The sequence below is a fragment of the Caulobacter sp. DWR2-3-1b2 genome, assembly GCF_049896345.1.
Taxonomy (GTDB): domain Bacteria; phylum Pseudomonadota; class Alphaproteobacteria; order Caulobacterales; family Caulobacteraceae; genus Caulobacter.
Genome location: NZ_JAFCUC010000007.1, coordinates 1 through 218715, shown reverse-complemented (window position 1 = coordinate 218715; position 218715 = coordinate 1). Strand labels below are relative to the sequence as shown.

239 protein-coding genes, 1 tRNA gene and 1 pseudogene (1 of these 241 only partly in view) are annotated in these 218715 nt (G+C 67.1%); 117 read left to right on the top strand and 124 right to left on the bottom strand.

Going from position 1 to position 218715, the window contains the following annotated elements; genetic code table 11:
- On the top strand, positions 1-963 hold the 3' portion of the coding sequence (locus ACP694_RS17980; RefSeq protein ID WP_426014669.1) for an alpha/beta fold hydrolase. It extends 396 nt beyond the left edge of the window; 963 of the gene's 1359 nt are visible here — the last part of the coding sequence; its start codon lies off the left edge, out of view; its stop codon occupies positions 961-963.
- Positions 964-1024: 61 nt separating this feature from the next.
- Here ACP694_RS17980 and ACP694_RS17975 read toward each other — a convergent pair whose 3' ends face one another.
- From ACP694_RS17975 to ACP694_RS17950, 6 genes are all read right to left on the bottom strand, one after another.
- A complete protein-coding gene (locus tag ACP694_RS17975) occupies positions 1025-2239 on the bottom strand; it encodes an NAD(P)/FAD-dependent oxidoreductase (RefSeq protein ID WP_426014667.1) in 1215 nt (404 codons plus the stop codon).
- Entirely contained in the window at positions 2236-2631 is a 396-nt protein-coding gene (locus tag ACP694_RS17970; RefSeq protein ID WP_426014665.1) for a type II toxin-antitoxin system VapC family toxin, read from the bottom strand. The genes ACP694_RS17975 and ACP694_RS17970 overlap by 4 nt, the downstream gene beginning before the upstream one ends.
- On the bottom strand, positions 2631-2870 hold the full coding sequence (locus tag ACP694_RS17965) for a type II toxin-antitoxin system VapB family antitoxin (protein WP_426014664.1): 240 nt from the start codon (positions 2868-2870) through the stop codon (positions 2631-2633). Before ACP694_RS17965 ends, ACP694_RS17970 begins: the two co-directional genes overlap by 1 nt.
- A gap of 122 nt (positions 2871-2992) precedes the next feature.
- Positions 2993-3682 carry a 50S ribosomal protein L1 gene (gene rplA, locus ACP694_RS17960; RefSeq protein ID WP_426014661.1) on the bottom strand — a complete coding sequence of 230 codons (690 nt, stop codon included), beginning with the start codon at positions 3680-3682 and terminating at the stop codon, positions 2993-2995.
- A 3-nt stretch (positions 3683-3685) separates the two neighbouring features.
- Positions 3686-4117 (bottom strand): 50S ribosomal protein L11, encoded by a 432-nt coding sequence (gene rplK / locus ACP694_RS17955; RefSeq protein ID WP_426014659.1) that lies wholly within the window; start codon positions 4115-4117, stop codon positions 3686-3688.
- Positions 4118-4357: 240 nt separating this feature from the next.
- Complete coding sequence (locus tag ACP694_RS17950) at positions 4358-5002, bottom strand: hypothetical protein (RefSeq protein WP_426014657.1); 645 nt, start codon at positions 5000-5002, stop codon at positions 4358-4360.
- Here ACP694_RS17950 and ACP694_RS17945 point away from each other — a divergent pair.
- Both ACP694_RS17945 and ACP694_RS17940 read left to right on the top strand, forming a co-directional pair.
- Positions 4979-5335, top strand: coding sequence for a hypothetical protein (locus ACP694_RS17945; RefSeq protein WP_426014655.1), 357 nt, complete (start codon positions 4979-4981; stop codon positions 5333-5335). The genes ACP694_RS17950 and ACP694_RS17945 overlap by 24 nt on opposite strands.
- Positions 5336-5463: 128 nt before the next feature.
- On the top strand, positions 5464-5802 hold the full coding sequence (locus tag ACP694_RS17940) for a hypothetical protein (RefSeq protein WP_426014653.1): 339 nt from the start codon (positions 5464-5466) through the stop codon (positions 5800-5802).
- Between the two features lie 30 nt (positions 5803-5832).
- Here the strand turns inward: ACP694_RS17940 and ACP694_RS17935 are convergent, their stop codons facing one another.
- The 6 genes from ACP694_RS17935 to ACP694_RS17910 all read right to left on the bottom strand — a co-directional run bounded on the left by ACP694_RS17935 (position 5833) and on the right by ACP694_RS17910 (position 8642).
- Positions 5833-6099: a hypothetical protein gene (locus ACP694_RS17935; RefSeq protein WP_426014651.1), complete on the bottom strand. Its 267-nt coding sequence runs from the start codon at positions 6097-6099 to the stop codon at positions 5833-5835.
- 222 nt (positions 6100-6321) lie between these two features.
- Positions 6322-6543: a hypothetical protein gene (locus ACP694_RS17930; RefSeq protein WP_426014650.1), complete on the bottom strand. Its 222-nt coding sequence runs from the start codon at positions 6541-6543 to the stop codon at positions 6322-6324.
- Positions 6544-6765: 222 nt separating this feature from the next.
- Positions 6766-7323: a transcription termination/antitermination protein NusG gene (gene nusG, locus ACP694_RS17925; protein ID WP_426014647.1), complete on the bottom strand. Its 558-nt coding sequence runs from the start codon at positions 7321-7323 to the stop codon at positions 6766-6768.
- A 9-nt stretch (positions 7324-7332) separates the two neighbouring features.
- On the bottom strand, positions 7333-7656 hold the full coding sequence (secE, locus tag ACP694_RS17920) for a preprotein translocase subunit SecE (RefSeq protein WP_426014645.1): 324 nt from the start codon (positions 7654-7656) through the stop codon (positions 7333-7335).
- A 65-nt stretch (positions 7657-7721) separates the two neighbouring features.
- Positions 7722-7797 (bottom strand) — tRNA-Trp (locus ACP694_RS17915).
- 461 nt (positions 7798-8258) lie between these two features.
- The gene (locus ACP694_RS17910) at positions 8259-8642 is read right to left on the bottom strand and encodes a hypothetical protein (protein ID WP_426014644.1); all 384 of its coding nucleotides are present in this window, start codon (positions 8640-8642) and stop codon (positions 8259-8261) included.
- 279 nt (positions 8643-8921) lie between these two features.
- Between ACP694_RS17910 and ACP694_RS17905 the strand changes: the two genes are divergently transcribed.
- From ACP694_RS17905 to ACP694_RS17895, 3 genes are all read left to right on the top strand, one after another.
- Positions 8922-9746 carry a ferredoxin--NADP reductase gene (locus ACP694_RS17905; RefSeq protein ID WP_426014642.1) on the top strand — a complete coding sequence of 275 codons (825 nt, stop codon included), beginning with the start codon at positions 8922-8924 and terminating at the stop codon, positions 9744-9746.
- A 21-nt stretch (positions 9747-9767) separates the two neighbouring features.
- Positions 9768-10994 (top strand): gephyrin-like molybdotransferase Glp, encoded by a 1227-nt coding sequence (gene glp, locus ACP694_RS17900; RefSeq protein ID WP_426014639.1) that lies wholly within the window; start codon positions 9768-9770, stop codon positions 10992-10994.
- A 116-nt stretch (positions 10995-11110) separates the two neighbouring features.
- Entirely contained in the window at positions 11111-13009 is a 1899-nt protein-coding gene (locus ACP694_RS17895) for a polysaccharide biosynthesis protein (RefSeq protein WP_426014637.1), read from the top strand.
- Positions 13010-13194: 185 nt separating this feature from the next.
- On the opposite strand, the gene ACP694_RS17890 is transcribed toward ACP694_RS17895, so the two are convergent.
- From ACP694_RS17890 to ACP694_RS17855, 8 genes are all read right to left on the bottom strand, one after another.
- Positions 13195-16446 carry an error-prone DNA polymerase gene (locus ACP694_RS17890; protein ID WP_426014636.1) on the bottom strand — a complete coding sequence of 1084 codons (3252 nt, stop codon included), beginning with the start codon at positions 16444-16446 and terminating at the stop codon, positions 13195-13197.
- Positions 16447-16458: 12 nt separating this feature from the next.
- Positions 16459-17844, bottom strand: a complete 1386-nt coding sequence (locus ACP694_RS17885; protein WP_426014634.1) for a Y-family DNA polymerase — start codon at positions 17842-17844, stop codon at positions 16459-16461.
- Positions 17845-18040: 196 nt separating this feature from the next.
- Entirely contained in the window at positions 18041-18820 is a 780-nt protein-coding gene (locus ACP694_RS17880; RefSeq protein ID WP_426014632.1) for an ImuA family protein, read from the bottom strand.
- A 145-nt stretch (positions 18821-18965) separates the two neighbouring features.
- Positions 18966-19331 carry a VanZ family protein gene (locus ACP694_RS17875; protein ID WP_426014630.1) on the bottom strand — a complete coding sequence of 122 codons (366 nt, stop codon included), beginning with the start codon at positions 19329-19331 and terminating at the stop codon, positions 18966-18968.
- Between the two features lie 283 nt (positions 19332-19614).
- Complete coding sequence (serA, locus tag ACP694_RS17870; protein ID WP_426014629.1) at positions 19615-21195, bottom strand: phosphoglycerate dehydrogenase; 1581 nt, start codon at positions 21193-21195, stop codon at positions 19615-19617.
- A gap of 150 nt (positions 21196-21345) precedes the next feature.
- Positions 21346-22521: a phosphoserine transaminase gene (locus ACP694_RS17865; RefSeq protein WP_426014627.1), complete on the bottom strand. Its 1176-nt coding sequence runs from the start codon at positions 22519-22521 to the stop codon at positions 21346-21348.
- Between the two features lie 135 nt (positions 22522-22656).
- On the bottom strand, positions 22657-23082 hold the full coding sequence (locus tag ACP694_RS17860; protein WP_426014624.1) for a hypothetical protein: 426 nt from the start codon (positions 23080-23082) through the stop codon (positions 22657-22659).
- A gap of 57 nt (positions 23083-23139) precedes the next feature.
- Entirely contained in the window at positions 23140-23484 is a 345-nt protein-coding gene (locus tag ACP694_RS17855; RefSeq protein ID WP_426014622.1) for a hypothetical protein, read from the bottom strand.
- A 169-nt stretch (positions 23485-23653) separates the two neighbouring features.
- Between ACP694_RS17855 and ACP694_RS17850 the strand changes: the two genes are divergently transcribed.
- A complete protein-coding gene (locus ACP694_RS17850) occupies positions 23654-25534 on the top strand; it encodes an ATP-binding protein (RefSeq protein WP_426014620.1) in 1881 nt (626 codons plus the stop codon).
- 116 nt (positions 25535-25650) lie between these two features.
- The gene (locus tag ACP694_RS17845; protein ID WP_426014618.1) at positions 25651-26118 is read left to right on the top strand and encodes a hypothetical protein; all 468 of its coding nucleotides are present in this window, start codon (positions 25651-25653) and stop codon (positions 26116-26118) included.
- Between the two features lie 122 nt (positions 26119-26240).
- Here the strand turns inward: ACP694_RS17845 and ACP694_RS17840 are convergent, their stop codons facing one another.
- The 13 genes from ACP694_RS17840 to ACP694_RS17780 form a co-directional block, all read right to left on the bottom strand.
- Positions 26241-27071 carry a PhzF family phenazine biosynthesis protein gene (locus tag ACP694_RS17840; RefSeq protein ID WP_426014616.1) on the bottom strand — a complete coding sequence of 277 codons (831 nt, stop codon included), beginning with the start codon at positions 27069-27071 and terminating at the stop codon, positions 26241-26243.
- Between the two features lie 125 nt (positions 27072-27196).
- Positions 27197-27727, bottom strand: coding sequence for a nucleotidyltransferase family protein (locus ACP694_RS17835; RefSeq protein ID WP_426014757.1), 531 nt, complete (start codon positions 27725-27727; stop codon positions 27197-27199).
- Between the two features lie 53 nt (positions 27728-27780).
- Positions 27781-28602 carry a bifunctional hydroxymethylpyrimidine kinase/phosphomethylpyrimidine kinase gene (gene thiD, locus ACP694_RS17830; protein ID WP_426014614.1) on the bottom strand — a complete coding sequence of 274 codons (822 nt, stop codon included), beginning with the start codon at positions 28600-28602 and terminating at the stop codon, positions 27781-27783.
- A 985-nt stretch (positions 28603-29587) separates the two neighbouring features.
- Positions 29588-30400: a dihydropteroate synthase gene (folP, locus tag ACP694_RS17825; RefSeq protein ID WP_426014612.1), complete on the bottom strand. Its 813-nt coding sequence runs from the start codon at positions 30398-30400 to the stop codon at positions 29588-29590.
- Between the two features lie 262 nt (positions 30401-30662).
- On the bottom strand, positions 30663-32537 hold the full coding sequence (gene ftsH / locus ACP694_RS17820; protein WP_426014610.1) for an ATP-dependent zinc metalloprotease FtsH: 1875 nt from the start codon (positions 32535-32537) through the stop codon (positions 30663-30665).
- A gap of 76 nt (positions 32538-32613) precedes the next feature.
- Complete coding sequence (gene tilS / locus ACP694_RS17815) at positions 32614-33975, bottom strand: tRNA lysidine(34) synthetase TilS (protein WP_426014609.1); 1362 nt, start codon at positions 33973-33975, stop codon at positions 32614-32616.
- Positions 33976-34021: 46 nt separating this feature from the next.
- Positions 34022-34858, bottom strand: coding sequence for a tol-pal system protein YbgF (gene ybgF, locus ACP694_RS17810; RefSeq protein WP_426014607.1), 837 nt, complete (start codon positions 34856-34858; stop codon positions 34022-34024).
- A 187-nt stretch (positions 34859-35045) separates the two neighbouring features.
- Complete coding sequence (pal, locus tag ACP694_RS17805; protein WP_426014604.1) at positions 35046-35600, bottom strand: peptidoglycan-associated lipoprotein Pal; 555 nt, start codon at positions 35598-35600, stop codon at positions 35046-35048.
- Positions 35601-35798: 198 nt separating this feature from the next.
- The gene (gene tolB / locus ACP694_RS17800) at positions 35799-37115 is read right to left on the bottom strand and encodes a Tol-Pal system beta propeller repeat protein TolB (RefSeq protein WP_426014603.1); all 1317 of its coding nucleotides are present in this window, start codon (positions 37113-37115) and stop codon (positions 35799-35801) included.
- A gap of 14 nt (positions 37116-37129) precedes the next feature.
- Positions 37130-38023, bottom strand: coding sequence for an energy transducer TonB (locus ACP694_RS17795; RefSeq protein ID WP_426014601.1), 894 nt, complete (start codon positions 38021-38023; stop codon positions 37130-37132).
- A 149-nt stretch (positions 38024-38172) separates the two neighbouring features.
- Entirely contained in the window at positions 38173-38691 is a 519-nt protein-coding gene (locus ACP694_RS17790) for an ExbD/TolR family protein (RefSeq protein ID WP_426014598.1), read from the bottom strand.
- Between the two features lie 4 nt (positions 38692-38695).
- Positions 38696-39394, bottom strand: a complete 699-nt coding sequence (gene tolQ / locus ACP694_RS17785; protein WP_426014596.1) for a protein TolQ — start codon at positions 39392-39394, stop codon at positions 38696-38698.
- Between the two features lie 139 nt (positions 39395-39533).
- The gene (locus ACP694_RS17780; RefSeq protein ID WP_426014756.1) at positions 39534-39974 is read right to left on the bottom strand and encodes a YbgC/FadM family acyl-CoA thioesterase; all 441 of its coding nucleotides are present in this window, start codon (positions 39972-39974) and stop codon (positions 39534-39536) included.
- A gap of 60 nt (positions 39975-40034) precedes the next feature.
- On the opposite strand from ACP694_RS17780, the gene ACP694_RS17775 reads away from it, so the two are divergent.
- Both ACP694_RS17775 and ACP694_RS17770 read left to right on the top strand, forming a co-directional pair.
- Positions 40035-40211: a CopG family transcriptional regulator gene (locus tag ACP694_RS17775; RefSeq protein ID WP_426014595.1), complete on the top strand. Its 177-nt coding sequence runs from the start codon at positions 40035-40037 to the stop codon at positions 40209-40211.
- Positions 40212-40223: 12 nt separating this feature from the next.
- A complete protein-coding gene (locus ACP694_RS17770) occupies positions 40224-40487 on the top strand; it encodes a type II toxin-antitoxin system RelE/ParE family toxin (RefSeq protein ID WP_426014755.1) in 264 nt (87 codons plus the stop codon).
- 121 nt (positions 40488-40608) lie between these two features.
- Here the strand turns inward: ACP694_RS17770 and ACP694_RS17765 are convergent, their stop codons facing one another.
- The 4 genes from ACP694_RS17765 to ruvC all read right to left on the bottom strand — a co-directional run bounded on the left by ACP694_RS17765 (position 40609) and on the right by ruvC (position 43067).
- Positions 40609-40770: a hypothetical protein gene (locus ACP694_RS17765; RefSeq protein ID WP_426014594.1), complete on the bottom strand. Its 162-nt coding sequence runs from the start codon at positions 40768-40770 to the stop codon at positions 40609-40611.
- The gene (gene ruvB, locus ACP694_RS17760) at positions 40767-41816 is read right to left on the bottom strand and encodes a Holliday junction branch migration DNA helicase RuvB (RefSeq protein ID WP_426014592.1); all 1050 of its coding nucleotides are present in this window, start codon (positions 41814-41816) and stop codon (positions 40767-40769) included. The genes ACP694_RS17765 and ruvB overlap by 4 nt, the downstream gene beginning before the upstream one ends.
- 118 nt (positions 41817-41934) lie before the next feature.
- Positions 41935-42549: a Holliday junction branch migration protein RuvA gene (gene ruvA / locus ACP694_RS17755; protein ID WP_426014590.1), complete on the bottom strand. Its 615-nt coding sequence runs from the start codon at positions 42547-42549 to the stop codon at positions 41935-41937.
- Positions 42546-43067 (bottom strand): crossover junction endodeoxyribonuclease RuvC, encoded by a 522-nt coding sequence (gene ruvC, locus ACP694_RS17750; RefSeq protein WP_426014752.1) that lies wholly within the window; start codon positions 43065-43067, stop codon positions 42546-42548. Before ruvC ends, ruvA begins: the two co-directional genes overlap by 4 nt.
- A gap of 136 nt (positions 43068-43203) precedes the next feature.
- Here ruvC and ACP694_RS17745 point away from each other — a divergent pair, with 136 nt between their 5' ends.
- Positions 43204-43710, top strand: coding sequence for a hypothetical protein (locus ACP694_RS17745; RefSeq protein ID WP_426014588.1), 507 nt, complete (start codon positions 43204-43206; stop codon positions 43708-43710).
- Positions 43711-43808: 98 nt separating this feature from the next.
- Here the strand turns inward: ACP694_RS17745 and ACP694_RS17740 are convergent, their stop codons facing one another.
- Both ACP694_RS17740 and ACP694_RS17735 read right to left on the bottom strand, forming a co-directional pair.
- A complete protein-coding gene (locus ACP694_RS17740; protein WP_426014586.1) occupies positions 43809-44741 on the bottom strand; it encodes a nucleoside hydrolase in 933 nt (310 codons plus the stop codon).
- 217 nt (positions 44742-44958) lie between these two features.
- Positions 44959-45714, bottom strand: a complete 756-nt coding sequence (locus tag ACP694_RS17735; RefSeq protein WP_426014583.1) for a YebC/PmpR family DNA-binding transcriptional regulator — start codon at positions 45712-45714, stop codon at positions 44959-44961.
- A 201-nt stretch (positions 45715-45915) separates the two neighbouring features.
- On the opposite strand from ACP694_RS17735, the gene ACP694_RS17730 reads away from it, so the two are divergent.
- On the top strand, positions 45916-46326 hold the full coding sequence (locus tag ACP694_RS17730) for a BA14K family protein (protein ID WP_426014581.1): 411 nt from the start codon (positions 45916-45918) through the stop codon (positions 46324-46326).
- 48 nt (positions 46327-46374) lie between these two features.
- Here ACP694_RS17730 and ACP694_RS17725 read toward each other — a convergent pair whose 3' ends face one another.
- Positions 46375-46788, bottom strand: a complete 414-nt coding sequence (locus ACP694_RS17725; RefSeq protein ID WP_426014580.1) for an organic hydroperoxide resistance protein — start codon at positions 46786-46788, stop codon at positions 46375-46377.
- 204 nt (positions 46789-46992) lie between these two features.
- On the opposite strand from ACP694_RS17725, the gene ACP694_RS17720 reads away from it, so the two are divergent.
- Positions 46993-47331: an endonuclease domain-containing protein gene (locus tag ACP694_RS17720; protein WP_426014578.1), complete on the top strand. Its 339-nt coding sequence runs from the start codon at positions 46993-46995 to the stop codon at positions 47329-47331.
- A gap of 58 nt (positions 47332-47389) precedes the next feature.
- Here ACP694_RS17720 and ACP694_RS17715 read toward each other — a convergent pair whose 3' ends face one another.
- The 4 genes from ACP694_RS17715 to ACP694_RS17700 all read right to left on the bottom strand — a co-directional run bounded on the left by ACP694_RS17715 (position 47390) and on the right by ACP694_RS17700 (position 49932).
- Positions 47390-48211: a TIGR00282 family metallophosphoesterase gene (locus ACP694_RS17715; protein WP_426014576.1), complete on the bottom strand. Its 822-nt coding sequence runs from the start codon at positions 48209-48211 to the stop codon at positions 47390-47392.
- 6 nt (positions 48212-48217) lie between these two features.
- Positions 48218-48823 (bottom strand): 5-formyltetrahydrofolate cyclo-ligase, encoded by a 606-nt coding sequence (locus ACP694_RS17710; RefSeq protein ID WP_426014574.1) that lies wholly within the window; start codon positions 48821-48823, stop codon positions 48218-48220.
- Positions 48824-49210: 387 nt separating this feature from the next.
- Positions 49211-49537 (bottom strand): cell division protein ZapA, encoded by a 327-nt coding sequence (locus ACP694_RS17705; RefSeq protein WP_426014572.1) that lies wholly within the window; start codon positions 49535-49537, stop codon positions 49211-49213.
- Between the two features lie 2 nt (positions 49538-49539).
- Entirely contained in the window at positions 49540-49932 is a 393-nt protein-coding gene (locus ACP694_RS17700; RefSeq protein WP_426014570.1) for a hypothetical protein, read from the bottom strand.
- Positions 49933-50147: 215 nt separating this feature from the next.
- On the opposite strand from ACP694_RS17700, the gene gap reads away from it, so the two are divergent.
- The 5 genes from gap to ACP694_RS17675 all read left to right on the top strand — a co-directional run bounded on the left by gap (position 50148) and on the right by ACP694_RS17675 (position 55149).
- Positions 50148-51155 carry a type I glyceraldehyde-3-phosphate dehydrogenase gene (gene gap, locus ACP694_RS17695; RefSeq protein ID WP_426014568.1) on the top strand — a complete coding sequence of 336 codons (1008 nt, stop codon included), beginning with the start codon at positions 50148-50150 and terminating at the stop codon, positions 51153-51155.
- Positions 51156-51571: 416 nt separating this feature from the next.
- Complete coding sequence (locus ACP694_RS17690) at positions 51572-52765, top strand: phosphoglycerate kinase (RefSeq protein ID WP_426014566.1); 1194 nt, start codon at positions 51572-51574, stop codon at positions 52763-52765.
- Positions 52766-52972: 207 nt separating this feature from the next.
- Complete coding sequence (fba, locus tag ACP694_RS17685) at positions 52973-54064, top strand: class II fructose-bisphosphate aldolase (RefSeq protein ID WP_426014565.1); 1092 nt, start codon at positions 52973-52975, stop codon at positions 54062-54064.
- Positions 54065-54221: 157 nt separating this feature from the next.
- On the top strand, positions 54222-54620 hold the full coding sequence (locus ACP694_RS17680) for a host attachment family protein (protein ID WP_426014563.1): 399 nt from the start codon (positions 54222-54224) through the stop codon (positions 54618-54620).
- 235 nt (positions 54621-54855) lie between these two features.
- A complete protein-coding gene (locus ACP694_RS17675; RefSeq protein ID WP_426014561.1) occupies positions 54856-55149 on the top strand; it encodes an SDR family NAD(P)-dependent oxidoreductase in 294 nt (97 codons plus the stop codon).
- 130 nt (positions 55150-55279) lie between these two features.
- Here the strand turns inward: ACP694_RS17675 and ACP694_RS17670 are convergent, their stop codons facing one another.
- Positions 55280-56317, bottom strand: coding sequence for a lysine-2,3-aminomutase-like protein (locus ACP694_RS17670; RefSeq protein WP_426014559.1), 1038 nt, complete (start codon positions 56315-56317; stop codon positions 55280-55282).
- A gap of 155 nt (positions 56318-56472) precedes the next feature.
- The gene (gene epmA / locus ACP694_RS17665) at positions 56473-57525 is read right to left on the bottom strand and encodes an EF-P lysine aminoacylase EpmA (RefSeq protein WP_426014557.1); all 1053 of its coding nucleotides are present in this window, start codon (positions 57523-57525) and stop codon (positions 56473-56475) included.
- Positions 57526-57636: 111 nt separating this feature from the next.
- Between epmA and efp the strand changes: the two genes are divergently transcribed.
- Positions 57637-58203 carry an elongation factor P gene (gene efp / locus ACP694_RS17660; RefSeq protein WP_426014554.1) on the top strand — a complete coding sequence of 189 codons (567 nt, stop codon included), beginning with the start codon at positions 57637-57639 and terminating at the stop codon, positions 58201-58203.
- A 154-nt stretch (positions 58204-58357) separates the two neighbouring features.
- On the opposite strand, the gene ACP694_RS17655 is transcribed toward efp, so the two are convergent.
- The 6 genes from ACP694_RS17655 to ACP694_RS17630 all read right to left on the bottom strand — a co-directional run bounded on the left by ACP694_RS17655 (position 58358) and on the right by ACP694_RS17630 (position 61744).
- The gene (locus tag ACP694_RS17655; protein ID WP_426014552.1) at positions 58358-58999 is read right to left on the bottom strand and encodes an NrsF family protein; all 642 of its coding nucleotides are present in this window, start codon (positions 58997-58999) and stop codon (positions 58358-58360) included.
- Positions 58986-59495: a sigma-70 family RNA polymerase sigma factor gene (locus ACP694_RS17650; RefSeq protein WP_426014749.1), complete on the bottom strand. Its 510-nt coding sequence runs from the start codon at positions 59493-59495 to the stop codon at positions 58986-58988. Before ACP694_RS17650 ends, ACP694_RS17655 begins: the two co-directional genes overlap by 14 nt.
- Positions 59496-59570: 75 nt before the next feature.
- Complete coding sequence (locus tag ACP694_RS17645) at positions 59571-60206, bottom strand: DUF2799 domain-containing protein (RefSeq protein WP_426014550.1); 636 nt, start codon at positions 60204-60206, stop codon at positions 59571-59573.
- A 73-nt stretch (positions 60207-60279) separates the two neighbouring features.
- Positions 60280-60798, bottom strand: a complete 519-nt coding sequence (locus tag ACP694_RS17640; RefSeq protein ID WP_426014548.1) for a tryptophan-rich sensory protein — start codon at positions 60796-60798, stop codon at positions 60280-60282.
- A 158-nt stretch (positions 60799-60956) separates the two neighbouring features.
- On the bottom strand, positions 60957-61436 hold the full coding sequence (gene bfr / locus ACP694_RS17635) for a bacterioferritin (protein ID WP_426014546.1): 480 nt from the start codon (positions 61434-61436) through the stop codon (positions 60957-60959).
- Positions 61437-61558: 122 nt separating this feature from the next.
- Positions 61559-61744 (bottom strand): (2Fe-2S)-binding protein, encoded by a 186-nt coding sequence (locus tag ACP694_RS17630; protein WP_426014544.1) that lies wholly within the window; start codon positions 61742-61744, stop codon positions 61559-61561.
- 262 nt (positions 61745-62006) lie between these two features.
- On the opposite strand from ACP694_RS17630, the gene thiE reads away from it, so the two are divergent.
- Positions 62007-62651: a thiamine phosphate synthase gene (gene thiE, locus ACP694_RS17625; protein WP_426014542.1), complete on the top strand. Its 645-nt coding sequence runs from the start codon at positions 62007-62009 to the stop codon at positions 62649-62651.
- A gap of 58 nt (positions 62652-62709) precedes the next feature.
- Here the strand turns inward: thiE and ACP694_RS17620 are convergent, their stop codons facing one another.
- Positions 62710-63048, bottom strand: a complete 339-nt coding sequence (locus ACP694_RS17620) for an endonuclease domain-containing protein (RefSeq protein WP_426014540.1) — start codon at positions 63046-63048, stop codon at positions 62710-62712.
- 266 nt (positions 63049-63314) lie between these two features.
- On the opposite strand from ACP694_RS17620, the gene ACP694_RS17615 reads away from it, so the two are divergent.
- Positions 63315-64109: an inositol monophosphatase family protein gene (locus ACP694_RS17615; RefSeq protein ID WP_426014538.1), complete on the top strand. Its 795-nt coding sequence runs from the start codon at positions 63315-63317 to the stop codon at positions 64107-64109.
- A 104-nt stretch (positions 64110-64213) separates the two neighbouring features.
- Here ACP694_RS17615 and ACP694_RS17610 read toward each other — a convergent pair whose 3' ends face one another.
- Entirely contained in the window at positions 64214-64762 is a 549-nt protein-coding gene (locus ACP694_RS17610) for a hypothetical protein (protein WP_426014535.1), read from the bottom strand.
- Between the two features lie 197 nt (positions 64763-64959).
- Between ACP694_RS17610 and ACP694_RS17605 the strand changes: the two genes are divergently transcribed.
- From ACP694_RS17605 to dnaG, 4 genes are all read left to right on the top strand, one after another.
- A complete protein-coding gene (locus tag ACP694_RS17605) occupies positions 64960-65427 on the top strand; it encodes a chemotaxis protein CheW (protein WP_426014533.1) in 468 nt (155 codons plus the stop codon).
- A gap of 134 nt (positions 65428-65561) precedes the next feature.
- Positions 65562-66656 (top strand): Zn-dependent alcohol dehydrogenase, encoded by a 1095-nt coding sequence (locus ACP694_RS17600; protein ID WP_426014532.1) that lies wholly within the window; start codon positions 65562-65564, stop codon positions 66654-66656.
- Between the two features lie 251 nt (positions 66657-66907).
- On the top strand, positions 66908-68620 hold the full coding sequence (locus ACP694_RS17595; RefSeq protein WP_426014531.1) for an ATP-binding protein: 1713 nt from the start codon (positions 66908-66910) through the stop codon (positions 68618-68620).
- A 227-nt stretch (positions 68621-68847) separates the two neighbouring features.
- Positions 68848-70773 carry a DNA primase gene (gene dnaG / locus ACP694_RS17590; protein ID WP_426014530.1) on the top strand — a complete coding sequence of 642 codons (1926 nt, stop codon included), beginning with the start codon at positions 68848-68850 and terminating at the stop codon, positions 70771-70773.
- Positions 70774-70834: 61 nt separating this feature from the next.
- On the opposite strand, the gene ACP694_RS17585 is transcribed toward dnaG, so the two are convergent.
- Positions 70835-71128, bottom strand: coding sequence for a GIY-YIG nuclease family protein (locus tag ACP694_RS17585; RefSeq protein ID WP_426014527.1), 294 nt, complete (start codon positions 71126-71128; stop codon positions 70835-70837).
- A gap of 530 nt (positions 71129-71658) precedes the next feature.
- On the opposite strand from ACP694_RS17585, the gene rpoD reads away from it, so the two are divergent.
- On the top strand, positions 71659-73608 hold the full coding sequence (gene rpoD, locus ACP694_RS17580; RefSeq protein WP_426014524.1) for an RNA polymerase sigma factor RpoD: 1950 nt from the start codon (positions 71659-71661) through the stop codon (positions 73606-73608).
- Between the two features lie 191 nt (positions 73609-73799).
- Here the strand turns inward: rpoD and ACP694_RS17575 are convergent, their stop codons facing one another.
- Positions 73800-74018, bottom strand: coding sequence for a hypothetical protein (locus ACP694_RS17575; RefSeq protein ID WP_426014523.1), 219 nt, complete (start codon positions 74016-74018; stop codon positions 73800-73802).
- A gap of 136 nt (positions 74019-74154) precedes the next feature.
- Here ACP694_RS17575 and ACP694_RS17570 point away from each other — a divergent pair, with 136 nt between their 5' ends.
- Positions 74155-74898 carry an anti-sigma factor gene (locus tag ACP694_RS17570; RefSeq protein ID WP_426014521.1) on the top strand — a complete coding sequence of 248 codons (744 nt, stop codon included), beginning with the start codon at positions 74155-74157 and terminating at the stop codon, positions 74896-74898.
- A 209-nt stretch (positions 74899-75107) separates the two neighbouring features.
- Here ACP694_RS17570 and ACP694_RS17565 read toward each other — a convergent pair whose 3' ends face one another.
- Positions 75108-75329 (bottom strand): flagellar basal body rod C-terminal domain-containing protein, encoded by a 222-nt coding sequence (locus tag ACP694_RS17565; RefSeq protein ID WP_426014519.1) that lies wholly within the window; start codon positions 75327-75329, stop codon positions 75108-75110.
- 228 nt (positions 75330-75557) lie between these two features.
- Between ACP694_RS17565 and ACP694_RS17560 the strand changes: the two genes are divergently transcribed.
- Together ACP694_RS17560 and ACP694_RS17555 are read left to right on the top strand one after the other, a co-directional pair.
- Positions 75558-77216, top strand: a complete 1659-nt coding sequence (locus ACP694_RS17560; protein WP_426014517.1) for a M20/M25/M40 family metallo-hydrolase — start codon at positions 75558-75560, stop codon at positions 77214-77216.
- A 77-nt stretch (positions 77217-77293) separates the two neighbouring features.
- Positions 77294-78007 (top strand): DUF998 domain-containing protein, encoded by a 714-nt coding sequence (locus tag ACP694_RS17555; protein WP_426014748.1) that lies wholly within the window; start codon positions 77294-77296, stop codon positions 78005-78007.
- Positions 78008-78014: 7 nt separating this feature from the next.
- Here ACP694_RS17555 and ACP694_RS17550 read toward each other — a convergent pair whose 3' ends face one another.
- Positions 78015-78635 (bottom strand): TIGR02466 family protein, encoded by a 621-nt coding sequence (locus ACP694_RS17550; protein ID WP_426014515.1) that lies wholly within the window; start codon positions 78633-78635, stop codon positions 78015-78017.
- A gap of 59 nt (positions 78636-78694) precedes the next feature.
- On the opposite strand from ACP694_RS17550, the gene ACP694_RS17545 reads away from it, so the two are divergent.
- From ACP694_RS17545 to ACP694_RS17530, 4 genes are all read left to right on the top strand, one after another.
- A complete protein-coding gene (locus ACP694_RS17545; RefSeq protein WP_426014514.1) occupies positions 78695-78997 on the top strand; it encodes an antitoxin in 303 nt (100 codons plus the stop codon).
- On the top strand, positions 78994-79269 hold the full coding sequence (locus ACP694_RS17540; protein ID WP_426014512.1) for a type II toxin-antitoxin system RelE/ParE family toxin: 276 nt from the start codon (positions 78994-78996) through the stop codon (positions 79267-79269). Before ACP694_RS17545 ends, ACP694_RS17540 begins: the two co-directional genes overlap by 4 nt.
- Positions 79270-79288: 19 nt before the next feature.
- Positions 79289-81214, top strand: a complete 1926-nt coding sequence (uvrC, locus tag ACP694_RS17535; protein ID WP_426014510.1) for an excinuclease ABC subunit UvrC — start codon at positions 79289-79291, stop codon at positions 81212-81214.
- A gap of 78 nt (positions 81215-81292) precedes the next feature.
- The gene (locus ACP694_RS17530; protein ID WP_426014508.1) at positions 81293-81799 is read left to right on the top strand and encodes a DUF1993 domain-containing protein; all 507 of its coding nucleotides are present in this window, start codon (positions 81293-81295) and stop codon (positions 81797-81799) included.
- Between the two features lie 142 nt (positions 81800-81941).
- Here the strand turns inward: ACP694_RS17530 and ACP694_RS17525 are convergent, their stop codons facing one another.
- From ACP694_RS17525 to ACP694_RS17515, 3 genes are all read right to left on the bottom strand, one after another.
- A complete protein-coding gene (locus tag ACP694_RS17525; protein WP_426014505.1) occupies positions 81942-83216 on the bottom strand; it encodes an MFS transporter in 1275 nt (424 codons plus the stop codon).
- 155 nt (positions 83217-83371) lie between these two features.
- Positions 83372-83782 carry a type II toxin-antitoxin system VapC family toxin gene (locus ACP694_RS17520; protein WP_426014504.1) on the bottom strand — a complete coding sequence of 137 codons (411 nt, stop codon included), beginning with the start codon at positions 83780-83782 and terminating at the stop codon, positions 83372-83374.
- Positions 83779-84012, bottom strand: a complete 234-nt coding sequence (locus tag ACP694_RS17515; RefSeq protein ID WP_426014501.1) for a FitA-like ribbon-helix-helix domain-containing protein — start codon at positions 84010-84012, stop codon at positions 83779-83781. The genes ACP694_RS17520 and ACP694_RS17515 overlap by 4 nt, the downstream gene beginning before the upstream one ends.
- Positions 84013-84093: 81 nt before the next feature.
- Between ACP694_RS17515 and pgsA the strand changes: the two genes are divergently transcribed.
- Positions 84094-84711 (top strand): CDP-diacylglycerol--glycerol-3-phosphate 3-phosphatidyltransferase, encoded by a 618-nt coding sequence (gene pgsA / locus ACP694_RS17510; RefSeq protein ID WP_426014499.1) that lies wholly within the window; start codon positions 84094-84096, stop codon positions 84709-84711.
- Positions 84712-84849: 138 nt separating this feature from the next.
- On the opposite strand, the gene ACP694_RS17505 is transcribed toward pgsA, so the two are convergent.
- Complete coding sequence (locus tag ACP694_RS17505) at positions 84850-85011, bottom strand: hypothetical protein (protein WP_426014498.1); 162 nt, start codon at positions 85009-85011, stop codon at positions 84850-84852.
- A gap of 80 nt (positions 85012-85091) precedes the next feature.
- Entirely contained in the window at positions 85092-85340 is a 249-nt protein-coding gene (locus tag ACP694_RS17500) for a hypothetical protein (RefSeq protein WP_426014496.1), read from the bottom strand.
- Positions 85341-85650: 310 nt separating this feature from the next.
- On the opposite strand from ACP694_RS17500, the gene ACP694_RS17495 reads away from it, so the two are divergent.
- The 4 genes from ACP694_RS17495 to ACP694_RS17480 all read left to right on the top strand — a co-directional run bounded on the left by ACP694_RS17495 (position 85651) and on the right by ACP694_RS17480 (position 87204).
- Complete coding sequence (locus tag ACP694_RS17495; RefSeq protein WP_007666377.1) at positions 85651-85857, top strand: cold-shock protein; 207 nt, start codon at positions 85651-85653, stop codon at positions 85855-85857.
- Between the two features lie 133 nt (positions 85858-85990).
- Positions 85991-86242 (top strand): hypothetical protein, encoded by a 252-nt coding sequence (locus ACP694_RS17490; protein ID WP_426014494.1) that lies wholly within the window; start codon positions 85991-85993, stop codon positions 86240-86242.
- Positions 86243-86256: 14 nt separating this feature from the next.
- Positions 86257-86847 carry a patatin-like phospholipase family protein gene (locus ACP694_RS17485; RefSeq protein WP_426014492.1) on the top strand — a complete coding sequence of 197 codons (591 nt, stop codon included), beginning with the start codon at positions 86257-86259 and terminating at the stop codon, positions 86845-86847.
- Positions 86848-87204: a hypothetical protein gene (locus ACP694_RS17480; protein WP_426014490.1), complete on the top strand. Its 357-nt coding sequence runs from the start codon at positions 86848-86850 to the stop codon at positions 87202-87204. It begins immediately after the preceding gene.
- A 36-nt stretch (positions 87205-87240) separates the two neighbouring features.
- On the opposite strand, the gene ACP694_RS17475 is transcribed toward ACP694_RS17480, so the two are convergent.
- On the bottom strand, positions 87241-88887 hold the full coding sequence (locus ACP694_RS17475) for an NAD(P)/FAD-dependent oxidoreductase (RefSeq protein WP_426014489.1): 1647 nt from the start codon (positions 88885-88887) through the stop codon (positions 87241-87243).
- A 166-nt stretch (positions 88888-89053) separates the two neighbouring features.
- Here ACP694_RS17475 and carB point away from each other — a divergent pair, with 166 nt between their 5' ends.
- The 9 genes from carB to pseG all read left to right on the top strand — a co-directional run bounded on the left by carB (position 89054) and on the right by pseG (position 100002).
- Positions 89054-92347, top strand: a complete 3294-nt coding sequence (gene carB / locus ACP694_RS17470; protein ID WP_426014487.1) for a carbamoyl-phosphate synthase large subunit — start codon at positions 89054-89056, stop codon at positions 92345-92347.
- Between the two features lie 253 nt (positions 92348-92600).
- The gene (gene rsgA / locus ACP694_RS17465; protein ID WP_426014484.1) at positions 92601-93668 is read left to right on the top strand and encodes a ribosome small subunit-dependent GTPase A; all 1068 of its coding nucleotides are present in this window, start codon (positions 92601-92603) and stop codon (positions 93666-93668) included.
- 269 nt (positions 93669-93937) lie between these two features.
- Complete coding sequence (locus ACP694_RS17460; RefSeq protein WP_426014483.1) at positions 93938-95152, top strand: hypothetical protein; 1215 nt, start codon at positions 93938-93940, stop codon at positions 95150-95152.
- Positions 95153-95218: 66 nt separating this feature from the next.
- Entirely contained in the window at positions 95219-95884 is a 666-nt protein-coding gene (locus ACP694_RS17455) for a glutathione S-transferase family protein (RefSeq protein WP_426014480.1), read from the top strand.
- Between the two features lie 120 nt (positions 95885-96004).
- On the top strand, positions 96005-96478 hold the full coding sequence (gene greA / locus ACP694_RS17450; protein ID WP_426014478.1) for a transcription elongation factor GreA: 474 nt from the start codon (positions 96005-96007) through the stop codon (positions 96476-96478).
- Between the two features lie 70 nt (positions 96479-96548).
- Complete coding sequence (locus ACP694_RS17445; protein WP_426014476.1) at positions 96549-97820, top strand: ELM1/GtrOC1 family putative glycosyltransferase; 1272 nt, start codon at positions 96549-96551, stop codon at positions 97818-97820.
- Between the two features lie 42 nt (positions 97821-97862).
- Positions 97863-98105, top strand: coding sequence for a hypothetical protein (locus ACP694_RS17440; protein ID WP_426014474.1), 243 nt, complete (start codon positions 97863-97865; stop codon positions 98103-98105).
- 65 nt (positions 98106-98170) lie between these two features.
- The gene (locus tag ACP694_RS17435; RefSeq protein ID WP_426014746.1) at positions 98171-98905 is read left to right on the top strand and encodes a cytidylyltransferase domain-containing protein; all 735 of its coding nucleotides are present in this window, start codon (positions 98171-98173) and stop codon (positions 98903-98905) included.
- Positions 98902-100002: a UDP-2,4-diacetamido-2,4,6-trideoxy-beta-L-altropyranose hydrolase gene (pseG, locus tag ACP694_RS17430; RefSeq protein WP_426014473.1), complete on the top strand. Its 1101-nt coding sequence runs from the start codon at positions 98902-98904 to the stop codon at positions 100000-100002. Before ACP694_RS17435 ends, pseG begins: the two co-directional genes overlap by 4 nt.
- A 100-nt stretch (positions 100003-100102) precedes the next feature.
- Here pseG and pseI read toward each other — a convergent pair whose 3' ends face one another.
- Positions 100103-101155 carry a pseudaminic acid synthase gene (gene pseI / locus ACP694_RS17425; RefSeq protein WP_426014471.1) on the bottom strand — a complete coding sequence of 351 codons (1053 nt, stop codon included), beginning with the start codon at positions 101153-101155 and terminating at the stop codon, positions 100103-100105.
- Positions 101156-101542: 387 nt separating this feature from the next.
- Between pseI and ACP694_RS17420 the strand changes: the two genes are divergently transcribed.
- Positions 101543-101770, top strand: a complete 228-nt coding sequence (locus ACP694_RS17420) for a type II toxin-antitoxin system HicB family antitoxin (protein ID WP_426014469.1) — start codon at positions 101543-101545, stop codon at positions 101768-101770.
- On the opposite strand, the gene ACP694_RS17415 is transcribed toward ACP694_RS17420, so the two are convergent.
- Positions 101767-102006 carry a DUF433 domain-containing protein gene (locus tag ACP694_RS17415; RefSeq protein ID WP_426014467.1) on the bottom strand — a complete coding sequence of 80 codons (240 nt, stop codon included), beginning with the start codon at positions 102004-102006 and terminating at the stop codon, positions 101767-101769. The genes ACP694_RS17420 and ACP694_RS17415 overlap by 4 nt on opposite strands.
- Before the next feature lie 59 nt (positions 102007-102065).
- Here ACP694_RS17415 and trxB point away from each other — a divergent pair, with 59 nt between their 5' ends.
- From trxB to uvrB, 3 genes are all read left to right on the top strand, one after another.
- On the top strand, positions 102066-103073 hold the full coding sequence (trxB, locus tag ACP694_RS17410; protein WP_426014465.1) for a thioredoxin-disulfide reductase: 1008 nt from the start codon (positions 102066-102068) through the stop codon (positions 103071-103073).
- A 114-nt stretch (positions 103074-103187) separates the two neighbouring features.
- Complete coding sequence (locus ACP694_RS17405; protein ID WP_426014462.1) at positions 103188-103862, top strand: peptidylprolyl isomerase; 675 nt, start codon at positions 103188-103190, stop codon at positions 103860-103862.
- A 305-nt stretch (positions 103863-104167) separates the two neighbouring features.
- Positions 104168-106456, top strand: a complete 2289-nt coding sequence (uvrB, locus tag ACP694_RS17400) for an excinuclease ABC subunit UvrB (protein WP_426014460.1) — start codon at positions 104168-104170, stop codon at positions 106454-106456.
- An 89-nt stretch (positions 106457-106545) separates the two neighbouring features.
- On the opposite strand, the gene ACP694_RS17395 is transcribed toward uvrB, so the two are convergent.
- The gene (locus tag ACP694_RS17395) at positions 106546-106821 is read right to left on the bottom strand and encodes a hypothetical protein (protein ID WP_426014459.1); all 276 of its coding nucleotides are present in this window, start codon (positions 106819-106821) and stop codon (positions 106546-106548) included.
- Positions 106822-107035: 214 nt separating this feature from the next.
- Here ACP694_RS17395 and ACP694_RS17390 point away from each other — a divergent pair, with 214 nt between their 5' ends.
- The 5 genes from ACP694_RS17390 (at position 107036) to ACP694_RS17370 (ending at position 110637) form a co-directional block, all read left to right on the top strand.
- A complete protein-coding gene (locus ACP694_RS17390; protein ID WP_426014457.1) occupies positions 107036-107407 on the top strand; it encodes a TIR domain-containing protein in 372 nt (123 codons plus the stop codon).
- A 6-nt stretch (positions 107408-107413) separates the two neighbouring features.
- A complete protein-coding gene (locus ACP694_RS17385; protein ID WP_426014455.1) occupies positions 107414-108385 on the top strand; it encodes a caspase family protein in 972 nt (323 codons plus the stop codon).
- Positions 108385-108864, top strand: coding sequence for a toll/interleukin-1 receptor domain-containing protein (locus ACP694_RS17380; protein ID WP_426014453.1), 480 nt, complete (start codon positions 108385-108387; stop codon positions 108862-108864). Before ACP694_RS17385 ends, ACP694_RS17380 begins: the two co-directional genes overlap by 1 nt.
- Before the next feature lie 244 nt (positions 108865-109108).
- Positions 109109-109234: a hypothetical protein gene (locus ACP694_RS17375; protein WP_426014451.1), complete on the top strand. Its 126-nt coding sequence runs from the start codon at positions 109109-109111 to the stop codon at positions 109232-109234.
- 1157 nt (positions 109235-110391) lie between these two features.
- On the top strand, positions 110392-110637 hold the full coding sequence (locus ACP694_RS17370; protein WP_426014449.1) for a hypothetical protein: 246 nt from the start codon (positions 110392-110394) through the stop codon (positions 110635-110637).
- A gap of 76 nt (positions 110638-110713) precedes the next feature.
- Here ACP694_RS17370 and ACP694_RS17365 read toward each other — a convergent pair whose 3' ends face one another.
- On the bottom strand, positions 110714-113656 hold the full coding sequence (locus ACP694_RS17365) for a TonB-dependent receptor plug domain-containing protein (RefSeq protein ID WP_426014744.1): 2943 nt from the start codon (positions 113654-113656) through the stop codon (positions 110714-110716).
- Between the two features lie 324 nt (positions 113657-113980).
- Positions 113981-114577: a hypothetical protein gene (locus ACP694_RS17360; protein WP_426014447.1), complete on the bottom strand. Its 597-nt coding sequence runs from the start codon at positions 114575-114577 to the stop codon at positions 113981-113983.
- Positions 114578-114711: 134 nt separating this feature from the next.
- Between ACP694_RS17360 and ACP694_RS17355 the strand changes: the two genes are divergently transcribed.
- From ACP694_RS17355 to ACP694_RS17325, 7 genes are all read left to right on the top strand, one after another.
- Positions 114712-115272: a bactofilin family protein gene (locus tag ACP694_RS17355; protein ID WP_426014446.1), complete on the top strand. Its 561-nt coding sequence runs from the start codon at positions 114712-114714 to the stop codon at positions 115270-115272.
- Positions 115273-115471: 199 nt separating this feature from the next.
- Positions 115472-115981, top strand: coding sequence for a DUF3617 domain-containing protein (locus ACP694_RS17350; RefSeq protein WP_426014444.1), 510 nt, complete (start codon positions 115472-115474; stop codon positions 115979-115981).
- Between the two features lie 155 nt (positions 115982-116136).
- On the top strand, positions 116137-116451 hold the full coding sequence (locus ACP694_RS17345; protein WP_426014442.1) for a hypothetical protein: 315 nt from the start codon (positions 116137-116139) through the stop codon (positions 116449-116451).
- Positions 116452-116817: 366 nt separating this feature from the next.
- On the top strand, positions 116818-117897 hold the full coding sequence (locus ACP694_RS17340; protein WP_426014440.1) for a glycerophosphodiester phosphodiesterase: 1080 nt from the start codon (positions 116818-116820) through the stop codon (positions 117895-117897).
- A 221-nt stretch (positions 117898-118118) separates the two neighbouring features.
- Positions 118119-119261 carry an epoxide hydrolase family protein gene (locus tag ACP694_RS17335; protein WP_426014438.1) on the top strand — a complete coding sequence of 381 codons (1143 nt, stop codon included), beginning with the start codon at positions 118119-118121 and terminating at the stop codon, positions 119259-119261.
- Between the two features lie 227 nt (positions 119262-119488).
- Positions 119489-120514 carry a low specificity L-threonine aldolase gene (locus tag ACP694_RS17330; protein ID WP_426014437.1) on the top strand — a complete coding sequence of 342 codons (1026 nt, stop codon included), beginning with the start codon at positions 119489-119491 and terminating at the stop codon, positions 120512-120514.
- 98 nt (positions 120515-120612) lie between these two features.
- Positions 120613-121065, top strand: a complete 453-nt coding sequence (locus ACP694_RS17325; protein ID WP_426014436.1) for a hypothetical protein — start codon at positions 120613-120615, stop codon at positions 121063-121065.
- A gap of 8 nt (positions 121066-121073) precedes the next feature.
- Here ACP694_RS17325 and ACP694_RS17320 read toward each other — a convergent pair whose 3' ends face one another.
- The 6 genes from ACP694_RS17320 to ACP694_RS17295 all read right to left on the bottom strand — a co-directional run bounded on the left by ACP694_RS17320 (position 121074) and on the right by ACP694_RS17295 (position 126077).
- The gene (locus ACP694_RS17320) at positions 121074-121568 is read right to left on the bottom strand and encodes a hypothetical protein (protein ID WP_426014434.1); all 495 of its coding nucleotides are present in this window, start codon (positions 121566-121568) and stop codon (positions 121074-121076) included.
- Positions 121457-122233, bottom strand: coding sequence for a hypothetical protein (locus ACP694_RS17315; protein WP_426014433.1), 777 nt, complete (start codon positions 122231-122233; stop codon positions 121457-121459). The genes ACP694_RS17320 and ACP694_RS17315 overlap by 112 nt, the downstream gene beginning before the upstream one ends.
- Positions 122234-122302: 69 nt before the next feature.
- Positions 122303-124468: a putative bifunctional diguanylate cyclase/phosphodiesterase gene (locus ACP694_RS17310; protein WP_426014431.1), complete on the bottom strand. Its 2166-nt coding sequence runs from the start codon at positions 124466-124468 to the stop codon at positions 122303-122305.
- A gap of 263 nt (positions 124469-124731) precedes the next feature.
- Entirely contained in the window at positions 124732-124815 is an 84-nt protein-coding gene (locus tag ACP694_RS17305; protein WP_426014742.1) for a lysozyme inhibitor LprI family protein, read from the bottom strand.
- A complete protein-coding gene (locus ACP694_RS17300) occupies positions 124816-125019 on the bottom strand; it encodes a hypothetical protein (protein ID WP_426014429.1) in 204 nt (67 codons plus the stop codon). It abuts the gene before it with no gap.
- Positions 125020-125114: 95 nt separating this feature from the next.
- Entirely contained in the window at positions 125115-126077 is a 963-nt protein-coding gene (locus tag ACP694_RS17295) for an acetyl-CoA carboxylase carboxyltransferase subunit alpha (protein ID WP_426014428.1), read from the bottom strand.
- Between the two features lie 375 nt (positions 126078-126452).
- Here ACP694_RS17295 and ACP694_RS17290 point away from each other — a divergent pair, with 375 nt between their 5' ends.
- Entirely contained in the window at positions 126453-126653 is a 201-nt protein-coding gene (locus ACP694_RS17290) for a hypothetical protein (RefSeq protein WP_426014426.1), read from the top strand.
- A gap of 70 nt (positions 126654-126723) precedes the next feature.
- A complete protein-coding gene (locus ACP694_RS17285) occupies positions 126724-127140 on the top strand; it encodes an OsmC family protein (RefSeq protein ID WP_426014423.1) in 417 nt (138 codons plus the stop codon).
- A gap of 148 nt (positions 127141-127288) precedes the next feature.
- Here the strand turns inward: ACP694_RS17285 and ACP694_RS17280 are convergent, their stop codons facing one another.
- From ACP694_RS17280 to ACP694_RS17265, 4 genes are all read right to left on the bottom strand, one after another.
- On the bottom strand, positions 127289-128338 hold the full coding sequence (locus tag ACP694_RS17280) for an HpcH/HpaI aldolase/citrate lyase family protein (RefSeq protein ID WP_426014421.1): 1050 nt from the start codon (positions 128336-128338) through the stop codon (positions 127289-127291).
- 86 nt (positions 128339-128424) lie between these two features.
- Positions 128425-128832, bottom strand: coding sequence for a hypothetical protein (locus ACP694_RS17275; RefSeq protein ID WP_426014419.1), 408 nt, complete (start codon positions 128830-128832; stop codon positions 128425-128427).
- A 325-nt stretch (positions 128833-129157) separates the two neighbouring features.
- Entirely contained in the window at positions 129158-130162 is a 1005-nt protein-coding gene (locus ACP694_RS17270; protein ID WP_426014417.1) for an aldo/keto reductase, read from the bottom strand.
- A 67-nt stretch (positions 130163-130229) separates the two neighbouring features.
- Positions 130230-131369 carry an aminotransferase class I/II-fold pyridoxal phosphate-dependent enzyme gene (locus ACP694_RS17265; protein ID WP_426014414.1) on the bottom strand — a complete coding sequence of 380 codons (1140 nt, stop codon included), beginning with the start codon at positions 131367-131369 and terminating at the stop codon, positions 130230-130232.
- Positions 131370-131504: 135 nt separating this feature from the next.
- On the opposite strand from ACP694_RS17265, the gene ACP694_RS17260 reads away from it, so the two are divergent.
- Positions 131505-131978: a VOC family protein gene (locus ACP694_RS17260; protein ID WP_426014411.1), complete on the top strand. Its 474-nt coding sequence runs from the start codon at positions 131505-131507 to the stop codon at positions 131976-131978.
- Positions 131979-131993: 15 nt separating this feature from the next.
- Here ACP694_RS17260 and ACP694_RS17255 read toward each other — a convergent pair whose 3' ends face one another.
- From ACP694_RS17255 to ACP694_RS17245, 3 genes are read right to left on the bottom strand one after another with little or no spacing between them, the layout of a single operon-like run.
- Positions 131994-132215 (bottom strand): alkylphosphonate utilization protein, encoded by a 222-nt coding sequence (locus ACP694_RS17255; protein WP_426014409.1) that lies wholly within the window; start codon positions 132213-132215, stop codon positions 131994-131996.
- A gap of 40 nt (positions 132216-132255) precedes the next feature.
- Positions 132256-133170, bottom strand: a complete 915-nt coding sequence (locus tag ACP694_RS17250) for a site-specific tyrosine recombinase XerD (protein WP_426014407.1) — start codon at positions 133168-133170, stop codon at positions 132256-132258.
- Entirely contained in the window at positions 133167-134624 is a 1458-nt protein-coding gene (locus ACP694_RS17245; protein ID WP_426014406.1) for a hypothetical protein, read from the bottom strand. The genes ACP694_RS17250 and ACP694_RS17245 overlap by 4 nt, the downstream gene beginning before the upstream one ends.
- 120 nt (positions 134625-134744) lie before the next feature.
- Here ACP694_RS17245 and ACP694_RS17240 point away from each other — a divergent pair, with 120 nt between their 5' ends.
- From ACP694_RS17240 to ACP694_RS17220, 5 genes are all read left to right on the top strand, one after another.
- Positions 134745-135326 (top strand): shikimate kinase, encoded by a 582-nt coding sequence (locus ACP694_RS17240; protein ID WP_426014404.1) that lies wholly within the window; start codon positions 134745-134747, stop codon positions 135324-135326.
- Positions 135323-136432 (top strand): 3-dehydroquinate synthase, encoded by a 1110-nt coding sequence (aroB, locus tag ACP694_RS17235; protein WP_426014402.1) that lies wholly within the window; start codon positions 135323-135325, stop codon positions 136430-136432. Before ACP694_RS17240 ends, aroB begins: the two co-directional genes overlap by 4 nt.
- A gap of 75 nt (positions 136433-136507) precedes the next feature.
- Positions 136508-138301, top strand: coding sequence for a hypothetical protein (locus tag ACP694_RS17230; protein WP_426014400.1), 1794 nt, complete (start codon positions 136508-136510; stop codon positions 138299-138301).
- A gap of 98 nt (positions 138302-138399) precedes the next feature.
- Positions 138400-139683: an HlyC/CorC family transporter gene (locus ACP694_RS17225; RefSeq protein ID WP_426014741.1), complete on the top strand. Its 1284-nt coding sequence runs from the start codon at positions 138400-138402 to the stop codon at positions 139681-139683.
- Between the two features lie 534 nt (positions 139684-140217).
- Complete coding sequence (locus tag ACP694_RS17220) at positions 140218-140586, top strand: response regulator (protein ID WP_426014398.1); 369 nt, start codon at positions 140218-140220, stop codon at positions 140584-140586.
- A 96-nt stretch (positions 140587-140682) separates the two neighbouring features.
- Here the strand turns inward: ACP694_RS17220 and cdd are convergent, their stop codons facing one another.
- Together cdd and ACP694_RS17210 are read right to left on the bottom strand one after the other, a co-directional pair.
- Positions 140683-141099 (bottom strand): cytidine deaminase, encoded by a 417-nt coding sequence (cdd, locus tag ACP694_RS17215; RefSeq protein ID WP_426014396.1) that lies wholly within the window; start codon positions 141097-141099, stop codon positions 140683-140685.
- A gap of 90 nt (positions 141100-141189) precedes the next feature.
- Positions 141190-141462 carry a BolA family protein gene (locus ACP694_RS17210; protein WP_426014393.1) on the bottom strand — a complete coding sequence of 91 codons (273 nt, stop codon included), beginning with the start codon at positions 141460-141462 and terminating at the stop codon, positions 141190-141192.
- Positions 141463-141522: 60 nt separating this feature from the next.
- Here ACP694_RS17210 and ACP694_RS17205 point away from each other — a divergent pair, with 60 nt between their 5' ends.
- Positions 141523-142173 (top strand): J domain-containing protein, encoded by a 651-nt coding sequence (locus ACP694_RS17205; RefSeq protein WP_426014391.1) that lies wholly within the window; start codon positions 141523-141525, stop codon positions 142171-142173.
- Positions 142174-142223: 50 nt separating this feature from the next.
- Here ACP694_RS17205 and ACP694_RS17200 read toward each other — a convergent pair whose 3' ends face one another.
- Positions 142224-142979: a phosphatase PAP2 family protein gene (locus tag ACP694_RS17200; RefSeq protein ID WP_426014389.1), complete on the bottom strand. Its 756-nt coding sequence runs from the start codon at positions 142977-142979 to the stop codon at positions 142224-142226.
- A 189-nt stretch (positions 142980-143168) separates the two neighbouring features.
- Between ACP694_RS17200 and ACP694_RS17195 the strand changes: the two genes are divergently transcribed.
- Together ACP694_RS17195 and cobS are read left to right on the top strand one after the other, a co-directional pair.
- Positions 143169-143585 (top strand): RcnB family protein, encoded by a 417-nt coding sequence (locus ACP694_RS17195; RefSeq protein ID WP_426014386.1) that lies wholly within the window; start codon positions 143169-143171, stop codon positions 143583-143585.
- Between the two features lie 125 nt (positions 143586-143710).
- On the top strand, positions 143711-144718 hold the full coding sequence (gene cobS, locus ACP694_RS17190; RefSeq protein ID WP_426014384.1) for a cobaltochelatase subunit CobS: 1008 nt from the start codon (positions 143711-143713) through the stop codon (positions 144716-144718).
- A gap of 169 nt (positions 144719-144887) precedes the next feature.
- Here the strand turns inward: cobS and ACP694_RS17185 are convergent, their stop codons facing one another.
- Positions 144888-145745: an MliC family protein gene (locus ACP694_RS17185; RefSeq protein WP_426014382.1), complete on the bottom strand. Its 858-nt coding sequence runs from the start codon at positions 145743-145745 to the stop codon at positions 144888-144890.
- 146 nt (positions 145746-145891) lie between these two features.
- On the opposite strand from ACP694_RS17185, the gene ACP694_RS17180 reads away from it, so the two are divergent.
- Entirely contained in the window at positions 145892-146140 is a 249-nt protein-coding gene (locus tag ACP694_RS17180; protein ID WP_426014380.1) for a DUF2188 domain-containing protein, read from the top strand.
- A gap of 144 nt (positions 146141-146284) precedes the next feature.
- Here the strand turns inward: ACP694_RS17180 and ACP694_RS17175 are convergent, their stop codons facing one another.
- Positions 146285-146482 carry a hypothetical protein gene (locus ACP694_RS17175; protein ID WP_426014379.1) on the bottom strand — a complete coding sequence of 66 codons (198 nt, stop codon included), beginning with the start codon at positions 146480-146482 and terminating at the stop codon, positions 146285-146287.
- A 411-nt stretch (positions 146483-146893) separates the two neighbouring features.
- Between ACP694_RS17175 and ychF the strand changes: the two genes are divergently transcribed.
- From ychF to ACP694_RS17160, 3 genes are all read left to right on the top strand, one after another.
- A complete protein-coding gene (gene ychF, locus ACP694_RS17170) occupies positions 146894-147994 on the top strand; it encodes a redox-regulated ATPase YchF (RefSeq protein WP_426014377.1) in 1101 nt (366 codons plus the stop codon).
- A 62-nt stretch (positions 147995-148056) separates the two neighbouring features.
- Positions 148057-148737 (top strand): dienelactone hydrolase family protein, encoded by a 681-nt coding sequence (locus ACP694_RS17165; RefSeq protein ID WP_426014375.1) that lies wholly within the window; start codon positions 148057-148059, stop codon positions 148735-148737.
- 2 nt (positions 148738-148739) lie between these two features.
- Complete coding sequence (locus tag ACP694_RS17160; protein WP_426014373.1) at positions 148740-149426, top strand: dienelactone hydrolase family protein; 687 nt, start codon at positions 148740-148742, stop codon at positions 149424-149426.
- Here the strand turns inward: ACP694_RS17160 and ACP694_RS17155 are convergent.
- Positions 149423-149998, bottom strand: a complete 576-nt coding sequence (locus ACP694_RS17155) for a DUF1579 domain-containing protein (protein WP_426014372.1) — start codon at positions 149996-149998, stop codon at positions 149423-149425. The two genes, ACP694_RS17160 and ACP694_RS17155, sit on opposite strands and share 4 nt — an antisense overlap.
- A 134-nt stretch (positions 149999-150132) precedes the next feature.
- Between ACP694_RS17155 and ACP694_RS17150 the strand changes: the two genes are divergently transcribed.
- A complete protein-coding gene (locus ACP694_RS17150) occupies positions 150133-150939 on the top strand; it encodes a hypothetical protein (RefSeq protein ID WP_426014370.1) in 807 nt (268 codons plus the stop codon).
- Between the two features lie 24 nt (positions 150940-150963).
- Here the strand turns inward: ACP694_RS17150 and ACP694_RS17145 are convergent, their stop codons facing one another.
- The 3 genes from ACP694_RS17145 to petA are packed head-to-tail and all read right to left on the bottom strand — an operon-like array spanning position 150964 to position 153716.
- Positions 150964-151833 carry a cytochrome c1 gene (locus ACP694_RS17145; RefSeq protein WP_426014368.1) on the bottom strand — a complete coding sequence of 290 codons (870 nt, stop codon included), beginning with the start codon at positions 151831-151833 and terminating at the stop codon, positions 150964-150966.
- Positions 151834-151838: 5 nt separating this feature from the next.
- A complete protein-coding gene (locus ACP694_RS17140) occupies positions 151839-153158 on the bottom strand; it encodes a cytochrome b (protein ID WP_426014366.1) in 1320 nt (439 codons plus the stop codon).
- A 6-nt stretch (positions 153159-153164) separates the two neighbouring features.
- Positions 153165-153716 (bottom strand): ubiquinol-cytochrome c reductase iron-sulfur subunit, encoded by a 552-nt coding sequence (petA, locus tag ACP694_RS17135; protein ID WP_426014365.1) that lies wholly within the window; start codon positions 153714-153716, stop codon positions 153165-153167.
- Between the two features lie 203 nt (positions 153717-153919).
- Between petA and ACP694_RS17130 the strand changes: the two genes are divergently transcribed.
- Complete coding sequence (locus ACP694_RS17130; RefSeq protein ID WP_426014363.1) at positions 153920-154381, top strand: tRNA (cytidine(34)-2'-O)-methyltransferase; 462 nt, start codon at positions 153920-153922, stop codon at positions 154379-154381.
- 178 nt (positions 154382-154559) lie between these two features.
- Positions 154560-155432 carry an oxygen-dependent coproporphyrinogen oxidase gene (gene hemF, locus ACP694_RS17125; RefSeq protein WP_426014361.1) on the top strand — a complete coding sequence of 291 codons (873 nt, stop codon included), beginning with the start codon at positions 154560-154562 and terminating at the stop codon, positions 155430-155432.
- Between the two features lie 35 nt (positions 155433-155467).
- Here hemF and ACP694_RS17120 read toward each other — a convergent pair whose 3' ends face one another.
- The 6 genes from ACP694_RS17120 to ACP694_RS17095 all read right to left on the bottom strand — a co-directional run bounded on the left by ACP694_RS17120 (position 155468) and on the right by ACP694_RS17095 (position 160133).
- Positions 155468-156115 carry an Isoquinoline 1-oxidoreductase subunit gene (locus ACP694_RS17120; protein ID WP_426014359.1) on the bottom strand — a complete coding sequence of 216 codons (648 nt, stop codon included), beginning with the start codon at positions 156113-156115 and terminating at the stop codon, positions 155468-155470.
- A gap of 43 nt (positions 156116-156158) precedes the next feature.
- Positions 156159-156863, bottom strand: coding sequence for a type 1 glutamine amidotransferase (locus ACP694_RS17115; protein WP_426014358.1), 705 nt, complete (start codon positions 156861-156863; stop codon positions 156159-156161).
- Between the two features lie 55 nt (positions 156864-156918).
- Positions 156919-158172 carry a CCA tRNA nucleotidyltransferase gene (locus ACP694_RS17110; protein WP_426014356.1) on the bottom strand — a complete coding sequence of 418 codons (1254 nt, stop codon included), beginning with the start codon at positions 158170-158172 and terminating at the stop codon, positions 156919-156921.
- Positions 158173-158298: 126 nt separating this feature from the next.
- Entirely contained in the window at positions 158299-158937 is a 639-nt protein-coding gene (locus ACP694_RS17105; protein WP_426014739.1) for a CoA pyrophosphatase, read from the bottom strand.
- Between the two features lie 2 nt (positions 158938-158939).
- On the bottom strand, positions 158940-159527 hold the full coding sequence (locus ACP694_RS17100; RefSeq protein ID WP_426014737.1) for a DUF1285 domain-containing protein: 588 nt from the start codon (positions 159525-159527) through the stop codon (positions 158940-158942).
- A gap of 87 nt (positions 159528-159614) precedes the next feature.
- Positions 159615-160133 carry a GNAT family N-acetyltransferase gene (locus ACP694_RS17095; protein ID WP_426014355.1) on the bottom strand — a complete coding sequence of 173 codons (519 nt, stop codon included), beginning with the start codon at positions 160131-160133 and terminating at the stop codon, positions 159615-159617.
- Positions 160134-160388: 255 nt separating this feature from the next.
- On the opposite strand from ACP694_RS17095, the gene ACP694_RS17090 reads away from it, so the two are divergent.
- A complete protein-coding gene (locus ACP694_RS17090) occupies positions 160389-161675 on the top strand; it encodes an MFS transporter (RefSeq protein WP_426014353.1) in 1287 nt (428 codons plus the stop codon).
- 49 nt (positions 161676-161724) lie between these two features.
- Here the strand turns inward: ACP694_RS17090 and ACP694_RS17085 are convergent, their stop codons facing one another.
- Positions 161725-162204 (bottom strand): GNAT family N-acetyltransferase, encoded by a 480-nt coding sequence (locus tag ACP694_RS17085; protein WP_426014351.1) that lies wholly within the window; start codon positions 162202-162204, stop codon positions 161725-161727.
- Here ACP694_RS17085 and ACP694_RS17080 point away from each other — a divergent pair.
- Positions 162203-162535 carry a TfoX/Sxy family protein gene (locus ACP694_RS17080; protein ID WP_426014349.1) on the top strand — a complete coding sequence of 111 codons (333 nt, stop codon included), beginning with the start codon at positions 162203-162205 and terminating at the stop codon, positions 162533-162535. The two genes, ACP694_RS17085 and ACP694_RS17080, sit on opposite strands and share 2 nt — an antisense overlap.
- A 48-nt stretch (positions 162536-162583) precedes the next feature.
- Here the strand turns inward: ACP694_RS17080 and ACP694_RS17075 are convergent, their stop codons facing one another.
- The 7 genes from ACP694_RS17075 to ACP694_RS17045 form a co-directional block, all read right to left on the bottom strand.
- On the bottom strand, positions 162584-163441 hold the full coding sequence (locus tag ACP694_RS17075; protein ID WP_426014348.1) for an SDR family oxidoreductase: 858 nt from the start codon (positions 163439-163441) through the stop codon (positions 162584-162586).
- 49 nt (positions 163442-163490) lie between these two features.
- Positions 163491-164474, bottom strand: a complete 984-nt coding sequence (locus tag ACP694_RS17070; protein ID WP_426014347.1) for an SDR family NAD(P)-dependent oxidoreductase — start codon at positions 164472-164474, stop codon at positions 163491-163493.
- A gap of 38 nt (positions 164475-164512) precedes the next feature.
- The gene (locus ACP694_RS17065) at positions 164513-164926 is read right to left on the bottom strand and encodes a DUF3995 domain-containing protein (RefSeq protein WP_426014735.1); all 414 of its coding nucleotides are present in this window, start codon (positions 164924-164926) and stop codon (positions 164513-164515) included.
- A gap of 1 nt (position 164927) precedes the next feature.
- Positions 164928-165698, bottom strand: a complete 771-nt coding sequence (locus tag ACP694_RS17060) for an enoyl-CoA hydratase (RefSeq protein ID WP_426014344.1) — start codon at positions 165696-165698, stop codon at positions 164928-164930.
- Positions 165695-166138: a MarR family winged helix-turn-helix transcriptional regulator gene (locus ACP694_RS17055; protein WP_426014342.1), complete on the bottom strand. Its 444-nt coding sequence runs from the start codon at positions 166136-166138 to the stop codon at positions 165695-165697. Before ACP694_RS17055 ends, ACP694_RS17060 begins: the two co-directional genes overlap by 4 nt.
- 31 nt (positions 166139-166169) lie before the next feature.
- Positions 166170-167423 (bottom strand): glycosyltransferase, encoded by a 1254-nt coding sequence (locus ACP694_RS17050; RefSeq protein WP_426014733.1) that lies wholly within the window; start codon positions 167421-167423, stop codon positions 166170-166172.
- A gap of 84 nt (positions 167424-167507) precedes the next feature.
- Positions 167508-168593, bottom strand: coding sequence for an MBL fold metallo-hydrolase (locus ACP694_RS17045; RefSeq protein WP_426014341.1), 1086 nt, complete (start codon positions 168591-168593; stop codon positions 167508-167510).
- A 136-nt stretch (positions 168594-168729) separates the two neighbouring features.
- Here ACP694_RS17045 and ACP694_RS17040 point away from each other — a divergent pair, with 136 nt between their 5' ends.
- The gene (locus ACP694_RS17040) at positions 168730-170070 is read left to right on the top strand and encodes a hypothetical protein (RefSeq protein WP_426014339.1); all 1341 of its coding nucleotides are present in this window, start codon (positions 168730-168732) and stop codon (positions 170068-170070) included.
- An 80-nt stretch (positions 170071-170150) separates the two neighbouring features.
- Here ACP694_RS17040 and ACP694_RS17035 read toward each other — a convergent pair whose 3' ends face one another.
- From ACP694_RS17035 to ACP694_RS17020, 4 genes are all read right to left on the bottom strand, one after another.
- The gene (locus ACP694_RS17035) at positions 170151-170693 is read right to left on the bottom strand and encodes a TetR family transcriptional regulator (RefSeq protein ID WP_426014337.1); all 543 of its coding nucleotides are present in this window, start codon (positions 170691-170693) and stop codon (positions 170151-170153) included.
- 60 nt (positions 170694-170753) lie between these two features.
- Positions 170754-171536, bottom strand: coding sequence for a pyrroline-5-carboxylate reductase (gene proC / locus ACP694_RS17030; RefSeq protein ID WP_426014335.1), 783 nt, complete (start codon positions 171534-171536; stop codon positions 170754-170756).
- 46 nt (positions 171537-171582) lie between these two features.
- Positions 171583-172089, bottom strand: a complete 507-nt coding sequence (locus ACP694_RS17025) for a YbjN domain-containing protein (RefSeq protein WP_426014332.1) — start codon at positions 172087-172089, stop codon at positions 171583-171585.
- 127 nt (positions 172090-172216) lie between these two features.
- The gene (locus ACP694_RS17020) at positions 172217-172483 is read right to left on the bottom strand and encodes an accessory factor UbiK family protein (RefSeq protein WP_426014329.1); all 267 of its coding nucleotides are present in this window, start codon (positions 172481-172483) and stop codon (positions 172217-172219) included.
- 112 nt (positions 172484-172595) lie between these two features.
- On the opposite strand from ACP694_RS17020, the gene lgt reads away from it, so the two are divergent.
- The 7 genes from lgt (at position 172596) to pth (ending at position 179170) form a co-directional block, all read left to right on the top strand.
- A complete protein-coding gene (gene lgt, locus ACP694_RS17015) occupies positions 172596-173507 on the top strand; it encodes a prolipoprotein diacylglyceryl transferase (protein ID WP_426014327.1) in 912 nt (303 codons plus the stop codon).
- The gene (locus tag ACP694_RS17010) at positions 173494-174564 is read left to right on the top strand and encodes a class I SAM-dependent methyltransferase (RefSeq protein WP_426014326.1); all 1071 of its coding nucleotides are present in this window, start codon (positions 173494-173496) and stop codon (positions 174562-174564) included. Before lgt ends, ACP694_RS17010 begins: the two co-directional genes overlap by 14 nt.
- Positions 174565-174567: 3 nt before the next feature.
- Positions 174568-175347, top strand: coding sequence for a peptidoglycan editing factor PgeF (gene pgeF, locus ACP694_RS17005; RefSeq protein ID WP_426014324.1), 780 nt, complete (start codon positions 174568-174570; stop codon positions 175345-175347).
- A 101-nt stretch (positions 175348-175448) separates the two neighbouring features.
- The gene (locus tag ACP694_RS17000; protein WP_426014322.1) at positions 175449-176387 is read left to right on the top strand and encodes a ribose-phosphate pyrophosphokinase; all 939 of its coding nucleotides are present in this window, start codon (positions 175449-175451) and stop codon (positions 176385-176387) included.
- 123 nt (positions 176388-176510) lie between these two features.
- The gene (locus ACP694_RS16995) at positions 176511-177563 is read left to right on the top strand and encodes a hypothetical protein (RefSeq protein WP_426014320.1); all 1053 of its coding nucleotides are present in this window, start codon (positions 176511-176513) and stop codon (positions 177561-177563) included.
- Positions 177564-177853: 290 nt separating this feature from the next.
- Entirely contained in the window at positions 177854-178453 is a 600-nt protein-coding gene (locus ACP694_RS16990) for a 50S ribosomal protein L25/general stress protein Ctc (protein ID WP_426014318.1), read from the top strand.
- Between the two features lie 96 nt (positions 178454-178549).
- The gene (gene pth / locus ACP694_RS16985; protein WP_426014316.1) at positions 178550-179170 is read left to right on the top strand and encodes an aminoacyl-tRNA hydrolase; all 621 of its coding nucleotides are present in this window, start codon (positions 178550-178552) and stop codon (positions 179168-179170) included.
- A 135-nt stretch (positions 179171-179305) separates the two neighbouring features.
- Here the strand turns inward: pth and ACP694_RS16980 are convergent, their stop codons facing one another.
- Positions 179306-179665 carry a phage holin family protein gene (locus ACP694_RS16980; protein WP_426014315.1) on the bottom strand — a complete coding sequence of 120 codons (360 nt, stop codon included), beginning with the start codon at positions 179663-179665 and terminating at the stop codon, positions 179306-179308.
- Between the two features lie 300 nt (positions 179666-179965).
- Here ACP694_RS16980 and rpoH point away from each other — a divergent pair, with 300 nt between their 5' ends.
- The 3 genes from rpoH to ACP694_RS16965 all read left to right on the top strand — a co-directional run bounded on the left by rpoH (position 179966) and on the right by ACP694_RS16965 (position 181945).
- Positions 179966-180862 (top strand): RNA polymerase sigma factor RpoH, encoded by an 897-nt coding sequence (gene rpoH / locus ACP694_RS16975; RefSeq protein ID WP_426014731.1) that lies wholly within the window; start codon positions 179966-179968, stop codon positions 180860-180862.
- Between the two features lie 57 nt (positions 180863-180919).
- The gene (locus ACP694_RS16970) at positions 180920-181621 is read left to right on the top strand and encodes an alpha/beta fold hydrolase (RefSeq protein WP_426014313.1); all 702 of its coding nucleotides are present in this window, start codon (positions 180920-180922) and stop codon (positions 181619-181621) included.
- Between the two features lie 75 nt (positions 181622-181696).
- Positions 181697-181945, top strand: coding sequence for a phytase (locus ACP694_RS16965; protein ID WP_426014311.1), 249 nt, complete (start codon positions 181697-181699; stop codon positions 181943-181945).
- Positions 181946-181970: 25 nt separating this feature from the next.
- On the opposite strand, the gene ACP694_RS16960 is transcribed toward ACP694_RS16965, so the two are convergent.
- The 4 genes from ACP694_RS16960 to ACP694_RS16945 form a co-directional block, all read right to left on the bottom strand.
- On the bottom strand, positions 181971-182777 hold the full coding sequence (locus ACP694_RS16960; protein WP_426014309.1) for a response regulator: 807 nt from the start codon (positions 182775-182777) through the stop codon (positions 181971-181973).
- 122 nt (positions 182778-182899) lie between these two features.
- Complete coding sequence (locus ACP694_RS16955; RefSeq protein WP_426014730.1) at positions 182900-184024, bottom strand: hypothetical protein; 1125 nt, start codon at positions 184022-184024, stop codon at positions 182900-182902.
- A 108-nt stretch (positions 184025-184132) separates the two neighbouring features.
- Positions 184133-185419, bottom strand: a complete 1287-nt coding sequence (locus ACP694_RS16950; RefSeq protein ID WP_426014306.1) for an adenylosuccinate synthase — start codon at positions 185417-185419, stop codon at positions 184133-184135.
- Between the two features lie 136 nt (positions 185420-185555).
- The gene (locus ACP694_RS16945; protein WP_426014728.1) at positions 185556-186143 is read right to left on the bottom strand and encodes an acyloxyacyl hydrolase; all 588 of its coding nucleotides are present in this window, start codon (positions 186141-186143) and stop codon (positions 185556-185558) included.
- A 122-nt stretch (positions 186144-186265) separates the two neighbouring features.
- Here ACP694_RS16945 and ACP694_RS16940 point away from each other — a divergent pair, with 122 nt between their 5' ends.
- From ACP694_RS16940 to ACP694_RS16925, 4 genes are all read left to right on the top strand, one after another.
- On the top strand, positions 186266-187255 hold the full coding sequence (locus tag ACP694_RS16940) for a threonine ammonia-lyase (RefSeq protein WP_426014304.1): 990 nt from the start codon (positions 186266-186268) through the stop codon (positions 187253-187255).
- An 84-nt stretch (positions 187256-187339) separates the two neighbouring features.
- On the top strand, positions 187340-189028 hold the full coding sequence (locus ACP694_RS16935; RefSeq protein WP_426014301.1) for a M28 family metallopeptidase: 1689 nt from the start codon (positions 187340-187342) through the stop codon (positions 189026-189028).
- 87 nt (positions 189029-189115) lie between these two features.
- Positions 189116-190519, top strand: coding sequence for an L-serine ammonia-lyase (locus ACP694_RS16930; RefSeq protein ID WP_426014300.1), 1404 nt, complete (start codon positions 189116-189118; stop codon positions 190517-190519).
- 188 nt (positions 190520-190707) lie between these two features.
- On the top strand, positions 190708-191460 hold the full coding sequence (locus ACP694_RS16925) for a DUF72 domain-containing protein (protein ID WP_426014298.1): 753 nt from the start codon (positions 190708-190710) through the stop codon (positions 191458-191460).
- Between the two features lie 98 nt (positions 191461-191558).
- Here the strand turns inward: ACP694_RS16925 and ACP694_RS16920 are convergent, their stop codons facing one another.
- Positions 191559-192563, bottom strand: coding sequence for an NAD-dependent epimerase/dehydratase family protein (locus tag ACP694_RS16920; RefSeq protein ID WP_426014297.1), 1005 nt, complete (start codon positions 192561-192563; stop codon positions 191559-191561).
- Positions 192564-192656: 93 nt separating this feature from the next.
- Here ACP694_RS16920 and ACP694_RS16915 point away from each other — a divergent pair, with 93 nt between their 5' ends.
- The 6 genes from ACP694_RS16915 to ACP694_RS16890 all read left to right on the top strand — a co-directional run bounded on the left by ACP694_RS16915 (position 192657) and on the right by ACP694_RS16890 (position 198334).
- On the top strand, positions 192657-193550 hold the full coding sequence (locus ACP694_RS16915; RefSeq protein WP_426014295.1) for a LysR family transcriptional regulator: 894 nt from the start codon (positions 192657-192659) through the stop codon (positions 193548-193550).
- A gap of 60 nt (positions 193551-193610) precedes the next feature.
- Positions 193611-193931 (top strand): hypothetical protein, encoded by a 321-nt coding sequence (locus tag ACP694_RS16910; RefSeq protein ID WP_426014292.1) that lies wholly within the window; start codon positions 193611-193613, stop codon positions 193929-193931.
- A gap of 76 nt (positions 193932-194007) precedes the next feature.
- The gene (locus ACP694_RS16905; protein ID WP_426014291.1) at positions 194008-195402 is read left to right on the top strand and encodes a flavin-containing monooxygenase; all 1395 of its coding nucleotides are present in this window, start codon (positions 194008-194010) and stop codon (positions 195400-195402) included.
- Positions 195403-195454: 52 nt separating this feature from the next.
- Positions 195455-196096: a TetR/AcrR family transcriptional regulator gene (locus tag ACP694_RS16900; RefSeq protein ID WP_426014726.1), complete on the top strand. Its 642-nt coding sequence runs from the start codon at positions 195455-195457 to the stop codon at positions 196094-196096.
- A gap of 29 nt (positions 196097-196125) precedes the next feature.
- Entirely contained in the window at positions 196126-197187 is a 1062-nt protein-coding gene (locus tag ACP694_RS16895) for an alpha/beta hydrolase (RefSeq protein WP_426014289.1), read from the top strand.
- Positions 197188-197338: 151 nt separating this feature from the next.
- Entirely contained in the window at positions 197339-198334 is a 996-nt protein-coding gene (locus ACP694_RS16890) for an NADPH:quinone oxidoreductase family protein (protein ID WP_426014287.1), read from the top strand.
- On the opposite strand, the gene ACP694_RS16885 is transcribed toward ACP694_RS16890, so the two are convergent.
- Both ACP694_RS16885 and ACP694_RS16880 read right to left on the bottom strand, forming a co-directional pair.
- Positions 198331-198882 (bottom strand): sensor histidine kinase, encoded by a 552-nt coding sequence (locus ACP694_RS16885; protein ID WP_426014724.1) that lies wholly within the window; start codon positions 198880-198882, stop codon positions 198331-198333. The genes ACP694_RS16890 and ACP694_RS16885 overlap by 4 nt on opposite strands.
- A 25-nt stretch (positions 198883-198907) precedes the next feature.
- Complete coding sequence (locus tag ACP694_RS16880; RefSeq protein WP_426014285.1) at positions 198908-199390, bottom strand: PAS domain-containing protein; 483 nt, start codon at positions 199388-199390, stop codon at positions 198908-198910.
- Positions 199391-199653: 263 nt separating this feature from the next.
- Here ACP694_RS16880 and rpmH point away from each other — a divergent pair, with 263 nt between their 5' ends.
- The 5 genes from rpmH (at position 199654) to ACP694_RS16855 (ending at position 203595) form a co-directional block, all read left to right on the top strand.
- Positions 199654-199788 carry a 50S ribosomal protein L34 gene (rpmH, locus tag ACP694_RS16875; protein ID WP_035043203.1) on the top strand — a complete coding sequence of 45 codons (135 nt, stop codon included), beginning with the start codon at positions 199654-199656 and terminating at the stop codon, positions 199786-199788.
- A 111-nt stretch (positions 199789-199899) separates the two neighbouring features.
- Positions 199900-200346 (top strand): ribonuclease P protein component, encoded by a 447-nt coding sequence (gene rnpA / locus ACP694_RS16870; protein ID WP_426014283.1) that lies wholly within the window; start codon positions 199900-199902, stop codon positions 200344-200346.
- 7 nt (positions 200347-200353) lie between these two features.
- Positions 200354-202219, top strand: a complete 1866-nt coding sequence (yidC, locus tag ACP694_RS16865) for a membrane protein insertase YidC (RefSeq protein WP_426014282.1) — start codon at positions 200354-200356, stop codon at positions 202217-202219.
- Positions 202219-202863: a ribosome biogenesis GTP-binding protein YihA/YsxC gene (gene yihA, locus ACP694_RS16860; RefSeq protein ID WP_426014281.1), complete on the top strand. Its 645-nt coding sequence runs from the start codon at positions 202219-202221 to the stop codon at positions 202861-202863. Before yidC ends, yihA begins: the two co-directional genes overlap by 1 nt.
- A gap of 234 nt (positions 202864-203097) precedes the next feature.
- Complete coding sequence (locus ACP694_RS16855; RefSeq protein ID WP_426014280.1) at positions 203098-203595, top strand: ASCH/PUA domain-containing protein; 498 nt, start codon at positions 203098-203100, stop codon at positions 203593-203595.
- Positions 203596-203667: 72 nt separating this feature from the next.
- Here ACP694_RS16855 and ACP694_RS16850 read toward each other — a convergent pair whose 3' ends face one another.
- From ACP694_RS16850 to ACP694_RS16835, 4 genes are all read right to left on the bottom strand, one after another.
- The gene (locus ACP694_RS16850) at positions 203668-204120 is read right to left on the bottom strand and encodes a chemotaxis protein CheW (RefSeq protein ID WP_426014279.1); all 453 of its coding nucleotides are present in this window, start codon (positions 204118-204120) and stop codon (positions 203668-203670) included.
- Between the two features lie 283 nt (positions 204121-204403).
- On the bottom strand, positions 204404-204526 hold the full coding sequence (gene cydX, locus ACP694_RS16845; RefSeq protein ID WP_426014277.1) for a cytochrome bd-I oxidase subunit CydX: 123 nt from the start codon (positions 204524-204526) through the stop codon (positions 204404-204406).
- Between the two features lie 12 nt (positions 204527-204538).
- Entirely contained in the window at positions 204539-205681 is a 1143-nt protein-coding gene (gene cydB / locus ACP694_RS16840; RefSeq protein ID WP_426014275.1) for a cytochrome d ubiquinol oxidase subunit II, read from the bottom strand.
- A 12-nt stretch (positions 205682-205693) separates the two neighbouring features.
- Positions 205694-207259, bottom strand: a complete 1566-nt coding sequence (locus tag ACP694_RS16835) for a cytochrome ubiquinol oxidase subunit I (RefSeq protein WP_426014273.1) — start codon at positions 207257-207259, stop codon at positions 205694-205696.
- Positions 207260-207384: 125 nt separating this feature from the next.
- On the opposite strand from ACP694_RS16835, the gene cydD reads away from it, so the two are divergent.
- The 5 genes from cydD to ACP694_RS16810 all read left to right on the top strand — a co-directional run bounded on the left by cydD (position 207385) and on the right by ACP694_RS16810 (position 213507).
- Positions 207385-209028: a thiol reductant ABC exporter subunit CydD gene (gene cydD / locus ACP694_RS16830; RefSeq protein WP_426014271.1), complete on the top strand. Its 1644-nt coding sequence runs from the start codon at positions 207385-207387 to the stop codon at positions 209026-209028.
- Positions 209025-210647 carry an ATP-binding cassette domain-containing protein gene (locus tag ACP694_RS16825; protein WP_426014269.1) on the top strand — a complete coding sequence of 541 codons (1623 nt, stop codon included), beginning with the start codon at positions 209025-209027 and terminating at the stop codon, positions 210645-210647. The genes cydD and ACP694_RS16825 overlap by 4 nt, the downstream gene beginning before the upstream one ends.
- 33 nt (positions 210648-210680) lie before the next feature.
- Positions 210681-212162, top strand: a complete 1482-nt coding sequence (locus ACP694_RS16820) for a PAS domain S-box protein (RefSeq protein ID WP_426014266.1) — start codon at positions 210681-210683, stop codon at positions 212160-212162.
- Complete coding sequence (gene fixJ, locus ACP694_RS16815) at positions 212155-212769, top strand: response regulator FixJ (protein ID WP_426014264.1); 615 nt, start codon at positions 212155-212157, stop codon at positions 212767-212769. Before ACP694_RS16820 ends, fixJ begins: the two co-directional genes overlap by 8 nt.
- A 90-nt stretch (positions 212770-212859) precedes the next feature.
- Complete coding sequence (locus tag ACP694_RS16810) at positions 212860-213507, top strand: helix-turn-helix domain-containing protein (RefSeq protein WP_426014262.1); 648 nt, start codon at positions 212860-212862, stop codon at positions 213505-213507.
- Between the two features lie 48 nt (positions 213508-213555).
- Here ACP694_RS16810 and ACP694_RS16805 read toward each other — a convergent pair whose 3' ends face one another.
- Positions 213556-214404, bottom strand: coding sequence for an aldose 1-epimerase (locus ACP694_RS16805; protein ID WP_426014260.1), 849 nt, complete (start codon positions 214402-214404; stop codon positions 213556-213558).
- Between the two features lie 134 nt (positions 214405-214538).
- Here ACP694_RS16805 and ACP694_RS16800 point away from each other — a divergent pair, with 134 nt between their 5' ends.
- From ACP694_RS16800 to ACP694_RS16790, 3 genes are all read left to right on the top strand, one after another.
- On the top strand, positions 214539-215687 hold the full coding sequence (locus ACP694_RS16800; protein WP_426014258.1) for a CaiB/BaiF CoA transferase family protein: 1149 nt from the start codon (positions 214539-214541) through the stop codon (positions 215685-215687).
- The gene (locus tag ACP694_RS16795; RefSeq protein ID WP_426014256.1) at positions 215684-216799 is read left to right on the top strand and encodes a CaiB/BaiF CoA transferase family protein; all 1116 of its coding nucleotides are present in this window, start codon (positions 215684-215686) and stop codon (positions 216797-216799) included. The genes ACP694_RS16800 and ACP694_RS16795 overlap by 4 nt, the downstream gene beginning before the upstream one ends.
- A gap of 110 nt (positions 216800-216909) precedes the next feature.
- Positions 216910-217953 (top strand): SMP-30/gluconolactonase/LRE family protein, encoded by a 1044-nt coding sequence (locus ACP694_RS16790; protein WP_426014254.1) that lies wholly within the window; start codon positions 216910-216912, stop codon positions 217951-217953.
- Between the two features lie 335 nt (positions 217954-218288).
- Here ACP694_RS16790 and ACP694_RS16785 read toward each other — a convergent pair whose 3' ends face one another.
- Both ACP694_RS16785 and ACP694_RS16780 read right to left on the bottom strand, forming a co-directional pair.
- Positions 218289-218471 (bottom strand): glucokinase, encoded by a 183-nt coding sequence (locus ACP694_RS16785; protein ID WP_426014723.1) that lies wholly within the window; start codon positions 218469-218471, stop codon positions 218289-218291.
- Positions 218472-218619: 148 nt separating this feature from the next.
- A pseudogene (locus tag ACP694_RS16780) lies at positions 218620-218715 on the bottom strand (IS5/IS1182 family transposase); the annotation flags it as partial.

The window sequence follows — 218715 nt, the reverse complement described above, 5'->3', positions numbered from 1 at the left end:
CTGTTCGACCCAGCCAATGTCGCCAAATACCATATCGACACTACCAGGATCGTGGTGGCCGGCCACAGCATGGGCGGCTTCATGGCCGCTGACGCCGCGTCCGCCGAGCCACGCGTGGCCGGAACCGTACTGATCGACGCCTGGGACATCGGCAAGAACGCGGCCCAGATCACCAGCCCCGCCACGCGCAAGGCGGCCGCCGACAAGATGCGGCCCGACGCCCTTCCACTGGCCGGGACCAGCGCCGAGTTGCTCGTCAAGGAGATTGAGGCGAACGCCGCCAAGCTGAATCTGGAAGCGCTGAGCGCCCGGATCGCCAGCCGTCCCGTGCTGATGATCGGCGCCGAACATGCCAGGGCGCCGACCATGCGCAAGCTGGCGGCCGCAGTCCGGGCCGCCCAGGCCACCGCCTTGACCGAAACCTACATGGACACCGACCACAGCTTCTCCGACGCGCGCATCGCGCTGGAGGGCGAGGTGATCCGCTGGCTAGGCCGCTTCGATCCGGCGAGCGCCAAGCCGGGCACGCCGCAGATTCCGCTGAGCGCGCCCTATGACGAGGCCAACCCCTTTGCCAAGATCCTGCGTGGCGAGGTCGTCGTGCCTAAGGTCTACGAGGACGACCAGGTGCTGGCCTTCATGGACTACGCGCCCGCCGAGCCCGGCCATGTGCTGGTGATCTCCAAGACTTCCAAGGCCCGAAACATCCTGGAGGTCTCGCCGCAGGACCTGTCGCGGATCATGGCCGTGGCCGCCCGCGTGGGCCAGGCCCAGGTCGACGGCCTGGGGGTCGAGGGCTTCACCATTGTCCAGAACAACGGCGTCGGCCAAAGCGTGCCGCACCTGCACATCCACGTCATCCCCCGCGCGGCCGGCAAGCCGCTGATGTTCGTCGAGCATGAGAAGGGCGATCCCCAGGCGATCGAGGCGATGGCGGCGAAGATACGGGCGGCGATGAAATAGTCGCCGAGGCGGGCCTGGATGCGGGCAGGCACACGTGGCTGTCCCCGTCCGTTGTCCGGCTCTAGCCAAACCGATCCACCACCGCTCGCGCCGCCGCCACGCCCGTGGCGAAACAGGCTTGCAGCAGGTACCCGCCGGTCGGAGCCTCCCAGTCCAGCATTTCGCCGGCCACGAACACGCCGGGAACGCCCCTCAGCTCCAGCCCGTCGAGACTGTCGAACCTCAGCCCGCCGGCCGAGGAGATCGCACGTTCAAGACCCTGGACGCCGGTCAGCACGATCGGCGCGGCCTTGATCGCCGCCGCCAAGGCGTCGGGCGCGACCGGCAGGGCCACGCCGTGGGCCTCGCGCAGCAGGCCGATCTCGACCGGCGACAGGCGGGCGGCCTTGCGCAGCCAACTTGACAGCGACTGGCCTCCCCGTGGCCGCGACAGGCGCGCGGTCAGTTGAGCCTCCGACACGTCGGGCCGCAGATCGACAACGAGCGTTGCGGATCCCCGCGCCTCGACCGCGTCACGCAAGGCGGCTGAGAGGGCGTAGACCGCCCCGCCCTCCAGGCCATAGCCAGCGGCCAGGGCGTCGCCGCGCGACGTCGCACCCTCGAAGCTCAGGCCAATGTTCTTCAGCGGTGATCCGGCGAAGCGCTCGCGCAACAGCGCCGTCCAGGCGACCGTGAACCCGACATTGGCCGGCCGGAACGGCGCCACCACAGCACCTCGCGCCGCCAGCAGCGCCGCCCAGGCGCCGTCCGAGCCCAACCGCGCCCAGCTGGCGCCGCCGAGGGCCAGGATCGTGGCGCGCGGCCGCACCGTCTGGACGCCATCAGCGGTGTCGAAGCTCAATGCTCCGGTCGCATCCCACCCGGTCCAGGTCGAGCGGGTGTTGAACGCAACCCCCTGCTCCTCCAGCCGCGCGATCCAAGCCCGCAGCAGCGGCGAGGCCTTCAGCGCCTTCGGAAACACCCGGCCGCTGGAGCCGACGAAGGTCGCCTGCCCCAGCCCTTCGGCCCAGGCGATCAGATCGGCCGGCTTAAAGGCCTCCAGCAGCGACCGCAGCGTCGCGCTCGCCGCGCCGTAGCGCTCGGCGAGCCGCTCGAAGTCCTCCGAATGGGTCAGGTTCAGCCCGCCGCGCCCGGCCATCAGGAACTTGCGCCCCAGGGTCGGCATGCGCTCGTAAACCGCCACCGACAGCCCCGCCCCGCTCAGCACCTCGGCCGCCATCAGCCCGGCCGGCCCGCCGCCGACCACGGCGACGTCTGGGGTCTGGGGTGCGGTCACGCAGGCTCGACGTCGGTCAGGGCGAAGTCGTCGCCTTTATAAAGCAACGGCACGCCGTTGGTCCGGGCACAGGCGTAGGCGAAGCAATCGCCCATGTTCAGCTTGGCGGGATGCACGCCCTTGCCAAAGCGAGCGTGAGCGACGAGGGCGAGATCACCTTCGGCGGCGCCGATATCCACGAGTCGTGCGCCAACGCTGGCCTGGAAGGCGGCCAGACGCGCGCTGGCCTGCGATATTTCATCCGCCGTCTCTCTTGCCACAGCGCGAACCGTCTCCCAGTTGGCGATCGGCGAGGTCAAAACAATTGTCGCGGCAGCCAAGGCAATGCGCAGCCGGTCGCGTTCGGGCTCGTTTAGGACGATGGCTGTCCAGGCCGACGCGTCGACGAACATCAGTCGCCGTTGATCATGTCGAAGAAAGCCTTGTCCGCCGTCAGACCGGTTCTAGGCACGGCGTCGAACTCCGCCAAAATGGCGTCCATGCGCGCCAGCTTTTCAGCCCGCACCTTGTCATCCGCCTCGCGCGCCCGGCGTACGGCCAGCTTGATGGCCTCGGTAATGCCAACGTGGTTGTCCTCGGCATATTGCCGCAACATCGCGTCGGCCTCGGCGTCTCGGACATGGAAGGGCATCGGAAACCTCCGTCTAGCCGGAACATAACATCGGCTAGACGCGTCGCCAACTCAGGCTCCAAACGCAAAGCGGGCGCTGGATGGCTCCAGCGCCCGCTCGCTAACCCATAGTTCGAAGAGGCTTAGGCGTTGACCGAAGCGGCGTCGATCTTGAAGCCCGGACCCATCGTCGAGGACAGGCCGATACGCTTCACATAGATGCCCTTGGCGCCGGCCGGCTTGGCCTTGACCAGAGCGTCGACCATCGCCTTGACGTTGATCAGCAGGGCTTCGTCGGTGAACGACACCTTGCCGATGCCGGCGTGGACGATGCCCGCCTTCTCGACGCGGAACTCGACGGCGCCGCCCTTGGCGTCCTTCACGGCTTGACCCACGTTCGGGGTCACGGTGCCGACCTTCGGGTTGGGCATCAGGCCGCGCGGGCCCAGCACCTTACCGAGGCGACCGACCAGGGCCATCATGTCCGGGGTCGCGATGACGCGATCGAAATCCATGAAGCCGCCGACGATCTTTTCGTACAGGTCTTCGGCGCCGACATGTTCAGCGCCCGCCGCGGTGGCTTCGGCCGCCTTGGCGTCCTTGGCGAAAACGGCGACGCGAACGTCGCGGCCGGTGCCCGACGGCAGGTTGACGACGCCGCGGACCTGTTGGTCGGCGTGGCGCGGATCGACGCCGAGATTGATCGAGAGTTCGACCGACTCGTCGAACTTGGCGTTGGCGTTGGCCTTCACGAGGGCGATGGCTTCGGCGACGGCATGCGCGGCTTCGCGATCGCCGGTCCAGGCCTGGATGCGCTTGGGTTGCTTGGCCATGGTCTAGGCCTCCACGATCTTAAGGCCCATGGCCTTGGCGGAGCCTTCGATGATCTTGGCCGCGGCCTCGATGTCGTTGGCGTTCAGGTCCTTCATCTTCTTTCCGGCGATCTCGCGCAGCTGGCTGCGCGTGACTTCACCGACGGTTTCGCGACCGGTCAGCTTCGCGCCGGACTTCAGGCCGGTGATCTGCTTCAGGTAGTGCGTCGCCGGGGGCGTCTTGGTGACGAAGGTGAACGACTTGTCTTGGTACACGGTGATCACGGTCGGCAGGGGGGTGCCCTTTTCGACGTTCTCGGTGCGCGCGTTGAACTCCTTGCAGAAGCCCATGATGTTGACGCCGCGCTGGCCCAGTGCGGGGCCGATGGGCGGTGAAGGCGTGGCGGAGCCGGCCTTCACCTGGAGCTTGATATAGCCCAGGATCTTTTTAGCCATTGTATCCTCTCAAGAAAGCCGGGTTTAGCGGCCTTCGCTGTGTGGCCGTGGTCCGGGCTGGCGGCCCTCCCACGGATTTGAGCTCGCCGCGAACGACGGGCACGCCCCGGGACGCAAGTCCTGGAGCGAAGCGCGGGATCTAGCAGGTGCGGGGTGGGGAGTCTAGGTGGGGGCGCAAGAGACGAGCCTGCAAGCGGACGCTTGGGAGGACCGTTATGGGTGGAAAGCGGACCTTGAACCTTAGCCCCATCCAGCGCTGTCGAGCATCTCTTTGCGTTCGTCTTCGGTGAGAAGCGCCATGCGGGCGAGAGTCCGCTTCCCCTTGGCTAGAGCGAGCACTGCTAGGATGCTGCTCACCAACGCGTCGTCACTCGCCGGCGGCAACTCTGCCAGCGCGCGCGCTTCCAAATCCGCCCATCCCAGATCGTAGTTCGCGGCTAGCCAAGGCGGTATCGCGGGATTGTCGTTGCCGTGCCGAGCTTCTTCGATCGTCGCTGCTAGGGCATACACGTTCCAATCGGGCTGCTGCGCCTGCTCCGTGTAGATGCGCACGATTGCTGGGATGGCGGCATACGATGCTTCGCCTACGTCGCCCTGATGATGCAGCTCTTCCCAGAATTCATCCCACACAGCCGCATCTCTTGAAGCGAGCCGTCGAAGCGCTGGCCTCACGTCATACGACCGCCTGAAGGCGCTCTGGAGTTCGCCCCAGCGCTCGTCGGAAAGATCAATCGGAAGAGGTTCCATAGGGCGATCAAGACCCGAAGTCGCTTGGGTTCGCAACGGGTGGATGTCGGACATCCAATCCTTTGCTACTCTTGGCCGATGCGCGAGCCAGATATTGAAGTTGACGGATGGTGCTTGGAAGATGGCGAAGCCTATCATGCCGAGGCTCCTGATACCTTTTGGATACCGGCCCGCGAGAGCCGGGAGAGCCTTGAACTTGGTGATCACGCGAAGCTGATATTCCGCTTCAACGTCGATGATGCGGAAGGGACAGTGGCGGTCGAGCGAATGTGGGTGCTGGTTCGAGAACGCATACCCGGTGGATATCTGGGCGTCCTCGACAACGACCCGGACGCCTTGGAAGAGAACGATGAATTCTGGAGCGGTATCGAACTCCCGTTCGCCCCCCAGCACGTGATCAACATCTCGTCACGGGACGTGGCCACCATCGCGCTGGCTAAGGGCGAGCCGAAGCGACGTTGGCCCCGCTAGGCTTGGCACAGACCCTTCGCATCAAATCCAGCTCTCCCGCCCATCATTAGGCAGCGAACTTCCCAGAGGTCCGAGAAGGGTGGATCGCGGACCTTGTTGACAGCTAAGTCGCAGGCGACATTAAGCGCATGCAAGACGACACATCACAGGCCGAGCTTTCCGCTCTTTTCCTTGCCGCTCGCGATGGGAGTGTCCGTATCTTCGGGCAGCGACAACTACGAGCTTTTGCCGATTATGTCGCAGCACATGGCGAGGTCATCCGTAATTTGGAAGCCTACGAAATCTCGGGTGAACTCGAAATACCACGTATCGAGCTAGGGCTTTATCAAGGGTCGGCGGACGAGGCCAACCAACCCGCTGCGGTGAGGCTGGCAGCATCGGAGGGCCGCCTGAAGGAAATCGTGCAGGATGCCGATGAGGAGCGTTGCTCGTTGGTCTTCGACGTCTGGACAGACGAGAACGACTAGTTCTTGGCGACTGGGTTAGCGGTCCTCGACCTAGCGCAGGGCCGTTGCATCCACCGTGTGGCTACTCAGCAAGTTCACGAAGGCGGCCTTGATGGCAGCCTTCAGCTGTTTCGGATCGTTGCTTGAATCGAGGCCCTCGGCGATGAAGGCAAGCTCGGCAAACTGATCTGCGGTGACGACGCCTTCCGATGGGATGAGGTCATCGACATGCAGAGGTAGCCCATCCTTGATGGAGCCGCAGAAGCCTAGCTCGACACAGATGTGATCTCGAAGGTCATCGTAGGCAGAATTCGGCATGAGCTCAGAATGGCCCGGGGTCCGCAATGACCACTATGGGTCGAAGTTGGCCATTCTCGCCATTGCCACAAAACGGACGCCTGCATCCTGCCCGCTCTTCTCCTCACCCGCTTCGCGGCGGAGGTGGCGCGGCGCCTTCGCACCGTGACGGAGGGGGCGTCTGCGGCGTTGGAGCGCCTCCTCCGTCACGATGCGTATTCGCATCGCGCCACCTCCGCCGTTTCACGGGTGACGAGAAGGCCTGTCGTTCCCCCGCCCCGCTGCCTCGGTCAGGTCGAACAGCAGCTTCGAGGCGCCCGCCGCGATCAACCACAGGAAGGCCAGGATGCGCAGCAGAGGCGCGGCTTGTGGATGGTGCGCGGCGAGGACGAGCAGTAGGACGAAGCCTCCGACCGCGGCCAAGGCCAGGGTCAGGGAAGCGAGCTTGCAGTGGAAGACGGACATCGGACGGTTCCGGACGGCGGATAAGGCCGTCGTTGTCGCGCCGGAAGGCGTAAGCGATCCATTCGGTATCGGGCTGGAGACGTAAGGGCGGCGTAAGGCCTGCCGACACCCACTTGCTCCCACCTGGCCGCTTCGCGGTCTGCCAGCGGCGAGGGGCGGAATGCAAAAACCCCGCGCCTTGCGAGCGCGGGGTTTTCGAATGCTTCGGTCGTGAAACCGCCTTTAGGCGATCTTCTCGACCTGGCTGTATTCCAGTTCCACCGGGGTGGCGCGGCCGAAGATCGAGACGGTGACGCGCAGGCGCGAGCGCTCCTCGTCGACCTGCTCGACCGAGCCATTGAAGCTGGCGAACGGGCCGTCGGTGACGCGGACGTTCTCGCCGATCTCGAACAGCACGACCGTCTTGGGACGCTCGACGCCCTCTTCGATCGCGCCGACGATGCGCTGAACTTCCTTTTCCGACACCGGCTGCGGCTTGGAGGCGCTACCCAGGAAGCCCGTGACCTTCGGAGTGTTCTTGATCAGGTGATAGGCTTCATCCGACAGGTGCATCTTCACCAGCACATAGCCGGGGAAGAACTTGCGCTCGGCATTGACCTTGCGGCCGCGACGGATCTCGACGACGTCCTCAGTGGGCACCAGGATTTCGGAGAAGCTGTCTTCCAGGCCGTGGCTCTTGGCCTGTTCGCGGATGCTCTCGGCCACCTTCTTCTCGAAGTTCGAGTAGGCGTGGACGATGTACCACTTGTGGTTCGGGTTGGACGCGGTTTCGGTGCTCATGGTGATTTCTTATCCCGCGGCGAACTTGAGGAGGAGGTTGGCGCCCATCCCCAGGATCCAGTCGGCGAACGTGAAGAACAGCGCGCTGATCACCACCATGATGAAGACCATCACCGAGGTGATCCAGGTCTCCTTGCGGGTGGTCCAGGTGATCTTGCGCGCCTCGGCCCGCACTTCCTGAGCGAACCGCATCGGGTTGAACGGCTTCTTGGGCGCGGCCGGGGCCGCGGTCTTGGCGACGTTGGACGCCCCGCCCGCGGGTGCGAGGGCCGCGGCCGTCTTGGCGGCGCGGCTCTTGATCGCTGACGGGCTCGAACCCGGTTTCCTGGCCATGACTTAAGAGGCTCGCGACTTTCGGTGGGTCAGCCCGAAAAGCCGGACCGACCGATGACATATAGTGGCAGGAGTGGAGGGACTCGAACCCACGACCCTCGGTTTTGGAGACCGATGCTCTACCAGCTGAGCTACACTCCTGCAGAACCGCGATCCCTTTAGCGGGGATCTTGGCTTTCCGACAATGAACATCGCGCCGGTAGGCTGTTCAAAAGCCCGCCAGCGCGTTGGTCTCATCGCCAGAGCCGCGTCGTTTAGCAGGGTCGTTCGAGCCGGGCAAGCGGCCCGGAGCGGGTTCGCGGCGTTCGGCGTTCGGCGCGGCGGCGTTCTTTGCCGGACCGGACCCGGATCAAGGGCGCAGGCGGCGCGTTGGAGATGACCAACAACCGACCAGACGGAGGATTTCGCCATGCCGACACCAACCAGCCCGACGCAGGATCGGCCGTCCAACCGCGAGGTCGAGAACGAGAATCAGCGACCTTCAGAGGCCGGCGATGGGGGTGGCAAGGCCCCACGCCCCGCGACGGAGCCGCGAGGCGCCGAAGATAGCTCAACCTCGCCAAAAACCCAGACGGATCCGGGTTCGGGCGAGGCCTGAGCGATCAGCCAGCTTTTTCCGGCGCCGGCGCTGCGGCGGGCGCCGCGCACTGGATATTGAGATAGGACCACTTCACGTCGACGAGCTGGCGTCCGCACTCGGTGTTCTTGCCCAGGTCGCGACCTTGCAGCGACACGGCCACGCCCTTGGCGGGGTCTGGCGCCGGGGAAGCTCCAGAGATGTCATAATAACCGCCGCCCGGACCGCGCACCACGATGCACGATGTCGATTCGACGGGTCGAACACAGCCCGAGGCCGTGACCGACTTGCCTTCAAGGGCCACCGGCTGGGCCTTTTCGGCCTTGGTGGCCGCGTTCTCGCCGCAAGCCGCCAAGCTTAACGCTAACAGACTGGCCGCCGCGGCGGCCTTTACGAACCTTACCCGCATACGTTCCTCCGTATCATTGGCCTCGCGCCAAAGGCGACGAGACAAAGGAAGAGTGCGCCCGGTTTAGGGAGGCGGCAACACAATTTTGACACGGTTCAAAAAACAGGCGTCACGGTTTTTGACGCTTTTGAGGAAGATTTTCTCAAGGCCCTTTCAGACCTCGAAAGTTGACATCGGCATGGCTGTGCTCACATGAGACGTGGGTCGCCTCAGGGCCGTGGCGACACCCTCTAGAATCTCGCGCCTCGCCGCGCGGCAAGGACTTAGAAGACACGCACCATGACGGCCACGACGATTGCGCCCCCGCCCAAGGAAGCCGCCCAGCACACCGAGACCGTCCTGTGGGTCAAGCATTGGACGGACCGTCTGTTCAGCTTCGCCATAACCCGTCCGGCCAGCTTCCGTTTCCGCTCCGGCGAGTTCGTGATGATCGGCCTGCCGCCCCGTGAGGAGCTGGGCGAGAAGAAGCCCATCTTGCGCGCCTATTCGATCGGCTCACCCAGTTTCGCCGAGGAACTGGAGTTCTTCTCGATCAAGGTCCCCGACGGCCCCCTGACCTCGCGCCTGCAGCAGATCCAGCCGGGTGATCACGTGCTGCTGGGCAAGAAGCCGACCGGCACCCTGGTGCTGGACGCCGTGCGGCCGGGCAAGCGCCTGTTCCTGTTCGGCACCGGTACGGGCCTGGCGCCCTGGCTGGCCGTGGCCCGCGACCCCGACGCCTATAGCCGCTTCGAGCAGGTGATCGTCGCCCACGGCGTGCGTGAGGTGCAGGAACTGGCCTATCGCGACCTGTTCACCTCGGAAATTCACGATGACCCGCTGGTCGGCGACGAGGCCAGGGCTCAGCTCGTCTATTACCCCACCGTCACCCGCGAGCCGTTCGAGCGTCAGGGCCGGTTCACCGACCTGATCGAGAGCGGCCAACTGTTCCGCGACCTTGGCCTGGACGCCGTCAAGTTTGATCCCGAGCACGACCGCGCCATGCTGTGCGGCTCGATGGCGATGATCAAGGACACCGCCGCCTTGCTGGAAGCCCACGGGCTGAAGGAAGGCTCCAACGCCGAGCCTGGCGACTTCGTGATCGAGCGGGCGTTTGTGGGCTGATCTGATCCGGGAGTATGGCTCGTGAGCGACGACGTTCCTCCACTCAAGAACCTCACCGTCGAAGAGGCCCGCGCCCGCATGCTGGCCGACGCCGGGCGGCTGGGCTTCGAGGCGGTGACCCTGGAGGCGGGCCTGGGCCGGGTGCTGGCCGCCGCCATCGTCGCGGACCGTGACCAGCCGCCCTTCGACGCTTCGGCCATGGACGGCTGGGCGGTGCGCTTCGGCGACCTTGCCCCTGGCGCGCATTTCCAGGTGGCCGGCGAGAGCGCCGCCGGCCATGCCCATGCCCGCCCCGTCGAGGCCGGCCAGGCGGTGCGGATCTTCACCGGCGCCCCCGTGCCGCCCGGCGCCGATACGGTGGTGATCCAGGAGAGCGCCTCACGCGACGGCGGAGTGGTGACCTTCCAGATCGACCGCGATCCGCCGCCCCGCAACATCCGCCCAGCCGGCGGCGACTTCAGGTCCGGCGACACCTTGCTGCCGGCCGGCGCGCGGCTGGATGCTTGGACGCTGTCCCTGGCCGCCTCGGCCGGCCGGGCCCGACTGAGTGTCGCGCGACGGCCGCGCGTCGCCATCCTGGCCACCGGCGACGAACTCGTGCCCCCCGGCCACATCCCGGCTCCCGACCAGATCTTCGAGTCGGGCTCCTTCGCCTTGGCGGCCCTGGTCGAGGGCTGGGGCGGCGAGGCCGAGCGGCTTAAGGCTCGGGGCGACGACTTGGACGCCATCGCCGACGCGGTCGCCGAATGCTCGGCCGACCTGATCGTCACCGTCGGCGGCGCCTCGGTCGGCGACCACGACCTGGTCAAGCCGGCGCTGAAGACGCTCGGCTTGGCCTTGCGCGTCGAGACCGTCGCGGTGCGCCCCGGCAAGCCGACCTGGTTCGGGCGCCTGGCCGACGGTCGGCGTGTGCTGGGCCTGCCGGGCAATCCCGCCTCGGCACTGGTCTGCGCCGAGTTGTTCCTGCGCCCGCTACTGGCCGCCCTGACCGGCGCCGATCCGGCCCTGCCGATCAGCGCCGGCGCCCTGGCCACGCCCCTGCCCGCCAACGGCCCGCGAGAACACTGGATGCGCGCCGTGCGAACGATCGACGATGAAGGTCGGGTGAGGGTCACGCCGTTCCCCGACCAGGACTCCTCGCTGATAGGGGTGTTTTCACGGGCCGACTGCCTGGTGGTCAGACCAGCCAGCTCTCCGGCGGCGGAGGTTGGAGATGTGGTGAGGCTGCTGCCGCTGGCGCGGGGTTAAAAGGCGGTCGCCCACGGCCCCTGACGCCATCTGGCGCCGCAACCGCGACGCCACGCGACGAGCATGCTAAGCCCATTGCGAAGCGGCCTGACGGCGGTCGCGGCGGAGTTTCGTCAATGGGTCGAATGGGCAAGATCGCGGCGCATGTGGTGCTGGCCTTCATGGCCCTGCTCCTGGCCCAGGTGCTGAGCGCCGGCGTCGCCCCCCTTGCCCCCTCGGCCCTGGCCCATGCCGCCCTGTTCGCCGTGGCGGCCCTGCTGGTCGAGATCCTGTTCCAGGTCGAGCGTTCGCCGTGGCGGTTCTTCGCCGCCAGCGACGGCCTTCGCCTGGCCCGTTCGGCCTTGCTGACCACCCTGACCTTCGCCCTGCTGGCCCGCCTGGCCGGCGTCTGGCAGCCTGGCGGCTTGCGCACCCTGGCCGTCGCCTTCCTGCTGCAGACCGCCCTGCTGGCCGGTCTGCGAATTGTACGCCGCACAGTGCACGAGGACATTCTGGTCGAGTCGCTGCTTCGCCTGCGCCCCGCCCCCGCCTCGCCCGCCCTGCCCCGCCTGCTGATCGTCGGTTCGGCCAGCGAAGCCGAGGCCTTCCTGCGCGCCTCCGCCACCGTCGGCGAGCGCTACGCGCCGGTCGGAGTGCTGACCCCCGAGGCCCGCGAGACCGGCGATGAGCTCAGCGGCGTCTGCGTGCTGGGCGTGATCGCCGATTTCGACGCCGTGATGGCCCAGTTGCGCGACGGCGGGCTGCAGCCAGCCGCCCTGCTGTTCCTGACCGAGGGCCCGCTCAGCGCCTTTGGGGCCGAGCGCCTGGGCCGGTTGAAGACCGAGGGCGTGCGTCTGCTGCGTCACCACGGGGTGGTCGACATGGGCGCGACCGGCGGCGGCGCTCTGCGCGAGATCAGCCTCGAGGAGCTGCTCAGCCGCGCGCCGGTGCGGCTCGATCCCGAACCCGTCCGCGCCCTGGTGGCCGGCCGACGGGTGCTGGTCACCGGGGCCGGCGGCAGCATCGGCTCGGAATTGGCGCGGCAGATCGCCGCCAGCGGCTGCGCCCAACTGACTCTGCTGGACGCCGCCGAGGCCAACCTCTTCCACATCGACCGCGAGTTGGGCGAGGCCTGGCCGCAGATGGCCCGCCGCGACGTGCTGTGCGACGTGCGCGACGCGGCCCGCCTGGCCCTGGTGTTCGCCGCCGAAAAGCCCGAGATCGTCTTCCACGCCGCCGCCCTCAAGCACGTCACACTTGTCGAGAACCACCCTTGCGAGGGCGTGCGCACCAATGTGCTGGGCAGCCGCAATGTCGCCGCCGCCGCCAAGGCCTGCGGCGCGGCCCACCTGGCCCTGATCTCCACCGACAAGGCTGTGGCCCCGGCCAGTGTGATGGGCGCCACCAAGCGCGTGGCCGAGACCGTGGTCCGGCAGTTCGGGGCTGGCGGACCGGGCGAGCCGGGTCCGCGCGTCAGCATCGTGCGGTTCGGCAATGTGCTGGGCTCGGCCGGCTCGGTGGTGCCGATCTTCCAGCACCAGATCGCCCGCGGCGGCCCGGTCACCCTGACCGACGCGCAGGTCGAGCGCTATTTCATGACCATCCCCGAGGCGGTGCAACTGGTGCTGCGCGCCGTGGCCCTGTCGGCGGCCGACGTGGAACCCCCAATAGGCGTCTTGACGCTAGAGATGGGCGAGCCGGTCAAGATCATCGATCTGGCCCGGCGGATGATCGAGCTGCAGGGCCTGGTCCCCGACCGCGACATCGAGATCCGCATCACCGGCCTTCGCCCTGGCGAGAAGCTCACCGAGGCCCTGGTTGACATCAACGAGGCCGCCCGCCCCAAGGCCCCGGGCGTCACCGAGGCCGCGCCCCTGACCCCGGCCGCGCCGATCGCCGCCGAGGCCTTGGCCAAGCTCGAGGCCGCCGCCCTGGCCGGCGACGAGTTCGGCGTCCGCGCCCAGCTGTTCGCCATGGTGGAGGGGTTGCGGACGGTCGCGCCGCCGAAGCCGGCCAAGGCAAGGACGAAGGTTTGATCTAAAGTCCGCCTATCCCGGCAAACGCCCAAAGGGATGCGCACATCTCGAAAAGATGCCGCAGCGTCGTATTCGTTTTCCTTCTCCCCTTGCGGGAGAAGGTGGCGCTGTAGCCGTCGGAGGCAGCCTTACTCCCGCAAGGGGGAGAAGAATATTCAGGGCCAACGTGTTCGAACGGATGACGCTCAGTGGAAATCCCGGCTCCGCAGCAGCCGCCCCGACACCCGCGACCGCATCACGGGCGGCGCAGCGTTGGGGTCCTCCTTGATCCGCGCCAGCTCGGCCGACAGATCGGTGAAACTGTCGGCGACCACGTGGGTCACGCCATCGGCTTGCTGGACCTTGCCGTGCACCACCAGGAACGAGGCGCTCATCACGGTGCGGCGGTTGGCGTCGAAACAGTCCTTCCAGACCACCGCATTGGCCACGCCCGTCTCGTCCTCCAGGGTGACGAACACCACGCCCTTGGCGGTGCCCGGCCGCTGGCGGATCAGCACCAGACCACCGACCGAGACCTTGCGGCCGTTGCGCAAACTCTTCAGCCCCTCGGCGGGGATGATCCCCATCGCGTCCATCATCGGGCGGAAAAACCTCAGCGGGTGGGCCTTCAGCGACAGGCTGGTGGTGCGATAGTCCTCGGCCACCTGCTGGGGCAGGCCCATGGCCGGCAGGTTCACGGTGGCTTCGAATAGCGGCAGGCCGGCCAGCAGCGGCGCCTGGCTCCCGACCTTGACCTCGCCCTTCAGCCCCTTGACGGCCCATAGGGCGTCGCGCCGCGACAGGCCCATCGAGGCGAAGGCGTCGGCCTCGGCCAGCAGTTCCAGGACGCGTTGCGACATTCCGGCCCGCGCGAAGTCGGCCGGCGAGCGGGCCCCGGCGGCGCGGGCCTCGAGCAGGATCGCGATGTCCTCCTTGTCCTGGACGCCCTTGACCTGGCGCAGACCCAGGCGGACGGCCTTCCAGTGAGGCCGCGTCTCGGGGTCATTGATCCTATCGCTTCGAAATTCTCCTCTTCCGCTGGAGGGGGAGGGAGGCTCCAGGGTGCAGTCGAAGTCGCTCATCAGCACGTCCGGCCCCCGCACCTCGACCCCATGCTCTCGCGCATCGCGCACCAACTGAGCCGGCTGGTAGAACCCCATCGGCTGAGAGTTGATCAGGGCTGCGCAGAACACGTCTGGCCAGGCCCATTTGATCCAGGCGGAGACATAGACCAGCTTGGCGAAGCTGGCCGCGTGGCTTTCGGGAAAGCCGTAATGGCCGAAACCCTCGATCTGCTTGAAACAGCGGCTGGCAAAGTCGTGTTCATAGCCGCGCCGCACCATGCCGCCGACGAACTTATCGCGATATTCGGCCGGATCGCCCAGGTCCTTGAAGGTGGCCATGGCCTTGCGCAGGCCATCGGCCTCGTCCGGCGTGAACTTGGCGGCGGTGATGGCCAGGCTCATGGCCTGTTCCTGGAACAGCGGCACGCCGAGTGTCTCGCCGAGGATTTGCTGGAGTTCATCAGGGTCGCCGTGCTCCGGCGAGGGCGACGGCCATTCGGGCTTTTCCTGCCCGTTCTTTCGCCGCAGGTAGGGATGCACCATGTCGCCCTGGATCGGCCCAGGTCTGACAATCGCCACCTCGATGACCAGGTCGTAGAACCGGTTGGGCTTCAAACGCGGCAGCATCGACATCTGCGCCCGGCTCTCGACCTGGAACACGCCCACGCTGTCGGCGGCGGTCAGCATGTCGTAGACGCCCTTCACCTCCTTGGGCACGTCGGCCAGGTCGGTGATCGCCACGCCGTGATCGGCCCGCAGCATGCCGAACGCGCGCTGGATGGCGGTCAGCATGCCCAGGGCCAGGATGTCGACCTTCATCAGTTTCAGGCTGTCGATGTCGTCCTTGTCCCACTCGATGAAGGTGCGGTCCTTCATCGCCGCGTTGCCGATGGGCACGGTTTCGTCCAGCCGCCGCTTGGTCAGGACAAAGCCGCCGACATGCTGCGACAAATGGCGTGGGAACTGCAGCAGTTCGGTGGCCAACACTATGGCCCGCCTGATCTGCGGATTGGCCGGATCCAGCCCTGTCTGCCGGATGTGGTCTTCGGGCAGGCCATCGCCCCAACTGCCCCACACCGTGTTGGCCAGGATGGCGGTGATATCCTCGGTCAGACCCAGGGCCTTGCCGACGTCTCGGATGGCGCTGCGCGGCCGGTAATGGATCACCGTGCCACAGATGGCGGCGTACTCGCGGCCATAGCGCTCATAGATATACTGCATCACCTCCTCGCGCCGCTCGTGTTCGAAATCGACGTCGATGTCCGGCGGCTCGCCGCGGTTCTCGGAGATGAAGCGGGTGAACAGCAGGCGGTGCTCGGTGGGATCGATGGACGTCACCCCCAGGCAGAAGCAGACCGAGGAATTGGCCGCAGAGCCGCGCCCCTGGCACAGGATGCCCATCTCCCGCGCCTTCTGGACGATGTCATGCACGGTGATGAAGTAGTTGGGATACTCCATCTTCTGGATCAGCCGCAGCTCCTCGCGAAGTTGGTCGGCGACCTTGGCCGAGACCCCCTCGGGATAGCGCCAGGCCGCGCCTTTCCAGGTCAGGTCCGCCAGGTGCTGCATCGCCGTCTTCCCCGCCGGCACGGGCTCGTCGGGATAGTGTTCCTTGACGTCGCTCAAATCGAAGTCAATGCGCTCGACGATCTCCAGCGTGCGCTCAACCGCCTGGGGCCAGCGCTCAAAGAGGCGGGCCATTTCCTGGGGGCGCTTCAGATGGCGCTCGGCGTTGGCTTCCAGGCGAAAGCCCGCCTCCTGGATCGTGCAGCCTTCACGGATGCAGGTCAGGACGTCCTGCAGGGTTCGGCGTTCGGGCGCGTGGTACAGCACGTCGTTGGTGGCGACCATCGGCGCGCGCGCGTCCCGCGCCAGGTCGGCCAGGCGCGCCAGGCGCCGGAGATCCTGGGCCGCATAGGCGCGATTGGCCGTGAGCCAGACCCGACCGCGCAACTCACTGGCCATCGCGCCAAGCCTGCTCTCGAAGGCGTCATCCAGCGTGCTGGGCGGCACGATCAAGGCCAACTGGCCCTCGGCGTGCTGCAGGAAGTCCTCCCAGAAGAGCTGACATTCGCCCTTGTCGCCACGCCGCTGGCCCACGGTCAGCAAGCGGGTCAATCGGCCGAACGCCTCGCGATCCGAGGGGTAGCAGAGCAGGCTCGGCGTATCGTCGGCGAAGTCCAGGCGACAGCCGGTCAGCGCGCGGACCTTAAGCCTGTTCTCCTTTGCAAATGTCCAGGGCCGCACCACCCCGGCCAGGGTGTTGCGGTCGGTGACGCCCAAGGCCTTCAAGCCATAGGCCTCAGCGACCGTGATCAACTCCTTGGCGTGGGAGCCTCCGCGCAGGAAGGAGAAATTGGTGGTGGCCTGAAGCTCGGCATAGGCGAGGCTCATGGGCGAAACAGCCTAACCAAACAGGCCATGCAGCCACCATTTGGGATCGTCGCCAACGCCGTAGAAGCCCTGGCGATAGATCCAGAACCGTTCCCCGGCCTCATCCTCCACACGGTAATAGTCGCGGATCTTGGCCGGCCCGATGGTGTTGAAATCGGATCGCCACCATTCTTGGCCGATCCGCTCGGGCCCCTCGGCGCGGCGCACCCGATGGGCCTGGCCTCGCCACTGAAATTGGATGGGCGGGTCGTCAGGCAGCTTGGCCATCACCGCGATCGCCTCCGGGCGCTTGAAAAGCCGCGTGGGGCGGGGACGGTCGGGATTCCAGGTCTTGCCGGACGGCGGCCCCAGCGGCGCGCGGCGCGTCACCGACCGCTCGGGAACATGACTTTCCCGGGGCTCGTCGCGCCAGACCTTGCCGCCCAAGCGGTTGACCAGCCGATCGACCAGGGGGGCCAGGTTCTCGTCAATCCCCGCGCCAGCCTCTGCGTCCAGGCGCACCTGGACAGTCGACAGGCGTTCGACCTCGTGGGCGTAAACCGTGACCACTTCGACGCCAAAGCCGGGATCGACCGTATCGAGCTTGGGTGTCAGCAGCCGTGTCACGCGTCCGGCGTCGCGGCCAGGTCGCGACAAGCCGGCCCGGATCGGTATGGCCTTGCCATCGAGACGGTGGAAAACGATCTCGAAGCGCCGCGCGCCCTGCCCCTCCTCTTCAAGCCGCCGACAGATCAGGGCCACGGCGTCGCCAACAACGCGCCCCAGGTCATCCGGCGCGCTGATCGGTTCGAAGAAGGCTAGCCGGTCGCACCAGGGCGTAGCCGGCCGCTGAAAGCGCAAGGCCTCGCTCGCCGCGCCCAGGGCCTGGTCCAGCCGCAGGGTCAGGGCCATGCCAAACCGTCGCGCCAGTTGGGCGCGCGGCAGGCCCAGAAGTTGCCCCACATGGAACAGTCCCAGCCGCGGCAGCTGGGCCTGGGCGGCGGCGTCCAGGCGCAGGGCGGCGACCGGCAAGGGGGCCAGCAGCGGCGCCTGGCTGCGGGGCGGGGCGATGGTGCGGTCGGGGGCGAAGCGGGCCAGGGCCCAGGCCGCGCCCGGGGTGTCGGCGATCGCGCCCCTCGCCGGCGCGCCCCAGCGGTTCAGGCGGGCCAGCAGGTCGTCCAGCATCGCCGCCTCGCCGCCCCACAGGTGGGCGACGCCCTCGATGTCGAGGAACAGGCCGTCCGGCCCGTCGATGGCCACGGCCGGCGAGAAGCGCACGCACCAGTCGCAGAGAATCTCCAGGGCGGCGCGGTCGCCGACGGGATCGTAATCGTCGCCGTGCAAATCCGGGACCAGGGCTGCGGCGTCGGCGGCCTTCTGGCCGACATAGAGACCGCAGGCGGCCGCCGCCTCGTCCACGGCGGCCAGGCGTCGGGTCCCGCCCTCGATGGCGATCAGGGCGAGGGGCGGCGGTGCAAGTCCTCCCCCCCTGGGGGAGGTGTCGGCGTAGCCGACGGAGGGGGGAGAATTATACTGACGGCCCGTGGCTGGATCGACCTTCCGATCACTCCCCCCACCGATCGCTACGCGATCACCTCCCCCATGGGGGGAGGACTCACCCGACCCGCTGAAATTCGGAGTCTTCCTCAACCACGTCGTGATCGGCCAGTTGCGACACCAGACGGAAAGGATGCGGGCCATGGGCGGCCTCCGCTTTTTCGAGGATCCAGGCCCCGGGACGTCCGCCCCGGCACCGTTCGAGTTCGACCCGCCAGCGCGGCGGGCCCAGGCCAAGGTCGCCTGGCGGCGGCTGGCTGGGCGCGGCGGTGATGCGCCAGCGGGTCTGGGCGGCCGAGCCAGAGACCTCGCGCATCTTGCCCACTGGCCCGCCAAACGGTCTTCGACGCAGGAGCACGCCGATCGAGCCTCGCTTCTCACAGGCTAGCTGGAGGCGGCGGCCCGCCTTGAGGTCTGGCGCTTCAGCCTCACCCACGGCGGCAACCACGCCGATCGTGGAGAGGGCGTCTTCCAGCACGGCCAGCACCTCGGCCTCATCGCGGGCCTTGACCAGGATCAGCCGCTCGGACGGAAAGCCCAGGTTCACCAGGCCCGGGACGTGCAGGTCGTCGCGCCGCATCACCCAGACCACCGCGCCTTGGGTGGCCAGGGGTCGGAGCAGCAAGGCGGAAAACGCCGTCGGGGCCGCGCTGGTTTCTTCCCCCAAGCCCGCGCCGCCCACTTCGTGCCAGGCCCCGCGCGGAAGACCGCCAGCTGGAAAACAGCCGTCGATGCGCGGATCGCCGAATGGCAGGACGGGAGGTGGAGTCCGAGTCCCCGCTTGCAAGGCGGCGATCTGGGCTCTCAAAGCCGGAAGGGCGTCGGTCGCCCCGGCCATATCTCACACTCCAATGTTCCACTTTTGTTCTGGCCTTACGGACTTGGAGAGTCAAGCGGAGCCCTGCATTGTGCGTCAAAATGGCCGTGTGAAGCCGCCAGGAGACGAGGCTTCCACGGCGGGGGGAGCGCGGGCGGCGTGGGTCCTAAAACCGCGCCTCGGTCCTCCACCACTTGCTGACCAGCATCGGACCGAACGCGGCGCTGATGCCGCAGGCGTCGGCGAACAGGTCGAACCACGACGCGTCGCGGCCGACGAAGGCCTGCAGGATCTCGATCGCCCCGCCGAACGCCAGGATCACCAGGCCGATGCGGTGCAAGCGGCTCAGCGGCAGGGCCAGGCTTGCCAGGATGCTCAGTACATAGAAGACGATGAAGTGCTTGGCCTTGTCCCAGGGGATCAGGCCGATGCTGTCATTGTCCGGCAGCAGGGCCCGGGCCAGGGCGTAGGCCGACGCGGCCAGGAAGACGATGAAGATCAGGCGGTTGATCTTACGGGCGCGGAGGGACATCGAAACTCCTGGCTGGACGCTCGCACCTAGCCGGTCCCGTGCGGCTTGAAAATGGCCAAGCGGGGCCTTGGCCGCATCCCCTCGCAGAGTGCACGGCATCTGCACTCTTTTCCCTCTCCCCTTGCGGGAGAGGGTGGCGGCCGAAGGCCGTCGGGTGAGGGGTCGCGCCAACGAAAACCGCCGCGCCCAGCGGTCAGGCTGGACGCGGCGAAGGCTTCTGAGAGACCCCTCATCCGGCGGCTACACCGCCACCTTCTCCCGCAAGGGGAGAAGGACAGGGCGATCAGAACGTCAGGGCGCGGGCTTCCTTGACGTGCGGCAGGGCCTGGATCCTGGCCAGCAGGGCCTCGTCCGGCGCCTGATCGACGCCGACCAGGGCAATGGCGTCTTCGTCGGCCGACAGGCGGCCCAGGTTGAAGGTGGCGATGTTGACGCCCGCCTCGCCCAGCAGCATGCCCAGCGCGCCGATGAAGCCCGGCTTGTCGAGGTTGTTGATATAGAGCATGGCCGGGGCGAAGCCGGCGTCCAGTTCCATGCCCTTGACCTCGACCATGCGCGGCGCGCCGGCGATCACCGTGCCGGCAAAGGCGCGCTTGCCCTTTTCGGTGGTGATGGTGATGCGCATCAGGCTGTCATAGGTGGGGCTGACCTCCTGGCGGCTCTCGGAGACGGTGATGCCGCGCTCCTTGGCCACGGCGGGCGCGGAGACCATGTTGATCTCGGCCAGCATCGGCTTGAGGATGCCGGCCAAGGCGGCCGAGGTCATCGGCTTGACGTTGAGGTTGGACACCTCGCCCTCATAGGCGATGTCGATCGCCAGAATGCCGAAGTCGACCATCTGGCCGGCCAGGGCGCCGATCTTCTCGGCCAGGGCCACGAAGGGCTTCAGCTTGGGGGCCTCCTCGGCGCTGACCGAGGGGCTGTTGAGAGCGTTGGTCACCGCGCCGGTCAGCAGATAGTCGCTCATCTGCTCGGCGACCTGCAGGGCGACGTTCTCCTGGGCCTCGTTGGTGCTGGCGCCCAGGTGGGGGGTGGCCACCACGCGGTCGGAGCCGAACAGCGGATTGGCCTTGGCCGGCTCCTCGGTGAAGACGTCGAAACCCGCGCCGCCCACATGGCCGCTGTCGAGCAGTTCGCGCAGGGCGACCTCATCGACCAAGCCGCCCCGGGCGCAATTGACGATCAGCACGCCCTTCTTGGTCTTCTTAAGCGCGTCGGCCGACAGGATGTTGCGGGTCTTGTCGGTCAGCGGGGTGTGCAGGGTGATGACGTCGGCGCGGGCCAGAAGCTCGTCCAACTCGACCTTCTCGACGCCCATCTCGACGGCGCGCTCGGGCGACAGGAAGGGGTCATAGGCCACGACCTTCATCTTCAGGCCCAGGGCGCGGTCGGCGACGATGCCGCCGATGTTGCCGGCGCCGATCAGGCCCAGGGTCTTGGCGTACAGCTCCACGCCCATGAAGCGGTTCTTTTCCCACTTGCCGGCCTGGGTGCTGGCGTCGGCCGCTGGCAGCTGGCGGGCCAGGGCGAACATCATGGCGATGGCGTGCTCAGCGGTGGTGATCGAGTTGCCGAACGGGGTGTTCATCACCACGATGCCGGCGGCGGTGGCGGCCGGGATGTTGACATTGTCGACGCCGATGCCGGCCCGGCCGATGACTTTCAGCTTCTTGGCGGCGGCGATGACCTCGGGGTCGGCCTTGGTGGCCGAGCGGACGGCCAGACCGTCATAGTCGCCGATGATTTCCAGCAGCTCGGCCTTGGTGAGGCCGGTCTTGACGTCGGCCTGGACACCGCGGGCGGTGAAGATCGCGACGGCGGCGGGGGACAGGCTGTCGGCGATGAGGACGCGGGGAGCGGTCATGATTTGGAGTTCCTTGCGGAGAATTTGGTGGGGACACTCCCCCCTCCGATCCTTCGGACCACCTTCCCCACAGGGAGAGGACTGATCTCGAAGTCCTCCCCCTGTGGGGAACGTGTCGGCGCAGCCGACGGAGGGGGGAGTAGCGCTAGGTTAAGCGGCGGCCAACTCAGCCGAAACAGACGCAAAGGCCCAGTCGAGCCAGGGCGTCAGGGCCTCGACGTCGGAGGCCTCGACGGTGGCGCCGCACCAGATGCGCAGGCCGGCCGGGGCGTCGCGATAGCCGCCGATGTCGAGGGCGGCGCCCTCCTTCTCGAGCAGGCTGGCCAGCTTCTTGGCGAAGTCGGCCTGGGCGTCGTCCGACAAGGCGCAAATCGTGGGATCGACAACCTTGAGGCACACCGAGGTGTTGGAGCGGATGTCCGGCGTCGCCGCCAGGAACTCGACCCACGGGGTCTTGGCCACCCAGTCGGCCAGCACGGCCAGGTTCTGGTCGGCGCGGCCCTGCATGGCTTCCAGCCCGCCGATCGAGGCGGCCCATTTCAGGGCGTCCAGCGCATCCTCGACGCAGAGCATGGAGGGCGTGTTGATGGTCGCGCCCTCGAAGATGTCGGCGACCAGCTTGCCGCCCTTGGTCATGCGGAACAGCTTGGGCATCGGCCAAGGCGGCGTGTAGCTCTCCAGGCGAGCGACGGCGCGGGGCGACAGGATCAGCACGCCGTGCGCGCCTTCGCCGCCCAGGGCCTTCTGCCAGGAGAAGGTCACGACATCCAGCTTGGTCCAGTCCAGGTCTTGGGCGAAGGCGGCGCTGGTGGCGTCGCAGATGGTGATGCCTTCCCGATCGGCCGAGATGAAGTCAGCGTTCGGAACGCGGACGCCCGAGGTGGTGCCGTTCCAGGTGAAGACCAGGTCCTTGGCCGGATTGACCTTGGAGATGTCGGGCAGCTGGCCATAGGGGGCGTCGAGCACCTCGACGTCGGGCAGCTTCAGCTGCTTGGTCACGTCGGTGACCCAGTCCTTGCCGAACGATTCGAAGGCCAGCAGTTGCACCGGGCGGGCGCCCAGCATCGACCACATGGCCATCTCGACGGCGCCGGTGTCGGAACCGGCGACGATGCCGATCAGAAAGTCGGCGGGCACTTCCAGCACTTCGCGCGTCTGGTCGATGGCGGCTTTCAGGCGGCCCTTGCCCAGCTTGGAGCGGTGCGACCGGCCGAGCACGGCGTTTCTGAGATTTTCGGGGGTCCAGCCAGGCCGTTTGGCGCAGGGGCCGGAAGAGAACTCGGGACGAGCCGGGCGGATCGCCGGCTTGGCGAGGGGGGTGGTCATAGCGGTGTCTCCCATCCTTACAGATGGACAGCGCCCCGTTGGGGGGGCGTGGCCCGCCAGCGAGAGACCGCGTTTCGCTGGCAAAGGCAAGGAGAGATTTTGCCGCGGGGAGAACGAATCATCCGCGTGCGGCAATTATTTTGCGCCGCGCGCGCGCTTGCGCCAGCTTACGACGATGCCCAGCAGAATGCAGATCAGCACGCCGATCGAGTTCAGGTTATTGACCAGACCATAGGTGCGATCATGCGGACGCTCGCCGACGATATAGTAGGCGTGCAGGCTAAACTGCATGGCCTGCAACAGCATCGCGCCACCGAGCCAAAGACTGGCGTAGCGCAGGGCGAGCAGCAGGAAGCTCAAGCCGTAGATGCCCTCACACAGAAGATAGACCACTGGCTGCGAGGCGGGCGGCAATAGGAGTTGGATCAGGGGATAAACAATCGTGCCCACTAGCACGATTAACGCGCCCCAGCGCTCTGCGGGCGCGCCACGAGCCCAGGCCAAGCCGCACACCGTCAAGGTGACGATCAGTCCCAGAATGAGGGCGAATTGAATGTGCATCCCTAGAGTCTCTAACGTGAATTAGAGACTCTAGGGATTAAACTATTGCAATATTGCTTAGCTCGCTTCGGAGAAGCGCTCTTCGGTCACTTCGGGCGCTTGAAGCGACCCTTCCTTGGAATCGAAGCCGAACATCTTGGTACGGACACCCAGGCGCAGGGCGGTCTGTTCCATTTCGCCGTGCGCTTCGACCATGGCGGTGCGGGCGTCGGACAGGGCGGCCAGGGCGGCCATGACCTTGGCGGTCGCGGCGGAGCCGACGGTAGCCGAGAGCTTCAGGTCCTTACGACCTTGAACCATGTCGGCCATCAGCTCGGCGGCTTGCACCATCGCCGCATCGATCGCGACTTCGGTTCCGTGCAGCTTTGACGCCACACGCTTAGCAACGAAAACCTTTTCCACGCCCATCTCCCTAATGAAAAACTAACAAAAGAGGTAAACGAAAAGTTAAGAAGAAGGCAATGGAGAAATGCGCGTCAACGTTGTTTTGTGCTGCTAAAGTCGTGTCTTGGAAGCGAAGCGTTAGGAAGATGGTGGCATGGTGGTCCTCTAGGATCTCCTGGGACGCGAAATGATCGACGAAAGCCGCAGCACCGGGGCCGCGACCCACGCGCCTTTGCAGGCGCGAATCGCGGCCGTCGCGTTGACCACGACGGTGGTCGCGCTTCTGGCCGCATGCCTGTGCTTCATGCTTCAGCAATGGAGCGTGGCGCGGCAGGAATCCCAAGCCAACCACGAGATTCTCGCCCAGATGGTCGCGGCCGGCGCCGCTGCCCCCATGGCTGATCACAACACCGTCGGGGCCTATCGCGCGCTCGAAGCCGTGGCCAAGGCCCCCAATGTCACCGCCGTGCGTCTGACCGACATGCACGCCCAGGTCATCGCGCAGGTCGGGGCGGTCGGCACGGACGTCGACACCCTTGTCCGCCCGATCATGCTCGGCTCGCGGCAGGTCGGAACCCTGGCCCTGATCGCCCGCCGCCCCAGCCTGGTGGATATCCTGGCCCGCGACCTGGCCCTCACCGGCACGCTGTTCTTCGGCTCGGCCGGCTTGGCGATCCTGCTGGCCAACGGCTTGGCGCGTCGCATGACCAAGCCGATGGAGCGCCTGTCGCAAGCCATGCGCGAAGTCGCCGCCGACGGCCGCTTCAAGCCGGTCGTGCAGGCGGCCGACGACGAGGTCTTCCACAGCCTGACCGACAGCTTCAACCATCTGGTCTCGCGGCTCGAGGCCAATGACCACGACCTGCGCGGGGCCATGGCCGAACTGGTCAAGGCGCGCGATGACGCCAACGCCGCCAATGTCCTGAAGTCGCACTTCCTGGCCAATATGAGCCACGAGATCCGCACCCCGCTGAACGGCGTGCTGGCGATGACCGAGGTCATGGCCATGGGCGAGTTGAACGCCCAGCAGCGCGAACGCCTGTCGGTGATCCGCGAATCGGGCGGCCTGCTGCTGTCGGTGCTGAACGACGTGCTGGACCTCTCCAAGATCGAGGCCGGTCGCCTGGACCTGGTGGAACGCGACTTCGACCTGGCGGCCCTGGCCCTGTCGATGCGAGAATCCTACGCCGCTTTGGCGCACGAGAAGAGCCTGGAGTTTGGCGTCTTCGTCGCCCCCGAGGCCCTGGGCGCGTGGCGCGGCGACGCCGATCGCCTGCGGCAAATCCTCGGCAACCTGGTCTCCAACGCACTGAAGTTCACGCTCAAGGGTTCGGTTTCGGTCCGCTTCGCTTCGGCGGACGACGGTTCGGGCCTGCGCGTCGACGTGGTCGACACCGGTATCGGCATCGCCGCCGAGACCCTGCCGCGCCTGTTCGACAAGTTCGTGCAGGCCGACAGCTCGACAACTCGCCGGTTCGGCGGTTCGGGCCTGGGCCTGTCGATCTGCAACGAGCTGGCAGCGCTGATGGGCGGCGGCGTGCATGTGCAGAGCCGCGAAGGCCAGGGCTCGACCTTCACCGTCGTGGTCGCCATGCCCCGCGGCGAGGCCCGCATCGCTCCGCCCGTCGAGCCAGCGGCGCCGCCGATCGAGTCCGAGCGCCGCCTGCGGGTGCTGGCCGCCGACGATAATCCGACCAATCAGAAGGTCATCGCCGCCGTCCTGGCCCCGCTGGGCGCCGAGGTCGAGATCGTCGCCGATGGCGCCGCCTGCGTCGAGGCCTGGAAGCGCGGCGGCCACGACATCGTGCTGATGGATATCCACATGCCGGTGATGGACGGCGTCGAGGCCGCCCGCACCATCCGCAGCCTGGAGATCAGCGAGGGCCGCAAGCGTACACCGATCGTGGCGGTCACCGCCAACGCCCTGGCCCATCAAGTCGAGGGCTATATGGCCGCTGGCATGGACGGCCACGTGGCCAAGCCCATCGAGGTGACCAAGCTCTACGACGCCATTGAAACCGCCGTGGCGGCGTCCCGCAAGGATGGTTCAAAGGTGGCCGCGGCCTGATGACGAACCTGAACGCAACATAACGAGCGGCTCAGAACGGCTTCAGGCTGGTTGTGGTTTCTTGAGATCAACGTCGTCCCGTTGGGCGCCGGACAATCTATAAGAGGAACCGTACGATGAAAAAGATCCTGCTTTCGATCGCCGCGGTCTCGGCCGTCGCCGCCGCCACCGTTCCCGCCGCCGCCATGGCCCAATCCTATCGTCACGATGATCGGGGCGATCGTTACGACGATCGGCGCGATCGTTATGACGATCGACGCGGCCCCGAGGATCGCGGCGGCTGGAACACCGGCCGTGACCGGGTCGCACGGCTCGATCAGCGCATCGACATCGGCATCCGCAACGGCAGCCTGACCCGCAACGAAGCCTATCGCCTGAAGGGCGAGCTGCGTCAGACCGCCCGCTTGGAATACCGCTATCGCTCGGACGGCCTGAACGGCTGGGAGCGCGCCGACCTGGATCGTCGCTTCGACCGTATCGGCGCCCAGATCCGCTACGAGCGTCACGACCAAGACCGGGACCGCGATTATGGCTACGGCAACGGTTATGGCCGCGGTCATGACGACGGTCCGCGCCGCTACTAGAGCATTTCCCGACCTGACTGCGTCAGGCCGTGAGCTCTAATCTTTTGTTTCGACGCATTTTTCTTCACGCGAACCGGAACCACTTCGCTTGAAAAATGCTCTAGCCTCGCCTTGGCTAGGCCCTAACCGAGCGCTGGCCCTGCCCTCAGCCGGCTCTCGACCATCGTGAAACCGCGGCCACGCAACAGAACGCGTGCGCCGCGGTTTTCGCATTCCAGGTCGCCGCCCCGGCCAGGGTAGGCTTGGTGATAGCGCAGGATCCGCCGGCCCAGGCGGTCGCTGAACAGCGGCGCCAGGATGCAGTGGGCCGAGCCGGTGGTCGGGTCCTCGGGGATGCCGCAGCCCGGGGCGAAGAACCGGCTGACCACGTCATAGGGCCGCCCCGCATCGGCCAGGGCCGCGACGATCACCTGGCCTGGACCACCTGAGGCCAGTTCGCCGCCGATCTTGTTCAGGGCCGCCAGATCCGGCGCCAAGCCTCGCACCGTCGCCTCGTCGGCCATCACCGCCAGCAGATAGCCGGCGGCCAGGGTCTCGACCGGCGCCGCGCCCAGGGCTTCCGCCAGGCCCGCCGGGATCTCGACGGGCCTTGGCGGGTCGGCGGGAAAGTCCATCTCAAGTCCGTCGCCGTCGCGCCGAACCGTCAGCGGACCAGCCAGGGTCTCGAAGGTCAGCAACGGCGCCTCGACGTTCATCTCGGAAAACAGGGCGTGGGCCGAGGCCAGGGTGGCGTGGCCGCAGAGCGGAACCTCGACCGTCGGCGTGAACCAGCGCAGGCCAAACCGCGCCGGACCGTCGGTCTTCAGCAGAAAGGCGGTTTCGGCCTGGTTGTTCTCGGCCGCCAGGGTCTGCATCCAGCCGGTGTCGGGCCAGGCGTCCAGCGGCTCGACCACGCAGGCCGGATTGCCCTTGAACGGGCCCGAGGCGAAGGCGTCGATGGTCCACTGGCGCATGGCGGAGCTCCTGTTTCGCGAGGCCTAGCGAGCCCCCTGTCCTTGATCAATTCGAAAATTGTCACGCGGGACAATGTTCGTGGATGCTGATGGGGATAGGCGCATGCGCCTGTCCCTAGCCTTGCCTAGGCCCCCTCCACCGTGATCTCCGGCCAGCGCCCCTTGGCCGAGCCGGTCGTGCGCTCCCAGCCGCCCGCGCTCTTCACCCGCAGCGGATTGGCCCGCAGGCGCATCGCGAACAGGTCCTCCAGCCCGAACGGCGCCCAGACCGACAGGCGCTCATCGGCCTCAAGCCGCACCCCGACACAGAAGGCCGTGGCCACGAAGCGCTTCAGGGCGTCGCTGCTGGACAGCAGGGGGGGATAGGGCTCGTCGGCCCCGAACTTCTGCTCAAACCACAGATGCACCCGGGCCTGGTTACGCACCTCGACGAGGCTGCGCAGCGGCTCCTCGAACCGAGCCGCCACCCGCTGGATCACCACGTCCTCCGCCTCGTAGGAAGTGTCGGAATCGTCGTGATAGGCGACGTCGTAGTCCTTGATCCCATAGTCCGGCGCCCGGCCGGTCAGGTGGTTCCAGACCGGCTGATAGACCGCGCCGGAAAACACCATGGCGTCGGGCAGTTGGAGGTCGCGCACCACCCGCAGCACCTGCATGGTGGTGGGGACGTTGCGGATAATCTCGACGAGGCGGACTTCGAGGTCCGCGCTCACTTCCGCACCATCCAGCCGTGATCCAGCGGCCCGTGCCCAGCCCCGAAGCCTGGCGCGCGCAACATGGCCTCATGGACATAGTTCCAGGCCCGCGCCACCGACTCGGTCAGGCTCAGGCCCTGGGCCAGGCCCGTGGCGCAGGCCGAGGCCAGGGTGCAGCCGGTGCCGTGGGTGTGGCGGGTGTCGATGCGCTCGCCCTCGAAGCTGGTTTCGCCCTGGGGCGTGATCAGCAGGTCGATGACCCGGTCGCCCGACACGTGCCCGCCCTTCATCAGCACCGCCTGGGCGCCCAGCGCCAGCAGGGCCTCGCCGGCCCTGCGCAGGTCGTCGGTGGTCTCGACGGTCAGGCCTGTCAGGGCGGCGGCCTCGGGGGCGTTGGGGGTCAAGAGCGCGGCGCGGGGGATCATCAGCGTGCGGACCGCGCCGATCGCCGCCTCGGCCAGCAGGGACGCCCCGCCCTTGGCGATCATCACCGGGTCGACCACGGCGGGAACCTGGGGCGCGCTGGCCAGCACCCGCACCACGGTCTCGACCATGGCCACGTCGCCCAGCATGCCGGTCTTGAAGGCGTCGGCCCCGATGTCGTCCAGCACGGCCCGGGCCTGGGCCTCGACGATGTCCGGCGGGATCGGATGGACGCCGGTGACGCCCAGGGTGTTCTGCACGGTGACGGCGGTGATCGCCGTGGCCGCGTAGCCGCCGAGGGCGGTGATGGTCTTGATGTCGGCCTGGATCCCCGCCCCGCCGCCGGAATCCGATCCGGCGAGGACGAGCACGCGGCCCCGGAAGGCGGAGGCATGGGAGGGCGCTTGGGTCATGACCAGGGTTCTAGCGGGGAGTCGAGGATGGGGGTAGCGCACAACGCGTCTCAACTGGCTCTGCGACAAGGCGCGGCTTCGCGCTCACGCGCCTGGCGGCTGCGATGGATGGGGAGGGTGCGAAGCGCCCGGGCTCCGCCCGGAGGATTTGCAGTTTTGAATACCGTTTCGACGAAGACGAGCGCTTCGCGTGGCCTTCAGACGGGAGCCATCGGAGCGCGGGGTCTTAACCCGCTTCCGAAGTGGGCCCCCGGCGGGCGGAAGGGCGGCTAACCCGTCCGGACCGTACAGGCGATTTCAGCCCGTACCTTTTGGCGAGACCGCCTGCCCCGGGCGCCGGAGTTTTGTCGCCGCGGGGGCGAACCTGCTCCGAACCGACCTTGGCGCGTCTCCCGAAGAAGACACGGCGGCCAAGCCTTCCCGCTCGACCACTCCCCACCGCCCGTCAGGTCGCCGGCCGACGTCCCTCCCCGTGCGATGGGGTGAGATCATTATCGGGGTGGTCAGAGGGGGTGAGCGTCAAAAACATTGAAAGAGTTTTGAGCGTTGATTTCGCTGAAGATTAGTTCATGGCCACTCGCGTCAACTTGTTCGCCCTCCTTCCCTCCCCTTTGTGGGGAGGGTGGCGGCGAAGCCGAGGGGTGGGGCTGCGGCGCTCGGCGCTCAATGCGGCCAGGTCCCCCCACCCGACCCCTTCGGGGCCACCCTCCCCGCGAGGGGGAGGGACGGAGCGTTTGCTTGATGCCCAGCCCCTTACAAGTCCACCCGGAACGGATGCAAGTTGGTCACCCTGGCTTGTCGTCAGCACGAGTTTTGAGTCGGGCGACGATCCACCCCTCTCGTAAGACGGCATGCGGCTGCGTCGAGTCGTCGTAGCCGAACTGCGTGCCGCAGCACGGGCAGATCTCCTGGTACCAAGCATCAGCATCATAGGGCGCCAACGCCGCGTCGCCGAAGCTGCAGACGGGGCAGACGAAACCTTTACTCATGATCCAACCGCCCCCCAAACCGCAAGCGCCTGCGCGGTCTCCCGCACGTCGTGCACCCGCACCGCCGCCACGCCGGCGCTCGCGCCGTGCAGGCAGGCCGCCAGGGAGCCGCCGAGCCGCTCCCCGGCCGCCGCCCCCAGCGGATCCAACGCCGCGATGAAGCGCTTGCGGCTGGCCCCTAGCAGCACCGGGTAGCCCAGGGCCACGAAACGCGGCAAGGCGGCCAGCAGGGCGACATTGTGGGCGGGCGTCTTGCCAAAGCCGATGCCCGGATCCAACCAGATCTTCTCCCGCGCCACGCCGGCGGCCATGGCGGTCAGGGCGCGGGCCAACAGGAAGGCCTCGACCTCGGAGACGACGTCGTCGTAGCGCGGGGCGTCCTGCATCGTGCCCGGCTGGCCCAGCATGTGCATCAGCACCACTTCGCAGCCCAGTTCGGCGGCGACCTCGGGCGCGTCGGTTGCCCAACGCAGGGCGGCGACGTCGTTCCAGATCGTGGCCCCGGCCGCGACGGCGGCGCGGGCCACGGCGGGTTTCATCGTGTCGATCGAGATCGCGACATCGCTCTCCGCGCGGATCGCGGCGATCAGCGGCGCGACGCGGGCGATCTCCTCGTCGGCAGGGACGGGTGTGGCGCCGGGCCGGGTGCTTTCGCCCCCGATGTCGAGGATGTCGGCGCCGTCGGCGATCAGCCGCCGCGCGTGGGCCAGGCTGGCGGCGTGATCCAGGAACCGGCCGCCGTCGGAGAAGCTGTCGGGCGTGACATTGACGATCCCCATGACGCGGGGGCGGTGTGGGGTGGGGGTCATGGGAGCGTTCTAGAACAGGTTTGCTCTACATCGAAGCGCACCCCTTGATCCGCTCATCCCGGCGAATGCCGGGACCCAGATCCGCGAGCGGGGTGGATGATTGGACAGGCTCAACGCTTTTGGCGTCAGCCTCAAAGTCATTCCATCTGGGTCCCGGCATTCGCCGGGATGAGCGGATTTTTGGCGCCTGCCAGTCAATAAAAGAAGAAGCCGGATCGGCGAACCGGTCCGGCTTCTCTCAGGTCGCGAAGGCCCGGAAATCCTAGGCCGTGACGCCCGCAGACACCGGCACCGAGGCCACCGGCCCGGTCGGCATCTTGTTGCTCTCGTCCTCGATGCGCGTGGGCTGGACGCCCTTCATCACGCCGATGATCTCGTCGCCGCTGAGGGTCTCGAACTCCAGCAAAGCCTTGGCGATGGCGTGCAGATTGTCGAGCTTGTCGCCCAGGATCTGCCGCGCCTCGTCCTCGCCGCCCTTGACCAGGCGGCGCACCTCGGTGTCGATCTTGATCATGGTGTCGGGCGAGACGTTCTGGGTGCGGGCCACCGAATGGCCGAGGAACACCTCGTCCTGATTGTCGCCATAGGCCACCGTGCCCAGCTCGTCGGAGAAGCCCCAGCGGGTGACCATGTTGCGGGCCAGGCTGGTGGCGGCGCTGATGTCGCTGGAGGCGCCCGAGGTGATCTTCTCCTTGCCGAAGATCAGTTCCTCGGCCACCCGGCCGGCCATCATGATCGCCAGGCGCGAGGTCATCATGTCAAAGCTCATCGAGTAGCGGTCGCCCTCGGGAAGCTGCATGACCATGCCCAGAGCCCGTCCGCGCGGCACGATGGTGGCCTTGTGCACGGGGTCGGCGACGGCGACGCTGAGGGCCACCAGGGCGTGGCCGCCCTCGTGATAGGCCGTCAGCTTCTTTTCCTCTTCGCTCATGGCCATCGAGCGACGCTCGGCGCCCATCATCACCTTGTCCTTGGCGTATTCGAAGTCGTGCATGGTGACCATGCGACGGTTCTTTCGCGCCGCGGTCAGGGCCGCCTCGTTGACTAGATTGGCCAGATCGGCGCCCGAGAAGCCGGGGGTGCCGCGGGCCAGGGTCTTGACGTCGACATCGGCGGCCAGGGGCACGTTCTTCATATGCACGCGGATGATCTTCTCGCGACCCATCACGTCGGGGTTTGGCACCACGACCTGGCGGTCAAAGCGGCCCGGACGCAGCAGGGCCGGGTCCAGCACGTCGGGACGATTGGTGGCGGCGATCAGGATGATGCCTTCATTGGCCTCGAAGCCGTCCATCTCGACCAGCAGTTGGTTAAGGGTCTGCTCGCGCTCGTCATTGCCGCCGCCCAGGCCGGCGCCGCGGTGGCGACCGACGGCGTCGATCTCGTCGATGAAGATGATGCAGGGGGCGTTTTTCTTCGCCTGCTCGAACATGTCGCGCACGCGGCTGGCGCCGACGCCGACGAACATCTCGACGAAGTCAGAACCGGAGATGGTGAAGAACGGCACGCCGGCCTCACCGGCCACGGCGCGGGCGATCAGCGTCTTGCCGGTGCCGGGAGGGCCGATCAGCAGGGCGCCCTTGGGGATCTTGCCGCCCAGGCGCTGGAACTTGGCCGGGTCCTTCAGGAACTCGACGACCTCCTGCAGCTCTTCCTTGGCCTCGTCCACGCCAGCGACGTCGTCGAACATCACCCGGTTCTTGTTCTCGGTCAGCAGACGAGCCTTGGATTTGCCAAAGCCCATGGCGCCCTTGGTGCCGCCCTGCATCTGCCGCATGAAGAAGATCCACACGCCGACCAGCACCAGGATCGGCAGCATGTTCAGCAGAATGCCCAGCAGGCTGATGCCGCCGCGCTGATAGACGATCTCGGCGTTGCGGCCTTCCAGCCGCTTGACCATGTCCTGAGAGTCGGGCGGCACGTTGACGGTGTAGGGCTTGCCTTGGCGCGGCTCGACCTTGACCAGGTCGCCGCTGATGTCGGCTTTCTTGACCTGGTTGTTGTCGATGTTGCGCAGCAGCTGCGAATAGCTGACCTCGCCGCCGCCGCCGGCGGCCTTGCCGCCTTGGGTGAAGACGTAGCCCGCCAACAGCACCATCGCGATCGCGAGCCAGATGCCCAGGGTCTTGAAATTCATACGCGTTGTCTTCCCAACGATAATCTCTGACCTTCCAAGATAGGATGGTCGGACCGGTTTCGCCACGCGCGGGATATCATGTCGCGGGTTCTTGATCGACACGGCCCGTCGCCGCACCGAAACGATCCATGACAAGACAACGCGCTCGCGCCTGATCGGTGTCTGCAAGGATCGGGCAAGTCACCCGTCCGGTGGCGTCGACGATGGCCGGCAGCGAGGCGCGCGCAGCGGCCGGAAAGCCTTTCAGGGCTTGGCGTTGCGCCGGCGGCAGGCGGGCGGCCAGGCCTTGCAGCGGGCGGACGGAGAGGCCGGGCTCTGTCGCCGTGATCTCATAACGACCGTCCCAAACCAAGGTCCTTCCCCCTAGGAGGAGGCGGTCCGCAGGAGCGGTGGGGGGAGTCGTCGGGCGCGGGATCACGCCCCCCTCCGTCGGCTGCGCCGACACCTCCCCCACAGGGGGAGGACTTGGGCCGCGCCGCGATTCGCCGGGTTCACGGAAGAAGCCGACGGTGTCGCCCGCCTCGATCCGCGCCCCAGCCAGGGTGGCGGTGAAGGTTTCACCGGACCTTAGCCGATCGACCAGCCGCCGCAGACGCTCGCCGCGCGGCGGGGTGGCGGTGCCGGCGGCGCACAGGCAAGCGGCGGCGACCTGGGCGGCGGGGGCGTCGCGGGGGAGGATGAGATAGCCTTCTCCTCCCCCGTGCAGCGGGGTTGGTGGCGCGGCGCCAATAGGCGACGTGACGGATGGGGCGCCAGCGGCGGCGGACGTCCCATCCGTCGGCTTCGCCGCCACCTCCCCCGTTGCGCTGCGCTCCTCGGGGGAGGAAAGCAACCGTCGCGCCCGGGCCCGGGCATAGGTCACGTCCTCATTGGCCGGATCATCCAGCCAGGTCTCGCCCCGCGCCGTCAGCCAGTCGCGAAGCTCCACGCGCCCCACCGCCAGCAAGGGTCGCAGCACGAACACCCTCCGCCCCTCTGGCCAGGCCGGCGACGGCGCCCAATCGCGGGGGTCGGACACCGTCGAGCCCTCGGCGCGCATGGCGGCGGCCTCGGCCAGATCGCCCTGAGTGTGGCCCAACAGCAGAACGCTGGCTCCGGCCTCGCGCGTGGCGTCGGCCAGCAGGGCGTGGCGGGCGGCGCGAGCGGCGGCGGGCAGGCCGGTCGCGGGTTTGTCGCCAGTCCACGACAAACCGGACGCTTTGGCGCCCAAAGCCTGAGCCTTGGCCACGGCCTGGGCGGTCCAGGCGGCGCTGGCGGGGTTGAGCTGGTGATCGACCGTCAGACTGATCACCGCCCGCCCGTGGGCGCGGGCCCAGTCCAGGGTCAGGATCAGCAGCGCCAGACTATCGCCGCCGCCGGAGAAGCCGACGGCCAGCGGCGCGGGGGCCGAAGGGCGCAGGCAGCGGTCCAAGGCGGCGGTGAAGGGGGGGAAGGTCAAACCAAAATCCGCTCATCCCGGCCAATGCCGGGATGAGCGGAAAAGATCAAGCCGCGCACTTGGCCTGGGCGCGGGTGGTGGCGGCCTTGGCGGTGAGGGCGGCGGGGGCCTTGGGATAGCGCTTGGCCAGCTCGTCCAGGGTCTTGCAGGCGTCGGCCGGCTTGCGCAGGGCCACCAGGGCCCGCGACAGCTTCAGCACCGCGTCGGGCGCCCAGCTGGTCTGGGGCCAGCCGCGCACCGCGCCCAGATAGGAGCCAGCGGCGTCGCCGTAAGCCTCGCGCACGAACTGGGTCTCGCCCAGCCAATAGCGCGCCTCGGGAGCCTTGGCGCTGTCGGGGTAGGTCTCGACATAGCCGGAAAAGGCCGTCTCGGCGGCGCCATAGTCGCCGTCCAGCAGCAGTTGGCGGGCCTGTTTGAAGGCGGCGGTCGCGTCGCCGGGCGCGGCGGGCAAGGCGGCGGCGCTGGGCGCGGGAACGGCTGCGGCGGCCTGGTCGGCGAGGCGCTTTTCGAGGGCGGCCAGGCGCTGGTCCAGCGCCTCGGCGCGGGCCTTCTGGACGTCGCTGGACCGGCGAGCCTCGTCCAGGTCATGGGTCAGGGTCTCGTTGGACCCGTTCATCCGGGTGAGAGTCTGCTCCAGGTCGCCCAGCTTTTCGGACAGGGCGGCGATCTGGGCGTCGGTCTCGGCGGGCTGCACGACCACCGGCTTGCCGGTGTCGCGGCCCTGGAAGACGATCGAGCGCAGCTCGCGCACCACCTTCTCCATGCGCTCCAACCGCTTGGCCGAGCGATCGTCCAGCGGGTCGGGCATCGGGGTCTGGGCCATGACCGGCGCGAAGATCGCGAGGGTCAGGACGGAGGCCAGCAAGGCGGCTTTCAGCTTCATGTCGGCGATTATGCCCTGATTGCGGACGAAAGTGCGGCCAAAACAAAAGCCCTTCCCCCTCTAATGGGAGAGGTTTGGGTGGGGGTGACGCGCCCCCCCCGGCTGAACCGCCGCTGTACCCCTATCCCCGGCCCTTCCCCCATCAAGGGGCAAGGGGGAAGGGGCAAGGGGCAAGGGGCAAGATTATCTAGCGCGCGCCGTCGGTGATGGCGGTGCGGGCGTTGCGGTTCTTGGCCCAGCTGTCGTCGCCCGAGCCGCCGTCGATCGGCTTTTCCTTGCCATACGAAAGGGTCTCGATGCGCGCGCCCGAGACCCCCTGTGAAACCAGGAACTCGCGGACGGCGTTGGCGCGGCGGGCGCCGAGCGCCAGGTTGTATTCGCGGGTGCCGCGTTCGTCGGCATTGCCCTCGATACGCACGCGCACGGCAGGATAGCGGTTCAGCCACTGGGCCTGGGCGCCGAGCGTCGGCTGGGCGTCGCTGCGAACCTCGTAGCTGTCGGTGTCGAAATAGATCCGCTCGCCGATATTGATGACGAAATCCTGCACCGTACCGGGCAAGGCTCCGGTATTGACCGGCGAGTTCGGGCCGGTGGGCTGGCTATAGGGCGGCGTCGAAGGTTGCGAGGGCGTGGTGGTGGCGACCGGGCCCTGGGGCTTCGGCCGCGAGGCGCAGGCGGCGAGCGAGGCGGCCGCCAGACCGATCATCGCCAGTCTAGCGACGCGTTGGGTGTCGAAGCTCATCCAGTTTCTCCTCAAGTCCACGGCCAAGGCCCATACTTTATACGCGCGGAGTCTTTGTGGCGCCCCTCGAAAACGCCACCTGAACCTCACAATGGCGTCAGATTGTCGAAGGGCCACCTCGTTCACCCGGCAGGTGAACGCCAGATGAACGTCAAAAGGGCAACGCGCGGCGCCGGCTCAGGTTTCGATGATCGCGCCCTAGTCCAACAGCGGCGACCAGGCCGGGTCCGACGCCGCGCCCTGATAGGCGGCGGGGCGCAGGATGCGGCCGGTGATGTCCACGGTCCACAGTTTCGGCACGCCAGCCGGGCCCTCGCGGAAGAACATCAGCACCCGGCCGTTGGGCGCCCAGGTGGGGCCCTCGTCCAGATAGCTGGTGGTCAGCAGGCGCTCGTCGCCGCCGTCGGTCTTCATCACGCCGATATGGAACTCGCCGCCGGTCTGCTTGGTGAAGGCGATGAAGTCGCCGCGCGGGCTCCAGACCGGGGTGGTGTAGCGGCCGCCGCCGTAGGAGATGCGGCGCACGCCCGAGCCATCGGCGTTCATCACATAGAGCTGGGCTTGGCCGCCGCGGTCGGAGTTGAAGACGATCTTGCTGCCGTCGGGCGAAAACGACGGCGAGGTGTCGATGGAGGGATCGGTGGTGATCCGGGTCGACTGGCGGGTGCGCAGGTCCAGCACATAGATGTCGCTGTTGCCGCCCTTCTCGACGGAAAAGGCGACCTTTCGGCCGTCGGGCGAGAAGCGCGGTGCGAAGACCATGCCGGGGAACTTGCCCACGGTCTCGGTGCGGGCGGTCTCCAGGTTCTGTAGATAGATGGTCGAGCCCGTGGGCCGCAGGGCCATGAAGGTGATTTCCTGGCTGGTCGCCGAGAAACGCGGGGTCATGACGATGTAGGAGCCGTCGGTCAGGTACTGCGGGTTGGCCCCGTCCTGGTCCATGATCGCCAGCTTCTTGATGCGATTGAGCTTGGTGCCGCTCTCGGCGACGAACACCACGCGGGTGTCGAAATAGCCCTTCTCGCCGGTCAGCCGCTCATAGACCGCGTCGCTGATCTTGTGGGCCACGCGCCGCCAGTTCTCGGCGGTGGAGGTGAACTGCAGGCCCAGCAGCTGCTGCTGGCTGAAGGTGTCCCACAGGCGGAAGTCGACGCGCAGCACGCCATCGGCGCCCACCGTCACCTGGCCGTTGATCAGGGCCTGGGCCCCGGTCGCCTGCCAGTCGGGGAAGCGCGGCTGGACATTTACGTCGGTCAGCTTGTCGGCGACATTGGCGACGTTCAGCGGCTGGAACAGCCCAGAGCGCTCGAGATTGCCGGTGATGACCTGGGCGATGTCGGCCCCGCGGCCGCCGGCCCCAGAGAAGGCCGGGATGGCGACCGGCAGCGGCTTGACCGCGCCCTTGTCGATATCGACCTCGATCTGGGCCCGGGCGATCGACGGGGCGAGCGCGACCGTGGAGACGGCCAGGACGGCGGCGGTCGCCAAGCTCGAGAAGAGGGTCTTGAGGTTCATGCGTCGTGTCCTCCCTATCGCGCCGCGCAAGCGTCGCGCGCCTTGAAGTTCAAATTGAGTTGCTGGCCATAATAGTCCGGCGGCAAGCCCTCGAAGGGCGCCGATTGATAGACCGCCCGGATCGCCCGCTCGGCGGCGGCCTGGGTCATGGAATCGACCGCGCCGGTGACGGTGTTGCTGCTGGACTGGCCGGTCGAGGTGACCCGGCCCACCGCGCCGCCGCCGGTCAGAATGTCGGCGGTGACCTTGTCGATGATCCGGCCGGACGGCAGCAGCTTGAAGCCGACCCGCACCTGCACGCTGGCGCCGCCTTCGACCTCGCAATTGGGGTTCCAGCGGCGCTGGATCTCGTCCTTCATGCCCGCGATGGCAGCGGCTTGAAGGCCGGTCATCGCCCCGGCCCCGGGACGGGCCTGGGTGGCGGTTTCCGGGCGGGTCGGGCCCTTGGCGGCGTTGGCCACAGGCTTGCCGGCCGCCTTGGGCGTCTTGGCCAGGGTCTTTTCCAGCGAGGCGAAAAAGTCGGGCTCGGGCTTGGCGGGCTTTGCCGGCTTGGGGGGCGTCGGCGGCTTTGGCGTGGGCGGCTTGGGGGTCGGGGTCGGGGTGGGGGTTGGCTTTGGCGGAGCGGGCGCAGGCGTCGGCGTCGGCGCGGGCACGGGGGCCGGCGGCTGCGGATCGGCCTCGGGGACCGGGTCCTCGGTCTGGGCGACCTGGTCCTGCGGCGCTTCGAGCGCCGGGCGGACATTGGTAGGGCCTGCGGTGACGAGGGTCACCGGCACGCTCTCGCCGATGATGATCGGCTTGGGCGGCTTCGACGGCAGGCCGACCAGGATCGCCGCGACCACCAGGCCATGCAGGATGACCGAGCCGACCAGGGCGGGCGAGGTGTTGTTGCGGTCGTGGCGGCTCATGAGGGGCCACCCCAATTCCACTCATCCCGGCGAAGGCCGGGACCCAAGCCGAGCTTGGGGTTTCGTGCTGAGTTCGGACCGGCAATCCCGCTTGGGTCCCGGCCTTCGCCGGGATGAGTGGAGAGAAAGGGGCCGGGCACTGCCGAATCCTACTGCGCTGGGCGCAACGCGCCGGCGCCGCTCGCGGCGGCCTTCGGCGCGACGCCCGACGACGGCCCGCCGGTGTCGGTCAGCAAGTTGATCTTGCTGAAGCCGGCGTTGGACAGCGCCGCCATCACTTGGGCCACCGTAGCGTAGTTGGCCTTGCCGTCGGCCCGCACGAAGATCGGCTTGTCATAGCCGTCGCCGGCGACGGCGTTCAGGCGCGGGGCCAGGTCGGCGAAGGGCACGGGGGCCTCGCCCACGAAGGTCGAGCCGTCGGCCTTGATCGAGACGGTGATCGGCTCCTGCTGGTTCTGCAGGGCGGCGGCCTCGGTCTTGGGCAGTTCCAGCGGCACGCCGGCGGTCAGCAGCGGCGCGCTGATCATGAAGATGATCAGCAGCACCAGCATCACGTCGACCAGCGGCGTGACATTGATCTCCGACAGGGCGCCCTTGCCCCGGCGGCCGCGACGACGGCGACCGCGACGGCCGCCGGTGGCGAAGGCGTCATTGGCTGACATCGCCATGAGGCTAGACCCGCTCGCTCAGGCGACGCTGGATGGCCGTCGACAGGTCGTCGGCGAAGTTCTCCAGCCGGCCCGCGTACTTGCCGGCGTCGGTCGAGAACTTGTTGTAGGCGATATAGGCCGGAATGGCGGCGATCAGGCCGATGGCGGTGGCGAACAACGCCTCGGCGATCGACGGCGCCACCACGGCCAGCGAGGTGTTCTTCGACAGGGCGATGCTCTGGAAGGCGTGCATGATGCCCCACACCGTGCCGAACAGGCCGATGAACGGGCTGGCGGTGGCGACGATGGCCAGACTGCCCAGGCCCTCCTCGGCCTTGCCGGTCTCGCGCGAGATCAGCGTGTCCATCATCCGGTCGATGCGCTGGATCAGGAAGGCGGCCTGGCTCTCGCCGATCGGACCCTTGGCCTTGGCGTCGCGCCATTCCTTCAGGGCCGACTGCAGCATGCGCGGCAGGGGATGGCGCGGATTGGCCCCGGCCTGGGCGGCGACCTCCTCCAGCCCCTGGCCGGAACCGACTTGGTCCTCGAACCGGTTGGCGGCGCCGTTCAACGCGGCGAAACGGAACAGCTTGTCGATGATCACCGCCCACGAGCCCAGCGAGGCCAGGATCAGGCCGATCATCACCGCCTTGACCACCCAGTCGGCCTGGAGGAACAGCGAGATGAAGGAAAAGCTCTGGGGGCCTGCGGCGGCGTCCATGCGGGGTCAGCTCCGTCGGGGCGTCTAATCGTAGGAGCAGGTCATAGCGCACCCGCTCAGGTTCCGTTGCGCCTTACTGGCATGAAGCGGCGCAATGGTGAAACTATGACGCCTGGCGGGCGGGATGGTTTTTGATTGCTCAAGCTTGAACCTCAAGCCACGGCGCGAGCTTGGCCGCCATCTCCGGCGCGGGCTTGCGCGGCCGGCCGCCCAGGGTGATGCACACCGCCTCGCCCGCCGCCTGGGCGATCAGGTCGTCGCCGCGGGTGATCGTCTGGGTGAAATAGAGCCGCACGCCCTTGATCCGGTCATAACAAGTGCGCACCAGAAGGGCGTCGTCGACCCGCGCGGCCTTCTTGAAGTCCAGCGCCATGCGGGTGATCGCGAAGGCCGTATCGACCGCCGCCAGCTCGGTGTGCGAAATCCCCACCAGCCGAAAGAAGTCGCTCCGCCCGCGCTCGAAATAGCGCAGATAATTGGCGTGATAGACGAGGCCGGAGAAGTCGGTGTCCTCGTAGTATATGCGCACCGGCAGTCGGTGCTCGCGGCCCTCGAAAACGCCGGCGGTGGGTTCGATCATCCTGGACTCCGGCTTGAGCGACATCTTGGGCTCCCGCCCTTGTAGTGCTACGCTGGCCCCATGAAAATCGAGCCTTCCCTGTTCGATGAGATTGATGACGACGCCGAGGCCGCCGCCGACGCGCGGGCCGAGGCCGACGTCGCGGCGGGCCGCACGATTAGCCATGAGGCGGTCACGCGCTGGCTGGCGTCCTGGGCCAGCGGCGCACCTACGGTGCCTCCCAAGCCAGGTGACTAGGCCTTGCGTCGGGTGATCTGGACGAGCGAGGCCATCGCCAATCTCAACAATATCTTCCGCTATATCGCCGGCTTCAACCCGTCGGCCGCCGCGCGCCTGGCGCAGCGGTTGCAGACGGCGGCCAATAGCCTGATCGATCATCCCGAACGCGGGCGCCCCGCTTCGCGCGGGTTACGCGAACTGGCCGCAATCCATCCCTATCTGATCCGTTATCGGTTTTCCGGTGAGACCGTGGTCATCCTGCGCATCCGCCATGGCGCACAAGAGCCAGACTAGAGCATTTCCCGACCTGACTGCGTCAGGCCGTGAGCTCTAATCTGTTGTTTTGACGCATTTTTCTTCACGCGAACCGGAACCACTTCGCTCGAAAAATGCTCTAATGGGTCTGGGCCTTGGCCTAGGTCACGATGAACTCGCCGAGCTCCAGAGCTTGGCGCGCAACGAGCTCGACCGGGTCGCTGTGCGGTTCCTTGAGTTTGAGCATCAAGACGCCGTCGTCATCCCAGAGGGCGATGTCGCCGCCGGCGAATTCGAAGGTCGCCTCTCCGCGCTCCATCACGCCTCTTCCCCAAACAGCCCGCCCTGCACGATCTTCGGCACGCTCACCGGCTCCTGCAAGCCCAGGTGCAGATAAGCCTTGCCACAGGCCATCCGCCCGCGCGGGGTGCGCTGGATGAAGCCCTGCTGCATCAGATAGGGCTCGATGACGTCCTCGACCGCGTCGCGGGCCTCGGCGATGGCGTAGGCCAGGGTCTCGACCCCGGCCGGGCCGCCGCCATAGTTCTCGATCAGGGCGCGCAGGTAGCGGCGGTCGAGAGAATCCAATCCGAGTTCGTCGACTTCAAGCCGCGCCAGGGCCATGCCGGCCGCCTTGCGGTCGATGACGCTGGCGCCGTCGGCCTCGGCGAAGTCGCGCACCCGGCGCAGCAGGCGGCCGGCGACCCGGGGCGTGCCCCGCGCCCGGGCGGCGATCTCGGCGGCGCCCTCCTCATTCAGCGGCGCACCCATCTTGCGGGCGGCGCCCAGCAGCACGAGCTGCAGCTCCTTGGGCGTGTAGAATTCCAGGCGGATAGGGATGCCGAAACGGTCGCGCAGCGGCGTCGCCAGCATGCCCGCCCGCGTCGTCGCCGCCACCAGGGTGAAGGGCGCCAGGTCGATGCGGATCGAGCGGGCCGAGGGTCCCTCGCCGATGACCAGGTCCAGCACATGGTCCTCCATGGCCGGATAGAGGATCTCCTCCACGGTTGAGGGCAGGCGGTGGATTTCGTCGATGAACAGGACGTCGTTGGCTTCCAGATTGGTCAGGATCGCCGCCAGGTCGCCGGCCTTGTTGAGCACCGGGCCGGAGGTGGCGCGGAAATTGACGCCCAGCTCACGCGCCACGATCTGGGCCAGGGTGGTCTTGCCCAGGCCCGGCGGGCCAAACAGCAGCACATGGTCCAGGGCCTCGCCCCGGCCCTTGGCGGCCTCGATGAAGATCCGCAGATTGGCCTTGGCCTGCTCCTGGCCGACGAATTCGGCCAGGGTCTGCGGGCGCAGGGCGCGGTCGCTGGAGGTGGGGATCTGCTCTTGGGGCTGGGACTCGCCGGAGATGATGCGGGTCATATCCCCCCTCCGTCGGCTGCGCCGACACCTTTCCCACAGGGGGAGAACTTAGGGGCGCAAATCCTCCCCCTGTGGGGGAGGTGGCCGGAAGGGCCGGTGGGGGGAGTGAGACGAACGCTCACCGCCCCAACTCCTGCAGTCCCGCCTTGATCAGCGCCTGGACCGTCGCCTCCTCGCCCAGCCTGGCCGCCGCCGCCTCGACCACCCGGCGGGCGTTGACCTCGGCCACGCCCAGGCCCATCAGCGCCGCCACGGCGTCGCCGGTCGGGGCCGGCTTGGCGGGGGCCGACGCTACGGCGCCCGGCGCGGTCATCATCACCGGCCCGTCGGTGATCGGCTTGCCCTTCAACTCGGTGACGATCCGCAGGGCCAGCTTGGGCCCCACGCCCGACGCCCGCCCAACGGCGGCCTTGTCCTCGCGCGCCACGGCGCTGGCCAGCTCGGCCGGTGACAGCACGTCCAGCACGGCCATGGCCGCCTTGGGTCCCACGCCCTGGATGGCCTGCAGCAGCACGAAGGCCCGGCGGTCCTCGCGGGCGCCAAACCCATAGAGGCGCAAGCCGGCGCTTTCGCTCCACTGGCTCTCGATGTGCAACAGGGCCTCCTCGCCGAGGGCCGGAAGCCGCTGCAAAGTCCGCGACCCGCAGCGCACGACATAGCCGACGCCCATGACGTCGATCAGCGCCTCTTCCTCGCCGATCTCGGCGACGGCGCCCCTCAGTCGACCGATCATGCGACCCTCCGGTTGGCGATCCGCAGGTTGGCGTGGGTGATGGCGACGGCCAGGGCGTCGGCGCAGTCGGCCGTGGTCTTGCCGGCCGTCGGCAGCAGGCGGGCGATCATGAAGCCGATCTGGGCCTTGTCGGCCGCCCCGGTGCCGACCACCGCCTTCTTGACCAGGCGGGTGGAATATTCGGCGACCAGAAGCCCGGCGCGGGCGGGGGCGATCAGGGCGGCGGCGCGGGCGTGGCCCAGTTTCAGGGTGGATTGGGCGTTGGTGTTGAGGAACACCTCCTCCACCGCCGCCTCGTCGGGGCGGTGCTCTTCGATCACCGCGCAGATGCCCTCGAACAGCCAGAGCAGGCGCGAAGCGAAGTCGGCCTTGTCGTCCGGGGCGATCACCCCGTGGGCGACATGGCCCATGCGCGAACCCTCGATGGTGATCACGCCCCAGCCGGTGCGGCGCAGACCGGGATCGAGGCCCAGGATTCGGATCGGGATGCGATTCGCGTTCATCATGTGTTCTCGCACCATCGCCTGTCTTGCCCGTCAGGAAAAGGCGCGACTTGCCTTACAAAACCTTAATCCAAGCTAGAGAACCCAGGGTTGCCAAGACGCGGCTCCCAGCACAGAAGAACGCTTCCGTCGCGTGTGGGGGCGCTTTGCGATGGCAGCCATCGTTTTCCTTTCCTTTTTCGCCGCCGCCTGGTGGGTCGGCGGCGTGCAGTTTGGTCACGCGCCGGTCGGCCTGGCCCTGGTGGGACCCGTGATTTCCGTCCTGCTGGTCGTCTTTGCGCGCGGCCGGCTGAAGGGCGAGCCCGCTCGCGCCCCCGCCGAAAAGAAGCGGGCGGGCCGCGTGCTCGCCCTGGCCGGGGCCGGCGAGGGCCTGGCGATGTTCGTGGCCGCCAACGTGCTGCTCAATCTGGGCCGGCTGGACGATCTGTTCCCGGTCTGCGCGGTCATCGTCGGCCTGCACTTCCTGCCCCTGGCCAAGTGGATCCCGGCCCCGATCTACTATGTCACCGGCCTGCTGCTGGTGCTGATCGGCCTGGGGGGCCTGGCCCTCGATGCCGCTCACCGGCCGCTGGCGATCGGCTTGGCTGCGGCGGTGGTGCTGTGGGGCAGTTGCCTCGCCCGGCTGGCTAAGCCGGCGGCGCGCGCGGTTCCGGCCTAGAGCATCGCGCGGAAAAGTGGCCACCGGTTTTCCGCAAAAGCGATGCTAAAACAAAAGCCTAGAGCAAGCCGTGCGAGTCCTATATCGCGCGGCTTGCTCTAGGCCGGGCTCAGCACCGGCTGGCAGAACAGCCGCTCCAGCAGCAGGCGCTCGACCGCCAGGGCCTCGACGGCGACGCAGACCTCGGCATTGGGCTCGCCTTCGATCCGCTGCAACCGGCCCATGCCCGCGCCATCGGTGATGACCCGCACGCGCGCCGGCTCGAAGCCGAACAGCCGAGGCGCGATCAGGCTGACGGCGGCCACCGCGTCGTGAGGATGGCAGCCGTCGATCCCCCAGGCCTTGTGGTGAAAGGCGGCATAGGGACCCAGCGCCCGGTTCAGCCGGACCGACAAGGGTGTGCCGCAACTGGCCGCGCCAGCCGCCATGGCCTCCAGGGTCAGGGTCACCTGGGAGGTGATGTCCAGCGGAATGAGGCGCGGAGCGACCCCGGCCGCCAGCACTCGAGCCAGGGCATCGGCGTCGCTCCAGCTGTTGAAGTCGGCGCCGCCGGCCGCCTTGCCCTCGACCGCGAAGGCTCCGGCCATCACCGTCGGACCCCAGCCGCGAAAGGCGCCGGGCTCCTCCAACAGGCCTTGGGCCAGATTGGTCAGCGGGCCCAGGAACAGACCCGTCAGCTTGCGGCGCGCGCAATAGGCCAGCAGGCTGGCGCCGTGGCCGTGGTCCAGTTCCGGCAGCTTCCAGCGCTGCGAAAAACCCGCGCCGTTCAGGCCGTCGACGCCATGGGCCGGTCGCATCCGTTCGACCCGCCGCTTGGCCAGGCCCGAGCCGGCGCCGATATAGACCTCGGCCGCGCAGCCCGCGAGCCGCAGCACGCCCCGGGCGTTGGCTGCGGCCTGGTCGACATAGGTGTTGCCGAACACCGCCGACACCGAGACCACGTCAACCGCGTCGGGCGCGCGCGCCAGCAGGGCCAGGGCCAGGGCGTCGTCCACGCCGCAGTCGGTGTCGATGTGCAGGCGCAACGGCATGGGGGGAGTGTAGCGCGGTCGGCCTCGTCGCGGAAAGTCCGAGACGCAAAATCCCTCTCCCCTTGCGGGAGAGGGGGGGCCGCGAAGCGGGTCGGGTGAGGGGTCGAAGACCGCCTAACGCCGCGCCCAGCGGTGAGGACGAACGCCGCGCCAGATGTCTGAGAGACCCCTCATCCGTCGGCTTCGCGACACCTTCTCCCGCAAGGGGAGAAGGAAATCACCCCAGCCTCGCCACGTCCTCGTCGCTGATCTCTTCGTTGGAATAGACCGCCTGCACATCGTCGTCGTCGTTGAGGGCGTCGAGCAGTTTCATCAGGGTGACCACGGCCTCGCCGGTGACGGGCACCTGCATCTTTGGGCGCCAGGCGATCTTGGTGTTGGAGGCCGGGCCGAACTTGGCTTCCAGGGCGGCGGCGACCTCGTTGAGGCTTTCGAAGGCGGTATAGACCGTGTGGCCCTCGCCCTCCTCGTCCATGTCCGACACCACGTCGTCGGCGCCGGCCTCGATGGCGGCCTCCATCATGGCGTCTTCGCTGGCGGCCTTCGCGGGGTACGAGACCTGGCCGACGCGGTCATAGTTGAAGGCCACCGAGTTGGTGGCGCCCATGTTTCCGCCCAGCTTGGTGAAGTAGGAGCGAACATTGGCGGCGGCGCGGTTCTTGTTGTCGGTCAGCACCTCGACGATGACGCCGACGCCGCCGGCCGCCACGCCTTCGTAGCGGATTTCGGCATAGTCGGCCGCGTCGCCCATCTGCGACTTCTTGATCGCCCGGTCGATGACGTCCTTGGGCAGGCTCTCGGCCTTGGCGTTGTTGACCGCCAGGCGCAGGCGCGGGTTCATGTTGGGGTCGGGCAAGCCGGCCTTGGCGGCCACGGTGATTTCCCGCGACAGCTTGGAAAACAGCTTGGAGCGCGCGGCGTCGGCGCGGCCCTTGCGGTGCATGATGTTCTTGAATTTCGAGTGGCCGGCCATTCGGAGGCTCTTCTCTGATCTGGAATGGAAAGGTAGGGCGCGCTTCTACCGTCTGAAACGGGGTTTTGTCACCCCGCGTCGCTTCGGAAGCCGCTCGCCGGCTGGAACCGCGCCCCGGCCCAGCGGTTGAGGTGGGGCGTCCCTATCGCGATCAGGCTCCCCCGGACGCCGCCGCGTCTTCGGGCGCCAGGAGCCAAGATCATGCGCAACTTCATGCTTGTCGCCGTCTCGACGGCGCTACTGGCGGCGACGCCCCTGGCGGTGTCCGCCCAAAGCAGCCAGCCGATGGGACCGCCCGGCGACCGCCACCCCGCGCCCAGTTCCAATTCGCCCATGGGGTCCATGGGCTCATCCAACATGGATCATCAAGACCATAGCCAGGATCGCGGCATGGGCCACGACATGGATCGCGGCGACCACATGGGCCGGGGCGACTATGGCCGCTGGGACGATCATTGGGGCTCGCGCCCGCCGCACCCGCCCAAGTCCTACTCGCGCCATGCCAATTGGTACCAGCATGTGCGCGCCTGCCAGACCCGCTATCGCAGCTACAATTCGCGCACCGACACCTACGTCGTTCGTCGCGGCGTCGTGGCCCGCTGCCGGCTGTAGCCTGGCGCGCAAATAGGGCCTCCCCCACAGGGGACGGAACGTTCGGCGTCACGCCACCTTCAGCTCGACCTCGATATTGCCGCGCGTCGCTTTCGAATAGGGGCAGACCTCGTGGGCGGCGTGCAGGACTTTCAGCGCCGTCTCGGCGTCGAGATCGGGCGCGTTGAGCGTCAAGCGTACGCCGACGTGGAAGCTGGTGTCATCCTTGATCAGGTCAACCTCGACGTCCAGGCTGTGCTCACCCAGCTTGACGCCCTGGCTGCGGGCCACCAGGCCCAGCGCGCCGAGGAAACAGGCCCCATATCCGGCCGCGAACAATTGCTCGGGATTGGTCCCCTCGCCATCGCCGCCCATCGACTTGGGATAGCCCAGCTTGACGTCCAGATGGCCGTCGTCGGTCCTGGCCGTGCCTTGACGGCCGCCGATTGCGTGGGCGTGAGCGGTATAGATGGCGTCGGTCATGGGAAGCTCCTGGGGCGGACAAGGTTGCGCGGCGATTGTTGGCCGAAGGCGTGACGGACACAAGCGTGGCTGAATGAAACCCTCTCCCGGAGGGGCGAGGGAGGGGCCCGCCGCAGAGCGGTGGGAGGGTGAGGGGTGACGCCGTTAAAGTGAAACCCTGGTTACTTTGCTTGCCACAGCCGCGCACAAGGCCAAGCTCGTTCCATGGATCCGATCGCAACCGCTCGCCGTCTGAGACGCGGCCAAACCCTGGCCGAGGAAAAGCTATGGACGATCGTTCGTGGCCGTCGCCTCGGGGGCTACAAGTTTCGCCGCCAGGTTCCGATCGATCGTTACTTCGCCGACTTTACCTGCCGGGACGCGCATCTAATCGTCGAGCTCGATGGTCCAACCCATGAAGGCCGCGAAGACCATGACGCTCTGCGCACCGAGGCGCTGCAGCGCTGCGGCTATCGGGTCCTACGGTTCGGCAACGAGGTCGTACTTGCCGACCCAGGCGGCGTCGCCGAGGCCACAGGCGCGGCGCTCCGGTTGACGGCGTGACCCCTCACCCTCCCACGCTTCGCGCGGGCCCCTCCCTCTCCCCTCCGGGAGAGGGCTGTCAAACCTCCGGCACCGTCTCCTTCAGACGCCCGCCCATGCGGATCGGCTCGACGCGGACCGCCAGGCCCGTGCGGTCGTCGGTCTCGACGAACACGCCGCAGATCGTGGCCGGGCCGCTGGCGGGCTGGTAGCGGCCGCCGCTGATCTTGGTGGTGAAGCGCCGCAGGGGCTCTTCCTTCTGGTTGCCGATCACGCTGTCATAGTCGGCGCAGGCCCCGGCGTCGGTCTGGTAGGCGGTGCCGCCCGGCAGGATCTGGGCGTCGGCGGTGGGCACGTGGGTGTGGGTGCCGACCACCAGCGAGGCGCGGCCGTCGCAATAGTGGCCCATGGCCATCTTTTCGGAGGTGGCCTCGCAGTGCATGTCGACCACCACCGCGTCGGCCACCTGACCCAGCGGCGCCTTGTCCAGCTCGCGGTCGGCGGCGGCGAAGGGGTCGTCCATGGCGTCCATGTGCACCCGGCCCAGCAGGTTGATGACCATGATCGTCCGGCCGCCCTCGGTCTGGAACAGGTGGCTGCCCTTGCCCGGCGCGTCCGACAGGGCCGGATAGTTGGCCGGACGGATCAGCCGCGGTTCGCGGACGATGTAGGTGAGCGCCTCACGCTGGTCCCAGCTGTGGTTGCCCAGCGTCAGGCAGTCGGCCCCGGCCTCGAACAGCTCGCGGGCGGTGTTTTCTGTGATGCCGAAGCCGGCGGCGGCGTTTTCGGCGTTGACGATCACGAACTCCAGCTGGAGATGGCGACGCAGGGCGGGCAGATGGTCGGACAGGCCGTCGCGGCCGGACTTGCCGACGACATCCCCGAAGAAGGCAAAGCGCATGCGGAATTAGTCCTTTCGGACCGCGATATACGCGCTTTCGGTCAGGATGGCGTCCAATCGTTGGTCGTGGGGTTCGACAGGCAGGCCGTGTGTCTCCTGGCCCACATAGCCCAGCCCCAGCATGAACACGTCGCCCCTGGCCCGCAGCGCCTCCAGCGCCCGGTCGTAATAGCCTCCGCCCTGCCCCAGCCGGCGACCTTCGCGGTCGAAAGCCAGCAGCGGCGTGATGACCAGGTCGGGATCGAGCGCGGGCTTGACCGGCTCGGGCGCGTTCATGCCGGCCTCGTCGCGGGTCAGCGTGTCGCCCGGCGTCCATTGGCGGAAGACCATCGGGCCGTTCTCCGCTTCCACGCGGGGCAAGGCCAGGGCCCAGCCTTGCTCGAGCAACCAGGCGGCCAGATGGCGGCGGGGGTCGATCTCGGCGCCGACGCCGGCATAGAGCGCCGCGACCTTGCCGGCCGCATCGGGGAAGCGGGCGCTCAGGGGGCTCCGCGCCACCTCGACGATCATCCAGTCGGCTTCAGGGTGCTCAAGGGCCAGCGCCTTGCGGCGGTTGCGGACCAGCAGGCGCAGGGCGGCCTTGGCGACGGCGGGATCTTTGATGGCCATCATGCCTATATGAGGGAAGGTGGCGGCGCCGTGAAGAACCGTGAAGACGTTTCAATCCACTCGAACCTGGTTTGACAGGTGGGCGTCGTGTTCCCGCAGCCACGGCCACGGGAGGGAACAACTCCCTAGAGGTAGATTACGGTCCCTGGGAATAGAAATCTTCGACGAGGGCCACAGCAGACCCGCCGTTGAGGGATATAGGCGTTCACAGGGTGGATAGCCAGTGCGCGCTGTGACGCGGAGACGTAAATCCTCCCCCTGTGGGGGAGGTGTCGGCGCAGCCGACGGAGAGGGGAGTGTTTGGGAGATGGCCAAAGTCAGGATCGACGATCCTAAGCCTCCCCCCACCGGCGCTTCGCGCCGCCTCCCCCACGGGGGGAGGACTGCTCCCTACCCCTGCGCCAGCGCCTCGATGCGCTCGGACGCCGCGTCCAGCGCCTTGACCGCCCGGATCTCCACCCGCGTCTGTTCGGTCTGCAGGCGGGCCAGTTCGGACTGGGCGTGGGCCAGGCGCAGCTTCAAATCCGACAGCTCGTCGGCCAGCAGCAGGGCGCCCATCAGGAACAGCCGGGTCTCGCCCAGCTGGCCGACATCCTGGCTGACCTGGCGGACCTGGCGGTCAAACAGGCGGGCGATCTCCAGCAGGTGGGCTTCCTGCCCGTCTTCGCAGCCGACGTTGTAGGGGCGGCCGTTCACCTGGACGGTCAGTTGCGCCATGCTCAGGCCTCCTTTTCCGGCCGGTCCAGATGGCCGCCGAACAGGTCGTCGCTCTGGTCTTCGAGCGCCTCCTCGTCGTCGTCATGGACGCCCTCGGTGATCAGGCTCTCGTCGCCCAGGGCGGCGCGGATCTCGGCGATGGCGCGGCCGAGGGCTTCGGACGCCTGTTCGCCGGCTTCTTCCAGAGCCCTTTCGCGAGCGCGGGCGGTTTCCAGCTCGGCGGCCAGCGCCTCGGCCTTCAACTCGGCGTTGGCGTCGAACAGGCCGGCGGACGCCTCGACTGGCGCGGTCGGACGCGCAGCGCGGTCGGCGGCCAGCTTCTGTTCCAGCTGGGCCACGGCGCGCTCGAGGCGGCGCGCGGCGAGCTCCAGGGCGTTGCCTTCGCCAGGGGTCATCGAGAGGGTCCAATCATCCGGCGCAACATATAGATCAGCGCCCGCTTCGCCACCCGCCATGGCGACAATTGGGCGACGAAACGGTGTTCATCACATTACCAAACGACGAGGCTGCGTTCCTGGGGTTGACTTCCCCGCCCCGCGTCGCAAAACGCCCCGTAAAATCAAGGTAACGTCGGTCGACCCGGCCGAACGCTCGTTAGGAGAAAGACCTCATGGCTCTTCGCGTCGCCATCAACGGTTTCGGCCGGATCGGACGTCTCGTCCTGCGCTCCATCGCCGAGCACGCGCGCCGCGACATCGAGGTCGTCGCGATCAACGACCTGGGCCCGGTCGAGACCAACGCCCACCTGCTGCGCTATGACAGCGTTCACGGCCGCTTTCCCGGCGTCGTCACCTCGGGCGAGGACTGGATCGACGTGGGCATGGGCAAGATCAAGGTCACGGCGATCCGCGACCCCAAGGACCTGCCGCACAAAGAGCTGAACGTCGACATCGCCTTCGAGTGCACCGGCATCTTCACCGCCCGCGACAAGGCCGCCCTGCACCTGGAAGCCGGCGCCAAGCGCGTGCTGGTCTCGGCCCCCGCCGACGGCGCCGACAAGACCATCGTCTACAAGGTCAATCACGAGGTCCTGACCGCCGACGACATCGTCGTGTCGAACGGCTCCTGCACCACCAACGCCCTGGCCCCGGTGGCCAAGGTGCTCAACGACCTGCTGGGCATCGAGCGTGGCTACATGACCACGATCCACAGCTACACCGGCGACCAGCCGACGCTGGACACCATGCACAAGGACCTCTACCGGGCCCGCGCCGCCGGTCTGAGCATGATCCCCACCTCGACCGGCGCCGCCAAGGCCCTGGGCCTGGTGCTGCCAGCCCTGAAGGGCAAGCTGGACGGCTCGTCGATCCGCGTGCCGACCCCCAACGTCTCGGTCATCGACCTGAAGGTCGTGCCGTCGCGCGACACCACGGTGGACGAGGTCAACGCCGCCCTGCAGGCCGCCGCCGACGGCGAGATGAACGGCGTGCTGTTCACCACCACCGAGCCGCTGGTCTCGTCGGACCTCAATCACATCGCCGCCAGCTCGACCGCCGCCCTGCCCCAGACCCAGGTCATCGAGGGCAAGCTGGTCCGCGTGCTCAGCTGGTACGACAACGAATGGGGCTTCGCGACCCGGATGGCCGACACCGCCCTGGTGATGGCGAAGTTCCTGTAAAAACTGATGAATTCGCGAAGGCATTCCCTAGCGATTTCGATCTCGGTGCTCGCCGCATTCGCGGCGAGCACCTTTAGCCTTTCAGTCTGGGCGGCCACGCCACCTAAGCCGCTTTCCAGAGGGGTTCTTGTCCCCGACGGATTTTCGACCGCCCTGGATTTTCGTGGGCAGGCTCCAAACGTCCAGCGATCGCGCGTTATGGGCTTGGTCGAGGGAATGCTCCTATCCGGCTTACTCGGATCCCCAGAGCAGAACGTAACAAATCTTCAGCATTGTGTCGTCGGAATGACTGACGAACAAATCATGCTGATTTTCAATAAATTTATATCAGAGCATCCAGAGAGATTAGACGAATACGAACACGTCGTATTCTTCGCAGCTCTCAAAAATGCATGCAACACGCGAGGAAAGCCGTTTTGACTAAGTTCCGCACCCTCGACACCGCCGATCTCGCCGGCAAGCGCGCCCTGGTCCGGGTGGACTTCAACGTGCCTGTCGATGGCGGCAAGATCACCGACGACACCCGCCTCCGCGCGGCCCTGCCCACGATCCACTATCTGTCGACCAAGGGCGCCAAGGTGATCCTGCTGGCCCACTTCGACCGCCCCAAGGGCAAGGTCGTGCCGGAGATGAGCCTGGCCTTCGTGGCCGAGCCGCTGGGCAAGCTGCTGGAGCAGGAGGTGGCCTTCGCCGCCGACTGCGTGGGTCCCAAGGCCAAGGCCGTGGTCGACGCCATGGAAAACGGCGGCGTGGCTTTGTTCGAAAACGTCCGCTTCCACGCCGGCGAGGAGAAGAACGACGCCGACTTCGCCGCCCTGCTGGCGGAAAACGGCGACCTCTATGTCAATGACGCCTTCAGCGCCGCCCACCGCGCGCATGCTTCCACCGTGGCCCTGGCCCGCCTCCTGCCGTCCTATCCGGGCCTGGCCATGCAGCGCGAGCTGGACGCCCTGGACGCCGCCCTGGGCAATCCCAAGAAGCCGGTGCTGGGCATCGTCGGTGGCTCCAAGGTCTCGACCAAGCTGGATCTGCTCAACAACCTGGTCGCCAAGCTGGACCGCCTGGCGATCGGCGGCGGCATGGCCAACACCTTCCTGTTCGCCCAGGGCCACGATGTCGGCAAGTCGCTCTGCGAGAAGGACCTGGCCGACACCGCCCGCCAGATCATCGCCACCGCTGAAAAGTCGGGCTGCGAACTGCTGCTGCCGGTCGACGTGGTGGTGGCCAAGAAGGTCGCCCCCGGCGTCGACGCCGAGACCCGCGACTTGGCCGATGTCCAGCCCGACGACCTGATCCTGGACGCCGGTCCCAAGAGCGCCCAGCGCCTGATCGAGGCTATGGACGCCTCCAACACCCTGATCTGGAACGGCCCGCTAGGCGTGTTTGAAGTGCCACCTTTCGACGAAGCGACTGTTTCGGCGGCAAAACACGCCGCCAAACTCGCGAAATCGGGTAAGATCGTCGCCGTGGCCGGTGGCGGTGATACCGTGGCGGCCTTGAACCACGCGGGCGTGTCGAGCGATTTCACTTTCGTCTCGACGGCCGGCGGCGCGTTTCTTGAATGGATGGAAGGCAAGACGCTTCCGGGTGTCTCGGTCTTGGAGGCATAGGCAGGAAAAAGACTTACCGGGTCCCCCACGGACCGCTCATCCCGGCGAATGCCGGGACCCAGATTCATCTGGAGCGGCTCGCGGGCTTCACCTGGGTCCCGGCATGCGCCGGGATGAGCGGATGATAGATGGGCGAAGAACGCAAAGCGTCAAAAGCCCCAAAAACAAGAAACGGCCCAACCACTTCACGCTTGCAGGAGACACCACGTGGCGAGGATCACGCTAAGACAGCTATTGGACCATGCGGCGGAGCACAGCTACGCCCTGCCCGCCTTCAATATCAACAACATGGAACAGGGCCTGGCGATCATGGAGGCGGCGGAAGCTGTCAATTCCCCGGTCATCATCCAGGCCTCGCGCGGCGCGCGGAACTACGCCAACGACATCATGCTGGCCCGGATGATCGACGCCCTGGCCGAGATCTACCCCAACATCCCGGTGTGCATGCACCAGGACCACGGCAACGGCCCGGCCACCTGCGCCACGGCGATCCAGTACGGCTTCACCTCGGTGATGATGGACGGCTCGCTGCTGGAGGACGCCAAGACTCCCGCCACCTACGAGTACAATGTCGAGGTCACCCGCAAGGTGGTCCAGATGGCCCACAGCTGCGGCGTCTCGGTCGAGGGCGAGCTGGGGGTCCTGGGCTCGCTGGAAAGCGGCATGGGCGAGGCCGAGGACGGCCACGGCTTCGAGGGCAAGCTCAGCCACGACGAGCTGCTGACCGACCCCGACCAGGCGGTCGACTTCGTGCAGCAGACCGGCGTCGACGCCCTGGCCATCGCCATGGGCACCAGCCACGGGGCCTACAAGTTCACGCGCAAGCCCGACGGCGACGTCCTGGCGATGAACGTGATCGAGGACATCCACCACCGCCTGCCCAACACCCACCTGGTGATGCACGGCAGCTCCAGCGTTCCGCAGGACCTGCAGGACATCATCAACCAGTACGGCGGCGCCATTCCCCAGACCTGGGGCGTGCCCGTGGAAGAGATCCAGCGCGGCATCCGCCACGGGGTTCGCAAGGTCAATGTCGACACCGACAACCGCCTGGCGATCACCGGCGCGATCCGCAAGATCCTGGCCGAGCACCCGCACGAGTTCGACCCGCGCGCCTATCTGAAGCCCGCCAAGGAAGCCATGCGCAAGGTCTGCCAGGCCCGGTTCGTCGAGTTCGGCTCGGCCGGCCATGCCGACAAGGTCAAGGCCCTGTCCACCGCGACCATGGCCAAGCGCTATGCGTCCGGCGAACTGCACGCCAAGTTCGGCGAGGCGGCCAAGAAGGCGGCGGCAGAGTAGGGCTTAGGGTTCAAACCCGCCCAAAAACCCCGAGCGGAGATCGGGGTGAACAATCAGGCCTCCTCGGGCGACCGGGGAGGCCTTTTCCGTGCGCCTCAAGGCAACCCCCACCCTCGCCGGCCGTTACCTTTCCCCATTGGTTTCAAGGATACGCACGATGATACTTCCCAAGGGCGCCCTCGTGGCCGTCGTCGATGGCGAGAAACTGGTGATGTTCAAGAACACCGGCGACCAGACGCCCGAACTGACGGCCCTGCCCACCCCCGATATCGACGGCGACGGCGGCGGTACGGGCGGCCACGCCTCCAGCTCGGCCAATCCCGACGAAAGCACCAAGTCGGAGGATGGCTACGCCGCCGGCGTCGCCGCCGCGCTGAACAAGCAGGCCCTGACCAACCAGTTCGAGCACCTGTTCGTCGTCGCCGCCCCCAAGACGCTCGGCGAGTTGCGCAAGCATTGGCACAAGGCGCTGGAAGCCAAGCTGGTCGGCGAACTCGCCAAGGACCTGACCGGCCAATCCGCCGACGCGATCGCCACGGCCATCGCCCACGCCTGACCGGCGCCTGCGCCCGGCAAAAAGGCCTCCCAGAGCAATCTGGGAGGCCTTTTTCTCGCCTGGATTTGAAGTGCTCTGCGGGCTGGGCGGCCGCGTTCTAGAGCATTTTTCGAGCGAAGTGGTTCCGCTTCGCGTGAAGAAAAATGCGTCAAAACAAAAGATTAGAGCTCACGGCCTGACGCAGTCAGGTCGGGAAATGCTCTAGTCGGCGACGCCGCAGGGATTGGGACGGGTTATGGCCGAGGTTCAAACCACTTTTCCCGGCGCGCCGGCCAAGGCCTCCCTGGCCTTGGTCACCAGGGCCTCGTCGGGGATCGGCGAGGCCTTCGCCCGGGCCCTGGCGGCGCGAAGCCACGACCTGGCGCTGGTCGCCCGCCGGCCCACCCGGCTGGAGGCCCTGGCCGCCGAGCTTTCCGCCGCCCATGGCGTCACCGCCTTCGCCATCCCAGCAGACCTGTCGCTGACGGGCGCCGAAGCCACCGTGCTTGACGCGATCCGCACAAGGATGGAGAGGCGTTGGCCTGACTAAAATCCGCTTGCCCGGCGAAGGCCGGGGCCCAGATCCCGGAGCGGTGTGGTGGGTTGCAAGAGCTCAGAGCTTCTGGCGTCAGCCCCGCCGCCATTCCATCTGGACCCCGGCCTTCGCCGGGAAGGCGGATTTAAAGCGGAGGATAGGCATGCGCCCCGCCGTTGGGGTCTTCGACCGCGCCCGGGGCGGCCAGGTAGTCGGGCCCGATCGGGACCTTGCCGTGACCGTCGGGGATGTCGAGCACATAGGTCGGCTGACACAGGCCCGAGAACCGGCCCCGGATCTGGCGCATCAGGGCGCGGCCCTCGTCCACGGTGGTTCGCAGATGGCCGGTGCCCGGCGCGTGGTCGCCATGGTGAAGATAGTAGGGTCGGATGCGCGCCTCCACGAACGCACGCATCAGCAGGCCCAGCGTCTCGGGGTCGTCATTGACGCCGCGCAGCAGCACGGTCTGGCTCAGCATGGGGATCCCGGCGTCGATGATCCTCGCGCAGGCCGCTCGCGCCGCCGGCGTCAGCTCCCGCGCATGGTTGGCGTGCAGGGCGACATAGACCGCCTTGCCGGGGACCTTGAGGGCTGCGACCATCTCAGCGGTGATCGCCGCCGGATCGACCGCCGGCACGCGGGTGTGAAAACGTACGACCTTGACATGGTCGATGGCCGCCAGCCGCTCGCCGATGTCGCGCAGCCGGCGCGGCGACAGCACCAGCGGGTCGCCGCCGGTGACGATGACCTCCCATATGTCCGGGCGGTCGGCGATATAGGCGAAGGCGTCGTCCAGCTGGGCGGGCGTCAGGCTTCGCAAGCCTTCCGGCCCGACCATTTCGCGGCGAAAGCAGAACCGGCAATAGACCGCGCAGGTGTGGGTGGGCTTCAGCAGCACCCGATCGCGATAGCGGTGGACGATCCCCTCGACCGGGCTGTGGGTCAGGTCGCCGATGGGGTCAGCGGTCTCGGCCGGTGTCTGGATCAGTTCGGCCTCGTGCGGCAGGAACTGGCGGGCGATGGGATCGCTCTCGTTGGCCGGGTCGATCAGCTCGACCATGGCCGGCGTGATCGCCACCGCGTACCGGGCCGCCACCTGCTCGAGCGCGGGCAGTCGCTCCGGAGCGATCAGGCCGGCGTCGGCCAGCGCCTGGGCGCTGCGGAGGGTGCGGGCGGGGGTCATGAGGCCGGCGGTATGGCGGATTGAAGCGACTGACGCAATGCGGCCCACTGACGGGGACATGCCCTTGGGCGTGTCCCCAGTCGCATCCCCGACATCACGCCTGAACTCGGGGACACGCCCTTGGGCGTGTCCCCGTCGGTTGGAGGTGCTAGCGCCTAGCCGCCCGCCACCGGCGTCCACATCACCTGATCCACCCGGCTCGCCCCGGCCGCCAGCATCACCAGCCGGTCGAAGCCTAGGGCCGAGCCGGAGGCGTTGGGCATGATCGCCAGGGCCGCCAGGAAGTCCTCGTCTAGCGGGTAACGCTCGCCATAGACCCGGGCCTTCTCGTTCATCTCGGCCTCGAACCTGCGGCGCTGTTCGGCGGCGTCGGTCAGTTCGCCAAACGCATTGGCCAACTCGACGCCGCAGGCATAGAGCTCGAACCGTTCGGCCACGCGGGGGTCGCCGGGCTTGGGCCTAGCGAGGGCGGCCTCGGCGACGGGGTATTCGCAGAGGATCGTCGCGCGCCCGACGCCGAGATTAGGCTCGACCTTCTCGACGATCACCCGGCTGAACACATCGGCCCAACTATCATCTCCTGCAACGCGGATCCCGACGGCGGTCGCCGAAGCGGCCAGAGCGTCGCGGTCCGTAGAACCGTCCGCGCCGATCGAGGCCAGCAGATCGACCCCCGCGTGGCGCGCGAAGGCCTCCGCCACCGTCACCTGCTCGGGCGCGGCGAAAGGATCGCAGATCTTGCTCCGGAAGCGAAATTCCCGCGTTCCGGCGGTTTCGGCCGCCAAGGCCATCAGCGCGGCGCAGTCGTCCATCAGCGTCTGGTACGGCGCGTCCACCCGGTACCATTCCAGCATGGTGAACTCGGGATGGTGCAGCGCCCCGCGCTCGCGATTGCGCCAGACCTTGCCGAAATCGAAGATCCGCCGCTCGCCCGCCGCCAGCAGCTTCTTGCAGGAAAACTCCGGCGAGGTGTGCAGGTAAAGCGGCGCGGCCTCCCCCGAAAGGGTCACGGCGGCGGTCTCGAAGGCGTGAAGATGGGCCTCGTTGCCGGGCGACACCTGCAGGGCCGCGGTCTCGACCTCGATGAAGTCCTGACCCTCGAACCAGGCGCGGAACGCGGCCTTGATCCGGTTGCGGACCAACAGGAACGGCCGCCGGTCGGCGTGGCTTTCTGGGCGCCACCAGGGCGAGGCGGAGGCAAGCGGCACTGGAAAGTCCCTCGGGCGGGGTGGCGAACTTGGCGGGGATCGCTATAGGAGGGCGATATCTAACGCAATTCGCGCGCTCTCGGGCCGGCGCGAGACCTAAGGACAAGATAAGTGAAAGTCGCCGCCAGCTCGCTCAGGAAGGGTTTCGTCGTCGATATGAACGGCAAGCTCTACGTCGTTCTCAACGTCGAAAACATTCACCCAGGCAAGGGCACCCCGGTGACCCAGCTGAACATGCGCCGCATCTCCGACGGCGTGAAGGTGTCGGAACGTTACCGCACGACCGAGACCGTCGAGCGCGCCTTCGTCGACCAGCGCGACCACACCTTCCTGTATCAGGACGGCGAGGGCTATCACTTCATGAACCCGGAAAGCTTCGACCAGTTGACCGCCACGCCTGAAGTGATCGGCGACCTGGGCGCCTATCTGCAGGAGGGCATGGTCGTTCAGCTGTCGACCCACAACGACCTGCCGATCTCGCTGGAACTGCCGCGCACCGTGACCCTGGAAATCGTCGAGACCGAACCCTCGGTGAAGGGCCAGACGGCGTCGTCGTCGTACAAGCCGGCGATCCTCAGCAACGGCGTGCGCACCATGGTGCCGCCCTATATCGCCGCCGGCACGCGAGTGGTCATCCTGACGGAAGACGGCTCGTATCAGGAACGGGCGAAGGACTAATCGTCAGACCGGAGGGCGGCGAATACTTGCCCCCACCTGGCGACTTCGTCTCCTGTCCGCCCCCATAGGGAGCGGAGCCCAACCGGGCGAGCTCCGCCCCCTATGGGGGCGGACAGACCGCGAAGCGGTCAGGTGGGGGCAAGTGCGTGAGCTGCTACCACTTCAGCACCCACCGCCCGAGCAACGCCCCCAGCGCCCCGGTTCCCAGCACGCCGAGCGTGTACCAGACCCCCACGAACACCATGGTGCTCTCGCCGCAGTGCAGGCCGTAGACCGTGGCCGCCACGCCGCCGGCGAAGGCTCCCGCCGCGAAGCCGGTCAAGGTGGGCCGGGTCGGGGCCATGCCGCGCAAGACCAGCAGGGTCGCCGCCAGGCCGGGCAAGGCCAGCATCAGGATATTGCGGGCGCAGACCGTCCAAGAGTCGCCGCGCAACATGGCCATTCTCTGGTCCGGCTCGCTGAGCACACCCTGTGTCAAGCCGGCGACCAGGAACAGCGTCAGCACCGCCGCCCCGAAGGTCAGGGCCCGGCGAGGCGCGCCGTCCGGCCGGGCCAGGCGCTCCAGCACCCAGAAGCCAGCGATCGCCAACAGCGCCGTATAGCTGGCCTTCATCCAGAACATCCGCCCGGTCATCGCCTGCGCCAGATCGGCGCGGGTGTGCAGCCAGGCCAGCACCAGCACCAGGGCCGCCAGGGCGCCAGCCCCCGCGACCCCCACGAGGCGGCGCTGCACCGCGCGGCCCGGAATGGCGCGCGGGGCGGTGGCCAGCTGATCGATCAGATCATCCGTCCGCACGACCACGCATCCTTTCGCGAAGAGACTTGAGCGCCCGGTGCAGGGCGACCTTGGCCGCGCCTTCCGAAACCCCGGCGCGTGCGCCAGCTTCCGCAAGGCTGAGGCCGTCGATCTTGACGCCGCGCACCAGGTCGCGCTGGCGTTCGGGCAGGGTGTCCAACGCCCGACCCAGGTCCAGCGTCGAGCCGGGGTCGGGAGCATAGGCGGCCAGGATCTCAACATCGTCGTCGAGCGGCACGGTCACGCGAATGCGGCGGCGGCGCCAGTGATCGATCAGCTTGTAGCGCGCCAGGGCGAAGGCCCAGGGGGTGAACGGCTGGGCGCGATCATAGGTCGCGCGCCGCGTATGCACCGCCATCAGGGTCTCTTGCACCAGGTCCTCCACATCGCCGGGCGCGTCGCGCATGCGGCGCTCGAAATAGGCGCGCAGACGACCACCAAGCTGCGACAGCAACAACCGATAGGCCGGGGCGTCGCCGTCCAGGCCCAGCAGCATCAGCGCCTCCAGGTCGGCTTCGGATATTTTTGATCGCCCTTGACCGGGGCGGAACGGCAAGGCCGCTTCTGGACTTCACCAGCCGCCGTAAACCGGCGCGAACCGGTGCTCCAGGGCATCGACCTCGCGTTCGGCGTCGCGGCGCGCCCACTCCGCCCGGCGGCCGTCCTCGACGGCGGAGCGCTGTTCGCTGCGCAGGCGGTTCAGGCGGTCGCGCAGTTCGTGCTTCTGCTCGTCGTTGAGCTTGGGATTGCGCAGTTCGTCCTCGACGCCCCTCGCGTCACGGTCGCGCTTCTCGGCCCGGCGATCGGCGCTGTCGCGGTCGGACATCGCCTGGTTGAGCCGCGAGGCGGCCGCGTGGACCAGCTTGCCGTCGGCATAGGCCGCCAGGAAGTCGCCTTCGATCCGTTCCGGACATACCCCGGCATAACCATTGCCCTGGCGACCTTCCTGAAAGCCGCGCGGCGGCGTGCAATAAAGTTTCAGGCCCTGGTCGCGGGCCGCGAAATAGGGGGCGGGATCGGGGGCGACGCCCGCCTTGGCGCAGGCCTTGGCGTGGTCGTCCAGCCGGCTCTGCGGACGCCCCGCCTCGCCATCCTTGAAACCGACGCCAGCCCAGTCGCCCTGCAGGCAGGCGTCCTTGCTCATGGTTTCACAACTGGCCAGCAGCAGCGTGCCGGCCAGGATCGGGATCAGCAACAAAGGACGCATGGAAACCCTCCCCCAAACGATGTTGGAGGAAGCTAAAGCTTGACCGCATGAACGGTCGATGAACCGTGTTATTTTAATGCACCGTAACGCGTGGGCGCTTCCAGAGCTCTTCGGTCAGAGCGTTGGCGAAGCCTAGCCAGCCGAGATAGGGGCTGGAAAAGCCCGAGGCCGGGACGACCAGCTTGCGCGCCTGGATCGCATAGGCCCCCGAGGCCGCCAGCGACGCCGCCGCGGCGCCCAGTTGCCCGCCGAGACGCTTGGCCCCCAGGGCCAGCCACAGAGCGTTGAAGCCCTGGACCAGGCTCCACAGGGTCAGCGCCCGAGTGCGGGTAGGACTGGACGGCGCGTTCCAGATCCGCAGGCCCGACAGGGTCATGGCGATGAACAGCGGCGGGAGGATCAGGCTGGTCAGCTTCTTGGGCTGGTGCGCCACCGGCTCGTGCATTTCGGCGTAGCCGACGGCGTATTCCTCGTCGTCGATCATCCGCTCGTGACGGCGCCCCAGCAGGGTGGACACCAGGATCGCCCCGCCAGCCAAGGCCAGGCCGAGGGCCAGCTGGGCGCCCGCCGAGGTCGGGGTATCGTCTTTCATGTCGATCTCGAACGACTCGCGGCCGGCGTGGGCCCGCCTCCCGTGGGATCTACCGTTCGGGATGTGCATGCCGGGACTCCTCGCGAAACATGGCTGTAACCCTTTCAGCTGCACCTTGGTTCCAGATGGCCGGCGATAGGGCTCTCCGCGCGGAGGAACTACGCCGGCAGTTCGCCTACGGCGCTCTGCAGGTAGTTCTGTTCGCCCAGCGCCCTGACCAGACCCAGCTGCATTTCGAGGAAGTCGATGTGCTCCTCGGTGTCGGTCAGGATCTCGCGCAGCAGTTCGCGGCTGACATAGTCGCGGGCCTGTTCGCACTGGATGATGCCGGGGATCAGGGTCTCGCGGCCACCGATCTCGACCGACAGGTCCGAGGCCAGGCACTCGGGGATCGTCTCGCCGATCTTCAGCTTGTGCAGATCCTGCAGATTGGGCAGGCCCTCGAGGAACAGGATGCGGCTGATCAGCTTGTCGGCGTGCTTCATCTCGCCGATGGACTCGTCATAGGTGATCTTGCCCAGGCGCTTGAATCCCCAGTTGTCGTACATCCGCGCGTGCAGGAAGTACTGGTTCACCGCCGTCAGCTCATTGGTGAGCACCGCGTTCAAGAGCCGGATGATGCCGGGATCGCCTTGCATGGCGGGTCTCCTCAGATTCGAAAGTCGAGGCGACCGTGATCCATCGCTCGGACGGCTTCAACCGCTATGTCTGCAAGTGTATCTCAGCCTCACGGAAAAGCGTGAGACGGTTTCACGGTCGCCTATTCGGCGGCGTAGGCCAGGGCTTGTTGGTTGTCCTGGATCATCTGGCGCATTTCGCACACGCACTTGGCGCACTGGGCCTGGCAGCCCTTGTGACGAAAAACCTCCGCCGGGCGAGTGGCGCCAGCGTCGATGGCGGCGCGCACGTCGCGCTCGCGGATGCCGTTACAGTTGCAGACGTACAAGGAAGTCGTTCCCGCCGAATGATTGTCATTCTCATGTAGCGGAGGCATGGAGATTTTGCAACTGACTCGCAGTGCGGCAAATCCCCTCCCCCTGTGGGACAGGTGTGGGCGAAGCCGACGGAGGAGGGAGTGGTCGGCAGCCAGCCGCACCAGGATCGACGATCCCAACACTCCCCCCACCGGCCTTCGGCCGCCTCCCCCACAGGAGACAGGACTTGATCCAGCCCTCGCCCGATGCGTCAAATCGGCGTAATCCAGCCCCATGACCGACTGCCGCCTCTATTTGATCACCCCGCCGACCCTCGACGACCTGGCCGCCTTCGCGCGGACCCTCGCCGAAGCCCTGGACGGCGGCGACGTGGCCGCCTTGCAGATCCGGCTGAAGGACGCGTCGGACGAGGCGATCGCGGCGGCCGTCGGGGCTCTGTCGCCGATCGCCCGCGCCCACGACGCGGCGGTGATCCTCAACGACCGCCCCGACCTCGCCGCCCAGACCCGCTGCGACGGCGTCCACATCGGCCAGGACGACATGCCCCTCGCCCAGGCCCGCAAGCTGATGGGCCAGGGCGCGATGATCGGCGTCACCTGCCATGACAGCCGTCATCTGGCCATGGAGGCCGCCGAGGCCGGCGCCGACTACGTCGCCTTCGGGGCCTTCTTCCCGACCACCACCAAGGACGCGCTCACCACGGCCGATCTCGAGATCCTGTCGATCTGGCAGGAGACCATGGAGGTCCCCTCGGTGGCGATCGGCGGCGTCACGGCGGAAAACGCCGCCCCGTTGGCCACGGCGGGGGCAGACTTCCTGGCCGTCTCCGCAGGGGTGTGGAAGCATGTCGGCGGCCCGGCGGCCGGCGTCGCGGCGCTGAACGCGGCGATCGCGGAAGGGCTGGCGGCGCGCGGTTAAAAGCCCTCTCCCGGAGGGGAGAGGGAGGGGCCCGCGCGAAGCGTGGGAGGGTGAGGGGTCACACCGTCAGCCGGAGCGCCGCGCCAATGGCCTCGGCCACGCCACCAGGGTCGGCCAGCACAGTTTCGTTGCCAAACCGCAGGACGCGATACCCGCAGCGCTGCAGCACTTCGGTTCGTTGGGCGTCATAATCTTCCCGACCCTCGTGGGTTGGGCCGTCGAGTTCGACGATCAGATGCGCGTCCACACACACGAAGTCGGCGAAGTAGCGATCAATTGGAACCTGGCGGCGAAACTTGTAACCCTCGAGGCGGCGACCGCGAACGATGGGCCACAGCTTTTCCTCGGCCATGGTTTGGTTTCGGCGCAGGCGGAGAGCGTTGGCGATTGGATCCATGGCGCGAGCTTGGCTTGGCTCATGACCGTGGCAAGCAAAGTAACCGGGGTTTCACTTTCGGCGGCGTAACCCCTCACCCTCCCACCACTTCGTGGCGGGTCCCTCACCCTCCCCTCCGGGAGAGGGTTTCCGAGGTCGCCTTGCTTTCACGCGGCTCCGCGACTAGGTATCGCGCCCAGTTTCTCGATCTTTCTATCCGCCCGCATGCCTATCCCCCGCCGTCACCTCCATGACGCTGCGCAGGGGGACCCTTGAGGATTTCCGTCTTGGCCACCGCTTCCGCCCTCCTGAACGTGATGATCGACGCCGCTCGCAAGGCGGCCCGCGGCTTGGCCCGCGACTTCGGCGAGGTCACCGAATTGCAGGTTTCCAAGAAGGGTCCCGCCGACTTCGTGACCGCCGCCGACCAGAAGGCCGAGCAGGTGATCTTCGAGATTCTCGAAAAGGCTCGCCCCGGCTACAGCTTCCTGGGCGAGGAGCGCGGCATGGTCGAGGGCACCGACAAGACCCACACCTGGGTTGTCGACCCGCTGGACGGCACCACCAACTTCCTGCATGGCATCCCCCATTTCGCGGTCAATATCGCCCTGCAGCGCGAGGGCGAGGTGGTGGCCGGCGTCACCTACAACCCCATCACCCACGACCTGTTCTGGGTCGAAAAGGGCAAGGGCGCCTATCTGGGCGCCGAGAAGCGCCTGCGCGTCGCCGCCCGGCGTCACCTGGACGAGAGCGTGCTGGCCACCGGCGTGCCGTTCCTGGGCAAGCCCGGCCACGCCCAGTTCCTCAAGGAGTTGCACCAGATCAGCCAGAAGGTGGCCGGGGTGCGTCGTTTCGGCGCGGCCTCGCTGGATCTGGCCTGGGTCGCGGCCGGGCGCTTCGACGGCTTCTGGGAACGCAATCTCAAGCCCTGGGACGTGGCGGCCGGCGTGCTGATGGTCACCGAGAGCGGCGGCAAGGTCTCGACCATCGACGACGGCGGCAACCCGGTGGACGGTGTCTCGATCCTGGCCACCAACCAGGAACTGCACGGACTGGTGCTGGAAAAGCTGCAGGCGGCTTAAGCTGCTCCCTCACCGTCTCCCCGGCCTTCGCCGGGGAGACGGTTTAGACACAAAAACGCCCCGGGCTCTCACCCGGGGCGCTTCTGTATTACGCCTGTCGCGTCTTAGCGGCAGACGGTCCGCTCGTACATCGTGCCGCGATAGCGGTCGTAGTCGCGGGTCGTCCAGCAGTCGCGGTCCTGGCTCTCGGTGTAGCCATAGGGTTGGGCGTAGCCGTAGGACTGGGCGTAGCCGTTGGGTTGGGCGTAGCCGTTGGGTTGGGCGTAGCCGTAGGACTGGGCGTAGCCGTTGGGTTGGGCGTAGCCGTTGGGTTGGGCGTAGCCGTAGGGCTGGGCGTAGCCATAGCCGTTATAATAGCGCGGCGACTGGCGCGGCTGGGCGTAGGCGTAACCCCGGCTGTAGTGGTTGTTGCTACTGCTGCCAGCGATGGCTGCGCCAAGCGCCAGGCCGATGATGCCACCGGCGATCGCGACGCCGGCGTCGTTGCCGTGATGACTCCGGCCGGCGTAGCCGCCGCCATAGCCGCCGCCATAGCCGCCATTGCCGCCATAGCGGTAGGACTGAGCCGAGGCGGCGGTCGCGCCGGCGACCATGGCCAAGGCCGCGACGCCCGCTGCGACACGGCCAATTGTGGTCTTGAGATTGCGGTTCATGACGCTGTGTCCTTTCTGGAAAGGCGGTCCGAACGGCCGTCTCCATCTTGAGATCGATCTTCAGGCCCGATGGCTGAACGCAGGCTGAACGGGGGCGTCAGCTTCGAAAAGCGTCCGATTTGTTCACCTTTGCGCGCGAAGGTGCGGGTTACGACGGCGCCCAGAACGGGCGCCGATGGCTCGAAGGCGACCAGGCGATGTCCAGGAACGTGGCTTACACGGCCGGCGAGGATCTGCAGATCCTGTCGTTCGAAGTCGGGACCCAGACCTATTGCGTGCCCGTGGGCGCGGTCCGCGAGATCCGCGGCGTCACGCCGGCCACCCCCCTGCCCGACGCGCCGCCCTATGTGCGCGGCGTCATCAATCTGCGCGGCCAGGTCATGCCGGTCATCGACCTGTCGGAACGCCTCGGCAAGGGCGTCGCCCAAGACAGCGCCCGCCAGGTGATCATCGTGGTCGAGCATCACGACGATGTCGCCGGCCTGCTGGTCGACGCGGTCTGCGACAGCTTCATCGTCTCGGCCAGCGCCATCAGTCCGCCCCCGCCGCTCGGCGAGGAGGCCTCGCCCCTGGTCGCCGCCGTGATCACGACGGAGACCAGCATGGTGGTGCTGCTGGCCGTCGACGCCATCCTGCCCGAGCGCAAGGTGGCGCTGGCGGCTTAGGGACCACGATTGGGGACAGGCGCATGCGCCTGTCCCCAGCCCTGCCCCGGCCTCCAAACATTTGTTTCAATAGCCCCTTCCTTCTCCCCCACGCCTCCCGCTAGGGTCTCCCGCAACAAATAGGGAGATCGCCGATGAAGGCCGCCGTTCTGCGCGAAGTAGGTCAGCCGCTCCAGATCGAGGACGTCTCGATTGGCAAGCCAGGTCCGCATGAGGTGCTGATCCGCACCAAGGCCGCCGGGGTCTGCCATTCCGACCTGCACTTCATCGAAGGCTCCTATCCCCATCCCCTGCCCGCCGTGCTGGGTCACGAGAGCGCCGGGATCGTCGAGGCGGTGGGCTCCGAGGTTCGCACCGTCAAGGTGGGCGACCATGTGATCACCTGCCTCAATCCCTATTGCGGCCACTGCGAGGTTTGCCTGACCGGCCACATGAACCTGTGCATCAGCCCCGAGACCAAGCGCGCCAAGGGCGACGAGCCCCGACTGTTCAAGGAAGACCTGGCCGGTCCCAGCAAGATGGCCCAGTTCCTGAACCTGTCGTCCTTCGCCGAGATGATGCTGGTGCACGAGCACGCCTGCGTCGCCATCCGCAAGGACATGCCCTTCGACCGCGCCGCCCTGATCGGCTGTTCGGTGATGACCGGGGTGGGCGCAGTGATCCACACCTCAAGCGTCCGGCCCGGCGAGACGGTGGCGGTGATCGGCTGCGGCGGCGTGGGCCTGGCCACCATCAACGGCGCGGCGATCGCCGGCGCGGGGCGGATCATCGCCATCGACCGCGTGCCCCACAAGCTGGAGCTGGCCAAGACGTTCGGGGCCACCGACGTCATCAACGCCAATGACGGCGACGCGGTAAAGCAGGTTCAGGAGCTGACCGGCGGCGGCGTGCACCACAGCTTCGAGGCCATCGGCCTGAAGGCCACCGCCGAGCAGTCGTTCAAGATGCTGCGCCGGGGCGGCACGGCCAACATCATCGGCATGATCCCGGTCGGCACCATGATCGAGCTGCACGGCGCCGACTTCCTGGGCGAGCGCAAGATCCAGGGCAGCTTCATGGGCAGCAACCGCTTCCCGGTCGACATGCCCCGCCTGGTCGACGCCTACATGGCCGGCAAGCTGAAGCTGGACGAACTGATCTCGCGCCGCATCAAGCTGGAAGACGTCAACTCGGCCTTCGACGAGCTGAAGCGCGGTGAACTGGCGCGCTCGGTGATCGTGTTCGACTGATATTCCTTCTCCCCTTGCGGGAGTAAGGTGGCGTCCGAAGGCCGACGGATGAGGGGTCGAAAGCCCTGTCAGCCGCGATGGCGGCATGACTGAACGCGATGGCGCCGTCCGGTAGACCCCTCATCTGACCCGCTGCGCGGGCCACATTCTCCCGCAAGGGGGAGAAGGACCACGTTCCCCGACGGCAACGCTTTCTTGAACTCTGCCTGCGCATAATGTCGCACCACCACACGTTGCGATGGGACAGTAGAGTGAAGCTGAGTGAGTTTCTCGACGACGGGTTGGAAGGCGCGCTGTTGGTCATGGGCCGGCGGAGCCGGGTGGTCCGCATCTGCGTCAGCCTGATGATCGACGGCTTGCTGCTAGCCAATTTCGGCTGGAAGGCGGCTGGCGGCTGGTTCGCGGTCAATGTGGCGCTCGAGGCCTGGCTGCTGTTCCATCAGGTCCGGGCCGGCAAGAACCGCTACCCCTCGCCCCTGGTGCGGCTGGGTACGGTGGCGGCGTTCAGCGGGGCCTGGTCGATGATGGCCGCCCTGACCTGGATCAACGGTTCGCCGGCCATGAAGTTCGCCGGCCTGCTGATCCTGTTTGGCCTGCTGCTCGAAGCCCTGAAATACGCCGTGCTCAGCCGCGCCGCCTTCGTCGCGCTGGCGCCCTTCCCGGTGGCCGCCCTGATCATCGCGCCGATCGTGTTCGGCGGCTTTCGCGGCTGGGAGATGATCTTCGCGATCACCGTCCTGCTCGGCCTGGGCGCCTATCTGAGCAACGCCGCGCGGCTGATGCGCGCCAACGCTCACGCCCTTGAGGAGGCCAAGGCGCAGGCGCAGGCCGCCAACCTGGCCAAGTCAGCCTTCCTGGCGATGATGAGCCACGAGCTGCGCACGCCGATGAACGGGGTGATAGGCATGGCCCACGCCCTGGCCGCGACCCGGCTGGACCACCGCCAGACCGACTATCTCGACACCATCGTCCAGTCCGGAGACGGACTGATGACCATCCTCAACGACATTCTCGACCTGTCGAAAATCGAGGCCGGCAAGCTGGAGCTGGAAACCGCCAGCTTTGACGTCGCCGAACTGGGCCGTCAACTTCACCGCCTGTGGGTCGAGACGGCCCGCGCCAAGGGCGTCGACCTGGTGCTCGACATCGCGCCCGACACGCCGGCCTGGCTGGCCGGCGACGCGGCCCGCGTGCGCCAGGTGCTGTTGAACCTGATCTCCAACGCCCTGAAGTTCACCCTGGAGGGCGGCGTCCGCATCGGCATCGCTTGCGCTGAAGGCGGCGGCGTCGAGATCGTGGTCGCCGACACCGGCATCGGCATGTCGCCCGAGCAACTGGCCCGGCTGTTCCAACCCTTCGCCCAGGGCGAGGCCTCGACCACGCGCCGGTTCGGTGGTTCGGGCCTGGGCCTGTCGATCTGCCACCACTTGGTGACGCTGATGGGCGGACGGATTTCGGCGACCAGCCGGTCCGACCTCGGCTCGACTTTCCGGGTGACCTTGCCGCTGGCCCAGGCGGCAGCTCCCGTCGCCGTTCTGCCGGTCGCCCGCGGCGCCGGGCTGGAAGGCCGGCGTATCCTGGTGGTCGACGACAACCAGGTGAACCAGATCGTCGCCAAGGCCCTGCTGGAAGCGGTCGGCGCCGTGGTCAGCCTGGCCGATGACGGCCGCCACGGCCTGGACCGCCTGGCCGCCGAGGACTTCGACCTGGTCTTGATGGACCTCCACATGCCGACGATGGACGGCGTCGAGGCCCTGGCCCGCATCCGGGCCGGCGAAGGCGGCCGCGACGACATCCCGGTCATCGCTCTGACCGCCGACGGCATGTCGGGCGAGGCCGAGCGCCTGATGGGCCTGGGCTTCGACGACGTGCAGCACAAGCCGATCCAGCCGGCTCTGCTGATGCGGGCCGTGGCGGAGTGGTGCCATGCGCCGCGACGAGAACTCTTGGCCAAGGCCTCGTAAATACCGCTCAGCCCGGCGAATGCCGAGACCCAGATCCAAGGTCGCTGAGGATGATTGGAGAGGCGCGGCGCCATTGTCGTCAGCCCCATCGCCATTCCATCTGGGTCCGGGCATTCGCCGGGATGAGTGGATCGGAGATATCCACAGCGTCCCAATCGAACTCTGGACGAACCGATCATGCCGCGTGCGAAAATCATCGGTTCCGCCTATGTTGACCGCTACCCGCCATGCGTTTCGACGACCACTTCCTGGACGAACTGAAGAACCGCCTTCGCCCTTCCGACGTGATCGGAAAATCGGTGAAGCTGCGGCGGCAGGGGCGCGAATATGCGGGGCTGTCGCCGTTCACCAAGGAAAAGAGCCCGTCGTTCTTCGTCAATGACGACAAGGGCTTCTACCACTGCTTCTCCAGCGGCAAGCATGGCGACATCATCAGTTTCCTGCAGGAAACCGAGCGGCTGACCTTCACCGAGGCGGTCGAGCGGTTGGCGGCCGAGGCCGGCATGGCCCTGCCCGAGCCGGACGCTCGCGCCGCGCAAGAAGACAAGAAACGCGCCACCCTGACCGACTGGATGGACCTGGCCGCAGCCTGGTTCGAGAGCGAGCTACGCCGTCCCGTCGGCCAGGCTGCCCGCGACTACCTGGTCCGCCGCGCCTTGCCGCAGGACCAGTGGAGCCCTTTTCGTTTGGGCTTTTCACCCTCCGGGCGAACCGCGCTGAAGGACTATCTGATCGCCAAGGGCGCTTCGCCGGGCGAACTGGTCGAGGCCGGCCTGCTGATCGCGCCCGAGGACGGCGGCGCGCCCTATGACCGGTTCCGCGACCGGATCATCTTTCCGATCACCGACACCCGGGGCCGGGTGGTGTCGTTCGGCGGCCGGGCCATGGATCCCGCCGCCCGCGCCAAATATCTGAACGGCCCCGAGACCACGCTCTTCCACAAGGGCCGGCTGCTGTATGGCCTGTACGAGGCCCGCAAGCTGCTGCACGCCGCCCAGGCCGCCGCCGGTCCCGAGAAGGGCGTCGAGCAGACGCCGCTGATGGTGGTCGAGGGCTATATGGACGTCATCGCCTGCCAGCGGGCGGGCCTGCCGGCCGTGGCGCCCATGGGCACGGCCATGACCGAGGAGCAGATGGAGGTGCTGTGGCGCCTGCATCCCGAACCCACCCTCAGCTTCGATGGCGACAAGGCCGGCCAGCGCGCCGCCAGCCGGGCCATCGACCGCGCCCTGCCGCTGCTCAAGCCCGGCCGGTCGTTCAAGTTCTCTATGGTGACCGGCGGCAAGGATCCCGACGACGTCCTGCGCGAACAGGGCGCGGCGGCGCTGAAGAGCCAGATGACGGCGACCACCCCCTTCGTCCAGGCCTTGTTCGACCGCGAACGTGACCTGGAGCCTCTGGACACCCCCGAGCGCAAGGCGGGCTTCAAGCAGCGGCTACGGGCCGCAGCCGGCACGATCGCCGACAAGGACCTGGCGGCGGCCTATCGCGACGACCTCTATGCCCGGCTGGACGCCCTGTTCCCCAAGCCGGGCTATGGCGGCGGCCAGAGTGGCGGCGGCGAGGGCCGTCCTTGGGTCCCGCGCGCCCAGTGGAAGGGCGGCAGGGATCGCGCGCCGCCCGATCCGGGCATCCGGGGCGTTGCTCGGGCCGAGATCGGCACGCGGCTCAAGCCCTTCCACGCCGCCGTGGCCATCGCCGCCCTCGATCATCCCGCCTGGGCGCGCTCCTATGACGAGGCCATCGAGCGCATCGGCTTTGGCGATCCCCGCCTCGCGCCCCTGGCGGCCGAACTGTTCGACGCCCTGTCCGACGATATCAGCGACGACGTCGCCTTCCGCGACATCTTGACGCGCAAGGGCCTGGGCGAGCAGGTCGCCGAGGTCGAGCGCGTGGCCGCCGCCATCAGCGCGCCCTTCCTCGATCCCAAGATGGAGCCCCACCGCGCCAAGGCCCTGTGGTCTGCCTGCTACGAGGCCCTGGTCGAGATCGGCGACAGCGAGCGCGCGTTGGGGTCGCTCCGCCGCGAAGCCGTCACCGCCGAGACCCTGACGGCGACCCGCGACCTGCGGGTGCGGATCGGGGTGCTGGAGCGGCGGATCAGCGGGCTGGAGTTCTGGGAAGCGCCGGTGACGGTGCTGCCGATCACGTAGATTGATAATCCGCTCATCCCGGCGAATGCCGGGGCCCAGATACATCCTGAGCGTCGCGCAATTAGGCGTTCAAATTCAATCCGACAAACAGGTCCCGCCAATCTGGATTGGCTTCTTCGATCAGCATCAGCTTCCAGGAACGGCGCCATTCCTTGATCCGGCGCTCACGCTTAAATGCTTCGTCGCGGGACTCATAGACCTCATACCAAACAAGCATGACGCAGCCGTATTTGGCCGTGAAGCCCCCTCGGCTTTCATCCCGATGCTCCTCGATGCGGCGCAGCAAATCGTCAGTCGAACCGATATAGAGCGTGCCGTTTCGCTGGCTGGCGACGATGTAGGTATAGAAAGCCATGCTCGTATATCCGCGCACGTTCATGACTGGCGAAAGCAGAAAAACGGGGGTTTCGATTTAGGCGCCATGGATGGATCTGGGTCCCGGCACTCGCCGGGATGAGCGGATTATCAAGACTGGCATCAAAGAGCGTGCGCCTATCCCGTCTTGACTCCGGCGTCATGCGACGCCATCTGGCGACTCACGGATTTGCCACGCTGCTGATTGACATCGCTCGGGCCGCCATTTGCATGTGCGCGCCCTCCTTGAAACAGGATGTCACCCTCGTCGCCGCCAGGTCCCAGTGGCTGCTGAAACCTCTCGAAGGTCGATGCTGATCACGCCCGAAGTCAGCGCCTCCGCAATGAGCCTAGCTCGCGGAGCGTTCAGCCATGGCTCTTCGGCGCGTGTCAGGTGTTTTCCTTGAGAATTTTTCAGCGATGCGCTGGAAGCTTGAACGGACGGCAGGGCGCGATGCGCAGGCGACCCACCATTTAGACATTTCACGGCGCGCGCCACGAACCAGGCGCCGCGCCGTTTCGGAGACTTGAATGAGCACGACGACGACTGATGGAGCCGAACCCCCCGAATCCGGTGGCGGCGATGGTCCCCTGCTCGACCTCACCGATGCCGGCGTAAAGAAGTTCATCAAGCAGGCCAAGGCCCGCGGCTACGTCACCATGGACGAGCTGAACAAGGTTCTGCCGTCGGAAGAAGTGACGTCCGAGGCCATTGAAGACACCCTCGCCATGTTGAGCGAGATGGGCGTCAACGTGGTCGAGGCCGAAGAGGACGCCGAGACCTCGGAAGGCGGCGAAGTCGTCGCCCGCGAGGACAACCAGCAGGTCATCACCAGCGACAAGCCGGCGGCCTATGACCGTACGGACGATCCCGTGCGAATGTATCTGCGCGAGATGGGCAGCGTCGAGCTGCTATCGCGCGAGGGCGAAATCGCCATCGCCAAGCGCATCGAGGCCGGCCGCGACACGATGATTCGCGGTCTGTGCGAAAGCGCCCTGACCTTCGAGGCGATCATGGTCTGGCGCGAGGAGCTCGGCACCGGCCGCATCCTGCTGCGCGAAGTGATCGACCTGGAAGGCACCTACGCCGCGATCAACGGCGTGGCCGCCGCGCCTGCCGCCGAGGACGCCGAGCCCGCCGAACCGGCCGAGTCCGACCCCGACGCTCCCAAGGCCGAGGGTGACGATGACGAGGACGATTTCGACGACGGCGCCGGCCCGACGGTCAGCGCCATGGAAGGCGAGTTGCGCGAAGGCGTGATGGCCATCCTGGATGCGATCGCCAGCGAGTTCGAGACCTTCCGCAAGCTGCAGGACAAGCTGGTCGGCAGCCGCCTGAAGGGCGCCGATCTCAGCGACGCCGACCGCAAGGCCTATGAAGGCCTGTCGACCACGATCATCCAGCATCTGAAGACGCTGAAGCTGAACAACAACCGGATCGAGGCGCTGGTCGAGCAGCTCTATGCGATCAACAAACGCCTGATCGGTCTCGAAGGTCGCCTGCTGCGCCTGGCCGACAGCTATGGCATCAGCCGCAGCGAGTTCCTGAAGGCCTATTTCGGCTCCGAGCTAAACCCGAACTGGGTTGAGCAGGTCAAGGCCATGGGCGTGCGCTGGACCAAGTTCGTCGAGAACGACAACAACTCGGTCGGCGACATCCGTCAGGAAATCGCCGCCCTGGCCACCGAGACCGGCGTGCCGATCGACGACTATCGCCGCATCGTCCAGACCGTTCAGAAAGGCGAGCGCGAAGCCCGTCAGGCCAAGAAGGAGATGGTGGAAGCCAACCTCCGTCTCGTGATCTCGATCGCCAAGAAGTACACCAACCGCGGCCTGCAGTTCCTGGACCTGATCCAGGAAGGCAATATCGGCTTGATGAAGGCCGTCGATAAGTTCGAATATCGCCGCGGCTACAAGTTCTCGACCTACGCCACCTGGTGGATCCGCCAGGCGATCACCCGCTCGATCGCCGACCAGGCGCGGACCATCCGCATCCCGGTGCACATGATCGAGACGATCAACAAGATCGTCCGCACCAGCCGCCAGATGCTGCACGAGATCGGCCGCGAGCCGACCCCCGAAGAGCTGGCCGAAAAGCTGGCCATGCCGCTGGAAAAGGTCCGCAAGGTCCTCAAGATCGCCAAGGAGCCGATCAGCCTCGAAACGCCGATCGGCGACGAGGAAGACAGCCACCTGGGCGACTTCATCGAGGACAAGAACGCCATCCTGCCCATCGACGCGGCCATCCAGAGCAATCTTCGCGAGACAACGACGCGCGTGCTCGCGTCGCTGACCCCGCGGGAGGAACGCGTGCTGCGGATGCGTTTTGGTATCGGCATGAACACCGACCACACCCTGGAAGAGGTCGGCCAGCAGTTCTCGGTCACCCGCGAACGCATCCGGCAGATCGAGGCCAAGGCGCTGCGCAAGCTCAAGCACCCGAGCCGGTCGCGCAAGCTGCGGTCGTTCCTGGACAGCTAGGCGCACATCGCGGCGCGCGCATCTCTAGAGCATTTTTCGAGCGAAGTGGTTCCGGTTCGCGTGAAGAAAAATGCGTCAAAACAAAAGATTAGAGCTCACGGCTTGACGCAGTCAGGTCGGGAAATGCTCTAGACAAAGCAAAGGCCCCTCGGATCGACCGAGGGGCCTTTCGTGTCTATGGGCGGATGCGATCAGTCCTTGAACAGCTTGTCGTCGCTGCGCGAGCCGATGCCGGCGATCGCCGCACCGCCCTGCTCGACCACCGACGACAGGCCGGCGTCGGAGTCGATCTTTCGGGCCTCTTCGTCGCGTTCGGCGGGATCGGTCTTGGCGTCGGTCGGGGTCATCGAGGGTGGGGTTTCGGTCTCGTCGTTTGGAAGGCCGGTGGCGGACGGGTCGGACTGGGACATGGTAATCTCCTGGCTGTCCAAATCGAACGCCTCGCCAGCAGGCTGGTTCTCTCCCTTCCTGCGCATCGGATCGACATGCCGTCTGGCGCTAAGGTCCGCCGCGCTGCAAACTAGAGGATCGACCAAGGAGCCCGCCATGACCGTCCCGGACGAGGAGCTATTCGCCTTTGTCGATGGCGAACTGCCGCCCGAGGCCATGGCGCGTATCGAGGCGGCTCTGGAGGGCGATCCCCAACTGGCGCTGCGGGTCGAGACGCAGCGCGCCTTGCGTCGGTTGCTCTCGGGATCCCCTATGGGCGCGGCCGCGACGTCACCTCAAAAGCGGGCCGCCGCCACGACGCCCCGTCCTGGCCCTGCGCCCAAGGTGGCCGAAGTCATCGCTTTCCCCGGCGCTCAAGCCAAGGCCAAGACCAAGCCGACCCCCAAGTCGGCTTCGCCCAGGGTCGCCAGGCCCAAGGCCGAGGCCGGTGGGCGCGGGTCGCACTGGATGATGATCGGCTGCCTGGTGGCGGGGCTGGCGATCGGCCGGCTGGCGGCGCCTTCGCCCCCGACCCTGAGCGGCGCGCAGGACATTCCACCGACTGCCGCCGGACCCTTGGTCAAGGCGCTGAATAGCCAAGCCTCGGGCCAGGTAGCCCTCGTGAAAATTGGCCTGTCGTTCAAGAACAAGGCTGGGCTCTATTGCCGCACCTTCCAGGCCTCGGGCCAGACACCGGTAGCGGGGGTGGCGTGCCGCGAGGCCTCGACCTGGCGGTTGCGGGTGGTCAGCTTCGCCGGCCCGGGGGCCGTGCGGCCAACGGTCGATGCGCTGATCGCCGGCCAACCTCTGGACGCCGCCGGCGAGGCCCGGGCCAAGGCGGGGGGCTGGAAAGCCAGATAAGGCGCCGCCCCCCGGCGAAGCCAGGGGGCGGCAGGTCCGAACCCGCGCAGGGGGGAATGCGGGGTGGGTTCGGACCGGCTCGTGGCCGGTCGATCGCGCCCGAGCCTAGAGCATTTCCCGACCTGACTGCGTCAGGCCGTGAGCTCTAATCTTTTGTTTTGACGCATTTTTCTTCACGCGAACCGAAACCGCTTCACTCGAAAAATGCTCTAGACCTTCATGTCCAGGAGGGCGCCCGCCATCTCGTTGGCGGTTCTAGCGACGGCGGCGTTGGCCTTGAAGTCGATCTTGGCCGAGACCTGTTCAACGACTTCGTGCGCCAGATCGACCTTGCTGCCTTCCAGGCTCGAGGCGGCCGTGCGCTGGGCGCTGGCGCTGAGACGATCGGCGGCGGCGAACATGCCGGCGGCGGCGGTGGCGAGTACCTGCACGGACCGTTTCCCTCAAGTTGCTCGCGCAGTGTCTCTCCGCCCGGTTAAGCGCTCTTCACCAAAGAGGGTGAAATTACACGGTTAAGGGGCGCGGCCCGATGAGGAGGCCTGCCCAACGCCGGTTTCTCAGAGATTTCAAACGTTCAGGTTGGGAAAACTCGACAATCCGCGCGCCGGTAGCCAAGGTTCGCGCCTTCGCGGGTCGTCCCCGCCCTTGGAGCCTGCTTGATGCCGTTCTCCCGTCGCGCCGCCCTAGCCGGCGTCGCCCTGCTGCTGACCGTCCAACCCGTTTTCGCTGCTCCCGTTAGTAGGGCGACCGCCGCGAAGGTCGCCGCCAAGCCCGGCTTCACGCCTTCGGCCGACGCCATCCGGGCCCACATGACCTTCCTGGCCGATGACCTGCTGGAAGGCCGCGAGGCCGGCACTCGGGGCTACGACATCGCCGCCAACTACGTGGCCTCGCAATATGCCCTGATGCATGTGAAGCCGGCGGGCGGGAATGGCTCCTACCTGCAGCCCGTGCCGCTGACGGCCTATCGGAACGCTTCGCAGGGCGGGGTGTCATTCACCGGCGCCGACGGCAAGTCGGGCGCCCTGGTGTTCGCCGAGGATTATCTGCCGTCGGCCCAGGCTCGCCAGGCCGAGCTGTCGGTGACCGCGCCGCTGGTCTTCGTGGGCTATGGGATCAGCGCGCCCGAGCACGGCCGAGACGACTATGCGGGGCTGGACATCAAGGGCAAGATCGTCGTGCTGATGGGCGGCGCCCCCAGCGGTTTCCAGACCGAGGAACGGGCCCACTACGGCAACGCCAACGTCAAGCGGGCCGAGGCGGCCAAGCGCGGCGCGATCGGCGTGCTGATCATGCCGACCACCGGCGGTGAGAAGCGCCGTCCCTTCCAGCGCGGCGTGGCCAACTTTCAGGAATGGCGGATGACCTGGCGCGACGCCCAGGATGTTCCCTATGTGCGCGGCGCCTCTGCCCCCAGCCTGGCCAATCTGAGCCTGGCGGGCGCGGCCAAGCTGTTCGCCGGCGCGCCTGTCGCCTTGGACGCCGTGCTGGCGACCGCCGAGACCCCCGAAGGCCTGGTCAAGGGTTTCGCCCTGCCAATCCAGGCGACGGTCGCTCTAAAAACCGAGATCGAGAAGCGTCAGAGCAGCAATGTCGTCGGCATGATCGAGGGTACGGACCCGACGCTGAAGGCCCAGACCATCATCCTCAGCGCTCACCTCGACCACCTGGGCATCCATGGCGAGGGGGCCGACAAGATCAACAATGGCGCGCTCGACAACGCCTCGGGCGTGGCCACCCTGCTGGAGGTGGCGCGCGGCTTCAAGGAGGCCAGGACCAAGCCCAAGCGCTCGATCGTGTTGCTGGTGGTGACCGCCGAGGAGAAGGGCCTGATCGGCTCGGAATATTTCGCCAACAACCCGACCGTGCCCAAGGCCGGCATCGCCGCCGACGTCAATCTGGACATGCCGGTTCTGCTGTACGACTTCCAGGACGTCATCGCCTTTGGCGCCAACCGCTCGTCGATCGGCCCGGCCGTGGCCCGCGCCGCCGGCCGCGTCGGCATCGGCCTGTCGGCCGATCCGCTGCCGGAGGAAGGCCTGTTTACCCGCAGCGATCACTACCGCTTCGTCGAGCAGGGCGTGCCGTCGGTGTTCCTGATGACCGGTTTCAAGAACGGCGGCGAGAAGGGCTTCAAGGACTTCCTGGCCACTCATTATCACAAGCCCAATGACGACCTGAGCCAGCCGATCGACTATGTGGCCGGCGCCCGCTTCGCCCTGGTCAATTACGAGATCGCCCGCGAACTGGCCGACGCGCCCGCCCGGCCGACCTGGAACAAGGGCGACTTCTTCGGGAACCTGTTCGGCAAGAAGTAGCGCCGAGCTCCCAGCTGGGGACAGGCGCATGCGCCTGTCCCCATTCGCCTTGACCCCATCAGCCGCCTTGACCCCGCCTGCCCGCGGCGCGATCTGTACCCGCGGATGAGCCGGAGACGGGACGCGTGCTGAGTGTGGGAAGCCTGCTGAGGATCGGCCTGATCGCGCCGGCGGTCATGGTGGCCGACGTCTGGCTGGCCCAGCGGCTGTTTCCGGGCTTCAATTCCGGGGCCCAGTTCATCAGCGAGCTTGGCGGACCGGCCGCGCCCAATCCGGCGATCTTCAATGTGGGCATGGTCGTGGCTGGGCTGGCGGGCATGGCGGCGGGGGGCGGCTTCGCCCACGCCCTGCAGGACGCCGGCGGCCGTCGCCAGGTCTCGGCCTTCGCCGGGCTATGGGTGGCGATGACCGGCCTGGGCGCCCTGTTTGCTGGCCTGTTCCACTGGCCCGATCCCATGCACCGCGCCTGCGGCGTGGGCCTGGCCATCCAGTTCGCGCCGCTGTTCACCGCCTGGGCCCTGTGGGGCAAGCCCCAGCACCGCCGGTTGGCCCACTTCTCGCTGGGCTGGTTCTTCGGCCTGCTGCTGGTGCTGGCCCTGTTGACCGGCGTGTGGAACGTGCGCACCGGCTCGGACGTCGGCCTTTGGCAGCGCGGCCACGCGTTCCTGGGCCTGCTGTGGCTGGCCATCGCGTCCTGGAACCTCGACCGCCACTGGCGCTCGCGGCCGACCGACATCGGCGAGCCGCCTGAAGCGTCCGGGGAACCGGACTACGCTTCCGCCGCCTCGTAGCGCGCGACTACTTCCAAGCGTAGTTGAAGCTGATGCTGATCCGCTCTTGCTTGGCGGCGTTGGCTGGCACCTCGTGGCGCAACCAGCTTTCCCACATCAGCACCGCGCCCGGCTGGGGCTGGACGTAGACGAAGGTCTGGCGATCCTCCGGCGCGTCGGCCTGGCGGGTCGGCGCGGCCATCATCAGCGGCAGGCGCGGGTCCTCCAGCTTCAGGGCCGAGGCGCCGGGCGGGGTCGCCACATAGACCGTGCCCGACAGCACGCTGTGGGGATGGATGTGGCTGCTATGGGCGCCGCCGGGCCTGAGGATATTGATCCACAGGCTGTCCATCATCAGCCGCCCCCCGGCCAGCTCCAGGTTCAGATCGCGGGCGAACGCCCCGGCGTGCTTGTCGAGCTTCTTCTTGAGATCGGCGAACAGGCTGTCGCGTTGCGGCAGGTCATTCAGCGAGGCGTAGGAGGTGTAGCCGGGATAGCCCTTTTCCTTGGCCCAGGCCTTGCCGGCCCGGTCCTCGGAAGCAATCGCCCGGCAGGCGTCTTCCAGCTCGGCGTTGAAGGCGTCGAACTCCTTGTCGGCGGCGAGGCTGCCCTCATAGAGGTGGGTGACGAAGAGCGGGCGCAGGGTCATGGGGCGTCATACCGCCCCGCCGCGTTGACGACAAATCGCGATCGGCGGATGATTGCGTCATGGCCGACGGCGAAATCACCCTGAAGATTGACGAGGCGCTTGCCGCAAGCCTGAAGGCTCGGGCCGATGCGACGGGTCAAAGTATTGAGGCCGTGGCCGTAGAAAGCCTTGATTTGATGTTTAGCCAGGATCGAGGATTTAACGACAGCGCGGCGCATTGGGACGAAATTCAGCGCATTGTTGACGAAACCGAGCGAGATGGCGGAATTCCTCTGGAAGACGTTGAGCGTTGGGTGGCTTCATGGGACACCGACAACGAACTGCCGCCGCCTGAGCCTCGTCCTAGAACCGCCGGTCGATGAAGGTCGAGATTTCGGCGGCTGCTCGCCGAGATATCCAGTATCTGCGACGCTGGTTGGCTGGACGTTCGCCCGATACAGCGAAGCGCGTGAGCCAAACAATAGTCGCTGCGATTGCGAGCCTGAATCAATTTCCGGAACGTGGCCTTAGCGTGCGAGGAGACTTGCGCGAGCTTATCGTGCCCTTCGGCTCGGCCGGCTCTGTCTTGCGGTATGGCATCGTGGCGGACCGCGTCACCATCGCCCGCGTCTTCCACAGCCTGGAACGTCGCTGACTGCCCCAGACTCACCTATATGTCCCCCGTGGACCAAGACACCTTCGCCCCTCCCCCCGCCAACGCCCTGAAGGGCGCCGCCCTGATCAAGGACGAGGTCTCGCGCCTGCCCGACGCGCCGGGGGTGTATCGGATGATCGGCGAGGACGACGAGGTCCTCTATGTCGGCAAGGCCAAGAGCCTGAAGAAGCGGGTGATCCAGTACGCCCAGGGCCGCTTTCACACCAACCGCATCGCCCACATGGTCGACGCCACCCGGTCGATGGTGTTCGTCACAACGCGCAGCGAGGCCGACGCCCTGCTGCTCGAGATCAACCTGATCAAGTCGCTGAAGCCACGCTTCAACGTGCTGCTGCGCGACGACAAGAGCTTTCCCGAGATCATGATCCGCCGCGATCATGACGCGCCGCAGTTGCGCAAGCATCGCGGGGCTCACACCATCAAGGGCGACTATTTCGGGCCGTTCGCCAGCGCGTGGGCGGTGAACCGGACGCTGAACACCCTGCAGAAGGCCTTCCTGCTGCGCTCATGCAGCGACAGTGTCTACGAGACCCGCTCGCGGCCCTGCATGTTGCATCAGATCAAGCGCTGCGCCGCGCCATGCACGGGACTGGTCGGCAAGGACGACTACCAGGCCCTGGTCGACCAGGCCGAGGCGTTCTTGCGCGGCAAGTCTCGCGCGGTGATGGCGACCATGGCCAAGGCCATGGAAGAGGCCTCCGAGGACATGGAGTTCGAGCGCGCCGCCCGGCTGCGCGACCGGATCCGGGCCTTGGCCGCGGTGGCCGCCGAAAGCCAGATCAATCCCGAGACCGTGGACGAGGCCGACGTCGTGGCCCTGCACGTCGAGGGCGGCCAGGCCTGCGTGCAGGTGTTCTTCTTCCGCGCCGGCCAGAACTGGGGCAACCGCGCCTATTTCCCGCGGGTGACCGGCAACGCAGAAGAGGAAGACGCCGAAGACGGTGAAAAGAGCGCCACCGAGGACCAGCGCATCCTCACCGCCTTCCTGGGCCAGTTCTACGACGACAAGCCGATCCCGCGCCTGATCCTGACCAACCTCGAGCCCGCCGACCGCGAACTGCTGAGTGAGGCCTTCTGCCTGAAGAGCGGCCGCAAGGTGGAGATCGCCACTCCCAAACGCGGCGAAAAGGCCGACCTGGTCGGACACGCCCTGACCAACGCGCGCGAAGCGCTGGGGCGGAAGATGGCCGAGGGCAGCGCCCAGACCAAGCTGCTGGCCGGGGTCTGCGAGGCCTTCGGCCTGGACGGTCCGCCCGAGCGGATCGAGGTCTATGACAACAGCCACATCCAGGGCACCAACGCCGTGGGCGGCATGATCGTGGCCGGGCCCGAAGGCTTCATGAAGGGCCAGTACCGCAAGTTCAACATCAAGAGCACCGAGCTGACCCCCGGCGACGACTACGGCATGATGAAGGAGGTGCTAAAGCGTCGCTTCGCCCGCCTGATCAAGGAAGAGGACGAGGGCGACAGCTCGGCCCGGCCCGACCTCGTCTTGGTCGACGGCGGCAAGGGCCAGCTGGACGCGGCGATCGAGGTGATGGCCGACCTGGGCGTCGATGACATCGCCGTGGTCGGCGTCGCCAAGGGGCCCGACCGCGACGCCGGGCTGGAGCGGTTCTTCATGCCCGACAAGACGCCGTTCATGCTCGAGCCCAAGTCGCCGGTGCTCTACTACCTGCAGCGCCTGCGCGACGAGGCCCACCGCTTCGCGATCGGCGCCCACCGCACGCGGCGCTCGATGGACCTGAAGAAGAACCCCCTCGACGAGATCGAGGGCGTCGGTCCGGGGCGCAAAAAGGCCCTGCTGCATGCGTTCGGCTCGGCCAAGGGCGTGGGTCGGGCCGGGGTCGAGGATTTGGTGAAGGTGGACGGGGTCAGCCTGCCGCTGGCCGAGCGGATCCACGCATTTTTTCGGAAGAGCTAGCGGCTCACCAACCGCTTGGTTCCCCGCCCCGCGTCCCCACATATGAGCCATCCCCATACCCAAGCTTAGGCCTTGCTCATGTCCACGTCGCTCTATGACCTGACTGTCCCCGTGCTGGTCCGCGCCCTGCGCAACCTTTCGGCCATACTGAAAAAGGGCGAGGCCTTCGCCAAGGAGACGGGTATGGACCCCAAGGACCTGATCGAGGCGCGCCTGTTCCCCGACATGGGCGCCCTGGCCAGCCAGATCCAGCGGGCCAGCGACAGCGCCAAGGGCTGCGTCGTCCGCATCGGCGGCGTCGAGAACCTGGCCATGGCCGACACCGAGACCACCTTCGACGAGCTCCAGGCCCGAATCGCCGCCACCATCGCCTTCCTGGAAAACACCCCGCGCGAGGCCATGGACGGCAAGGAGGAGACGCAAGTGGTGCTCAAGCTCCCCAATGGCGAGTTTCCGTTCACGGCAACGAACTTCGCCTTGGGCTTCGTGCTGCCCAACGTTTTCTTCCACGTCACCACTGCCTACGGCATCCTGCGCCACAAGGGCGTGCCGCTCGGCAAGCTGGACTATCTCGGCGGGCTATAGGTTTAAGTCCTCCCCCTATGGGGGAGGCGATCGCGCAGCGATCGGTGGGGGGAGTTTTGGAGCCGATCGCCGGCCTGGCGAACATCCGATCACTCCCCCCTCAGTCGGCCTCGCCGACATCTCTCCCGCAGGGGGAGGACTTCTACGCCGCCTTCGGCCTCAGCGCCCATAGCCCGCCGAAGCTCAACGCCGCCGCGACGGCCAGGTACAGCCCCACCGGCGCTAGCCCGCCTCGCTCGGCCAGGGCCTGGGCGATCATTGGGGCCAGACCGCCGCCAAGAATGCCGCCAATGTTGAACGCCGCCGAGGCGCCGGTGTAGCGCACTCGGGCCGGGAACAGGTCGGGCAGGAAGGCCCCCAGCGGGCCATAGACGAAGCCCATGACCAGCAGGCCCAGGGCCAGGAAGGCGAAGATCACCAGCAGCGAGCCTGAGCCCAGCATCGCCGGCAGCAGGGCCCCGACCCCCACGGTCATGGCGCAGCCGGCCATCAGCACCCGGCGCGGACTGCTGGCGTCGGCCCAGTAGCCGGCGGCGACGATGCCGGCCGCCATGAACAGGATCGCCCCCAGCTGCACGCTCAGCATCGCCGTGCGGCTGTAGCCCAGGGTGTTGACGCCGTAGCCGAGCGCGAAGGCGGTCATCAGGTAGTAGACGGCGAAACAGCAGATGGCCGCCAGGGTCCCGCCCAGGGTGACCCGCCAGTGGTCACGCAACAGCTCGCCCAGCGGCACCGCCGGCGGCGCCTCATGAGCGATCGCGGCGGCGAAGGCGGGGGTCTCGGTCAGCTTCAGCCGCACCCACAGTCCCACCCCGACCAGGGCGGCGCTGCCCAGGAACGGCAGACGCCAACCCCAGGCCATGAACTGCTCCGGCGTCAGGATCACGCCCAGGATCAGAAACAGCCCGTTGGCGGCGATGAACCCCACCGGCGCGCCCAACTGCGGGAACATGCCGAACCGCGCCCGCCAGCCCGGAGGCGCGTTTTCTACCGCGAGCAAGGCGGCGCCGCCCCACTCGCCGCCCAGGCCAAAGCCTTGGCCAAACCGCAGCAGGCACAGCAGGACGGGCGCCAGCCAGCCGGCCATGGCGTAGGTGGGCAGGAAGGCGATGGCCAGGGTCGAGCCGCCCATCAGCATCAGCGAGGCCACCAGGGTCGACTTGCGCCCCACCCGGTCGCCGAAATGGCCAAACACCGCCGCGCCGATCGGCCGGGCGAGAAAGGCCACGCCCAGGCTGGCGAAGGCGGCCATCTGCTGCAGGCTGGCCGACTTGGATGGAAAGAACAGCGAGCCGAACACCAGCGAGGCGGCTGTGGCGTAGATGTAGAAGTCGTAGAACTCCACCGCCGTGCCGACCAGACTGGCGGTCAGCACGCGGCGAGAGGAATTGGCGCCGGGTGGCTGGGTCTCGTCCATGGGGTCTCCCTAGATGCCGGCGAGGGCTAAGCGCGATAAGAACGCAAGGTCAACTGATTGGGTAGAAACCGCCCCAAACCGCGCCTTTTCGAGCAGCCTTGGCGGGATCTGTCTTTTGCTGTCGTCGCAACGCGGCATGGCCATGCCGAAATAGTTTAGTTTTCGAGGAGGCGCACGTAGGACGCCAGGTCAGGGACCTTCTGAACCACCGTCCAGAAACGGCGGTCCGCCGTGACGACCCGCGTCCGCTCGCGCACGGCCAAGGCCAGGTAGAGACAGTCGTAGACGGCATGGCCCAGACGTTGAGCCAGCACCGCAGCGGCTTGCAAATCTTCCTCGATCGGGATCGCGGTCACCGGCGCGTTGAACAATTCCGATAGATGCTCGGCGGCCTCCTCGGCTTGGAGCTCGCCCCGCCTCGCGCGCCGCCACAAGGCGCTCGCCGCCTCCAAAAGCCAGAGCGACGGCGCGATCAGGTCTTCTTCCAGCAAGGCGTCGGCGGCGGACTGACCTGGCTCATCCAGAACCCATTTCAGCGCCACGGAGGCGTCGATGACCAGGGTCATCGAGCGTCGCGGTCGGCACGGATCAGGTCAGCGGATTCTCCCGCGATGCGTCCGACGGTCTTTTCACGAAGGCTGGCGGCGCGTTCGCGAAACGCGGCGCGGCCGGCCTTGAGCGCGGCCTCCAGGATCAAGCGATGCTCGGCTTCGGCGCTGCGACCGTTCAGGGCCGCCCGGCGCTTGAGCGCTTCGACGACGTCACGGGGCACTTCGCGAACCAAGAGCTGAGCCATGACGAATGATATCATCTGCTATCATAACGCGCAATCGGCTCCCCATAGCCCTTCCGCTCGCTCATGCGTTAGAACGCCACCATGAAGAACTTGCCCAACATCCTGACCTCGGCGCGCCTGGTCATCGCCCTGTTCATGTTCGTGGCCTTGGCCGCGGCCGCTGGCGGCCTGCCGTGGATCGGCGATAGCCTGAGCACGACCCAGCAATATTCGCTGCAGCGCTGGGCGTTTTGGGCGTTCGTGATCGCCGCCATCACCGACTTCTTCGACGGCTGGCTGGCCCGCAAGTTGGACGCGGTCAGCATCTGGGGCGCGATCCTTGATCCGATCGGCGACAAGATCCTGGTCTGCGGCGGCTTGCTAGGCCTGATGGCCCTGGGCCCCAATCCGCTGGTCATCTTGCCGGCCGGCTTGATCCTGTTTCGCGAATTCGCCGTCAGCGCCCTGCGCGAAGTGAGCGCTGGCAAGGGAATCAAGCTGCCGGTCACCTTGCTGGCCAAGTGGAAGACCACGCTGCAACTGGTGGCCATCGCCGGCGAGATCGTCATCGTCTCATGGAGCGCCTTCAACCTGCCCGACGACAAGGTGCTGTTCGGCTACACGGCCATGGGTGTCCACGGCCTGCTCTGGGTCGCCGCCGTGGTGACGCTGATCACCGGGGCTCAATATTGGGAAGCGGCAAGGAAGGCGCTGGTCTAGGGCGGACCTCAACCTGTGGGGGAGGCGATCGCGCAGCGGTCGGTGGGGGGAGTTTCAGGGCCGTCGAGGGACTTGGCTAGCTGCCGATCCATCCCCCCTCCGTCGCCTTCGGCGACACCTCCCCCACAGGGGGAGGAATTATTCCGCCGCCAGCAGCAGCGCCCCACCGTCATCCTCGACCAAGTCGGGATCGGTCGGGCCGTGCAGCAGCCATTCGGTGTCGGGGGCGGCGCCCGCGCGGGTGCGCTCCGCCTGCATCATCAAGGCCAGCCACGTTACCCCGGCCGTTCGAAACACCATGATCGCCTCCAAAGCGCTCCACCATTGTTGAGAGTGACTCTCAAGAACAGTGGATGCAAGGCGTCATTTCGGTCGGGAGCCTAGGCTGCTTCGGCGGCCTCGACGGCCACGGCCTTGCGCTTGGCGGCGGTGGTGGCCGAGCGCTTCTTGGTCGCCGCTTCAAGGGTGACCTGACGACGCTTCGAGGCTTCCAGTTCCAGCACGGGCAACACTTCGGCCGCGCCGCGGCGCTGGGCCGGCGTACCGACGATGTCGAGGCGACGTGCATTGGCCAGAAGCGAGACCAATTCCTGGTCGTTCAGCAGAGGGATCCGCTCGATCAGGGTCATGGGACACTCCTTGAAATCATAAAATTCTCGCACGGACGCGAGAGACTTAGATCAACGTTCAAGGCGACGCTTGGGGTCCAAAACTATTTTGGATTCAACGAGATTCATTTCGGACTCCTGTGGAGTCACGAATTCACTTGCCGTCCGCGTCTCAGGGCTTCATGGTGGCTTATCGAATTCGCTGCCGTTCGGCCTGCTTTTCCATGCTCTCCTTGTGAGAGCGCCGGACGCGCCTACCGATCCCCAACGAAATTTGATCGTCGAACGGAACGACTCCGGCGACGAATATTGACTACAAGGACTACGAACTATGGCTACCGGCACCGTGAAATGGTTCAACGGCACCAAGGGCTTCGGCTTTATCCAACCTGACGACGGCGGCGCTGACGTCTTCGTGCACATCTCGGCCGTTGAACGCGCCGGTCTGCGTGGTCTGGACGAAGGTCAGAAGATCACCTACGAACTCGAGCGCGACAACCGCTCGGGCAAGATGTCGGCGGGCCAGCTGCAGGCTTAATCGCCTCACGCTCACGAGATTTGGAATGGGTCGGCGCTCACGCGCCGGCCCATTTTTCTTGGGCGATTGCCGTATGGACGCCCCGCGTCCAGCGTCGTAACACCCTGAAAGCCCGAGGCAGCGGTCACGGCCCATGCGCTCCTCTCGGCTGCTCATCCTGCTGTGTCTGGCCGCGGCGCTTACCGCCTGCGGGTCTCTGTCGCGCGACACCTTCGAGGCCAGCGACCTGGCCGGCCCGCCGCCCCAGGGCCTGGCCGATATTCGCTTCAACGCCACCGACAGCGACGCGGCCATCCGCTTCGCCGCCCCGGCTCGCGGCCGCGCCCTCAAGCAGCGCACCTTCGACGTGCTGGCGCTGTCAGGCGGCGGCTCGAACGGGGCTTAAGCGCCGGTGTGCTGGTGGGTTGGACCAAGCGCGGCGAGCGTCCGGAGTTCGATATCGTCACCGGGGTCAGCACCGGCGCCCTCACCGCCCCCTTCGCCTTCCTCGGCCCCAGTTGGGACGACCGGCTCACCCAAGCCTATACCGGCCAGGCGGCGGGCCAGATTCTCAAGTCTCGCGGCCTGGGCCTGCTGTTCCATCCCAGCTTCTACAGCGCCGACGAACTGCACCGGCTGTTGGTCTCCTATGTCACCGACGACATGCTTCGGGCCATCGCCGTCGAGCACAGGCGTGGCCGCCGCCTGCTGATCGCCACCACCAATCTCGACACCGAGCAGACGGTGATTTGGGACATGGGGGCCGTCGCCAGTCGAGGCGACGCGGTCTCACGCAAACTGTTCGAGGACGTGCTGGTGGCCTCGACCAGCATCACCGGCGTCTTCCCGCCCGCCCTGATCCAGATCGACGGCCCCAATAGCGGGAAGGGGGGCCGACACCTGTCGGAGATGCATGTCGATGGCGGGGTGACCATCCCGTTCTTCGTCGCCCCGGAATCCCTGCTGTTATGGACCGCCGAGAAGGGCATGGCGCGGCCGGGACGGCTGTAGGTGATCGTCAATGGCAAGGTCGGCGGCACGTTCGGCTTCACCAAGGGCGGCGCCCTGTCGATCGTCGGACGGTCGTGGGACGCCATGAGCAAGGCCCTGATGCGCACCCACCTGGCGGCCGGCAGCAGCTTCGCCCGTCGCAACGGCGGCCAGCTGTTCTACAGCGCCATTCCCGATACCGCCGACGTTGACACCTCGGGCCTGGATTTCGCCGCCAACAACCGCAACGCCCTCTTTCAGCTGGGCGTGGAGCGCGCCGAGGCCGGCTGGGCCTGGGCCCTTGCCGATAGCCCGGAGGAAACGCCGGCCGTCCCCGCCGCCGTCCCGGCGGCGCCGGTGATCAGCGGGAGGCGGTGAGCCGCGATAGGGGACATGCCCATGGGCATGTCCCCTTCAGCGAGCGCGGCCCCCAATAGCGGTGGTCGCCACATAGGCCGCCGCCACCGCCTCGGCCACCTTGATGCCGTCGACGGCGGCCGAGAGGATGCCGCCGGCATAGCCCGCCCCTTCGCCGGCGGGATAGAGGCCCGCGGTGTTGAGGCTCTGGAAGTCCTCGCCGCGGGTGATGCGGATCGGCGAGGAGGTGCGGGTCTCGACCCCGGTCAGCAGCACGTCGGGATGGTCGTAGCCGGCGATCTGGCGGCCGAACACCGGCAAGGCCTCGCGCATGGCCTCGACCGCGAAGGGCGGCAGGCAGGCGGCCAGGTCGGTCATGGTCACGCCCGGCTTGTAGGACGCCGCTACGTCGCCCAGGTCGGACGAGGCCCGGCCCGCCAGAAAGTCGCCGACCTTCTGGGCCGGGGCGGCGTAGGTCGAGCCGCCGGCGGTGTAGGCCAGGCTCTCCCATTTCCGCTGGAATTCGACCCCGGCCAGCGGGTGGCCGGGATAGTCGCGCTCCGGGTCGATGCCGACCACGAAGCCGGAATTGGCGTTGCGCTCGTTGCGCGAATATTGGCTCATGCCGTTGGTCACCACCCGGCCGGGCTCCGAGGTCGCCGCCACCACCGTGCCGCCCGGACACATGCAAAAGCTGTAGACCGTGCGTCCGTTGGCGCAATGGTGGGCCAGGCTGTAGTCGGCCGCGCCGAGGTCCGGGTGCCCGGCATGGGTTCCAAACCGCGCCCGGTCCATCCACGACTGCGGGTGCTCGATCCGCACGCCGATCGAGAACGGCTTGGCCTCGATATGGACGCCCTGGTCGTACAGGACCTGGAAGGTGTCGCGGGCGCTATGGCCGATGGCCAGCACCACCTGCTCGGCAGCCAGATAGTCGCCTGTGGAGAGCTGCAGGCCCTTCAGCCTGCGCGAGCCGTCGGCGGCGGTCTCGACGTCGAAGCCGTCAACCCGACTGCCCCAGCGGTATTCGCCGCCCAGGGCCTCGATGGTCTGGCGCATGGACTCCACCATGGTCACCAGGCGAAAGGTGCCGATGTGGGGATGAGCCTCGGTGAGGATTTCCTCGGGCGCGCCGGCCTTGACGAATTCCTCCAGCACCTTGCGACCCAGGTGGCGGCGATCCTTGATCTGGCTATAGAGCTTGCCGTCCGAGAAGGTGCCCGCCCCGCCCTCGCCGAACTGGACATTGGACTCCGGGTCCAGCTCGCCCCGCCGCCACAGGGCCCAGGTGTCCTTGGTCCGCTCGCGCACCGCCTTGCCGCGATCGAGGATGATTGGCCGAAAGCCCATCTGGGCCAGGAAGAGCCCGGCGAACAGGCCGCAGGGCCCCGCCCCGATCACCACCGGACGCGGGCCGTTGAAGCCCTCCGGCGCCTGGGCCGTGAAGCGGTATTCGGTGTCGGGCGTCGGCCGCACGTGGGAGTCGCCGGCTAACCGGGCCAGCACGGCGGCCTCGTCACGCAAGGTCACGTCGACCGAATAGATCATCAGGATCGCCGCCTTGCGACGCGCGTCGTGCGACCGCTTGGCGATGGCGAAGTCCAGCAAGTCGCCGGGCGCCAGGTCCAGCCGCGCTTCGATCGCCGGCCCCAGGGCCAGCGGATCATGGCCCAGCGGCAGTTTTAGTTCGGAAAGGCGCAACATGGCGCGGGTTTAGCGGGAAGAAGGACGGGGCGCGATCCAAAACCTGTCATCCCGGTTCGGGGTTGCGCCGACCCGACTCCGTCTCTAAACGGGCGGCTTAACCTGCAAGATGGTCGGCAGCGGGCGCGCGGATGTGCGCGACCGTGTCTACGCGCGAGTTTTTCCCATGCCCAAACGCACAGACATCTCCTCTATCCTGATCATCGGCGCGGGCCCGATCGTCATCGGCCAGGCGTGCGAGTTCGACTATTCGGGCGTCCAGGCGTGCAAGGCGCTGCGGGCCGAGGGCTACCGGATCATCCTGGTCAACTCGAACCCCGCCACGATCATGACCGATCCCGACGTGGCCGACGCGACCTATATCGAGCCGATCACCCCGGACATGGTCGAGAAGATCATCGCCAAGGAGCGGCCAGACGCCCTGCTGCCCACCATGGGCGGCCAGACGGCGCTGAACACCGCCCTGGCCCTCGAGGCCAGTGGCGCCCTGGCCAAGTACGGCGTTGAGATGATCGGCGCCAAGGCCGAGGTCATCGACAAGGCCGAGGACCGCCAGAAGTTCCGCGACGCCATGGACAAGCTGGGCCTGGAAAGCCCCAAGTCCAAGGCCGCCCACAACATGGACGAGGCCCGGATCGGCCTGGAGTTCGTGGGCCTGCCGGCCATCATCCGCCCCAGCTACACCCTGGCCGGCACCGGCGGCGGCATCGCCTATAACCTCGAGGAATTCGAGGAGATCGTGCTGCGGGGCCTGGACCTGTCGCCGACCACCGAGGTGCTGATCGAAGAGAGCGTGCTCGGCTGGAAGGAGTACGAGATGGAGGTGGTCCGCGACAAGGCGGACAACTGCATCATCGTCTGCTCGATCGAGAACATCGACCCGATGGGCGTCCATACCGGCGACTCGATCACCGTCGCCCCGGCCCTGACCCTGACCGACAAGGAATATCAGTGGATGAGGGCCGCCAGCATCGCCGTGCTGCGCGAGATCGGCGTCGAGACCGGCGGCTCCAACGTGCAGTTCGCGGTCAATCCGGCCGATGGCCGGATGCTGGTGATCGAGATGAACCCAAGGGTGTCGCGCAGCTCCGCCTTGGCCTCGAAGGCCACTGGCTTCCCGATCGCCAAGGTCGCCGCCCGCCTGGCCGTGGGCTACACGCTCGACGAGCTGATGAACGACATCACCGGCGGCGCGACCCCGGCCTCGTTCGAGCCGTCGATCGACTATGTTGTCACCAAGATCCCGCGCTTCGCCTTCGAGAAGTATCCCGGTTCGGAGCCCCTGCTGACCACCGCCATGAAGTCGGTCGGCGAGGTGATGGCCATTGGCCGGACCTTCAAGGAAAGTGTCCAGAAGGCCCTGCGCGGGCTCGAAACGGGCCTCAACGGCTTCGACGAGATCGACATCGCCGGCGCCGACGATCCCGACACCGGGCGGGCGGCGGTGATCCGTGCCCTGGGCACCCCCACGCCCGATCGCCTGCGCGTTATCGCCCAGGCCTTCCGCCACGGTTTGAGCGTGGAAGAGGTCAACGCCGCCTGTTCCTACGAACCGTGGTTCCTGCGCCAGATCGCCGAGCTGATCCGCCAGGAGGGCTGGATTCGTGCCGGCGGCCTGCCGACCGAAGCCCACGCCTTCCGCGCCCTGAAGGCCCAAGGCTTTTCCGACGCCCGCCTGGCCAAGCTGGCCGGTTCGACCGAGACCGCCGTCCGCGCCGCCCGCCATGCCCTGAACGTCCGCCCGGTCTATAAGCGCATCGACAGCTGCGCCGGCGAGTTCGCGGCCACCACGCCCTATATGTATTCGACCTACGAGACCGGCGCCTTGGGCCAGGTTCCCGAGTGCGAGAGCGCGCCCACCGATCGCAAGAAGGCGGTGATCCTGGGCGGTGGTCCCAACCGTATCGGCCAGGGCATCGAGTTCGACTATTGCTGCTGCCACGCCGCCTTCGCGCTCGACCAGATCGGCGTCGAGTCGATCATGGTCAACTGCAACCCCGAGACCGTCTCGACCGACTACGACACCTCCGACCGCCTGTATTTCGAGCCGCTGACCGCCGAGGACGTGCTGGAACTGCTGGATGTCGAGAAGTCCAACGGCACGCTGGCCGGCGTCATCGTCCAGTTTGGCGGCCAGACACCGCTGAAGCTGGCCCAGGCCCTGCAGGACGCCGGCATTCCGATCCTGGGCACCAGCCCCGACGCCATTGACCTGGCCGAGGACCGCGAGCGCTTCCAGCAACTGCTGAACGGCCTTGACATCGCCCAGCCCGAAAACGCCATCGCCCGCACCTGGGACGAGGCCCGCAGCGCCGGCGACCAGATCGGCTTCCCGTTCGTCATGCGCCCCTCCTACGTGCTGGGCGGCCGGGGCATGGAGATCATTCGCGACCACGAGCACCTGGAACGCTACATCGCCAATACCGGCGAGATCTCGTTCGAGCACCCCATCCTGCTGGACCACTATCTGAGCCGCGCCACCGAGGTGGACGTCGACGCCCTGTGCGACGGGACCGACGTGTTCGTGGCCGGCGTGCTGGAGCACATCGAGGAAGCCGGCGTCCACTCCGGCGACAGCGCCTGCTCGATGCCGCCCTTCTCGCTCAGCGTCGCCACGGTGGAAGAGCTGAAGCGCCAGACCGTGAAGATGGCCCTGGCCCTCAATGTGCGCGGCCTGATGAACGTGCAGTTCGCCATTGAGGAGCCGCACTCGGCCGAACCCCGCATCTATGTGCTGGAAGTGAACCCGCGCGCCTCGCGCACCGTGCCGTTCGTGGCCAAGACCATCGGCCAGCCGGTGGCCGCCATCGCCGCCAAGATCATGGCCGGCGAGACGCTGGCCAGCTTCGGCCTGGTCGACAAGCCGTACGACCATATCGCCGTCAAGGAAGCGGTCTTCCCGTTCGCCCGCTTCGCCGGGGTCGACACCATCCTGGGCCCGGAAATGCGCTCGACCGGCGAGGTCATGGGGCTGGACTGGATCCGCGAGGGCGAGGACAGCCTGGCCCCGGCCTTCGCCCGCGCCTTCGCCAAGAGCCAGCTGGGCGGCGGCGTCAGCCTGCCGACCTCTGGCACGGCCTTTGTCTCGGTCAAGGAAAGCGACCGCCCGTGGATCGTCGAGCCGGTGCGCCTGCTGCAGGCGGCGGGCTTCAAGGTGCTCTCCACGGTCGGCACACGCGGCTATCTGGCCGAACAGGGCATCGAGGTCGAGCTGGTCAAGAAGGTGCTGGAAGGCCGTCCGCACATCGTCGACGTGATGAAGAACAGCGGCGTGCAGCTGGTGTTCAACACTACCGAGGGCAAGCAGGCCCTGGAAGACAGTTTCGAGATCCGCCGCACGGCCCTGATGATGAAGGTGCCCTATTACACCACCTCGGCCGGCGCCCTGGCGGCGGCCCAGGCGATCTCGTCGGCCCCCGCCGAGACGCTGGAAGTGCGCCCGCTGCAGAGCTACCAGTAGAAGTTATCCACAGCGCCTGGGTGGAGGCGCGGATATGCCCATGGGCATGTCCGCGACCGGATGCTCCCCTGGACGCTGACAGGCTCAAGGGCGACCGGCGCGAATGTGAGGCCAGAAACGACTGCGCCACGGACGGGGACACACACTCACGCCATGGCTTGTGGGGGCCCGGCCAAAGTCGTGGGATGAGTGTGTGTCCCCAACACGTCCCCCTCGGTGCTAGACTGCCTCATCACTGGAAAGGCCCCTCGCCTTGATCGAGCACTATGGCTGGTCCGATCCCCTGCGGCGGGCCTTTGAACCGCACGCGAGCGAGGGGCATGTCCCCGGACGTGTCGTCGTCCAGCAACGTGACGGCTATGGGGTGGCGACCGATGAGGGCGAGCTTCGCGCCAAGCCGTCCGGCCGCCTGCTGCACGAGGCGCGGGAGCTGGGGCATCCCGCCGTCGGAGACTGGGTGGCGCTGTCGCCGAACCTGGCCGAGCGCACCGCCACGATCCACGCCATCCTGCCGCGCCGCACCGTTTTCGTCCGACGAGCGGCCGATAGCGTTCAGACGCTGCAGGTCATCGCCGCCAATATCGACGTCGCCTTCGTCGTCACCTCGCTGAACGCCGACCTCAATCCCCGGCGGATCGAGCGCTACCTCGCCGCCGCTTGGCAAAGCGGCGCGCGGCCCGTGGTGGTGCTGACCAAGTCCGATCTCTCCGACGACCCGCAGGGCCAGGCCGCGCAGGTCGCAGCCCTGGCGGCGGGCTGCCAGGTGCTGACGGTGTCGGCCCGGCAAGGCCTGGGCCTCGACGCACTCCTGGCCCAGGTGGCGCCGGGCGAGACCTGCGTGCTCATCGGCTCGTCCGGGGTCGGCAAGTCCACCCTGGTCAACGCCTTTCTGGGCGAGGACCGGATGGCGACCCAGGAAATCCGCGAGTCCGACGACCAGGGTCGCCACACCACCAGCCATCGCCAGTTGGTCGTGCTGCCGGGCGGCGGTTTGATCCTCGACACCCCCGGCATCCGCGAGGTGGGCTTGATCGACGCCGATGAGGGCCTCAGCATGGTCTTCGAGGACATCGAGAGTCTGGCGGGAAATTGCCGTTTCAGGAACTGCGGCCACGTGCGGGAGCCGGGCTGCGCGGTGCGTGACGCATTGGCCAGCGGCGCGCTCGACCCCGCCCGCTGGGCCCACTTCCAGAAGCTGGGCCTGGAACTCGCAGCGGTGGAGGACAAGGCCGACCGCGTGATCAAGGACACCGAGCGCCGCCGCCTGGCGGCCCTGCAGCAGACCTACCGGGCGACCAAGCGGGAGCAGCGCGGGGAGTGAGACCCGCGCGGAAGACGCTACCTGGCGGCATCGACGGACGATCGCGCATGCCGGAGCACGCCCTGGTGGCCCTGGTGGCCCTGGTGGCCCTGGTCGGCGGCCCGGCGCCCTGCCGGCCCGGCCGGTGTTCCGCCACAAGACAAAAAAGCAGCCATTCGGCGCCTGGCTGGCGCTGATCCTCTTCCTGCAAGGGGTCACCCTGATCATCCTGCTGACGATCAAGCGCGCCGACCGTTGAACGACCCGCCATGTCCATTCGTATAAGGCCCATGCGACTTTTGATCACCGCGCTGATCCTCTCTCTCGTCCCCATCGCGGCCCGCGCCCAGATGCCGCCGGCCCTGCCGGCCGAGGCGCTCGTCGAGGTGGTCGATCCGGCCAAGGTCAACTATCTGAAAGCCCACGTGGTCGTCTCGGGCCCGGTCACCGGCCCCTTCACCCTTCGCCTGCCCAACGCGGTCTATCGCGCCCGCCTGTTCCTGGTGGGCGAGAGCCACGGCTCAGCCGCGCCCCAGGCGCTGGACCTGCAACTCCTCACCGAGCTCAATCGCAGGGTCGGCCTGCGCGACTATCTGGCCGAGATCGATCCGGTCCAGGCCGAGCGCTTCAACCGCTACCTGACCACCGGCGACGAGGCCGACCTGGACCGCGTGTTCGCCCATTGGGACCACGCCGCCCAGTGGGGCAACACGCTGTTCAAGGACAAGGTCCGGAAAGTTCGCGCGCTGAACCAGGCCCTGCCGGCCGGCAAGCGGATCCGCTTCTGGGGGATCGACGCCATCCAGGACTGGCCGCTGCTGATCGACTGGCTGACCGCAGCCGGCGCGGCGCCCGACGCCAAGGCGCTGGAGGCCGCTCCCACCGAAAAGGCCAAGGCGGACCTGGCCCTGACCTGGCTGGCCGCGTCCAACGGCGGCGACCCGATCACCCGCGCCGCGCTGCGGGTCGGCCTGACCCAGCGGGCCGCCGGGAACCGCGAGAGCATCATCTTCGCCGGCTACGAACATCTCGTGACCTCGGGCGCCCTGGGCGACCGGCCGGCCTATGGACTGTGGGGCGTGTTCCACGTGCTGCAGTCCTCGGTGAACGGCAATGCGCCCTTCGCCACCCGGGTGCGCCAGTCCAAGCTGCCGGCCGCCCAGTCGATGGTCGGCATCGCCCTGGTCCTGCTCGACAGCACCGTGCTCATTCCCGCGCCAACACCGGAGGGCGTGAAGATGATGCGGATGACCCAGTTCAACACCGACGGCCCGATGATCAAGATGGACGGCTCGGCCGACCTGCGCGCGGCCACCACGCCCAATAGCCTGACCGTGTTCAATCTCGCCGCACAGGGCTCACCCTATGCCTCCGGTCCGGACTTCGCGCGCGTCCAGACCACGGTGGGCCAGAACTTCGTCCCCGACGATCCCAAGGCCCCGGCCACCGCCTATCTCGGCATGGTCGGCGTGGTGCGCGGCTCAGACTGGGCGCCGCCGCTTTGACCTGGCTTGACTGACTGGAGGTACGGCGGTTTGCTGACGCCAGCAGCGTCAGCGAAAGCAGAGCCGATGATCACCGTCCACCACCTGAACAATTCCCGTAGCCAACGGGTTTTGTGGCTGCTGGAGGAATTGGGCCTGCCTTATGAGGTGAAGCGGTATGAGCGCAACGCCCAGACCATGCTGGCGCCCCCCGAGTTGCTGGCCATCCATCCACTAGGCAAGTCGCCGGTGATCACCGACGGAGACAAGACCATCGCCGAGACCGGCGCGATCGTCGAATACATCATCGACACCTACGGCCAGGGCCGGTTGATCCCGCCGGCCGGCACGCCCGAGCGTCTGCGCTATACCTACTGGCTGCACTATGCCGAGGGTTCGGCCATGACGCCGCTGCTGCTGAAGCTGGTGTTCACCGCCCTGCCCGCTCGCGCGCCCGGCCTGCTGAGAGGCTTGGTCAAGGCCGTTGCCGCCAAGGCCCAGAGCGGCTTCATCGACCCGCAACTGAAGACCCACATCGACTACTGGGACGCCGAGCTGTCCAAGAGCGAATGGTTCGCCGGCCAGGCCTTCACCGCCGCCGACGTGGCCATGAGCTTCCCCCTGGAAGCCGCCGTGGCTCGGGCCGGCGCGGCCTCGCGCCCGAGGGTCAAAGCTTTTCTGGAACAAATCCATGCCCGTCCGGCTTATCGCACGGCGCTCGAACGGGGCGGGCCCTACGATTACGCTTCGTAGAGCTTGACCACCGCCTCTTGCGTTACGGAAACGTGCCTCTTATCCTCTCAGCCCCCGGTCGTGCGCGCCAGCGTCCGGGACGGACTTCCTCCCCTAGGGCGAACCGAGCTAAAATCCGCAATGGAAAAAGTGCCGATGACCGCCGGGGGTTACCAAACCCTCGACGAAGAACTGAAGCGTTTGAAGACGATCGAACGGCCGGCGGTGATCGCCGCGATTTCCGAGGCGCGCGAACATGGCGACTTGTCGGAAAACGCGGAATATCACGCGGCGAAGGAACGTCAGGGCTGGATCGAGGGCCGCATCGCCGAGATCGAGGACAAGATCGCGCGGGCCCAGATCATCGACGTGTCGAAACTGTCGGGCAAGCAGGTCAAGTTTGGCGCGACGGTCAGCGTCGTCGACGAGGACACCGAGGAAGAGGCCCGCTACCAGATCGTCGGCGAGCATGAAGCCGACGTGAAGTCAGGCCGCATCTCGCTGAGCTCGCCGCTGTCGCGCGCCATGATCGGCAAGGAAGTCGGCGAGGTGGTCGAGGTCTATACGCCCGGCGGCGTGAAGGCCTACGAGATCCTCAAGGTCGAGTGGGTCTAGCTTAAGCCCCATTCCAGGGTCATGTCCTTCGACACGCTGACGCTTGATTGCGTTGGCGTGTCGCTTCGCTATGGCCGGGATCGCCGACGTGGTTGAAAACAACAAGCCAGACCTCACGGCCAAGCCGAAGGCCGCGCGCAAGCCGAAGGCGGGCTCGCCGGCCGACGCCGGCCTGTCGCCCCCGCCCCTCAAGCCTCGCGCCAAGGCCCAACCGCGCTCCCGTCCGGGGTCGGTGGAGGTTGAAGCCCAGCCCATGAAGGTTGCCGCCTCGACAGCGGACAGCCAAGCCAAGCCACGCCGCAAGGCCTCGCCCAAGCTGGTCGCCGCGCCGGTCGCGCCCGAAGTCCCCGCCAAGCCGCCGATCGTCATCTGGGCGATCTCGGACGGCCGGGCCGGCATTGAGGCCCAGGCCGTGGGGCTGGCCGAGGCCGTGGCGCGCCAGACGCCCGCTGTCATCGTGGTCAAGCGCGTCGGCTGGAATGGCCGGATCGGCCGCCTGCCCTGGTGGGCCAACTGGCTGCCGCGTCGCTGGCTGACCCCCGAGAGCGAGATCGTCGCCCCCTGGCCCGACCTGTGGATCGCCGCCGGCCGCGCCACCCTGCCGCTGTCGATCCGCGCCAAGCGCTGGTCGGCCGGCAAGACCTATGTCGTGCAGATTCAGGATCCGCGCGTGCCGGCCAACATGTTCGACCTGGTGATCCCGCCCAAGCACGATCGCCTCGCGGGCGACAATGTGCTGGCCATCACCGGCTCGCCGCATCGGGTCACCAGCCAGCGGCTGGACAGCGAATACGAAAGATTCAAGGACCAGATCGACGCCCTGCCCCATCCGCGCGTCGCGGTGCTGCTGGGCGGCAAGTCGCGGGCCTTCGACCTGAGCGTCGAACGCGCGGCCGAGATGGCTCACCAGATCCAGCTGCCGCTGGAGCAGGAGGGCGGGTCGCTGCTGATGACCTTCTCGCGCCGTACGCCCGAGCCGGCCCGCGCCCTGCTGGAGGCCCGCCTGCGGCATCTGCCGGGAATGATCTGGAACGGCCAGGGCGAGAACCCCTATTTCGCCTTCCTGGCGGCGGCCGACTATATCCTGGTCACCGAGGACTCGACCAACATGGCCACCGAGGCGGCCTCGACGGGCAAGCCGGTGTTCATCCTGAAGATGGACGGCCACAGCCTGAAATTCCGGCTGTTCCACCAGGAACTCGAACGCCAGGGCGCGGCCCGGCCCTATGGCGGGGCCTTCCACGGCTGGACCTACGACCCCGTCGATGAGACGGGACGGGCGGCGGCTGAGGTCGTGGCGCGAATGAATGGGCGCGGAGTGAAAGCGGCGTCCGACGCATAGGGCGAGTTGGCAGGCCTATTGCGCGGCAGGATTGTTCTTGCTATGTTCGCCGCCATGGGCAGCGAACGGCATTCAGTCCCGAGCTTCGGCAAGGCCGGCAGAAACGAGCGGCGAAAGGCCATCGCGACCACGCTGAACGCCTTGGCCGTCGCTTTGGTGATTTCTGCGGTCGTTCAGCCCCTCACCTCGGGTCGCTTGAACATGGGTCTGGTGGTTGGAGCCCTGGCCTTTTTTCTGGTTTTGCAAGGCTTTCTGCACTATGTTTTGGCCCGTGTGGAGGACTGAATGGATCCGTCTATCCAAGTCATTCTGATCTTTGCGGCCGCTGCCGCCCTCACCTTGTTCGCCGCCTGGGCCGTGAGCAAGTTCGGCCCCCGCTGATTCTCGCCATCCTCCAGGCCCGCATGGGTTCAGCGACCCTGCCGGGCGGTGTCCTGATGCCGTTGGCCCGGGCGCCGATGATCGCCCGGCAGATCGAGCGGGCGGCGCGGGCCCGGCGGATCGACACTCTGGTGGTGGTCACCACGCTTTCCGCCGAAGATGACGCGATCGAGACCGCCGTGCGCCGCGAGGCGACCCTCGTGCATCGCGGCCCGGCCAACGACCAGTTGGCCCGACTGGCCGGGGCGTTGAGCGCCTACCCCGCCGATCACGTGGTGCTGCTGGAGGACGGCGCGCCCCTGATCGATCCCGAGATCATCGACGCCGCCATCGACCTTCACCTGACCTCGCATGCCGACCACACCAGTAACCGCTCGCCCGGCGCGGCCTACCCCGTCGGCCAGGGCGTGGAGGTGATCACCGCCGCCGGCCTGCGCCGGATGGCGGGCGAAGGCGCGACGGCCCTGCCCCGCGCGAGCGAGGCGCCCCCCACGCCCGACCGCTGGAGCTCGATGGCCCTGCTGGCGGAGCCGGATCAGGGCGCGGTGCGCTGGGCGGTCGAGGGACCGGCCGACTACGCCTTCGTGGCGGCTGTCTATGACGCGCTTTATCCGAGCAATCGCGCCTTCACCTCGGCCGACGTCCGGGCCTTCCTCGCCAGTCGGGAAGACCTGGCGACGTTCGGTGGGGTCCGGCGGCTATGAGCGCGCCGAGCATCCTCTTCGTGGTCGACGCCGGGCCGACGGTCGGCGGCGGTCACGTGATGCGGAGCCTGACCCTGGCGCGCGCGCTGGAGGCTGAGGGGGCGATGTGTCTCTTCATCGTGAACTCGGCGGGCAAGGCGATGCTCGACGCTTTCGGCGGCGAGGTCTCGCATGTCGAGACCTATGAAATCACCGAGCCCGCGTTGGTGACGTGTGCGGCGGACATCGCGCGAAACTACGACGCGATCGTCATCGACCACTACGGCCTGTCGGCCGACGACCACCGTCGCATCTCCGACGCCCCTCAGAACTCCCCTCATCCCGGCGAAGGTCGGGACGAGGGGAATGGAGGTGGTCGCCCCACCCTCGTCATCGATGACCTGGCCGACCGCTTGCTGGCCGCCGACCTCGTGCTGGACTCAGGCCCCGCTCGCCGCGCCGAGGACTATGACGGCCTGGTCCCGCGCCGCGCCGAGCTGCTGCTGGGACCGCACTACGCCCCCGTCCGCCCCGCCTTCGCCGCCCTACGCAAGGAAGCCTTGGCGCGGCGGGCCAAGGCCCTGCCGGTGCGCCGGATTCTGGTGTCGCTGGGCCTGACCGATGTCGGCGGGATCACTGGCCGGGTCGTGGAGCTGATGCTGCCCGCGACCGGCGCCGCGACGCTGGACGTGGTGGTGGGCGCCGCCGCCCCCAGCCTGCCGCGTCTGCGCGAACGGGCCCAGGCCGAGCCGCGCCTGGTCCTTCACGTCGACACCCAGGACATGCCGCGCCTGACCCTGGAGGCCGACCTGGCCGTCGGGGCCAGTGGGTCCAGCACCTGGGAGCGCTGCGTGCTGGCCCTGCCGACCCTGTCGCTGATCCTGGCCGACAACCAACGGCCGGCGGCGCGGGCCCTGGCCGAGGCCGGCGCGATCATGGGCCTAGAAGCGGCCGCGCTGGACTTCGACGCGACGTTCTCCGCCGCGCTGGGTCGGCTGATCGACGAGCCCATCCTGCGCGACGCGCTGTCGGCGGCCAGCGCGGCGGTCTGCGACGGACGCGGCGCGGCCAGGGTGGCCGAGCGTTTCCTGGCCTTGATCGGACAGGGAAAGCTCTAGGGCATTTCCCGACCTGACTGCGTCAGGCCGTGAGCTCTGATCTTTTGTTTTGACGCATTTTTCTTCACGCGAACCGGAACCACTTCGCTCGAAAAATGCTCTAGTCAACCATGTCCCAGGCCAACGGCTCGCCCCGCTTGAGGGTCCTCGCCGCCGGCCTGCCTAGCACCGCCTCATAGTCGGCCGGGGGCAGGCCCTCGCCGGGCCGCACCGAGCGGACATTGGCCTTGGTCAGCATCTCGCCGGCCGCGACGTCTGCGGTCACGTAGAGCGAGCGGCGGAATTGACGATTGCCCCGTTCGGAGCCCAGCAGGTCGTAATTGACCCCGCCCAGCGCCTTCCAGGCGTTGGCGGTGTCATCGACCAGGGCGCGAAACTCGGCCGGCTCCAGGCTGAAGGCGGCGTCGGGGCCGCCGTCCGACCGGGCCAGGGTAAAGTGCTTCTCGATGGCGCAGGCGCCGAGGCTAACCGCCGCCACCGAGGCCGCCGTGCCCGGCGTATGGTCCGACAGGCCTATCGGGCAACCAAAGCGCTGGGCCATGTCGATGATGGTCCGCAAGTTCGCGTCTTCGAAGCGGGCCGGATAGCTGGAGACGCAGTGCAGCAGCAGCACCCCCGCCGCGCCAGCGTCCAAGGCGGTGTCGAGAGCGGTCTGCATTTCCGCGAGATTGGCCATGCCGGTCGAGATGATCAACGGCTTGCCCTGCTTGGCGGCGTAGCGGATCAGCGGCAGGTCGACGGCCTCGAACGAGGCGATCTTGTAGGCGGGGGCGTCGAGCCCGGCTAGCAAATCGACGGCGGTCTCGTCGAACGGACTGGAGAACAGGGTCACGCCCCGCTGGCGGGCGCGCTCGAACAGGGCCGCGTGCCATTCATAGGGGGTCTGGGCCTCCTGGTAGAGCTCATGCAGGCTGCGCCCGTCCCACAGGCCGCCGTGGATCTTGAACTCGGGGCGGTCGACATCCAGCGTGATGGTGTCGGCGGTGTAGGTCTGCAGCTTGATGGCGTCGCAGCCGGTGTCGGCGGCGGCGTCGACCATGGTCAGGGCGCGGTCGAGGGAGCCGTTGTGGTTGCCGGACAGCTCACAGATCAGAAAGGGCGCGTGGTCGGCGCCGATCCTGCGGCCGGCGATCTCGATGAAGGGGGCTGGCATGGGAGGGGCTCTATGTACGGTGTCCCGTAGATTAACCTTGAAATCGTGGACGAGGCGTCAATACCGCTTCCGGAACAAAGAGGAATTGTTCAGTGAACCTCTATGTGATCAGGTTGACCGAACCCCTGGGGCGGCCTTTGTCACAAGCGCAAAAGCTCTTCGAGAAGATGAAGCGTAACCCAAAGGGAGACTGGCGCATCGCCGACATCGAGGTGGTCTGCCGTCACTTTGGCCTGATCTGTAAGCCACCGTCGGGCGGAGGGTCGCACTACACTGTATCGCATCCATCGGGCTTTGGAGGCCCATGCGTTCCCGCGCGCCGACCGATCAAGCCCGTGTACATTCGGGCTTTTGTGGCCTATATTGAGGGGCCCAAGGGGCCTGCGAATGATGTCTAGTAGCGACTACAGGATCGACATTGAGCCGCTCTCCTTGGAAGATGGCGGCGGGTTCTTGGCGGTGGTCCCTGAACTGCCCGGTTGCATGTCTGACGGCGAGACCGAGGCGGAGGCTTTTAGCAACGCGCAAGAAGCCATCATTGATTGGATCGCGCACGCCGCGAGCAAAGGCCAAAAGCCACCCAAGCCGATGAGGCGTTACTACGCGCTAGGCTAGCGGTCGGTCATGTAGGCCAGCGCGGCCGTTATGTCATCGGCTTCCAGATACGGATATTCCGTCAAGATCTCGGCCGCGGTCATGCCCGCCGCCAGCATTTCCAGAACGTCCTGCACGCCTATCCGCATCCCGCGCAGGCAGGGTCGGCCGCCGAGCTTGCCCGGATCGATCGTGATGCGTTCCAACAGCGGGTCCATGCCCGCAATATAGCGCCAAACCCCAGCGACGAAAAGCACGCCCCAAACCGCTCGCCGCGCCATCGCGCGCGGACGGAATCGATACTATATCTGCCGCCATGTCCACGCTCGAACCTCGCCACACCCGCTGCCTGATCATTGGCTCAGGCCCCGCCGGCTATACCGCCGCCATCTATGCCGCTCGCGCGCTGCTGAAGCCCGTGCTGATCGCCGGCATCCAGCCCGGCGGCCAGCTGACCATCACGACCGATGTCGAGAACTATCCCGGCTTCGCCGACGTCATCCAGGGCCCGTGGCTGATGGACCAGATGAAGGCCCAGGCCGAGCATGTGGGTACGGAGTTCGTCGCCGACATCGTGCTGAGCGCCGACCTCTCCAAGCGCCCGTTCCACATCACCACCGACAGCGGCCAGGATTGGTTCGCCGAGACCGTGATCATCGCCACCGGCGCCCAGGCCAAGTGGCTGGGCCTGCCGAGCGAGGCCGCCTATCAGGGCTTCGGGGTCAGCGCTTGCGCCACCTGCGACGGCTTCTTCTATCGCAACAAGGCGGTCTTGGTGGTCGGCGGCGGCAACACCGCCGTTGAAGAGGCCCTGTTCCTCACCAGCTTCGCGAGCAAGGTCACCCTGGTCCACCGCAAGGACGAACTGCGCGCCGAGATGATCCTGCAGGAGCGCCTGCTGGCCCATCCCAAGATCGAGGTGATCTGGGACAGCGCCATCGACGAGGTGCTTGGCCAGAGCAATCCGCCGGGCGTCACGGGCGTGCGGCTGAGGAACGTCAAGACCGGCCAGACCCAGCAGGTCGACTGCGACGGCGTGTTCATCGCCATCGGCCACGCCCCATCATCGGAACTCTTCAAGGACCAGCTGGAAACCCACGCGGGTGGCTATCTGACCGTCAAGCCGGGCACGACCGCCACCGCCATCGCCGGCGTCTACGCGGCCGGCGACGTCACCGACGACGTCTACCGCCAGGCGGTCACCGCCGCTGGCATGGGCTGCATGGCGGCGCTCGAGGCCGTGCGCTTCCTGGCCGAGGAAGACCACAGGAAGGCTCACCACCCGATCAGCCACCACGAGGCCGAGAAGATCGGGGTTTGGTAGCCAAGGCCGTCGATCCGCGTCATGACCACCAGCCGTTACTCCCCCGTCGGCTTCTCCGACTTTCGCCGAGGGGGAGGACCTTGCGCCTCGCCTCCACGCCGCTAGTCTCGCCTCATGACCCATCGCCGCCTCGACCGCCGCGCGCTGCTGATCGCCGCTGGCCTGCTCGCCGCCTTTCCCGCCGTCGCCCAGGTGACCGCGCCGCCGCCCGCGCCCCTCGCCAAGCCCCCGGTCCGCGTCGCGTTGCAGACCCCCCAGGGCCGGATCGTCATCGAACTGAACGTCGACAAGGCCCCGATCACCAGCGCCAACTTCCTGCGCTACGTGGATCGCAAGCTCTATGACAAGGCGACCTTCTTCCGCGCCTCGCGCGCGCCCGGCGCGGTGGACTACGGCCTGATCCAGGGCGGGCTGCAGAATGTCGGGGCCCTGGCGCCGGTCGCCCATGAGCCCACCACCCTGACCGGTCTCAAGCACCTGGACGGCACGGTGTCGATCGCCCGCAACGCCCCCGGCACCGCCACCTCGGACTTCTTCATCTGTATCGGCGACGCGCCCTATCTCGACGCCAACCCGGCCACCCAAGGTGACAATGCCGGCTTCGCCGCCTTCGGCCAGGTGGTCGAGGGCATGGACGTGGTCAAGACGATCCTGGCCCTGCCCACCCCGGGCAAGGCGATCAATCCGGTGATGAAGGGCCAGATCCTCGACCCGCCCGTGCCGATCACCTCGGCGCGGCGCGTGGCGGAACCAGCAGGGCCAGAGGTCAGGACGCCGCCGAAGGTCTAGAGCAAGCCGCGCGATATAGGAATCGCACGGCTTGCTCTAGGCTTTTGTTTTCGCATCGCTTTTGCGGAAAACCGGTGGCCACTTTTCCGCGCGATGCTCTAGGATGGCTTGATCGGGAGCGAATTCCTCGTCCTTCGACAGGCTCAGGATGAGGAATTCGAGTTCAACCGCCGCAAAACCAACCCTCATCCTGAGCTTGTCGAAGGACGAGGTCCCCCATCTGCCGCCATCTGCCGCCAGTTGCTGACACCGGCTGTCAGCAGTCCCTCTAGCCGCGGCCGTCCACAGCCCCTACTTTCGTCCCCATGGCTCGCACTCCACCGACCGAACTCGGCGCCGCTCCCGCAGGCGTCGCCGACGCCTCGACCCCGTTCCTCTACGACGCCGCCCTGGAGAGGGAGGCTGACGGCTCCCTGCCCATGCTGTGGCAGCCGCACCGTCCGTCGCGACCTGAGAAGTCGGAGGGCGGCCGCAAGTTCAAGCTGGTCAGCGACTATGAACCGGCCGGCGACCAGCCGACGGCCATCGCCGAGCTGGTCCAGGGCCTCAAAGACCGCGAGAGCGACCAGGTGCTGCTGGGCGTCACCGGCTCGGGCAAGACCTTCACCATGGCCAAGGTCATCGAGGCCACCCAGCGCCCGGCCCTGATCCTGGCCCCCAACAAGACCCTGGCCGCCCAGCTCTACAGCGAGATGAAGAGCTTCTTCCCCGACAACGCGGTCGAATATTTCGTCAGCTATTACGACTACTACCAGCCCGAGGCCTATGTCCCGCGCACCGACACCTACATAGAGAAGGACAGCTCGATCAACGAGCAGATCGACCGCATGCGCCACTCGGCGACCCGGGCGATCCTGGAGCGCGACGACGTCATCGTGGTCGCCTCGGTCTCCTGTATCTACGGCATTGGCTCGGTCGAGACCTATACGGCCATGACCTTCAGCCTGGCGGTCGGCGACACCGTCAACGAGAAGCAGATGATGGCCGACCTGGTGGCCCAGCAATACAAGCGCAACGACGCCGCCTTCGAGCGCGGCACCTTCCGCCGGCGCGGCGACACCATCGAGATCTTCCCCGCCCACTACGAGGACCGCGCCTGGCGCGTGTCGCTGTTTGGCGATGAGGTCGAGGCCATCAGCGAGTTTGACCCGCTGACCGGCAAGAAGACCGGCGACCTGGAGACCATCAAGGTCTACGCCAACAGCCACCACGTCACCCCGCGCCCCACCCTGCGCCAGGCGATCATCTCGATCCGCGCCGAGCTCAAGGAGCGCCTGGCCTGGATGTTCGAGAACGGCAAGCTGCTGGAGGCCCAGCGCCTGGAGCAGCGGACCAATTTCGACCTCGAGATGATCGAGACCACCGGCTCCTGCGCCGGCATCGAGAACTACAGCCGCTATCTGTCGGGCCGCCAGCCGGGCGAGCCGCCGCCGACCTTCTTCGAATATATCCCCGACAACGCCCTGCTGTTCACCGACGAGAGCCACCAGACGGTTCCGCAGATCGGCGCCATGTACAAGGGCGACCGCAGCCGCAAATGGACCCTGGCCGAGTACGGCTTCCGCCTACCCTCCGCCTTGGATAACAGGCCGCTGAAGTTCGAGGAATGGGACGCCATGCGGCCGCAGACGGTCCATGTCTCGGCCACCCCGGCCAAGTGGGAGATGGAGCGGGCCGGCGGGGTGTTCGCCGAGCAGGTGATCCGCCCCACCGGCCTGATCGACCCGCCGGTCGAGGTCCGCCCGGTCTCCAAGGACGGGGCCAGCCAGGTCGACGACGTCATCGACGAGGTCCGCCAGGCCAAGGCCGCCGGCTACCGCACCCTGATCACCGTCCTGACCAAGAAGATGGCCGAGGACCTGACCGAATACATGAACGAGCAGGGCATCGCCGTGCGCTACATGCACTCCGACGTCGACACCATGGAGCGGATCGAGATCATCCGCGACCTGCGCCTGGGCCAGTTCGACGTGCTGGTGGGCATCAACCTGCTGCGCGAGGGCCTCGACATCCCCGAATGCGGCCTGGTGGCCATCCTCGACGCCGACAAGGAGGGCTTCCTGCGCTCGGAAACCTCGCTGATCCAGACGATAGGCAGGGCCGCGCGTAACGTCGACGGCAAGGTCATCCTCTATGCCGACCGGATCACCGGCAGCATGGAGCGGGCCATGGGCGAGACCAGCCGCCGCCGCGAAAAGCAGCACGAATACAACCTCGCCCACGGCATCACCCCCGAGAGCGTCAAGCGCGACATCAAGGACATCATGAACTCGCCGTACGAGCGCGGCGACCGGGTGACCGTGCCGATCGGCGGAATCGGCCAGGGCAAGGACGCCAAGCCGTTCAGCGGCGACAACTTCAAGGCCGCGTTGAAGGACCTGGAATCCCGCATGCGCGAGGCCGCCTCGAACCTGGAATTCGAGACCGCCGCGCGGCTGCGCGACGAGATCAAGCGCATGAAGCTGATGGACCTGGAATTTGCCAACGAGGCGCTGACGGCGGTCGGCGAGACGGTGGACAAGGCGATGCCTGGCCGCGTGCGCAAGGAGCTGCGGGCGGAGCAGGCGGAGGCGTTTCGGAAGGGGCGGTTGTAGGGTTTTACAAACGGGCTACACGATGGACTATATGAAAGCGTGTCGGCAAGCAGCCTGCGCGAGGCTGCTATAGTTATCACCAACTGACGTCAGCGCTGGGTTAGAGCAGCAATGATGAGTGGCAGATAACGCCGCACTTGTTCGCGGTCGCTTTCCTTCTCAGTTTCGCTAAGCTCGTTATAGGATCGCTCAATCTGGCCCTCCCATAGTTCAACTAAGTGGGCGGGAAGAACCAGCGCGCCGTCCGTGCGGCGCTCGGCCTTACCATGCAAGTAGCGTTGCCAATGGGCCCAACGCAGATGCTCTTGGGCCGCCAATGATTCAATTAACGCGTCAAGGCGAACTTCGATTTCTTCGATTTCCATAGTAGAAGTCCCTTAGCAGCCGGATCCAGATAGCCTTGAAGCAGAACGTGAACTCGCGCGGCATCTTCGCGTATCACTGCATGCCAAATATGATCTCAAACTATCTATTGCGCCAAAATCACTCGCAAGCCCCTAGGCGCCAACCGTAGGGAGAGTGTATGGTCAAGCTACCGCAATTGATAAGCGTTCAATCGTACCGGGAGGATGATACAAAATGGCTGACAAAAAGGTGATCTTTGTCGCTTTTGCTATCGAGGACGCGCGCCAGCGGGATTTCCTGAAAGGTCAATCGCTCCATCCGCGGACGCCCTTCGAGTTCATAGATATGTCAGTTAAAGAAGCCTACGATTCTGACTGGAAAGAGAAAGTCCGCACGCGGATCAAACGGTCTAATGGGGTCATCGTCCTCGTCAGCGCTAATTCTCTAAAGTCTAGCGGACAAAAATGGGAAATCCAGTGCGCACGGGAAGAGCGCAAACCCGTTCGTGGGATTTGGGCCTACAGTAGCGACCGGACGACACTGGATGGCGTTCCAACCGTTGCATGGAGCGACGCCAACATCACCTCCTTCATAGATTCTGTGTAGGACGACATGCGGAAAGCTCTCGTTATCGGGATCGACTATTACGCGGCTGGCGGCTCACTCTCCGGCTGCGTGAACGATGCGCACCGGGTGGGCACCATGTTGGAAAGCCATTCCGATGGCTCTCCGAACTTTGATGTGCGACTCGTCACAGCCAGCAGCGACCGCGATCAAATTACGTTCCGGACTTTGAAGGATCTGATTGTCGAACTATTTAAGTCTGAGGACGACATCGCCCTCCTCTACTTCGCCGGACACGGTTATGTCGACGCGACCGGAGGTTACATTTGCGGTAGCGATAGTTGCCAGGGTGATGAGGGGCTAGCCCTCGGCGATATCATGTCACTTGCAGGCCAATCGAAAGCCAAGAATAGAATAGTCATTTTAGATAGCTGCCACAGTGGTGCCGCAGGGGCGGATCCATTGAAGCCCGCTGTTTCTGAAGTCACTATCGGGACCACGATACTCACCGCGTCGCGAGCCGATGAGGCTGCCACTGAAATCAGTGGAGGCGGCGTCTTCACCGAGTTACTAGTTGACGCGCTTGCGGGAGCGGCGGCCAACCTCGTCGGAGAGGTTACCCCTGGCAGCGTATATGCCCACATTGATCAATCACTCGGCTCTTGGGGTCAGCGCCCTGTATTCAAAACTAACGTCTCCGGCTTTGTGTCTCTGCGAAAAGTTCGGCCACCCATCGATCCTGACATCTTGCGCGCACTGCCAAAATTATTTCCGGATTATGGATTTCAACTTCAGCTCGATCCTAGCTTCGAGCCTGAACTTCCAAGCCAAGGCCTCAACCCGCTCGCCGATCCTGAGAATACTGAGATTTTCTCTCAACTTCAAAAGTTGAACAGGGTCAATCTCCTTATCCCAGACTCTCAACCTCACATGTACCACGCCGCTGTGAATTCCGACACAGTCCGACTGACGGCTCTCGGAGAACACTATCGGCGGCTGGCGTTGAAAAAGAGAATTTGATGATGGTTAAGGTTTTCATTTCCCATCAGAGAGCTGATTCAGCAATAGCCGCGCAGATTTCTCTGCACTTACGCACATATCATCAGATATTATCATACTGCGATGTCATAGATACTTCCATTTCCAGGGGAGAGGACTTAGCTGATCATATCCGCTCACATATGGGAACCTGCACACAATTACTCGCAGTTGTCTCACCCGCGACCACCAACTCACAATGGGTTCCATGGGAGATTGGCGTAGCAACAGAGAAGGATTTTCCGCTAGCAACATATTCAGGACAAAGCGCATTACCACCAGAATTCCTTCGGAAATGGCCGTATATTAGAACGTTTTCCGAACTGGACGCGTATGCTCGAATCTCGAAAGAGACCGAGCGTGATTTCGATAATAAAAGATATAGACTGGATGAGGGCACAGCCCGAAACCAGACTACTAAGAGTTTCTATTCTCAAATGCGAACCGCGCTGCGCCAATAGTTTCTCCAAGATAACATTAAGGTTAGGGAAGACACACTCTTCCTCCGCTCACATACAAGGTCGCGGCCACCGGTTTGAGAAACCCCGATGTCGCCGTACCCTCTCGGCCATGACCACGCGCTCCGTCATTCTGCCCGAGCCCCTCGAAGCCTTCGTCGAGGCCGAGGTCGCCTCCGGCGCCCATCCCGACGCCGTGCTGGCGGCGTCCGTCGAGTTGCTTTAGCGCGCCGCGAAGGTCGAGCGCTTGAAAGCCCTGATCCAGGAAGGCCTCGACGACTTGGAGGCCGGCCGGTACGAAACCGTCGATGACGTCGGCGCCTGGTTCGACCAGATCGAAGCCGAACTGGACGAGGCGCCGCGCGCCGCGTGAGGCGATCACGCCGAAACCCTAGACAAGCTAAGGGCACGCCATGGTCAGCCGCTCGAAATCTTCTGGGACGCTGTCTTCGGCCACGGTCTCGACTGCCTTACCGAGGTCGAAGCCGCCTATCTCGCTCGTCAGCCATCCCTTGAGTTCACCCGAGCTCGAATGGCTGAGGCAGCAGAGCAGGCGCGTGGCCGAGGCATGGCGCCGGTCGACCTCGAACCCGGCTGAATAGGCGTTTGGCGAAAGCCCGCATCCGCCCCGGATGGGGCCACGGCTTAAACCCTTGCGTAGAGGGGAGCTCTGGCGTCTGACGGTGTCAAGGACCGGCCTCCGGCCGGCCGCGGCGCGGCGGTCCCTGCGGGACCGTCCTTGACACCGTCAGACGCCAGAGCAAGCTCGCCAGCAAGGTTTTAAGGCGAGGCCTCGCCGACGCGGGCGGGTTGGGGAGGGGCTGGAACCGCTCCCATTTTTAGAACCGTCATCCCGGGCCTTGTGCCCGGGAGCCCTCTGTCCGCCGCAAGGGCGGGGGTGTGGCGCGCCAGCGCGACAAGACGCTTCACCGTCAGCTGAACCAGGGGTCCCGGGCACAAGGCCCGGGATGACGGTTGAAAGGGGGTGCGGAAGGGCCCTCACGGGGATCGCCGCCGCTCCATCCCCATAACCACCCACCCCAAACCCCAGCAAATTCAACGCCCTGTAAGATAATCAGCGTCACCACCGCTGGCGCGTCCAGACCGCGCGCATAATCATCCCACCTCGCCGCACCGGAAAGGGCGCAAGGCCAGCGACCGTTGCGGCGGCGGGGGGCGAGCGAGCGGGGACAGGCGCGCGGGGGATACGCGCGCGGTCCGGGGACTTCCATCGTTGGGGGGCCCGCCCGCCGTCGGCGTCAGCCGGGGAACAGGCGTGCGCGTCCTCAGGATCCGCGTCCCCCGGCGCCGGCCTTCGTCGGAAACGGCGAACCGGCTTTCCGGCTAGGCCTCAACAGGGCCGCCTACCGGACGCGGACGGAAAACGCGCGCGCGGAGCGTCGGCGTCGTCGAAACGGTAACACAACACAAAGACTTCCGGACGGTGTCCGGCGCTCCGCGTCCCTTTCCATCCCCTCAGTGGCCCGCCGCGTGAGGCGGCGAAGCCGCGCCTTGCGAAAGGAAACGCCCATGGCCCAGCCCCGCCCCCAAAAGGCCCGCCCGGTCGCCGCCAAGCGCCGCCGTCCCAAACGGGGTCGGCTGCCGACGCCCGAGGAGGCCGAATACTATTTTCACGAGATCGGCAAGCGGCTGGACGCGCTGTCCCGGCGCATGGGCTACCCGCCCCGGGTCGAGGGCGCGTCGTGCCCGCCTCCCGAGGAAGGGTCGCTGAACGAGTCTCCGGCCGATTGCGCCAAGAGTTCGTCGCGGTCGTGATCGCGCCCGCCCGCCCCCGAAAAAGGGGCCGGCTCCTTTCGGAACCGGCCCCTTCCCCAGGCTGAGCTCAAGTCGGCTAGAACTTGAAGCGCAGGCCCACCTTGTAGGTGCGGCCGATCAGGCCGGCATAGTGCCAGGTGGTCAGGAAGTTCGGCGCGCTGGCATAGGCGCCGGGCGCGATGGGCGCCCGGGCGTCGAACAGGTTGCCGACATTGACATAGGCCGTGACGCTGTCGGTGATGTCCGCCGAGGCGTTGGCGTCCACATTGATGAAGCGCTTGATCGTGCAGAACTTGTTGGCCGCGGCCGTGTTGGCGGTGCCGCCATACGGGTTGCCCGGGACGCATTCGGTGCTGCCGTTGGTGTCGGCGGCGACCGACTTGATCGAGCCGACATAGTAGGCGGTGGCCGACAGGGTGTAGCGGCCGAAGTCGACCGTGTTCTGCCAGTTGCCCTTCCAGTCCGGCGTGCCGTTGCCCGACGACAGGTCGTACGGGCCCAGGGTGCCGGCGTACTTCTGCACTTCCTTGGCGGTGTGCAGGTCGTACTTCAGGACGTGAGTGACTTCGATGCGGCTGGTCCAGTTGATCGAGTCGGTAACCGGAACCTTGGCGGTGGCCGAGAAGTCGACGCCTTCGGTCTGCGCGTAGTTGGCGTTGACGTAAGGCACGTTGATGATCAGCACGCGCGGCAGGGCGGCGGCGAACAGCGGGTCGGGAGCGTCGACCACGTTGCACGAATAGCCGGCGCCCACCGCGGCGACGGCGGCGCAGCCGGCGCTTTGATCGGCGGCCGCGTAGTAGGCGTCCTTGGCCTTGCTGACGTCCGGACCCGAGATGATCAGGTCGGACTTCTTCACGTTGTAATAGTCGACGGTCAGGCTGAGCCAACGAGTCGGCTCGGCGATCGCGCCCAGGGTGAAGCTGCGCGAGGTTTCAGGCTTCAGGTCCGGATTGCCGGCCACGCCGCGACCCAGGCTGTAGGACTGCGAGTACGGATTGGTGGTGCCGCCGTGCGCGGCCTGGAAGTTTGCCGGCGGAGTGGTGGTGACGAAACCGGCATATTGCGAACGCGGGCCCGATTCAGCGAAGGTCGGCGCGCGGAAGCCCTTGGAATAGGTGCCGCGGAACGCCAGTTGACGCAGCGGCGTGTATTTCACGCCGAACTTCGGCGAGAAGTGGCTGAAGCCTTCCGAATAGTGGTCGTAGCGACCCGAGACGTTGACTTCGATCTGCTCGGTCACCGGGGCCAGGACTTCGAAGAACGCGGCCGAGACCGTATGCTTGCCGAAGGCCGAGGCAGTGGTCAGGGCATAGGTGTCGAGGCGGGCGTTCTGGTTATTGTTTTCCAGCAGCTCCTTGCGCACCTGGCCGCCGACGGCCAGTTGCACGTCGCCGCCCGGCAGGGCGAACAGCGACTTGGTGATCGAGGCGTCCAGCGACATCATCGACGAGTGCGACGGGGTCACCTTGTCGGGGGAGATGAAGTTGCGCACCGCCTGGGTGTTCGACGACGGCGTGACGAAGTTATAGGCGCCGGTGTTCACGGCGCTGAGGATGCTGGCGATGTTCAGCAGGCCGTGTTGCGTGATCTCGAGATTGTCACGCGCGCCGACGGCGTCGATCTGCCAGTTCCAGTCGTCGCCGAAGCTGCCCTTGATGCCGGCGGCGCCGCGGATGACTTCGTTGGAACGATCGCTGCCGGCGGGAAGATCGCCAAACAGATAGTAGATGCGGGCGGCGCCGTTGGCCGGATCTGCGGCGAAGGTGGTGGCGAACGGATTGTTCGGGTTCAGGCGACGCGCGGGAGCGGTGAGGTCGGTGGCGCAGTTGACGCCGGTGTTACAAATATAGACCGGCAGGACGATGCCGGGGTTGCTCGAGGCCAGGGCGGGGGCGCCGCCGAAGGGTTGCGTCTGGCGGATGCCGGTTGGCGCGCCCTTGATGCTGACATAGCTGTTCGAGTAGCTGCCGGTGGCATAGGCCTCGATATTGTCGGCCAGTCGCACGCTCAGGCGGCCGTTGAAGGCGTAGCGCTTCTGATACGGCGCGATTTTACGATAGGTGTCGATCAGGTCCCACTTGCAGCCGGTGCCGTTGGCGGTGGCCGTAGCCTGGGTGAACGTGCCGTTGGGGCAGGCGCCCAGATCCAGGGACTGGTAGGACGTCGTCAGCGGCGCGCCGACCTTGCCGGCCAGCGGATTGTTCAGGTCCGACTGGCTGACCCGGGTCACATTGGCGGTCGGGGTGGCCGTGGTCATGGCCGAGTCAGCGGTATTGTTGTCGATGCCGCCGATCGAGCTCAAGTCCTGGGTGTTGAACGGGAAGCCGCGGCTGTGGCTCGAGACCCGGTCGTTGGTCTGGTATTCGCCGTTGATATAGACGTTCCAGCCGCTGGCGGCGTAGTCGCCGAAGCCCAGGGTCAGGTCGCCGCGCCGATGCTCGGCGTCATTCTGAGCGCTTTGGCCGGCTTCGACGCTGCCGGCGACGCCGACGAAGGTCTTCTTCAGCTTCAGGTTCACCACGCCGCCGATGGCGTCGGCGCCGTACGACGACGAGGCGCCGTCCTTCAGCACTTCGACGCGGTCGATCAGGCTGAACGGGATGCTGTTCAGGTCGACATAGGCGTTGTGGCCGTCGTCATTGATCGGGAAGTTGGTCGAGCGCAGGCCGTCGACCAGCACGAGGGTCGAGGAGACGCCCAGGCCGCGCAGCGAGACGGCCGAGCCGCCGGCGCTGAAGCCACTTTGGAAGCCGGTGCCGATCGAGCCGGCGCCATCGGCCGAGATCGAGCGGATGGCGTCCGAGGCGGTGGTGATGCCGGCGCGCTGCAGGTTTTCCGAGGTCAGCACAGTGACGGGCGACGGGGTCTCGGTATCGGTGCGGCGGAACAGCGAGCCGGTGACGACGATTTCTTCGACGGCGTTAGCGTCCGGCGCGGGCGCGGTCTGGGCGGGCGCGGTCTGGGCCACGGCCTGGCTCACGCTCAGCAAGGTTGCGGCGGCCACGCCGCAAATCATCGTGGAGGCCAAAAGGCGCTCCCGAACGGTTTTGATGGTCAAGTTTAGTTCCCCCAATCGGCCCCGTGTCACGAATGACACCTCAGAATCGGCGCCGGCTGCAGTTTTCCTGGCGGCGATGGGAGAGGAGCTATGGGGGAGAGGCACGGTCGGTCAATTTACATTGCGGTAATGAAACAGTTCGTTGAAAATTGTCTCATTATGGTCACATACCGGGCGCTCCTAGGTGCCGGCCGATCGCATCCCAGGTAAATTCTATCTCCTACGACCCAGCATTGTTTTCGGGCGCGGTATTGTCGCTCTGATCGACAGTCCCGAGCCGGCCTACAGGCCCCGCTTCAGCCGCTCTCGATACGCCCCCGAGCTCGCCAGATAACCCTCGGCGTCGCCATAGGCCTGGAAGTCGCGGTAGCGCTCGTGGCTGCCCTTGACCTTGAGGGCGTGCTTGATCGGGCACCAATATTGTTCGGTGCGGGCGGTGACCTCGCGGGCATAGGCGATGACGCCGTTGCCATAGCCGCAGAAGGCGCAGTTGAGCTTCTGCACCAGGTTCAGATAGCCCAGCCGGTGGCGGTCGATGACCACATAGTCCGAACGCTTGACCCGCATGATGTCCCAGGCGGTGAAACAGCCCAGCTGGTAGAGGCTGATGCTGACATCGAGGATCACCAGCGGCAGGACCATGCCGTAGATCAGCGGCATGGTCAGCAGGGTCGGCAACGGCACGCGAGCCAGGCCCAGGGTCTTGCGGTGGACCTTCTGGCGACGCAAGGCGTCGGCCTTGAAACAGGGCTTGCCAACCGCATCCCGCTCGACCGCGTGCTTGGCGTCATGATCCGTGGCCCGCGCGGCGAAGGCGGCTTCGATCTGCGCCTCGACCTCGCGCAGACGGTCGATCAGATGTTCGAGGGAATCGGCCATGGCTTGGGGAACTCCGGATGGCGCAGCATGGCGCGAGTCGGGGCGAATATATCCTCCCCTGTGACGAAGGTCTGACGGCGCCGCTCTTGCTGAGCTTTCCCCACAACGCTCCATTTCGAGACAAGGCCCTCGCCATGTTCGCCAAAAAAACCGCCCCTTCCGCTCCCGCCTTCACGCCACTGGCCCAGATCGAGCCGACCCCGCAATTAGCCATGGCCCCGACGCCGACGCCGACGCCGACGCTGCGGCCCAAGCCCGCCTCGATGATCGCCCAAGGCGTGGCCATCAAGGGCGACGTGCTCGGCGACGGCGAACTGCACCTGGATTGCGTGATCCAGGGCGACATCCGGGTCGGCAAGCTGGTCCTGGGCCCCAACGCCCGGGTCGAGGGTACGCTCTACGCTCAGGTCATCGAGATCCACGGCCGGGTGACCGGCGCGGTCTCGGCCAAGCAGGTGCGGCTCTATGGGACGGCCGTGGTCGATGGCGACATCACCCATGAACAGCTGGCCATGGAAACCGGCGCGCAGTTCCAGGGCCGCAGCCTGAAGTTCCAGCGCCCCGCGCCCGCCGCTGCCGCCCCCGTCGCGCCGCAGCCGCAGCCGCAGCCGCAGCCGCAGCCGCAGCCGCAGCCGCAGCCGCAGCCGCAGCCGGCCAGTGGTCACACGCCCGCCATGGCTGTCTATCCCGGCTAGAGCATTTCCCGACCTGACTGCGTCAGGCCGTGAACTCTAATATTTTGTTTTGACGCATTTTTCTTCACGCGAACCGGAACCACTTCCGCTCGAAAAATGCTCTGGAGCCTCGCCGGACCCGGTGAAGGCTCCAAGGGTTGCAACTCTTGGCGCTTCAAAGACCTTAACTTCAAAAGGTCACACGCCGGGGAGGTTCCGAATGCCGAGTTACGCCCTGAATTCGAGCCTGGCGATCATGGTCGCCTCCGGGCTGATGGGTCTGGCCGCCTGTTCGCGCACCGATGACAGGCCGGTCGCGCCGGGCGGAGCGGCCGCGTCGCAGCAGGCAACTCCGGTCGCCGGCGGGCCCCAGACCCTCAGGCCAGGCCTGTGGACGACCGTAACCAAGACCCCGGCCGGCGAGGAAACCACCGCCCGGTGCGTTGGCGAAGGCTACGACCCCGGCGCCGACGCCGTCCAGAAGGCCAGCCCCTGCGGCAAGCCCACCCTCACCCGGACGGCGGACGGCTTCCACATCGACCAGGCGTGCAAGCACAAGGGCGTCGACTACGCGCTGTCGGGTGTCGTCAGCGGCGACTTCACCACCACCGCGACCACCGACCTCAACCTGACCCTGGGGGCCTATGGCCGCAAACAGACCCTCAAGATGCAGGCGGTCAGCACCTATCAAGGCGCCTGCGATCCAGCGACCTGGAAGCCTGAAACCTAGGCGCGACATCGTCCCGGTCAGGATTAAGTGTCCTCAGCGCCACAGCATCGGAGCGATCGCACGGATCGCGCCGCCCGCCGGGAACGGCGAGGGTCGCCGTGGCTTGTACTTGCAAGGCCGGCGCTGTTTGCGCCGCCGGTGGAGCCAAAACGCCCATGAGTGGTCCCCATCTGACCGTTGTCCCCGACAAAGGCGTCGATCCGGTCGAGGTCTATAACTTCAGCCGTGGGCCGGAGACCACGACCCAGCGCGTCCGGCGTCTGCAGGATGAAGCGCGCATGCTGGCCCGCGAGCAGGTTGAAGCCATGGCTCGCGACCTGGAGGACCTGGCTCAGCGGGCGCGCGAGATCGCGGAAGGCGGCGAGGCCTATGCGGTGGGGATTCGCGAAATGGCGTCGCGCCTGGCGTCGGATCTTCCGCAAAAGGCCCAGAGCCTGAAGGCCATTCTCGAGCGCTCGTCCAAGGGCTAGAGCATTTCCCGACCTGACTGCGTCGGGGTGTGAACTCTAATCTTTTGTTTTGACGCATTTTTCTTTACGCGAACAGGAACCACTCCCGCTCGAAAAATGCTCTTGAGCGCAAGGCCCCCCCGCCTCCGACGGGGGGGAAGGAGGCCGAAGGGTCGAGGCTCGCCCGCCGGTCTGGTGGGGGACGGGGCGGCGGGGCGGCGGGCTCACGGACGATGACCCGGAAAGCCGTACTGGTCGGGCCTGTCGACAGCAGCTACGCGCTGGCCTGCGCGCCGGACACGGCGTCCGCAGAAAAAGATTTTAGGCCGCTGGCGTGCGCCGGATCGATGGCGCGGCTCTGGTCAAAACGTCACATCGGCGCGCTAGATGGCGACCATGACCTTGCTGACCCGCCGCGCCCTCACGACCGCCGCCCTGGCTGGCGCCCTGATCCCCGCCATGAGCTTCGCCGCGCCCAGAAAGCCGATCGTCATCGCTCATCGCGGCGCGTCGGGCCTGAGGCCGGAACACACCGCCCTGGCCTACGACCTGGCCATCGACCAGGGCTGCGACTTCATCGAGCCCGACCTGGTCCCGACGAAGGACGGCCACCTGATCGCCCGGCATGAGAATGAGATCGGCGGAACCACCGACGTCGCCAGCCATCCGGAATTCGCCGGCCGCAAGGCCACCAAGACCATCGACGGCCAACAGATCACCGGCTGGTTCACCGAGGACTTCACCCTGGCCGAGATCAAGACGCTGCGGGCCCGCGAGCGCCTGCCGCAACTTCGTCCCGGCAATACCAGATATGACGGCCAGGCCCAGCTTCTGACCTTCGACGAGGTGGTGGCCATCGCCAAGGTGGGCAGCCAGCGCTCGGGGCGAACGATCGGCGTCTATCCCGAGATGAAGCATCCGACCTATTTCGCCGGCATCGGCCTGCCGGTCGAGGATCGCCTGGTCGCCCTGCTCAAGGCCCATGACCTGAACTCAGCCACTGCGCCGGTCTTCGTCCAGTGCTTCGAGGTTGGGCCGTTGAAGGCCATCCGGGGCAAGACCAAGGCACGACTGGTGCTGCTGACGGCGGGTCAAGGCGGTCCGGCCGACCTGCCCAACGTCACCTACGCCCAGCTTTGCAGCCCCGAGGGCCTGAAAGGCGTGGCGCTCTATGCCGACGGCCTGGGCGCGGAGAAGACCCAGATCATCCCGCAGGACGCCGACACCCTGCTGCCGGCCACCAGTCTGGTGAAGGACGCCCACGCCGCCGGCCTGGTGGTCCACCCCTGGACGGTCCGGGCCGAGAACTACTTCCTGCCGGCGTCCTTGCGCCGGGGCGACCCGGCTGCGGCCGACTATCTGGCCCAACCGGGCGAGGTCTCGAAGGTGTTCAAGGCGCTATACGCCGCCGGCGTCGACGGGGTGTTCAGCGACTTCCCCGGCCTGGCGGTCGCCGCGCGGGGTTAGGAAGGCGGATCGGACGGCGCCGAACGTTTGCGGCGCCGCCGTCACCGGTGCAGCGTGCGCGCTTAGCGCCGAGCTCGCGCTCGCCGGCCTCCAGCGTCAGACGTCCGGCGTCAGACGCACGAAGTCCCGAGCGAAAGTCGGCATGAGCGGAGTTTTGGGGGAGCGCTTGACGCCCCCCACGTCACCCGCAGCACCTTCTTGAAAACAGACGGGAGGACGTGATGCCGCAGCCCTTTAAGGTCGCCTGGAGCGACGCCGCGATCGGCAAGGTCCTGGACCAGGTCCGGGCCTATGAGTTCCCGCCCGCGCCGGAGGGCGGTGGCTGGAACCACGGGTGCGACGCCCAATTCCTCAAAGAGATCACTGCCTATTGGACCGACGGCTTCGACGTCGCCGCCGCCATGGCGCAGCTCAACCGATTCCCGCAGTTCACCGCCCGGGTCGAGGATTTCGACCTGCACTTCGTCCACGTGGTCGGCGAAGCCCAAGGCAAGCGCCCGCTGCTGCTCAGCCACGGTTGGCCGGGCAGCCACTACGAGTTCTGGGCGGCCATCGAGCCCCTGGCCTTCCCGTCGCGCCATGGCGGCGATCCGGCCGACGCCTTCGACCTGGTGATCCCGTCCCTGCCGGGCTTTGGCTTCTCGTCCAAGCCCGCCAAGCCGATCGGCCAGCGGACCACCGCGCGCCTCTTCAACAGCCTGATGACCGACGTGCTCGGCTATGACCGCTACCTCGCCCAGGGCGGCGATTGGGGTGGGCTGATCACCTCGTGGCTGGGGCTGGACCACGCCGCCCACGTCAAGGCCATCCACCTGAACATGATCGGCTTTCGCCCCGCTGGTCCGCCCCAGGGCGAGGCCGAGGTCGCCTGGGTGCAGCGCACCGCCTTCGCCATGGACATGATGGGCGCCTATCTGCGCCTGCAGGTCTCCAAGCCGCAGTCCCTGGCCTGGCTGGGAGCCAGCAACCCGGTGGGCCAGGCCGCCTGGATATTGGAACGCTTCCACGATTGGGCCGACCTGTCCGGAAAGTCGTTCGAGCAGGTGTTCAGCCGCGACCAGCTGCTGACCAACCTGATGATCTACGTGATGACCGGCAGCTTCACGACCGGGGCCTGGTACTATCGCGGCCTGATGGAGGAGGGCGGGATCACCCTGCCCGAGGGCGTGCGCTGCGAGACCCCCACCGCCTTCGCCAACTTCCCGGGCGAGGTGCTCTACCAGGCTCCGCCGCGCACTTGGGCCGACCGGGCCTACACCATCACCCGCTGGACCGAACTGCCGCGCGGCGGCCATTTCGCGGCGATGGAAGAGCCTGGACTGTTCGTCGACGAGGTCCGGGCCTGGGCGCGCGCCGTGGGCTGACCTCGCTAGACAACCAACAAAGTTTGTCATCCCGGACAAGGCCCAACGGGCCGCAGATCCGGGACCGCCGGAAGCGCCTGCGTTCACGGGTCGGTCCCGGATCTGCGCGCTGCGCGCTCGTCCGGGATGACAACCGCTTTGGGTGAAAGGCGAAGGCCACTCCGGGTAGGTTGGTGGCGAGCGAGAGGGGTCTTGCCGGGCCGCCGAACCCGCCCTATCGCAATCCCATGAGCCAAGCCCGCTACGACTTCGCCTCCGACAATGTCGCGGGCGCCATGCCCGAGGTGATGGAGGCCCTGGTCGCCGCCAATGCCGGAACCGCCTCCGGCTATGGGACCGACCATGTCAGCGCTGCGGCGGCCGATCGCATCCGCGCCCTGCTCGACAGCGACGCCGAGGTGCGGTTCACCGCCTCGGGCACGGCGGCCAACGCTTTCGCCCTGACCTGCCTGGCGCGTCCGCATGAGGCGGTGCTGGCCCACGAGCACGCCCACATCTGCACCGACGAAACCGGCGCTCCCGGCTTCTTCGGCCAGGGCGTCGGCCTGATCGGCCTGCCCGGCGCCTCGGGCAAGATCGAACTGCCGGCGCTGGAAGCGGCCCTGGCCGAGCCCGACGTCTCATACCGCCAGCCCGCCGCGGCCCTGTCCCTGACCAACGCCACCGAATACGGCACGGTCTATGGCGCCGACGACCTGGCCGCCCTGATCGCCCCGGCCAAGGCCCAGGGATACGGCGTGCACCTCGACGGCGCGCGCCTGGCCAACGCCGTGGCGGCGGGTTTTGACCTCAAGCGGGTGGCCAAGATCGGCGTCGATATCCTGGTGATTGGCGGCACCAAAGCCGGCTCGACGCCGACCGAGGCCGTGGTCTTCCTCGACAAGGACCTGCACCGCCGGCTCGATGCCCGCCTCAAGCACGCCGGCCAACTGGTCTCCAAGGGCCGGTTCCTGTCGGCCCCCTGGCTGGGCCTGCTAGGCGAGGACAATGACGGCGGCCCGTGGGCGGCGCGGGCGGCCCACGCCAACGCCATGGCGCGCAAGCTTGCGGACCTGATGCCCTTCCCACTGCGCCACCCGGTCGAGGCCAACGGCCTGTTCGTCGATATGGACGACGCGGCCCTGGAGCGGCTGCGGGGCCGGGGCTGGTTCGTCTACCGCTTCCTCGACGGCACGGCGCGGTTCATGTGCTCGTGGGCGACAACGCCGGAGATGGTCGAGGAACTGGGCGAGGCGCTGAAGACGGTGGCTTAAGACTAGGCAGCCCCATTGAGCTCACCCAAAGCGCCGCTTAGGGTTCCTCGCATCAAGTCAGCCGCGAAGGAACCCCGGTGCCGCTTAGAAAGTTCGCCTTGGCCTCGCTGGGCCTGCTCGCTGTCCTGACCGCCTCACCCACCCAGGCGGAGGTTTCTGATCTTGTCACTGCGCCCACTGGGGTTGAAAACGTCTTCATCTTCCGCGCCTATGCCGAGCCGACCCTGTGGTCGACGACGCTGAAAATCGACGGCCGAAATGTCGCAGCTCTAAAGCAGAACAGCTTTACTGCAGTTCAGGTTGCGGTCGGAGCTCATAAGTTCAAACTGGCCTGGCCCCTGCTTTCCGCGCAAAGCAACGCTGAGCTCCAGATCGATATCGAAACGGGTAAGACCTACTATTTCGCTGTGATCGGCGCGGCCGGTCTCGACCACGTCGAAGGCAACATCATCTATGTCAGGGACGGCTCCGGCTTCGTACCGGTCGAGCCCGAAAAAGCCCAGCCGGCGATCCAGGCTTGCTGCAGGTTCATCACGCCGGCTAACCGCTAATCATCACCTCAGAACGTCGAGGTTTCCTTGCGGAGCAGGCCGTACTTGGCCTTGACCTTGTTCAGCGCCTTGATCGCATAGCCGACCGGCGCCGGCCATTCCGGGCCGCCGATATGCTCGGCGTCCACCTCGGCCAAGGCCCGCAGCGGCCAGTTGGGATCGTCGAGCATCTGCCGACCCAGGGCAACCAGGTCCGCCTGACCCGAGGCCAGGGCGAATTCGGCCTGGGCCAGTTCGACGATCAGCCCCACGGCCATGGTCGGAACCCCGGCCTGGCGGCGCACCGTGGCGGCGTAGTCGAACTGATAGCCCGGCGCCGGCGTCGGCAGGGTGGCGATCGACGGCGTCAGCCCGCCCGACGAGCAATCGACTACATCGACGCCGCGTGCTTTCATCTGGCGGGCCAGTATGACGCTATCCTCCAGGTCCCAGCCGCCCTCGGTCCCGTCCACCGAGGAAATCCGCGCAAACAGCGGCCGCTCGTGGGGCCAGACTTCGCGCACCGCGTCGACCACCTCCAGCGGCAGACGCATCCGCCCGCCCAGGCTCGGCCATAGGCGTCGTCACGCTGGTTGCTGATCGGCGACAGGAACTCTGTCAACAGATAGCCGTGGGCGCAATGGATCTCGATGATCTCGAAGCCGGCCGCCAAGGCGCGCTTGGCCGAGGCCGCGAAGGCCGCCTTGATCGCCGCGATGTCGTCCAGGGTCGCGGCCTCCGGCGTTGGCCAGGTCGGAGCGAAGGGCACGGCGCTGGGGGCCAGGGCGGCCCAGGCCGGCTCGCCGGGTTTGGCGTTGTCAGGCAGGATAGGACCCCCGACCTCGAACGGGCGATGGGTGCTGGCCTTGCGTCCGGCATGGGCCAGCTGGATGGCGGGGATCGCGCCCAGCCCCTTGATCATGCTGGCGATCCTGGCCAGGGCCGCCTGCTGAGCGACGTTCCACAGGCCCAGGTCGCCATGGGTGATGCGGCCGCGCGGCTCGACGGCCGTGGCCTCGACGAACACCACGCCCGCCCCGCCGATCGCGAACCGCGCCAGATGCGCCAGGTGCCAGTCCTGGGCCACCCCGTCGACGGCCACATATTGGCACATCGGCGAGACCACGATGCGGTTCTTCAGGGTCAGGCCCCGCAAGGTCAGCGGCTTGAACAGCGTAAGTTTCGACATGGGTCCTCGGGCGGCTTGGAGGCGGCGCCCTCCAAGCCGCCCGAACACGATCCGAACGCTGATTGCGTTTCAGGCCCGCTTGAGGGCCCGCGCGGCGCGATGACTTTCCAGGCGGGCGCCGGGCTCGACCGGGACCCTGGCCCCCAGCATCGCGGCGATCTGCGCCGCCGGCTTGGGACGGCTGATGAAATAGCCCTGGATCTCGCCGCAGCCCTGGCGGCGCAGCTCGTCCAGCTGCTCCACCGTCTCGACGCCCTCGGCCGTGGTGGTGATGCCCAGGCTGGCGCCCAGGTCCAGCACCGCCTTGATGATCGCCAGGGCGTCGGGATCCTCGAGGATGTCGCGCACGAAGGTCTGGTCGATCTTGATCTTGTCGAACGGAAAGCTGCGCAGATAGCTCAGGCTGGAATAGCCGGTGCCGAAGTCGTCCATCGAGATCCGCACGCCCAGGGTCTTGAGGTCATGCAGGATCGACATGTTGCCGGCGGTGTTGTGCAACAGCACAGACTCGGTGATCTCCAGCTCCAGTCGCTCGGCGGGCAGCCCCGAGGCGGCCAGGGCCGAGACCACGGTTCTCACCAACTGCTTGTCGCGAAACTGCGACGGCGACAGATTGACCGCCAGGCGCACATGGTCGGGCCAGCCGGCCGCCTCGCGGCAGGCCTCGCGCAGCACCCATTCGCCCAGCGGGTTGATCAGGCCGATCTCCTCGGCGAGCGGGATAAAGTCGCCCGGCGAGATCATGCCACGCGTCGGATGGTTCCAGCGCAGCAGCGCCTCGCAGCCCATCACCCGGTCGGCGCCGAGGCTGAACAGCGGCTGGTAATAGAGTTCGAACTGGCCTTCGACCAGGGCCAGGCGGAGGTCGAGCTCGAGGGCGCGGCGGGCCTGGAGCTGTTCGTCCATCGCCCGTTCAAAGAAGTGGAAGGTCCCACGCCCGTCGGCCTTGGCGCGGTACAGCGCCATGTCGGCCTTTTTCAGCAACTCATCGGCGCCCGCCCCGTCCGTGGGCGATATGGCTACCCCGACGCTGCCGCCGATCATCACCTGGTGGCCCTGCAGGTCGAAGGTCTCGGCCAGAGCCTCGACGATCCGGCTAGCCAGACGCGTGGCGCCGGAAAGGTCGGTCAAACCGGTCTGCACCACCGCGAACTCGTCGCCGCCCAGCCGCGCGACGGTGTCGCCCTCGCGCACACAAGCCCGCAGACGCTCAGCGGCGGTCTTCAGCAGGGCGTCGCCGATCGGATGGCCGAGGGTGTCGTTGACGGTCTTGAAGCGATCCAGGTCGACGCAGTGCACCGCCACCAGTTCCTCGCGCCGCGCCGCCCGGGCCAGGGCCGCCGACAGGTCCTTCTGAAATAGCAGGCGGTTGGGCAGGTCGGTCAGCGGGTCATAATGGGCCAAACGGGCGATCTGAGCCTCGGCTCGCTTGCGCTCGGCGATGTCCTCGGAGACGCCCAGCAGATATTCGGCCTGGCCGTCGGGACCGATGATGGCGATCTTCTTGGTGCGCAACAGGGCGATCGAGCCATCCTTGCGCGGCACGTGGTCTTCCTCGATCACCCGCACCTCGCCCGACGAGATCACCTCGGCGTCGCGCGCCCGGTAGATCGCCGCTTGCTCGGGCGGATAGAAGTCGGCGTCGGTGCGGCCGATCATCTCGGCGCGGGGGTGGCCGAGCATCTTCTCGCCGGCCCGGTTGAGCAGGACATAGGCATGGTCGTCGGCCCGCTTGACGAACACCATCGAGGGTATGGCCTCGACCACCGCCGTCATGAAGGTGTGGGCCTGGTCGGCGGCGGCCTTGGCGGCGGCAAGGGCCTCGACGCCCCGGCGGTTGGTCTCGTTGGCGGCCTGCAGCAGACCCAGCACCGTGCCGACCCCCAGATAGCGCCCGCCGTCGGTGACGATGAAGCCGCGCAGCAGGTCGGACGCCCGATAGGACAGGCTGTCGCTGGTGAAGGCCGCCAGCTCGACATCGGCCTCGACCACCAGGGGCTGGGCGTCCATCAACACCGAGATCGGCCGATTGGCGTAGAGGGCGCGGCCATATTCGGCGGCCATGCGCAGGAAAAAGGCGTTGCGCTCCACGAGACCGATGGGCCGGTCTTCATCGTCGAGCACCGGCACGATCAGTGTGTCGGGCTCTTCGCGGAATCGGTCATACAGCGTTTTGCCCAGGTCCTCGGCCCGTGCGGGCGCGAGGGATGAAACGGTGTCTCGCAAGGTGAACATGATACGCCTCCACTATTCGGTGGAGGGACCATTTCTCGGCTAACGGTGTGCTAACCTGAACGCTGAAGCGCTGCTATTTCGTGAAAACTTCACGGTGACGTCACAGTGCTTGCCGGGGTGTTTACCGCAGGCGTCTTTTACCCCCTGGCGGCCGCTATCCGCTATCGATAGCGCTCAAGTTCGCCAGCGCGCTGGCGGGTCTGGTCCAGCACGCAGACCTCGGCGTCGATCTTGCCCTGCTGGCCGAACTCCGACTCATCGGCTTAGGGCAAGCATTCGGCGTCGCGGGACGCGATCCAGCCGCGTTGGGCGGACCTCAATGCGGCCTTCTGCTCCGGCCTTTTCAATCACGCAATGGCGGCCTTGTAGGACCGGTTGAGACGCCCGTCCTGGACGTCGGCGAGGTAGGAAACGCAGTTCAAGACGGCGATATTGGGTCCCGGTTCCAGGCAGTGATCCACCGCCGAGGGGCGCTTGGCCGGCGCTGGCCTGGCCTGGACGATCGGCGCGGCGGCCAGGAGCAGGACGGTCGCGACGACTAGAAAGTGCATTGTCGAGTAAGCTCCACCCTGGAGCGCCGCCTTAGCGGACTTCCGGTCGCACGCCAGCGAACATCGATTTTCGAGGCCGGCGGCGGGTCCCGAACCTACTGCAGCCCTTCGCGCCCAATGGCGTAGAACCGCGCCGCGCGCTGTTTCTTCAGCTCGGCGGCCGACAGCTTCATCAGGGCCTTCAGTTCGTCCTCGACCGCGTCGCCCACCGCTTCGATGGCGGCGGAGGGATCGGAATGGGCCCCGCCGGCCGGTTCCTCGACGATTCGGTCGACGATCTTCAGGCCGATCAGGTCCTGGGCGGTGATCTTCATGTTGGCGGCGGCGTCCTTGGCCCGGGCGCCGTCGCGCCACAGGATCGAGGCCGCGCCTTCCGGCGAGATCACCGAATAGATCGAGTGCTCGAGGATCAGCACCTTGTTGGCGCCGGCCAGGGCGATGGCCCCGCCGCTGCCGCCTTCGCCGACGATGGTGGCGATCATCGGCGTGCCCAGCACCAGGCCACGCTCGGTCGAGCGGGCGATGGCCTCGGCCTGGCCGCGTTCCTCGGCGCCCAGGCCCGGATAGGCGCCGGCGGTGTCGACGAAGGTGATGACCGGCAGGTTGAAGCGCTCGGCCATGTCCATCAGCCGCACGGCCTTGCGGTAGCCCTCGGGGCGGGCCATGCCGAAATTGTGCTTCAGGCGGGTGGTGGTGTCGTGGCCCTTCTCGTGGCCCATGACCACAACCGGGATGCCGCGGAACCGGCCCAGGCCGCCGACGATGGCCTGGTCGTCGGCGAATTTGCGGTCGCCGCGCAGCTCGACGAACTGGTCGATCAGGCCGGCGATATAGTCCTTCAGGTGCGGGCGCTCGGGATGGCGGGCGACCATGGTCTTCTGCCAGGCGTCAAGGCCGGCATAGGCCTCCTTGCGCATCTGCTGGGCGCGATCGCGCAGGGCCTGGATCTCGCCGTCGAACGCGCCGGGACCAGCCGTTTCGGAGAGCTTGGACAGCTCCTCGATCTTGCTTTCCAGATCGGCGATGGGTCGCTCGAAGTCGAGATAATGCGCGGCCATGAGTCTCTTAACGTCGCCGTTGCGGAAAGGTGGCGAACCTAGAGCGCGAAGCCGCAAAACGGAACCGGTTTTGGCGGCGCCCAGGTCCTAATTCGCCCAACCTCCGACTCAAGCGGGACTCATTGCTTGTTTAGGAAGGTTTGGCGGAGACCTCGGCCTGCGACTCGTCGTCGCAGCGACACCGTCACTCAGCCGGAACCCTTTTGAGTCCTGGGGATTCGTCTCCCAGGAGAGTCCCGTTTCGAAACCCATGATCCCTGGCGGGAGACGGGACTATCGCCTATATCCCTCCGGTCGGCTCAGAAAACAGCCGACGCCCGCGGCCCCGCCCATCGAATATGGACCCGGTCCCGCCTGATGCGAACGGACGTTCCCATGCAGGTGTTCACTTTCTTCTGTGTCGAGCCGGATGGCTCGGTGCCACGCTTCGATGTCACCCCCTGCCTTGACGACGCCGCCGCGCGTCGCCGCGCCGAAGACCTGGTCGGCGTGCACCGCGGCTGCGACACCATCGAGGTCTGGCGCGGCGCGACACGCCTGTTCGACGTGACGTCGGCCCAGCGGGCGGCGGCCTAGGCTCCATAAAACCGTGCAAGACGGCCGCGCTTTACGGTAGCAAATTCGGTCGCTATTCGGAGTCCGCGCCATGACCATCGAGCCCGCCCGCCCCTCCGCCGTCGTCGATGACAGCGGCCATGGCGGCGTCCAGATCCTGATCAGCGCCGGCCCCGCCCGGTTCGTCGGCGACCTGTCGCCCTCGCAAGGCGGCCTGGACCTGGGCCCCAACCCCCACGACCTGTTGGCCGCCGGCCTGGCGGCCTGCACCACCCAGACGCTGCGGCTTTACGCCAGGCGCAAAGCCTGGCCGTTGGGCGCGGTGCATGTGGCGGTGACCTGGCGGCGAGACGTGACGGCCTTGCCCGCCGACATCTTCGATCGCGAAGTCACCCTGGGCGGCGACCTGGACCAAGCCCAACGCGCGCGGCTGATAGAGATCGCCGAGCAGTGCCCCGTGCACAAGATGCTGACGGCGGGGTCGAAGATCGAGACGCGGCTAGCGTAGGTTTAGCGAACACTTGCCCCTTACGGATCGCTTCGCGATCGTCTTCCCCCAGAGGGGGAAGAGCCCCGCCGCCGGCGCCTTGCGAGCTCCGCCCCCTTTGGGGGCGGACAGACCGCGAAGCGGTCAGGTGGGGGCAAGTGGGTGAGCCTCAGAACCCATACAGCGCCGCATACTCCGCATCCTTCCCCGCGATCTGCCGGGCGCAATCGACCATGACCTTGGCCTGTTTCCAGGTCGCGTCGTCCTGCATCTTGCCGTCCAGCATCGCCACGCCCGTGCCGTCGGGCATGGCCTCCAGGATGCGGCGAGCAAAAGCCACCTCGTCCGGCGCCGGCGAGAACACCCGCTTGGCGATGTCGATCTGGCTGGGATGCAGGCTCCAGGCGCCGGCGCAGCCCATCAGGAAGGCGTTGCGGAACTGCTGCTCGCAGGCCACGGGATCGTCGATGGCCCCGAACGGACCGTAGAACGGCTTGATGCCATGGGCCGCGCAGGCGTCGACCATCTTGGCGAAGGTGTAGTGCCACAGGTCCTGCTGCACCGAAACGCGGGGCGACCCGTCGGTGTGCGGATCCTCGATGACGCGGTAGCCGGGATGTCCCCCGCCCACCCGCGTGGTCTTCATGGCCCGGCTGGCGGCCAGGTCGGCCGGGCCCAGGCTGATGCCCTGCATGCGCGAGCTGGCCCCGGCGATCTGCTCGACATTCATCACCCCCTCGGCAGTCTCCAGGATGGCGTGCAGCAGGATCGGCCGGGTCACCCCATGCTTGGCCTCCAGCGAGGCCAGCAACTGGTCCATGTAGAAGATGTCCCACGGCCCCTCGACCTTGGGGACCATGATCACGTCGATCTGGTTTCCGGCCTTCTCGACTAGGGTGGCCACCTCGTCGAGGTGCCAGGGTGAGTTGAGGCAGTTGATCCGGACCCACAGGCCCACGCCCAGGGCCTTGAAATCGGTGGCGCGGGCCAGCTCGATGGTTCCAGCCAGGGCCGCGCCCTTGGCGTCAGCGGGGATGGCGTCCTCCAGATTGGCCAGGATGACATCGACGCTCAAGGCGATCTCGGGGATCTTGGCGCGGACCTTGTCCAGGTGCGGCGGCACGAAATGGATCATCCGCTCCACCCGCGCGGGTGGCTCGCGCCAAGGCGTGGGGGCACCGATGGCCAGGGGTTTGAAAAAGCCTCTGGGGGTCTTCATGCGCGTGCTCCCGGCGTCGTGTTCTTATTTCGCAGTTGCGAGAAGATTGCGGCGGCGCGGTAGCGGGGTCAAGACTGACGCATGGGTCAGGGCTTAGGAGGAGGTCCTTCGACGCTCGTCGCCGTTGATACGGCCGCGATGCGCGCGCTCAGGTCCGTGTTGAAGAACGCGTCGAACCAAGTCTTTTTTGCGGGTTCGCCCTTGAGACCCTTCACGGCCGCGCGCTCCCCAGGCGTCATGTCGATCTTGGTGTAGCCAAGGGCCGACATGCACGTATCGACATATTCAGCCCGAGCCTTGGCTTCCATATAGCCTTGCATGAAGCCCGTCGCAGCGGCCGCGCCCGCCTGGGCGGCGAGCGGTGCGCGCAACGGAACCATCGGTGGGCGCGCCGTCGGGTCCACGAACGCCTTGTTGCAGACCTTATAGTCAGCGACCGTCCCGTCATAGCTCGCCCCAGGCTTGACGTGAATCATCATGGGCCGCGCGGCCAAGGCTGGACCCGCAGCAAGCGCGAGAAGGAGGCCAATCCCGACGCTGTAACGCTTCGCAAAATCTTGCATAATCAAGTCCCCCGATACGGCTCTAATCTCTACCTCAGAGCGAGCGGTCAGGAAAGCGGCTCAAACGCCCTCAGGCCGGCTTGGCCGGCGGCCCCTGCACCGGCGGCGGCGGTTCCTCGGAACCCTCACGTTTGAGATCCTCGGCGGCGTCGTTGCGCGATACGGCGGCGGTCTTGGTCCTTCGGCCGGCGCGAAGCGACCAAGATCCCAAAGCCCCTTTCCCTCCCCGCTTTGGGGAGGGAAAGGCCTAGTCTTTTTACCGCCCCACCATCGCCAGCCCGGCCTTGGAATAGCGCGCGCCCTCGATCTGCGTCTCTGGCACCGCCGCCGCGATCCGGGCGAGATCGTCGGCCGACAGCACGACATCCGCCGCGCCGACATTTTCCTCGACGCGCGAGGCCTTGGTCGTGCCGGGGATCGGGGCGATATTGTCCCCCTGGTGGAGAATCCAGGCCAGGGCCAGTTGGGCCGAGGTGACGCCCTTCTCGGTCGCCAAGGCGGTCAGGGCCTCGACCAGCGACAGGTTCTTGGTCAGGGCCTCGCCCTGGAAGCGCGGCAAGCCGCGGCGGAAGTCGTCCTTGGCCAGGCCCGCGTCGCTGGTCAGCGTCCCGGTCAGAAAGCCCCGACCTAGCGGGCTGTAGGGCACCAGGCCAATGCCCAGTTCCCGGATCAGCGGCAGGGTCGCCTTCTCCAGATCGCGGGTCCACAGGGAGTATTCGCTCTGCAGAGCCGCCACGGGTTGGACGGCGTGGGCCTTGCGGATGGTCTCGGGACCCGCCTCCGACAGGCCGAAATGCTTGACCTTGCCCTCGGCGATCAGGTCCTTGACCACCCCGGCCACGTCCTCGATCGGCACGTTCGGATCGACGCGGTGCTGGTAGAACAGATCGATCACCTCGACGCCGAGACGCTTCAGCGAGGCCTCGGCCACGGCGCGGATGTGCTCTGGCCGGCTGTTGACGCCGACCATCCGGCTGGTGCCGTTGGCCGCTTCGGGCGGGGCGATGTCGAAGCCGAACTTGGTGGCGATCACGACCTTGTCACGGAACGGCTTCAGCCCCTCGCCGACCAGCTCCTCGTTGACATAGGGACCATAGACCTCGGCGGTGTCGAAGAAGGTGACGCCCAGCTCAACGGCGCGGGCCAGCACCTTGAAGGTCTCGGCCTTGTCGGGCGCGGGGCCATAGGCCCAGCTCATCCCCATGCAGCCCAGGCCGATCGCCGAGACTTCCAGGCCGTCGCCGAGTTTGCGCGTCTTCATGGGGGAGCTCCGTTTGGTATGTATCTGCAGCATATAGGCACGCGATCAGCCCTCTCCCAGAGGGCTTCTAGATGGCTTCCCTCGCCTGAAACCACGGGATGATCCGCCGCAACGCCTCCTCCACCTCGGCGGTCGAGACCGCGAAGCTGAAGCGGATGAAGCGACCGCCGTCGACTGGGTCGAAATCGACGCCCGGCGCGGTGGCCACGCCAGTGTCGCGCAGCAGGGCCTCGCAAAAGGCCAGGCTGTCGTGCGTCAGGTCTCCGATGTCGGCATAGATGTAGAAGGCCCCGTCCGGCGGGGCGATCGAGGCCAGGCCGAGGGCCGGCAAGGCGTCAAGCAGCAACTGACGGTTGGCGCGATAGACGTCGCGATGGCCTTCCAGTTCGTCGATGCAATCCATGGCTACGAGGCCGGCGTGCTGGCTCAGCGACGGCGGGGTGAGGAACAGATTGCCCATGAAGGCTCGAGCCCGGGCGATCCCCTGCGGCGGCGCGACCAGCCAACCCAGCCGCCACCCGGCCATGCTGAAATACTTGGAGAAGCTGTTGACGATCAGGGCCTGGGGCTCGAACTCCAGCATCGAGCGGGCCGCCTCGCCATAGCTGAGGCCGTGATAGATCTCGTCGGAGATCACCGCGATCCCGCGCGCGCGACAAACGGCCGCCAAGGCCTTCAACTCATCAGCCGGGATGATGGTGCCGGTCGGATTGGCCGGGCTGGCGACGATCACACCCGCCGGCGGCGGGTCCAGCGCCGACAGGTGGGCGGCGGTCAGCTGGAAGCCGCTTTCCGTCCCGCAGGCGATCTCCACCGGAACCAGGTTCAGGGCCTTCAGGGTATTGCGATAGGCCACATAGCCCGGCCGGGCCAAGGCCACCCGGTCGCCGGGCTGGAAGCTGGACGCCAGTGCCAGGACCAGGGCGGGCGACGCCCCGCAGGTCAGGATGATCCGTTCTGGATCGACCTCGACGCCGTTCTGCTCGGCGTAGCGCGTGGCGATCGCCGCCTTCAGCCGCGGGCTTTCCCAATAGCCCATGCCGTCGGTGTCGAGCACCCGATGGGCCGTCTCGATCGCCGCGCGGGGCGCGCCGGTCGAGGGCTGGCCAAATTCCATGTGGATGATCGACGCCCCGGCCGCCTTCATCTGATGGGCGATGCGGCTGATGGCGATGGCGTGGAAAGGTTCGATTTGCGAGGGGGGCATGGAACGTAACTAAAGCGCCGCGCCCGCCGCGACAACGTCCGCTGGCGGAAAAGCGCTGGCCCTGTCGGAATGACTTCCGGCGGATCGTCCTTCGACTGAAGCGGCCAGTATCCGCTCACCGCGAAGGATGACGCCATGCCGAAGATCAGCCCATTCCTGTGGTTCGACACCCAGGCCGAAGAGGCCGCCAACTTCTATGTCTCCGTCTTCCCCAATTCGAAGATTACCAGCGTCTCACGCTATGGCGAAGGCGGCCCCGGCCCGGCCGGCAGCGTGATGACGATCGGCTTCGCGCTGGACGGCGAAGCCTTCACCGGCCTGAACGGCGGCCCGCACTTCCAGTTTACCGAGGCGGTGTCGTTCGTCGTCCATTGCGAAGACCAGGCGGAGGTCGATCACTATTGGGAGGCCTTCACCACCGACGGCGGCAAGGCGGTGCAATGCGGTTGGGCCAAGGACAAGTACGGCCTGTCCTGGCAGGTCGTGCCCAATATCCTGCTGGAATTGATGGGCGGCCCCGAAAAGGCCAAGGCCCAGCGCGTGGCTGCGGCGATGATGCAGATGGTCAAGCTGGACATCGCCGGGTTGAAGGCGGCGGCGGAGGGGTAGGCCCTAGCGTTTACCCTAGGCCTTCTTGACGAACTCCACCCGCAGCACCAGGCCGCGCACCTTCTCGACATTGGCCTCGATCTCGTCGGTGTCACCGGTCAGGCGGATGTTCTTGACCAGGGTTCCGCGCTTCAGGGTGACGCCACCCGAGCCCTTGACCTTGAGGTCCTTGATCAGGGTGACGTTGTCGCCGTCGGCGAGGACGGCGCCGTTGCTGTCGCGGGTTTCATCGGCCATGGGGCGCCCCTTCGGATCGAGGCGCGGGGCGTACCACGCCTCAGCCCTTTTTTGCCAGCGGATGCTTGCTCTTCACCACCGCCGCCAGATGATCCCCGGCCACGTGAGTGTAGATCTGGGTCGTGGCGATGTCGGCATGGCCTAGCAGGGTCTGGATCACCCGCAGGTCGGCGCCGCCTTCCAGCAGGTGCGTGGCGAAGGCATGGCGTAGGACGTGGGGGCTGACCGCTGCGCGATCGATGCCGGCGGCGATGGCGGCGTCCTCCAGCAGTTGCGACACCCGCCGCGCTGTCAGCTTGCCGCCCTTGCCGCGCGAGACGAACAGCCACGGGCTGTCCTTGACGCCTTTCGGAAGAAAGCCGGCCCGAACCTCCAGATAGGCCTTGACGGCCGCACGCGCGGCGTCGTTCAGCGGGGCCAGCCGCTCCTTGCCGCCCTTGCCCCTGACCATCAGGAAGGCGGGGTCCCGGGCCAGGGCCGCCAGGGGCAGGTTCAGCAGCTCGGAGATCCGCAGGCCCGAGGCGTAGAGCAGCTCGATCATGCAGGCCAGGCGCACACCCTGGGCGCCGTCCTTGGCGGCCGCCGCCGCGATCAGCCGCTCGACCGCGTCGCGCGACAGGACCCTGGGCAGCGGCCGTCCGGCCTTGGGGGCCTCGACCCGGCGAGAGGGATCGTCGTCCCGCCAGCCCTCACCCAGCACGAAGCGATAGAACTGGCGCAGGGCCGACCGGCGACGGGCGGCGGTGGCGGGGGAGAGGCCCCGCGCGCCCAGGTCGGCGAAATAGGCCTCGATCGCCTCGGCCGAGGCCCCGTCCAGGTCGCCGCGCGAGGCCAGGAACGCCCGCGCGTCGGCCAGGTCCTTCTCATAGGCGGTCAGGGTGTTACGGGCTGCGGCGCGCTCGACGGCCATCATCTCAAGGAACGCGTCGATCCAGCCGGCGGCGGATGCGCTCATTTTACCTGCAGCCCCAACAGCCCCTCCACCGCGAGGGCGCGGGCGTCGGCGTCCAGCCCGGCCTGGGCCAGGGCGCGGACCAGGCGAGCGCGATCCACCGGACCAGGACCGCTCGCGCCAGCGTCAGCCGACACCGATAGCGCCAGCAGCGCCGTCTCGCCCTGGCGATGAGCGGCGGCGGCGGCGTCCAACACCGTCAGCCGGGCGGCCGAGGCGGCGGACTTGCCGGGATCGAAGGTCGCGAACCGGGCGCGGGCCTCGGGCCCCATCGTCCCGCCCAAGGCGGCAAGGATCAGGGCGGCGGGCTGGGCAGCCGACTTGGCGCCCGCCTGGGCGCCGCGCTCCACCAGACCATCAAGGATCTGGGCGTTGGGCTTGCCGGCCGCCGCCGACAGGGCGGCGTCGAGCAGGGCCAGGTCGGTGGCGGTGGCGCCAGGGATCTGGTCCTGGGTCAGCCTGCCACGGATCGACTGGGCGGTGGCGAGATCTCCCGCCGCCAGGGCCGCCTTGGCGAACAGCACCGGGTCCTCCAGCGGCGCGTCGGCGCGCGCCAGGGCTGCGATCAAGGCGGTCGATGCCTTGGCGGCGTCGATGAACGCCGGCAAGCCCTTGGCCTGGCGCAGCGAGGCCACGTCGGCGGTCTGGGCGGCGGTCAGGTCGCCGCCGCTTGCCAAGGCGGCCATATCGCCTGACGGCTTGAGCACGGGTTTCAGGGCCGGCGAGGCCGTCGCGGCGGCAGCTTGCAAATCCAGGCCCAGCTTGCGCGACAGGGCGTAATTTATGCCGTTGCGCAAATTGGCCGCCCCCGCCGGCGAACCGCTCAGCAGGGCGTTCATCAGCCGCATGTAGTCGGCGTCCTGGGTCTGGCCAGCGGCCAGGTTGAGCGTCAGTTGCGCCGCGTCGGTCTGGCCGGCCAGGGCCTGGCAGAAGGCCCGCAGCCGCAGCCAATAGGGATTGCTCCTGTCGACGCCCAGCGCCTCGCCGACGCCGCAGGCCTTGGCGTCGGCCCCGGTGATCAGCGCCGCCTCGGCCGCCGCCATCGACAGCGCTGAGTTGCCGGCCACGCCGGGGGCGCGGTCGAGAACAGCGCCGGCCCCAGCCGCATCCCCCAGGGCGATCAGGGCCATGGCGCGAGCCGCGCCCATGTCCGGCTCGCTCCCGACCTCGGCCGGACCGTTGGCGCCGGTGGCCAGCACGCGATGCGCCAGAGCCGCGCTGGCCGGCGACAGCGGCTTGGCGGCCAGCTTGGGCAGCACCTCGCGGGCGATGCCCGGCGCGGTGTCCTTCCAGAGGTCGGCCGATAGCCCGGTGTCGCCCGCCGGGGTCGAGAACAGGTCCGGCGGCGCCAGGGTCTGGACCTGGACCTGGGCCCAGGCGGCCCCGAAGGCCGATGTCGAAAACAGCGTGGCCAGAGCCAGCGCCGAGACGGTCGTAAGTCGCTTGGAAGAAGCCATGGGCCAAGTATGCCGCAGGTTGACGTCTGGTGAAACTTCTAGCCCTCGCGGCGAGCTTGGGCGCGCGCTTGTCCCAAGCCTTGGCGGAGCGGCCCGGCCTCGTGTAAACCGGCAGGAGGCATGACCGACCAACCCGCCCCTTCCCGCGCCCATCTGCGCCACAAGACCATCGTTCTGGTCGGACTGATGGGCGTGGGCAAGTCCAGCGTCGGTCGCCGGCTGGCCACGGCGCTGGAGCTGCCGTTCCGCGACGCAGACACCGAGGTCGAGGCGGCCGCAGGTCGCACGATCCCCGAGATCTTCGCCGAGATGGGCGAAGGCGCCTTCCGCGACGGCGAGCGGCGGGTGATCGCCCGACTGTTGGACGAGCCGCCGCACGTGCTGGCTACTGGCGGTGGGGCTTTCGCCAACGCCGAGACCCGCGCCCTGATCAAGGACAAGGCCGTCGCCGTCTGGCTGAAGGCCGACCTCGAGCTGCTGGCGCGCCGCATCGGCCGCAAGGAAGGCCGCCCGCTGCTCAAGAACCGCGACCCGCTGATGGTGTTGCGCGAGCAAGCCCACGCCCGCTACCCCGCCTATGGCGAGGCCCACCTGACGGTCGAGCCCGGCGACACCGCCCACGGCGTGGCGGTCGAGGCGGTGTTGCGGGCGCTCGACGTCCATCTGGCCCCGACCTCATCTTCTGAAAGTGAAATCCAGTGATCCGTAGCATTCCAGTAGGCCTGGGCGCGCGCGCCTATGATGTGGTCGTGGGAACCGGACTGATCGACAAGGCCGGCCAGCACATCGCCCCCCTGCTGAAACGTCCTCGCGTGGCCATTGTCAGCGACACCATTGTCGGCGAGCACCATGGCGAGCGCCTGGCCGCTTCGCTCGAGCACGCCGGCATCGCCACCGACGTGATCCTGGTGCCACCCGGCGAGGAGACCAAGAGCTTCGAGGGCCTGGCCGACCTGACCGATCGGCTGCTGGCGCTGGGCCTGGAGCGCGGCGACATGGTCATCGCATTCGGCGGAGGGGTGGTTGGCGACCTGACGGGCTTCGCGGCGGCGATCTACAAGCGCGGCATCGACTTCATCCAGATTCCCACCACCCTGCTGGCTCAAGTGGATTCGTCCGTCGGCGGAAAGACCGCCATCGACACCCCGCGCGGCAAGAACCTGATCGGCGCCTTCCACCAGCCGCGCCTGGTGCTGGCCGACCTCGACATCCTGGCCACCCTGCCCGCCCGCGAGATGGCCTGCGGCTATGCCGAGATCATCAAGTACGGCCTGCTGGGCGATTTCGCGTTCTTCGAGTGGCTCGAAGCTAACGTCAAGGCCGTGCTCGAGCGCGACACCGCCGCCCTGGTCAAGGCCGTGGGCCGCTCGGTCGAGATGAAGGCCGAGATCGTCGCCGAGGACGAGAAGGAGGCCGGTCGCCGCGCCCTGCTCAACCTCGGCCACACCTTCGGCCACGCGGTCGAGGCCGAGATGGGCTTTGGCGACGCGCTCAAGCACGGCGAGGCCGTGGGCCTGGGCATGGCGCAGGCTTTCCGGTTCTCGGTCCGCCAGGGCCTGTGCTCCACCCAGGACGCCGTCCGCGCGGAGGCGGCGATCAAGGCGGCGGGCCTGCCGACCCGGCTGGCCGACATCCGCCCCGCGCCGTTCGACGCCGACGCCCTGGTCGCCCACTGCGGCCAGGACAAGAAGGCGCAGGGCGGGACGCTCACCTTCGTGCTGGTCCGCGCGATCGGCGACGCGTTCGTGGCCAAGGACGTGGATCGTGAGGCGCTGCGGGCCTTCCTCGTGGAGGAAGGCTCGGTTTAGGCGTTCGCCGCGCTATCGCGCATGGACTCCCCAAAATCTCTCCTCGATACTCGCCTAAAAGTTTTGAGGTGGGTCATGAAAACATTCACGTGCATTGTCGCTTCCATGGTTCTGGCCTGTAGCGCCCTGCCCGCCTGGGCGGCCGAACCCAAGTACGAAGTCGCCTTCGCCAGCTTCGCGCCGATCAACAGCGACATCTTCCTCGCCGACGCGGACGGTAGCCATGCGCGGCCGTTCCTGCCCGACGCGGAACTGGACTCCAACGCCAGCTTTTCGCCCGATGGAAAGTGGGTGCTCTTCACGTCGCGGCGGGCTGGGACCTCGGACATCTACCGCTCCCATCTCGATGGCTCGGGACTGGAACCTCTGGTGGCTTCGCCCGCCTATGACGACCAGGCCGCTCTTTCGCCCGACGGCCGTTCGCTGGCCTTCGTTTCGAGCCGTGGCGGCCAGGCCGACATCTGGATCCTGGACCTGGCCAGCAAGGCAGTGCGCAACCTGACCCACAACCCGGCGGGCGACTTTCGCCCGTCCTGGTCGCCGGACGGGCAGTGGCTGGCCTTCTCCTCGGATCGCGAGTCCAGCCATCCCCGCTCGCCCAAGGGTGACTTCTCGATCCGCCACTCGACCGAGATCTATGTCGTAAAGGCCGACGGCTCGAGCCTGCGCCGCATCACCCAGGACGGCCAGTTCGGCGGCAGCCCCTCATGGTCGCCCGATGGCGCGAAGCTGGCCTTCTACGCGACCACGATCGAAGAGGTGCGCAACATCACCAGTCCCATGCGTTTGCGAGGGATCAGCCAGATCGAGGTGATCGACGTCGAGACCGGCGCGCGCCAAGCGCTGACCTCGGGACCGGGCGAGAAATGGTCGCCGCATTGGCTGTCGTCCGGCAAGGTCGGCTACGTGACCGGCGGTCCCGAAGGCGGCGTTGAGACGATCAGCGGGCCCTCTGGCGCCCGGGGCGAGTTCAACAGCCCCAGCTGGTCGGCGGACGGCCGCCATATGCTCTTTCACCGCGAGGTGGACAAGACCTGGCCGCCGGATCGCCGCTGGATCTCCCTGGATCCAAGGTTCGCCCTCAAACGCGTCGGCGTCTTCCCGTCCTATTCCCCCTCCGGCGATCGCCGGGTCAGCAACGACAAGACTGCGGGCATCCTGCACAACAGCATCCTAATGATGCGGGCCGACGGATCCCAGGCCTCCGTCCTGTTCAGCGATCCCCAAAAGAGCGCGCTGGCTCCCAGCTGGTCGCGCCAAGGCGACCGGATCGCGTTCGGCCTCGGCCAGTTCTTCCAAGGCCTCCAAGGACCGGCCCGGGCCGACATCGCCGTTATCGACACCAAGGGCGGCGGCCTCAGGATGTTGACCCAGGGCGGCGGCAATTTCGGTTTCCCCGACTGGTCCCCCGATGGCCTCCACCTCGTCTATCGCCAGGCGGGCGCGGTCCGGGCGCTCGATATCCTCGATCTGGACACCGGCGCGTCCCGTGTGCTGCTGAGCGGGCCCGCGCACTACAATTTTCCCACATGGTCGCCGACCGGCGGCGTCATCGCCTTCACCGCCGACATCGACGGCGACTACGAGATATATTCCATCCGCCCCGATGGCTCGGACCTGAAGCGCCTCACGCGTTCGCCTGGCAACGACGCCCACAGCGCCTGGTCGCCCGATGGCCAGTGGATCGCCTTCGCCAGCGGCCGGGGCGGATTCAAGGACGAAGCGCTGCTTCACCCGGCCAACCCGCAGCCCTATGGCGAAATCTTCGTCATGCGCGCCGATGGCTCGCAAGCCCACGCCCTTGCCGACGAACCCTATGAGAAGGGCTCTCCGAACTGGGCGCCTGTCGGACCGCCCTCCGGACGCTGAGGCGCCGGTCAGCGGCGAGACCTTTCGAGCGCGTTGGTGGCCTATTTCCACCAGCCTACTTCCCGCTTTGCGCGGAGGAAGCGTAGGAAGGCGGCATGATCCTCACCGCCATACTCGGCCTCGCGCCGATCATCGTCGTCCTGTTGGCGATCTCAGCCCTGTTTTCGGCCGCCGAGACGTCGCTGACCGCCGCCTCGCGAGCTCGCATGCACCAGTTGGAGCGGGAGGGGGATCGTCCGGCCAAGCGGGTCAACAGGCTGCTGGCCGATCAGGAGACGATGATCGGGGCGGTGCTGCTGGGCAACAATCTGATCAACATCCTGGCCTCGGCCCTGACCACCCAGGTGCTGACCGCCGCGATCCCCGGACCCTGGGGCGTGGCGGCGGCGACCGGGGCGATGACGGTTCTGGTGCTGGTGTTCGCCGAGGTGCTGCCCAAGACCCTGGCGATCCTGAAGTCCGACGACGTGGCGCGCTTCCTGTCGGGGCCCACCCTGCTGATGGTGCGGCTGTTTGGCCCGATCATCTACGCCATCCAGTGGATCGTGCGGCGGACGCTGCGGCTGTTCGGCGTCAAGCTGACCATGGAGGTCGACGTGCTGGCCGCCCACGAGGAGATTCGCGGCGCGGTCGAGTACCACCACTCCGAGGGCGGCGTGGAGAGCGGCGACCGGCGGATGCTGGGCGGGGTGCTGGACCTGTCGGACATGGACGTCTCGGAGATCATGGTCCACCGCAAGTCGATCACCCTGATTGACGCCGACCTGCCGATCCGCGAGTTGGTGGCCGAGGCCTTGGAGGCCCAGCACACCCGCATCCCGCTCTATCGCGACAACGCCGACAACATCGTCGGCGTGCTGCACGCCCGCGACCTGCTGCGCGCCATGGCCGCCGCCAATGGCGACATCGACGCCATCGACGTGGCCACGATCCAGCGCGAGCCGTGGTTCATCCCCGACACGACGAACCTGAAGGACCAGCTCAACGCCTTCCTCAAGCGCCGAAGCCATTTCGCGCTGGTGGTCGACGAGTACGGCGCCCTCCAGGGCCTGGTGACCCTGGAGGACATCCTCGAGGAGATCGTCGGCGAGATCGAGGACGAGCATGACACCAAGGTCGAGGGTCTTCGTCCTCAGGCGGACGGTTCGGTGCATGTCGATGGCCACGTGACGGTGCGCGACCTCAACCGGGCCATGGATTGGCGGCTACCGGAAGGCGACGCCGTGACCATCGCCGGCCTGGTGATCCACGAGGCCCAAACCATTCCCGAACCGGGGCAGATCTTCATCTTCCATCATCACCGCTTCCAGGTGCTGCGCCGTCAGCGTAACCAGGTCACCGGCCTGCGGATCAGCGGTCGCTTGGAAGACGCGGTGCGCTAAAGTGATGTCGCGGTCTTGACCCACTGCCTCTCCTGATCGGCAGCAATGCTTCGATGGGAAGCAACTCCCGCCGGGCCATAAGTCGGATGCCATACCTAAATAATTGATTTCCTGAGCAGTTCCCGAATAATCTGTTTGAACTCACGCCCTTCGCGGGCGCAGGATTACTCCAGCAAGGAACTTTCACCTTGGCGATGTGTCACCGGCGCGCTGGGTGTATTGCGCAGGGCGTGACGGGGGTTAGACAGCTTGGCCAAGGCGATGGGCCATGTCCGAGGGGGCGGGATCGAGGACACAGGTGACCTGGCCCTGAAGATCCAAGATCGCCGTTTGCTGACCCTGACCCAAACCGGACGCTGCGGCCCCGCACCCCTCTGCCGCCGCGCCCCTCTGCCGCCGCGCTGCGGTCGCGCCGTCCGATGGCGGCAAAGCGGCATCGCGCGCGAACTGTCCGCTGAAATCAACCTAGCCTATGATAGCCTTGACGTCATAAGCACCACGATATTGCCGATCCGTGCTCTGGAGCCTTGAAAAATGAAGACCCTCGCCGCCCTTAGAGTCTTGGTGGTCGAAGACGAGGCTCTGGTCTCCATGCTTGTGGAGGACATGCTGAGCGACCTTGGCTGCGTGGTCGTCGGCCCCGCCGCCGAACTCGAAGAAGCCTTGCGCCTGGCAGCCAGCGCCGACATCGACGCCGCCCTGCTGGACGTCAATCTGGGCGGCCGCCCGATCTTCCCGGTCGCCGACGCCCTGAAGGAACGCGGCGTGCCGTTCGCCTTCGCCAGCGGTTATGGCGAGGCGGGCCTCTCGGAGGACCACAGGGGCGCCACCGTGCTGCAAAAGCCGTTCCGCGAAGCCGACCTGCGCCGCGTGCTCGAAGGCCTGGCTGCCCAGGTGGTCTAGCCTAGGTGGACTAGAGCATTTTTCTTCACGCGAACCGGAACCACTTCGCTCGAAAAATGCTCTAGTCCGTAGTCCGAGACGACAATTTCGTAGGACCTAATCCAGATCGCGAGGCCCGAACGAATCGGGCAACAGGCTCCAGAACGGCGTCCGGCGCGTGGTCCGGCCGTCCTGCACCGAGACGATCTCGCACGCCTCGGTCGCGAATTCGGCGATGCGCTGACGGCAGGCCCCGCAGGGCTGGACCACGGCGTTTGAGCCAGCGGCGATCAGCACCGTGGCGATCCCGCGCCCGCCGGCCGTGACCATCGCCCCGATCGCCGCCTGCTCGGCGCAGGTGCCCGAGGGATAGGCGGCGTTCTCGACATTGACCCCAAGATGGGCGACCCCGTCCGCGTCGATCACCGCTGCGGCGACCGTGAAGTTCGAGTATCGGGCATAGGCCTTTCCCAGCAAAGCCGGCAGGCTCGCCGCCAGGTCATCCTCGGAAATGGGAATTTCGCGCGCGCTCATGCCAAGAATCTGCCTCTCCGGCAGGCCGCGCCGGGCGGAGAGGCAATCAGTCGCGGGGCTGTCGCGCAAGCCTGTTCTCGCGGGCAGGCGTCAGGCCTCTCCGGGCGCCCTGGCGACAATCGAAAGGGCGTGGACGGGCCCTGCCAATTCGTCGGCCAGGGCCTGGTGAATCAGCCGCTGGCGGATCACGCGGCCCTTGCCGGCAAAGGCTTCCGCCTCGATCACGAGGTTGAAATGGCTCTCCCCGCCTTCCCGGTGGCCGGCGTGACCGTGGTGGCGATCGCTATCGTCCACCACTTCCAGCCGCGTGGGGGCGAAAGCGGTGGTCAATTTCGCGGCGATGGTGTCTGCGACGGCGCCCATGAGCGTCTTCCTTGCATGTCAATCCTTGAACAGAAATAGCTCCGGCTTACTCTAGGCGCCATGAGCGCCGAGTTTGAATATCGCCCCAAGTTTTTTGACATCCGTGTCCGCCCGCCGAAAACGGCCGAGGAGAAGGCGCGGGAGAACGACGTCTTCGCCCTGAAACCGGGCGAAGTGCGTTGCGATCACCCCGAGTGCAGCCTGGCCGCCACCTCCAAGGCGCCCAAGTCGCGCGACATGCCGGGCGCCTATTATAATTTCTGCCTCAAGCATGCGGCCGAATACAACAAGAATTGGAACTTCTACGCCGGCATGAGCGAGGGGCAGATTCGCTCGCAGCAGGAGCTGGAGAAGATGACCGGCGGCCGACCGACCTGGTCGATGAAGGCCGACCGGGGCTCGCGCGAGGCCGCCGCCGCCGCCGCCCGCGACGCCCGCCACATCGCCGACCCCTTCGGCCTGTTCCGCGCCGAGAAGCGCAAGGCCGAGTCCGCCACCGTCAGCCGTAACCTTGGCAAGCTGGAACGCCAGGCCCTGGCTGACCTCGACCTGGAGGCCGGCGCCGACGGCCCGGCCATCCGCGCCGCCTACAAGGACCTCCTCAAGCGCTGCCACCCCGACATGAACGGCGGCGACCGCAGCGCCGAGCACAAGCTCCAACGGGTGATCAAGGCTTACAAGACCCTGCAGAAATCGGGGATGACGGGGTAAGGCAAGGCGTCTTCCCCGGAGGCCTTCGCCCAGGCTGGTCCGGCCTGAGGTCAGGAAATCGGCTCGCCCCGCTCCAGCGACCCATCCAGCCGCCGACCCACCCGCCGCTCCCAGGCCCAGGCCGCCAGCCAGCAGGTCATGGCCCAGGCCGCGCCCATGCTCCAGCCGGCCAGAACGTCGCTGGTCCAGTGGACGCCCAGATAGATCCGCGAGGCGCCCACCAGCAGGCTGACCAGCACTGCGGAGCCGATCGCCATCACCTTGACCCGACGCCTGGTCGAAAACCGCGCCGCCAGGGTGCCCAAGGTCAGGAACACCACGGCCGACAGCATGGCGTGGCCGGACGGATAGCTGGGATTGGAGGCCTCCACCGCGCGGTAGACTAGGTCCGGCCGCTCGCGCAGGAAGGCATATTTCAGCGCCTGGCTAATCTCGACCCCGCCGACCGCGCCCGTCAGCAGCACCAGCGCAGCGCTCCAGCGGCGCAGGCTGAGCAGCAGGCTCAGCGCCAGCAGCACGAACAGGCCCAGCACCGTCACCGACCCCAGGGCGGTGATGTCGGCGGCGGCGATATGCAGCCACTTGGGTCCGATCAGGATGTGGGGATCGCCAGCCCGCAAGGCCTGGAGCACGCGCAGGTCGAACACCCGCGTGTCGCCCTCGCCGACCTCTTCGGACAGGCGCAGCGCCGCCAGCATGCCCCCGGCCAGCACCAGCAGGGCCAGCACGACGCCCAATTCGCCCTTGGCGGCCTCGATCAGCCGGGCAAGGCTTCGGTGCGGTCGAAGGTCGGACAAGCGCTGCATCGGGAATCTCATGGGCAAGGGAACGCTCCAAACTCGAATCGGCGCCAGCCGAACCCGGCCAAGCCAACATGAACTAATCCTGACTAGCGCCGTTCATCCCAGGTCCAAATCACCTTCGCTAGCGTCGAAGCTGCGAAGACGAGGTTCGGCGGTGTCGGACCGACACACACTCCAGGAAAGGACCTCACCATGAAGCGTCTGATCATTTCTACCCTGGCCGCCACCCTGCTGGCCGGCACGGCCCTGTCGGGGACAGCCATGGCCGCCGGCCAGCAACGTTACGACGACCATCGCTACGAGCAACGTCACGATGACCGTCACGATAGCCGCTACGACCGTCGCGATGACCGTCGCGATGACCGTCGCGACGAACGTCACGCCTATCGCGAGGGTCGCAAGGACGGCCGCCACGACGCCCGCCGCTGGCAGCGCGGCCAGCGCCTGGACGCCCGCTACCGCGATAACCGCTACTATGTGAGCGACTATCGCCGTCATGGCCTGCGCGCCCCGCCCCGCGGCTATCGCTGGCAGCAGGTGAACGACCGCTTCCTGCTGACGGCCGTCGCCACCGGCCTGATCGCCTCGGTGATCATCGCCAACCACTAAGACCCTCGCGGGTGCGAGCCGAGCACCCCGGATGGCCCCCGCCATCCGGGGTGCTTGCTTTTTTTTGGGCTCTGAAACCGCCTCGCCCCTTCCCCTCCCCCACGTCAAGGCGGTATCGGAAACGCATGCCCGATCTGACCGACGCCCACGCCGCCGATCCCCTGATCACCCTGGCCCCCGACAAGTGGGTCACGCTGCGCGACGCGTTCGGCGTCGACAGCGACATGAAGGTCCCGTACTTCAGCCACAAGGACAGCCACGTCCCGGAGATCGACGCCGCCTACCGGTTCGATCCTCAGACGACCAAGGCCGTCTGCGCGGGCTTCGCCCATGATCGCCGGGTGATGGTCCAGGGCTATCACGGCACCGGCAAGAGCACCCACATCGAGCAGATCGCCGCCCGGCTGAACTGGCCGCTGGTGCGGGTCAATCTCGACAGCCACGTCTCGCGCATCGATCTGGTCGGCAAGGACGCCATCGTCCTGAAGGAAGGCAAGCAGATCACCGAGTTCCGTGAGGGAATTCTGCCCTGGGCCTTGCAGCGCCCGATCGCCTTGGTGTTCGACGAATATGACGCTGGTCGCCCGGATGTAATGTTCGTCATTCAGCGCGTGCTGGAGGCCGGCGGCAAGCTGACCCTGCTCGACCAGAACCGGGTCATCCGCGCCAACCCTTATTTCCGGCTGTTTGCCACGACCAACACTATCGGTCTGGGCGACACCACGGGGCTCTATCACGGCACCCAGCAGATCAACCAGGGCCAGATGGACCGCTGGAGCATCGTCACGACGCTCAACTATCTCGACCACGACGTCGAGGCCGGCATCGTTCTGGCCAAGAACCCCTCCTATGACAATCCGGACGGCAAGCGCACCCTGGCCGCCATGGTCCGCGTCGCCGACATGACCCGCAACGCCTTCATGAACGGCGACATCAGCACGGTCATGAGCCCCCGCACCGTCATCACCTGGGCCCAGAACGCCGACATCTTCGACCGCGACATCGGCCTGGCGTTCCGCCTGACCTTCCTCAACAAGTGCGATGAGCTGGAGCGCCCGACCGTGGCCGAGTTCTTCCAGCGGGCGTTCGGGACGGACCTCCCGGAGAGCGCGGCGCGGGTGAAGGTGGCGTGATCTTCTTCTCCCCTTGCGGGAGAAGGTGGCCCGCGCAGCGGGTCGGATGAGGGGTTGAAGACCAGAACCGCCGCGATCAGCCGAAAGGCCGGTCGCGGCGGTTCCGTTCGAGAGGCCCCCCATCCGTCGGCCCTTGGCCGCCACCTTCTCCCACGAGGGGAGAAGGATTTTACTTCACCCCAGCCGGCAGCAGCGAGGCCGCGCAGTATTTGAAGCGCTGCTCGCCGGCCTTGCGGCGCAGGACGAAGTTCAGGTTGTTCTCGATCACGATCGTCTGGCGTTCGCTCGTGCGCTTGGCGGGGCCTGACCCGGCGTCGAGACACGACTGATCCACCTCATAGGCCTTGCCGCGATGTGACAGCACCTTGGCCCGGCAGGCGCGCGTATGAGCCCCGCTGAGGCCCACACCGTCATAGCGGCGCAGAGCGGCGTTGGGCGGTGAGCCGCACGAGGCGCCGGACGCCACGAAGATCCCGTGCTTGAGCGGCAGCACGCCGCCCAGGTCACGCGACGGCCCGATCAGCGACTCTGCGAGCGGCGTAGGCGCGTGCGTCACCACCGGAACCGGCGCGGGCGGGCTCACGGCGGCGATCGGCGCCGGCTCCGTCACCGCCACAGGCGGCTGAGCCGGCGGAGCGGTGACGGCCGGCGGCGGAACGACCGCGCAGTTGACACTGACCGCTGAGGCCAGGTCCTCGCCCATCGCCAGGGGCGCCACGGCGCCGCGCGCCAACCCTTGCGTCCACCACTGCAGGCTGTCGCCGACATAGCGCGCGCCACTGGCCGCGCGGGCGCTCTTCAGGATGCGCGAGCGGCCCTGATATTCGACCAGGGCCGTGTCGCGGTCGGGATAGCTGGCCCGCAACGTCTGGCCGTTGTCGCATTGATAGACCAGCACCTCGGCCCCGACCCCGCGGGTCGCCTCGGGCGCGGACCGGGCGGTCGTCGGCTCGGTCTTCGGCGAACAGGCCGCCACGGCGAGCAGGCCGGTCAGCAGCAGGGCGGCGCGCGCGGGAACAGGGATCATGGGAACTCCAGAGCTAGGCTGTAGCTTTCTAAACGCGGCGCAAAGGTGAAGGTTCGGAACCCGTCGCAAGACGCCGTCCCGGAACCGTGCTCTCCTTCCCGCCGTTCCCCTGCCCCTAATCCCGCCCCAGACCACGGAGTCCGCCCATGACCGACATCACCTACACCATCGTCGAACACGACGGCGGCTGGGCCTACAAGTTGGGCGACGTGTTCTCCGAGACCTTCCCGACCCACGAGGCGGCCCTGAAAACCGCCCAACGCGTGGCCAGTGAACAACAACTCACCGACGAGAACGATACGGGCATCGTCTACGAGGACGCCAAGGGGCAGTGGCACGAGGAACTGTCGGCCGGCGACGACCGCCCGACCACCCACGTCGTCGACAAGGGTTAGAGCATTTCCCGACCTGACTGCGTCAGGCCGTGAGCTCTAATCTTCTGTTTTGACGCATTTTTCTTCGCGCGAACCGGAACCACTTCGTTCGAAAAATGCTCTGGGTTGAGAGCGCTAGCCGGATGGCGCGGTCGCGTCATCCGGCTAGCGCGCCACCACGGCCACGCAGACGCTGTCAGCCCAGACCTCGACCTTGTCGCAGCTGCGATGATCGGCCAACAGCCGTTGGGCGTGGCGGGTCATCTCGTCGGAGTCTGCCATGACCTTCAGGTCAAGGAAAGACGCCCGCCCATCGAGACTGGAAGCGACATAGGTGTAGGTGGAAGCTAGGCCCTGACTCATCGGATACCCGGGCCGGGTCGCTCGCCCGGAATGGCGGTGAAGCGGTGAAAAGTATGTAATCACTAAAATCGGCCCGCGTCATGTTTCGACCAAATAATTTGCTCGGCGTTTTATTATGTCGGAATTTCGACAGAACTTTTTAAGACGCTCAAGCTACCTCTGCGGCGTCTTCTTCCGCCGGCGCCAAATCATCACACGCCCGCCGACATACAGAGTAACACTCGCAAGCCTTGTGTTCGAGACCGGCGCGCTCGCCCACCTCGAACTGGGCGCGTCTTGGACCAGCAAGAGACACCCCCTTGCCCCGACCTGACCGCTTCGCGGGGCCAAGTGGATGGAGCCTCACGCACCGAAGGGGACTTCCCCGCCGATCCGTGCTAAGCGCGCGCCAACGAAATTCACGAGAGATCCATGGCCCTTAAAGTCGCCATCGTCGGCCTGCCCAATGTCGGCAAGTCCACCCTGTTCAACGCCTTGACGCAAACCGCCCAGGCCCAGGCCGCCAACTATCCGTTCTGCACGATCGAGCCCAACACCGGCGAAGTGGCGGTGCCGGAGCCGCGCCTGGACGCCTTGGCCAAGATCGCCGGCTCCAAGGAGATCATCCCGGCCCGGATCACCTTCGTCGATATCGCCGGCCTGGTGCGCGGCGCGAGCAAGGGCGAAGGCCTGGGCAACCAGTTCCTGGCCAATATCCGCGACTGCGACGCCGTGGCCTTCGTCGCCCGCTGCTTCGAGGACGGCGACATCGTCCACGTGGAGGGCCGCATCGACCCGCTCAGCGATCTCGAGATCGTCGAGATGGAGCTGATGCTGGCCGACCTGGAGAGCCTGGAAAAGCGCGTTCCCGCCCTGGAGAAGCGCGCCAAGGTCGGCGCCGACAAGGAAAGCGCCAACACCCTGCGTCTGGCGACCATCGCCCTGGACCTGCTGCGGGCCGGCCGGCCGGCTCGCGCCGCCACGATCGACGAGGACGACCAGAAGGCCTGGCACATGCTGCAACTGCTGACCGCCCTGCCGGCCCTCTATGTCTGCAATGTCGATGAAGGTAGCGCCGACAAGGGCAATGGCTATTCCGACCTGGTGGCCACCCGCGCCGCCCAGGACAACGCCAAGTCGGTGGTGATCTCGGCCCAGATCGAAAGCGAGATCGCCCTGCTCGACGCCGATGAACGGGCCGAGTTCCTGGAGACCCTGGGCCTGGAAGAACCCGGCCTGAACCGCCTGATCCGCGAGGCCTACACCCTGCTGGACCTGCAGACCTATTTCACGGTCGGCCCCAAGGAAGCCCGCGCCTGGACCATCCATGTGGGCGATACCGGCCCCCAGGCGGCCGGCGTCATCCACACCGACTTCGAGAAGGGCTACATTCGCGCCGAGACCATCGCCTACGAGGACTTCGTCGCCCTGGGCGGCGAAAACGGCGCCAAGGAGGCCGGCAAGATGAAGGCCGAGGGCAAGGACTACATCGTCAAGGACGGCGACGTGATGCACTTCCGGTTCAACGTCTAGAACCACCAGCGGCCGGGCTCACATCCGGCCGTTTCCGTATCAACCCTTCGCTTGAGCGTCCCATGACCGACACCGTCACCTTCACCTCAGCTCTCGACGGCTTCGCCTTCACCGCCGCCCAGGCCGCGCCGCAGGGGCCGCGCAAGGGCGGGATCGTAGTGATCCAGGAGATCTTCGGCTTGGACGAATATGTGCTGGCCGACGTGGCGCGCTGGTCGGCCTTGGGCTTCGAAGTGCTCGCGCCGTCGATCTTCGACCGCGCGGAACCCGGTTACGTTGCCGAGCATGAGCCGGCGGCCTTCCCGATCGGGATCGGCCACGTCCAGTCCATCGGCCTGGAGAAGATGCTGTCGGACATCCAGGCCTGTATCGACGACCTGGCCCCGCGCGGCCCGGTCTTCGCGGTCGGCTATTGCCTGGGTGGCTCGCTGGTCTGGCTGGCGGCGAGTAAGCTGACGGGCCTGGCCGCAGGGTCGAGCTATTACGGCAGCATGGTCGCGGCCAACGCCGCCCTACCCCTGACTTGCCCGGTGATCGTCCACCTGGGCCGCAAGGACGGCCATATCCCCGCCGACGCCGTCAAGGCGGCGGTTGAAGACGCCCATCCCGACGTGCCCATCTACATCTACGAGAACAGCGGCCACGGCTTCAACAACGACGGCCGACCCGACGCCGACCTCGACGACGCCCAGATGGCCCGGGCGCGAACCCTGGCCCTCTTCCAGGCCCACGGCGCGGCCTGAGCATGGCCGGCGGGCGCATCAGCCTGGTGACGGCCAGCGGAGAGCCCTTCGCCGCCTATCACGCTCCGCCCGGCGACGCGCGGCGCGGGGGGTTGGTGATCCTGCACGCCATCTGGGGTGTCACGCCTCACATCCGCGAGCTGTCCGACGGCCTGGCCGACCAGGGCTATGAGGTCATCGCGCCTTGCCTGCTCGACGGCCCCCAAATCCCCTTCCCCGTCGCCGATCTTGACCCACAAGCTCTCGAGGCCCGCATGGCGATGGGCGAGGCCAGCGGTTGGGGCGCCGCGGCCCTGCCTCGCGTGCAGGCGGCGATCGACGCTCTCTCAGCGGCTGGTCCGGTCTTCGCCCTGGGCTTCTGCTACGGCGGCACGACCGCCTGGCTCGCAGCCAGCCGCTGCCAGGGGCTGAAAGCGGTCGCGTGCTTCTACGGCGGCGACATTATCGCCTATGTCGATGAGACGCCGAGGGTCCCAACCATCCTGCATTTCGGCAAGACCGACGCGCTGATCCCGCTGGCCGACGTCGCTTCGATCGAGGCCGCCCATCCCGACCTGCCGGTCTGGCTGTACGACGCCGGTCACGCCTTCGTCGCCCCGAGCGGCCACCATGCCGACGGCGCCAAGCTGGCCATGCTCCGGACCTTGCAGCTGTTCCAGCGGGCCGGTGGGGCGAAAGGCGAGGCCTAGCTCGGCGCGATCGCCCCGGCCGATGGCCATGCGCTGTCGCCGATACGCTTCAGGGTCATCTCGAAGAACGGCGTCGGCGGCTGGCCCTCGACCACGCGTTCACCAACCTCGTGCCAAACGCCGTTCTGGGCGGTGATCGTATAGCGCAGGGTCGCCGGCCCGGCAGGGATAGTCCAGACTGCGCCAGTCGGCGTCAGGGTCATGGGGAAGTCGCCGGCATGGCCCATGGCGTAGGAGCGCATGCTGTAGCCCTTGGCGGGATCATAGGAGATCACGCCGAACGCGTTGAAGCCGGTCGTGCCGTCGGCGTTGTAGCCACGGCCCTCGACCACGTGCAACACGCCGTCCAGCAACGGACCGCTGCGTTCGGTCTGGGTGAGCTCGATCTTGCGACCGCCCGCGCCGGTGGCGACCGCCGGACCGCGCCAGACGCCGTCCATCCAGGCCAGGGCCTTCATGGCGGCCTTTTGCTCGGCGATCCGAGCGGCGGGATCGGGCGGGGTCTGGGCTTGGCCGACACCGGCGCAGGTGGTCAGGATCACGATCGGGATCAGGGCGGAAAACAGACGCACGATGGCCTCCTAGGCTTGGAATGACGAACTTGCAGATAACTCTGTATAACAGAGCTTTCTATGTCCATAGTCACATTAGGGAAGCCGAGACGTCACCTGTCGCCGGACGACAAAAGCTTGGCTAGGATCGGGTCATGCGCCACCCGATCCCCGTGTTGGTCCTGAGTCTGTTGGCGGCGAGCAGCGGTCGCGCCGTCGCCGGGACAACGGCCTGTTGGTTCGAAAACGGCGCCGTGGTCGCCCCCGCCGCGATCGGCGGGGTCAGCGGCGATTTCGTCATCGACCTGTCGGCGCCCCGCACCCTGCTGCACGAGACCGCCGCCCAGACGGCGGGCTTTTCCGACACCGCCCTGAGCCTTCCGGTGAGCGTCGCTGGCCAGCGTACCGCAGCGACGGCTGTGACAGTGCGCGACCTCGACTACCGCAGCGTCGGCTTTTCCACCCCGATCACCGGTGTCATCGGGGCCGACGTTCTTGACCGTTATCTGATGATCCTGGACTTCGCCCCGTGCCGGTTGGAGCTGCGGTCGGGCGACGCCCCGCCGCGCCTCGCCGGCCGCGGGTTGAAGGTGACGATGGTCGGCGGGACCCCGACGGTGCTGGCGGCGGCCTCCGACGGCCTGCGCGGCGTCTCTGGCCCGTTCGCCCTGGACACCGCCTCGGCCGGCGGCGTGCGGGCCCGAGGCGCGGCCGACGCGCCCCGGCAGAAGCCTGCGGGGACGCTGCGCGGACTGTCGCTGGACGGCGTGCTGCGCCAGAACGTTCCAGCCGTGGTGGCGGGCGAGCTTCCCGATGGCGTGGTCGGCGCCATCGGCGCGACGGTGCTGTCGGCCTATCGCCTGATCTTCGATCCCAAGGCGTCGCGCCTTTGGCTTAACCCGGCGCTTGCCGCGCCCCAGACCATCCAAGAAAAAGGGCCCGGCGTTTCCGCCGGGCCCTGAATTCCTCGAAAGCCTTGGTCGCGATCAGTGCGACTCGTTCTTCCAGACCTTACGGTAGCTGGCATAGAGCAGGCCCGAAAACAGCAGCAGATAGATCATCACGGCAAAGCCGGTCTGCTTGCGCTCGTCCAGCTTGGGCTCGGCGGCCCACATCAGGAAGGCCGAGACGTCCTTGGCTTCCTGGTCGAGGGTGGCCGGGGCGCCGTCGTCGAAGGTGACCTGGTTGGCCTTCAGCGGCGGGGCCATGGCGATGAAGCCGCCCGGCGGCACATGCTCGTGGCTGCCCGACCAATAGGAGGTCAGGTCGCCCGCCATGTACTTGTTGTAGTGCTGGTTGTCGCCGATCTTCAAGCCGGCCGGCGGCGCCGCATAGCCGGTCAGGATCGAATAGATGTGGTTGGGGCCTTCTTCACGAGCCTTGGCCAGCAGCGACATGTCCGGCGGCAGCGCGCCGCCGTTGCTGGCGCGGGCCGCGGCCTCGTTGGCGAAGGGCGAGACGAAGCGGTCGGCCGGGGTGGCCGGACGCTTGATCGCATCGCCGGTCTCGGAGTCGATGTCGGCGACCTCGTACTCCTTGGCGATCGCCTTGACCTTGGGGTTGTCGTTCGAGGTCTTGCCGTGTTTGGCCGAGTATTTCTCGTCGTAGAACGGGCCACCCTTGTCGCCGAGGTTACGGAAGCTGACCAGGCTCATCGCGTGGCAGGCCGAGCAGACCTCGCGATACACCTTGTAGCCGCGTTGCAGCTGGGCCTGGTCGAACTTGCCCAGCGGGCCGTCGAAGGACCACTTGACCTCCTTGGCCGGCAGCGCGTGACCGCTGGCCAGGGCGGGGCCCGCGAGGCCGGCCGTCAGGAGACCCGCGACCGCTGCGATGACGGAAAGTTTGCGCAGCATCGAAGTCAGCCCTTCATTTCAGGCGCGGCGGTCGCTGCGGCCGGAATAGTGGCCGGATGCGACAGGGCGGGGGAGGCGATGGAATCCGGCACCGGCAAGGTCTTTTCGAACAAGCCGAGCAGGGGGAGGATCGCCAGGAAGAAAGCGAAATAATAGAACGCCGCCAGACGGGACAGCCAGACAAAGCTGTTCAGGTCGGCGTCCACCAGGTTGAATGTCGTCAGGCCCGGGATGACCGGCTCCGACGGCAGCTTGGCGCCGCAGAGGCCCAGGATGCAGCACGCCACCACGAAGATGAAGAAGTGGATCCTGGCGGTCGGCCGGTAGCGCATCGAGCGCACCTTGGAGGTGTCCAGCCAGGGCAGGGCGAACAGACAGGCGATGGCGCCGAACATGGCCAGCACGCCGAACAGCTTGTCGGGAACGGCGCGCAGGATCGCGTAGAACGGCAGAAAGTACCATTCCGGAACGATGTGGGCGGGCGTCACCAGCGGGTTGGCCGGGATGTAGTTGTCGGCGTGTCCCAGGGCGTTGGGCATGTAGAACACGAAGAAGGCGAAGAGGAGCAGGAACAGGCTCATCGCGAAGCCGTCCTTCACTGTCGCGTACGGCGTGAAGGGCAGGACATCGGCCTTCGACTTGGGATCGACGCCGGTCGGGTTGTTCTGGCCCACCACGTGCAGGGCCCAGACGTGCAGGATCACCACGCCGGCGATCATGAAGGGCAGCAGGTAGTGCAGCGAGAAGAAGCGGTTCAGGGTCGGGCTGTCGACGGCGAAACCGCCCCACAGCCAGGTGGTGATCGCCGGACCGACCAGCGGCAGGGCGCCGAACAGGTTGGTGATCACGACGGCGCCGTGGAAGCTCATCTGGCCCCAGGGCAGCACGTAGCCCATGAAGGCCGTGGCCATCATCAGCAGATAGATCACGCAGCCCAGGATCCACAGCACTTCGCGGGGGGCTTTGTACGACCCGTAATAGAGGCCGCGCAGCATGTGGATATAGACGGCGATGAAGAACATCGACGCCCCGTTGGCGTGCATGTAGCGGATCAGCCAGCCGTAGTTCACGTCGCGCATGATGTGCTCGACGGAGGCGAAGGCGTGGTCCGCGCCGGGGTTGTAGTGCATCGCCAGGATGATGCCGCTGATCAACTGGGACGCCAGGCACAGCGAGAGAATGCCGCCGAACGTGTACCAGTAGTTGAGGTTTCGCGGCGTTGGGTAGTCGACGAAGCTGTCGTAGCCCAGGCGCACGATCGGCAGACGGGCGTCGAGCCAGCGCTCGATACCGGTCTTGGGTTCGTAGGTCGAATGTCCGCTCATCGTCTCTTAGCCGATCTTGACCTTGGTGTCGGATAGGAAGGTGTAGTCCGGAACCGCGAGGTTCTTCGGAGCAGGACCCTGACGGATGCGACCCGATGTGTCGTACACCGAGCCGTGGCACGGGCAGAACCAGCCGCCGTAAGCGCCGCCGCCGAAGGTTGGAACGCAACCCAGGTGGGTGCAGCTGCCGATCAGGACCAGCCAGTTGGCCTTGCCGGGCTTGACCCGGTCGGCGTCGGTCTGGGGGTCCTTCAACGACGCATGGTCGTCCTTGACCGCCGCGGCGATCTCGGCCGCCGTGCGGTTACGGACGAACAGGGGCTTGCCCCGCCACTTCACCGTCACCTGCTGACCGACCGCGACCTTGCTCAGATCGAATTCGATCGAAGCCAGGGCCAGGGTGTCGGCCGACGGGTTCATCTGGTCGATGAACGGTATAGCGAGCGAGGCCGCGCCGCCGGCGGCGACCGCGATCGTCGCGATGTAAATGAAATCCCGGCGGCTGGGGTCTTCCCCATGCGCCGGATCAGTCTTTGCGCCCACGGCGGTGTCGGCCACCCAAGTCACCCTTCGATGCCGCCGCGCCGCCAAAACGGCCCGGCCTGGAGAAACGCCTGTCGGCGCGTACTATCTAGACCCGCGAACGGGTCTTCGCCACAAATGGCAAAAGCGGATCGTCCTATCGGACGCGCGGACGAAGTCCGCAAGCCCTTTCGATTCGCCGCAAATGTCCCTGCTAGCTCTATGGTGGTTCGCTTAGAATGCGGCTCGCGCTTTTTCAACCCGGCATTCCTCAGAACGTCGGCGCGGCGATCAGATTGGGCGCCTGCCTCGGCGTGGGCCTGGACGTCATCGAACCGTGCAGTTTCCCGTTGGACGACAAGAGCTTGAAGCGCGCGGCCCTCGACTATGGTCCGCTGACCCACATGATGCGTCACGCATCGTGGGCGGTTTTCATGGCTGCGTCGGAACGTCGCAAGGGCCGGCTGCTGCTGTTCACGACGAAGGCGACCACGCCCTTCCACAAGTTCACCTTTCAGGCAGGCGACACCCTGTTGTTTGGCAATGAGAGCCACGGCGCGCCGCCGGAGGTGCATGACGCGGCCTTTGCGCGGCTGACGATTCCCTTGCGGCCCGAGGCCCGGTCGATGAACCTGGCGACGGCGGCGGCCATGGCCCTGGGCGAGGCGCTGCGGCAGACCGGCGGGTTCGCGGGGGACTAGGGCATTTCCCGACCTGACTGCGTCAGGCCGTGAGCTCTGATCTTTTGTTTTGACGCATTTTTCTTCACGCGAACCGGAACCACTTCGCTCGAAAAATTCTCTAGCGGCCGGCTAGGCACAAGCCCTTATGCGGGCCGCCGGATTTGCGCGGGCCGGCGGAAACCCTTAAGCCGCCGCCATGACCGACACACTCGACCTCGACCGCAAGAAAGCCACGGCCCGCGCCTGGTTCGAAAGCCTGCGCGACCAGATCTGCGCCGCGTTCGAGCGGCTCGAGGACGAGGCCCCCGCCGGCTTCTATCCCGGCGACGCCGGCCGCTTCGTCCGCAAGCCGTGGGACCGCGAGGCCGGCGGCGGTGGGGTGATGTCGATGATGCACGGGCGCCTGTTCGAGAAGGTCGGGGTGCATGTCTCGACAGTGCACGGCGTTTTCACCCCGGAAATGGCGAAAAACATGCCCGGCGCCGAGGAGGACCCGCGCTTCTTCGCCACCGGCGTCAGCCTGATCGCCCACATGCGCAGCCCGCGCGTGCCGGCCGTCCACATGAACACCCGCTTCATCGCCACCAGCAAAAGCTGGTTCGGCGGCGGCGGCGACCTGACGCCCCTGCTCGGCTACCAACGGCAACAGGACTTTCCCGACGCCATCGACTTCCACGCCGCCTATCAGCGCGCCTGCGACGCCCACGACCCGACCTGGCACGCCAAGTACAAGGCCTGGTGCGACGAATACTTCTTTCTGCCCCACCGCAACGAACCGCGCGGGATCGGCGGCATCTTCTACGACCACCACGACAGCGGCGACTGGTCCAAGGACTTCGCCTTCACCCAGGACGTCGGCAAGGCGTTCCTGGGGATCTATCCTGAGCTGGTCCGCCGCCGGATGGGCGAGGCCTGGACGGCGCAGGAGCGCGAGCAGCAACTGGTGCAGCGCGGCCGCTATGTCGAGTTCAACCTGCTCTACGACCGCGGCACGATGTTCGGACTGAAGACCGGCGGCAATGTGGAGTCGATCCTCAGCTCCATGCCGCCCGAGGTGAAGTGGCCGTGACAGGGTCCTTCTCCCCTTGCGGGAGAGGGGTCAGGTCACGCCGCCGGGCACTTCGCCCCGGCACCGATCCAGGCCTGCACCAGTTCGCCGAACCTCGCCTGCGTGCCCGGCGCCGGAACCCGGCCCGCGCCTGGGTTCCAGGCCCAGCCGACCAGGTGGTCGTTGGCCATGTGGTCGTGCAGTTGCGCCAAGCCCCGGCCGCCATTGCGCGACGGGTCCCTGATCTGGGCGCAGATCGCGCCGAGCGACTTGCCCTGCCAGGCCATCTCGACAGGCGCCAGGGCCCATTTCGGATCGCCGGGGATCGACTTGACGTCCTGGCCCCAGGTCGGAACGTTGGCGGGACCGTGGCACGCGCTGCAGGGCATGCCGACCGGGCCGTGGCCCGCCTGACCGGCGACCATGGGCGGATTGTGCGGATGCCGGTCATCGCCCTGGGTTGGGGCGCGCTGGACCGGGTGGCAGTTCATGCAGCGCGGGCTGTTGATCACCTTGCCGGCCTCGGAGAACAGCGCGACCGAACGGGCGGCGGGATCCTGGATCGACACGAACTCGGCGGGGCTCTTTAGGGTCTCGGCCGGGAGCGGCGTCGGCGTAGCGGGCGCGGCGGCCCACACCGTGGAGAGCAGGGCGCCGCCGGTCAGGGCGCAACCAACAACGAGCAGGGCTGTGACGGCGCGCATGATCTGATCTCCCCCGTTTCGTCGGGAACGGTCAAGCTAAGGCTTAGGTTGCCTGCGACAGGAAAGATTCGATCCAGTCGGCCATCCGTGTGCGGTCGTTATAGCCTTGCAAGGACGCGATCGCCGCGTCGGCCTCGGCGTCGGTATAGCGGCTGCCGCGACGGGCCTCGATCAGGGCGATGGCATAGGCCGGGTCGAACTCTGGGTGAAACTGCATCGAGATAGCGGGACGATCGTCATAGACCAAAATCCCGGCCGGGGTGAAGGCGCTGCCAGCTACGACGCGGGCCGTCGGCGGGATCTCGACCACCTGATCCTGATGCGACGCCGACACGGCGACGCGGGCCAGGTCCCGTTCCAAGTCCATCCAGGGCAAGGCCTCGGTCACCTCGTAGGCGTGCAGGCCGACGCCCCAGCCCTTGTCCGACTTCACGACCCTGCCACCGAACGCCTCGGCCATGATCTGGTGGCCGAAACACACCCCGACCAGCGGCCGGGCCTGGGCCTTGATCAGGAAAGCCTTCAGCGGCGCGATCCAGGGCAGATCGTCATAGACCCCGGCCGCTGAACCGGTGACGATATAGGCGTCGCACTCATCCGGATCGGCCGGCAGTTCACCGGCCTGGACATCGTAGGTGACGTAGTCGTGGCCAGGACCCAGCAGGTCCTGGAACATGCCGCCATAGCGCCCGAACTCAGGCTGCAGCGCCTCGGGCGGTTCGCCGGTTTCGAGCAGGCCGATCTTCATGGGCGGGTCTCCAGGACGCTTCAGTCGATATACAACCGCGAAGGACGTAAGGTCTCTAAAACACCATCCCCTGCGCGACGGCCTTCAGCCGCTCGATGGCCGAAAACTTGTCCTCGATGAAGTCCTGGTCGATCCACCAGATTTCGACCTCGCGCATCACCTCACCGACCATCGGGCCCTTGGGCACACCAGACTTCAGGATCTCCTCGCCGGTCAGCGGAAAGGCCGGAGGCGTCCAGGTCTCGCCCAACGCCAACAGGCCGCGCCATTGCGGCGTGGTGGCGGTGCGGCCGGCCCCGGCCCAGGCCAGCTTGACCCGGTCGCTGAAGGTCTTGACGCCCAGGGCATAGACCGCCCGACGCGTCTCGCGCGGGCCCATCCAGGAGACGATGCGCGGAGACGTGCCGACCGCCTCGATCAGCCGCTCCTTCAGGCTGTTGGACAGCCGCAGCCGCTCGGCCATCTGGGCGGCGATCTTGGGGTCGTCGGGAATCAGGGCGGCCAGGCGCAGCTCGGGGTCGTTCTCGAACAGTTGCTCGGTCTCGATGGTCATCAGCCCCTCGAAACGGGCCAGCGACTTCACGAAAGGCAGGATCGACGACAGCACGCTGGTCGCCGCCATCAGTCGCAGGGCCGAGCGCGGATCTTCGGCCGCCAGCAGCTTCAGCAACTCCTTCTGGGTGCGCTCGGCGGCGCGGCCCTCGACCATGCCCTTCAGCGCCTTGCAGGCGGCCAGGGCCTTCTGGTCGGCGTCGCCCTTGCCATACCAGGCGTGGAAGCGGAAGAACCGCAAGATGCGCAGATAGTCCTCGCGGATCCGGGTCATCGGGTCACCCACGAACACCACCCGCCCTTCGAGCGCGTCGTTCACGCCCTCGCCGGTCGGATCATAGAGCCGGCCGTTCAGGTCGGCATAGAGGGCGTTGAAGCGGAAATCGCGGCGCTCGGCGTCTTGGTCCCAGTCCTGGGTGAAAGACACGACCGCCCTGCGGCCGTCGGTCGAGACATCGCGGCGCAGGGTGGTGATCTCATAGGGCCGACCCTTGGAAATCGCCGTTACCGTGCCATGGTCGACGCCGGTGGGGATGACCTTCAGGCCGGCCTCCTGCAGGGCCTCGATCACCAGGTCCGGGGTCAGGGTGGTGGCGATGTCGATGTCGTCGATGGGCTTGCCCATCAAGGTGTTGCGCACGCAGCCGCCAACGAAACGCGCGCAGCCGGGAAAGCCGCGCGCCTCCAGCGCCGCGATCACCGCCTGGGTCTCCGGCAGCGCCATCCACGGCGGCACGCCTATCGATTCTGTACTCACGCCACTCCCCCAGGTGCACAAAACGCCCCCGCCCAGCGGGGTCCGGCATTTCAAACGATTATTTCAAACCGGCAAGCCCCGGACACCGATCAAGCTGTTGATCGATGCCGCACCAAGAGCACCCGCTCAGCCGACGGGGTCTTCGCCATGCAGCCGCTCGTAGAGCGCGCGCAGCATGCCGGCGGTCGCCCCCCAGATGAAACGCTCATTCCACGGCATCGCATAGAAGAATCGGCGCTCGCCGTCCGGCAGGTCGCGATGCTGACGTTGATGGTTCTGAGAGTCCATCAGGAAGGCGAACGGCGTCTCGAACACATCGGCCACCTCGTCGGGACTGGCGACGAAGGTGGCGGCGGGATCGATGAAGCCGACCACCGGCGTGACGTGGAAGCCCGTCACCGTGCGGTAGCCGTGCAGCAGACCCGCCAGGGTAACGCAGGACGGGTCTAGGTTCACCTCTTCCTGGGCCTCGCGCAGGGCGGTCTCCCACGGCGTCTCGCCTGGATCGCAACGGCCCCCGGGAAAGGCGATCTGGCCGGTGTGGCTTCGCAGAGTATCGGACCGGCGGGTCAGCAGGACGGTCATCCCCGCCTCACGCTCGACCAGCCCCACCAGCACGGCGGCGGGGCGCAGGGCGTGGGGATTGTCGGGCCGCATGCCGGGATTGAGATCGTAGTCCGAACGCGCGGCGTCGAGGCTGGGATCGTAGCCGTCGATCGGGTCCAACTTGCTGGCGATCCAGGCGCGCCGCGCGTCCCTGGACAGGGTCATCCTCGGTGCGCCCCGGCCGGGGCCATCGGGAACCAGGCGCCGTTTGAGGTCACACCCAGGCGCGGCCCCTCCGGCGTGTCGCGCTCCGCAGCCAGTTCGACCAGCTCATAGAACACAGGCCGCGCGATCAGAGCCTCCAGGCCGCGCCGCACGTGGACATAGGGCCGCGGCTCGCCAGTGGCCGTATCGGTCTCGACGCGGATGGCGTTGTCGGGGCCGGCCTCGACCAGGTCACCGACATTGGTCTCGAAGCGCAGCACGCCGTTTTCAGCATCGACCCGCGTGGCCATGAACGGCGCGTCCTCGACCTGGATCTTCAGCTTCTCGACAGGGGTGACCAAGTGATAGCCGTCGGGATCCAGCCGCAGCACGGTCGAGAACAGCCGCACCAGAGCCTCGCGGCCGATCGGCGATCCCTCGTGAAACCAGACGCCGTCCTTGCGGATGCGGATGTCGATCTCGCCGCAATGCTCAGGATGCCACAGATGCACAGGCGGCAGGCCGCGCTCGCCCGCGCGCCCCTTCGCCGCCTGGGCGGCGGCGGTGACGCCTGCGAGGCCAGAGGGGGTGGGATCGACAGTCATGGGCTTTAGGTAGGGCATGCGGCGCCCACACTCAAGCACGAGCGCACGATATGGCGACAGGCGCATGCGCCTGTCCCCAGCCGTAACTCAAGCGACGCGGATAGGTCCCACCAAGCCCGAATCTCCGCCCTCGACCAAGGCCTTCACCAGCACCCGTCGCTGATCGGCCGGCCCCGGCATGGTCACCCTCGCCGCCGGTCCTGCCGAAAAGCCGATCCGCGCGAAATAGGGGGCGTCGCCGACCAGCAGCACCGCGCGCCAGCCGGCTCGCGCGGCGGCGGCGCAGGCGGCTTCGACGAGGGCCTGGCCCAGGCCGTGGCTGCGCGCGGTGGCGTCCACCGCCAGCGGGCCGAGGAAGGCGACGGGCCTGTCGCCCACCATGACCGGCCAGAGGCGCACGCTGCCGATCACCCGACCTTCGTCCAAGGCCACGAAGGAACAGTCGTCCAGCTTCCGATTGCCCTCGCGCAAACGCTCCGACGACTTGGCGAAGCGGCCGGGTCCGAAGGCGCGATCGACCAGCACCTCGACGGCGCGGGCGTGCTCGGGCAGCTCGTTGAGAAGGCTGGGATAGGGCGACGAAGGCGCGACGGCGGAAGACGACATGGGCGCTAAACGATCCAGAACACGAAAAGGGGCATAGCCCCGGATCGTGACGCGGCCGAGACGGTCGCATCCGGGGCGTTCAGACGCGGACTCCGGTCCGCGCGGCGCAGGTTCGTCGCTGGCGTCGCATGACGCGCCCTCTCCATCAGAAGGGCGCGAAATAGGGCCTAGGGCGCGCTGGGTCAAATAATTCAACGGCTGCATAAGAGAAACGCGATTGCGGCGACGCGGGCCTGAGGACATGGTCCGCCCCCGATGACCGACCTCCCCCCCGACGCAGATTCCATCCCGTCCGCCCTCGAGGCGCCGGAAACCTCGATGCGCGCGCTGCTCAAGCAGAGCGACTTCGTGTTCTTCTGGGGCGCGCGGTTCACCGCCACCCTCGCGGTGCAGATCCAGGGGGTGACAATCGGCTGGCAGGTCTACACCCTGGCCCGCGAGACCGGACACAATGAGGGCCAGGGGGCCTTCTTGCTGGGCATGGTAGGCCTGGCCCAGTTCATCCCGCTGTTCTTTTTGGCGCTGACCGCCGGAGAGACCGCCGACCGCCATGATCGCAAGATGATCATGACTGCGGCCATCGGCGTCGACATCGTCTGCGCCGCAGCCCTGGGCTTCCTGGCCTGGTCGGGACACACGACGCTGTGGCCGATCTTCGCCATCGCCGTGCTGTTCGGCGCCGGCCGCGCCTTCTTGTCCCCGGCGTCCAGCGCCATGGGGCCGATGCTGGTGCCGCGCCCGCTGTTGCCGCGCGCCATCGCCTGGAACTCGTTGTCCTGGCAGAGCGCCTCGATCATTGGCCCGGCCTTGGGCGGCCTGCTATGCGCCATCTCGGCGGCCACGGCGTTCGGGGCTTCGGTCGTGCTGTTCCTGCTGGGCGGCCTGCTGCTGCTTGGCATCAAGGCCAATACCAAGCCCGTGACCCAGCCGGGCTCGCGCTGGGCGCTGATCAAGGAAGGCCTGGTCTATACCTGGCGCAACAAGATCGTCTTCGGCTCGATCTCGCTGGATTTGTTCGCGGTATTGCTCGGCGGGGCCACGGCCCTGCTGCCGGTGTTCGCCCGTGATGTGCTGCATGTGGGGGCCGAGGGCTTTGGCGTGCTGCGCGCCGCCCCCGCCGTGGGCGCGACGCTGGTGGCGGTGATCCTGGCCAGCCACACGATCCGCCGCCGAGCGGGCCTGCTGATGTTTGGCGCCGTGGCGGTGTTCGGCGCCGCGACCGTGGTCTTCGGGCTATCGAAATATGTCTGGCTGTCGGTCGGCGCCCTGACGGTGCTGGGCGCGGCCGACATGGTCTCGGTCTATATCCGCCAGACCCTGGTGCAACTGGTCACCCCAGATCCGATGCGCGGCAGGGTCGCCGCCGTCTCGGGCCTGTTCATCAGCGCCTCCAACGAACTGGGCGAGTTCGAGAGCGGCGTCGCGGCGCGGTTCCTGGGCCCGGTCGGCGCGGCGGTGTTCGGCGGCGTCGGGGCCCTGATCGTCACGGGCGCGTGGGCCAAGATGTTCCCGGAACTGCGCAAGGCGGACCGGCTGGATTAGGCTGTGCGAGGAACGGGGACAGGCACATGTGCCTGTCCCCGTTCCTCGCCTAGGCCGCAGCCAACCTCGCCAACGCCTCGCCCGTCATCCGTCGCACGATCCACTCGTTCATCGCGGCCGCGCCCAGGCTGTCATAGAAAGCGATCGACGGGGCGTTCCAGTCGAGCACGGCCCATTCCAGTCGGCCGAGCTTCTCGTCCAGGCAGCGCCGCGCCAGCCCCGCCAACAATGCCTTGCCCGCCCCGCTGCCCCGCGCTTCGGGCAGCACGAACAGGTCTTCCAGATAGATTCCGTGCCGGCCGACGAAGGTCGAGAAGTTGTAGAACCACAAGGCAAAGCCCACCGGCGCGCCGTCAATCTCGGCGATGTCGCAGAAGGCCTTGGGGTTTTCGCCAAACAGCGCCACCGTGATATCGTCCTGCGTGGTCCGCACATCGTCGAGCAGCTTCTCATAGGCGGCGAGATCGCGGATGAACCGCAGGATCAAGGCGCTGTCGGCCTCGACGGCGGGACGAATGGATACGGGCATGGCGGTCTCTTCGGACTATCTGGATTTGGTACTCGAACAGCTGGCCCCGGTCGGGCCGCTGACCTCGCGAAAGATGTTCGGCGGAGTCGGCCTCTATGCCCAAGGCCTGTTCTTCGCCCTGATCGACGACGACACCCTCTATCTCAAGGGCGACGAGACGCTGGGCCCCGATTTCGCGGCCGCCGGCAGCACGCAGTTCGCGCCCTTCGGCGTGAGCTCCATGGCTTACTGGTCGGCGCCCGCCGAAGCGTTGGATGAGCCAGACCTGATGGTCGAGTGGGCGCGGCGCTCGATCGCGGTGGCGGCGGCGCGGAAGGCTCGGAAGCCCTGATCCAGGGCTGGGGACAGGCGCATGCGCCTGTCCCCAATTGCAAGACCCTTACCCTATCACCACCCCCGGCGGCGGAAGGCTATCCTCCGGCACGAAGAAGTCCGGCATCAGGGTGGCGGTCGGATCCACGCGGTACTGATCGAAGTCGCGCACGCCCTCGCCGTATAGGAACGTGTCGTCGATCACGAACTGGCCGGTGAACGCTCGCGACGGCTTCAGGAACATCGCGTGGGCCGCGTCGGCCATGATCTCGACGGTGCGGCAGTGCTTGAGGCCTTCCTCCCCGGTCAAGGCGAACTGGATGGCGGCGGTGGCGATGGCGGTGCGCGGCCACAGGCCGTTGAAGGCCACGCCGTCGGCCCGGAACTCCTCGGCCATGCCCATCATGCACAGGCTCATATTGTACTTGGCCATGGAGTAGGCTACGTGGGGGGCGAACCAGCGGGGCTTGATGTCCAGCGGCGGCGACAGGGCCAGCACGTGCGGATTGGCCGCCTTCTTCAGGTGCGGCAGACACAGTTTCGAGGTCAGGAACGTTCCGCGCCCGTTGATCTGGTGCATCAGGTCGTAGCGCTTCATGTCGGTCGACAGCGTGCCCGTGAGCGAGATCGCCGAGGCGTTGTTCACGCAGATGTCGATACCGCCGAAGCTCTCGACCGCCTTGTCGACGGCCGCCTGGACGCTGGCCTCCTCGCGCACATCAACCACCAGCGGCAGCGCCTGGCCGCCGGCCGCCTCGATCTGCGCGGCGGCGGTGTAGATGGTGCCCGGCAGCTTCGGATGGGCCTCCGCCGTCTTGGCGGCGATGACGATATTGGCGCCGTCGCGGGCGGCGCGCAGGGCGATGGCCAGGCCGATGCCGCGCGAGGCGCCGGTGATGAAGAGGGTCTTGCCGTTCAAGCTCATCGTCGTCTCCTCAAGGACGGTCCGATTCTATGCCGAAACACCGCGACGGTCATCCCGCCCCTGTGGTTTCCACTGACAGGGCCCACAGCCTGTCGGCCTGCTCCGGGTCCAGGGCGTAGGACATGACGCCAGACCAGCCGGCCTCCTTCGTCCACGGCTTGGCCTGGGCCAAGTCCTCGAGATAGAGCCCGCCGACGCCCTCGAGTTCGTCGCCCACCGCCGCCCAGACACTGGTCGACGCGCCTTGGGCGGGCGTCTTGAAACCGTCGCGAACCTTGCCGTTTTCGTCGATCCAGCCCATCGCCCGCTGCTCCTCGATCGGCAGATGGCGCTGCAGCGGGGTCATGATGCCGCCAGGCATCACGGCGTTGGCGAACACGCCCTGATCCTTGAAGCGCTGATTGAAGCCCACGGCGAACAGGGCGTTGGCCGTCTTGGCCTGGCCGTAGCTTTCCCACTTCTCGTAGGGGTGAGACCGGAAATGCGGATCCTCGAAATTCATCGGGGCACGGCGGTGGCCGATCGACGACAGGGACACCAGCCGCGAGGTCTTGCCGCCATTTCCTTGAGAGGGGGCCTTGGCGCCGGCCACCAGGTTGGGAGCCAGCAGCACCGACAGCAGGAAGTGGCCAAAGTGGTTGGTGCCGATCTGCATCTCGAGCCCGTCCTCGGTATAGGCGAGCGGGCAGGCCATGACGCCGGCGTTGTTGATCAGCAGGTTCAACGACCGGTCGCCCCAGCGCTCGACGAAGGCGCGGATCGACTTGAAGCTGGAGAGATCGAGCATCGACCACGACGCTTGCGCGCCCTTGGCCACGGCGTTGATCTCGGCGACGGCGGCCTCGGCCAGATCCGGCTTGCGGACGGCGATCACAACCTCGGCGCCGGCCTCGGCCAAGGCCTTGGCCGTCTCGACGCCGATGCCGGTGGCCCCGCCGGTGACGATGGCGACCTTGCCGGTCAGGTCGTGGCCGGCGACGACGTCGCGGGCGTCGGTGAAGGCCCCGAAGGGCGATTTGATGCGGTCGACCATGATGTTCGCTCCCTTGATTTTTGTCATTGAAGTGGACGCTACAGCTGCAACACAAGAATTCCCAAGGCGATCGCCAGGCACAGCGGCCCATAGGCGCGGCGGTTGAGCGTCGCGAACGGCGTGCCCTCGGCATAGCGGAAGACCGGCGGGACATAGGTCGCCAGACCGCGTCCGGCGAAGACCACGAACAGGACCCAGCGCGCGGCCTTTAACTGCGGGTCCCAGACGGTCGGGGTCAAGGTCGCGGCGACCAGAACGCCGCCAGCCGCCAAGGCCAGGGCGACAGCGACGGAGGCCAGCAGGCCGGGCGCGCGCATGCCGCGTGTGCGGCCCACCACGTGCTCGACCATCGAAGCCTCGTCATGGCCCGGCCAGCGACCGCCCAAGCCCCAGTAGAGGTGGATTCCCGCCAAGGCCAGCAGCGCCGTCGACAGGACCAGGGCCAGGGCCACCTCAGCCAACCTTGCTGAAGTCCGGCGCGCGGCGCTCGGCGAAGGCCATGAAGGCCTCGCGGGCCTCGGCGGTCTGCAGACGCTGAGCAAACAGTTCGCCCTCCCTGTCCATCAGGGCCGAGATCGCCTCGGCGTCGCGCATCAGCGACTTGGTGACGGTCAGGGCGCCGAGCGGACGCTTGGCCAGTTGGTCAGCGGCGGTGCGGGCGCGGGTCCGCAGATCCTCCAGTGGCACGCAGGCATTGGCGATGCCCCAGGCCACGGCGGTCGCGCCATCCACCGCCTCGCCAAGGGCAAACATGGCATAGGCGCGAGCGTGGCCGATGCGGGCCGGCAGCAGCAGGCTGGAGGCGGCTTCGGGCGCCAGGGCCAGGTTGACGAACGGCACGGTCAGCCGGGCGTCGGAGCTGACGAAAACCAGGTCACAATGCAGCAACATGGTCGTGCCCACGCCGACCGCCTGGCCCTGGACGGCGGCGACCAGTGGCCGGGTGGCCGTGGCCAGGTTCTTCAGGAACCGCATCACATGGCGCTCGCCGGTGAAGGTCCCGGTGGCCTGGGCGGTGAAGTCCTTCAGGTCGTTGCCCGAGCTGAAGCTGTCGCCGTCGCCCTGGAACACCACCACCCGGATCGCCGGGTCGGCCTCGGCGCGCTCCAAGCTGTCGGCCAGCACGCCGTACATGGCGTTGCTCAGCGCGTTCTTCTTGTCCGGACGGGCCAGGGTGAGGGTCATCACGCCGGCGTCGATCTCGACCTTCACCAGATCGGTCATGCGGCATCTCCTTTGGGGAACTTGGTTTGCAGGCTGACCAGCCAGCGGGACACCACGGCGATCTCGTCGTCCGTGAAGCCCTCGGTGAGGTGAGAGCTCAGCCCCTCGACGCCGGCCTTGGCGTCCGCGCGCGCCACATGGCCCTTGGCGGTCAGGTAGAGGCGCAGGGCGCGGCCGTCCTTGGGGTCGGGCCGCCGCTCGACCAGCTCGGCGCGCGCCATGCGGTCGATCAGGCCGGTCATGGCCGAGGGCGCAAGGTCCAGGGCCTCGGCGGCCTCGCCGATCAGGGCGCCGTCTTTCTGCCCGAGCACAAAGAGCGCTCCGGACTGGGCCGCCGTCAGCCCCCCCTGGGCGGCCATCTTGGCCTCGACATAGCGCTGCACGCGGCGGTGCGCGACATTCAGCAGGAACACCAGGCGGCGGTCGGGAGGCGTGGTCATGACGTGGAGATTATAGTTCGTGCACGAAATATCAAACGATTGTTTCGTGTTCGCTGCCGGAGCGGGCGGCCCATAGCGCCGCGACCCGGCTAGCGGCTTCAGCGGCGCCATCTTCTCGGGACGCTATTTCGCCGAGACGGACAGTCCTCGCGATCAGGTCGGGGTCGCCCAAAAGCCTGTCGATCAGGGCCGCCGCCGCCTTGGAACGGTAGGCGTCGCGCGGCAGGGTCGCCCCAACGCCCAACCGCGCGATCCGCGCCCCATTGTCGAACTGGTCGCCCAGATGCGGCACGACCAGTTGCGGCCGGCCAGCGCGCAACGCCTGCTGAATAGTGCCGACCCCGCCCTGATGCACGAGGGCGGCAGCGCGGGGAAAGAGCAGGGAATAGGGCGCGTAGGCGAAGGCGACGGCGTCCTCCGCCCCGTCGGCGACGGACGGATCGCCATCGGGTCCGACCAGCAGCACGGCGCGTCGCCCCATGCGCCGTGCGACCTTCATGCTCTCACGGTAGAAGTCCCCCGGAATGTTCACCGCCGCGCTACCAAGGGTGAAGACCAGCGGCGCGGGTCCGGCCGCCAGGAAGGTCTCCAGATCCGGCGGCAAGGTCGTCGGACCGCCGAGGTCGCTGTCATAGGCGGCGTATCCGACCACGTCGAAATTTTCGGGCGCGTCGGGCTGACGCGGACTCAGCAGAGGCGAATAGAGCCCCAGCGAGAGGGCCGCTCCACGACCGGCGTCGAACAACAGGTTGTCCCGACTCGGCGGCAAGCCCAAGGCCCGGCGCAAGCCATTGACCGGCCGCGTCCAGTGATCGGTCGTCGCCCGGCCGATCGCGATCGTCGCGCGATTGAGCCACAAGCGAAGGCCGCCGGTCGCCGGTCCCAGCCACGGCGCCTTGGGCAACAGCGGCGGGTCATAGGCCGAGAACACCACGGTCGGCTGCAGCGCCACCGAGACGAAAGGGATGCCCAGATAGTCGGCGGTCACCGCCACCCCGGCCGCGAAGCTTCCGCCGACAAGGGCGCAAGCGCCCTTGGCCGCGGCGATCAACTGCCTGGTAGCGCTCTCCAGGTAGGGCGTCATGATCTTCTCGAACAGAAAGGCGTCCGAGGCGGCGATGGCGTGGGTGAGCTGGGCAAGATCCATGCCGAGGTCCGCGCGCAAGCGCTCCAGGCTGGGACCCACCTCGTGGAAGACCAGCCCTTCGGCCTCGACCTTGGCGCGGTATTCGGCCGAGGTGGCGACCTCGGCCTGGAACCCGGCCGCTTGCAGGGCCCTGCCCAGCGCAAGGAAGGGATGCAGGTCGCCGAGCGACCCGGCGGTGGCGAGAACAATGCGGATGGCGACAGCTCCGAATGAAAAGACGGCTCAGTCCACGGCCCGATACCAGGCAACCCCGTCCGCGTCCGGCTCACGAACCGCCAGACCCCGGCCGATCAGGCAGTTCAGATGGGCCAGGGCTTCGCCCGTCGCCATGCCCAGAAGGTCCGGGCCGATCGGGCGGGCGAACAGGGCGCCGAACACATCGACCGCGCGCTTGGGCTCCTGAAGTTTGCCCCGCAGACGCCCCAGCCCTCGTTCGTGGCCGTTGATCAGGTGGTCGATGCGGGCGTGCAGGCCCCGGAACGGGTCGTTGTGAGCCGGCAACACCAGCACGTCGTCCGGCACCGTCGCCTTGACCTTGGCCAACGAGGTCAGCCAGTCGGTCAGCGGGTCGGCGTCGGGCTCGGTGGGGAACACCGAGACATTGGACGATATCCTCGGCAGCACCTGGTCTCCGGAGATCAGTACGCCCAGCGCCTCGCACCACAGGCAGGCGTGTTCGGGCGAATGGCCCTGGCCCGTCACCACCCGCCAGTCGTGATCGCCGATCGCGAACACCTCGCCATCGACCATCCGCCGATAGCTGTCGGGCAGTTGGTGGATCGCCTTGCCGAATCCGCCGAACCGCGCCTTGTAGGTCTCGATCCCGTCCTCGTTCCAGCCCGCGGCGTGGAAGAATCGGACCCCGTCCACAGGCGCCTCGCGGCCGGTGTCGGCCACCAGCATCCGACATTGGAAATATTCCAGCCGGGTCATCCACAGGCGCACGTCGAACTTGCGGGCGATCCAGCCGGCCAACCCGACATGATCGGGGTGAAGATGGGTGACGATCACCCGGGTGATCGGATCGCCGCCCAAGGCCTGGGCGAACGCCGCCCGCCAGGCCTGGGAGGTCTCCTTGGTCTGCAGGCCGGTATCGACCACCGCCCAGCCCGCGCCGTCGCGAATCGCCCAGACGTTGATGAAGCCCAGCGAGCCGCCCAGCGGCTGGCGCAGCCAGAGAACCCCAGGCGCGACCTCGACCGCCTGGCCTGTTCCGGTCTCTGGAGCCTGCTCGAACGGGTAGACCAGCCGGGGCCGGCGCGGCTCGGTCGCCTCTTCGGCGACCCCCTCTTCGATTCCGTCGCGCATCCTGCGTCCTCCGGCCACGGCACGCCCCGCCCCCGGGCCACCGTCATGATTGCGCCCCCGTCGGACGACATCTTGACCCTCGATGCAAGCGGGCCTTAAGTCCGCCGCGAGGAATTTACCCCAGGAGACCTATCCCATGAGGCCCATCGCGATCGGCTTGACGGCCGCCCTCGCGCTCGCCGCGCTCGTTCCCGTCACCGTGCTCTCCGCGGCGAAGGAAAAAGAAAAGCCGGCAGCCGTTGACGCCAAGTCCCGCGAAGCGGGCATGAAGGCGACGCCCGCCCTGATCCAGGCCGCCGGCGTTTCGTGCACCGTCTCGGATGCGCGCCTCATCGGCAACGACAAAAAGACCAGCACCGACTATTACGAAGTCGCGTGCCAACAAGGCCTGGGCTTCGCCATCCTCGCCAAGAAGGACGAGAAGCCGGCGGCCTACAGCTGCCTGGAAACCGCCAATCCGGCCGCCGACGGCAAGCCCAGCGCCCTGGCCTGTATCCTGCCGGGCAACGCCAACCCCAAGGCGGGCCTGACGCCCTACCTGCAAAAGGCTGGCGCCGCCTGCGACATCCAGAACGCCCGCGCCATCGGCGGCACCGCCAAGAACGCCTATTTCGAGGTCGCCTGTAAGGGTGGCGCGGGATACGTTCTTCAGACGGCGAACCCGGTCAATGTCGACCAGGAGGTCATCGCCAACAGCTGCCTGCTGTACGAGGAAGGCGGCAATGTCAGCTGCAAGCTGACCGACAAGGCCACGCAGCTGGCCGCCGTCGACACCCTGGCCGGCGCCTCGGGCAAGAATTGCGCGGTCAAGGACAAGCGCTACGTCCTCAGCACCAAGACCGACAACTATTTCGAAGTCGCCTGCCAGGACGGCAAGGGCTACATGCTGCAGCAGGCTGCTGTCGGCGGCGCCTTGGTCAAGGCCATCGACTGCGCCCAAGCCAGCTTCGTTGGCGGCGGGTGCACCCTGACCGACAGCCTCGCGGCCCAGACCGAGCAGGCCGGCCTCTACACCAAGCTGTCCGCCAAGGCCGGCTTCGACTGCAAGGTCGAGAAGTACGGCATGCTCCCCAGCAGCGATCCCCGCACCGAGATCGTTGAAATGAAGTGCGCCAACCGTCCCGACGGCGGCATTGGCATTTTCACGACGACCAACAACACCGTCTATGACTGCGTAGCCTCTGAGATCAACGGCTACCGCTGCAGCTTCACCAAGGCCGACGCGGTCTATCCGCGCCTGACGGCCAACTTGAAGTCGCTGGGCAAGAGCAGTTGCACGGTCTCCGGTTCGCGGATCATCGGCCAGACGGCGACCGACGGCTATGTCGAGGTCGCCTGCTCCGACGGCCTGCCGGGTTGGGTTATCGCCTATCCGCTCAAGGTCGGTTCGGACAAGCCCAAGGAACTGATGTCCTGCCTGCAGGCCAAGGGCGTGGGCGGCGGCTGCAAGCTGCCGACCAACGCCACCAAGGGCTAGGCTCGTCTCAGGTCTAAACGACGAAGCCCGCCGGGAGCGATCCCGGCGGGCTTTTTCGTGGGTGAGTCGAGGTGAGCGCCCTAGACCCCCGCCCCGACCTTTTCCAGGCCCGAGGTCATCTGCTTCAGGCGCTTGTCCAGCTCGGCCATCGTGCGGTTCAGCGCGCCTTCGTCATCGCGCCAGACCTGCAGGGCGCGGACCCAGACCGCCGTCATCGCCGTCAGCCGCGCGGGCGTGGCGTCGACGCCGGCCGCTTCGAGGATGGCGCGGGCGGTCTTGGGGAAGCGCAGGGCCGAAACCACGAGGCGCTCGGACCGGCTGATGGCGATCAGGGCGGCGCGGTGCGGCTCCATGGCCTCGATCCGCGCCATCGCGGCGTCGAACAGGCGGTCGTGGGTCGTGGCGACCTGGGCCGAGGCCGTGGCCACCGCGGCGCGGTCGAAGCGGGTCGACAAATGGGCTAGCAAGGCGGCCTTGCCATCGGCCCGGGCATAGAGCTCCGCGAACGGGACTTCGGCCTTCACGGCGATGTCGCGCAGGCTGATCTGCGTCCACGGCCGGTCGGCGGCCAGGGACAGGGCTGCAGCGGCGGCGCGATCGAGGATGTCTTCGGCGGCGGTCATGGACGATCAAATGGCGGGTCGGAGCGCGCGAAGCAAGAACCCTCTCCCGCTGGGAGAGGTTTAGCCGCCCAGTTCCTTTGACCGCGCCACGGCCGCCGCCAGCGCCGTCGGCAGCAGGTCCCCAAAGCCGCCCTTCCCCATCAGCACGGCCAAGGCGGCGGCGGTCGTGCCGCCCGGCGAGGTGACCTGCTTGCGCAGTTCGGCCGGCTCTTCGCCGCCTTGACCCAGCAGGGCGGCGGCGCCGACGATGGTGGCCCGGGCCAGCTTCGCCGAGGCGGCGGGGTCAAGCCCCAGACCCGCGCCCGCCGCCTCCAAGGCCTCGATGAAGGCGTAGAGATAGGCCGGGGCCGATCCCGAGACGGCGGTCGCGGCGTGCATCAGGTCTTCGTCGTCCAGATCGACCACCGTCGCCACTGGGTCGAGCAGGGCATGAGCGCGCGACCTTGCCTCGACCGTGTCGGCGAAGATGCTGGCCGTGCCCAGGCCGATGGCGACGGCGGTGGTCGGCATCACCCGGGCCACGGCGCGGCCCCCGAAAACCTTGGAAATGTCGGCTGCGGCGACCCCGGCGGCGATCGAGACGATGATGGCGTCTGGCGCGAGGTGCGGGACGACCTCGACCACCGCCTCCCGCCAGATCTGCGGCTTGACCGCCAGCAGCACGGTCTTGGCTGTGGCCAGGGCCTCAAGCGGCGGATTGACGCTCGCGCCCGCAAACGCTGCGGGGTCGGCGTTGGGATCGCGGATGATCAGGTCGGCGGCGGCGAATACGCCGACCTTGGTCCAGCCCTTGATCAGGGCCCCGCCCATGCGTCCGGCGCCGAGGAGGAGGATGGGGGTCATGGGGCGTCTACCTCTTCCTTCTCTCCCTTGCGGGAGAAGGAGAATCCTAAGCCTGGCCCATCGTCTCGAACATGCAGGCGGCCATGGCCTCGTCGGGGGTCTTGGCGCTGTGCAGCAGGAAGTCGAAGGCCGGGTAGAAGCGGTCGGCGGCTTCGACCGCGGCGTCGATCATCGAGGCGGCCTGGGCCATGGTCGGGCGCTCGCCGGCCGGGAGGGCCAGGGCATGGCGGAACACCACCTCGCCGTCCTCGGTCCAGACCTCGAAATGACCCAGCCAGACGCGCTGGTTGATCATCGACAACAGCTCGTAGGCGGCGGGGCGCTTGGCCTTGACGGCGCGCAGGTCGAGCGACAGGCACAGCTGCAGGCAGTCGGCCTCGGGCCGCCAGGCGAACCACAGCTCGTAGTCCTTCCAGTCGCCGGTCAAGGCGAAGGCCAGGTCGCCGTCGTCGGTGCGGTCGAACGTCAGGTTCTCGGCGGCCAGCACATGTTCGACGACCTCGAGAGGGTCCATCGCCAGCAGAACGTCGTCGTCGTCGGGTTGGGTGTCCATAAGAACCTTTGGCCCCCGGGGAGAGACGGGTCGCGGGACCCATTCAAATCACCCACTCAAGGGACTCTAAGCTGCTTCGCGGGCGGCGTCACAACCGCCTTCACGTCGAAAGGGAAACGAAACTCGCCTAGAGGGCCGTATCGTCGCTTTTTGGCGCGGCGGTCTTGGCGAGCGCCGCCTTGGCCTTCAGGCCCGCGACGTCCGCGCGCAACGCCGCGACCTCGGCCTTCAGGGCCTCGAAATCGTCGCGCCGGATCAGGTCGAACTCGGCGGCCAGACGGTCGGCCTGGGCGCGCATCGCGGTCTTGGCTTCCTCGCCGGCGGTCTGGGCGATGCCCATGGCGGCCTGGGTCAGCTTGGCGAATTCATCGAGGAAGGGGTTTTGGCTGTGCATCGAAGTTCCAGGGCGCGGCGGGCTCGTCGGCGCTTATATGGGAAACGAGGGATGAAAGCGAAGAGGGAACGCGGTAAGGGTGCGACCATCTGTCCGCCAGGAGCCGTTCGGCGTGATCTTTCCCGACATCGACCCGATCGTTCACATCGGCCCTTGGGCGCTGCAATGGGGGCCGCTGGCCATCCGCTGGTACGCCCTGGCCTATGTGGCTGGCATTCTTCTCGGCTGGCAGTACGCGATCAAGCTGGCGCGCGACGCCAAGCTGTGGGGCGGTCACCGGCCGACCGCCACCTCGGTGCAGATCGACGATCTGGTGCTGTGGATCACCCTGGGCATCATCCTGGGCGGCCGCATCGGCTACATCCTGTTCTACATGCTGCTGAATGGCGACCAACGCGCCAACCTGGCCGCCCATCCATTGGACGCGTTCAAGATCTGGGAAGGTGGCATGTCTTTCCACGGCGGCTTCGTGGGCGTCTGCGTGGCGATCGTGCTGTTCGCGCGCCAGCAGAAGATCGACATGCTGAAACTGGGCGACCTGGTCGCGCCCGTCGCCACGATCGGCCTGTTCTTCGGCCGCTGCGCCAATTTCATCAATGGCGAGTTGTGGGGCCGGATCACCGACCATCCGTTCGGCGTCATCTTTTGTAATGCCACGATCAAGGCGGCCAATAGCGATCACATTTGTCCTGCTGGCACGTATCCGCGTCATCCAAGCCAGCTTTACGAGGCGGGCCTGGAGGGCGTGGTGCTGTTCCTGATCCTCGGTTTCGCGGTCTACAAGCTGAAGTGGTTGCAACGCCGGGGCGCGTTGGTGGCGACCTTCCTGATCGGCTACGGCCTCTTCCGCGTCGCGCTGGAAGGGGTGCGCAATCCCGACCACGGCATGCCCGATTTCCCGTTCGGCCTGACCATGGGGATGATGCTGTCGATCCCGATGCTGGCGGTCGGCGCCTGGTTGTTGTGGCGCGCGCTGCGCGAGCCCGTGCCCGCCCCGCTCGCGGAAGACCATGAGCCTGCTTGATCGCCTGCGGGCGCAGATCGCCCAGGACGGCCCGATCAGCGTCGCCGAATATTTCACCCGCTGCCTGCACGACCCGCGCGAAGGCTATTACGCCACCCGGCCGGCGTTAGGGGCGGGGGGCGACTTTCTAACCGCGCCGGGCGTCAGCCAGATGTTCGGCGAGTTGATCGGCCTGTGGCTGCTGGAAACCTGGACCCGCATGGGGCGCCCTTCGCCGGTGCGTCTGGTCGAGATGGGACCCGGCGACGGCGCGCTGATCAGCGACGTGCTGCGCGCCGCCAGGCTGCTGCCGGACTTCCTCGAGGCCGCCGACCTGTGGCTGGTCGAGGTGTCGCCGCCCTTGCGGACGTTGCAGGCGTCGCGGTTGGAGGGCGCGGCCTTGACGCCACGCTGGGCCGATCGGCTGGAGGCGGTGCCGGCTGGCGCGCCGATCCTGCTGATCGCCAACGAGGTGCTGGACTGCCTCCCGACCCGGCAGTTCGTGCGCACGGACGGCGGCTGGGCCGAGCGGATGGTGGGGCTGGATGAGGCGGGCGGGCTGGCGTTCGGGCTGAAAGCCCTAGGTCCTCCCCCCATGGGGGAAGGGGGCTATCCCGCCGGCGCCGTCGTCGAGTCCTCGCCCGCCCAGGCCGCCCTGGGCTCTGAACTGGGCCATCGCATCGCTCAAGATGGCGGCGCCGCCCTGCTGATCGACTACGGCCGCGACGCGCCCGGGGTTGGCGACACGCTCCAGGCGCTCAAGGCCCACGCCAAGGTCTCGCCGCTCGCCGAGCCCGGCCAGGCTGACCTGACCGTCTGGGTCGACTTCCCCGCCGTGCTGGAGGCCGCCCGCGACGCCGGCGCCAGGACCGGCGCGATCGTGACCCAGGGCGACTTCCTGCGCGGCCTCGGCGTCGAAGCGCGCGCCCAGGCGCTGTCCCAGGCGCGGCCCTATCAGGCAGACGTGGTCGCAAGACAGCTTGATCGCCTCACCGGACCAGATCAGATGGGGGCGCTGTTCAAGGTCGTCTGCATCCATGCGCCCGGCCTGGCCCCTCCCCTCTTCGAGGACGCTTGATCCATGCACGACCTTCCCACAGTCCAGTCCCCGCTGCTGGCCGCCGTCGCCGGCGTCCGGCACGCCTTCTTCACGCGGCAGGGCGGGGTCTCGACGGGCCTTTACTCCAGTCTCAACGTGGGGCGCGGCAGCGAGGACGAGCCGGAGGACGTCGCCGAGAACCGCGCCAGGGCCGCCGCCTGGTTCGGGGCCGCGCCGGAAGATCTCAATACCTGCTTCCAGATCCACTCGACCATCGCCATCGTCGCCGACGGCTCGTGGGGCGATGTGCGTCCGGAGGGCGACGCGGTGGTGACCAAGACCCCCGGCGTGGTCTGCGGCGCGCTGGCGGCCGACTGCGCCCCGGTGCTGATCGTCGATCCCGTGGCGCGCATCGTCGCCGCCGTCCACGCCGGCTGGCGCGGAGCGCTGGACGGGATCGTCCAGGCGGCCGTCGACAGGATGGTCACGCTGGGCGGCGAACCCGCCCGCATGGTGGCGGCCGTCGGCCCTTGCATCGGCCCCAAATCCTACGAGGTCGGCCTCGAGTTCCTGCACCGTTTCGAGGCCGACAGCCCCGGCTCGGGCCGATTCTTCTCACCCGGCGGGGCGGACGACAAGCGGATGTTCGACCTGCCGGCCTTCGTGCTCGATCGCCTGGAGACAGCCGGAGTCGGCCAGAGCGAGTGGGTTAACCGCGACACCCGCGCCGAGCCGGACCTGTTCTTTTCCAACCGCCGGGCCTTCCTGAACGGGGAGTCCGACTACGGACGGCTTCTGTCAGCGATCACACTCGAAGCGTGACCGAGTCGAATAACCCCGATCAATCGCGAGTTAAGCTTGTTCCATCGCCCGGGACTGCTAGAAGCCCCGGCAACGGCGACGCCCCTCTCCGAGACCAAACCATGAAGCTGCTGTCCGGCAACTCGAACCGCACCCTGGCCCAGGCCATCGCGGAATATCTCGACATGCCGCTGACCCGCGCCCAGGTGCGCCGGTTCGCCGACCTCGAGGTCTTCGTCACCATCGACGAGAACGTGCGGGGCGAGGACGTCTTCGTCATCCAGTCGACCAGCTATCCCGCCAACGACAACCTGATGGAGCTGCTGATCTGCATCGACGCCTTGAAGCGGGCGTCGGGCAAGCGGATCACGGCGGTGCTCCCGTACTTCGGCTATGCCCGTCAGGATCGGAAGACCGGCGGCCGCACGCCGATCTCGGCCAAGCTGGTGGCCAATCTGATCACCCGTTCGGGCGCCGACCGGGTGCTGACCATGGATCTGCACGCCGGTCAGATCCAGGGCTTCTTCGACATCCCGACCGACAACCTGCTGCCCTCGCGGCTGCTCGCCGACGACATCCACCAACGCTACACGATCAAGGACGACCTGATGGTCGTCTCGCCCGACGTCGGCGGCGTGGTGCGGGCCCGGGCCCTGGCCAAGCGCTTGAACGACGCCGACCTGGCCATCGTCGACAAACGCCGCTCGGCGCCGGGCGAGAGCGAAGTGATGAACATCATCGGCGACGTCGCCGGCCGTCGCTGCATCCTGTTCGACGACATCGTCGATTCGGCCGGCACGCTGTGCAACGCCGCAGCCGCCCTGATCGCCCAGGGCGCCACATCGGTCAGCGCCTATGTGACCCACGGGGTGCTGTCGGGCGCGGCCGCCGAGCGGGTCGCCAATTCGGTCTTGACCGAACTGGTGGTCACCGACTCGATCGAGGCTTCCGACACCGTCAAGGCCTGCTCCAAGATCCGCTATGTCTCGTGCGCGCCTTTGATCGGCGAGGCCATCCGCCGGATCGCCAACGAAGAGTCCGTCTCCAAGCTTTTCGACTAATCGCTCCAAGGCGTTTTCGACGGCCACGCTTGTCAAGACGTGGTTAACGGGACGACTGTCACAATGTCGTCCGCTGGCCAATGGTATGGGCGAGCGCTCTGTCTCATTGGGGATTTTTTCGGGATGCTTTCCACCACGCGTACGCGCGCCGCCCTGACGGCCATGGCCGTGGTCGTCGCCACGGTCCTTGCCAGTTGCAGCAGCCCGCCGCCGCCCCCACCCGTGGTCCTGGCGCCGCCCGCGCCGCCGCCGATCACCCTGTCGGCCAGCGTCGTCGAACGCGCCAGCGCCTTCCGCGGCTACATGGAGCGCGCCGCAGCCATCAGCCCGGCCTTCGCCAACGGCGAACAGATCCAGTCGTCTCTAAAGGTCGCTGTCGCCTATGAGCCCAAGCGATTCCTGTCGGGCGCCACAGCCTATGCCGCTGTCCTGGCCCTGCAGGACCCGACCTTTGTGGCCTCGGTGCGGGTCTTCGCCGCCGATCCGGCCCAGCGCCAGAACGTCATCAACCAACTGGTGGCGGACCCCGCCTACGCCGTGGGCTTCAAGGGCAGCGACACCGCCGCCGGCCTGATCATCGACACCCTCGGCAACGACGGCTTGAAGGTTTACCAAGCCGGCAAGGCCGTGAAGCAGGCGGCCTACTCCGTCCAGCACGACAAGTGGTCGAGCCTGCCTGTGCTCGACCGCGACGGTCGCCTGGCCTACGCCAAGAGCATGTCGGCGACACCGGGCCTGGCCGACAGCGCCGACGTGGCCGTGCTGCAGCAAGCCTCGAACGGCGCCGTCCCGCTGGTCATCACCCCGCGCGCCGCGCCGCCGCCCTATTCGCCTCTGGTCATTCGCGGCATGTCCATCGCCGCCCTGGCGGCGCTCGGCGCGGCCGGTGACAACAACCTGGCCACCATCGACGCGATCATGGTCGAACCCACCACCGCCATGTGCCTGAACATGTCCAAGCTGAACCTCTACCAGTGCCTGGCTGTGGCCAAGCCCCATTACGAGGACGTGTTCTGCCTGGGCCAGCACATCTTGATCGACACCGGCGCCTGCATGATCAAGGCCTCGGGCGCCGCCATGCCTTATGAGCCGCCGCCCCCGCCCAAACCCGAGCCGGCGGTGACCAAGAAGAAGCCCGTCGCCAAGAAGGCGGCCACGGCCAAGAAGAAGAGCTAGTTTTCCCTTCTCCTCTTGCGGGAGAAGGTGGCGGCCGAAGGCCGACGGATGAGGGGTCGCACCGGTCAAGACCCTGCGGCCCTTTTTCGTTTGGCGTTTGAGAGACCTCTCATCCGACCTCGCTCCGCGAAGCCACCTTCTCCCGCAAGGGGGAAGGACTTGGGGCCGTTGCCACGGGCCGCCGTTTTGTGTATTGAGCGCGACCTCAAAAACGTCGACCGGGCGGGACAATTCAGTTCTGTGCGGCGGCTTTGCCTCCGAGAGCATCCGGCTCTCCAGAAAGACACGACATGGCCGACATCATTCTCAACGTCGAACTTCGCGATCGCGCCGGCACCGGTGGTTCGCGCGAAACCCGCCGCGCCGGCAAGATTCCGGGCATCCTGTACGGCGGCACGACCGCACCCGTGAACGTCGCGGTGAAGTCGAACGAATTCCGCAAGGCGCTCTACACCGGCAAGCTGCTGGGCCACCTGGTGACCCTGCAATATGGCGACGAGAAGCAGTCGGTCATCGCCAAGGCGATCCAGTTCCACCCGGTCACCGACGAGCCGGTGCACTTCGACCTGTTCCGGGTCAGCGAGCACCAACTGGTCAAGATCCAAGTGCCGGTGCATTTCAAGAACCACGAAACCTCGGTCGGCCTGAAAAAGGGCGGCTCGCTGGAAATCATCCGCCACACCGTCGAGCTGGCCTGCCCTGCCGACCAGATTCCGGAAGAACTGGTCATCGACCTGGCCGACCACGACATCGGCGACACCATCCGCATCTCGGAAGTCAAGCTGCCGGATGGCGTGCGCCCCGCCCAGGACCGCGACTTCGTGATCGCCACCCTGAAGGCCTCGGCCGCGTCGCAATCGGGTGAAGGCGACACCACCACCGAAGCCTAACCGCTTTGGTCGGGTCTCCGATCTGATACGTGAGAACGGGCGGGCTTTCAGGGCCCGCCCGTTTTTCGTTCCGACGTCCAGTCTAGGTCTTACGCGATGCTGATCCTCGCCGGTCTCGGCAATCCCGAACCGAAATTCGAGAAGAACCGGCACAATGTCGGGTTCATGGCCATCGACGCCATCGCCCGCAAATGGGGCACGGCGCCGTGGCGCTCGCGCTTCCAGGGACTGGCCTGCGAGGGTCAGGTTGGCATGCCCGCTGGCCCGGTCAAGCTGCTGCTGCTCAAGCCCAAGACCTTCTACAACGAGAGTGGCCGCGCCGTGGGCGAGGCGATGAAGTTCTTCAAGCTGGCCCCGACCGATGTGATCGTCTTCCACGACGAGATCGACATGGCGCCGGGCCGGTTTCGGATGAAGGCTGGCGGCGGGGCGGCGGGCAATAACGGCGTCCGCTCGATCACCAGCCAGGTGGGCGACACCTTCCGCCGCGGCCGCATCGGCGTGGGCCATCCCGGCCACAAGGACGCGGTGATGCACTATGTGCTGGGCGACTTCCACAAGGTCGAACACCAGTGGCTGGATCCGATGCTGGACGCCATCACCGACGCCCTGCCCTTCGCGGCGGCCGGCGACGATGAGCGCTACCAGGCCGAGGTCATGCGCCTGGCGCCAGCGCCCAAGGCAGACCCCAAGAAAGCCGCGCGCCAAGGCGACTAGACCCCCGCGCGGCGGATTGACGGAAGGCTCGCGACCCGACAAGACCTCCAGTGGAGCTTGGAATCATCGATGTTCCCCGCCCTCGGTCCGCAAGGAAGCGCGGGGCTGGCGCGACCTGGCGGCGAGCGCGCTGGTTTAGGCCCGCTCGCGTCCATCCCCGATCAGCAGGTGGCCCAGCCAGCTGACGACGCCGATCACGACCGAGCCCAGAATCCCGGCCCACAGGCCATCGACGACGAAACCCTTCAGCAGCCAGCCGACCAAGCCGAGCATCGCGGCGTTCACCACCAGCAGGAACAGCCCCAGTGTCACCACGGTCAGGGGCAGGGTCAGCACGAAGATCACCGGCCGCACCACGGCGTTGACGACACCCAGCAACAGGGCGGCGATCAGCAGGGTCGTCCACCCGCCCGGCACGGCGATGCCAGGCACGATTTCCGACGCCAACCAGAGGCCCAGGGCGGCGATCAGGGCCCGGATAATGAACCGCGTCATTCAGGTGTCTCCAACGATGATCAAGCCTGGCCATTAGCGGCGCACGTCGCGCGCTAGCAAGCCTTGGTCGGCAATCCGGCGTCCGGGGGGAGCTTTCCGTAGTGCGCTCCAAGGATTTCTCACTTGAAAGTTTGAGAATGAACGTTCATTCTCACCCCAGAAGCGCCAATACCCGAGTCCGGGTGTCGGACATTACAAATGCGTCATCGGACCTTACCTTCGCCGGAACGCGTTCCTATCTGACCCTCCGTGGAGGGGATGATGGCGCGCGTTCCGCGGGCGGATCCGCACAATAAGGGGATAGTATCCATGGCAGTAAGATCACTATCGGTGATGTCGCCGGACGGCGGCCTGTCGCGTTATCTCACCGAAATCCGAAAATTCCCCATGCTGCCCAAGGACGAGGAGTTCATGCTCGCCCAGCGTTGGAAAGAGCATCAGGACAGCGCCGCCGCTCACAAGATGGTCACCAGCCACCTGCGCCTCGTGGCCAAGATCGCCATGGGCTATCGCGGCTACGGCCTGCCGATCGGCGAGGTGATCTCCGAGGGAAATGTCGGCCTGATGCAGGCCGTCAAGAAGTTCGAGCCCGACAAGGGCTTCCGCCTGGCCACCTACGCCATGTGGTGGATCCGCGCCTCGATACAGGAATATATCCTGCGCTCGTGGTCGCTGGTGAAGATGGGCACGACCGCCGCTCAGAAGAAGCTGTTCTTCAACCTGCGAAAGGCCAAGAGCCAGATCGCCGCCTTCCAAGACGGCGACCTGCGCCCCGAACAGGTCAGCTACATCGCCACCAAGCTGGGCGTGCTGGACAGCGAGGTCATTTCGATGAACCGCCGCCTGTCAGGTCCCGACGCCTCGCTCAACGCCCCACTGCGTTCGGACAGCGAGAGCGAGTGGCAGGATTGGCTGGCCGACGATAACCAGGTCTCGCAAGAGACCACGGTCGCCGAGAATCAGGAAAAGTCCATGCGGATGGGCCTGCTTGAGGAGGCCATGGTCGAACTCACCGACCGGGAGCGCCACATCCTCACCGAGCGGCGCCTGAAGGACGACCCGACCACCCTGGAAGAGCTGGCCACCCAATACGGCGTCAGCCGTGAACGGGTCCGCCAGATTGAGGTCCGGGCGTTCGAGAAGCTTCAGAAGTCGATGCGCCAAGGCGCTGTCGCCAAGAACATGGTTGAAGCCTAACCGCCTAGGCCGCACAGACTGGAGCGCCCCGAATCGCAAGGTCCGGGGCGTTTTTTAATGATCGATCCTCGCCCTCAACTGATCCTGCTGCCCGGCCTGCTGAATGACGCCGAGCTCTGGCGCGGCCAGGTTAGTGGTCTGGCCGACATGGCGCGGTGCCAAGTCGCTGACCTGACGCAGGGCGAGAGCCTTCGCGAACTGGCGCGGCAGGTTCTGGCCGAAGCCGAACCGACCTTCGCCCTGGCTGGCTTCTCGATGGGCGGCTATGTCGCTCAGGAGATCGCCAGGATCGCGCCGCGGCGCATCACGCGCCTGGCGCTGATCGGCGCCGCCATCCGCGTCGACACGCCGGAACGGGCCGCCCAGCGCCGCGCCGTCAACGCGGCCGCCGGCCGGGCCGGAGCCTTTCTCGGCATCGCCGACCGGCTGATGGCAAGCTATGTCGATGCTTCGCGCCTCGGCGACAAGATCCTGACCGGCCGCATCCACGCCATGACCCAGCGGCTGGGCCGCGAGGTGTTCCTGCGCCAGAACGCCATGCCGCGCGAGGACGGGGAGGCCGCGCTTAAGGCCCTGAGCTGCCCGCTGATGATCATCTGCGGCGAGCATGACGCCATCACCCCGCTGGGCGGCCAGCACGAGATGGCCCATGCGATCGGCTGCTCGCATTTGCTGGTCATCCCCAACGCCGGGCACATGACGCCCATGGAGGCGCCCGAGGCGGTCAATGCGGGCCTTCGGCGCTTGCTGGCCAGGTAAAGCCACGGACGCCCCGCCCGCACCGAGCGGCCATAGCGTTCGTTCTCGCCGAGGTGGTTTTCCGTCCCGACACTGGTGCGCCACGGCTCGTCGTTGAGGTTGCTGCGTCGGAGTCGCGGTCGGTTCAGGCCTGGGAACCAGGCCACACAGTCCGAAGGCTGGGTGGCCGACGATCGCACCGGCCAGCTCTATGTGGCCGAGGAAGACGTCGGTGTCTGGCGCTTCCCGGCCGCGCCCGAGATTCAACCAGAGCCTCTCGTGGGTTTCACCTGGGCCCAGCCCTTCGCCGGGGAGACGGAATATTTGGATGCCGATTCAATCTGAACCAAAGGCGCTCTAGCCCAGATCGCTAGGCGGCGCGGCCGCCTCCGCCATCTTCGGTCATGAAGCCCATCAGCGAGTCGATGCGCTGGATCAGTTCCTTGCGGCCCAGGGTCTCGGCCGTCGGGCCGGCGGTGCAGGCCTCCAGCGCCTCGGCGGCGGCGATCAGGCGCGGCTCGCCGACCAGCGTCCCGACCTTCTTCAGCTCGACGGCTTGGGCGGCCAGGGCCCGGCGGGCCTGGTTGGGATCGGTGTCCAGCGCCGTGGCGGCCGACTTGATGATCCGCAGGGCCTGGGACAGACGTGAGGCCGGCGTGCCGGCCGCATCGGCCTTGCGCTTGCGCGGCCCCTTGTATTCGGCCGAGTTGAAGCGCCGACGATCGGGTCCGACATATTGCACGGCCTCGACCCAGTCACGGGGCTTCAGCGTCACCGCCTCGAGTCGCCGCTCCAGATCCTTGATCGTGAACGGCTTGCGCATGAATTCGTGGATGCCGGCGTCGCGCGCCCCGAAGATCGCCTCGGCCGTCGCTTCGGACGTGCACATGATGATCGGGTTTTCGCGGCAGGCCAGGTCGCTGCGACGAATCTTGCGGGCCAAGGCCTGACCGTCGCAGCCGCTGGACGCGTGCTCTACGAAGATCAGCAGCGGGTCGGTGGTGCGAGTCATCGCCCAACCAGCCTCGATCGAGGTGGCGTGGAAGACCTGGATATTGCCCACGTGGCGCAGTTGGTCGGCGAGCAGGCGAACGGCAGGGGTGTTCGGATCGACGACCAGCACACGCTGCATCTTCGAAGCGACACGTTGCAATGTGCGGATATTGCCGTCGAACACGAGACCCTGACGCTCCCACTATGACCGGCCGCCACATTATGACGGTGACTGTAAAAAACCACTTGATGCCGCGTTTCCGCGACCGATTGTCTATGGCGGGCGGCTCGGCAAATGAACCGGCTTCAGAACCCGATACTGGTGCTGAGGCCGGAGTCGAAGTCTTGCAGAATATCAACCGCTTCGTTTACGTCACAGACCAAGGGCTGGCCAAGAGGGAAGCGATAGCGCCAGAAGCTGGCGATGTGGGCGATGACCCCGACCTTTTCACCCAGGCTCAGGAACATGTCCGGCGCGCGCAACAGAAACTCGCGGAACGCCTTGGGCTTGCCGTTGTCGATCAGGTCCTCGAAGGCGCGGTCATAGACGTCGAGCGCGCGCATGATCGCCTTGCGCTCGGAAACGATGCCATGCCGCAGACGCGTGCGGGTGTCCTCGATATAGCGACCCGTGTCGGCGTCCCGATTTCCGGTCACCGTCAGCCGGGCGATTTCGCCGCCCACGGTGTTCAGCTCCGGCCAAAGGCGGGACAGCATCCACTTGTAGTAAAGGAAGCCCTTCCAGCTGAAGACGCCCTCCTTGAAACTGTCGCCGTCCATGACCAGGGTCTCGCGCAGCGGCTCCAGGCGTTCATCGACGTCGGTGGACAGCAAGGCCTCGACTAGGCGCGCGGCGTAGGCGCCCGGGACGATGCGGCCAGCTTCCTGGAAGGCCAGGTTGATTAGCTGCGAGATCTGCACCGAGACGAAGGTTTGCATCTGCTCCATGTCGCCGCCTGACAGGGCGAAGTAGCAGGGCGCCACCAGCAAGCCGTTGCGACGCAGGTGCTCGCGCAACAGGAACGGATCGAGCGACGGTAATTGGTCGATCATCCGCAGCATGGCCAGGTCGCGGGCCATGTCGCTGTGCTCGTTACAGGCCTCGCGCAGCAGGTCGATCCAGCCGCGTTGCCCGACGAAGAAGGATTGGCCGCCCAGGCCCAGGTCGCTGCGTTCGAACGGGATGATGATCTTGGTGGCGGTCGGCTTGATCTCGTCGAACAGGAAGATGTCGTCGGTGCGCAGGCGGTGCTTGATCACCAGGGCCGTGTTGAGCACCCGGTTGCGGAACATCGGCGCTTCGCCATGTTCGGACCGGTGTCCGCTCCGGGCGTCTATGGCCAGCAGATTGAGCACGCGGCTGGTCGACGCGGTGCGCTCAAGCGCACGCAGGCTGCGCGTCAAGCGATCCGTCTTGTTGGCGGATTTCATCAGGCGACGCGCTGCGGCCACGGACGGCGAACTCCCTAAGGAGCCGCCGTCATAAACCATCGCCTGCTAAGCAAACGCTAACTGTGCCGTGGAAACCCCTTGTAGCGCCTAGCCTTGGAAGGGATCGCGCATCAGGATGGTGTCGTCGCGCTCGGGGCTGGTGGACAGCAGGGCGACGGGCGCGCCGATCAGTTCCTCGACCCGGCGCACGTACTTGACGGCGTTGGCGTTGAGGTCCTTGAACGAGCGGGCGCCGGCGGTGCTTTCGCTCCAGCCGTCCATCTCCTCGTAGATCGGCTGGGCGGCCTTCTGGTCGCGCATGCCAGCTGGCAGGTAGTCGAAGACCTTGTCGCCGATCCTGTAGCCGACGCAGATCTTCAGGGTCTTCAGGCCGTCCAGAACGTCGAGCTTCGTCAGCGCCACGCCATGGATGCCGTTGATGGCCACCGACTGGCGCACCAGAACGGCGTCGAACCAGCCGCAGCGCCGGGCCCGGCCGGTATTGACGCCGACCTCACGGCCGACGGTCGACAGGTGCTTGCCCACCTCGTCGTCCAGTTCGGCGGCGAACGGGCCTTCGCCGACTCGGGTGGTGTAGGCCTTCACGATGCCCAGCACATAGCCTGTCGCCGAGGGCCCCATGCCCGACCCGGCCGAGGCCTGGCCCGCCACGGTGTTGGACGAGGTGACGAACGGATAGGTGCCGTGGTCGACGTCGAGCAAGGCGCCTTGAGCGCCTTCGAACAGGATCCGGCGGCCGTCCTTGTGGGCCTTGTCCAGCAGGCGCCAAGCCGGCTGGGCGTAGGCCAGCACGCGCGGGGCGACGGCCAGCAGGGCGTCGAACAGTTCGTCGCCATCGGCCTCGGGCAGGCCCAGGCCTCGACGCAGGGCGCCGTGGTGGGCGAGCAGGCGCTCGATCTTCGGCTTCAGGGCTTCGGGATCGGCCAGGTCGGCGACGCGGATGGCGCGGCGGCCGACCTTGTCCTCATAGGCCGGGCCGATGCCGCGGCCGGTGGTGCCGATCTTCTGGGTCGAGGCGGCCTCGCGGGCCTGGTCCAGGTCCTTGTGCAGCGGCAGGATCAGGCAGGCGTTGTCGGCCAGGACCAGCAGGTCGGGGGTGATCACCACGCCCTGCTCGGCGATCTTGTCGATCTCGCTCAGCAGGTGCCAGGGATCGACCACCACGCCATTGCCGATGACCGAGAGCTTGCCCTGCACGACGCCCGAGGGCAGCAGGGCCAGCTTGTAGACCTTGCCATCGACCACCAGGGTATGGCCAGCGTTGTGGCCGCCCTGGAAGCGGACGACGACGTCGGCCCGGTTGCTGAGCCAGTCAACGATCTTGCCCTTGCCCTCGTCGCCCCACTGGGCGCCGACTACGGTCACATTGGCCATGGTCTAGATATGCCTTGTCACCTGCCCGGTGACGTCACGCGACCCTTCGACAGGACTCGACCGCGGACGTTGAATTCAATTGTGGGCGGCCCAAGCCTGGGCGACCGTAGGGCCCGGATCACCGAACCCCGCCACGTCAGAAGGCGTAAACCAGCCGCACACCCACGTCGTCAAGCCCTTGGTTCTTGCCCTGGTGGAAGATCTGGCCGTTCGACAGGTGCGTATAGGACAGTTCGGCCGACACCCGGTCGTTGAACCGGTAGCCCAGGGCCAGTTCCGGCTCGAACAGCACCTTGGAGCCGAAGTCGATGCGGGTGTTGTAGAGCACCAGGCGGCGATCGATCTCGGCCTGGGAGATGCCCGGTTGGTTGACCGGCGGCAGGCCAGCCGCGCCGTCGGTATAGGCCAGGCCAAAACCAGGCCGCAGATAGAAGCCGCCCGGCGCGCCCAGCTCGATCGGCCAGTCGAAGCCGGTGGCGACGAAGTTGGAGGTGTTCTCGCTATTGATCGAGACGAAGGCGTGAACCTGCGGCTTGCCCAGCCAACGCAGGCTCTCGATGCGGTTGGTGCGATAGCCCAGATGGACATCGACGCCGTCCTCGCGCCCGGCGGCGCCCAGGCCGACAGCCTCACCCAGGAACGTCACGTCGTGCTTGTAGACGCCGACAAAGGCTTCACCGGCCAGGGCGGGCCCGGCGACGGTCATGGCGATGCAGGCCGCCATGGCGAACAGGGCTTTCTTCACGGAATGCTCCCCAGCAAAGTCGTGTGTTTTTCTCTTATGGCGTGAACGGCGCGGCTCGCAAAGGGTTTCGATCGCGCTGAGGCGGCGTTAGACCCTCGTGCATGACCGACGCCCTCGCCATCGCCTTTTCCGACATCGAATCCGCCGCCGCCCGCCTGGTCGGCCTGGCGGTGCGCACGCCGCTAGTCGAGAGCCCCGCGCTTAACGAACGCCTGGGCGGGCGAGTGCTCATCAAGCCCGAGACCCTGCAGCGGGCCGGGGCGTTCAAGTTCCGCGGCGCCTATAACCGCCTGTCGCGGCTAAGCGACGACGAGCGCCAGCGCGGGGTGGTGGCCTTCTCATCGGGCAACCACGCCCAGGGCGTCGCCCTGGCGGCCCGGATCATCGGCTGTCCGGCCCTGATCGTCATGCCGTCCGACTCGCCCAGCGTGAAGGTCGAGGGCACGAGCGGCTTCGGGGCCGAGATCCGTTTCTACGACCGTTTCACCGAGGACCGCGTCGCCATCGCCGCAGAGATCGCCGCCGAGCGCGGCTGCGTGGTCGTGCCGTCCTATGACGACCCGTACATCATCGCCGGCCAGGGCACGGTGGGGCTGGAGATCGTCGAACAGGCTCGCGCGCTCGGGCTCGAGCTGGACCGGGTGCTCTCGCCCGTCGGCGGCGGCGGGCTGGTCGCCGGCCTTTCCACGGCGGTCAAGGCGCTGTCGCCGGAGACAGAGGTCTGGGGCGCCGAGCCGGTCGGCTTCGACGAGACCCGCCGCTCCCTGGCCTCCGGGCGGCGCGAGACCATCGAAACGGGCGCCCGCTCGATCTGCGACGCGCTGCAAACTCTGATCCCCGGCGAGCTGACCTGGCCGATCAATCGCCAGAATCTGTCGGGTATCGTCGCCGTCACCGACGCCGAGGTGGCCGAGGCCATGCGCTACGCCTTCTCGGTGCTAAAACTGGTGGTCGAACCGGGCGGCTGTGTGGCGCTCGCCGCGGCGCTGACGGGGAAGATCGACCTGAAGGACCAGACGGCGGCCATCGTCTGTTCGGGCGGAAACGTCGATCCGGCGCTGTTCGCGCGGGTGTTGGCGGGAGAGATCTGACTTTTTCTCCCCCGCTTTGCGGGTGAGGAGAAGCCAGCTAGGGTCCGCCCCAACGATAAAGATCTACTCCAAAAGAGAGGCCCGATGAAACGCCTGCTGCTCGCGACCGCCCTGATCGTAGCTCCCATGCTGGCGCATCCTTGTTTTGCGCAAGGGGCGGCCGATACGCCCAAGATTGACCCCGCAAAGCTGTCGGCCCACATCAAGGTCCTGTCGTCCGACGCGTTCGAGGGCCGGGGCCCCGCCACGGCCGGCGAGACCAAGGCGGTCGGCTATATCGTCGAGCAGATGAAGGCCATCGGCCTGGAGCCGGCCGGCGATCCGCAGAAGGACGGGACCCGCGCCTGGACCCAGGACGTGCCGCTGGGCAAGTTCGACATCAAGGGCCCTGTCGACGCCCACTTCACGATCGGCGGCAAGACCGTGCCCCTGGCCCGGAACGAGCAGATCGCCATCCGCGCGGCCATGACCAATGTCGACAGCGTCGCCATCAAGGACGCTCCGCTGGTCTTCGTTGGCTATGGCGTCAAGGCGCCAGAGCGTCACTGGGACGACTTCAAGGGCCTGGACCTGAAGGGCAAGGTCCTGGTGGTGCTGATCAACGACCCCGACTTCGAGACCGGCCCAAACACCAAGGACGGGGGTGACTTCGGCGGCAAGGCCATGACCTATTACGGCCGCTGGACCTACAAGTACGAGGAGGCTGCCCGCCAGGGCGCGGCCGGCGTGCTGGTGGTCCACGAAACCGCCCCGGCCGCCTATGGCTGGGCGACGGTCAAGAACTCCAACGGCGCGACGATGTTCGACATTGTGCGCAATGAGCCGGCCAAGAGCCACCCCAACCTGGAGGCCTGGATCCAGCGTGACGCGGCGGTCGAGCTGTTCAAGGCCGCCCATCTCGACTTCGAGGCCCTGAAAAAGCAAGCCCAGAGCCGCGACTTCAAGCCGGTCGAGCTGAAAGGCGCGACCTTCTCGGCCGCCTACGCCGTCGATCACTCGGTGATCGTGTCGAAGAACATCGCCGGCCGCATCAAGGGCTCCGTCCGTCCCGACGAGACGGTGATCTACAGCGCCCACTGGGACCATCTGGGCGTTGGCGCGCCCGACGCGCGCGGCGACAAGATCTATAATGGCGCGATCGACAACGCCGATGGCGTCGCCGCCATCCTGGAAACCGCCCGCGCCTTCAAGAGCCAGCCGGCCCCGCAGCGCTCGATCCTGTTCCTGGCCGTCACCGCCGAGGAGCGCGGCCTGCTGGGTTCGGAATATTACGCCGCCAACCCGCTCTATCCGCTGTCCAAGACCGTGGGTGACCTGAACATCGACGCCCTGTCGGCCACCGGCCCGGCCAAGGACATCACCACCTCGGGCGACGGCAAGGTGGATTTGCAGGACCTGCTGGTCGCCAAGGCCAAGGCCCATGGCCGCTATTTCACGCCCGACCCTTCGCCCCAGGCCGGCCATTTCTATCGCTCGGACCACTTCCCGTTCGCCAAGCGCGGCGTGCCGGCCATCTCGGTTGGCTCGGGCGAGGATCTGGTCGTGGGCGGCAAGGAAGCCGGCCAGAAGGGCGAGGAAGACTACACCACCAACCGCTACCACCAGCCCGCCGACGAATGGCGAGCCGACTGGGACCTGACCGGCCAGGCCCAGGACATAGGACTGTTCTATGAAGTGGGCGCGGACTTGGCTAATTCGAGGGTCTGGCCGGAATGGCAGGCGGGCTCGGAGTTCAAGGCGCTGCGGGACACGACCAAGGCGGATCGGAAGTAGACTTCTGCCGTTCGGGACGCGGACGGGGACATGCCTATGTCCCCGATCGTAATTCGCGGACGCAAACGCGTTTTGTGAAACCACACCATGACAGCCTCCGTCTTCGACCTATTCAAGCTCGGCGTCGGCCCGTCGAGCAGCCACACCATGGGGCCGATGACGGCCGCCGGCCTGTTTGTCGGCCGTCTGCGTGACGCCGGCCAACTGGCGACAACGGCGCGGGTCAAAATCCGCCTCTACGCCTCCCTGGCCCTCACCGGTCGCGGCCACGCCACCGACCGGGCGGTGGTCTTGGGCCTGATGGGCTTCGTGCCCGCCCAACTCGACCCCGACGCCGGCGAGGCGGCGCTGGTCGAGGCCGCCGCCAACCAGTGGATCATGTTGGGCGGCGAGGTCGGCATCGGCTTCGACGCCGAACGCGACATCGTCTGGGCCGGCCACGAACGCCTGCCGCAGCACCCCAACGGGCTGGCCTTCACAGCCTTCGACGCCGCTGGCGTCACGCTGGCGGAGCGCACCTATTTCTCGATCGGCGGCGGCTTCGTGCGCGACGAGAGCGAGATGGGCCGCAACACCCCGCCAGAGGAAGGGCCAGAAGTCCCCTTCCCGTTCGAGAGCGGCGCCGACCTGTTGCAACGCGCCGCCGACGCCGGCCTGAGCATCGCCGGGGTGATGGGCGCCAACGAGCTTGTCCGGATGGACGAGGACGCGCTGGCCGCTGGGCTCGACCGCATCTTCGAGGCCATGGAGGCCTGTATCGACCGCGGCATGCGCGAGAGCGGCGTCCTGCCCGGAGGGCTCAACGTCAAGCGGCGAGCCCTCCAGATCCATCAGACCATCCAGGGCCGCATGGAGCGCCAGATCAGCGACCCCCAATTCAGTGATCCATTGGCGGCGATGGACTATGTCAACCTGTGGGCCATGGCGGTCAACGAGGAGAACGCGGCCGGCGGCCGGGTGGTCACCGCCCCGACCAATGGCGCGGCCGGCCTGATCCCGGCGGTGCTGCGCTTCTACCACCGCTTCCACCAGGGCACGCCGCAGCAGGTGCGGGTGTTCCTGCTGACGGCGGCGGCGATCGGCGCGCTCTACAAGCGCAACGCCTCGATCAGCGGGGCCGAGGTCGGCTGCCAGGGCGAAGTCGGCGTGGCCTGCTCGATGGCGGCCGGCGGGCTGTGCGCGGCGCTCGGCGGCACCAACGCGCAGATCGAAAACGCCGCCGAGATCGGCATGGAGCACAACCTCGGCCTGACCTGCGATCCGATCGGCGGCCTGGTCCAGATCCCCTGCATCGAGCGCAACGCCATGGGCGCCATCAAGGCCATCGACGCCGCGCGGCTGGCGCTGCTGGGCGATGGTCAGCACTCGGTGTCGCTCGACAAGGTGATCGCCACGATGAAGCGCACCGGCGAGGACATGAGCGAGATTTACAAGGAGACCTCGTTGGGGGGTCTGGCGGTGGGGTTGTCGGTCAACCGGGTGGAATGTTGATCACCTGCCTCCTACGGATCGCTTCGCGATCGTCTTCCCCCAGAGGGGGAAGAGCTTAAGCGCAGGGCTCCGCCCCCTCGCCGCTGACAGACGGCGAAGCCGTCAGGTGGGGGCCAGTGATCCGGTTTCCTCTTGCTCAAACTCAAACCCTTAACCTAACGTGCCGCCAGAACAGGAAGAGAACACTCATGCCCGGAACCATTCGCGCCGGCATCGGCGGCTGGACCTACGAGCCCTGGCGGGGCGGCCCCTTCTATCCCGATGATCTGAAGCAGAAGGACGAGCTGAAATACGCTAGCCGCCACGTCACCAGCATCGAGATCAACGGCACCTACTATTCCACCTTCAAGCCCAACAGCTGGCAGAAGTGGCATGCCGAGACGCCCGACGACTTCGTGTTCTCGGTCAAGGCCAGCCGCTACTGCACCAACCGCAAGGTGCTGTCGGAGAACAACGACTCGCTGGAGAAATTCCTCAGCCAGGGGCTGGAGGCGCTGGGCGCCAAGCTGGGCGCCATCAACTGGCAGTTCATGGCCACCAAGAAGTTCGACCCGGTCGATTTCGAAGGCTTCCTGAAGCTGCTGCCCAAGGAAATCGGCGGCCGGCCGGCGCGCCACGCCCTGGAGGTCCGCAGCCCCACCTTCGCCACCCAGGAATTCTACGACCTGGCCGCCCAGTACGGCGCGGCCATCGTCTATGCCGAGGACGACGAGGAGCCGACTTGGCCCTGCATCGACCAGCCGACCGCCGACTTCACCTATGCCCGCCTGATGTCGAGCCGCGAGAGCGAGCCCACCGGCATGACCTCGGACGATCTGGACGCCATCGCCAAGCGAGCCCAGGCCTGGGCCAAGCGCGGCGACGTCTACGCCTACTTCATCGCCGGGGCGAAGGTGCGCAATCCGGCCGCCGCCATGGCGCTGATCGAGAAGCTGAAATAGAGGCTGCGCCTCGGAAGCCCTTTAAGCGGCTGGGGACATGCACAGATGCATGTCCCCGATCGTGGCAATGCCTTTGACAATCCGTGGCGCCGTAAGCCTCAGCTTTGCGTCGCGGCACGGCCGGCCTCGGGCGCTCCCGCGACGGGATGGCTCTCCAGACACCCCAGCCCCCTCAGACTCACCGCCATCGCGACGTCGAGCGGCGTGTGCGGGACCTCGCCCAGAAACGCCCGCAGCTTGCCGTCGATAAGCGCCATGGGCTCGCGCCACAGGTAGCGCATCTCGGCCATCTCGCTGAAGACCGGCACCACGGGCGAGAGGGCCACGATCATCCACCAGGGGAAGGCCTTGATCGGCAGCTTGGGCTGGCCCAACACCCGACGGATCGACGCCCCCATCTCACCCCAGGCCAACTGGTGGCCGCTGAAGTGAAACACCTCGAACGACCCCAACCGGTCGGCGCGATCCAGCACGCGCGCCATGGTTTCGGCCAGGTCCGGCAGATAGGCCCAGGCGTGGCTGACGCCCTTGGCCGACGGCTCGGCCACCGAGGTCGGCGGCGCGCCCGGCTTGACCACCGCCTGGCCGAAATAGTTGTTGCCGGCGTGCGGGCCGAAGAAGTCACCGGCCCGGACGATCAGCACCGGCGCGCCATCCGCCGACGCCGCCTTCAGCCGCCGCTCCATCTCGACCCGGATCTTGCCCTTGCGCGTGGCGGGCGCCTGCGGCGCGGTCTCGTCGATCAGCGGGAAGGCGTCGAGGCCGAAATTATAGACCGTGCCCGGCAGCAGGATCCGCGCGCCGTTGGCCTTGGCCGCGGCGATGGTGTTGTCGAGCATCGGCAGGACCAGCTTGTCCCAGTCCTTGTAGCCGGGCGGGTTGGCGGCGTGGACGATCAGCGAAACGCCCTGGGCCGCGCGGGCCACGTCGGCGGCGACCATGGCGTCGCCTGCGATCCAGGCGATACCGGCCTTGGCGGGCTGGTCGCGACGGGTGAGGCCGCGGACGGTCCAGCCGTGGCGAACCAGGGCGCTGGCCGCTTCGCCGCCGATGCCGCCGGCCGCGCCGATCACCAGGGCGATGGGTTGTGAAGTCGAGGTCATGTTGGTCTCCCGTGAAATCTGATGACCCCAAACTGCGCCTCAATCAGATAAACAGGAATTGGCGAACCTTGTTGATCTGCTATGCAAGAATGCATGAACGATCCCGATTGGAGTCTCTATCGCGCCTTCCTGGCCGTGCTGACCGAGGGCAGCCTGTCGGCCGCCGCTCGAACCTTGGGTCTGACCCAGCCGACCCTGGGCCGACAAGTCGCTGAACTTGAGCGCGCCTTGGGCCTGGCCCTGTTCACCCGCTCGCCGCAGGGCCTCAAGCCCACCGACGCCGCCCTTGAGCTGGCCCCGCACGCCCAGGCCATGGCCGGGGCCGCCAGCGCCATGGCCCGCGCCGCTTCGGGAGCGGGTGACACCGCGCGTGGCGTCGTTCGCATCACCGCCAGCGAGATCATCGGCGCCGAGGTGCTGCCCCGGATCCTGGCCGCCTATCGCCCGTTGCACCCCGGCGTGATCATCGAGCTGGCCCTCGACAATCAACAACAGGACATGCTGCGCGGCGCGGCCGACATCGCCGTGCGCATGGTCCGCCCCACCCAGGAGGCCTTGGTCGCCCGCCGCCTGGCCGACACCTATCTGGGCCTCTACGCCCATCGCCGCTATGTCGAGGCCGAAGGCGCGCCGACCACCCTGGAACAGCTTCAGGACCACCCTCTGGTCGGCTTCGATCGCGGCAACCCCTTTCTGAGGGACCTTGCCCAGCGGTTGCCCCTGAGTCGCAACGGCTTCGCGTTCCGGGCAGACAGCGATCTGGCGCAGCTCGCCGCCGTGCGCGCCGGCTTCGGCGTGGGCTTCGTCCAGCACGGGATCGCGCGGCGGGAGCCCGACCTGATCCCCGTCTGCCCCGGCCTGATCCGCTTTTCGCTCGGCATCTGGCTCGTGATGCACGAGGACCTGCGCGGCACCCTGCGGATGCGGACGATGTTCGATCATCTGGCCGACGGGCTGACGGACTTTCTGGCGACGTCGCAGCCTTAGCCCTTCACGCCTGCAACGTGGTTAATCAAACCTAAAGCTGTCCGCGCTACACACGGCTTCATGCGCCGCGCCCTCGCCTGCCTGCTGATGATCGCCGCCCTGGCCACGCCGGCCGGCGCCCAGGTGCGGGCCAAGCCGACCACGGTGGTCCCGCGGGCCGTGACGTCGCAACCGACACCGACCCAGACGGCCAATCCCGTCCTGCCCGTGCTGCTGCCGTTCGCCGCCAACCGCCAGGGCCGCGATCCCGGCCAATGCCGGGCCGCCTGCGCCAAGGCCTATTATTTCTGCGGCGCGACCGGCGACGATCCCGGCTGCGGCGGCCAGTGGGCCCAGTGCAAGAGCCGCTGTACGGCCACCTACACGCGCCCGGGCGGCTGAGTAACCCAACGGCAATTTGACGGTCCGGCTAACGCTGTTACGCTCTCCTGAACAACGATAAGTCAGGGAGGGGGCCATGAGCCCAGCATTGCCTCAGAAGGGGCTGCCAAAGGCCTGCATCATCGGCGCGGGCTGTAGCGGTTTCACCACCGCCAAGCGGCTGAAAGACGCCGGCGTCCCCTATGACTGTTTCGAGGCCTCCGACGACATCGGCGGCAACTGGTACTTCAAGAACCCCAACGGTCTGTCGGCCTGCTACGAGAGCCTGCACATCGACACCTCGAAATGGCGCCTGGCCTTCGAGGATTTCCCGGTCCCGGCTGGCTGGCCCGACTTCCCCCATCACAGCCAGGTCCTCCAGTACTTCAGGGACTATGTCGCCCATTTCGGCCTGCGCGAGACCATCACCTTCAACACCAAGGTTCAGAAGGCCGCGCGAACCGACGACGGCCTGTGGTCGGTGACCCTGTCGACCGGCGAGACCCGGCTCTATGACGTGCTGATCGTCGCCAACGGCCACCACTGGGACCCGCGCATTCCCGAATATCCAGGGTCGTTCGATGGCGTCGCCTTCCACGCCCATGCCTATAGCGACCCCTTCGATCCGGTCGATATGCGCGGCAAGACCGTCGTGGTGGTCGGCATGGGCAATTCGGCCATGGATATCGCCAGCGAACTGGCTCAGCGGCCCATCGCCGGCAAGCTGATCGTCTCGGCGCGGCGCGGGGTCTGGGTGTTTCCGAAATATCTGAACGGCAAGCCGTCGGACAAGTCGGCCATGCCGCCCTGGATGCCCCGCAAGCTGGGCCTGTCGATGGCCCGCTCGCTGATCCGCAAGCACGTCGGCAAGATGGAAGACTACGGCCTGCCCAAGCCCGACCACGAACCGCTGGAGGCCCACCCCTCGGTGTCGGGCGAGTTCCTGACCCGGGCCGGTTGCGGCGACATCACTTTCAAGCCGGCGATCAAGGCGCTGGAGGGGAAGACCGTCCGCTTCGCGGACGACACGGTCGAGGCAGTCGACGTCATCGTCTTCGCCACCGGCTACAAGATCAGCTTCCCCTTCCTGGCCGAGCCGGCCCTGGTTCCGGACGCCGATCACCGCCTGCCGCTATTCAAGCGGATGATGAAGCCCGGGACGCCCAATCTCTTCTACATGGGCCTGGCCCAGGCCCTGCCGACCCTGGTGAATTTCGCCGAGCAGCAGTCCAAGCTGGTCGCCGAATACCTCACTGGCCGCTACGCCCTCCCGGCGATCGCAGACATGCAGCGCATCACCGCCAAGGACGAGGAGCGCCACACCGGCCAGTATTACGCCTCGGCCCGTCACACCATACAGGTCGATTTCGGCGTTTATTGCGCCGACCTGAAAAAGGAGATCGCGGCGGGTGAAAGGCGGGCGAAGGCGGCCGGCAACAGGCTTTCAATCGCAGCGCGCGCCGTCGAGGCCTTGCCCCTGGCGGCGGAATGAGGCTGAAATCATGACGGGGCGCCAGCTGGGCCTCGTCACGAGTCGCGTTCCGATGTCGAACATCGCCTATTTTCCCGTCCGACCGGTTCTCGAGAACCATAAGCCCGGGAAGCGCGAGCGCACCAAGGTCGCCAACCGGCAGGCGATCCTCGACGCCGCGCGCGCGGTGTTCGGCGACCTCGGCTACGAGGCCGCCACCGTGCGCGACATCATCCGCCGCACGGGTTTGGCCTCGGGCACCTTCTACAATTACTACAAGTCCAAGGAGGAAGTGTTCGACGCCCTGGCCGACGACGGGGCGCGCCGCTTCCGGCCGATCCTGCGGGCCGAGTCCGAACGGGCCGTCGACTTCGAGGGCTTTCTGCGCGGCGCGGTCCGGGCCTATTTTGAGTTTCTGGAAGGCGAGCACGAGAGTTGGCGGGTCAACCGGCCGGCCGGCGAGGTTTTTCCCCATGCCCGCCCCACGCCCGAAATCGTCGCGGTGTTCGACGAGGTCCATGCCGCCCTGGCCAAGGTTCTGGAGCACGACCACGCCCCGGCGGTCGATCTGGATTACCTCGCCGCCGCCTGTATCGCGATCGCCCGCGAGATCGGCGACAAGATGCTGGAGCGTCGCCCGATCGACGTGGCCGGCGCCGCCGATTTCGCCGTCAAGATGATCCTCGGCGGCCTGCCCGCCCTGCCTCACGCCTGAAGCCGCGCCTTCCATAAGAAAGAGCCCAAATGGCCGATCCCGCCGTCCAGAAGTTCATCCTCAAGGCCCTGATGTCGCTGCCCAGCCCGGTGCTGCGAGCGATGTCCGGCGGCGGTGTGGTCTATCGTGGCGGGCGCACCCTGGATCCGCGCTTCCAGTTCCTCAGCCACGCGGCGGCCAAGATGCCGTCGATCACCAGCCTGGCGCCCGACGAGGCCCGGGCCGCCAGCGCCCGAGGCCTGGCCGCCATGAGCGGGCCTCCCGAGCCGGGCGTGCGCACCGAAAACCTCTCAATCGATGGGCCCGTGTCGAGGGAGGCTGGTGGAGCCCCCTTGAACCTGCGCGCCTATCGCCCGGCCGACCAGGACAGCGGCGCGCCCCTGATCGTCTTCGCCCACTTTGGCGGAGGCGTGATCGGCGACCTGGAAACCTGCGACGCCTTCTGCGGGATTCTGGCGCGGACCTGCCGCACGGCGGTGATCTCGGTTGACTACCGCCTGGCGCCCGACCACCGCTTCCCGGCCGGGCTGGATGATGTGCTGGCCGCCTACCGCTGGTCACGCGACAACGCCGCTCGCTTTGGCGCGGCGCCGGGAACGGCGGTGATCGGCGGCGATTCCATGGGCGGTAACTTCGCGGCCATCGTCGCCCAGGAAATGCAGCGAACGGGCGAGGCCCAGCCGGCCCTGCAGCTGTTGATCTATCCCGCCGTGGATGTGGCCAGCGAGACGGCGTCGATGAGCACCTATGGTGACGCCTATCCCCTCAGCCGGCCGATCATGGACTGGTTCATGGGCCACTATATGGGTCCAGACGCCAATCCGGCCGATCCGCGCCTGTCGCCGGACAAGACCGAGGACCTGACCGGCCTGGCGCCGGCCGTGGTGATCACCGCCGGGTTCGACCCGCTGGTCGATCAGGGCGAGGCCTACGCCAAGCGCCTGGCCGCCGCCGGCGTGCCGGTGACCTACCGCTGTTACGACGCCCTGGCCCACGGCTTCACGGCGTTCACCGGGGCCGTGCCGGCGGCCGACGCGGCGTGCCGGGAGATCGCGCGGCTGGTTCGGGCGGCGCTCGAGGCGCGGGTCTAGGTCTTTTATATCCGCTCATCCCGGCGAATGCGTGACCCAGATGGAAGAGCTCAACAGTGGATTCCATGATCTCAGCGCTTTTCCAATTACCCAAACGCCATGGGATCTCGGTCCCGGCATTCGCCGGGATGAACGAAATTTGGGGGGGCGCATGAACAGCACCATGCGCGCCCTCGTCGTCGAGACCCTCGCCCCCGACTTCGCCGGCTGCGCGATCCGCGACGTGCCCACGCCAACGCCCGGCCCAGGCGAGGTGCTGGTCGCGGTGAAGGCCGCTAGCGTCAACTTCCCCGACCTGCTGATGACCCGCGGCGAATACCAGTTCAAACCGCCGCTGCCCTTTACCCCAGGCCTGGACCTCGCCGGCGAGGTGGCGGCGCTGGGCGAAGGCGCCACGGGCTGGAAGATCGGCGACGCCGTGGTCGGCGGGGCGCGGCTGGGCGGGTTCGCCGACTATGCGGTGTTGAGCGCCGAGAGCCTGAAGCCCAAGCCCGCGCGGCTGTCGTTCAGCGAGGCGGCGGCCTATGGCGCGGCCTATCTGACCGCCTATGTCGCGCTGGTGCGCCGGGCGCGGCTTGAGCCCGGCGAGTGGGTGCTGGTCCACGGCGCGGCTGGCGGGGTGGGCCTGGCGGCCGTGGACCTCGCCAAGGCCTTGGGCGCGCGGGTGATCGCCGCCTCTGCGTCCGACACCAAGCTGGCGGCGATCGAGCGACTCTACGCCCCCGACGCTGTCGTCAATGTCACCGACGGTTTCCGTGACCAGGTAAAGGCGATCACCGGCGGGCGAGGCGCCGACGTGATCTACGATCCGGTGGGCGGCGACGTGTTCGACGAGAGCGTGCGGTGCATCGCCTTCGACGGACGGTTGCTGGTGATCGGTTTCACCGCCGGCCGGATTCCGACAATCTCGGTCAACATGCCGCTGATCAAGGGCTTTTCGGTGATGGGCGTCAGGGCCGGCGAGTATGGCCGGCGGTTTCCGGAAAAGGGCCGGGAGAACCAGGCGGCGATCTGGAGAATGGCCGATGAGGGCGTGATCTCGCCGCACGTCCATGCGGAGCTGCCGCTGGCGCGCTGGCGCGAGGCGTTCAACCTGTTGGCCGAGCGCCAGGTGATCGGCAAGGCCGTGATCCGGCCTGACCTCTAGGCCCCGGCCGCGTTCTTGGCGAGGAAGGGCACCCAGGCCTCGACCAAGACGCCGGGCAGGCCCTGGGTCAGGGTGACGTGGCCGTTCAGGAATTCCAGGCGCAGGCGCATGCCGGCCAGGCCAACGCCACCGGTCAGCGAATCCTCGCTGGCCAAGCCAACGCCGTAGTCGCGGATCGACAGAAGCACCATCTCACCGGCCAGGCGCAGGCTGATCGTGGCCATGGAGCTGCCCGAGTGCCGGTGGACGTTCGCGAGGGCTTCCTGGGCGACGCGATAGAGCGCGATCTCGGTCGCCGCGTTCATCTTGGGAAAATCGTCGGCGATATCGATGCGCATCGACAGGCTGGTGCGCCGGGCGAAACCGTCGATCAGTTGCCGCAACGCCAGGCCCAGGCCCAGCTCCTCCAGGGCCGGCGGATGCAGCACATAGGACAGGCTGCGAATCTCATCCAAGGCGCTGGTCAGCAGGGATTTCACCTCCATGCGGATTTCCTCGGCGCGCCCTTCCACCTTCTGGTTGCCCAGCATCAGATTGGCGCCGGTCAGGTATTGGGCCGTGCCGTCGTGCAGTTCACGGGCGATACGGCGGCGTTCGTCGTCCTCGGCATGCAGCAGCGCCGCCGTCGCCCGGCCAAGGGCGGCCTGGGCGCGGCGCTGGGGGGGTGATGTCTTCGTGCGACACGATCAGCAAGGGCTTCTCGCCCTCGCCAACCCTGACGGCGGAAAGCCGGACCCAATACCGGCCCACCGCGCCGCCGGTTTCGTATTCGAGCCGAAAGGGACTCGGCTCGTTGCCCCACAACGCCCGAAGACCCTCGTCGATGGCGGCGCTGTCGCTCGCATGGAGGGCGTTGGGGAGCGACATGTAATCCGCTCCCAGGCCAAGGTTTTCCAGGTCGAAATCACTGAGCGTGACGAAATGGGCCCAGGCCTCGTTCACCGCGACGATGCGGCCGTCGCTGTCCAGGATCGCGATATTGGAGGACAAGGCGTCGAGCATCGAGCCCGGCAGGGCCGGATCGGAAGCGTCACCGATGCCCTGAACCACATGCATGCCTTGTCGTCCCGTGCCCGTTTGATCCGCCGACAGACCGACAGCGCCCCAAACCCTGCCCCAATCATCGGTTGGGATGAATTATCGCGCAACCGGTCTTGGAGCCTGGCACAGGGAGGCGAACCGGCGCCGCGCGGGCTCGGAGCCTCACGGACCTAAGAGTCGGGACTCATATTGACAGCGCCCGCCCCTTCCCTTATCCACCGCCCCTCACTCGCGGGGGCCTAGCGGCTTCCGCGCCCAACTAATATCGGAGCCACCTCGTGAAGCGGACATTCCAGCCGTCGAAGCTCGTGCGAGCCCGCCGTCACGGCTACCGCGTGCGTATGGCCACCAAGAACGGCCAAAAGATCGTCGCGCGTCGCCGCGCCAAGGGCCGTAAGCGCCTGACGGCCTAACAGCCTTCCTCCCTCCTTCTTCGCAAGAGTGGGCGGGATCAAGACCATGACAGAAGCCGCCCTTTCCTCGAAACAGGCTCAGCGCCTGCGCCGGAAAGGGCGGCTTTTTTCATGACCGAAGCTCAGCTTCCGTCCCAGACCCCGGCGTCCGTGAAGATCGAGCGCCTCAAGAAGCGCCCTGAGTTCCTCAAGGCCGCCAAGGCCCCGGCCCTGGCGCGTGGCGCGGTGTTCATGCAGATGCGCCCCCGTCACGACGACGATCCGCAAATCCGCGTGGGATTCACCGCCACCAAGAAGATCGGCGGCTCGGTTCAGCGAAATCGCGCCAAAAGACGCCTGCGCGAGGCCGCCAGGCTACTTCTTCCCCTTCATGGTCGCCCTTCGTGCGACTATGTGTTCATTGCTCGCGGCGGCACCGGCCAGCGGGCTTGGGGACGTTTGCTTGACGACGTTAAAACCGCGCTGATAAGCCTCGCCGCCGACCTCGATCGCGCGGGCCCGGGTCAGCAGCCCGCTCCGCACGCCCCCACCGCGTCCGATTCCTCCGTTTCTGGTTAAGTCATCCATGCAGCCGAACGACAACAACAAGAACACGCTGATCTTTCTCGTCTGCGCGTTCGCGATCCTGATTGGCTACAACTTCTTCTACATGGAGCCGCAGCAGAAGAAGGCCGCGGCGGCCCTGCAGGCCAAGAAGATCGCCGAAGCCCAGGTCGCGCTGCAACCAGGCATGACGCTCGGCCCCAACGGCGCGCCGCAGTCAGTGAAGCTGTCGCGCGAAGACGCCAAGGCCCAGAGCCCGCGCATCGCCGTCGACACCCCGGCCCTGTCGGGCTCGATCGCCCTGAAGGGCGCGCGCATCGACGACCTCTGGCTGAAGCGCTACACCCAGGAGCTCTCCAAGACCTCGGCCCCGGTCGAGCTGTTCCGCCCCGAGGGGATGGAGTTCGCCTGGTTCGCCGACTTCGGTTGGGTAGGCTCCAACCTCCCCGGCCTGCCCACCGCCCAGACCGTCTGGACCGCAGCGCCGGGCCAGGTGCTGCGCCCCGACACGCCCGTCACACTGACCTACGATAACGGCCAGGGCCTGGTGTTCACCCGCCTCATCTCGGTCGACGCCGATGCGATGTTCACCATCACCGACGGCGTGCGTAACCAGGCCGGCGCAGCTGTGGCCCTGGCGCCCTACGCCTCGGTGCAACGCCAAGGCATCCCGGCCACCCTGGGCAAGACCCAGATCGTCTACGAAGGCGGCATCGGCGTGCTCGGCGGTGTGACCGACGACAAGTACATCCTGCAGGACAAGGCCAAGTACCCCAAGTGGAAGAAGGACAAGCCCGATCAGAACGACCTGAAATCCAAGGGTGGCTGGATCGGCATCACCGACAAATACTGGCTGTCGGCGCTGATCCCCGACCAGTCCGAGATGATCAGCGGTCGGTTCCGGGTCACCCAGTCGCGCGGCGTGGACATCTATGAGTCCAACTTCCTGGGCGCCACCCAGGCGCTGAACCCCGGCCAGACCATTACCCACAGCACCCGCCTGTTCGCCGGCGCCAAGACCGTGCCGCTGATCACCCGCTATCAGTACGGCGGCAAGCCTGTGGTCTGGTGGAAGTTCTGGGACCGTCCCAAGGTCGAGATCCCGCGCTTCGACTGGGCCGTCGACTGGGGCATGTTCTCGTTCTTCACCAAGCCGATCTTCAATATCCTGGAGATCTTCTACAAGCTGGTCGGCAACTTCGGCGTCGCCATCCTGCTGCTGACCGTGACCCTGAAGCTCATCCTCTTCCCGCTGGCCGACAAGAGCTACGAGTCGATGGCGAAGATGAAGAAGATCGCCCCCGAGGTCGAAAAACTGAAGGTCAAGCACAAGGAAGATCCGGCCAAACAGCAGCAGGAAATGATGGCGCTGTACGGCAAGGAGAAGATCAACCCGATGATGGGCTGCGTGCCCATGCTGATCCAGATCCCGATCTTCTATTCGCTGTACAAGGTGCTGACGGTGACCATCGAGATGCGGCACGCGCCGTTCTTCGGTTGGATCAAGGACCTGTCGGCGCCCGAGCCGACCACGCTGTTCAACCTGTTTGGCCTGATCCCCTGGGACCCCTCCACCCTGCCCTTCCTCGGCGCCTCGATCGCCCACCTGGGCCTGTGGCCGATCCTCTACGGGATCACCATGTGGCTCACCACCTCGATGAACCCGCCGGCCGGCGACCCGATCCAGCAGAAGATTTTCCAGTTCTTCCCGCTGATTTTCACCTTCACCCTGTCGGGCTTCGCCGTGGGCCTGGTGATCTACTGGTGCTGGAGCAACGTGCTGACCATCCTGCAGCAGTACATCATCATGCACCGCTACAAGGTCGAGAACCCGATCGACAAGGTGATCGACCGTCTGCGCGGCAAGACCACCGCCGAGGCGACCTGATGATCGACGAACTCGCTTTCACCGACGACGAAATCGAGACAGCCCGCGTGCTGTTCGCCCAGCCTTGCCTGTTCATGATGGGCGCGGTGAAGATGGACGGCATGCCCACGTCCGACTTTCCGGAAGTGGCCTTCGCCGGCCGCTCCAATGTCGGCAAGTCCAGCCTAATCAACGGCTTGGTCAACCAGAACCACCTGGCCCGGGCCTCGAACTCGCCTGGCCGCACGCGCGAGGTCAATTTCTTCGTGCTGGCCGAGCAGCTGCGGCTGGTCGACCTTCCGGGCTATGGCTTCGCACGGGTGTCCAAGACCGTGGCCGACAAGTTCCAGGACCTGGGCCGCGCCTATCTGCGTGGGCGGGTGAACCTGAAGCGGGTCTATCTGCTGATCGACGCGCGCCATGGCCTCAAGGCCGTGGACACCGAGGCCCTGGACGCCCTGGACGTGGCGGCGGTCTCCTACCAGATCGTCCTGACCAAGGCCGACAAGATCAAGCCGGCCGAGGTCGAGGCCGTGGTCACCGCCACCCAGAAGGCCATCGCCAAGCGGCCTGCCGCCTTCCCAAAGGTGCTGGCCACCTCGTCCGAAAAGGGCGACGGCCTGCCGGAACTGCGCGCCGAGATCGCCCGGGTCTGTTTGGGCTAACCTAGTCCGCTTTCCCGGCGAGGGCGGGGACCCAGATCCCAAGGCGGTGTGGTTGATTGGATGAGCGCGGCGCTATTGGCGTCAGCCCCACCGCCATTCCATCTGGGCCCCGGCCTTCGCCGGGGAAACGGCGTTTTAGAGTCCACAACCCCATGCTCCCGCCTTAACCTGACAGCCCGATCCGGTGTCTGAGACCACGCCTTCCTATTTCCCGAACACCCGCAGAAGTCCCCCATGACCCGTCACGAACTGAAGACCTGGCCGCAATATTTCGCGGCCCTGCGTTTGGGCAAGAAGCGCTTCGAGATTCGCCGCAACGACCGCGAGTTCGCGGTCGGCGACGTGCTGGTGCTGCGCGAGTTCGATCCGGAGATGAACGACTATACCGGCCAGGTCGAGGAGCGGCAGATCACCTTCTTGCTGTCCGAAGAGGACTACGGCGTGATCCATGGCTTCGTGGCCATCGGCTTTGGCGAAGTGGTGCACCACGGCGACGTGCCGGCCGACGGCGCCCTGACCGCTGAGCAGCTGGCCCACTGGCACGAGACCACCGCGTCCAACGCCGCTCTTCGCGCCCAGGACTCCCGCAAGGTCGCTCAGAGCTACGCCGTCCCAACCACCGGCCGCGCGCCGATGCTGGTCTCGGCCGACCGCCACAACGCGGTGGCGGCCGCCGCGGAAGCCGAGGCGAGCTTCCACGCCGCAGCGGCGCGGATCGTGCGCGGGCAGTAGTCCACCGATCCCTGGGAATCAAAAAGGGCGGACCTCGCGGTCCGCCCTTTTTCGTTCGCGATGAAGCGAGGTCTAAGCCGCTCGGCTGACCTGGGCCGGGAAGACGTCGTCCATCTTCAGATAGGTGATCAGGCGGCTGTCCAGCGAGATGATCGCCTGGATGAAGCGCAGCTCGTCCGCGCCGAGGTCCGGAGTCGGCTGCAGGTGGTCGCGCGACACCGAGAAGGTCTCGCTGACGGCGTCCACCAAGATACCTGCCAGGCGGTCCTGGCATTCGACGACGACGATGACGTGGCGGGTCTCGGGGATGGTCACGCCCAAGCCCAGGCGGTTGCGCAGGTCGATAACGGGCATGATCGCGCCGCGCAGGTTGATGACGCCCTTCAGGAACGACGGAGCGTGCGGGATCGGGGTGGCCGGGGTCCAGCCGCGGATCTCGCGGACCGTCTTCACGTCAATGCAGAACTCCTGCTCGCCGATGCAGAACGAGATCAGCTCCAGGGCGGGTTCGGCTTGGTCGGTCATGGTCATCCCCGAGGCGAAAAGGTCTTGCGGCGAAAGGCCGAAATCCGGTTTCGCGTCGGAGGCCAGAAGAGCGCGATCGTCGTTTAATAACGGTTAATGGGGTGGTCATCGCCACGCGCCGAATTGTCGCGGAACGCCTCACAAATGCCGCTCATCCCGGCGAATGCCGGGACCCAGATGGAATGACTCCGACGCTGACGCCACAGACGCCGAGCCTATCCAGTCAGTCCAGGCGCTTGGGATCTGGGTCCCGGCATTCGCCGGGATGAGCGGTTGGAAAACTTTAATCCGGCTCGGAAACCCCAAGGTCCCCGTCATCGGTCAGGTTGAACTCGTACCAGACGCCGTTCAGCACCCCGAAGACGATAGCCAGGCCAAGGCCCAGGATCCAGGTGAAATACCACATGGCTATATCTCCTCAGTAGAGCGACGGATCGGTCTTCAGGGCGGCCGTGCTCGTCCGGCCCCACAACACCTTGTAGACCCAGGCGGTGTAGAGCAGCACGACGGGCAGCAGCACCACGACGACGATCAGCATGATGAACAGGGTCAGGTGACTGGACGATGCGTTCCAAACGGTCAGGCTGGAGCGCGGGTCGATGGTGCTGGGCAGGATGAACGGGAACATCGACAACCCGACCGTGGCGATGATCCCCGTCGCCGAGGCCGACGAGCCGCCGAACGCCAGCAGCGTGGACCGCTTCCACAACCCGAATAGGGCGGCCAAGGCGCCGGCGAAGCCGAGGATCGGTGCGATCAGCATCCAGGGATGGCGTCCGTAGTTGTCGAACCAGGCGCCCGGCGCCGCGACCGTCATGGTCCGCAACGGGTGGGACGGCGCGGCCGGGTTGATCACGCCCTCGATCCGGAAGCCCAGGCGCATGGCCAGCAGGCCCCCGACCAGGAACAGCAGCAGACTGGCGATCGCCGCGCCGGTCCCGAACCGGCGGGCTCGATCCTGCACCATGCCCGCTTCGGCCTTGACCCCCAGCCAGGCCGCGCCGTGCAGCACCAGCATGGCGACCGACAGCAGGCCGCAGACCAGGGTGAACGGGGTGAACAGGCCGAAGAAGGCGCCATAATAGGTGCTACGCAGGTCGCCATCCAGCTTGAACGGCGCGCCCTGCAGCACATTGCCGACCGCCACACCGAACACCAGGACCGGCACGAAGCTGCCGGTGAACAGCGCCCAGTCCCAAAAGGTCCGCCAACGCGAATCCGCGCGCTTTGACCGGTATTTGAAGCTCACCGGCCGCAGGATCATCGCCACCAACACAAGAAAGATCGCCAGATAGAAGCCCGAGAAGCTGACGCCGTAGACCAGCGGCCAGGCCGCGAAGATCGAGGCCCCGCCGGTGATGAACCACACCTGGTTGCCCTCCCAGGTGGCGCCGACAGTGTTGATCACCATGCGCCGCTCCTCGTCGGTCCGGGCGACGAAGGGCAGCAGCGCGCCCACGCCCATGTCGAAGCCGTCGGTCAAAGCAAAGCCGATCAGCAATATGCCCAGCAGGGCCCACCAGATGACCCGCAGGGTCGGATAGTCGAGAGGAAGGTCCATGATCTGGTTCTCCTAGGCCACGGCTTCGCCGGCGGGGGCGCCGTGGCCTGATGGGAAGGCTTCCTGCTCGGCGAACGGGCCCTTCTTGATGGTTTTGAGGATCAACCCGACCTCGACTACCGCCAGGGCGCCATAGAGCAGGGTGAAGACAACGATGCTGGTCAGGATCTGCGGCACGCTGAGGCTGGATGGCGACAGGAAGGTGGGCAACACGCCTTCCACCGCCCAGGGCTGACGCCCGACCTCGGCCAGCACCCAGCCCAGCTCGGTGGCGATCCACGGCAGGGGGATGGCGATGACCGCCAGGCGCAGGAACCATCGGGTCTCGTGCTTGCGCAGGCTCACCAAGACAAAGGCGGTGGCGAACAGGGCGATCATCAGCAGGCCGGTGCCCGCCATGATCCGGAAGGCCCAGAACATCACCGGCACATTGGGCACGGTGTCCCAGGCGGTGCTGGCGATCAGGGCGTGATCGGCCTGCCGCGGGTCGGCGATATGGCGCTTGAGCAGCAGGGCGTAGCCAAGATCGCGGCGATGGGTCTCGAACACGCCCCGCGCGGCGAGGTCGGTGGGCGTGACCTTCAGCTTCTCCAGCGCGTCATAGGCGATGACGCCGCTTTCGATGCGGGTCTCGGCCTGGGCGACCAGTTCGAAGATGCCGGCCACCGGGCGGTCCAGGCTGCGGGTCGAGATCAGGCCGAGCACATAGGGGATCTTGATCTCGGCATGGGTGACGCGGTTCTTCAGGTCAGGGATGCCGAAGGCGGTGAGGCCGGCCGGGGCGGGCTCGGTTTCCCACATGGCTTCCAGCGCCGCGAGCTTCATTTTCTGGTTGTCGGTCAGGGCGTAACCGCTCTCGTCCCCAAGCACGACCACCGACAAAGACGAGGCCAGGCCGAAGGCGGCGGCCACGGTCAGCGATCGCTTGGCGACGCTCTTGTACTTGCCTTGCAGCAGGTAGAAGGCGGAAACGCCCAGCACGAAGACCGCTGCGATCGTGTAGCCGGCGCTGACCGTGTGCACGAACTTGGCCTGAGCCACGGGATTGAAGATCACCGCCCTGAAGTCGGTGACTTCCATGCGCATGGTGTCTGGATTGAAGGCCGCGCCGACCGGGTTCTGCATCCAACCGTTGGCGATCAGGATCCAGAGGGCCGACAGGTTGGTGCCCAGGGCGACCAGGAAGGTCACGCCCAGGTGGGTCACGGGCTTCAGCTTGTCCCAGCCGAAGAACATCAGGCCTACGAAGGTGGCTTCGAGGAAAAAGGCCATCAGCCCCTCGATGGCCAGGGGCGCGCCGAAGATGTCGCCCACATAATGCGAATAGTACGACCAGTTCATGCCGAACTGGAATTCCATGGTCAGGCCAGTGGCCACGCCGAGCACGAAATTGATGCCGAACAACGTGCCCCAGAACCGCGTCGTGGTCCGCCAGATCGGCCGCTTGGTCATCACATACACGCTCTCCATGATGACCAGCATGAACGACAGCCCCAGCGTCAGGGGCACAAAGAGAAAGTGATACAACGCCGTCAGGGCGAACTGCAGGCGAGAGAGATCGACGACGGCGGGATCCATGTGGCGCTCCGGTTGTCGAGGGGCGTTCGATCGCCCCAATGACCACCCACCTCTAGACGCGTAGAGGCCAGGGCGCTTTGATCAGGATCAAGGACGCCTTCGTTCCCTTCCCCTAACTACGGTCCATGTCCGCCCGCTTCACCGCCGACCTCGACGCCGTCGCGCGGCCCTGGCTGAAGGCGATCGGTTCCGCCGGCGGGCGCGCGGGCAAGACCGCGCCGCTGTGGCTGCTGGCCGACGTTCCCGCCGCCATCGCCTTCGCCGGGGGCCTCGCACTCGGAATCGACGCCCTGCCGCGCGGTCTCCCTGCCGCCGCTCCGTGGCTGGTGTTAATCGCGGTCGCGGCCTTGGCGCGCGGCTTGCTGGCGCGTCGCGGGGCGCGGTCGGGCGCGGAGGCTGCGGCGGGCGTCAAGGCGGCGGCCCGGCATCAGGCGGTCGCCGCCATACTTGGACACGGCGCCGCGCGCCGCACCGGCGGCGAGGCGCTGTCAGCCGTGGTCGAGGGCGTGGAGGCGCTGGACGGCCACGTCTCGCGCTTCGTGCCGGCCCGATTGGCCTCGGCGGTCGCGCCGCTGCTGATCATCGCCGCCGTCGCCGTGGCCTCGCCCGTGGCGGCCGGCGTTCTGCTGTTCACCCTGGTTCCGTTCGGCCTGGTCATGGCCCTGGCCGGCGGGGCGGCGGGCGAGGAGTCGCGCCGGCAGTTTCTGGCCCTGGAGCGGCTGTCCAGTCTGTTCCTGGACCGGGTCCGCGCCCTGCCGGTGGTGCTGGCCTTCCAGGCCGAGGGCGCGGTGACGCGAGACTTGTCGCGCGCGGCCGAGGACCTGGCGGCGCGGACCATCCGCGTGCTCAGGGTGGCCTTTCTGTCGTCGGGGGCCTTGGAGTTCTTCGCCGCCCTTTCGGTGGCCCTGGTCGCGGTCTATTGCGGGTTCAACCTGTTGCGGCTGCTGCCCTTCCCGGCGCCCGAACAGTTGGACCTCAAGCGGGCTTTCTTCGCCCTGGCCCTCGCGCCCGAGGTCTACGCCCCGCTGCGCCGCTTGGCCGCCGCCTATCACGATCGCCAGGCCGCCGAAGCCGCCGCCCTGACCTTGGCCGCCTTGCCCGCTCCGACGCCAAGCCCGCCCGTCATGGTGTTCGACGCCCCGCCCGCGATCCGCTTTCAGTCGGTGACCGTGACCTACGCCGCCGGTGAGACCCCGGTGTTCGACAGCTTCGACCTCGCCATCGCCCCCGGTGAGGTCGTCGCCCTGCTGGGTCCCAGCGGCAGCGGCAAGACCACGCTGCTGAACCTGCTGCTGGGCCTGGCCCCGCTCAGCAGCGGCGAGGTGCTGATCGGCGACCAGCGCCTGTCGCACCTGGGCTCGATCGCGTCCGCCGTGGCCTGGGCCGGGCAGTCGCCGGTGGTCCTGCCAGGAACCCTCGCGGACAACCTGGCCCTGGCCCATCCAGGCGCGCGCCGCGATGAGCTCGAAGTCGCGGCGCGGGCGGTCGGCCTGACACAGGTGCTCGATGGTCGAGGCGGCCTCGACGCTCGGCTCGACGAGCGCGGCGCCGGCCTCTCCGGGGGCGAACGGCGCCGGCTGAGCCTGGCCCGCGCCATGCTCAAGCCCGCCGGCATCCTCCTGCTCGACGAGCCGACCGCTGATCTTGACGCGGCGTCGGAACAGTCCCTGCTGCCGATCATCGCCCAAGCCGCCCGGGGCCGCACGACCTTGATCGCCACCCACTCCGAAGCCCTGGCTGCGCTGGCTAGCCGCGTCGTGCGGCTGTGAGCGGTCCCCTCGCCCGGCTGGTCCGCCAGCAGCGGCGGCGCCACGCCGACGGACTGCGCCTGGCCGCCGCCTCGGCCACGATCGTCGGGGCCTCGACGGTATTGTTGCTGGGGCTCTCGGGCTGGTTCCTGACTGGCGCGGCGATCGCCGGCCTGGGAGGCCTCGCGGCGGCCCAGGCGTTTAACGTGCTGTTGCCCAGCGCCGGCATTCGCCTTCTGGCCATCCTGCGCACCGCCTTTCGCTATCTGGAGCGCCTGAGCGGCCATGCCGCCGCGCTGAAGGCCCTGGCCGCCATCCGCCCGGCCCTGTTCGCCGCACTGGCCGCGTCGCCGCCCGCCGAGGCGATGGCCCTGTCGCGCGGCGAGGCCTCGGCGCGGCTGGTGCAAGACATCGACGCCGTGGAAACCCGCTTCATCCGCCTCTCCGCGCCCTGGGGCGCCGGCGCGGCCGTGGCGTCCGGGGTGGCGATGGCGGCCGGGGCAAGCTGGGCCTCGGCCCTGGTCGCGGCGGTGAGCGTCGCGGTCTCGCTGGTCTCGAGCCGTTGGCTGGCCCGCCGCCTGAGCGTCCGCACCGGACCCGCGATCCAGCAAGCCACCGGCGCGCTGAAGGACGCCATGGCCGCCTATGTCGCCGCCGCGCCGGAGCTGCGGGTTTACGGCGTCCAGGATCGCGCGGCGGCGGAGATCGAGGCGCTGGGCGTCGACCTCGACACCCTGAGGCGCAAGGCGGTCGCCGCCCAGGGCTGGCTGGTCGTGCTGCAAGGCCTGATCCTCGGCCTCGCCGTGGCGCTGACCTTGGTTTTCGCCCAAAGCGCCGCCCAGCCGTTGGCGGCGATGGCGGGCCTGGCGGCGGCGATGGCGCTGGAAGGCTTGTCCGGCGTGACCAAGGCCTTCGAGCAGGATGCCGGGGCGGATGCGGCGGCGGTGCGGCTGGACACGGTGCTGAAACATGAGCCGAGCGAGGCGGGCGCCCGCGCCATAGCGGAGCGGAAGAGCCTGACTTTCGGGGACCTGCTGGTTGAACCCGGCGCCCGGCTGGTCCTGACTGGTCCGTCCGGCTGCGGCAAGACCACCATCCTTGAGCGGCTCCTTGGATTGCGCTCTTTTTCCAAATCCGCTCATCCCGGCATTCGCCGGGATGAGCGGATGTTACTATTATGCGCAGGCCAAGAACCAAGCGCCCAAACGCGCTCCACCTTCGCCTACGCCCCGCAGGACGCCGTCCTGATCGAGGGCACCGTCCGCGCCAACCTGGCTCTCGCCGGCGCTCACGCCGAAGCCGCGATGTGGAACGCCCTGACCGACGCCGGGCTTGAGGCTCGCGTTCGCGACATGCCCCTGACCCTGGACACCTGGATCGGCGAGAACGGCGAACGGCTCTCCGGCGGCGAGCGGCGCCGCCTCAGCCTGGCCCGCGCCCTGCTGCGCGACGCGCCCTGGCTGCTGCTCGACGAGCCTACCGAAGGCTTGGACCCGGCGACCGAGGCCCTGGTCGTCGCGCGCCTCGACGCTCGGCTCAAACGCACCGGCCAGGGCCTGATCCTGGTTAGCCACCGCGCCGCGCCGCGCGCCCTGTGCGATCAGCAACTGCCAATCGCTTCGCCCCGCGCTATAGGGTAGCCGACCTTGCGGAGCGGAGATCGCTATCACGTGATGACCACGGTTACGGCCGGCACGCTGCACAGCGACCTGCGGCCTCGGGCCTATCTGGCGGCCCTGGCTACGGTGGCGGCCTGTTGCCTGGTGCAGTTGGCCCTGCCGCCGGCGTTCAATGCGTCGTCGGCCTTCCTGCTGTTCGTGCCTGCGGTGCTGATCAGCGCCGCAGTCGGCGGTCTGGCGCCAGGGCTGTTCGCCACCGTGCTGGCGGCGGCGGCGGTGTGGGCCTTGAAGGCGCGCGGCCTGCATGACCAGGCCACGGCCCTGTCCAGCCTGGTGTTCGTGATGATCGGGGTCGGCATGTCGATCGGCGGCGGCTGGTTCCATGCCGCCCGTCGACGCGCTGCGGCCATGACCCATCATCTGCAGTCGATCCTCGACAGCGCGCCCGACGCCGTGATCGTCATCGACCCCGCCGGCCTGATGACCTCGTTCAGCCCGGCCGCCGAGCGCTTGTTCGGCTGGAGCGCGGCCGAGGCCATAGGACGCAATGTCAGCAGCCTGATGCCTGGACCGCACCGGGAGGGTCACGACGGCTACCTCGCCAACTATGCTCGCAGCCGTGAACCCAAGATCATCGGCACGGGCCGCGTCGTGGTCGGCCAGCGCAAGGACGGCTCGACCTTTCCGATGGAGCTGGCGGTCGGCGAGACCCGAGGCTCCAGCCCCTTCTATACCGGCTTCATCCGCGACCTGACGGATCGCCAGCAGACCGAGACGAGGCTGCGCGACCTGCAGACCGAGCTCGTTCATGTCTCGCGACTGACCGCCATGGGCGAAATGGCCTCGACCCTCGCGCACGAACTGAACCAGCCGCTGTCGGCGATCGCCAACCTGCTGACCGGTTCGCGCCGCCTGCTCGACCGGGGCCGGCCCGAGGATCAGGCCAAGGTGCGCGACGCGGTCGACAAGGCCTCGGCCCAGGCCCTGCGGGCCGGCGACGTCATCCACCGGATGCGCGAATTCGTGCGGCGCGGAGCCAGCGAGCGCGCGCCCGAACGCCTGTCGATGGTGGTCGAGGACGCCGCCGCCCTGGCCCTGATCGGCGCCCGCGAACACTTGGTCACCACCCGCCTGAAGCTCGATCCCACCGCCGACGCGGTCTATGCCGATCGAGTCCAGATCCAGCAGGTGCTGGTCAATCTGATCCGCAACGCCGTCGACGCCATGGCCGACTCGCCGCGCCGAGAACTGACCATCGCAAGCCAGCGCCTCGACAGCGACTCCGTCCAGGTGAGCGTCACCGACACCGGTTCGGGCATCAATGACGATTTCCGCGAGCGCCTGTTCCAGCCATTCATGACCACCAAGGCCGAGGGCATGGGGGTAGGCCTGTCGATCTCGCGCTCGATCATCGAGGCGCACGGCGGGCGCATCTGGGCCGACGCCAATCCCAAGGGCGGGACGGTGTTTCATTTCACCCTGCCGCCCCAGCACGACCACGCACGACACGACGATGAAAGCCCGATCAATGAGTGAAGCCGTGATCCACCTGGTCGATGACGACGAGAGCGCCCGCGAGGCCCTGGCCTTCCTGCTGGAGGCCGCCGACTTCGCCGTGGTCAGCCACGCCTCCGCCCTGGCGCTGCTCGACGCCCTGCCGCTCGATGGCGCCGGCTGCGTGATCACCGACATGCGCATGCCCGACATGACCGGCCTGGAGCTGGTCCGTGAACTGAACAGTCGCGGCTCGCGCGTGCCCGTCCTGATGATCACCGGCCATGGCGACATCCCCCTGGCGGTGGAGGCCATGCGGGCCGGGGTGATCGATTTCATCGAAAAGCCGTTCGGCGAGGCGCGGATCCTCGACGCCCTGACCCGGGCGCTGGCCGCGGGACCGACGCCGGCCTCCACTGCGGCCTCCGACGACAGGACCCTGGTCCTGCAGAGGCTGGAGACCCTGTCCGAACGCGAGCGCCAGGTGCTGGATGGCGTGGTCGAGGGGCAGCCCAACAAGGTGATCGCCCGCGACCTGGGGATCAGCCCTCGAACGGTCGAGATCTATCGCGCCAAGCTGATGGCCAAGATGCACGCCGACAACCTGGCCGCGCTGGTGCGGATGACGCTGTCGGCGCGGCAGGGGTAAGCCGTCCTAGGTATTCGCCCTTAGGCGTCGGTCACGACTGTACCGCCCGACCGCGACGCGAGACAGTGACGGCGCTATCGGGAGATCGCCATGCTGTCCGTGATCCACGCGCCCACCCTATCGCCTGCCCGCCCACCGCCGGCCCTTGTCCTCGACGGCCTGCATCTGAGCCACGGGCGCGACGAGACGATCTTCCACCAGGACCAGTCCGCCGACCGGGTCTTTCAGCTGATCTCGGGGTCCTTGCGCACCTGTCGGATCCTGCGCGATGGTCGCCGGCAGATCGAGGCCTTCCACTTCCCTGGCGACGTCTTTGGACTGGAGAGCGGCCCGACCTATCGGGCCAGCGCCGAGACCCTGTCCGAAACCCTGGTGCGCGCCATGCCGCGCGCCGCTCTCGACACCCTGGCCGCCGAGCGCGGCGACGTCGCGCGCCGGCTCCTGGAACTGACCACCGACAGCCTGCGCCGCAGCCAGGACCATGCGCTGACGCTAGGCCGCCGCGCCGCTTGCGAACGGGTAGCCGCCCTGCTGCTGGACCTCGCCGAACGGACGGGCGCCCAGGCCTTGCTCGATGTGCCCATGACTCGCCAGGACATGGCCGACTATCTGGGCCTCACCATCGAGACCGTGTCGCGAACCCTGACCCAGTTTCAGCACGACGGGCTTATCGCCCTGCCGGCGGCCCGCAAAGTGCTGCTACGCGACCGCGCGGCGCTGGAAGCCATGGTGGATTGACGAAGTCCCTAGATGTTCGAGACCGCGAGCCGCGAGATCGAGGACCGCTCATGCCGAGGCGAATTTCACCCACACCGACATCGTCTCGCCCGGCGCCAGGATCCTGATTCCGCTGTCCTCGCCCCTGAACGGGTCAGGACGGTTGGCGACCGGCTCGACGCAGATGAAGTCGGCGCCCGGCGGCGAATAGACGTGGAGCCAACGGCATTCGGGCGAGGCTGTGACGGTGGTGGTCGCGCCGTCGGGGCCCGTCAGCGTCGCCACGCCGTTCCAGCCTGTGTAGCAGTTGTCGATCAGGCTTTCGACGGCGGTCAAGGCGCCGGCCGCCCAATCCGAACGCCAAGCGTCCTCGACGAGCGTGGTGGGCAGGCAGTCTTCGTCGATCATCCACACACCGGTGACCCCCGCCCTCAAGCGCTCGCCGGCCGGGGCCGGAAAATACGGATGGAACCCCAAGCCGGCGGGCATCGCCGCGTCGCCGGTATTGGTCACCGACAGCTCGATGCGCAAACCGTCGTCAGCGAGATGGAACCGCTGCTCGGCGCGATAGGCCCAAGGCCATTCACCGGGCGCGTGTTCGAAGACCAAGACGGCTTCGACATCACTCGCAGACTCCACCGCCCAGGGCGCCCGCCAACCTTGACCGTGCAGGGCGTGCGGATGGTCCCCCAGGTTCGGCGACAGCGACACCTCATGGCCGGCGAAACTGAAGCAGCCGTTCGGAATGCGGTTGCAATAGGGGACGAGCGGGAAACACCCCGCGTCCAGAACCTCGGTCGTCCCGGCGGGCGTGGGTCGCGTCACGTCGCGGTCGTCCCAGGTGAAACGCCCCAAGGCGCCGCCCAGGCCAGGCAGTATCTCGACGCGAGCGCGGGCGGTCTGCAGGACGACGGTCATGGGATCTCCGACGGCGGCGTTGTCGAGCGGCTTGCTACGTCCATCGCCGCGCGGAAACAAGCGGCCTTCCCTCACGTCGCCCTAGGCGCGACCGGCGGGCCGTCGCATCATCGCCTCAAGCAGAGGCGGAGCGCATGAACAGACCCCTGGACGGCGTGCGCATCGTGGCGGTCGAGCAGTACGCCGCCGGGCCCTATGGCACCCAGCTGCTGTGCGAGCTGGGCGCCCAGGTGATCAAGATCGAGGCCCCGTCCCTGGGCGGCGACATCAGCCGGGGCCTGGGACCCTACTTCCTGGGCGACGGCGACAGCCAGTTCTTCCAGACCTTCTCGCGCGGCAAGCAGTCGGTGGCGCTGGAGATCAAGACGCCGGAGGGCCGCGCCGACTTCGAGCGCCTGGTGGCCGGCGCCGACGCGGTGGTCAACAACCTGCGCGGCGACCAGCCGGACAAGCTGAAGATCACCTTTGACAGCCTGAAGACGATCAAGCCCGCGATCGTCTGCGCCCATCTGTCCGCCTACGGACGGGGCAATAGTCGCGAGGCCTGGCCGGGCTACGACTATCTGATGCAGGCCGAAGCCGGGTTCATGACGATGACCGGCGAGCCGGACGGACCGCCGGTGCGGTTTGGCCTGTCGATGGTCGATTTCATGACCGGCTCGGTGTTCGCCCTGGGGATCGTTTCGGCCATCCTCGGGGCGCGGGCCAGCGGCATCGGCTGCGACGTCGACGTGTCGCTGTTCGACGTGGCCCTGCACCAGACCACCTATCCGGCGGTGTGGGCGATGAACGAGGGCCATGTCGTCGGACGGCCGCCGCGCGGGGCCCATCCATCGATCAGCCCGTCCCAGCGGGTCAAGACCCAGGACGGCTGGGGCATGTTGATGTGCCAGACGCAGCGGTTCTGGGAGGTCTGGTGCGATCTGGTCGAGCGGCCGGACCTGAAGACCGATCCGCGCTTCCTCGACATGCCAGCGCGCCGCGCCCATCTCGACGCCCTGACCCCGATCCTCGACGCGATCATGGAGACGCGGACGGGCGCCGACTGGATGACCTATCTGGGCGGCCGCGTGCCGTTCGCTCCGATCGCCGACCTGGCTGACGCCCTGGATAACCCCTTCGTGGCCGAGGTGGCCATGCGCGACCACATCGACCATCCGGCTAGGCCCCAGGGCCTGCACATGCTGGCCTGCCCGATCAAGGTCGATGGCCAGCGCATGCCCGCCGCCCGCGCCCCGGCCATGGGCGAGCACAACGGTCTGCTGCGGGGTGACGACCGATGAAGCTCGACGGCGTCAAGGTGCTCGACCTTTCCCTTTTCCTGCCCGGTCCGATGCTGACCCTGATGATGGCCGACCACGGGGCCGACGTGATCAAGATCGAGCCGGTCGGCGAAGGCGAGCCCAGCCGGCACATCGGCCTGTCGACAAACGGCCAGACCGTGTGGTTTCGCAACACCCATCGCGGCAAGCGCTCGGTGCAGCTGGACCTGAAATCCGCTCAAGGCCAGGCCGCGTTCTGGACCCTGGCCAAGGAAGCCGACGTTCTGGTCGAGGCCTTTCGGCCCGGCGTGGTCGATCGCCTGGGGGTCGGCTACGAGGCGGTCAAGGCGGTCAATCCGGGGATTGTCTATTGCTCGATCAGCGCCTTTGGCCAGACCGGCCCCTATCGCGACCGGCCCGCCCACGACCTGGCCGTCGAGGCCCTGGCCGGGCTCGTGGCGCTGAACGAGGGCCAGGACGGCAAGCCCGCCATGCCCGGCCTGATGGCCGCCGACGCCCTGGCCTCGCTGACCGCCCTGTCCGGCGTGTTGATGGCGCTCTATCGCCGGACCCAGACGGGTCTGGGCGACCATCTCGACGTCGCCATGCTCGACAGTCTGATGGCCTGGACGCCCAACGCCACCGGCCCGGTGTTCGCCCAAGACCGCGCCAACGTCCCCAAGGCCGAGCGCTCCTGGGGCGGGGCGGCGATGTTCAACCTGTATGAATGCCGCGATGGCCGCTGGATCGTGCTGGGAGGGTCGGAGGTGAAGTTCGCCGCCACCCTGCTCGAGGCGCTGGGGCGGTCGGACCTCTTGGACCATGCCCGCCAGCCGCCCGGTCCCGGCCAGGAGCCCCTGCGGGTGTTCTTTCGCGAGACCTTCATCACCAGGACCCAGGCCGAATGGGAAGCCTGGTTCGAAGGGCGCGACATCTGTTTCGCCCCGGTCCGCACCCTGAAGGAGGCCTTCGCCGACCCCGCGGTGGCGGCGCGCGGGATGATCTGGCGCGATGCGGCGGGAAACGCCGTGGTCGGCACGCCGCTGCTGTTTCGCCATGAACCCGGACGTCCGGACCCCAAGGCGCCGGGCCTCGACGAGCACGCCGGCCAGGTGTGGCGCACGCTCAGCTAGGATCGGATCGCGGCCCAACCCGATCACGCGATGACAACGATGGACATTCGCGCGCCTCCCTCGATATGCAGGGTCTGAAGGCGACGCGCGTTCGCCGGAGGAACCGATCCGTGACCCAGCACCCGCCCCTCGCCCTGAGCCGCCGTCGCGCGCTCGCTGGTCTCGCCCTGACCGGTTTTGCCGCCACGCCCGCCTTCGCCCACGCCGCCACCTATCCCGTGGTCGGCAAGGTCGAACGCCTGGACCCCGCCCTGGACGCCCTGATCGACGCGGATGCGCCGGTCGAGCAGGTGCTGGACGGCTTCACCTGGAGCGAGGGCCCGGTCTGGGTCGGCGGCAAGGACGGCTTCCTGCTGATCTCCGACGTGCCGGCCAACCGGATCCTGCGCTGGTCGCCCCCCAGGGGCGGAAAAGGCGGCGGCAAGGGCGGCGGCGCGGTGTGGCTGACGCCGTCCGGCTATGCCGGACCCGCCACGGGCAGCCTGCGCGAGGCCGGCTCCAACGGCCTGATCCTGGCGCGCGGCGGCTTGGTGATCGGCGACAGCGGCAACCGCTGCGTCTCGTTCATCGACTTGAAGACCCAGAAGAAGACTGTCCTGGCCGCCAGTTTCGAGGGCAAGCGTCTCAACAGTCCCAACGACCTGGTCCTGGCCCGCGACGGCGCGATCTATTTCACCGACCCGCCTTGGGGCCTGAACGGCGACTGGGCCTCGCCCTATCGCCAGACCGACTATTCGGGCGTTTACCGCCTGGGCCCTGACAACGCCCTGACCCTGATCGACAAGACGATCGAGCCCAACGGAATCGGCCTGTCGCCCGACGGCTCCACGCTTTACGCCACCGACCGCAAATCGGGTTGGGTGGCCTGGGACCTCGACGCCAAGGGCGGCCCGACCGGGCGCCGGCCCTTCGTCGACCGCGCCGCCACCGGCATAGCGGGCGGCGATGGCTTGAAGGTCGATAGCCGCGGGAATCTCTGGGCCTCGGGCCAGGACGGCATCTCGATCTTCACATCCGCGGGGCGCCGCCTCGGGATCATCCGCGCCGACGATGTCATCTCCAACTGCGAACTGGCCGCCGACGGCCACCTCTACATGTCCTCCAACCACCGCGTGCTGCGGGTGAAGGTGAAAGCGCGGAAGCTAACCGTCTGACGGGGGCGAAGCGACGCCATCGCTCGCGCGGCAAATACGGCCCCAGGAGGACCGAAATCGGAATATCGTGAAGAAGAAAATGGCGCGCCTGGAACGATCCGAACGTCTGACTCTCAGATTCGTATAATAGACTGGCGCCTTTCCAGTATATACAACACCTTACGCTTGGCTACGATAACCCCGTATCACCAAATGTGATTTGCTGAAAATCGTCGTGTTGGGTAGCATGTTCTGGCGCACCCACATTGAGACTGATTTTCCACTTTCCCCGGAAGGCCGCGACAAGCTTTCGGTCGAGAACGGTCCTGCAACCGCCAACGGCGCGATGCGAACGCTTAGAGCGATCTACAACCACCAGCGCCGGCTTCAAAGAGGGTCGACAGACCCAGCAGGCCGCAGTTCCGTTCAGTGACAAGGAAGAGCGGAATGTCTGCCACATAGTCCGCCATTCGACCTTTCGCCTCGAAACATGAACGGCAGCGGTGCTTGTTGAAGTGCTCGCCCCAACTCAGGATCATCGGATTGAAGATGTAGACGCCGCTCCTTGCGCCGGCTGTCAGCGACAGGTGCCTGCGACGACGCCGAGCCATTCGGAAAACAGCCAAACGCTTCGCGCGTCACTGCGTCATTGGTGTCTACCGCCGCTAGGCCGTAGTGACGATTTAGCTATTTGAGCCATAGCATGATGGCGGCGAGGGTTACGAAGCCCATGAAGGTGGTTGCAAGCTTGTCGTACCGGGTTGCGATGCGGCGGAACTGCTT

What these genes read in the sequence shown, in the direction of transcription:
- ACP694_RS17570 (WP_426014521.1), top strand. Translation starts at nt 74,155, where the DNA reads ATGACCGTCCCGGACGAGGAGCTATTCGCCTTTGTCGATGGCGAACTG.
- ACP694_RS17355 (WP_426014446.1), top strand. Translation starts at nt 114,712, where the DNA reads ATGTTCGCCAAAAAAACCGCCCCTTCCGCTCCCGCCTTCACGCCACTG.
- ACP694_RS17000 (WP_426014322.1), top strand. Translation starts at nt 175,449, where the DNA reads ATGAAGCTGCTGTCCGGCAACTCGAACCGCACCCTGGCCCAGGCCATC.
- ACP694_RS17940 (WP_426014653.1), top strand. Translation starts at nt 5,464, where the DNA reads ATGCAAGACGACACATCACAGGCCGAGCTTTCCGCTCTTTTCCTTGCC.
- ACP694_RS17600 (WP_426014532.1), top strand. Translation starts at nt 65,562, where the DNA reads ATGAAGGCCGCCGTTCTGCGCGAAGTAGGTCAGCCGCTCCAGATCGAG.
- tolQ (WP_426014596.1), bottom strand. Translation starts at nt 39,394, where the DNA reads ATGGACGCCGCCGCAGGCCCCCAGAGCTTTTCCTTCATCTCGCTGTTC.
- ACP694_RS16915 (WP_426014295.1), top strand. Translation starts at nt 192,657, where the DNA reads ATGAACGATCCCGATTGGAGTCTCTATCGCGCCTTCCTGGCCGTGCTG.
- fixJ (WP_426014264.1), top strand. Translation starts at nt 212,155, where the DNA reads ATGAGTGAAGCCGTGATCCACCTGGTCGATGACGACGAGAGCGCCCGC.
- ACP694_RS17515 (WP_426014501.1), bottom strand. Translation starts at nt 84,012, where the DNA reads ATGGCTCAGCTCTTGGTTCGCGAAGTGCCCCGTGACGTCGTCGAAGCG.
- rpoD (WP_426014524.1), top strand. Translation starts at nt 71,659, where the DNA reads ATGAGCACGACGACGACTGATGGAGCCGAACCCCCCGAATCCGGTGGC.
- ACP694_RS16905 (WP_426014291.1), top strand. Translation starts at nt 194,008, where the DNA reads ATGAGCCCAGCATTGCCTCAGAAGGGGCTGCCAAAGGCCTGCATCATC.
- ACP694_RS17905 (WP_426014642.1), top strand. Translation starts at nt 8,922, where the DNA reads ATGACGGCCACGACGATTGCGCCCCCGCCCAAGGAAGCCGCCCAGCAC.
- ACP694_RS16955 (WP_426014730.1), bottom strand. Translation starts at nt 184,024, where the DNA reads ATGAAATCCGCCAACAAGACGGATCGCTTGACGCGCAGCCTGCGTGCG.
- ACP694_RS16895 (WP_426014289.1), top strand. Translation starts at nt 196,126, where the DNA reads ATGGCCGATCCCGCCGTCCAGAAGTTCATCCTCAAGGCCCTGATGTCG.
- ACP694_RS17315 (WP_426014433.1), bottom strand. Translation starts at nt 122,233, where the DNA reads ATGTCGAAACTTACGCTGTTCAAGCCGCTGACCTTGCGGGGCCTGACC.
- yidC (WP_426014282.1), top strand. Translation starts at nt 200,354, where the DNA reads ATGCAGCCGAACGACAACAACAAGAACACGCTGATCTTTCTCGTCTGC.
- nusG (WP_426014647.1), bottom strand. Translation starts at nt 7,323, where the DNA reads ATGAGCACCGAAACCGCGTCCAACCCGAACCACAAGTGGTACATCGTC.
- ACP694_RS17680 (WP_426014563.1), top strand. Translation starts at nt 54,222, where the DNA reads ATGATACTTCCCAAGGGCGCCCTCGTGGCCGTCGTCGATGGCGAGAAA.
- ACP694_RS16835 (WP_426014273.1), bottom strand. Translation starts at nt 207,259, where the DNA reads ATGGATCCCGCCGTCGTCGATCTCTCTCGCCTGCAGTTCGCCCTGACG.
- ACP694_RS16880 (WP_426014285.1), bottom strand. Translation starts at nt 199,390, where the DNA reads ATGCATGTGGTTCAGGGCATCGGTGACGCTTCCGATCCGGCCCTGCCG.
- ACP694_RS17115 (WP_426014358.1), bottom strand. Translation starts at nt 156,863, where the DNA reads ATGAAGATCGGCCTGCTCGAAACCGGCGAACCGCCCGAGGCGCTGCAG.
- ACP694_RS17370 (WP_426014449.1), top strand. Translation starts at nt 110,392, where the DNA reads ATGGCCCAGCCCCGCCCCCAAAAGGCCCGCCCGGTCGCCGCCAAGCGC.
- ACP694_RS17725 (WP_426014580.1), bottom strand. Translation starts at nt 46,788, where the DNA reads ATGACCGACGCCATCTATACCGCTCACGCCCACGCAATCGGCGGCCGT.
- dnaG (WP_426014530.1), top strand. Translation starts at nt 68,848, where the DNA reads ATGCGTTTCGACGACCACTTCCTGGACGAACTGAAGAACCGCCTTCGC.
- ACP694_RS17075 (WP_426014348.1), bottom strand. Translation starts at nt 163,441, where the DNA reads ATGAGCTTGAACGGCAAGACCCTCTTCATCACCGGCGCCTCGCGCGGC.
- ACP694_RS17950 (WP_426014657.1), bottom strand. Translation starts at nt 5,002, where the DNA reads ATGATAGGCTTCGCCATCTTCCAAGCACCATCCGTCAACTTCAATATC.
- ACP694_RS17160 (WP_426014373.1), top strand. Translation starts at nt 148,740, where the DNA reads ATGGCCGGCGGGCGCATCAGCCTGGTGACGGCCAGCGGAGAGCCCTTC.
- ACP694_RS16850 (WP_426014279.1), bottom strand. Translation starts at nt 204,120, where the DNA reads ATGACCGACCAAGCCGAACCCGCCCTGGAGCTGATCTCGTTCTGCATC.
- ACP694_RS17860 (WP_426014624.1), bottom strand. Translation starts at nt 23,082, where the DNA reads ATGCACATTCAATTCGCCCTCATTCTGGGACTGATCGTCACCTTGACG.
- ACP694_RS17230 (WP_426014400.1), top strand. Translation starts at nt 136,508, where the DNA reads ATGAAAACATTCACGTGCATTGTCGCTTCCATGGTTCTGGCCTGTAGC.
- ACP694_RS17185 (WP_426014382.1), bottom strand. Translation starts at nt 145,745, where the DNA reads ATGATCCCTGTTCCCGCGCGCGCCGCCCTGCTGCTGACCGGCCTGCTC.
- ACP694_RS17345 (WP_426014442.1), top strand. Translation starts at nt 116,137, where the DNA reads ATGAGTGGTCCCCATCTGACCGTTGTCCCCGACAAAGGCGTCGATCCG.
- ACP694_RS17295 (WP_426014428.1), bottom strand. Translation starts at nt 126,077, where the DNA reads ATGGCCGCGCATTATCTCGACTTCGAGCGACCCATCGCCGATCTGGAA.
- ACP694_RS17700 (WP_426014570.1), bottom strand. Translation starts at nt 49,932, where the DNA reads ATGACCCCTGGCGAAGGCAACGCCCTGGAGCTCGCCGCGCGCCGCCTC.
- ACP694_RS17300 (WP_426014429.1), bottom strand. Translation starts at nt 125,019, where the DNA reads ATGCACTTTCTAGTCGTCGCGACCGTCCTGCTCCTGGCCGCCGCGCCG.
- ACP694_RS17560 (WP_426014517.1), top strand. Translation starts at nt 75,558, where the DNA reads ATGCCGTTCTCCCGTCGCGCCGCCCTAGCCGGCGTCGCCCTGCTGCTG.
- tolB (WP_426014603.1), bottom strand. Translation starts at nt 37,115, where the DNA reads ATGAACCTCAAGACCCTCTTCTCGAGCTTGGCGACCGCCGCCGTCCTG.
- pseI (WP_426014471.1), bottom strand. Translation starts at nt 101,155, where the DNA reads ATGCCAGCCCCCTTCATCGAGATCGCCGGCCGCAGGATCGGCGCCGAC.
- ACP694_RS16785 (WP_426014723.1), bottom strand. Translation starts at nt 218,471, where the DNA reads ATGATCCTGAGTTGGGGCGAGCACTTCAACAAGCACCGCTGCCGTTCA.
- ACP694_RS17095 (WP_426014355.1), bottom strand. Translation starts at nt 160,133, where the DNA reads ATGTCGTCTTCCGCCGTCGCGCCTTCGTCGCCCTATCCCAGCCTTCTC.
- ACP694_RS17795 (WP_426014601.1), bottom strand. Translation starts at nt 38,023, where the DNA reads ATGAGCCGCCACGACCGCAACAACACCTCGCCCGCCCTGGTCGGCTCG.
- ACP694_RS17140 (WP_426014366.1), bottom strand. Translation starts at nt 153,158, where the DNA reads ATGAGCGGACATTCGACCTACGAACCCAAGACCGGTATCGAGCGCTGG.
- ACP694_RS17255 (WP_426014409.1), bottom strand. Translation starts at nt 132,215, where the DNA reads ATGGCCGATGAAACCCGCGACAGCAACGGCGCCGTCCTCGCCGACGGC.
- ACP694_RS17610 (WP_426014535.1), bottom strand. Translation starts at nt 64,762, where the DNA reads ATGAACCGCAATCTCAAGACCACAATTGGCCGTGTCGCAGCGGGCGTC.
- ACP694_RS17790 (WP_426014598.1), bottom strand. Translation starts at nt 38,691, where the DNA reads ATGGCGATGTCAGCCAATGACGCCTTCGCCACCGGCGGCCGTCGCGGT.
- ACP694_RS17845 (WP_426014618.1), top strand. Translation starts at nt 25,651, where the DNA reads ATGAAAAAGATCCTGCTTTCGATCGCCGCGGTCTCGGCCGTCGCCGCC.
- thiE (WP_426014542.1), top strand. Translation starts at nt 62,007, where the DNA reads ATGACCGACTGCCGCCTCTATTTGATCACCCCGCCGACCCTCGACGAC.
- ACP694_RS17045 (WP_426014341.1), bottom strand. Translation starts at nt 168,593, where the DNA reads ATGCGCGACGGAATCGAAGAGGGGGTCGCCGAAGAGGCGACCGAGCCG.
- ACP694_RS17060 (WP_426014344.1), bottom strand. Translation starts at nt 165,698, where the DNA reads ATGACCGATCTGGTGAAGGTCGAGATCGACGCCGGCGTGATGACCCTC.
- ACP694_RS16855 (WP_426014280.1), top strand. Translation starts at nt 203,098, where the DNA reads ATGACCCGTCACGAACTGAAGACCTGGCCGCAATATTTCGCGGCCCTG.
- ACP694_RS17270 (WP_426014417.1), bottom strand. Translation starts at nt 130,162, where the DNA reads ATGAAGACGCGCAAACTCGGCGACGGCCTGGAAGTCTCGGCGATCGGC.
- ACP694_RS17290 (WP_426014426.1), top strand. Translation starts at nt 126,453, where the DNA reads ATGCAGGTGTTCACTTTCTTCTGTGTCGAGCCGGATGGCTCGGTGCCA.
- ACP694_RS17240 (WP_426014404.1), top strand. Translation starts at nt 134,745, where the DNA reads ATGACCGACCAACCCGCCCCTTCCCGCGCCCATCTGCGCCACAAGACC.
- ACP694_RS17720 (WP_426014578.1), top strand. Translation starts at nt 46,993, where the DNA reads ATGGATCCGATCGCAACCGCTCGCCGTCTGAGACGCGGCCAAACCCTG.
- ACP694_RS17150 (WP_426014370.1), top strand. Translation starts at nt 150,133, where the DNA reads ATGCGCCACCCGATCCCCGTGTTGGTCCTGAGTCTGTTGGCGGCGAGC.
- uvrB (WP_426014460.1), top strand. Translation starts at nt 104,168, where the DNA reads ATGGCTCGCACTCCACCGACCGAACTCGGCGCCGCTCCCGCAGGCGTC.
- ACP694_RS17265 (WP_426014414.1), bottom strand. Translation starts at nt 131,369, where the DNA reads ATGCCCCCCTCGCAAATCGAACCTTTCCACGCCATCGCCATCAGCCGC.
- ACP694_RS17025 (WP_426014332.1), bottom strand. Translation starts at nt 172,089, where the DNA reads ATGGACACCCAACCCGACGACGACGACGTTCTGCTGGCGATGGACCCT.
- ACP694_RS17335 (WP_426014438.1), top strand. Translation starts at nt 118,119, where the DNA reads ATGCCGCAGCCCTTTAAGGTCGCCTGGAGCGACGCCGCGATCGGCAAG.
- ACP694_RS16820 (WP_426014266.1), top strand. Translation starts at nt 210,681, where the DNA reads ATGACCACGGTTACGGCCGGCACGCTGCACAGCGACCTGCGGCCTCGG.
- ACP694_RS17640 (WP_426014548.1), bottom strand. Translation starts at nt 60,798, where the DNA reads ATGAAAGACGATACCCCGACCTCGGCGGGCGCCCAGCTGGCCCTCGGC.
- ACP694_RS17850 (WP_426014620.1), top strand. Translation starts at nt 23,654, where the DNA reads ATGATCGACGAAAGCCGCAGCACCGGGGCCGCGACCCACGCGCCTTTG.
- ACP694_RS17180 (WP_426014380.1), top strand. Translation starts at nt 145,892, where the DNA reads ATGACCGACATCACCTACACCATCGTCGAACACGACGGCGGCTGGGCC.
- ACP694_RS17910 (WP_426014644.1), bottom strand. Translation starts at nt 8,642, where the DNA reads ATGCGGGTAAGGTTCGTAAAGGCCGCCGCGGCGGCCAGTCTGTTAGCG.
- ACP694_RS17245 (WP_426014406.1), bottom strand. Translation starts at nt 134,624, where the DNA reads ATGGCTTCTTCCAAGCGACTTACGACCGTCTCGGCGCTGGCTCTGGCC.
- rplK (WP_426014659.1), bottom strand. Translation starts at nt 4,117, where the DNA reads ATGGCTAAAAAGATCCTGGGCTATATCAAGCTCCAGGTGAAGGCCGGC.
- ACP694_RS17490 (WP_426014494.1), top strand. Translation starts at nt 85,991, where the DNA reads ATGCGCTCCTCTCGGCTGCTCATCCTGCTGTGTCTGGCCGCGGCGCTT.
- ACP694_RS17385 (WP_426014455.1), top strand. Translation starts at nt 107,414, where the DNA reads ATGCGGAAAGCTCTCGTTATCGGGATCGACTATTACGCGGCTGGCGGC.
- thiD (WP_426014614.1), bottom strand. Translation starts at nt 28,602, where the DNA reads ATGACCCAAGCGCCCTCCCATGCCTCCGCCTTCCGGGGCCGCGTGCTC.
- ACP694_RS17395 (WP_426014459.1), bottom strand. Translation starts at nt 106,821, where the DNA reads ATGGAAATCGAAGAAATCGAAGTTCGCCTTGACGCGTTAATTGAATCA.
- cydD (WP_426014271.1), top strand. Translation starts at nt 207,385, where the DNA reads ATGTCCGCCCGCTTCACCGCCGACCTCGACGCCGTCGCGCGGCCCTGG.
- ACP694_RS16910 (WP_426014292.1), top strand. Translation starts at nt 193,611, where the DNA reads ATGCGCCGCGCCCTCGCCTGCCTGCTGATGATCGCCGCCCTGGCCACG.
- ruvB (WP_426014592.1), bottom strand. Translation starts at nt 41,816, where the DNA reads ATGACCCGCATCATCTCCGGCGAGTCCCAGCCCCAAGAGCAGATCCCC.
- ACP694_RS17875 (WP_426014630.1), bottom strand. Translation starts at nt 19,331, where the DNA reads ATGTCCCTCCGCGCCCGTAAGATCAACCGCCTGATCTTCATCGTCTTC.
- ACP694_RS17735 (WP_426014583.1), bottom strand. Translation starts at nt 45,714, where the DNA reads ATGGCCGGCCACTCGAAATTCAAGAACATCATGCACCGCAAGGGCCGC.
- ACP694_RS16930 (WP_426014300.1), top strand. Translation starts at nt 189,116, where the DNA reads ATGACAGCCTCCGTCTTCGACCTATTCAAGCTCGGCGTCGGCCCGTCG.
- ACP694_RS17285 (WP_426014423.1), top strand. Translation starts at nt 126,724, where the DNA reads ATGACCATCGAGCCCGCCCGCCCCTCCGCCGTCGTCGATGACAGCGGC.
- ACP694_RS17340 (WP_426014440.1), top strand. Translation starts at nt 116,818, where the DNA reads ATGGCGACCATGACCTTGCTGACCCGCCGCGCCCTCACGACCGCCGCC.
- ACP694_RS17740 (WP_426014586.1), bottom strand. Translation starts at nt 44,741, where the DNA reads ATGCCGTTGCGCCTGCACATCGACACCGACTGCGGCGTGGACGACGCC.
- ACP694_RS17865 (WP_426014627.1), bottom strand. Translation starts at nt 22,521, where the DNA reads ATGACCACCCCCCTCGCCAAGCCGGCGATCCGCCCGGCTCGTCCCGAG.
- ACP694_RS17675 (WP_426014561.1), top strand. Translation starts at nt 54,856, where the DNA reads ATGGCCGAGGTTCAAACCACTTTTCCCGGCGCGCCGGCCAAGGCCTCC.
- ACP694_RS17205 (WP_426014391.1), top strand. Translation starts at nt 141,523, where the DNA reads ATGAGCGCCGAGTTTGAATATCGCCCCAAGTTTTTTGACATCCGTGTC.
- ACP694_RS17145 (WP_426014368.1), bottom strand. Translation starts at nt 151,833, where the DNA reads ATGCTGCGCAAACTTTCCGTCATCGCAGCGGTCGCGGGTCTCCTGACG.
- ACP694_RS17880 (WP_426014632.1), bottom strand. Translation starts at nt 18,820, where the DNA reads ATGGCCGGGGCGACCGACGCCCTTCCGGCTTTGAGAGCCCAGATCGCC.
- ACP694_RS17455 (WP_426014480.1), top strand. Translation starts at nt 95,219, where the DNA reads ATGATCACCGTCCACCACCTGAACAATTCCCGTAGCCAACGGGTTTTG.
- ACP694_RS16800 (WP_426014258.1), top strand. Translation starts at nt 214,539, where the DNA reads ATGAACAGACCCCTGGACGGCGTGCGCATCGTGGCGGTCGAGCAGTAC.
- ACP694_RS17250 (WP_426014407.1), bottom strand. Translation starts at nt 133,170, where the DNA reads ATGAGCGCATCCGCCGCCGGCTGGATCGACGCGTTCCTTGAGATGATG.
- ACP694_RS16990 (WP_426014318.1), top strand. Translation starts at nt 177,854, where the DNA reads ATGGCCGACATCATTCTCAACGTCGAACTTCGCGATCGCGCCGGCACC.
- pth (WP_426014316.1), top strand. Translation starts at nt 178,550, where the DNA reads ATGCTGATCCTCGCCGGTCTCGGCAATCCCGAACCGAAATTCGAGAAG.
- ACP694_RS16935 (WP_426014301.1), top strand. Translation starts at nt 187,340, where the DNA reads ATGAAACGCCTGCTGCTCGCGACCGCCCTGATCGTAGCTCCCATGCTG.
- ACP694_RS17120 (WP_426014359.1), bottom strand. Translation starts at nt 156,115, where the DNA reads ATGCGCGCCGTCACAGCCCTGCTCGTTGTTGGTTGCGCCCTGACCGGC.
- ACP694_RS17165 (WP_426014375.1), top strand. Translation starts at nt 148,057, where the DNA reads ATGACCGACACCGTCACCTTCACCTCAGCTCTCGACGGCTTCGCCTTC.
- folP (WP_426014612.1), bottom strand. Translation starts at nt 30,400, where the DNA reads ATGACCCCCACCCCACACCGCCCCCGCGTCATGGGGATCGTCAATGTC.
- ACP694_RS17260 (WP_426014411.1), top strand. Translation starts at nt 131,505, where the DNA reads ATGCCGAAGATCAGCCCATTCCTGTGGTTCGACACCCAGGCCGAAGAG.
- ACP694_RS16805 (WP_426014260.1), bottom strand. Translation starts at nt 214,404, where the DNA reads ATGACCGTCGTCCTGCAGACCGCCCGCGCTCGCGTCGAGATACTGCCT.
- ACP694_RS17715 (WP_426014576.1), bottom strand. Translation starts at nt 48,211, where the DNA reads ATGCGCTTTGCCTTCTTCGGGGATGTCGTCGGCAAGTCCGGCCGCGAC.
- ybgF (WP_426014607.1), bottom strand. Translation starts at nt 34,858, where the DNA reads ATGAAGCTGAAAGCCGCCTTGCTGGCCTCCGTCCTGACCCTCGCGATC.
- ACP694_RS17930 (WP_426014650.1), bottom strand. Translation starts at nt 6,543, where the DNA reads ATGTCCGTCTTCCACTGCAAGCTCGCTTCCCTGACCCTGGCCTTGGCC.
- ACP694_RS17070 (WP_426014347.1), bottom strand. Translation starts at nt 164,474, where the DNA reads ATGGTCGACCGCATCAAATCGCCCTTCGGGGCCTTCACCGACGCCCGC.
- ACP694_RS17745 (WP_426014588.1), top strand. Translation starts at nt 43,204, where the DNA reads ATGGCAGCCATCGTTTTCCTTTCCTTTTTCGCCGCCGCCTGGTGGGTC.
- gap (WP_426014568.1), top strand. Translation starts at nt 50,148, where the DNA reads ATGGCTCTTCGCGTCGCCATCAACGGTTTCGGCCGGATCGGACGTCTC.
- ACP694_RS17460 (WP_426014483.1), top strand. Translation starts at nt 93,938, where the DNA reads ATGCGACTTTTGATCACCGCGCTGATCCTCTCTCTCGTCCCCATCGCG.
- ACP694_RS16980 (WP_426014315.1), bottom strand. Translation starts at nt 179,665, where the DNA reads ATGACGCGGTTCATTATCCGGGCCCTGATCGCCGCCCTGGGCCTCTGG.
- ACP694_RS17090 (WP_426014353.1), top strand. Translation starts at nt 160,389, where the DNA reads ATGACCGACCTCCCCCCCGACGCAGATTCCATCCCGTCCGCCCTCGAG.
- ACP694_RS17310 (WP_426014431.1), bottom strand. Translation starts at nt 124,468, where the DNA reads ATGTTCACCTTGCGAGACACCGTTTCATCCCTCGCGCCCGCACGGGCC.
- hemF (WP_426014361.1), top strand. Translation starts at nt 154,560, where the DNA reads ATGACCGACACACTCGACCTCGACCGCAAGAAAGCCACGGCCCGCGCC.
- secE (WP_426014645.1), bottom strand. Translation starts at nt 7,656, where the DNA reads ATGGCCAGGAAACCGGGTTCGAGCCCGTCAGCGATCAAGAGCCGCGCC.
- ACP694_RS17500 (WP_426014496.1), bottom strand. Translation starts at nt 85,340, where the DNA reads ATGACCCTGATCGAGCGGATCCCTCTGCTGAACGACCAGGAATTGGTC.
- ACP694_RS17520 (WP_426014504.1), bottom strand. Translation starts at nt 83,782, where the DNA reads ATGACCCTGGTCATCGACGCCTCCGTGGCGCTGAAATGGGTTCTGGAT.
- ACP694_RS17220 (WP_426014398.1), top strand. Translation starts at nt 140,218, where the DNA reads ATGAAGACCCTCGCCGCCCTTAGAGTCTTGGTGGTCGAAGACGAGGCT.
- ACP694_RS17035 (WP_426014337.1), bottom strand. Translation starts at nt 170,693, where the DNA reads ATGACCGCCGCCGAAGACATCCTCGATCGCGCCGCCGCTGCAGCCCTG.
- ACP694_RS17645 (WP_426014550.1), bottom strand. Translation starts at nt 60,206, where the DNA reads ATGCGTCCTTTGTTGCTGATCCCGATCCTGGCCGGCACGCTGCTGCTG.
- rnpA (WP_426014283.1), top strand. Translation starts at nt 199,900, where the DNA reads ATGACCGAAGCTCAGCTTCCGTCCCAGACCCCGGCGTCCGTGAAGATC.
- ACP694_RS17330 (WP_426014437.1), top strand. Translation starts at nt 119,489, where the DNA reads ATGAGCCAAGCCCGCTACGACTTCGCCTCCGACAATGTCGCGGGCGCC.
- greA (WP_426014478.1), top strand. Translation starts at nt 96,005, where the DNA reads ATGGAAAAAGTGCCGATGACCGCCGGGGGTTACCAAACCCTCGACGAA.
- ftsH (WP_426014610.1), bottom strand. Translation starts at nt 32,537, where the DNA reads ATGAATTTCAAGACCCTGGGCATCTGGCTCGCGATCGCGATGGTGCTG.
- ACP694_RS17210 (WP_426014393.1), bottom strand. Translation starts at nt 141,462, where the DNA reads ATGGGCGCCGTCGCAGACACCATCGCCGCGAAATTGACCACCGCTTTC.
- ACP694_RS17575 (WP_426014523.1), bottom strand. Translation starts at nt 74,018, where the DNA reads ATGTCCCAGTCCGACCCGTCCGCCACCGGCCTTCCAAACGACGAGACC.
- uvrC (WP_426014510.1), top strand. Translation starts at nt 79,289, where the DNA reads ATGTCCCCCGTGGACCAAGACACCTTCGCCCCTCCCCCCGCCAACGCC.
- ruvA (WP_426014590.1), bottom strand. Translation starts at nt 42,549, where the DNA reads ATGATCGGTCGACTGAGGGGCGCCGTCGCCGAGATCGGCGAGGAAGAG.
- ACP694_RS16940 (WP_426014304.1), top strand. Translation starts at nt 186,266, where the DNA reads ATGACCGACGCCCTCGCCATCGCCTTTTCCGACATCGAATCCGCCGCC.
- ACP694_RS17525 (WP_426014505.1), bottom strand. Translation starts at nt 83,216, where the DNA reads ATGGACGAGACCCAGCCACCCGGCGCCAATTCCTCTCGCCGCGTGCTG.
- ACP694_RS17055 (WP_426014342.1), bottom strand. Translation starts at nt 166,138, where the DNA reads ATGACCACGCCTCCCGACCGCCGCCTGGTGTTCCTGCTGAATGTCGCG.
- ACP694_RS17020 (WP_426014329.1), bottom strand. Translation starts at nt 172,483, where the DNA reads ATGCACAGCCAAAACCCCTTCCTCGATGAATTCGCCAAGCTGACCCAG.
- ACP694_RS17475 (WP_426014489.1), bottom strand. Translation starts at nt 88,887, where the DNA reads ATGTTGCGCCTTTCCGAACTAAAACTGCCGCTGGGCCATGATCCGCTG.
- ACP694_RS17550 (WP_426014515.1), bottom strand. Translation starts at nt 78,635, where the DNA reads ATGACCCTGCGCCCGCTCTTCGTCACCCACCTCTATGAGGGCAGCCTC.
- pgeF (WP_426014324.1), top strand. Translation starts at nt 174,568, where the DNA reads ATGCACGACCTTCCCACAGTCCAGTCCCCGCTGCTGGCCGCCGTCGCC.
- ychF (WP_426014377.1), top strand. Translation starts at nt 146,894, where the DNA reads ATGGCCCTTAAAGTCGCCATCGTCGGCCTGCCCAATGTCGGCAAGTCC.
- ACP694_RS17495 (WP_007666377.1), top strand. Translation starts at nt 85,651, where the DNA reads ATGGCTACCGGCACCGTGAAATGGTTCAACGGCACCAAGGGCTTCGGC.
- rplA (WP_426014661.1), bottom strand. Translation starts at nt 3,682, where the DNA reads ATGGCCAAGCAACCCAAGCGCATCCAGGCCTGGACCGGCGATCGCGAA.
- ACP694_RS17780 (WP_426014756.1), bottom strand. Translation starts at nt 39,974, where the DNA reads ATGATCGAACCCACCGCCGGCGTTTTCGAGGGCCGCGAGCACCGACTG.
- ACP694_RS16945 (WP_426014728.1), bottom strand. Translation starts at nt 186,143, where the DNA reads ATGGCGGCCTGCATCGCCATGACCGTCGCCGGGCCCGCCCTGGCCGGT.
- proC (WP_426014335.1), bottom strand. Translation starts at nt 171,536, where the DNA reads ATGACCCCCATCCTCCTCCTCGGCGCCGGACGCATGGGCGGGGCCCTG.
- ACP694_RS16920 (WP_426014297.1), bottom strand. Translation starts at nt 192,563, where the DNA reads ATGACCTCGACTTCACAACCCATCGCCCTGGTGATCGGCGCGGCCGGC.
- ACP694_RS17965 (WP_426014664.1), bottom strand. Translation starts at nt 2,870, where the DNA reads ATGCCCTTCCATGTCCGAGACGCCGAGGCCGACGCGATGTTGCGGCAA.
- ACP694_RS17195 (WP_426014386.1), top strand. Translation starts at nt 143,169, where the DNA reads ATGAAGCGTCTGATCATTTCTACCCTGGCCGCCACCCTGCTGGCCGGC.
- ACP694_RS17360 (WP_426014447.1), bottom strand. Translation starts at nt 114,577, where the DNA reads ATGGCCGATTCCCTCGAACATCTGATCGACCGTCTGCGCGAGGTCGAG.
- ACP694_RS17890 (WP_426014636.1), bottom strand. Translation starts at nt 16,446, where the DNA reads ATGAGCCTCGCCTATGCCGAGCTTCAGGCCACCACCAATTTCTCCTTC.
- ACP694_RS16795 (WP_426014256.1), top strand. Translation starts at nt 215,684, where the DNA reads ATGAAGCTCGACGGCGTCAAGGTGCTCGACCTTTCCCTTTTCCTGCCC.
- ACP694_RS17970 (WP_426014665.1), bottom strand. Translation starts at nt 2,631, where the DNA reads ATGTTCGTCGACGCGTCGGCCTGGACAGCCATCGTCCTAAACGAGCCC.
- ACP694_RS17130 (WP_426014363.1), top strand. Translation starts at nt 153,920, where the DNA reads ATGCGGCTCGCGCTTTTTCAACCCGGCATTCCTCAGAACGTCGGCGCG.
- cobS (WP_426014384.1), top strand. Translation starts at nt 143,711, where the DNA reads ATGCCCGATCTGACCGACGCCCACGCCGCCGATCCCCTGATCACCCTG.
- cdd (WP_426014396.1), bottom strand. Translation starts at nt 141,099, where the DNA reads ATGAGCGCGCGCGAAATTCCCATTTCCGAGGATGACCTGGCGGCGAGC.
- ACP694_RS17080 (WP_426014349.1), top strand. Translation starts at nt 162,203, where the DNA reads ATGGCGGTCTCTTCGGACTATCTGGATTTGGTACTCGAACAGCTGGCC.
- ACP694_RS17585 (WP_426014527.1), bottom strand. Translation starts at nt 71,128, where the DNA reads ATGGCTTTCTATACCTACATCGTCGCCAGCCAGCGAAACGGCACGCTC.
- ACP694_RS16900 (WP_426014726.1), top strand. Translation starts at nt 195,455, where the DNA reads ATGTCGAACATCGCCTATTTTCCCGTCCGACCGGTTCTCGAGAACCAT.
- ACP694_RS17380 (WP_426014453.1), top strand. Translation starts at nt 108,385, where the DNA reads ATGATGGTTAAGGTTTTCATTTCCCATCAGAGAGCTGATTCAGCAATA.
- ACP694_RS17705 (WP_426014572.1), bottom strand. Translation starts at nt 49,537, where the DNA reads ATGGCGCAACTGACCGTCCAGGTGAACGGCCGCCCCTACAACGTCGGC.
- ACP694_RS17350 (WP_426014444.1), top strand. Translation starts at nt 115,472, where the DNA reads ATGCCGAGTTACGCCCTGAATTCGAGCCTGGCGATCATGGTCGCCTCC.
- ACP694_RS17365 (WP_426014744.1), bottom strand. Translation starts at nt 113,656, where the DNA reads ATGATTTGCGGCGTGGCCGCCGCAACCTTGCTGAGCGTGAGCCAGGCC.
- ACP694_RS17670 (WP_426014559.1), bottom strand. Translation starts at nt 56,317, where the DNA reads ATGACCCCCGCCCGCACCCTCCGCAGCGCCCAGGCGCTGGCCGACGCC.
- ACP694_RS16890 (WP_426014287.1), top strand. Translation starts at nt 197,339, where the DNA reads ATGAACAGCACCATGCGCGCCCTCGTCGTCGAGACCCTCGCCCCCGAC.
- ACP694_RS17280 (WP_426014421.1), bottom strand. Translation starts at nt 128,338, where the DNA reads ATGAAGACCCCCAGAGGCTTTTTCAAACCCCTGGCCATCGGTGCCCCC.
- ACP694_RS17085 (WP_426014351.1), bottom strand. Translation starts at nt 162,204, where the DNA reads ATGCCCGTATCCATTCGTCCCGCCGTCGAGGCCGACAGCGCCTTGATC.
- ACP694_RS17605 (WP_426014533.1), top strand. Translation starts at nt 64,960, where the DNA reads ATGTCCAGGAACGTGGCTTACACGGCCGGCGAGGATCTGCAGATCCTG.
- ACP694_RS16995 (WP_426014320.1), top strand. Translation starts at nt 176,511, where the DNA reads ATGCTTTCCACCACGCGTACGCGCGCCGCCCTGACGGCCATGGCCGTG.
- ACP694_RS17620 (WP_426014540.1), bottom strand. Translation starts at nt 63,048, where the DNA reads ATGGATCCAATCGCCAACGCTCTCCGCCTGCGCCGAAACCAAACCATG.
- ACP694_RS16925 (WP_426014298.1), top strand. Translation starts at nt 190,708, where the DNA reads ATGCCCGGAACCATTCGCGCCGGCATCGGCGGCTGGACCTACGAGCCC.
- ACP694_RS17710 (WP_426014574.1), bottom strand. Translation starts at nt 48,823, where the DNA reads ATGATGGCCATCAAAGATCCCGCCGTCGCCAAGGCCGCCCTGCGCCTG.
- ACP694_RS17545 (WP_426014514.1), top strand. Translation starts at nt 78,695, where the DNA reads ATGGCCGACGGCGAAATCACCCTGAAGATTGACGAGGCGCTTGCCGCA.
- trxB (WP_426014465.1), top strand. Translation starts at nt 102,066, where the DNA reads ATGTCCACGCTCGAACCTCGCCACACCCGCTGCCTGATCATTGGCTCA.
- ACP694_RS17175 (WP_426014379.1), bottom strand. Translation starts at nt 146,482, where the DNA reads ATGAGTCAGGGCCTAGCTTCCACCTACACCTATGTCGCTTCCAGTCTC.
- ACP694_RS16950 (WP_426014306.1), bottom strand. Translation starts at nt 185,419, where the DNA reads ATGGCCAATGTGACCGTAGTCGGCGCCCAGTGGGGCGACGAGGGCAAG.
- serA (WP_426014629.1), bottom strand. Translation starts at nt 21,195, where the DNA reads ATGACCGCTCCCCGCGTCCTCATCGCCGACAGCCTGTCCCCCGCCGCC.
- ACP694_RS17730 (WP_426014581.1), top strand. Translation starts at nt 45,916, where the DNA reads ATGCGCAACTTCATGCTTGTCGCCGTCTCGACGGCGCTACTGGCGGCG.
- ACP694_RS17445 (WP_426014476.1), top strand. Translation starts at nt 96,549, where the DNA reads ATGGCCGGGATCGCCGACGTGGTTGAAAACAACAAGCCAGACCTCACG.
- ACP694_RS17505 (WP_426014498.1), bottom strand. Translation starts at nt 85,011, where the DNA reads ATGGTGTTTCGAACGGCCGGGGTAACGTGGCTGGCCTTGATGATGCAG.
- ACP694_RS17420 (WP_426014469.1), top strand. Translation starts at nt 101,543, where the DNA reads ATGATGTCTAGTAGCGACTACAGGATCGACATTGAGCCGCTCTCCTTG.
- ACP694_RS16970 (WP_426014313.1), top strand. Translation starts at nt 180,920, where the DNA reads ATGATCGATCCTCGCCCTCAACTGATCCTGCTGCCCGGCCTGCTGAAT.
- ACP694_RS17405 (WP_426014462.1), top strand. Translation starts at nt 103,188, where the DNA reads ATGACCCATCGCCGCCTCGACCGCCGCGCGCTGCTGATCGCCGCTGGC.
- ACP694_RS17650 (WP_426014749.1), bottom strand. Translation starts at nt 59,495, where the DNA reads ATGCTGCTGGGCCTGGACGGCGACGCCCCGGCCTATCGGTTGTTGCTG.
- ACP694_RS17530 (WP_426014508.1), top strand. Translation starts at nt 81,293, where the DNA reads ATGTCCACGTCGCTCTATGACCTGACTGTCCCCGTGCTGGTCCGCGCC.
- pseG (WP_426014473.1), top strand. Translation starts at nt 98,902, where the DNA reads ATGAGCGCGCCGAGCATCCTCTTCGTGGTCGACGCCGGGCCGACGGTC.
- pgsA (WP_426014499.1), top strand. Translation starts at nt 84,094, where the DNA reads ATGAAGAACTTGCCCAACATCCTGACCTCGGCGCGCCTGGTCATCGCC.
- ACP694_RS17010 (WP_426014326.1), top strand. Translation starts at nt 173,494, where the DNA reads ATGAGCCTGCTTGATCGCCTGCGGGCGCAGATCGCCCAGGACGGCCCG.
- ACP694_RS17775 (WP_426014595.1), top strand. Translation starts at nt 40,035, where the DNA reads ATGAAAATCGAGCCTTCCCTGTTCGATGAGATTGATGACGACGCCGAG.
- ACP694_RS16810 (WP_426014262.1), top strand. Translation starts at nt 212,860, where the DNA reads ATGCTGTCCGTGATCCACGCGCCCACCCTATCGCCTGCCCGCCCACCG.
- ACP694_RS17935 (WP_426014651.1), bottom strand. Translation starts at nt 6,099, where the DNA reads ATGCCGAATTCTGCCTACGATGACCTTCGAGATCACATCTGTGTCGAG.
- ACP694_RS17440 (WP_426014474.1), top strand. Translation starts at nt 97,863, where the DNA reads ATGTTCGCCGCCATGGGCAGCGAACGGCATTCAGTCCCGAGCTTCGGC.
- ACP694_RS17040 (WP_426014339.1), top strand. Translation starts at nt 168,730, where the DNA reads ATGAGGCCCATCGCGATCGGCTTGACGGCCGCCCTCGCGCTCGCCGCG.
- ACP694_RS17540 (WP_426014512.1), top strand. Translation starts at nt 78,994, where the DNA reads ATGAAGGTCGAGATTTCGGCGGCTGCTCGCCGAGATATCCAGTATCTG.
- ACP694_RS17895 (WP_426014637.1), top strand. Translation starts at nt 11,111, where the DNA reads ATGGGTCGAATGGGCAAGATCGCGGCGCATGTGGTGCTGGCCTTCATG.
- yihA (WP_426014281.1), top strand. Translation starts at nt 202,219, where the DNA reads ATGATCGACGAACTCGCTTTCACCGACGACGAAATCGAGACAGCCCGC.
- cydX (WP_426014277.1), bottom strand. Translation starts at nt 204,526, where the DNA reads ATGTGGTATTTCACCTGGATCCTGGGCCTTGGCCTGGCTATCGTCTTC.
- ACP694_RS17390 (WP_426014457.1), top strand. Translation starts at nt 107,036, where the DNA reads ATGGCTGACAAAAAGGTGATCTTTGTCGCTTTTGCTATCGAGGACGCG.
- ACP694_RS17835 (WP_426014757.1), bottom strand. Translation starts at nt 27,727, where the DNA reads ATGCAGGTGCTGCGGGTGGTGCGCGACCTCCAACTGCCCGACGCCATG.
- ACP694_RS17200 (WP_426014389.1), bottom strand. Translation starts at nt 142,979, where the DNA reads ATGCAGCGCTTGTCCGACCTTCGACCGCACCGAAGCCTTGCCCGGCTG.
- carB (WP_426014487.1), top strand. Translation starts at nt 89,054, where the DNA reads ATGCCCAAACGCACAGACATCTCCTCTATCCTGATCATCGGCGCGGGC.
- ACP694_RS17100 (WP_426014737.1), bottom strand. Translation starts at nt 159,527, where the DNA reads ATGACTGTCGATCCCACCCCCTCTGGCCTCGCAGGCGTCACCGCCGCC.
- bfr (WP_426014546.1), bottom strand. Translation starts at nt 61,436, where the DNA reads ATGCAAGGCGATCCCGGCATCATCCGGCTCTTGAACGCGGTGCTCACC.
- ACP694_RS17840 (WP_426014616.1), bottom strand. Translation starts at nt 27,071, where the DNA reads ATGCGCCAGTGGACCATCGACGCCTTCGCCTCGGGCCCGTTCAAGGGC.
- cydB (WP_426014275.1), bottom strand. Translation starts at nt 205,681, where the DNA reads ATGGACCTTCCTCTCGACTATCCGACCCTGCGGGTCATCTGGTGGGCC.
- pal (WP_426014604.1), bottom strand. Translation starts at nt 35,600, where the DNA reads ATGAGCTTCGACACCCAACGCGTCGCTAGACTGGCGATGATCGGTCTG.